This window comes from Pseudomonas putida (assembly GCF_026625125.1).
In the GTDB taxonomy this organism is placed as follows: domain Bacteria; phylum Pseudomonadota; class Gammaproteobacteria; order Pseudomonadales; family Pseudomonadaceae; genus Aquipseudomonas; species Aquipseudomonas putida_X.
The window spans coordinates 4,971,552-5,199,435 of record NZ_CP113097.1; the positions used below are offsets into that span (position 1 = coordinate 4,971,552).

Sequence of the window (227,884 nt, forward strand, 5' to 3'; positions counted from 1 at the left end):
CTTGAACATTGCCACCTGGCCTGGCGACAGCTTGTCCTTGTACTGGTCAACGTTCTGCGCGGTGATGGTGAACAGCGGCTTGTCGCTGGCATAGGGGTCGGAAAGGAAACCCTTGGCATCGACGCTGCCTGCAGTCTTTGACAGCGGCTGCCACGGGCCGATGGAACCGTCGGCGTTACCGGCCTTTTCCGCGCCCATCGGGGTCAGGGTGCTGCCCAGCTTTGCCGCTTCATCGGCGGAAACCGCAGCCATGACGCTGGTTGCCAGCAGGGACAGGCCCAGTACACCGGCTTGCAGCAGACTTCTGGTCTTGTTCATGTCGTGTCGTCCTGGATCTGTGTGCTTAGAAGTTCACGCCGAAGCTGAGGGCGACGAAGTCGCGATCATCCACGGTGCTGTACTTGCCGTCGAAGAAATTGGTGTACGACAGGCTCGCGGTGTAGGTGTTCTGGTATTCGGCATCCAGGCCCAGGCTGACGGCCTTGCGACCTTCCTCGAAGTTGCCACCAGGGCCGGGCGAATAACCGGATACGTCATGCGACCAGGCCACGTTGGGCTTGAGGTTGACCCCGGCAAACACGTCGTTGTAATCCCAGATGACCCGGGCGCGGTAACCCCAAGAAGTGCTGGTGGTATAGCCGTCGTTTTCGCACTTGCGGTTCAGGTTGGCGGTCGAGGCACCAGCACCGGCGCCAGCGATGGTGCTAGCATTGAGCGCCTGGCAGGTGTCGGCGCCACCCGTGGCTGGCAGTGGACCAGGGCCGAACACAGGATCACGGCCGTAGCGGGTTTCGCGCGCGTTTTCCAGGCCACCGACATGGGTGACCCCCAGTTCGCCGACCACCGTCATGCGGCTGGCACCCATCACCTGGTCAAAGAAGTGCGTCAGGGTGGTCTGGAACTGAGTGATTTCTTTGCGGCGGTAACCGTTCAGGTCTTGCCCTGGCGTGCCAGTGAGCAGCGAGGCGTTGCTCAACGCGCCACCTATTGGACGCACCCCAGCGAACAGGATATCGGTAGTGTTCAGCTGCACTGGCGCATTCGGGCGGTAGCTGATCTCACCACTCCATGCGGTACCGGTGGGCAGCGTGGTGGAGAAGCTCAGGCCATACAGGCGGATGTCTTCAGGGTACTCGACGAAGTACTGGGAGTTACCCGCCACGATCAGCGGTGCCAGGGCACGCAGCTGCGCTGGCAGCGCGCTCAGGCCTGCGAACACCGATGGCGATGCACCGGTTGCACTGAAAATGGGCGCCCGACTGTGATAGTTCATGAAGTAGGCACCGAACTCGGTGTCCAGCGGATCGAACATGTAGCGTAGGGCGACACCGAACTGGCCGCTGTCGCGGGCGTCGCGGTCGGCGCCACGGGCCACCATCACCCCTTCCTCGTTAATGTTCACGCCACGGGTGGCAAGAAACTGCCGGGCGGCTGCAGGCACTGTGCGGCTGCTGTTGAGCACGCGCAGGTTGTCGGTGCAGCCATCAGCAATGATGTCGGGCTGCGAGAAGAAGGTACCGCAGTTATCTACGACGGTCTGGTCCCACTCGATCTGGTAGAAGGCTTCGGCCGAAAGGTTGTCGGTCAGGCTCTGCGAGATGTAGAACATGTTGACCGGGATCAGGCCTTCCTTGATCTCCGCACCAGGGCGGCGGAAGGCGGACACGTCGATCGGGTTGATCGAGTTGATACCACCGCCGATGAACGTGCTTTCACCCCAGCTCACCACCTGCTTGCCCAGACGCACCGAGCCGGGCTGATCACCGATCGAGTAGTTGTGGTAGACAAAGGCATCGAGCAGCTGGGAACCGGAGGACTTGGCGCCCTCCTTGCGGTTGGAGTCACTGATGTCCTTGAACTCGCGGTTCTCGTCCTTGAGTTCGAAGTCGTACCAGTACTTGCCCCGCACGAAGATGCCGGTGTCACCGTACTTCAGCTCAAGATCATGGATGCCTTTGAAGATCTTCGAGAAGGTTTCGCCTTTCTTGAAATTGAGGTGACCATCGTCAGAGGTTTGCGAAAGGCCTTTGCCGCCGTTATTGACCCCGATCAGGTTGCTGTTCGGGTTGGCGGTCGACCAGCTGGCCCCGACAGAGAGCGACGAGTCGAACTGGCCTTCGATTTCCCCGATGTTGAAACTGACCGCGAAAGCAGGGCTTGCGAGCGTGGAAGCAAGGCTGACGGCCAAAGGCAGCTTGGCCCGACGCCAGAACGGGTATGCAGATGTCATCGACGCTACTCCATGTACTTTTTTGTTATGGCAGTGAGTCCTTTCAAGAACGGCCCGTGCGACCGGTGTTCGGGCTTGCGCCCGTGACGACACGTGTTGCGCGTGTCGCCCTCCCCCATTCCTGAAAATCCCCTGGCCCCGACTATAGCCAGCCGACCAAGGTGCTTGATCCCTCTAAAGTGTGATTTGCATTCCCTTGGCCAATTCGCCCTGGCGTGTAACCAGGTTGCGCACCGGCAGTGCTCAAGCATGGCCGATTTTTACTGAATGGCAAGGTGCCAGCCGCTCTGGCCTGCGGGTCGTGTCGCGGGGCACACGACCCGCCATGCGGCTACAGCGTGGAAAGGAAGGCGCTGTTACTTGCCTGCCATTGGACGATGTCCTGGCGGATGCGCTTCTTGTCGAGTTTCCCGACACTGGTCTTGGGAATTTCTGTAACAACGGCGATCTGGCAGGGAATCGCCCACTTGTTGATGTGCCCTTGTTCCACAAACGGCTTGAGGTGCTCCTTCAACGCCTTGGCATCGACCATCTGGCCGTCACGCACCACCAGCAGGGCGAACGGGCGCTCACCCCACTGCGGGTCGGCGACCCCAACCACGGCAACTTCACGCACATCAGGATGGCGGCTGATCAGGTCCTCGAGGTCCAGAGAGGAAATCCATTCGCCCCCGGTCTTGATAACGTCTTTGATGCGGTCGCGGATATCTATGTAACCCATGCCGTCGAGCGTGGCGACGTCACCGGTGTGCAGCCAGCCACCCTGCCACAGCTCCTCACTTTTCTGCGGTTCCTTGAAATAGCCCATGGTCAACCACGGGGCACGCAACACCAGCTCGCCTTGAGTCTCGCCATCTGCCGGGAGGAAATTGCCATCGCCATCGACGATCGCTGCCTCCACCAGTGGCACCGGCACACCGGCCTTGATGCGGTAGGTCACGCGTTCGTCTTCGCTGCCGGCCTGCAGCTCATCGTTCAGGTGCGCGGCAGAAATCAGCGGGCAGGTCTCGGACATGCCATAGGCTGCAGTCAGCTGAATGCCCCGGGCCAGCGCCGCCTGATAAAGCGAGCGGTTGAGCGCGCTGCCACCGATGATGATCTTCCAGCCGCCGAAGTGCTGGCCCTGGGAGCTCGGGCAATTGAGCAACATCTGCAGGATGGTGGGTACGCAGTGCGAGAAGGTGACCTTTTCGTCCCGCCACAGCTTGATCAGCATGTCGGGCTCGTAGCGGCCCGGGTACACCTGCTTCATGCCGAGCATGGTGGCCGCATACGGGATACCCCAGGCATGCACGTGAAACATCGGGGTGATGGGCATGTACACATCATTGCTGCCAAGCAGGCGGACGCTGTCGATACTGCCGGTCACCGAAGCCTCGGCCAAGGTGTGCAGCACCAACTGGCGATGGGTGAAGTAAACGCCCTTGGGGTTACCTGTGGTGCCGGTGGTGTAGAACGTGGTGGCGACCGAGTTCTCGTCGAAGTCCGGGAAGTCGTACTGCGCGCTGGCCGCAGCGAGCAACTGCTCGTACTCGCCCACCAGGTTCGGCAACTCGGCGGTCTTGTCCGGGCCATCGGTCAGCAGCAGGGTCTTGTCGACCGTGGTCAACTGCCCGGCAATGGACTGGTAAAGGCCGACAAAATCGCTGTTGACCAGCACGAAGCGGTCCTCGGCGTGGTTCATGGTGTAGAGGATCTGCTCAGGCGACAGGCGCACGTTGATGGTGTGCACCACCGCGCCGATCATCGGGATGGCGAACATGCATTCCAGATAACGGTGGCTGTCCCAATCCATCACCGCCACGGTGTCACCGGCCTTGACCCCGGCTTCGGTCAGCACGTTGGCCAGGCGGGCGATACGTTCGTTGAGCTGTGGATAAGTCAGCCGCAACTGGTCGCGATAGACGATTTCGCGGGTCTTTTCATAGCGGCTGCCGGACATCAGCAGGCGTTTGATCAGCAGAGGAAAGCTGTAGGCGCCCTCGGCGGGCTTGATGATGCGGGTCTGCAGCATGGTTATCCCTTCTTGAAAAGCTGGCCGGACAAGTCTGCTACCTACTGTAGTTCGTCAATGTGACGGTCAAATCAGCCGAAGGAATGATTTGGCTGCGCGAGGTATGAGTGGCATTGTGCGGTCGATGGACCAACCCTTGCCCTGCCACTGGAGCCGTACCTATGCCCAGCCCGCGTCGCGCCGTGTTTCTCGACCATAAATCCCTGGACCTTGGTGACCTCGACCTGTCACCGCTGCAGAGCCAGTTCGACGCCTTCGAACTGTACGACGCCACCCGCCCGGATCAGGTAGCCGAGCGCCTGCAGGGCGCCGTTGCAGTGATCAGCAACAAGGTCATGCTCGACGCCAACGCCCTGGCTGCCAACCCACAGCTCAAGCTGATCCTGGTCGCCGCCACCGGCACCAACAACGTCGACCTGGCTGCCGCCCGCGCCCAGGGCATCACGGTCTGCAACTGCCAGGGCTACGGCACACCCTCGGTGGCACAGCACACCCTGGCCCTGCTGCTGGCGTTGGCCACGCGCCTGTGCGACTACAACCGGGCGGTGGCCGAGGGGCAATGGGCCAAGGCCAGCCAGTTCTGCCTGCTGGACTTCCCGATCGTGGAACTGGAAGGCAAAACCCTGGGCCTGCTCGGCCATGGTGAACTCGGTGGCGCCGTCGCGCGGCTGGCGCAAGCCTTTGGCATGCGCGTGTTGAGCGGGCAGATCCCCGGGCGCCCGGCGCGGGACGACCGCCTGCCGCTGGATGAATTGCTGCCGCAAGTCGATGCCCTGACCCTGCACTGCCCTCTCAACGAACACACCCGGCATATGATCGGTGCACGTGAGCTGGCCTTGCTCAAGCCCGGCGCGCTGGTGGTCAATACTGCCCGCGGCGGCCTGATCGACGAGCACGCCCTGGCTGAAACCCTGCGTCGCGGCCATCTGGGCGGCGCTGCCACCGATGTACTGAGCGTCGAGCCACCGGTCAACGGCAACCCGCTGTTGGCCAGCGACATCCCACGCCTGCTGATCACACCGCATAGCGCCTGGGGCGCGGTGGAGTCGCGCCAGCGCATCGTCGGCCAGCTCAGCGAGAACACCCAGGCATTCTTTGCCGGCCAGCCACGCCGCGTGGTCAGCTGAGCGCAAGGGCAGGCTCTGCTACACTGCGCCACTTTTTTCAGGAGGCGTCGTCCATGGACCCGCGCAGTGAAGTTTTGCTCCGCCAGGCGGAGCTGTTCCAGGGTCGGCTGCTGATTGCCGGCGCCCCCGCCGATGACCTGCTCGGCCAGTTGCCGCAGGCTCAGGCCTGGACGTGGCATGCGGGCGATCAGGCCATGCTCGACGCCCGCTTTGCCGGGCGCAGCCATTACGGCGTCGACGTGCCGCCGGTCCCCTTCGAGGCGGCAGTGCTGTACCTGCCCAAGTCGCGCGAACTGGCGGCCTACTTGGTTAACGCACTGGCATCACGCCTGGGCGGTGGCGAACTCTATCTGGTGGGCGAAAAACGCGGCGGCATCGAAGGCGCGGCCAAGGTTCTGCAAGCCTTGGGCAAACCACGCAAGCTCGACAGTGCCCGGCATTGCCAGCTGTGGCAGGTCACCGTGGACAACGCGCCCGAAGCCAAGCCCCTGGAAAGCCTGGCCGAACGCTTTACGCTCGAGCTGGAGGACGGCCCCCTGCAAGTGGTCAGCCTGCCTGGGGTGTTCAGCCACGGCCGTCTGGACCGCGGCACGGCGTTGCTGCTCAAACACTTGGATAACCTGCCCGTGGGCCATGTACTGGACTTCGGTTGTGGTGCCGGCGTACTCGGCGCCACGGTCAAACGCCGTTACCCCCAGAGCCGGGTCACGATGCTGGACGTGGACGCCTTCGCCGTGGCCGCCAGTCGCCTGACACTGGCGGCCAATCAGCTGGAAGGTGAAGTCATCAGTGGCGACGGTATCAATGCTGCGCCCGGCGACTTGAGCCTGATCCTGAGCAACCCGCCGTTCCATACCGGTGTGCATACCAACTACCAGGCTTCGGAAAACCTGCTGAAAAAATCAGGGCAACATCTGCGAAAAGGCGGCGAAATGCGCTTGGTTGCCAATAGTTTCCTGCGTTATCAGCCGCTGATCGAAGGCGCTCTGGGCAACTGCCGGACCTGCGCCGAGGCAGACGGCTTTCGCATCTATCAGGCAACACGCTGACAAAAACAGGGCTTGCCCAAACCGTTTCGCCTAGGCAGAATCCGCACCGTCCTAGGGGAGTAGTCTCCCGCAAGCAACCTGCTTGCCCGGCACGCGTCAACACACTTGGCCCACAGGCCATGGCGCGTGCGACCCACGATCTGCGCAGACGGATCCGGGGTTTGACAAGACCTATGACACGCACACCTTACCCGGGGCGGGGAGGCTGTACGTGTCATAGCCGTGTCGACCCGCCCCCACAGGAATCCTGATGCTGGAATCTCTTCTCGTACCCACCGCGATCGTCGCGTTAGCCGAAATTGGCGACAAGACGCAGCTGCTCGCGCTCATTCTCGCTGCCCGTTTCCGCAAGCCGTGGCCGATCATCGCCGGCATCATCGCCGCCACCCTGGCCAACCATGCCGCAGCAGGTGCAGTGGGTGCCTGGGTCAGCGGGTTCTTCAGCGAGACAGCGCTGCACTGGATACTGGCTGCGAGCTTCACTGCGACGGCCCTGTGGACACTGGTGCCGGACAAGATGGATGATGATGAAAACCCTGCGCGACGTTTCGGCCCGTTCCTGACCACGCTGATCGCATTCTTCCTGGCCGAGATCGGTGACAAGACCCAGGTTGCGACGGTGATGCTGGCAGCTCAGTACCCGCACCTGATCATGGTCATCATCGGTACCACGCTGGGCATGCTGATTGCGAATGTACCGGTAGTCCTTGCGGGCAATTTTGCCGCAGAAAAGCTGCCGCTGACGCTGATTCGCCGCCTCGCCGCGACCGCCTTCATCGTGCTGGCAATCGTCGCAGTCTACTCGGCCATGAAAGCCAGCGGCTGGGTGGGGGCCTGAGCTGCAAGCTTTAAGCTGCAAGCTGCAAGCTGTACGAGAGAGGCAGACATACGCGTACTGCTCTTGCTTGTAGCTTGTAGCTTGTAGCTTGTAGCTTGCAGCTTGCAGCTTGCAGCTGCTGTTACTTCTTGGCGGCCTGGTACAGAGGCATGACTTTGGGAATCGCTGCCTGCAACGAGGCTATCCGGCTCTCGGACGCCGGGTGAGTGCTCATGAACTCAGGCGGCGCGCCTTCGGACGCCTTGCTCATCTTGTTCCACAAGGTGATCGCGGCATTCGGGTCGTAGCCGGCACGCGCCGACAGCTCCAGGCCGATCAGGTCAGCTTCGTTTTCATTGGCACGGCTGTTGGGCAGGGTCATCGCGTAGTTCACCACCTGGTCTGCCAGCGCAATACTGTTCTGGCCAAGGCCAAACAACGCACCTGCACCCTGGCGGGCCATTTCCACGCCATAAGCCTTGGACATCGCTTCGCGGCTGTGCTCACGCAAGGCATGCGCGATTTCATGGCCAACCACGGCGGCAATCTCGGCATCGGTGAGCTTGAGCTGGTCGATCAGACCGGTGTAGACGATGATCTTGCCGCCAGGGCCGCAGTTGGCGTTGAGCTCATCGCTCTTGATCACATTGACCTCCCACTGCCACTGCGCGGCATCAGGACGGAATTTCGGCGCCTGAGCGATCAGCCGGTCGGCAATCGCCTGCACGCGCTTGGCATCAGCGCTGGTCTTGTCCAGCACGCCCTTGCTCGACGCTTCGCCGAGGGTCTGCTGGTACGACTGGGCGTACATCTGGTTGACCTCATCGGTCGAGAGCATGCTGAACATGTACTGCTTGCGCTCAACGCCCACAGCACCCCCGCTGGTGGTATTGACCGCCTGGCAGCCAGCCAGCAGGATGCCAGCACTCAACAGGCTGACGACAAAAGACTTACGCATGAAAACACTCCCTTTTTACATGCGGGATATCCTAGGCCGAGTCGCCCATGCGCTACCAGAGCCGCAGGGAAGATTCTTGACATCCGTTACACCTGCGCTCGCACTCACGCCACCTTTGGGCTTTCACACACTGCAGCACGCCGGCATTTGACCGGCGTACTGAATGGCCATGCTTCCCTGTCAATTGCCATCCCCGACTGTCAATGATCGTCACCTCCCGTATGTGCCGTGCAACTGGAAAATTGCGCGCCCGCATCAATCTGTGTGTTGGCTCTCAGGTGGATGGTAGAGGGGTCGGGGTCAGGTGAAGGCAGCCGCAAATCTCGAATAGCATCTAGCGTGCGCTGAGTGGGGTGCCAACCCCAGCGAATGAAGAATCGCGTGAGGTCGTGCTGCGCAGCCAGTGCGGTGGTGACCATAAAGTAATGGCGATATTGAGCATCACCCTGGCCGGAGTCACTGTTGCCATTCGCACGGGTTTCGCGGTGGAGCCTATGAAAGAAGGCGTCACCGTAAGCTATGCGCAGCTGTTCCCACATGACAAGACAGACGTAGGGGCCATTATCTTCAAACTTTTTGTTCGGATCAGTATTGTTTAAGAAGGCATGAGCCTCGCTGTCATAACGCACGGCGCTAGAGGGTTTATCTTGTGAGCGCTCAACCGCAAGAGAAAATATATTGACAGAATTTTCCGTCAACGCATTAGCGCTCCAAGCAATTTGTTGCTGCATATGACCCAACTCATGCCAGACGCCCCATTCGCCGCGCACACCCTCGGGCGTCAATAACGAACTGCCGTATTGCGGTAGGCTTATTCGAAAGTGAGTCGCGTTAGGATTACCACTTTCTTTCTCCGAGACCAATATGCGCAGCGGACTTGGCCGGGCTTGATCCGCACCCTCACCAATTGCGCCAATTTCATTTTCAACTCTCAGAATTTCTTTGTATTCATCTAATACTTTCGAGGGGTCGTAATCCTTAAATTCATAGGCCGTCTCCCACCACGCGGTTAGAACGACTTTATCACTGATGAGCTGCACTGGCGCTCGTCCTTTTGCTCTGGCCGCCTCAAGCATCTGGCCCCACTGACCAGCGGAGGTTTCACCTTGTATAAATACAGGTACTCGATGCGAAAGAGCGACGCATTCAAAATTGCACGTTACCTCCTCGGCAGCCGGGGCGAGCTCGTCAGGTATTACCCGCAACCACAGCAACCCTCCTTCCGGGTCGCTTATCATCCCGGGGGATTCGAGCACTTCATAGGTACGAGGATCTTCAGTCTCCGCGCCTTGTGTATTGAAGCCGGGAGTTCCGACCATGAAATGCATTTTGACGTTTGCCCTGGGCGGCATCGAGAAGTGATACATGACATAACCTCCGGGTTCAATGAAGATGCCCGTTGGCTGAAAGTCAGCGTAACGAAACCAGCGCCCATACACCCTTCTATCTGTATCGGCCGAAGGTAGAACTTTGAAATTCGTGAGTGCAGTCGAAACCGCAGATTGCTCCTCGCCTGGCAACGGGTTATTTTTCATAATGGCCCCTTTAAACGGTTGCACCAATTAGGTACGAACAACGTTATGGCGGGACCTAGAGGTGGTCAACTAGCATAAATGACAGGCGTTATTGATAGCCAACTACAGTCATACCGGTGTCAAACACTCCGGCGCGTCCAGCTTCGGGTCATTGACGAAATTCGCCAGCGCACGTTCCCGTAGCGTGGCTGGTGGGCTGGCGAGCAGCTCATGCAAACGCGCCAGCGGCGTGTCAGGGTCCAGCCAAGCAGCCTGCCCCGCCTCATCCAGGATCAGCGGCCGACGCTGGTTCATCGCCGCCTGGGTCACTACCGCACAGCTCAACCACACCTGGTCCTGGACCGGATAAGCCTCCCATATGGCCGCGAACCACAACGACGCGCCCTCCCCCGGCGTCAGCCAGTAAGGGCGCTTGCGTGCCGTGCCACGCCATTCGTAAAAGCCGTTGGCGGGCATCAGGCAGCGCCGCAGACGCAACGCTTCGCGAAACATGGGCTGCTCGGCCAAGGTTTCGGCCCGGGCATGCGCGGGGGTGCGTGAGAGGTCAGTGAGCCAGGCCGGGGTCAGGCCCCAGCGTGCCTTGGCCATTTGCATCTGGCCGTCGACCTGGCGCTGGATCAGCACCGAAGCGCCGGGCGCGATATTCCATTGCGCCGGCTGGCCGGCAGGAAAGCCTGGCAGGCTGGCAAGCGCCTGGGGCCAGCGAAACAGGGCATAGCGTCCACACATGGGCGAATTCAGAACCTAGCAGATCAAGGTACCGGGATAGCTCTCCGGTTCGTCGCCGACAAGCGGCTGGGCACCATTGTACGCATCGATCAGCTGCCGTGCGTACCCGGCCTGCTCGTCGGCCACCGCAAGCCCGAGCAAGCCTTGCATCGGCAACTCGCCCACACCGCCCATCAGGTCACGGCCTATCAGGTGCACCTCGATGCCCTCGCTGGCCAGCATGCCAGCGAGCATTTCTGCTTCCAGCAACGTTTCTGGTTCGTAGATCCGCCGCATCAGGCATCGTCCTCGCGTCTGACTTCAAGCATCCATTCGTCGCCGTGCACCTGCAGGATGAAAACCACCGGCTGACAACATACCTGGCAGTCTTCGGTATACATCTGGTCGCCACCGGAGATGTCCACGGTGGTTTCCACGCGCTCGCCGCAATAAGGGCAATCGTAGAAGTCGGTTTCCAGCATCGCGGCCTCCGCAGTGACTTATGCGTATAATTGCCGGTCTGTTTACAGGGCCTGCGTGTGTCCGAGCCGTTTTTCGGGCCCCACCCCTACCTTATTACCCTAGCCGTTTCCAACAAGAGAGCATGATGGGCGAATTCGATGCCATCCGACCGTACGACGATGCTGAGGTCCCTGCCGTGCTGGCACGCCTGCTCAGCGACCCGGCATTCCTCGATATCCTCACCCACTTCCGCTTCCCGCGCGCAGCCGGGGCATTCGGCTGGCTGCTCAAGCCGCTGATCGCCCGCCGCCTGCGCAAGGAGTTCGCCGGGGTCACCTGCGTGTCCACGTTGCAGGACAAGGTCGAATACTACGTCGACCACACCATCGAGCGCGCTACCGACGGGGTCACGTACACAGGCGTCGAGCAACTCAAATCCGGTACCGCCTATCTGTTCCTGGCCAACCACCGTGACATCGTCATGGATCCGGCCTTCGTCAACTACGCGGTGTACCACGCCGGCCTGCCGACGCCACGCATCGCCATTGGCGACAACTTGCTGCAAAAGCCATTCGTCAGCGACATGATGCGCCTGAACAAGAGTTTCATCGTCCACCGCTCGCTCAGCGGCCGGCGTGAAAAGCTCGCGGCCTACCAGTTGCTCTCGGCCTACATCAACCATTCGATCCGCAACGACGGTACCTCGATCTGGATCGCCCAGGCCGAAGGCCGTGCCAAGGATGGTGATGACCGTACCGACTCGGCCATCCTCAAGATGTTCCACATGAGCCGCAAGGACGAGCCTTTCGGTGCAGTGATCCAGGGCCTCAACCTCACCCCGGTGTCCATCAGCTACGAGTACGACCCTTGCGACCAGGCCAAGGCGCGCGAGCTGTATATCCGTGCGACCACCGGTACCTACCAGAAAGCGCCGGGTGAAGACGACAACAGCATTGCCAAAGGCATCACCGGCTACAAGGGCCGTGTCCATATCAACTTCGCCCCGCCGGTAACCGCGTTCTACGAGGACACCAAACAGCTGGCGCAGGAGATCGACCGGCAGATCCTGGGTGGCTACCGGTTGTTCCCGGTGCACTACCTGGCCTATGCAATGTGGGACGAAAAGGATGAGGCACTGCAGGTGCCGAGCGCCGAGAAGGTGTTCCCCGCAGAGGAGCTGGCAAAAGCCAAGGAAGAATGGCAACGCCGCCTGGACGCCTGCCCGCAGGAGCAGCGGCCATACCTGGTGTTGCAATACGCCACCCCGGTGCGCAACCAGTATCAGGTCAGGCAACAGGCACCGGTTGCCTGATCACAGGGGCCGCTTGGCGGCCCCGCAGGGTTCAGATCCAGGTACTGAACCAGGACAGCAGCAAGGCCATCGCCAGGCAGGAAAAGCCGAGAATGTAGTAATAGCGCGGCACCCGCTGCTCGAACGCATCCACCAGGCCTTCGTCCGCTGCCAGGCTCTCGCGGGTGATGGCCTGGCGACGCCGTGCACTGTGCAGCAGCAATCCGCCCGGGCAGGTCATCAACAGCGCCAGCAGATTGATCAGCTTGGTCGGATGGGCGGCCAGAACCCCCCAGAGCACTTGCAAGGACATCACGCAACCTCGGTCAGAACGTCAGCGAAGGCCGGCATTCTACCGAAGGCCGGCCCCGACGCCCGAAATTGGCGACAAAGTGTCACTAAATTTCATCTGTCACACGCTCGTCATAAGGGCAGGCCACCCTGTCGGCCTTTTCCCGAGCCGGAGCTTGTTCATGCTGCACGCCGAAAACCAGGATCGCCTCTATCTCGTTGCCCAGAGCGATGAACAGCAGGCGTTGATCGATGGTTTCGCCATCAATGTCCAGGACCGCCAGTGGCTGGTGTATTGCGCACTGGGCGGGCATGCGCATGAGCATTTGCCAGAGGTGGACCTGCTGACGGGCGTAAGCGTGCTGGACTTCCATTTCGACGCGGCCTGAGGCCTGTGCACGAGCAAAAAAAACCGCTGCCTGGCAAACAGGCAGCGGTTTTTTCTCGCTCCAGCGAAAAGCTTATTCGCCCAGCACCTGACCGATGGTCGGGTCCTTGAACAGGCGGGTCAACGCATCGCTCAGCACGTCACTCACCAGCTTGGTGTTGGTTTCCTGGTTGGGCGCCATGCCGAAGCGCTGGTCCAACGAGGCGCCATAGCGGCCGCTGTAACGGCGGTTGGCGTTCGACACATCGGCGCGGAAGGTGGCGCCGATGGTGGCTTCGGTCACGTACAGGTTGTCCTTGGGCGACTGGTACTTCAACTCGGCCAGGGTCACGGTCAGCTGCGGCGCATTGCCGGCGTTGGCCGTGGGGGTAAAGCCCAACAGGCGTACGGCGGCCTCGGCCTGGGCCTGCACTTTGGGCACGATGTCATTGCCACTGACACTGATAGTGCTGGTCTCGGGGTACATGCCACCACGAGTACCCAGGGACTGCGAAGCCCGGCCGTCCACTACCTTGACCACCACCGGCTGGCCGTGGCCGACCGGGGCGAGCTGGGCGTTGAGCTTGGGTTGCGGGCTGAGTTGTTGCGGGCTGTGGGCACAACCCACCAGGCTCAGGCTGGCCACGGCAAGCAAACCGAACAACAGACGTTGCAACATGCGTGTTTCTCCAGAAAATGCGGCGAAGGCTCACAGTATACCTAGCGGCAAGCTACAAGCGGCAAGCTAGAAGTAAAAGCCCGCGGGCGCCTTGTTGTGGCTTGCCGCTTGATACCAGGCGCGCCTGTCACACGCGGTTCATGGTCCGGCGGTTATCCTCGCCACAAGCCCTACCACACAGGACTCAACACCATGGCCTCGCTCTGGACCCTGCTCTTGCAACGCTCGCGCCACACGACCTATGCCCGCCTCGATGGCGACGGCATCTGCCTGGGGTTCAAGCAATGCAGCCAGCCACCCGGCAACAGCGGCTGGGTGCAGGTCACGGAAATCCAGCTTGCCTGGCTGGGCCGCCCGCTGCCCGCCAACGCCCGGGTTTGCGCCCATGCAAGCCGCCATTGGCAGCGGCGCACCCTGCCCGCCTGACAAACGCTGCAATAAAAAGCACGAATAACGACCTTTCTGCCCGCGACATCGTTATAATCTCCCCCCGATTATAAGGACGTCTCCTGATCGGGCCCCGCATTTGCCGTTTGACCCCGGCACCTTCACCGCTTCGCCCACAGAGAGCCTTCCACTCAGGTCTTGCATCGGCTGTCGTGCCTGCTTTTCCGGCCCTTCGCACTGCATGAACCTGTGGGTTGCCATCGCGCAGTCCCCTTTTGAGGTTCACGTCTCCAAAAGAGCGTGAAAAAAACGGTTTTCACAACTTCACGAGAGTGTGGCGAGCAAATGAACAGTCTGGCATGTGCAATAGCGACAGATGTGTCCCGAACGGCCCTGAACAGGCGGCTGATACGCTCATTTCACATGGGTGTCTGAATCCGTTCCATAACGCACGCACGACACCTTGACCATAAGTCGAATTGCCGCACCTGGGGCAAACGGCGTTCAATAGACGAACCCGAAGACTGATTTGGCGGTGTCCGCGGAAGTTGCAAGAACTGCGAAAAGTCGGACATGGCGATCCTGGCACCCCTGGGGTCCTATGCTGTCAATTAGGTAGCTGTAGATTGTGGAGACGCGTTAAATGGCGCAGAACGAATCGGTTGATGTAGTACTGGTAGGCGCGGGCATCATGAGTGCCACCCTGGCCGTACTGCTCAAGGAGCTCGACCCGACCCTGAAGCTTGAGGTCGTCGAGGCGATGGACTCCGGGGCCGCGGAAAGCTCCAACCCCTGGAACAACGCAGGCACCGGCCATGCCGGCCTGTGCGAGCTGAACTACACGCCCCAGGCCGCCGATGGCAGCATCGACATCAAGAAGGCCGTGCACATCAACACCCAGTTCGAGGTATCGCGCCAGTTCTGGGCTTACCTGAGCAAAAAAGGCAATTTCGGCCCGGCCCGTGCCTTCATCAACCCTGTCCCGCACCTGAGCTACGTCGAAGGTGACAAAGGTGTTGCCTTCCTCAAGAAGCGTTTCGAGCTGCTCAAGCAGCACCACGCCTTCGCCGAGATGGAATACACCGAAGACAAGGCGGTGATGAATGAATGGATGCCGCTGATGATGCCAGGCCGCCCGGCCGACCAGCATATCGCCGCCACCCGCGTGACCAAAGGTACCGACGTCAACTTCGGCGCACTGACCAACAAGCTGCTCAAGCTGCTGGGCGACTCGCAGAACGCGCAGGTCAAGTACAGCAAGAAGGTCGTTGGCCTGCGCCGTAATGGCGCGGGCTGGACCGTCAGCATCAAGGACGTCAACAGCGGCGGCAGCCGTGAAGTGGACGCCCGCTTCGTGTTCCTCGGCGCCGGCGGCGCGGCACTGCCGCTACTGCAACTGTCGGGCATCCCGGAAGGCAAAGGCTTCGGCGGCTTCCCGGTGAGCGGCCAGTGGCTGCGTTGCGACAACCCGGAAATCGTCAAGCAGCACCAGGCCAAGGTCTACAGCCAGGCCGCCGTTGGCGCGCCGCCGATGTCGGTGCCGCACCTGGACACCCGCGTGGTGGACGGCAAGACATCGCTGCTGTTCGGCCCCTATGCCGGCTTCACTACCAAGTTCCTCAAGCACGGCTCGTTGATGGACCTGCCACTGTCGGTGCGCATGGGCAACATTGGCCCTATGCTGGCCGTTGCCCGCGACAACATGGACCTGACCAAGTACCTGGTCAGCGAAGTGATGCAGTCGATGGAACAGCGCCTCGAGTCGCTGCGCCGCTTCTACCCGCAGGCCAAGGCCGAAGACTGGCGCCTGGAAGTGGCTGGCCAGCGCGTGCAGATCATCAAGAAGGATCCGAAAAAAGGCGGCATCCTGCAGTTCGGTACCGAGTTGGTGTCGGCACAGGACGGCAGCCTGGCAGCGCTGCTCGGCGCGTCCCCTGGCGCATCGGTGACGGTGTCGATCATGCTTGAGCTGATCGAACGCTGCTTCCCCGAGCAGACCAAGGGCGCCTGGGCCGCCAAGCTCAAGGAAATCTTCCCGGCTCGCGAGAAGACCTTGGCCACCGATGCAGCCCTGTACCACAAGATCAGTGCCGAGAATGATGAGGCGCTGGACCTGGTAGAGAACAGCCCGGCCAAGCATTACGCCTGAACCGGCTGAGACGAAAACGCCCCTTGGGGGTGTGCCTGTCAGTTAGGTGATCCAGGGCCGCTTTGCGGCCCATCGCCGGCAAGCCGGCTCCCACAGGGATCGCGCCAGCTTTTGAAGTTGAGCAAGACAGTTGTTGCTCAAAAAGTGCGCTGTCCCTGGGGGCATTACGCCTGAACAGGCTGAAACGAAAACGCCCCTTGGGGTTATGCCTGTGAGCTAGGTGATCCAGGGCCGCTTTGCGGCCCATCGCCGGCAAGCCGGCTCCCACAGGGATCGCGCCAGCTTTTGAAGTTGAGCAAGACAGTTGTTCCCACGGGTACAGCGCAAGGCTCGAGAACTGCGCGGTCATTGTGGGAGCCGGCTTGCCGGCGATGGGCTGCGTAGCAGCCCTGATCACACTAACTGTATGGCATCGCCGCTGGGGCGTTTTTTGTGCCTGGGGATCCGTCAGCCCCGGGCTTTTTCGATGATCTCGATGTACTCAGCCGCATTGCGCTGATCGGCGATCACTTCGACGAAGGTCTTGCCTTGTTCGTCTTTGCCATCCAGGTCCAACCCGGCTTCAACGAAGAACCCTACGAAACGCTCGAAATCGTCGACACGCAAACCGCGGTAAGCCTTGATCAGCTTGTGCTGAGCAGGTGAGGTCACACCATCCGCAGGCTCAAACTGAAGGAACGACTTGATATAGTCGTCGCTGATTTCGTCACCAATCACCTGCTTCTTGTCTTTGCGCATTGCCGGCTCCAACTGGACCATCACGAATTTTCGAAGGCCGGCAGTTTACCCCCCACACGCAGCACGTCTCAACGCGTACGTACGGTACCCGTGTGCAAGTCGGCCCAGACATGGCCGTTGGGGTAGGTCAGAAACTGTACATACACCGTCTCGTTGCGCAGCAGGTCCATCACCACTCGGTAGTCGCTGACCGGATAATTCAGGCTCAACGTACGGGTCTTGTCGTCATACACCGGCTTTTTCAGGCTCTTGCCCGCCTCGCCCTCGAAGGTGAGCAACACCTGGCTGAGGGTCGCTCCTTTACTCAGCGGCTTGCCTTTGAGGCGCATCTGCAAGGAGGCTGTGATCGGAATGGGCTGTTGGTCAGATTGGCGCTGCGCCCCAACCACTACCGAGTAGTCGGTGACCTGCAACAGTTGCTGGCCGGTCGGCGCTTCCTGGCGCAGGGCCTGGTCATCGGGCGAGAGAAACTGGCTGTGCAGCGGTGCGGCGGCAAGAGGCAGGCTGACCGCCAGCAACAGGGGAACAATCGCACGCATGTGAGGCTCCTTGGCATGAAGGCGCACTCTAGCACGCGCAACGACAGGGGCTGTCAATCGAACTGCGCGAGCATCCAGGCGTGATACTGGGCAACACCCTCTTCGCCTTCACGCGGCGCCCAAGGGGCATGCTCGCCGTCGACTAACGGCCGGTACGGGCCCGCCTTGCATTCGAACAGGATGCTGTCTGCCTCGAGCACCACCAAAGAATGGAAGATGCCCGGGCGCAGGTCCACGCCAAGGCAGTCGCCACCGGCCTCGAGCACGCGCTTGTCGATGACGGCACCCTGCTCATCGAACATCAGCAGCCCCAAGCGGCCTTTGAGCGCCAACAAGGTCTCGGCCTTGTCCTCGCTCAGGTGCCGGTGAGGCGCGATGTAGGTGGACGGCTGCAAGCCCACTGCCAAACGGTGACAGGGGTCCTGCATGTCATGGAAGTTGTGATGGTAGCGTCCACGCGGTGCCTCGGCGGCTTTTTGCGCCAGCCCGGCAAACAACGCTTGGTCGATGAAAGCAGGCTGGCTCATGATCACAGTCCCTTGACGGCGAAGATGCCGTTCGCGTTACGCCAGTAACCTTTATAGTCCATGCCATAACCGAAGATGTAGCGATCGATGCACGGCAGGCCCACATAGCTGGCCTTCAGATCCGGGCTGGCCTTGCGGTCATGGTCTTTGTCGATCAGCACCGCAGTGTGCACCGAGCGGGCGCCGGCATGCTTGCAGAACTCGATGATGGCGCTGAGGGTGTGACCCTCGTCGAGGATATCGTCGACGATCAACACGTCACGATCGATGAACGACACCTCAGGCTTAGCCTTCCAGAACAGCTCACCACCACTGGTCTGGTTGCGATAACGCGTGGCATGCAGGTACGAGGCCTCCAGCGGGAACTGCAGGTGGGTCAGCAGCTTGCCAGCGAAGATCAGGCCTCCGTTCATGACACAGAACACCACCGGGTTCTTGTCGTGCAGGTCTTTGCAGATCTGCTCGCCAACCTTGGCAATGGCCGCTTCGACTTCGGCTTCGTTGTACAGGCAGTCTGCCTCGCGCATGACTTGACGGATGTGCTCGAGATCAGCGGACATTGCGCTCTCCAGGGGGATTTTGGAAAAGCGGGCAAAGGTACGCATCCGCTCGTCACAGATCAAGCATTTATGGACTAACGTGCAAAAGGACTGCACGACAGCAAAGGCTGAATAGATTAATCTAGCGCGGTTTTTTTGCCCGCCTTTCGGAGCCCCCCTATGCCCACTCGTGAGATCCGCCACCCGCTGATCCGCCATAAGCTCGGCCTGATGCGCCGTGCCGACATCAGCACCAAGAACTTTCGCGAACTCGCCCAGGAAGTCGGCGCGCTACTGACCTACGAAGCCACTCAGGACCTGCCACTGGAAACCTACGAGATCGATGGCTGGTGTGGCAAGGTGCAAGTTGAAAAAATCGCCGGCAAGAAGATCACCGTGGTACCGATCCTGCGCGCCGGCATCGGCATGCTTGATGGCGTGCTCAGCCTGATCCCGGGCGCCAAGGTCAGTGCCGTGGGTGTCGCCCGCAACGAGGAGACGCTCGAAGCACACACCTACCTGGAAAAGCTGGCGCCGGACATCAACCAGCGCCTGGCGCTGATCATCGACCCGATGCTCGCCACCGGTGGTTCGATGGTCGCCACCATCGACCTGCTGAAAAAAGCCGGCTGCAAGGAAATCCGCGCCATGGTGCTGGTCGCAGCCCCAGAAGGTATCGAAGTGGTGGAAAAAGCCCACCCGGATGTGCAGATCTACACCGCCTCGATCGACCAGCGCCTCAACGAACACGGCTACATCGTGCCGGGCCTGGGCGACGCCGGTGACAAGATCTTCGGCACCAAGCAGAAGGACGCCTGACCATGCAGGACGGCTTCAACGACCCGCTCTGGCGCCAGGTCGTTTCGGGCGCGCAGATGCTCTTCGTGGCATTTGGCGCGCTGGTGCTGATGCCGCTGATCACCGGCCTGGACCCTAACGTCGCGCTGTTCACCGCGGGTATCGGCACCCTGCTGTTCCAGCTGGTCACCGGCCGTCAGGTCCCGGTATTCCTGGCCTCGAGCTTTGCCTTCATCACGCCCATCATCCTTGCCAAAGGCCAGTTCGGCCTGGCCGAGACCATGGGCGGCGTGATGGCCGCAGGTTTCGTGTACACCTTCATGGGCCTGATGGTGAAGATCAAGGGCACCGGCTTCATTGACCGCATGCTGCCACCCGTGGTGATCGGCCCGGTGATCATCTCCATCGGCCTGGCCATGGCACCGATCGCGGCCAACATGGCAATGGGCAAGGGCGGTGACGGCGCGGTACTCATGCCGTACAAGACCGCCATGCTGATTTCAATGCCGGCGTTGCTCACCACCCTGATCGTGGCGGTGTTCGGCAAAGGCATCTTCCGCCTGGTGCCGATCATCTCCGGGGTACTGGTAGGGTTTGCCCTGGCGTTCGCCTTTGGCGTGGTCGACACCGCCAAGATTGCCGCCGCGCCTTGGCTTGAGATCCCCAACTTCACCGCACCAGCGTTCAACTGGCAGGCCATCCTGTTCATCGTACCGGTAGCCCTGGCCCCGGCGATCGAGCACATCGGCGGCGTGATCGCAGTCGGCAGCGTGACCGGCCGCGACTACCTGAAGAAGCCTGGCCTGCACCGCACCCTGCTCGGTGACGGCCTGGCCACCACGGCAGCAGGCCTGTTCGGCGGCCCACCCAATACCACGTATGCCGAAGTGACCGGCGCCGTGATGCTGACCAAGAACTACAACCCGAAGATCATGACCTGGGCGGCGATCTTTGCCATCACCCTGGCCTTCATCGGCAAGTTCGGCGCGTTGTTGCAAAGCATCCCGGTGCCGGTGATGGGCGGCATCCTCTGCCTGCTGTTCGGCTCGATCGCAGCGGTGGGCATGAACACCATGATCCGCCACAAGATCGACCTGGGCGAAGCACGCAACCTGGTGATCGTGTCGGTGACCCTGGTATTCGGTATCGGCGGCGTGCTGATCGGCAGCGGCGACGGCCCAGATGATTGGGGCCTGAAGGGCATCGCCCTGTGCGCTATCGTGGCCATTGCCCTGAACCTGATCCTGCCGGGCAACGATGGCTGGAAGAAAGAGAAGCTGGATGTGTAGAAGCGGCCTCGCGTCGCTAAAGGGCCGCTAAGCGGCCCTTTTTCATTCACGCCTTTTCACACATCTGCGCCAGCACCCTCACCCACTCCGGGTGATCATTCAGGCACGGCACCAGGACCAACTCTTCGCCCCCCGCCTCGATGAACTGCTCCTTGCCGCGATCGCCAATCTCCTCCAGCGTCTCGATGCAATCGGCCACGAATGCAGGGCACATCACCAGCAGCTTTTTGGCACCGGCCTTGGCCAGCTCATCCAGACGCGTCTCGGTATAGGGTTCGATCCACTTGTCCCGCCCTAACCGCGACTGGAACGAGACAGACCACTTGCCGTCCGGGATACCCATCCTGGTGGCGAACGCCTTGGCCGACGCCAGGCATTGCCCGCGGTAGCACACCGCGCGCACTTCGGCGCTGGCGTCCTTGCAGCAATCCGCTGCCCGCAGATCATGCTTGCTGCCAGGCATGAGCTTCTTCAGGTGCCGCTCCGGCAAACCATGGAAACTCAGCAACAGGTGGTCATAGTCCTGTTCAAGATAAGGCCGGGCGCTGGCCACCAGGGCATCGATGTATTCAGGGTGGTCGTAGAACGGTTGCAGCACACGCAATTGCAAAGGCAAGGCGCGTTCGGCGACAGTCTGGTTGGCCTGCGCCACCACCGTAGTCACCGTACTGTCAGCGAATTGTGGGTAAAGCGGCGCCAGCGTCACGGTGCGCACACCTTGAGCGGCAAGGCGCTCGAGCACCTGCGGCAGTGCCGGCTCGCCATAACGCATGGCGATTTCCACCGGGCCGTGGGGCCAGTGCTCGACCATCGCGGCCTGCAGCCGACGCGTCAACACCACCAGGGGCGAGCCCTCATCCCACCAGATCGAGGCATAGGCGTGGGCAGACTGCTCCGGGCGCTTGATCAGGATCAGCGACACCAGCAAGCGCCGCAACGGCCATGGCAGGTCGACTACGTAGGGGTCCATCAGGAACTGATTGAGGTAGCGGCGCACATCGGCTACCGATGTGGAAGCCGGAGAACCCAGGTTGACCAGCAACAGCGCGTGATCGGTCATGCAGCGTCCTATGTCAGAGGCGCTTGGACAGGTTGTCCAAGGCCGATTGCAGATCGTTGAAACGGAAGGTGAAGCCTGCGGCCAGCAAACGCACAGGCCGTGCCCGCTGGCCACCAAGCAACAGCGTCGACAGCTCGCCCAGGCCCGCCTTCAGCAGCAGACCGGGTACCGGCAACAGCGCCGGCCGGTGCAGCGCACGCCCCAGGCGCCGGGCGAATTCGCGGTTACGCACAGGCTCTGGCGCGCAGGCATTATAAGGACCGCTGGTGTCCTTGTGCCGTAACAGAAAATCTATCAGGGCAACCTGGTCGTCTATATGCACCCAAGGCATCCACTGCCGGCCATTGCCCAATGGGCCGCCCAGCCCCAGCTTGAACGGCAGGCGCAGGCGCGACAGGAAGCCCCCATCGCTGGCCAGCACCAGCCCCGTGCGCACCAACACCACGCGCAGCCCAAGGGCCTGCGCACGCTGCGCGGTTTCTTCCCACGCGATGCACAGTTGGCTGGCGAAATCCTCGCGTACCGGCGGCGAAGCCTCGGTCAATTCTCGCTCACCGCCATCGCCATACCAGCCCACCGCCGAACCAGAAATCAGCACTTCGGGACGTTGCTCGCGGGTCTCAAGCCAGGCCAGCAATTGCTCGGTAAGGCTGATACGGCTGGCCCATAGCACATTGCGCCGTGACGCAGTCCAGGGCCGGTCGGCAATCGGTGCGCCGGCCAGGTTGATCACGGCGTCCACGGGCTCGTCTGCGGCCAGCTCTTCCAGCCGGGCAACCCCTCGCACCCCGCTGCCACACAGGCGCGCAACCTGGTCGGGGCGCCGGCTCCACACGGTCAGGCGATGACCTTGGGCGAGCCAGAACGGGCAAAGATGCTGGCCGATCAAGCCAGTGCCGCCTGTCAGCAATATATGCATGGCTGTGTCCTCACAGAGTGCGGCGATGGTCTATTTTTACAGCAAGGCACTTTTTTAACCCAACGCTCTCAGATAAACATAGGCCAACCTGCCCTAAGAAGCGGTATAACCTTATACAGATTTTAAGCATTGTACAGGTTTGCCTGACAGCGTAGTCTGCTTACAGCAAGGTTCGAAGAGGCCATCATGACAGTACCTATTGCCATCATCGGTGCCGGTATCGCCGGCCTTTCCGCTGCCCAGGCCCTGCAGAAGGCCGGGCAATCCGTTCACCTGTTCGACAAAGGCCACGGCAGTGGCGGGCGCATGGCCAGCAAACGCAGCGAGGCCGGAGCGCTCGATCTGGGTGCCCAGTACTTCACCGCGCGCGACCGGCGCTTCGTCGAGCAAGTGCAGCAATGGGTGGCCGCCGGCTGGGCCGAACAGTGGAAGCCGCAGCTGTACAACTACCGTGACGGTGAACTGACGCCCTCCCCCGACGAACAGACGCGCTGGGTCGGCGTGCCGCGCATGAGCGCGATCACCCGCGGCATGCTAAAGGACGTCACGGTCAACTTCGGTTGCCGCATCGCCGAAGTGTTCCGCGGCAAGCAGTACTGGCACCTTCAGGACACCGAAGGCTGCAGCCATGGCCCGTTCAGCCGCGTTGTGATTGCCGTCCCCGCGCCGCAAGCCACGCCGCTGCTGGCCGCGACCCCCAAACTGGCCGCTGTGGCAGCGGGCGTGGTGATGGAGCCCACATGGGCCGTTGCCCTGGCTTTTCAGACACCGCTGGACACCCCGATGCAGGGCTGCTTCGTACAGGACAACCCGCTCGACTGGTTGGCCCGCAACCGTAGCAAGCCAGGCCGCGATGAGCAGCTCGATACCTGGGTACTGCATGCCACCTCCACGTGGAGCAAGCAGCACATCGACCTGGCCAAGGAAGAAGTGATCGAACAGCTTTGGGGCGAATTCGCCGAACTGGTCGGCTGCGTGGTGCCCGCACCGTCCTTCTCCGTGGCGCATCGCTGGCTGTATGCGCGGCCCGCCGGCAGTCACGAATGGGGCGCGCTGGCCGATGCCGACCAAGGGCTCTATGCCTGCGGCGACTGGTGCTTGTCTGGCCGCGTGGAAGGCGCCTGGCTCAGCGGTCAGGAGGCGGCCCGACGCCTGCTGGAGCATCTCGAATAAGCAAAACTGCAAAACTATACAAAAATACTAGTTTGCATAAGTTTGTGGCTGTGCTGGAATAACCTTGTACACGCGCGATTCCATGTACAAGTTTTCGGAGGCAGCCATGCACGATCCATCCGCCCAGCGTAAGCCCCGCATTGCCATCAGCTCATGCCTGACAGGCCACAGTGTGCGCTACAACGGCGGGCACAAGTCGTCCGATCTGTGCCGTACCCAGCTGGAAGAACATTTCGATTGGCGGCCGGTCTGCCCAGAAGTCGCCATCGGCCTGGGCGTGCCCCGCGACCCGATCCGCCTGGTCGGTGACCCCGAACACCCCGCGGTGGTCGGGACACGCAACCCTGGCATGGACTTCACTGGCCCACTCGCCAGTTACGGCGAACAGATGGCCGATGAGCTGGATGATATCTGCGGCTACATTTTCATGCAGAAGTCGCCGTCCTGCGGGCTGGAACGGGTCAAGGTCTACCAGGATAACGGTCACCCGGCAGTACAGGGCGGCAGGGGCGCCTATGCAGCGGCCTTCTGCGCCCGTCGCCCGGACCTGCCGGTGGAGGAAGAGGGTCGCCTGCACGACCCGGTATTGCGCGAAAACTTCATCAGCCGCGTCTACGCCTATGCGGACTGGCAGCATCTGCTGGCCGAGGGTTTGAGCCGTGGCGCACTGGTGCGCTTCCATTCGCGCTACAAGTACCTGCTCATGGCCAACAACCCGCAGGCTTACCGGCAGCTTGGGCGCCTGCTTGGCAGCATGAGCCGGGACGACGACCCTGAGGTCATCGGGCCCCGCTATTTCAGCCAGTTGATGCAGGCGCTGCGTCGCTGCGCCAGCCGCGGCACCCATGGCAACGTTCTGCAGCACCTCAGTGGCTATTTCAAAGACGCATTGACGCAGCAGGACAAGGCCGAGCTGAAACACATCATCGACCAGTACCAGCAAGGGGTCGTGCCGCTGGTGGTGCCGCTGACCTTGCTCAAACACCATTTGCGCAAGCACCCAGACCCGTACCTGCTGCAGCAGGCCTACCTGCAGCCACACCCCGACAGCCTGGGGTTACGTAATGCAGTCTGAAACGCCCATGCCCATCGGTGAACTGGCCCGGCGCACCGGCGTGAACCCAGTCACCCTGCGCGCCTGGGAGCGGCGCTATGGCCTGCTGAAGCCACAACGGACCGCCAAAGGCCACCGCTTGTATGGCCGCGATCAGGTCGAACGGGTCCAAGCGATCCTGGCGTGGCTGGAACGGGGCGCATCGGTCGGCCAGGTGCGTGAGTTGCTCGACAAACCACCCGGTGCTGCCCCGCAAGGCGACTGGCAAACTCGCCAGCAACAGTTGATCGAGGCCATCGCCAACCTGTCCCAGCGCAGCCTCGACCAGCAGCTGAACCAAGCCATGGCGCTGTACCCTGCCATCACCCTGTGCGAGAAATTGCTGCTGCCGTTGCTCGATAGCCTGGCGCAGCGTTGGTGCAATTACTTCAATGCCAGGCTTGAGCAGGTGTTCTTCCACACGTGGCTGCGCAGCAAGTTGGGGGCGCGGGTCTACCACGACAATCAATCACTGCACGGCCCTGCCGTGCTGCTGGCCCAAGACAGCGAGCACGCCTTCGACCCCAGCTTTTGGCTTTCTGCCTGGTTGCTGAGCAGCAGTGGCATCCCCGTCGAAGTGCTGGAATACCCCGTGAGCGGGGTGGAGTTGCAGCGCGCCGTCACCGCTCTGCAACCTCGCGCCCTGCTGCTGCACCTGGGCCCGCGCATCGAAGGCAGGGCCCTGCTGCGCACCCTGCAGGGCATAGCAGGCACGAAGCTGCTGGGCGGTGCCACGATTTCCCTCCATCAAGCTCAACTGCAAGCCTTCGGTCTGCCCGAGCTTTTCCTGTTCGATACCCCGCAGGCGGCATTGCGAACGCTGCAAGGCAATGACCGCCCGCCTGTAGAGTAGATACCCCATGCAATTGATCTGGCTGCGCAGCGACCTGCGCGTCAACGACAACACTGCCCTTAGCGCCGCCTGTGAACGCGGCCCTACCGTGGCCTTGTGGCTGGCCAGCCCAGGCCAATGGCAGGCGCACGACGACGCTGCCTGCAAGGTCGACTTCTGGCTGCGTAACCTGCGCGACCTGCGAAAGTCACTCGAGGGCCTCAATATCCCGCTGCTGGTCCGCAGGATCCACACCTGGGATCAGGCGGCGCAAACGCTGCTTGACGTATGCCGCCAGCACAAGATCGAAGCGGTGCACTGGAACGATGAGTACGGCATCAACGAGAACAGCCGCGACCAGGCGACCCGGGCGCTACTGGAAGCTTCCGGCGTTCAGGCCCACAGCTACCTCGACCAGCTGCTGTTCCGCCCTGGCACCGTGCTGACCCGCAGTGGGGATTACTTCCAGGTCTTCAGCCAGTTCAAGAAAGTCTGCCTGGAACACCTGCACCGAAGCCTGCCGTCGCAAGCGCCTCGGGTAAAAAGGCAGGCGGCGGTGGACGTCGCCAGCGACCCCATCCCACAACACATCGAAGGCTTTGACAAACCACCGCGTGCACTGAGCGAACACTGGCCTGCTGGCGAGGACGAAGCGCACGCCCGGCTGTCACGCTTCGTGGATGAAACCATCGAGGATTACCATCACCTGCGCGACCTGCCGGCTAAACCGGGTACCAGCCAACTTTCGGCTTACCTGGCGGCCGGGGTGGTCTCACCCCGCCAGTGCCTGCACGCCGCACTGGCGAGCAACCGCGGCGAGTTCGACAGTGGTAGTACTGGCACCCAGACCTGGATCAACGAATTGCTCTGGCGCGAGTTCTACAAACATATCTTGACCGGTTATCCACAGGTGTCACGCCACCGAGCATTCCGCACACACACTGAGGCGTTGCCCTGGCGCGATGCCCCTGCCGACCTTGAGGCCTGGGAACAGGGACGTACCGGATTCCCGATCATCGACGCGGCCATGCGCCAGTTGCTGCACACCGGATGGATGCACAATCGCCTGCGCATGATCGTCGCCATGTTCCTCAGCAAGAACTTGCTGATCGATTGGCGCAAGGGCGAACGACATTTCATGCGCCACCTGATAGACGGTGATCTTGCCGCCAACAATGGTGGCTGGCAGTGGAGCGCGTCCACGGGCACGGACTCGGTACCTTATTTTCGTATCTTCAACCCCATTTCGCAGTCGCAACGGTTCGACCCAGAAGGGCACTTCATTCGCCACTGGGTACCCGAGCTGCGCGGTTTGGATGAAAAAAGTATCCATCAGCCTACGCAAAATAAGGATCTTTTCGCCGATAATTCGTACCATCGTCCTATAGTTGACCTAAGTAGTAGTCGCCAGCGTGCACTGGAGGCCTTCAAGGGGTTGTCGCGTAGTTAGGGTGAGGGGTCCGTGCATTGAATCATCCGCGATTTTTCTGGGTTACGGGGGCCGGCAGCGGCCTGGGACTGGCGTTAGTGGAACAGCTGCTCGGGCAAGGGCACCGGGTAGCGGCAAGTGGCAAGGACTGCCAAGCGCTCGATAGCTTGGCAGCGCACCATGGCAGCCGTATGTTGCGCCTGCCATGGCAGTTGCATGACGAAGACCAGGCAGCCAATGCCTGCCTTCAGCTTTGCCATACCTGGGGCTCGCTGGACAGCCTGATCATCAATGCCGGGGCCAGCGATTACCTGCCGGATACGGTATCGGCCACAGACGTGTTCGAGACGATCGTCAGCAGTAATCAGCTGGCGGCCGAGCACTGTATGGGCAAGGTATTACCGTTGCTGATCAAAGGCGACAAGCCGCAGGTAATGGCGATCTTCAACCGTTATTCAGCCCTGCAGCTGTATGCGCCCACCCAAGTCACAGCAGGCTGGAACAACACACCGCAGTGGTTTCGCGAGGCGCGCCAGTCGCTGAAAAATGAAGGTATTGACCTGACAGTGGTGGCGCCGCAATCGCTGAAGACGCCAGTCACGTCAGCGATGGCCTACCCAGAAGAGTGGACGCCAGAGAGCGCGGCACAAGAGCTGCTGCGACGCTTGCCACTGCGCGAGCCGGAGCTCGTGCTGGAGGTCACGAACCCCAGCAGCTTGTGGCCGTTGTCACGCTAAGTGATGGGGCGATTGCCATCCCCTTCGCGGCCCCGCAAAGTGGATGGCAAGACAACTTCACAGTGCCATGCGGTAATGCAGGCTGTAGCTCTCGACCCCATCATTGGGCTGTTTGATGCCGGCATTGGAATAGTGGATTGCCCGCACGCCAATCTCATGCCCACCCGCAAAACGCAGCCCGAAACCGATGCGGTCTTCGAACTGGAATGACGAGCCCAACTCGTTGCTTTCAAGTTCGGTGCTGGAAAATGCAGCCACACCGATCCCTGCTTCGATGTAGGGCTTCACCGACTCACCGGCGAACTCGTAGACGAATACAGGTGCGAAAGACAGGCTGTGGTTGCTCGCCGTCTCGTCGCCGTCCCAATAGGTGTAAGCACCGTCCCAATAACCCGTCAGCCGACCGACGCTCGTCTGCCACCAGCTGGCATCCCAGTTTGACTGCAGACCCAGGCGGTAAACTTGGGTGGAGTCCCCCGTCTGCCCCACCGATAACGAAACATCGGCAGCATGCACCGCCGCGACTTGTCCCAAAGTGATGGCGGCAGCCGCCGCCAAGCCGAGCAGTTTCCTCATGAGAAACATCCTTCTTTCCAATGCTGTTGTAAGTGTTTGCCTCATGGCAGGCAAAACATAGAAATCAGGAGTGGGACGATAGTTCAGCTGTTTTCACGTTTTTTTTACAATTCGAACTTGTTCACACTACCCGACGTGTTCCACAGCACAGGAAGGATGGTTTCCAATGACCGCGGCTCGGCGCTGGTCCAGAATGCCGCTTCGCGTGCCGGCCCCTCGGCCAGCAGCCCGCGCGCGGCGAGTAACCGTTGCAGTTGGCGCGCCACCGCCGCCCCGGTATCGATGATAGCGACGTCGGCGGGCACCATCCCGGCCAGCAATGGGCGCAGGAATGGGTAATGGGTACACCCGAGAATCAACGTATCGCACCCTGCCGCAAGCAAGGGCTGCAAGTACCCAAGCAACAGCTGGCGCAATTGCGGGCTACCCAGGTCACCCGTCTCGATCAGCTCGACCAGCCCAGGGCAAGGCTGGGTGACCACGCGTACGTCACTGGCGAAGCGGTCGAGCAAGGCGGCGAACTTGGCGCTCTGCAAGGTGCCGGTAGTGGCCAGCACACCGACCACGCCGGAACGGGTGGCGGCAGCAGCAGGCTTCACGGCCGGCTCCATGCCTACCAGCGGCCAGTCGGGGTAAAGCTCACGCAGGTCGGCAACCGCTGCCACGGTTGCCGTGTTGCAGGCCAGGACCATCGCCTTGGCGCCCTGCGCCTGGAAAAACTCGGCAATGCGCCGGCAACGCTGGCGGATGTAGTCGGGGGTTTTCTCGCCATACGGCACATGCCCGCAATCGGCCACATAGAGCAGCGACTCGCTGGGCAGCAAGCGCTGGATCTCGGCCAGCACGGACAAACCGCCGACCCCGGAGTCCATCACGCCAACCGCTGCCGAGCGCTCAGCCATCGCGCTTGCCACACACCGCACAAGCCGGGTCGCGCTTGACCCGCAGCTCACGCAGGCGCGTGCCCATGGCGTCGATCAGCAGCAAGCGGCCCACCAGCGGCTCGCCAAAACACGCCAGCAGTTTCATGGCTTCCAGCGCCTGCAGGCTGCCGACCAGCCCCACCAGCGGGCCGATCACGCCGGCTTCGCTGCAGGTCAGCTCGTCTTCGCTGCCATGGCCATACAGGCAATGGTAGCAAGGGCTGTAATCGCGCCGAGGGTCGAACACCGACAGCTGCCCTTCGAGGCGGATGGCTGCCCCACTGACCAGCGGCTTACCGTGGGCGAAGCACGCTGCATTGACCGCCTCGCGGGTACCGAAGTTATCGGAACAGTCCAGCACCAGGTCGACGGCTGCTACCGCAGCGGCCAGGGAATCTTCGTCCAGCGCCTGACGGTGGGCGACCAAGGTGATTTCAGGGTTGATGGCCGCAAGCCGCTGCAGCGCCGAGTCCACCTTGCTCATGCCAACGCTGCCACTGTCATGGATGACCTGGCGCTGCAGGTTGGTCAGGTCGACGGTATCGAAGTCCGCCAGGTGCAGTTCCCCCACACCCGCGGCTGCCAGGTAGAGCGCCACCGGTGAGCCCAGACCACCCAAGCCGATGATCAGCGCCTTGCTTTGCTTGAGGCGCAACTGGCCTTCGATGTCCACCTGTGCCAGCAGGATCTGCCGGCTGTAACGCAACAATTCCTGATCGGTCAGCATGGCAGGCGCCCCAGGGAAATACGTTCGTGACCGCCCAGGTCCTTGCGGCTGGCCACCTCGATGAAACCTTGCCCGGCCAGCAGAGCGCGCACCGCCTGTGCCTGGTCGTAGCCGTGTTCCAGCAGCAGCCAGCCACCGGGCAGCAGATGCGCCGGTGCCTGGCCAACGATCAGCCGCAGGTCGTCCAGGCCATCGGCCCCGGCCACCAGTGCACTGCTGGGCTCGAAGCGCACATCACCGGCAGCCAGGTGCGGGTCTTGGGCAGCGATGTACGGCGGGTTGCTGAGGATCAGGTCGAAACGCTCCCCGCTCAAGGCACTGAACCAGTGGCTGGCGAGCACCTTCACGTTGCCCAGGCCCAAGCGTTGACGATTACGCTCAGCCAGCGCTACCGCTTCCTCGACCCGGTCCAGTGCCGTGACCTGCCAGGCCGGGCGCTCGCTGGCCAAGGCCAGCGCTATCGCGCCAGTGCCGGTGCCCAGGTCGAGCACCTTGGCGGGCGTTGCAGGCTGCAGCTCAAGCGCCGTCTCGACCAGAAGCTCGGTATCAGGGCGCGGAATCAACGTGTGTGGTGCCACTTCCAGGTCGAGTTTCCAGAAGCCCTGTTGGCCTAGAATGTAGGCAACGGGCTCGCCCCCCCGGCGACGCTCAAGGTAGCCCGCGTAGGTCTGCGCATCCTCGCTGCTGACGATGCGTTCAGGCCATGTATGCAGGTAGCTGCGAGACTTGCCGATGGCCGCTGCCAGCAGCAGTTCGGCGTCCAGGCGTGCGGTGGGCGAATCCGGCAATTGCGCAGTGCGCAGCAGGCTGGCGATGATGGTCATCAATCCCCCAGTGCCGCCAGCTGATCAGCCTGGTATTCGGCCAGCAACGGTTCGATCACCGCGTCCACGCCCCCGGCAAGGATATCGTCGAGGGAATACAAGGTCAGGTTGATACGGTGATCGGTCACCCGCCCCTGTGGATAATTGTAAGTACGGATACGCTCTGAGCGGTCGCCCGAACCGACCAGCAGTTTACGTTCACTGGCGATGGCGTTCTGCGCCGCGCTGGTCTGCATGTCATTGAGCTTGGCCGACAGCCAGGACATGGCTCGGGCGCGGTTCTTGTGCTGCGAACGCTCCTCCTGGCACTCCACCACGATGCCAGTAGGCAAGTGGGTGATGCGAATGGCGGAGTCTGTTTTGTTGACGTGCTGGCCACCGGCGCCGGATGCGCGGTAGGTGTCCACGCGCAAATCGGCCGGGTTGATCTCGATAGCCACTTGCTCATCCGGCTCGGGCAGCACCGCGACAGTACACGCTGAGGTGTGGATACGGCCTTGCGATTCGGTTTCAGGCACCCGCTGCACGCGGTGCGCGCCAGACTCGAACTTGAGCTTGCCGTAAACGCTGTCGCCTTCGACGCGGGCGATGATCTCTTTATAGCCGCCGTGCTCGCCTTCGTTCTCGGAGAGAATTTCAAGGCGCCAGCCGCGCCGTTCGGCATAGCGCGAATACATGCGGAACAGATCGCCCGAGAAGATGGCCGCCTCGTCGCCGCCGGTGCCTGCGCGAATTTCGAGGAACACGTTGCGCCCGTCGTTGGGGTCTTTAGGCAACAGCATGCGTTGCAGCTGCGACTCCAGCCCCAGCAGTTGCTCCTTGGCTTCGCGTACTTCTTCCACAGCCATTTCGCGCATATCGGGGTCGGCGTCCTTGAGCAGCGCCTGGGCACCCTCGAGGTCGTCCTGCACCTTGCGCCACTCTTTATAGGCGCCGATCACCGGCTCCACTTCGGCGTATTCGCGAGAATAGGCGCGAAAGCGCGTTTGGTCGGAAATGACTTCGGCATCACCCAGCAAGGCGGTGAGTTCCTCGAAGCGGTCCTGGAGCGTGTCCAGTTTGTTCAGCAGCGACGCTTTCATTGCAAGGATTTGTCCGTCGAGCCCTCGTTGAGGGCAAAGAGTTCCTGGGCCATGGCCAGCGCATCGAGCCGGCCCTCGGCCGAGAGCTTTTTCAACTGCACGCTGGGCGCATGCAGGAGTTTGTTGGTCAGCCCCCGGGCCAGTTGCGCCAGTACCTCCTCGGGGTTGCCACCGTTGGCCAGCAGACGCTGGGCCTTTTGCAGTTCTTCGTCGCGCAGGCGCTCGCTTTGCTGGCGATAGGCGCGCAACACATCGACCGCAGCCAGTTCGCGCAGACGCACCATGAAGTCTTCGGCGCCCACCGAGACCAGCTCTTCGGCCGCCTGGGCCGCGCCCTGGCGGCTCTTGAGGTTTTCCGCGACCACTTCATGCAGGTCATCGACGGTATACAGGTACACGTCGTCGAGCTCACCTACCTCCGGCTCGATGTCGCGCGGCACGGCGATGTCGACCATGAAGATCGGCTTGTGCCGGCGCTGCTTCAGCGCGCTTTCCACCGCGCCCTTGCCCAGGATGGGCAGTTGGCTGGCGGTCGAGCTGATGACGATGTCGCTGTGCGCCAGCTCTTGTGGGATATCGGCCAGCAACACGGCGTGAGCCCCGAACTGCTCGGCCAGCAGGCTGGCCCGCTCCAGTGTACGGTTGGCCACGACGATACGGCGCACGCCCTGCTCATGCAGGTGACGAGCAACCAGGGTGATGGTTTCACCGGCGCCGATCAGCAGTGCCTGGCTGCGCCCCAGGTCGCTGAAGATCTGCCGCGCCAGGCTGACCGCGGCGAACGCCACCGACACCGGGTTCTCGCCGATCGCGGTGTCGGTGCGCACCTGTTTGGCTGCGCTGAAGGTGGCCTGGAACAGGCGCCCGAGGAGCGGGCCCACGGTGCCAGCCTCACGCGCCACGGCATACGCCGACTTCATCTGGCCGAGGATCTGCGGTTCGCCAAGTACCAGCGAGTCGAGGCCCGAGGCAACCCGCATCATGTGCCTGACGGCATCATGCTCTTCATGGATGTAGGCACTGGCGCGCAGCTCATCCAGGCTAAGGCGGTGATAATCGGCCAGCCACTGCAGGACCGCCTCGGCGGACAACTGATCCTGTTCTATATAGAGCTCGCTGCGGTTGCAGGTCGACAGGATCGCCGCCTCACGGCTGGCGGTCAGCCGACAAAGCTGCTGCAGGGCGTCGACCAGCTGCTCTGGGGTAAACGCCACGCGCTCGCGTACGTCTACCGAGGCAGTCTTATGGTTGATACCAAGTGCAAGAAAGGCCATGCAAGGTCGCTGGTTGTGACGAGAAGCCGATAATTGTCCTCTTTCGCAGGTTTTAGAACAACCACCGTTCGCTATTGTCGTGAGGGTGAGGGGCGCAGGCCGCGCAACCTTGCCAACCCCTCGCCTGGAGCCATTGCCCCTGGGCCACGAAACCCATGTCAAAAAATGGCCAGGGAGCGGGAAACATGCCCTTTATCGCCTATAAAAATCGACGATATCCAGGCTCAAGCCCTTGGCCAACACTTAAAAGCAGTCAGACTGGCGCGTTGCCGAGCCGGCGGCGACAAGCCACAGGGCAGTGAACATCCCACCTACCCCGCTGTCCCACCTAATCACCAGCAACGCTGTAAAGCACGACCTTCGCAGGTGGGTTTGCCCCCGCGCTTGTGTCATCATGCTCCGACCGCCGGTAAGTCCTTCTAAGCCTCTTCATATGAACAGACCCTACGCACTGCTGCTTGCCTTCGCCCTGCTCCAGGGCTGCCAGAGCCTGGCCCCACACAAGGCCGAGCCTCCCGTTGCCGAAGCCGGCAAGGCAGAGGCCGACAAGCCCGTGGTGTATGGGTCGTTCAAGCAGGACACGCTCTACAGCCTGCTGGTGGCCGAACTCGCCGGCCAGCGCAACCGGTTCGATATCGCCCTGGCCAATTACACCGACCAGGCCGAGAAAACCCAGGACCCGGGCGTGTCCGAGCGCGCCTACCGCATCGCCGAGTACCTCGGCGCCGACGAGCCGGCCCTGGACAGCGCACTGATCTGGGCCCGCAACGACCCACAGAACCTCGACGCCCAGCGCGCCGCTGCCATCCAGCTGGCGCGGGCAGGCCGCTATGACGACTCCATGACCTATATGGAGAAGGTGCTGCAAGGCCAGGGCGACACGCATTTCGATTTCCTCGCCCTGTCGGCCGCCGAAACCGACCAGAGCACCCGCGACGGCCTGATGCAGAGTTTCGACCGCCTGCTGGTCAAGTACCCCGACAACAACCAGCTGGTGTTCGGCAAGGCCCTGTTGCTGAATCAGGATGGCAAGGCTGAAGAAGCCCTCGAGCTGCTTGAGTCGCACCCGGCGCAAAATGGCGAGATCGCTTCGACCCTGCTGCGCGCCCGCCTGCTCCAGGCCCTGGACCGCGGCCCGGAAGCGCTGCCGCTGCTGCGCGGGGCGATCCGCGACAACCCAGACGACAAGCGCCTGCGGCTGACCTATGCGCGCACCCTGGTCGAACAGGACCGCATCGCCGATGCCAAGGCCGAGTTCATCAGCCTGGTCCAGCAATACCCCGATGATGACGAGCTGCGTTACTCGCTGGCGCTGGTATGCCTGGAGAACAAGGACTGGGATGAGGCCGAGAGCTACCTGCGCGAGCTGATCGAGCGTGACAGCAACGTCGACGCCGCCCACCTGAACCTGGGCCGCATTGCCGAAGAACGCCACGACCCCGCCGGAGCCCTGAGCGAATACGCGCTGGTCGGCCCGGGCCCGGATTACCTGCCGGCACAATTGCGCCAGGCCGATATCCTGATCGCCAACGGCCGTGGCACCGAGGCGTCCCGCCAGCTGGCCCAGGCCCGCGAGGCGCAGCCGGAGCTCGCCATCCAGCTTTACCTGATCGAGTCGGAAAGCTACAGCAACAACAACAAGGACGCCCAGGCCAACCAGGTGCTGCAACAGGCCATCCAGCGCTACCCGGACGACCTCAACCTGCTTTACACCCGCGCCATGCTCGCCGAAAAGCGTGACGACCTGCCGCAGATGGAAAAAGACCTGCGCGCCATCATCGCTCGCGAACCGGAAAACGCCATGGCGCTGAACGCCCTGGGTTATACCCTGGCCGACCGCACAACCCGTTACACTGAAGCCAAGGCCCTGATCGACAAGGCCTATGAGCTATCCCCGGACGACCCGGCAATCCTCGACAGCAAGGGCTGGGTCGCCTACCGCCTGGGTAACCTCGAGGAGGCCGAGCGTTACCTGCGCCAGGCCCTTGAGCGCTTCCCCGACCATGAAGTGGCTGCTCACCTGGGCGAGGTTCTGTGGGCCAACGGCAAGCGCCGTGAAGCTCGCCATGTCTGGGCCAAGGCCTTCGAGGCCCAGCCCGACAGCCCTATCCTGCGCAAGACCGTCTTGCGCCTGACCGGATCCGAGACCCTTTAACGCCATGTTTTTGCGCCATTGCATCACCTTCACCCTGATCGCCCTGCTGGCTGGCTGTGCCGGCTTCGGTAGCCGCGAGGCCCTTCAAGGCCACGGCGACCCACAGCAGTGGCGCACCCATAAAGAGCAATTGAGCAGCCTCGATGGCTGGCAGATCAACGGCAAGGTCGGCATACGCGCGCCGCGCGACTCCGGCAGTGGCACGCTGTTCTGGTTGCAGCGCCAGGACTATTACGACATCCGTCTGGCCGGCCCGCTGGGCCGAGGCGCAGCACGCCTGACCGGCCGCCCCGGTGGTGTGGTACTGGAAGTAGCCAACCAGGGCCGCTACGAAGCCGCCAGCCCCGAAGCGTTGCTGGAAGAACAGCTGGGCTGGCAGTTGCCGGTGTCGCACCTGGTCTGGTGGGTGCGCGGCCTGCCCGCTCCCGACAGCAAGAGCAAGCTGACCCTCGATGGCGACAGCCGCTTGGCCAGCCTGGACCAGGACGGCTGGCAGGTGCAGTACCTGAGCTACACCGAGCAGAACGGCTACTGGCTGCCCGAGCGCCTGAAACTGCACGGCAAGGACCTCGACGTGACCCTGGTGGTCAAGGACTGGCAGCCGCGCCAGCTGGGGCACTGACCGATGCACAGGCTCACCCTGCCCGCCCCGGCCAAGCTCAACCTGTGGCTGCACATCATCGGCCGCCGTCCGGACGGTTACCACGAACTGGAAACCGTCTTCCAGTTTCTCGAGCACGGCGACGAACTGACCTTCGCCCTGCGTGAAGACGGCGCGATCCGCCTGCACACCGAAATCGAAGCGGTGCCCCACGACAGCAACCTGATCGTGCGCGCCGCGCGCAAGCTGCAGGAACAGTCCGGCACCGGGCTTGGCGCCGATATCTGGCTGACCAAGGTGCTGCCCATGGGCGGCGGTATCGGCGGCGGAAGCTCGGATGCCGCGACCACATTGCTGGCGCTGGCGCACCTGTGGCAACTGGATTGGGACGAAGATCGCCTGGCGGCCCTGGGCCTGACACTAGGCGCCGACGTCCCGGTGTTCGTCCGTGGCCATGCTGCATTCGCCCAAGGTGTGGGTGAGCAACTGACCCCGGTCGACCCGGCAGAACCCTGGTACGTCGTGCTGGTGCCGCAAGTGTCTGTCAGCACAGTAGAAATTTTTTCGCATCCACAGTTGACACGTGATTCCCTCCCCCTTAAGATGCGCCCCGTTCCCGAGGGAAACAGTCGAAATGACTGCCAACCGGTGGTAGAGCAAAGTTACCCGGAAGTTCGCAACGCGTTGAATTCACTGGGTAAATTTACTGAAGCTCGATTAACCGGCACTGGAAGTTGCGTGTTTGGGGCCTTCCCAAGCAAAGCCGAAGCTGATAAAGTTCTGGCCCTTCTTTCAGCGACCCAAACAGGGTTTGTGGCGAAAGGAAGCAATGTTTCGATGTTGCATCGCAAGCTGCAAAGTCTGGTCAAGAAGTCGAGTGCATAGCGCTCGCAGCAACAGATACAGGGGCGTCGCCAAGCGGTAAGGCAGCAGGTTTTGATCCTGCCATGCGTTGGTTCGAATCCAGCCGCCCCTGCCATTTTCCTTATACTCATCCAGGTATACCCTCAGCCTCCAGGTACTGCGCGTGTCCAAGATGATGGTCTTTACGGGGAACGCTAACCCCGATCTGGCTCGGCGTGTCGTACGTCAGCTGCATATCCCTCTCGGTGACGTCTCTGTCGGTAAATTCTCCGACGGTGAGATCAGCACTGAGATCAATGAAAATGTCCGCGGTAAAGACGTCTTCATTATTCAGCCGACCTGTGCCCCGACCAACGATAACCTGATGGAACTGGTAGTGATGGCCGACGCCTTCCGCCGCTCCTCAGCATCCCGAATCACCGCCGTGATTCCTTACTTCGGATACGCCCGCCAGGACCGCCGTCCGCGTTCGGCACGTGTAGCCATCAGCGCCAAAGTCGTCGCTGACATGCTCACTGTCGTGGGTATCGACCGTGTTCTCACCGTCGACCTGCACGCTGACCAGATCCAGGGTTTCTTCGATATCCCGGTCGACAACATCTACGGCTCGCCCGTACTGGTCGACGATATCGAAGACCAGCGTTTCGAGAACCTGATGATCGTCTCCCCGGACATCGGTGGTGTCGTGCGCGCACGTGCCGTCGCCAAGTCCCTGGGTGTCGACCTGGGTATCATCGACAAACGCCGTGAAAAGGCCAACCACTCCGAAGTCATGCACATCATCGGCGACGTCGAAGGGCGCACTTGCATCCTGGTAGACGACATGGTCGATACCGCCGGCACCCTGTGCCATGCGGCCAAGGCACTGAAAGAACACGGCGCGGCCAAGGTTTATGCCTATTGCACGCACCCTGTCCTCTCGGGCCGTGCGATCGAGAACATCGAGAAGTCGGTACTGGACGAGCTGGTGGTGACCAACACCGTTCCGCTGTCCGCCGCTGCTCAAGCCTGTGACCGTATCCGCCAGCTGGATATCGCACCGGTTGTCGCTGAAGCGGTCCGCCGTATCAGCAATGAAGAATCGATCAGTGCGATGTTCCGCTAAGCGGAACAGGTACTGATATGAAGCGCCCCGCCCCAACATGTGTTGGGGCGGGGCTTTTTTGCCATCCCCGTTGGCGCTGGTCGCAAACGCCCTCGGGGGGCTATTTTGGAGAAACAAAATGACTGATTTCACTCTGAACGCCCAAGTGCGTAGTGACCTGGGGAAAGGTGCGAGCCGCCGCCTGCGTCACACCGCCAACATCCCAGCCGTTGTATACGGTGGCGATAAAGAAGCTCAATCCCTGACCATCGTGGCCAAGGAAATCGCCAAGCTGTTCGAAAACGAAGCTGCCTTCAGCCACGTTATCGAGCTGAACGTCGACGGCGCCAAGCAGAACGTCGTAGTCAAGGCCATGCAGCGCCACCCGGCCAAAGGCTTCATCATGCACGCCGACTTCGTTCGCGTCGTTGCTGGCCAGAAGCTGACCGCTGTTGTTCCAGTGCACTTCATCAACGAAGAAGCACCGGTCAAGAAAGGCGGCGAGATCTCGCACGTTGAATCGCAGATCGAAGTTTCCTGCGAAGCCAAAGACCTGCCTGAGTTCATCGAAGTCGACCTGGGCAATGCTGAAATCGGCACCATCATCCACCTGTCGGACCTGAAAGCTCCGAAAGGCGTAGAGTTCGTTGCTCTGGCCCACGGTGATGACAAAGCTGTTGCCAACGTTCACGCGCCACGCGTTGCTCCAGAAGCTGAAGAAGGCGCCGCTGAGTAATCCACTCGCGCGCCGGTGTTGATCGGGTTACAGTGCCGCGCACCGTAACCCACCAACTCCAAGGAAGAGCCCCTACGTGACCGCCATCCAGTTGATCGTCGGCCTGGGTAACCCCGGCCCCGAATACGAACAGACCCGGCATAACGCAGGGGCTCTTTTCGTTGAACGCATTGCCAGCGCCCAGCGCGTCTGTTTGACCGCTGACCGCAAGTATTTCGGCCTGACGGCTAAATTCAGCCATCAGGGCAACGACGTTCGTCTGCTCATCCCCACCACCTACATGAACCGTAGCGGCCAGTCCGTGGCGGCATTGGCCAATTTCTTCCGCATCAAGCCGGAAGCGATCCTGGTGGCGCATGACGAACTCGACCTGCCTCCGGGCGTCGCCAAGCTCAAGCGCGGCGGCGGCCATGGCGGGCATAACGGCCTGCGCGACATCATCGCGCAGCTCGGCAACCAGAACGACTTCCACCGCCTGCGGCTTGGCATCGGCCACCCGGGTGACGCCAAACTGGTCTCCAACTTCGTCCTGGGCCGCGCGCCGCGCGCCGAGCAGGAGAAGCTCGACGCCAGCATCGATTTTGCCCTCGGCGTGTTGCCTGACGTGCTTGCCGGCGATTTCGCCAAGGCAATGCGCGAGCTGCACAGCCAGAAGGCCTGATTTCCTAGAGAGGGGAATACCCATGGGTTTCAATTGCGGCATCGTCGGCCTGCCCAACGTCGGCAAGTCCACCCTGTTCAACGCCCTGACCAAGTCTGGCATCGCGGCGGAGAACTTCCCCTTCTGCACCATCGAGCCGAACAGCGGTATCGTGCCGATGCCAGATGCGCGCCTGGCTGCGCTGGCGGAAATCGTCAAGCCTAATCGCATCCTGCCGACCACCATGGAGTTCGTCGACATCGCCGGCCTGGTGGCCGGTGCCTCGAAAGGTGAAGGCCTGGGCAACAAGTTCCTCGCCAACATCCGCGAGACCGACGCCATCGCCCACGTGGTGCGCTGCTTCGAAGACGAAAACGTGATCCACGTTTCCAACAGCGTCGACCCCAAGCGCGACATCGAGATCATTGACCTCGAGCTGATCTTCGCCGACCTGGACAGCTGCGAGAAGCAACTGCAGAAGGTCACCCGCAATGCCAAGGGTGGCGACAAGGAAGCCCTGGCGCAAAAGGCAATCCTGGAAAAGCTGATCCCGCACTTCACCGAAGGCAAGCCGGCACGCAGCCTGATGAAGAACATGGCCGACGACGAGAAAGCCGTCATCCGTGGCTTCCACCTGCTGACCAGCAAGCCGGTGATGTACATCGCCAACGTGGCTGAAGATGGCTTCGACAACAACCCGCACCTGGACGTGGTCAAGGCCATCGCCGAAGAAGAAGGCGCGGTCGTGGTGCCGGTGTGCAACAAGATCGAAGCAGAGATCGCCGAACTGGACGACGGTGAAGAGAAGGACATGTTCCTCGAGGCCCTGGGCCTGGAAGAACCTGGCCTGAACCGCGTGATCCGCGCCGGTTACGAACTGCTGAACCTGCAAACCTACTTCACTGCCGGCGTGCAGGAAGTACGTGCCTGGACCGTGCGTGTCGGTGCCACTGCACCGCAGGCAGCGGGCGTGATCCACACCGACTTCGAAAAAGGCTTCATCCGCGCTGAAGTGGTGGCCTATGACGACTTCATCCAGTTCAAGGGTGAAGGCGGAGCCAAGGAAGCCGGTAAATGGCGCCTGGAAGGCAAGGACTACATCGTCAAAGACGGCGATGTGATGCACTTCCGCTTCAACGTATAACGGCAGTAAATCCGCGGCGCCCCGTTCGCGGGTGAACCCGCTCCCACAGGTACTGCGCCGCGCTTCAGGCTGGTGCTAAACCTGTAGGAGCGGGTTTACCCGCGAACGGGGCGCCGCCGTTTCAGGCCAGTGAAAAGCCCCGGACTTGGGGAGACCAAGAAACTCCAACAGAATCGGATCACGCACAAAATCACGCGGACTCTGGCACCCCGTATGCACATAGGTCACAGCTTCCTACCTCACAGCCGCGCGATCTTGACTCGCCAACAGACGCTCGTAAAACAGCGTACCGATTTGCCGATTCAGCGCACGGCTGCTCCAATTCTGGAGGGCAGCTTCATTCATGTACCACTGTCGAGCGATGTCGCTGTCGACCCTGAGAAGCGATTGAGGAGGCCTCTGCGCGGCCAGTCGCTAAGAGACCTGAGGGTAAACGGTCAGTGCCAAGTAATATCTCCAGCCTCCCGAGTCAGCACCAATTCGGTCAACGCCCGACCCATCTGCACGTTGTGCACGGAATTGACCAGCATGCCGATACCCGGCTCGCCGACATTGCCGCAGATGTATTCGTCGAGGGTGTCTTCAATACCGCGCAGTAACTGAATGACATAGAGCAATGCCTCGGCTGAGGGCATGTCGTTGTTGATGGTGTAGAACGAGCGGGAGCTGGGTTTTGCGGTGGGCGGATCAGGTACAAGCTTTTTCATGATGCTTCTCCGAGTTCAGTACACGAAGCCCCCCACTCAACTTCCTCTCACAGAAGCAGGGTGGCAGCCGAACGCGGGGTGAGAGACCGGCGAACATCGGAATTCCGGCCAGGCAAACGCCTGCCCACGAACGGCTGCCATAACACTGGCACGATGTATCACCGGGCTCTCACACCCGATCGTCAAACCATGACGACCTGGGGAAATTAGCCCTGATGCTCATCATCGACAACAGAGAAACGGCAGCTGCGCGCGTAGGATAATTCCCAAGCTAACTTGAACTGAAGCATTTGGTTTCAGGTTAGGAAAGATCCTACGCCTGAAGGCTTGCTCGGCAGTAGTGCCCAAAAAAACGAATGGTGGTAAGAAACCCGGCCAACGTTGACAGTAATGGGTTGCTGTAGCCCGCGCAGGACAATTACCAAGCTATCGTGAATTGAAGCATCTGGTTTCAAGTGAGTACCTGGCCCACGCCTCGGGGCTGGCGCAGTGCCGCCTGTTTGCCCCAGCCCACCACAAGCACTTCATGCGTCCTCCGCCCAGGAGCCCCACCATGCATGAAACACCTCCACGCCCCGGCTTCGACTGGCAACGCTGGCTCCCCGGGCTGGCCACCCTGGTGCACTACCAGCTCGCCTGGCTGCCCAAGGACATCGCTGCCGGGCTGGTACTGACCACCATGCTGGTGCCCGTGGGCATCGCCTACGCCGAAGCCTCCGGTGTACCCGGCATCTACGGCTTGTACGCGACCATCGTGCCGTTGCTGGCCTACGCTTTGTTCGGCCCCAGCCGAATCCTGGTGCTCGGCCCTGATTCGGCGCTGGCCGCGCCGATCCTGGCGGTGGTGGTGCAGTACGCCGCCAGCGACCCCCAGCGCGCCATCGCCATCGCCAGCCTGATGGCCCTGGTGGCCGGCGCCTTCTGCATGATCGCCGGGTTGCTGCGCCTGGGCTTCATCACCGAGTTGCTGTCCAAGCCTATCCGCTATGGCTACATGAACGGTATCGCGCTGACCGTGCTGATCAGCCAGTTGCCCAAGCTGTTCGGCCTCTCGATCGACAGCCAGGGGCCCCTGCGCGATCTGTGGCAGCTGGCACAGGCCCTGATCGCCGGCCAGGGGCACTGGCCCAGCTTTGCCATCGGTGCCGGCAGCCTGGCGCTGATTCTGCTGCTCAAGCCCTACAAGCGCTTACCGGGCATCCTGATCGCCGTGGTGCTCGCCACCCTGGCGGTAAGCCTGTTCGGCCTCGACCAGATGGGCGTCAAAGTACTGGGTGAGCTTCCCCAGGGCTTGCCCAGCTTCGCCTTCCCCTGGGTAACCGACATCGACCTGATCGAGGTGCTGCTGGGCGGCATCGCCGTGGCGTTGGTGTCGTTCGCCGATACCAGTGTGCTGTCACGTACCTACGCGGCGCGCCTGAAAACGACGGTCAACCCGAACCAGGAAATGTTTGGCCTGGGGGTAGCCAACCTGGCATCCGGGCTGTTCCAAGGCATCCCGATCAGCAGCAGTTCGTCGCGTACGCCGGTGGCTGAGGCGGCCGGCTCGAAAACCCAGCTTACCGGCATCATCGGCGCAGTGGCGGTGACCATCCTGCTGTTGGTCGCCCCCAACCTCATGCAGCACCTGCCCATCAGTGCGTTGGCCGCAGTGGTGATCGCGGCGGCATTGGGGCTTTTCGAGTTCGCCGACCTCAAGCGCATCTTTCGCATGCAGCAATGGGAGTTCTGGCTGTCGTTCACCTGCTTCGTGGGGGTTGCGGTGTTCGGCGCCATCCCCGGTATCTGCATCGCCGTGGCGATTTCGGTGATCGAGTTTCTGTGGGATGGCTGGCGGCCGCACCATGCGGTGCTCGGCCGCGTCGACGGCACCCGTGGCTACCATGACGTGCAGCGTTATCCACAGGCTCGCCGGGTACCGGGGCTGGTGCTGCTGCGCTGGGATGCGCCGCTGTTCTTCGCCAATGCCGAGCAGTTTCAGGCCAAGGTGCTGGCAGCTGTGGAGGAGTCGCCTACCCCGGTGCAGCGCCTGGTGATTGCGGCGGAGCCGGTGACCAGTATCGATATCACGTCCGCCGACATGCTGGCCGAGCTCGACCGGGCCCTGGAGGCCCGGGGGGTCGAGTTGCAGTTCGCCGAGATGAAGGACCCGGTGAAAGACAAGATGAAACGGTTCGAATTGTTCCAGCACATGGGCGAGACGGCGTTTCACCCCACTGTCGGCGCGGCGGTGGATGCCTATCTGCAAGACACCGGGGTGGACTGGAAGCCATGAGCCGCTAAACGGCCTTGAGCCGACGCCGGTCGAGCCCTATCAGCAAGGCACTCGCATACAGCGACACGGCCAGAAACAACGCCATGCGGACCGCAAACGCCCGATAGACGTCCTGGCCAGCGGCACTGTCCTGCACTGACTGCCCCAGCAGGATGAGCAGGGTGGTCAGGCAGCTTACCCAGTACGCAGGGCTGTGCCGCGTGCTTGCCACCTGATAGAGCCTGCGCCCCTTGCCAGCACCGGCGAGCCGATGAGTTCGCGGCTGGCATGCCGAGCCCGGGTTTCGCCAGCCTGCTGCCCAAGGCTCACCGCCTTCATGACAAGCGGCATGAACGCAACAGCACCGCGAACACCGGCGCCAATATGGGCACCGGCAAGCCACGGCCGAAACCCTCCACCAGGCAGAGCGCCACGCCTAGCGCCAGGCGCAGCGCGCGCAGGCGGCGCAGCTCAATAGGCATAGGACCACCGTGGCCTGCAGTAGGCTGCCGTCATGTGGCATAGGTTCGTACCCTTGCGACCTTGCGCAGTAAGGGAATCAGAAACGCTCTTGGACCACTTTGAAGGGATAGGCTATGGCTTTGTACTTACCGATCTTGCCGCGTTTGGGCAGCTTCACCACCTTGTCGCCGGTGACGTCCTTGTAGGGAATGCGCGAGAGCAGATGGCTGATGATGTTCAGGCGAGCACGGCGTTTGTCGTCGGAGTGGGCCAGAAACCACGGCGCCCACGACGAGTCGGAGGCAGCGAACATTTCATCGCGGGCGTGGGTGTATTCGTCCCAGTGGGTGTAGGACTTAAGGTCCATGGGCGAGAGTTTCCATAACTTGCGACCGTCATTGATGCGATCTTGCAGGCGGCGGGTCTGCTCCTGGGCGCTGACTTCGAGCCAATACTTGATGAGGATGATCCCCGACTCGACCATCAGCTTCTCCAGCAAGGGGACCACCGACAGGAACTTGCTGGCCTGCTCCTCGGTGCAGAAGCCCATTACCCGTTCAACACCGGCGCGGTTGTACCAGCTGCGATCGAAAATCACCACCTCCCCCGCTGCGGGCAGATGGTTGAGGTAACGCTGGGAGTACATCTGGGACTTTTCCCGTTCAGTCGGCGCCGGTAGCGCCACCACCCGGAACACACGCGGGCTTACCCGCTCGGTGATGGCCTTGATGGTACCGCCCTTGCCGGCACCGTCCCGGCCCTCGAACAAGATGCACACCTTCAGGCCCTTGGCCACGACCCATTCCTGCAGTTTCACCAATTCCACATGCAGGGTTTTGAGCTGTTTGTCATAGGCCTTGCCGCTCAGCTTCTCAGCGGGCGCCTGCAAGTCTTTTTTCCTGGACGGCTTGGCCATGACACGCTCCTTTGGGGCGAATGAAAGTCAGTATGGTCGATCCCCGGGGTTTTACTTGGCCAACTTGCTGTAGCTGGTCATCAGGTTGCGGTAGTCGGGAATGTGGTTGGAGAACAACGTGCCCAGCCCTTCGACATCATTGCGCCAGTCGCGATGCAGCTCGCAGGCCACCCCGAACCAGGTCATCAGTTGCGCCCCGGCTGCCTCCATCCGCCGCCAGGCCGAATCACGGGTCAGCTCATTGAAGGTGCCGGAGGCATCGGTAACCACGAACACCTCGAAACCCTCTTCCAGCGCCGACAACGCCGGGAAGGCCACACAGACTTCGGTGACCACGCCGGCGATAAGCAGCTGCTTCTTGCCCGTGGCCTTCACCGCTTTGACGAAATCTTCGTTGTCCCAGGCATTGATGTTGCCCGGCCGGGCGATGTAAGGCGCGTCGGGGAACTGCTCCTTGAGTTCTGGCACCAGCGGCCCGTTGGGACCGGTTTCGAAGCTGGTGGTGAGGATGGTGGGCAGCTTGAAATACTCGGCTAGGTCGGCCAGTGCCAACACGTTGTTCTTGAAACGGTCGGGGTCGATATCGCGGACCAGCGACAGCAAGCCAGTCTGGTGATCGACCAGCAGCACTGCGGCGTTGTTCTTGTCCAGACGTTTGTATTGGAAGGCCATGACAGATCTCCTTGCGAACGCAGGTTGGGAGTTTCAGCGTAGGCAAGGATTGAGGTTGGGATACGCCGTCAGTCGGCGAAGGCCTGGATGATCACGTCCACAGCATGTCAGTTACGCACTCGTCGGTACTGCTGGGTCGGACTGCGCGGTGAATCTGGCTCTGTCATTTCGATCAGCCCTGCAGCCAAAGCAGGTTTCAGATAGCTTTTGCTGAACGTGGGGCGGTGAGAAAGTCCCAGACGCTGCATCAACTCATTGCTTTTCAACGCTGAACCCGGCGGAAGAATACTCAAAAGGCTGGCTACTTGATCGGTTACTTGATCGGTTACTTGATCGGTAGCCCTGGCTTCAACAAGTGCCTGCAGCAGAGCACTCAGCATGAACTCAGCGAACGGTGTTGCCTCAGCTGCCTGATCTGAAGCTGCAAGCGCTGCGTAATAGGCGTCCTGTTGCTCACGGATAACAGTTTCCACCGGCATGAATGCCATAACAGGGCGCCAGCGACTTAGCAGGAGTGTCTGCCATAACCTCCCCATCCGCCCGTTACCGTCAGCGAACGGATGGATGAATTCAAATTCGTAATGAAACACGCAGCTTACAATCAGAGGATGCCACTCACTGCGGGCCAGCCAATGCAGAAGGTCCTGTACCAGCGTTGCAACCCGGCTGGCGGGTGGCGCCATGTGCAGCAGCTTTGCCTCACGGTAGATACCCACGCCACTCTCGCGGAAGTGACCTGCATCATCAATCAGACCCTGCATCAGTAAACCGTGCGCAGTCAGCAAATCGGATTGACGATCCGGCTGCCAGGTCGGCATCGCATCGTAAGCAGAGAAGGCGTTGCGGACTTCCTGGATCTCGCGTGGCAAACCCATTACTCGCTTTCCATCCAATAGCGCGGTCACCTGCTCGACGGTAAGGGTATTGTTTTCAATGGCAAGCGAAGCCTGGATGGTCCGTATACGGTTACCTCGGCGCAGTTGTGGTGTGAAGGTATCCTCCCGATAAGCCGTCAGTTGCCCCACGCACTCACTGATCTCGGCGACCAGTGCCAATATTCGCGGCGTTACTGTCAGCGGCGGCTGATAATTGCTCATCGCCTGTATTTCCTTTGAATTCAAAAGACCTGAAGAGGGGCTGCATTGCCACCCAAAGGCCACATGCAATTGCCTTCACCTTATCCACTGCTATGGCATGGGTAAAGCAAGCGGGGCTATTGGTTCACGAATTTCTAAACTAATTATTTCCCCCCAGCGATTTTTCCCCCCGCCCCTCCCCACCAGAATCGCTTCACCACAATCACAAAAACCGTGAGGCCACTCCCGTGGACCAGACACTCCAGGTACGGCAGGCCGCCGCCGACCTCGTCGCCGCCTTCGCCAGCAACGACACCGCCCGCTACTTCGCCTGCTTCAGCGAAGATGCCACCTTCCTTTTCCACACCTTGGCGCAACCGCTGCTGTCGCGCGGTGCCTACGAGGACCTCTGGGCCCAATGGCAGGCCGATGGCTTTGCCGTGCTCAGCTGCGTTTCGAGCAATGCCCAGGTAAGCCTGCAGGGTGAGGTGGCGGTTTTCATGCACGATGTGGCCACACGCATCCGCATCGCTGGCGAAGAACACCAGCTGGCCGAGCGCGAAACCATTGTGTTCCGCCGCCACGGCGAACGCTGGCTGGCCTGCCATGAGCACCTGTCGGTCGTCACCGCAACCTGATTCACCTTACGCGGCCCTGCCGCCCTGCCATCGCACCCACAAGAGGGCCGCGCCCCGCGCCGGCCTACAACAACCGCGCTGGAGCATCACCATGAGCCACTCGACCGGTATCGAGACCAATGGCGTCGAACAGATCCCTGACGATCAACGCGACGCCTCCCCGCTGGACCTGTTCCGCCTGATCTTCGGCGGTGCCAACACCTTTGCCACTGCCGTGCTGGGCAGCTTCCCGGTGCTGTTCGGGCTGTCGTTCCAGGCTGGGGTCTGGGCGATCCTGCTCGGCGTCGGCGTGGGTGCGCTGATCCTTGCACCCATGGGCTTGTTCGGTGCGCTCAACGGCACCAACAACGCGGTGTCGTCGGGCGCACACTTCGGCGTGCACGGGCGCATCGTCGGCTCGTTCCTGTCGCTGCTCACCGCCGTGGCGTTCTTCTCGCTGTCGGTATGGAGTTCCGGCGATGCCCTGGTCGGCGGCGCCAAGCGCCTGGCAGGGCTGCCGGAAACCGACCTGACCCTGGGCCTGGCCTACGGCCTGTTCGCCACACTGGTGCTGGTGGTGTGCATCTTCGGCTTCCGCTTCATGCTGTGGGTCAACAAGATTGCCGTGTGGGCCTCGAGCCTGTTGTTCCTGCTGGGCATCTTCGCCTTCGCCGGCCCGTTCGATGCGGGCTACGCCGGGAGCGTCAGCCTTGGCCAGGCCGGGTTCTGGGCAGCCTTCGTCGGCGCGGCGATCCTGGCCATGAGCAACCCGGTCTCGTTCGGCGCCTTCCTGGGCGACTGGTCGCGCTATATCCCGCGGCAAACGCCCAAGGCGCGCATCATGCTCGCGGTGATCGCCGCCCAGGCTGCCACGCTGATTCCGTTCCTGTTCGGCCTGTGCACCGCGACCCTGGTGGCCACCCAGGCCGCGGACTATATCGCCGCCAACAACTATGTGGGTGGCCTGCTGGCGATTTCGCCTAGCTGGTTCTTCCTGCCGGTGTGCCTGATCGCGGTGATCGGTGGCATGTCTACCGGCACGACTGCCCTTTACGGCACCGGGCTGGACATGTCGAGCGTGTTCCCCCGCCTGCTCAGCCGCGCGGGCGCCACCGTGCTGATCGGGGTAATGGCCATTGCCTTTATCTTCATTGGCCGCTTCACCTTCAACCTGGTACAGAGCGTTTCGACCTTCGCCGTGCTGATCATTACCTGCACCAGCCCGTGGATGGTCATCATGATTCTCGGCTTGATCACCCGCCGCGGCTTCTACCACGCCGACGACCTGCAAGTGTTCACCCGCGGCCAACGCGGCGGCCACTACTGGTTCCTGCATGGCTGGAACTGGCGCGGCATGGGGGCGTGGATCCCCAGCGCGGTGGTCGGCCTGAGCTTCGTCAACCTGCCTGGGCAGTTCGTCGGCCCGCTGGGCGACCTGGCTGGCGGCATCGACGTGAGCCTGCCGGTCACCCTGAGCATGGCCGGTGTGCTTTACCTGCTGCTGCTCAACCTCTTCCCTGAACCTGCCGGCGTGTATGGCCCCAACGGCCCGCGCTGGGTGCGCTGCAAAAGCACCTCACACACGCCGGTGCTGAACCCGGCCGAAATAGCCTGACTGGATAACGATCATGACCACTTCCCACTACATTGCCGGCCGCTGGGTCGAAGGCCTGGGCAGCGACTGCATCAGTGTCAATGACCCTGCACTGGGCCAACCTTTCGCCGAACTGATGGCCGCCAGCGTTGCCCAGGTCGACCAGGCCGTGGCGGCGGCGCGCGAAGCCCTGTCCACATGGAAGCAGGTAAGCGCCAGCGAGCGTGCGGCCTACCTGCGCGGTTTTGCCGAGCAGCTCGGGCAACGCCGTGAAGCATTGATCAGCCTGCAAATGCGCAACAACGGCAAGCCTCGCCACGAGGCCGAAATCGACCTGGACGATGCCATAGCCACCTTCGCGTATTACGCCGACCTGGCCGAGCAACTGCCGCAAAGGAACCGCGAAGTGGCGTTGGCCGCACCGGGGTTCACCGCCCGCACCCGGCTGGAGCCGGTGGGTGTGGTCGGCCTGATCGTGCCGTGGAACTTCCCGTTGGTGACCAGCGCGTGGAAGCTCGCACCGGCCTTGGCTGCAGGCTGCACCGTGGTGCTCAAACCCTCGGAGATCACCCCACTGATCGAGCAGGCCTACGGCCAGATCGCCGATACCCTGGGCCTGCCTGCGGGCGTGCTGAACATTGTCAACGGCAAAGCCGAGACCGGCGCCGCACTGAGCAACCATAGCGGTGTGGACAAGCTGTCGTTCACCGGCAGCAACAGTGTCGGCAGCCAGGTGATGCGCAGCGCATCGGCACAGTGCCGGCCGGTGACCCTGGAGCTGGGCGGCAAATCGGCAATCGTGGTCTTCGATGATTGCGATGTGGACCAGGCGGTAGAGTGGATTGTCGCCGGTATTACCTGGAACGCAGGGCAAATGTGCTCGGCTACCTCTCGCTTGCTGGTGCACGAGGGCATTGCCGATGCGCTGCTGCCACGCCTGCAACAGGCACTGGAAACGCTGCGCGTCGGTAACCCACTGACCGAAGAAGTGGACATGGGCCCGCTGACCAGCCAGGCGCAATGGCTGAAGGTTGCCAGCTACTTCGCCACAGCCCGTGAAGAGGGGCTGCAGTGCCTGGCCGGTGGCAAAGCGCTGGACCGCGACGGCTGGTTTGTCAGCCCGACGCTGTATACCGACGTACCGGTGGGGAGCCGTCTGTGGACTGAAGAGATCTTTGGGCCGGTGCTGTGCGCGCGCCGTTTCACCACCGAAGCACAGGCAATTGCCGAGGCCAACGACAGCCGTTTCGGCCTTGTCGCCACCGTTTGCTCAGCGGACCTGGAGCGCGCCGAGCGGGTGGCCGATGCGCTGGAAGTCGGGCATGTGTGGATCAACTCGGTACAAGCGGTGTTCGTCGAAACGTCTTGGGGCGGCACCAAGGGTAGCGGCATCGGGCGCGAGCTCGGGCCTTGGGGGTTGTCGGGCTACCTGTCGGTCAAGCATGTGACGCGTTGCCTGGGCTGATTGCCCTGTGGGCCGCCAGGCGGCCCAATCGTCGGTCAAGCCGGTGCCATTCACCGCTGCACCGGTATCGCCAGCAAGACAGTCGCTCCCACGCTCAGCCCTGACACAGCACCACCGCAGGCCGGCTTGCGCGCAACGCCCTCACGCCGGCTCGTCGCCCTGACGCGCGCCCTCCTGCACCAGCACCATGCTCTGCGGTGAAGACAGGGCGATGCCCTCATCACGCAAACGCCCCAGGATGGTGAACAGCAGGTCGCTGCGCGCCCCCGACACCTGCCGCGGCCCCGCCACATAGCCACTGACACTGATCACCATGCCGCTGGCCGTCAGGTCCTTGAAGGTTACCGACGCAGCCGGCGCGTCCAGGATCGCTTCATGCTCGTGAAAAGCAGTCAGCAGCAGGTCGCGAACCTGGTTGGCATCAGTCTCCAGCGGCAAGGTCAGGGTGATGCCCACCACGCCCAAGGCATTGCCCATGGTCACGTTGCGCACGTTCTGCGAGATGAACTGCGAGTTGGGCACGATCACCGTGGAGCGGTCAGACATCTGGATCTCGGTGGCGCGCACGTTGATACGGCGTATGTCACCCTCGACGCCGGCCAGGCTCACCCAATCGCCCACCTTCACCGGACGTTCGGTGAGCAGGATCAGACCGGAGATGAAGTTCTGCACGATCTGCTGCAAGCCGAAACCGATACCCACCGACAGCGCACTGACCACCCAGGTCAGGCTGGTGAGGTTGATGCGCAGCGTCGACATCACCAGCATGGCCAGGAACAGGAAGCCCAAATAACCGACCAGCGTTACCAGCGAGGCACGCATGCCGGCGTCCATGTCGGTTTCCGGCAGCAGGCGCTCGCTCAGCCAGCGCTTGAGCACACGGATACCGAGCATGCCGCCCAACAGCAACGCCACGGCCAGCAGGATGTCCTGGGGCACGATGTTCAGGTTGCCGAGCAATTTGCCACCGGTGCCGTCCCAATCGCCCAGGCTCAGCAGCAGCTCGCCAGGGCTGGTGCCAGACGGCATAAACGCCAGCATCACGGCCAGGAACAGCAGGACCGTGCGGCTGACACCGGTCAGGATGGTGCTGGCCTGCGCCTGGTGGCGTGGTGCCAGGCCCAGCGACGACGCCAGTGCCAGGCCGCCGGGTTGGCGCGGCGACAGCAGGGTTTCGCACAGGTCAGCCAGGAAGGTGGTCAACAGGTAGGCGCAGGTGGCGACCACACTGATCCACAGCAGCTTGGCAGTGAGGAAGTAGGCCAGGGTGAGGTAGCCGGCCAGCAATGTGAGCAGGATCAGCCCGACCCACACCACGATCACGAACGGAATCAGCCCTGCCAGGCCGGTCGGGCGCGCCAGCCCATGTTTACGCAAGGTACGGCGGTAACGTACCAGGGCTGCCGAGAAGATGGCGGCCACCACCAGCGCGGTCAGGCCGTTGGTGGCCACAGTCAGCGCCAGGCTGGTGCCGATCACACTGTTGATGCGCTCGAAGGTCAGCATCACCATCAGCGCCAGGGCCAGCAACTTGGGGAACCAACCCAGAGCAGTGGCCACTTCGTCGGGGATCGGCGGCAGGCGCCAGGACGGCCGTTGCAGCATCAACATGGCCCGGCCAAGGCCGGTGATGAAGGCACTGAACACCACGAGCAGGAGGAAGTGGTTGGTCAGGTTGGCCATGTCCGAGCCCAACCTGGCACTGCTTTCAAGGCCCCAGCGCAGCAGCGACACGGCACCGGCGATGGTGCCCAGGGTGGCCAGGCTCACGCTCAACGCCAGTGCGCTTCGACGTAGCCGGCCTTCGGGCAGCCAGCGGACCATGGCGGCCGCGAGCAAGCGCTCAAGGACCAGGCGGACCAGTGTCCAGACCAGGGTCGCAGCCACCAGGCTGGTGATGAAGAGCACACGGTGTTCAGCGCTGAAGGCACTGGCGACGGCATCGACCGCCTCGCCGCGCAGGTCACGCAGGCGCATCACATCGTCCTCGGTAGGACGGATCAGCGACTGCCAGAAGGCAGGGCTCAGTGGGCTGGCTGCGCGGCTGGTAACTTGCGAGTTGAACTGGCTACGGCGCAGGTTGACGATTTGCGTGGACAGGTCGCGCGCCGACTGGGTCAGCTTGGTGGCCTGATCCTGCTCAGCGAGCACGGACTTCTTCTGCGCCTCCAGCTCCTTGCGCTGCAAGGCCAGGGTGGCGGCTTCGTCCTTCTGCACCGGGCCGATGACCTTGAGCTTGTCGTCGAGGCTCTGCACGTCGGCAGCGCGCAAGCTACTCAGCGCATCAGCCTGGCGTTGGACCTGCACGGTAGCCATGCGCAGTTGCGAGAGCAGGTCGTCGTTGGCGTTGCTGGTAACGCCCTGACGAATCTGGTCGAGCCTGTCGCTCAACTGCTCGATGCTTGCGTTTTCATCAAGCACCGGCAGCTCGCCGGCAACCAGGTTGGCAACCGGCACGGAGGCCGACCAGGCCGGCGACGCAAGCGCCAGCATTAGGGCCATTACACCCAGGTAAAATCGGGCAAGGCAGACACGCCTCATCGAACGTTCCTCATCACAAGGCTATTTGGCGGTGGATTCTACGCGGCTTGCGGCGTTCAGGAGAGTGCCGTTTCTCGCTCCAACAGTTGCCGCTTACGCTCCACCCCCCAGCGGTAGCCGCTGATGTCGCCGTCCCGGCGCACCACCCGGTGGCAAGGAATCGCCACGGCGATACGGTTGGCCGCGCACGCCATGGCCACTGCGCGCACGGCTTTGGGCGCGCCAATGCGCTCGGCGATCTCGGTATAGCTTACCCGGCCGCCCACTGGCACTTCACACAGAGCTTGCCAGACCCGCTCCTGAAACGCGGTGCCCTGCACATCCAGAGGCAAGTCCAGGCCCAGGGCAGGCGCCTCGACGAAGCCCACCACCTGCGCCACCAGGCGTTCGTACTCGGCATCGCCGCCGACCAGGTGCGCATTGGGGAATTGGTCCTGCAATTGCTCCAGTAGCGCCTCAGGCGCGTCCCCCAACAGGATCGCGCAAATGCCTTTTTCACTCTGCGCCACAAGGATCGCCCCCAGTGAACACTGCCCCACGGCAAAATGAATGGCCGTGCCCGCACCACCGGCACGGTACTGGCGCGGGCGCATGCCCAAGCGCTGATCGGCGCTTTCGTAGAAACGGCTGTTGGAGTTGTACCCTGCAGCAAAGATGGCATCGGTCACCGATGTTTTCCCCTCGCCCAGCCCCTCGCGCAGGCGCCGGGCGCGGAAGGCTGTGGCATAGGCCTTCGGCGTGAGGCCGGTTTCGGCCTTGAACAGGCGGTGCAGGTGGTACGGGCTGACACCCAGTTGGGTACCGAGCTGGGCCAGGCCGGGTGGGTTGTCCGAGGTTTCGAGCAGGCGGCAGGCGCGTGCTACTAGTTCGCCGTGGCGAACGCTCGACGGCTTGCCCTGGCAACGCCGGCAGGGCCGATAGCCTGCGGCCTGCGCGGTGGCGGCATCGGTGAAGAATTCGACGTTCTCGCGCTTGGCCATGCGCGCTTTGCAGCCAGGTTGGCAGTAAATGCCGGTGGTGCGCACGGCGTAGACGAAATGGCCTGCCGCCGCCGCATCGCGGGTGTATACGGCTTGCCAGCGTTGTTCGTCAGTGGTGTAGGGCGTCATTGGGGTATGCCTCAACTAAGCTGATCGTCTCAGGCCCGCCACAGATACCAGGCTGCCACAGTCCGGTAGGGGCGCCAACCGGCGCCCAGCGAACGCATCTGCGCCGGTGTCGGCGCCTTGCCCAGCCCCTTGAGGCGACGATACCCCTCGCGCACGGCGAAATCGTCCACCGGTAATACATCGGAACGCTCCAGGCTGTAGATCAGCAGCATCTCGACGGTCCAGCGGCCCACGCCCCTCAACGCAACCAGGCGCTCGATCAACGCCTCGTCGCTCATGCCCAATGCCTCTTCCCGGCACGGCACCGCGCCATCCAGCGCGGCCAGGGCAATCCCCTGAATCGTCGCCAGCTTGCTGGCGGAAAACCCACAGGCACGCAGCGTTTCCGGCGCCACCTCAAGCAACTGCCTCGGCCCGGGGAACCCATCGCCAGGAAACAACGCCAGCAATCGTCCGAGTATCGCCTCGGCCGCTCGTGCATGCAGTTGCTGGTACGCAATCGCCCGGACCAACGCCTCATAAGGCTCGCGCCCCGGCGTCGCCCGGTGCAGGCAGGGCCCGGTCGCAGCAATGTGCCGCGCCCAGTCAGGGTCCAACGCGGCCAGGTACTCGGTGGCTTCGCGGTAGGCTTCAGGCGAGAGGTCGGCCAGGATCATCCGTAACTCCAGTGGGTTCAAGGCAGGACCAGCTTAGCCCAGCCACGCATCGTGGAAACGCCGAATCTTGCGCAGCTAATTCCTGGCAACCATTGCCCCGTGCCATCATCCACGCATAGAATTGAGAACTATTCACAGTCACGTGCGCTTCATGGGGTCAGCCGCTACGATGCAGCTCAACGACACGCTCAAACCCGCCGAAGTCGCCCTGCTCTACCAGTCCCATCACGCTTGGCTACGTGGCTGGCTGCGCAGCCGGGTCGGCTGCCAGGAACACGCTGCAGACCTTGCGCAGGACACCTTCGTGCGCCTGCTGCGTGCGCGCCAGGTTTCGCCGATCAAAGAGCCGCGGGCATACCTGAGCAGCATCGCTCGCGGCCTGATGATCGACCAGTTCCGCCGTCGCGCCCTGGAGCGCGCCTACCAGGAAAGCCTGGCCCAGGTACCTGAAGGCGAAGTACCCAGTGAAGAGCATCGCCTGGTGATCCTGGATGCCCTCGAGCGCCTTGACCGCGCCCTGCACCAGCTCAGGCCACGCGCCCGTCAGGCCTTTCTGCTGGCCCAGCTCGATGGCTTGAGTATCGCGCAGATAGCCCTGCGCCTGGGCGTTTCGCGCGCCACCGTCGAGCGCGACCTGGCCAAGGCCCTGGGCGTCTGCTACCGATTGCGCTATGCCGAACTGTGATCACGCGCCCGCCCAGGCTCAGGTCGACCAGGCCATCGAGTGGCTGGTGAAGCTGCGCTTCGACACCCCCAGCCCGGCTACCGAACGGCAGTTCCAGCAATGGTTGGCCCACCACCCACACAATGCCAAGGCCTGGCAGCGGGTGAGCTCCCTTAGCGACGAGCTGGCGGGGCTGCCCAGCGACCTTAGCCGACGCACCCTGGATGGCCGCCAACGTCAGCGCATCAATCGCCGTGACCACCTCAAGTTGCTGGCGGTGATAGCGATCGGCGGCAGTGTCGGTTGGGCCGCGCGCGAGCCGCTAGGCCTGCCCGCCCTGGTGGCCGACAGCCGCACCGGCACTGGCGAACGTCGCCGCTTACAAGGCAGCGATGGCAGCCAGATCCAGCTCAACACCGCCAGCGCTATCGACCTGCGATACGGCGCCGAGCTGCGCGAACTGGCGCTGCTGCGCGGTGAAGTCAGCCTGGCCTGCAACCCTGGCGACAACCGCCCGTTCCGCATCACCACCCGGGTTGGGGCCATGGCCACCCGGGACGGCCAACTGCTGCTGCGCGAGAACGACCAGGGGCTGCTGCTGGCTGTGCGCCGCGGCGAAGTCACCTTGTTCCCCGCCTCCGCTACACCACGGGTGGTTCGGGCAGGCGAGGTGCTGCAGGTGTCGCCGCGCGGGGCCCATGCACTTGCCTCGTTGCATGGCGACCCGTGGGGCTGGACCGACGGTGTGCTGAGCGTGCAACAGATGCCACTGGGCGAGTTCTGCGCCGAACTGGCCCGCTATCGCCCAGGGCTGCTGCGCTGCGCTGGCGAGGTGGCAGGGCTCAAGGTATCCGGCACTTACCAACTGAACGATACAGGGCAGATTCTGCAACTGCTGACCCGCAGCCTGCCGGTACGGGTCGATTACCGCACACGCTATTGGGTCAGCGTAGGGGCTGCCTGAACTTTTTGAAAAAGAATGAGGTGGAATCTCATTCTCGTTCGGCCTGAAGGAACAAAACCCGAAAAGTGGTCTACGAAACCTTCAGGAGCGGTCCATGATCCACCCGTGTTCCCCCCGCAACGACAGGCTGCGCCATGCCGTGCGCGCCGCCGTGTTCGGCATTGGTCTGGGCAGCGCCTTGGCACTGCCTGTACAGGCCACCGCTGCACCCGCCAGCGAGCACCGGCAAATCGACTGGAGCATCCCCGCAGGCCCTCTGGCCCCGGCACTGGACCAGTTGGCGCGCCAAGGCGGCCTGAGCCTGTCGTTCGATGCGAACAGCCTGCTGGGCAAGACCACCCAGGGCGTGCAGGGCCGCCATGAGGCGGCTCAGGCATTGACCCTGGTGCTGATGGGTAGCGGTATGCAAGTGCAGCAGGAAGGCGACAACAGTTTTCTGCTGATACCGGCACTGGACGCGGGCAGCGCACTGCAACTGGGTGCGACCAGCATTTCCAGCGATCGCTTGGGCGAAACCACCGAGCACAGTGGCTCGTACACGACCGGTGCGGTCACCATCGGCAAGACGGCACAGAGCATTCGCCACACCCCGCAGTCGGTGACCGTGGTCACCCGTCAGCGCATAGATGACCAGAACATCACCAACCTGAGCAACCTGCTGGAGCAGACGCCGGGTGTGGTGGTGAACCTCACCGACAGCGAACGTGTGCAGTACTACTCGCGTGGCTATGCGATCGATGCCATCCAGTACGATGGCGCCACCGTGGTGCAGGGCAGCGGCGGAGGCTCATTCATCCAGAGCGATTCGGCCATCATCGACCGCGCCGAGATCTTGCGCGGGGCCACCGGCATGATCCGCGGCGCGGGTAACCCGTCCGGCACCGTCAACCTGGTGCGCAAGCGCCCGACGCACGCATTCCAGGGCGAAGGCAGCGTCACCCTCGGTTCCTGGGATGCCCAGCGGTATGTCGCCGATCTCTCCGGCCCGCTGACAGACACCGGCAACGTGCGCGGCCGGGTGATCGCCGTGCACGATGACAAGGACCATTTCCAGGACTCGCGCCAAGAGCGCAAAGAAGTGTTCTACGGTGTGCTGGCCTTCGATCTGAATGACAGCACCACCCTGACCACAGGCCTTGAGTGGACCAAGCTCGATGCCACCGGCGCCTGGGGCAACCTGCCCGCCAACTACGATGGCTCGCCCCTGCCGCTTGGCCGCAGCACTTACCTGGGTGCCGACTGGAACCGCTGGGACCGCAGCAACCTGCAGACCTTTGCCGAGCTCGAACACCGTTTCGATAACGATTGGTCGCTCAAGCTGATGGCCCAGCGCACGCACTTCGAGCTGGATGACCACGGGTTCAAGCAGACCTACTTCACCCGGGCCAGCGGCGCGGCCAACCCGGGCAACAACCCCTATCTGATGAACTATCAGGTTACCGAGGGCGACGGCGGCGAGAGCCTGCAGAACAACCTGAGCGCCACCCTCAACGGGCCGTTCGAGCTGCTGGGTCGCACCCATGACCTGATGCTGGGTGTCGAACGCATCCGCAACGATTCCTACGCCTCTGCCACCAATTTCGTCTCTTCTGGGGTGTTCGACATCCGCGAATGGGACCCAAAGACCAGCCTGGCCGAACCGGACATCGACATCACCGCCCATCCGGTGCGCACGCGCACCACCCAGGAAGCGGCCTACGCCACCTGGCGCATTTCCCTGGCCGACCCGCTCACGGCAATCATCGGGGCGCGGGCCAACTGGTATGACTACGAGCAGGAAAACAACGTCAAGGCGAACGGCAAGTTCAGCGTCGACAACAAGATCGTGCCGTACGCAGCGCTGATCTATGACCTCAACGACAACTTCAGTACCTACGCCAGCTACACCGAAATCTTCAACCCGCAGACCGCCACCGACGTCAGCGGCTCGGTGCTGGAGCCAACCACAGGCGAAGCTTACGAGACCGGCATCAAGGGCGAGTTCTACGAAGGAAGGCTGAACACCTCGCTGGCGTTCTTCCGCATCTACCAGGTCGGCAACGCCCTGGATGACCTGAGCGGCCCCAACCCCTGCCCGCCCAACTACACCTCGGGCTATTGCAAGGTCGCTGCAGGGAAGAACCGCAGCCAAGGCTTCGAGCTGGAGATTTCCGGCGAAGTGCTGCCAGGCTGGAACGTAACCGGTGGCTACACCTACAACACCACCAAGCAACTCAAGGACACCATCAGCAACACCGGCAACGCCATCCGCACCACCGACCCCAAGCGCATGCTACGCCTGTTCACCAGCTATCGCCTGCCGGGTGAGCTGCAAGCGTGGACCGTTGGCGGCGGCGTGCAAGCGCAGAGTGACATCTATAACCGCAGCGGCAGCGCCGAAGCCTCCCAGGCGGGGTATGCGGTGTATAACGCGATGGTCAATTACCGGTTCAACGAGCATTACTCGTTGCAGCTCAATGCCAACAATATCTTCGACAAGAAGTACTACCGCCAGGTCGCGCCGACGCCGACCGGCTATTACTGGGGTGATCCGCGCAATGTCTCGGTGACCTTGCGCGGCAGCTTCTGACGCAGGCTGCCGGCTTGCCCGGCGGCCGGGCAAGCACTGGCAACGACACGCTTCAGTCCGCCACTGCCCGCAGCTTACCGGCCCGCCGGTACGACTGCCGGGCAACGCACACGAACAGCCCTGCCATGATCGCCAGCGCCATCGGCAACCCATGCGGCGCCACATCCATCGCCGCGCCGCTGACCAGCGGCCCGACCAGGCTGCCAACGCCCCACAACAAGCCTACGCTGGCATTGGCGGTGACAAGGTCCTGGCCCTTGAAACGCTGCCCGATCAGCACCAACGCCAAGGTGTAGATACCGCCTGCCACGGCGCCAAGCACCACCAGCAGCGGCCACAGCAGCCAGGTCATCTGCAGCAGCCACGGCAAGGCGATACCGATTGCCATCGCCACCAGCCCGCACACCAGGTGCAGCCCGGTACGCTCAACCCGGTCGGCCAGCCAGCCCAGCGGCAACTGGAAAACCATGTCACCGGCGAACACCACCGTCACCATCAGCGCCGCCACCCCCACGGCAAACCCATGGCTGGTGGCGTACACCGGCAACAACGACAGCACGACCGCATCGAAGAACGAGAAGAACAGCACTGCCACGCACAACGCCGGGGCGACGCGGAAGAAGCCCGCCAGGCCGAAGCTTTTCTCACCCTCGTCACCATGCTCCACATGATCGTTCGGCACGGTCAGCACAATGCACACCAGCGCCAGGCCATAGCACAGGCTCACCACACCGGTGATCCACGGGCTGTTGGCGCCGATCACTGCGAGCATCGCCGGGCCGAGCACCTGGAAGCCGGTGAAGCTGGTGGCGTAAAGCGCCATGATCTTGCCGCGGTTGTGGTCCGGGCACAGTTCGTTGACCCACGACTCACCCAGGATGATTGCGATGCCCATACCGATACCCAGGCCCAGGCGCAGCAGGGCCAGCATCCAGACCGAATCGAAGGCCAGCTCCAGCAAGGCGATGCTGACGGTGCACAGGCTGAAGCACAGCAGGTAGATGGTGCGCCGGGTCAGGTACCGGCAACAGGCGTCGACCATGAACGCCGACAGCATCATCCCCGCCGCGGGTATGGCCGAGATGATACCGATCTGCAAGGTGCCGGCGCCGGCCTCATGCAGGCGCAACGACACCAGCGGCAGGCTGGCTCCCAGGCTGAAGCCAACCACAGACACGGCGAACAGAAGGCCCGCCAGCAAACGCATGTTCATGTACCACTCCAAGCAAACTGAAAAGACGCGCAGATACAGGCGCCCGGGCGCACGCCGGGAAAGCGGGTGACGCAGGGGCGCAGGTCAGTTCAGGGCGAGGTGTGGCGAGAAGGTAAAGGCAAACAGCACACTGCGGCGACGCTTGAGCACCGTATCGCTCGGCCACGCGCGACGCATGGCCTGGAGGGCAGGCTGGCGGGCGTATGGACGGGATTGGGTACGGCGCATTGCTTTGGCTACTACGCAGGTTGGAGACAAGAGGCGGCACTCTAGGCCAAGCCAGGTTGAGCCGTCAATTGCCGCGCCCACCGCGCGCAGCAGCACTGCCCCGACAGTGCAAGTGACGGTCTTGCCGGTGAAGGTGGCGCATGGCACCGGCTTCACCGGTGATCGCCGGCAAGCCGACTCCCACAAGATGGCGGCCTGCCCCCAGGAAGTTGGACACCCATCCAATGTCTGGCTCAACGTCCAACAGCTGGCGCGAATCCCTCGTGGGAGCCGGCTTGCCGGCGATTGGGCTGCAAAGCAGCCCCTGCTCAGCGCTTACCCGTGTTGGGCAGAAACACCGCCAACAGGCCGAACAATGGCAGGAACGAACATACGCCATACACGTACTCGATACCGCGCAAATCCGCGACGTACCCCAGCAGCGCCGCGCCAATCCCGCCGAAGCCGAACATCAGCCCGAAGAAGACCCCGGCAATCATGCCCACACTGCCCGGTACCAGCTCCTGGGCGTACACCACGATCGCCGAGAACGCCGACGCCAGGATGAAGCCGATGACCACGCTAAGCACGGTGGTCCAGAACAGATCGGCGTACGGCAGCGCCAGGGTGAAAGGCGCCACACCGAGGATGGAGAACCAGATGACCGCCTTGCGCCCAATACGGTCACCGATGGGCCCACCAAAAAAGGTGCCGGCCGCGACCGCGCCAAGGAACAGGAACAGGTGCAACTGCGAGCTGGCCACCGACAGGTCGAACTTCTCGATCAGATAGAAGGTGAAGTAGCTGGTGAAGCTGGCCATGTAGAAGTACTTGGAGAACACCAGCAGGCCCAGGACGACCAACGCCCCGATCACGCGCTTGCGCGAGATGCCATGGGTGGCCTGCACCACCTTACGCGCCTTGGCCTGGTTGAGGTGCTCGGAGTACCAGCGGCGCAGCATCAGGGTCACGGCGAAGAACAGCAGCCCTGCCACGCCGAACCATGCCACATGGGTCTGGCCGAACGGGATGACGATGGCAGCCGCCAGCAGCGGGCCAAAGGCCGAGCCAGCGTTGCCACCCACCTGAAAAGTCGACTGCGCCAGGCCGAAACGCCCACCTGAGGCCAGCCGCGCAATCCGCGAGGTCTCCGGGTGGAAGGTCGACGAGCCGATACCCACCAGTGCAGAAGCCAGCAAGATCATCGGGAAGCTGCCGACGAAAGCCAGCATGACGATACCCACCAATGTGCACAGGGTGCCGAGCGGCAACAGGTTCGGTGTCGGCCGGCGGTCGGTGAAGAAGCCAACCCAGGGCTGCAGCAACGACGCCGTTATCTGAAAGGTCAGTGTGATCAGGCCGATCTGGGTGAAACTCAGGTCGTAATTGGCCTTGAGCATCGGGTAGATCGCCGGCAGCACCGACTGGATGAGGTCATTGATCAGGTGCGCCAGTGCACAGAAGGCGATGATGCGCATCACCAGGGGGTTGGCTTGGGTTGCCGAACCGGTGCTGGCAGTGGAGGTGCTGCTGATGGCCATGAGTTTGAGTTCCGTCCTCAGGTGTAGGATCCGATTATCAGGAAACAAATGGATACATAGCTACCTTTTTATTCCTTCCAATCGCGTTCTTGCAAATGGTTCTCAATATATTTAGCATCCTTACCGACAATTCCCGTAATCGTTGGGCGATAACGCCCTTTAGCGAGCACATTTCAGCATGAGCCCGATGCCCGCCACGCAGATTCAGGCCGACGCGCAACAGGAAGCACTGGCGTGGTTCTCCCGCCTGCGCCAGCCGGGCTGCGATGATCGTGAACGGCAGGCTTTCGCCCGCTGGTGCCAGGCCCCGCTCAACGCCCATGCCTACGCCGAGCTCGAAGCTTGCTGGCAGCAATTGCAGGCGCCACCGGCACGGCCCCGCCCGCGCCAGCTCACCGTGCGGCGCAGCCACCTCGGCAAAGCGCTGGCATTGCTGTTTCTGCTGGCGCTGAGCGTGGCGGCGTACCTGTACTGGCCACTGATGCAGCGCCTGGGCAGCGACCTGCACACTGGCGCTGGCGAGCGGCGCAGCGTGCGCCTGGCCGATGGCTCTACCCTGCACATGGGCAGCGCGAGTGCACTGAATGTCGACCTGCGCGGGCGCACCCGCCTGTTGCAGGTTGTGCAGGGCCAGGTAGAGGTGCACGTGGCGCTCGACGGCCGCGCCCTTGAACTGCAGGTGGATGATTCGCGTATCCAGGTGTTCGGCACTCGCCTGATGGTGGCGCGTCATGCCGATCATGACGAACTGGTGGTACTCAATGGCAAAGCCCTGATCGCCCAGGGTAGCGACCAGCGTATGGTGTCTGCGGGTGAGCGGGTGACCTTCACCGAGGCGCGGATCGGCCCGGTGCAAAGGGTCGATGTCAAAAACGCGGGCGCCTGGCGCAGTGGCGGGTAAGCGACTTCGACCTTGACCGCGCAGCGGAAACCCTCGACGCGCTGGTTGCCGAGCAGCATCTGCAGCTGTACAGCATTCTCGGCCAATGGCTGATCGTGCGCTGAAACCAGGCTGGGCGGCTAAGTTTTTGAAAGCGTGCAAATTTTTTTTGAAATGAGTGTTGACAGAGGGGCATCACAAGGGAATAATGCGCGCCATCGGCTACATAGCTCAGTTGGTTAGAGCATAGCATTCATAATGCTGGGGTCCGGGGTTCAAGTCCCTGTGTAGCCACCAAACTTGAAAAGGGCTTACCGCAAGGTAGGCCCTTTTCTTTTGCCCGCAGAAACGTTCAGCCCCTCTCTTTCGCCTTCAGCGCACCCCCGATACCGCCACTGCCAAGCCGAGCCCAATCAGCGCGACACCAATCAGCCGGTCGACCAGCCGCTGGCGCTCGATCATCATTTTGCGCAAGCCGGCGCTGGAAAAAAACACCGCCACCAGGCTAAACCACGCCCAGTGGGCCAGCGACATGAAGGCACCGTAAGCAAAATCCAGCGCCAGCGGGCTGCCTGGCTGCACGACCTGGGTGTAGGCACTGATCACGAAGAGCATGGTCTTGGGGTTCAGGGCGTTGGTCAGAAAACCCGTGCGCAGGGCAGCCAGCAGCCCCGCCGCTGGCTCCTGGCCATCCAGGCTGATGCGAGCGGTACTGGTCAACGACTGATAACCCAGATAGATCAGGTATCCCGCGCCCAGCACTTTCATGGCCAGGAACAGCGCAGGGCTCTGGCTGATGACCACGGCGATGCCCAACACCGTGTACAGCACATGCACCTGAACGCCGAGGGCGATACCCACGGCAGCCGCAAGGCCGGCCTCGCGGCCCTGTGCATAACTGCTGCGGGTGACCATGGCGAAATCGGCGCCGGGGCTGATGACGGCCAAGATGGTGAAGAGGGCTACGGCGAAAAGCTCAGTCACGAAGAAGGTCCTCGATAGGCGATGAAAATGCACAGATGTCGCCATTATCGAAAGCGCGAAAACGAAGGGAAACCGATTTATAGTGACGCAAATTCGCTAGTTTTTCTCACACAGGTGCAGTGCCGTCGCCGGCAACTTCAAGCCCATGAAACTTCCCCCGCTCAGTGCCTTGCGATACTTCGATATCGCTGCCGAAACCGAAAGCTTTGTGCGTGCCGCCGAACGCCTGCACGTTACCCATGGCGCCGTCAGCCGGCAGGTCCGCCTGCTTGAGGAAAGCCTCGGCATCGAGCTGTTCGAACGGCGTAACCGGGCGATCTTCCTGACCCCGGCCGGTCGCGCACTGCACGGCACCACCCAGGCCGTCTTCGAGCAAATCGAAGGCGCAGTGCAGCGCCTTCAGCAGCAGGAACGGGGCAATGTGCTGGTACTTTCCTGCGAGCCGACCATCGCCATGCGCTGGCTGATCCCCCGCCTGCCCCGCTTCCATGCCGCTCACCCGGACCTGCAACTGCACCTGGTGGCCGCCGGTGGGCCGCTGGACTTTGCCCGTAGCGGCGTCGACCTGGCACTGCGACGTGATGATTTCCATTGGCCGCCCATGCTGCACGCACGGAAGGTCTGCGACGAATGGATCGGCCCGGTCAATCGCGATGGCAGCACCGCACTCGATGGCCAACGCCAATTGCACAGCAACACCCGCCCAAGTGCCTGGCCCACGTGGTTGCGCCTGAGTGGCCAGCAAGCCCGGCACTGCCAACGCAGCGACTACGAACACTTCTACCTGTCACTGCAGGCCGCCAGTGCCGGCCTGGGCCTGGCGATAGCCTCAGCGCTGATGGTGCGCGATGACCTCGACAGCGGGCAGTTACAGGCGCCGTTCGGCTTTGTGCGCGATGGCTCCGCCTATCACCTGCTAAGCCCGCAACCGCTGGATGACGGCGGCAAACGCCAGCGCTTTGCCGACTGGGTGATGGAAGAAAGCCAAGCGTGCCTCGCTCACCTGGGCTTGCTGCAGAACGACGAGCCAGGACTGCCATCACCGCCCCAGGTGCGATAGCCCGCGGTGTCGATATGGATGCGGCCTGTCGGGTAGCGCCCCAGCCCCATGCCCCAGGCCTGGCCATGCTGTTGCCAGAAGCGGCACAACGGATTGGGGTCGGCCCAGCCCGGCAAGAGGATATCGACGGCGAAGGCACGGGTGTGGGCGCTGTTCACGGCGCCCCCTGCACACCTGTTCAAGCCAGGGTCACGGTAGGCCGAGACTACTTCGAACTGACGCAGGATGCCTTCATCAGCCAGCGTCTTGATCAGCGCCAGCGTGGAACGCACCGCCGGCCAGTTGCCTGGCGGCGGCACGGCAAACGGTGAAGCCTTGCACAGCCGCCAGTCGGAAGCCGAGCGCAGCAGCTGATGAATCGGCACCACGCCATACAGGCGGGCATCCACCAACATCTCGCGGAAGGGCCGGGTCTGATGATCCCCGGCCCACTGCGCGAACATCCACAGGTCACGTTCATCGGCCTGAGCCACGCCGCCCAGCATCAGGCTTGTGGCCATCAGCAGCCATTTCGTCCTTTTCATCCCCGCTTCCTCTGCCCCAGTATGAGTATCGCCGCCAATCGGGGCGGCCATTACAAGGAGTTAAGCATGCACAAGATTGCCTTACCCAGCCTGGCCGCCCTCGCCTTCAGCGGGCTGGCCGCAGCCGATGCTCAGCTCGACCTGGGCGATGCCCAGCGTGTCACTCGCCTGTTCGCATTCCCCAACAACTGCCACGTGATCTGCTTTCGCCCATGGACGCTGGAGCAGACGGTCGAGCACTACCTGACCATGAGCGTACGCCGCGACGGCTACGCGGGCGCCCAGGTGCACGTGAGCCGCGACGCAGACCGCCTGCACGCGACCATCAGCGATGTGCCAGGCAGTTATACCGAGCCACTGCGCCAGCTGCTCGACAGCGGCGAGCTGGCCTACCAAGGCGCCACCGAGCTGAACAGGGACGGCAAATGGTCCTACGACTGGTACCTGTTCCTGCCGTTGGGCATGGCCCTGCAGAACCGCCGCAGCATTGAGCTGCTGCATTTCCCGCCGGATTATTCGCTGACCCAGGCCCAGGACTACCTGCGCTCCAACACCACGGACCGCTGGGCAGAGCTGCTGACCTTCAATGGCGTGGCGGCCAGCGACACACCGGCCTACCAGACCATCATCGATATCGCCCCGATTGCAGCCCCGGCCAGTGCCGGGGAAGCGCTGAAAGACACCTACAGCTACTTCAACACTTACCAGACCCGCATGGTCAGGGAGATGACCGCGCCCCTCGATGCATCAGCCCTGCCGATGGTGGCTTTCGGCGCCCCCGTGCGCAGCTGGGTCGAGCAGCAGTATGGGCCCCGCGTCGGCGTGCTGGGCCTGGTCAGCATCAGCCCGCAGGCGGGCGCCAGCGTGCCGGTGCTGGGAGCCAACCACCCGAGCGCGATCTGGTATGCGGCAGACAAGCAAAGCCATGGTGGCAACGAGGACGAAGCTGATGCAGCAGGGCTGAAGATGATGGGCCAGGACCTGACGGCGGCGTGCTGGCAGGCCGGCATGGGGCGCAATCGGCAAGCCGATGCGAAGCTGACGCTGGAAGCGTGCTCGAACAAGTGGCAGGTCACGCAGAAGAAGCAGACCTGTGAATTGTTCTTCCGCACCGTACGCCAGTACCCACCAGAGCAGGCGGCGGCCAAGTGCAATACGGGGGTGGTTACGAGGGCCCTGAGAGATTTGCGTGCACCAATCGAGAGGCTTCAGGATCTTTGATCGATGCAGCCTTTGCTGGTCTCTGAGGGAGCGGGCTTGCCCCGCGAAGAGGCCAGCAAACGCAACGCATTGTCAGTCTTCGAGCAAGGTACACGCCATCACCAGCGCATCCTCACGCCCGCCAGCCACCGGGTAGTAATCCCGCCGCCGGCCAATCTCGTTGAAGCCGTAGCGCTCATACAGGCGATAGGCCGACTGGTTGCTGGCCCGAACCTCGAGGAAGCACTCCCGCCCATTGAGCTGATACGCGCGCGCCATCAGGTGTTCGAGCAAGCGCAGCCCCAGGCCACGCCCCTGGTTCTCTGGCTTGACGGTAATGTTCAGCAGGTGCGCTTCGTCGATGATCACGTTGATCACACCATGGCCGACCTGCTGCTGGCCATCGAACATCAGCCACACTTCGTAGGACTTGAGCGCATCCTGGAAAATCCCGCGGGTCCAGGGATGGCTGAACGCGGCATATTCGATCTTAAGCACGGCATCCAGATCCGCCTCGGTCATGGGGCGGAAACTGATCGATTCACTCATTCAACGCTCTTCCAGCGCGCCATCAGCTGGCGCATCGCTTTCCAGACGTCCGCCTTGCGCTGCGGCTCGTCCATCAACAGTTCAAGGCCCGGCAAGGCCCAGGCATCGCCCAGGCCGTCGAGCTTGAGTACTTGGTAATAGGCCTGGGCGTCGGTATTGGCGGCAAAGCGCAAGGCCGGCATGCCGATCAGCCAAAGGCAGGTGCAAGGGGCTTGTTCAAGGCGCGCCTGGATGAAGCCCTGGACGAAATCACGCGCTGCCTCCGGCCCCTGGTCCATGTTGCCACGCACCAGCAGCGGCCAGCGTACCGGCTCGCCGATGATCTGCGGGGCATCTGGCAGGCCTGCGGCGCGCAGCATGTCCTTGAGCAGCAGGTAGGACGGGTCGCGGCTCTGGAACGGCTGGCCGGTGGCCAATTCCACCAGCAGCAGGCAGTTGCCGGCGCGCAGCAGTTGCAGCGAAAAACGCGGTGGCGGCACGGGGGCCGGGCGTGGTGCGGGGGCTTGCTCCTCGGCCTCGACCGGTTTAGCAGCGGGCTTGGGGGTAGTGCCCGGGCGCGGAATCTCGATTTTCGGCCGCTCACCGGAGCGCGCCTGTGGTGCGACCGGCGCTTCGTTGGCAGAGGCTGGCGAAGGCCTGACCTCGAACGCGGCCTGCTCGACCGGAACCTGCGGCAACAGCAGCTCGGGCCGCGACGGCGCAGCGAACGGCAGTTCGGCGCGCGGCAGCCAATGCACCACTTGCATGGCGGAAAGGTAGGCGCGGCGGCGGGGCTCGGTCAGCAAGGCACGGGTATCCGGGGGGCTGGAACAAGCGGGCATTCTAACGCTGTTGGCTGCCGAGCGCCGCAACTGGTCGGCAGAAAATTGCCGCCTGAACTGGCCAGGGGGCCAGTGAACCCCCCAGGCAACTCAGGGTTATCCCTGATTACAGACCAAGGGGTGAAATCCTCACCCCCGGATGCAGTACAATCGCCCCCTTTTTACTTGGCAACGAGTAGACGCCAATGATCGAACCCAAGCGCGTCCTGCGCGCCCTAGCCGAACACTGGGCCCTGATCGAGCCGCTGTGCGAGCGCTTCGACCAAGGCACCCTGAGCCTGGTCGAACTGCGCCAGCAGCTGGGCCGCCAGCAAGTGGAAAGCACGCCGCAGGACATCACCCAGCTGCTCGACGTGTGGATCCGCCTGGATATCCTGGTCCCGGTGGCCAAGAGCCCGAACCGTTTCGAGCTCAACGCCCAGATCCACGACTTCCTCGCCTACCTGCGCCGTGAGCACCGTCTGGGCCTGTGCCTGGAGATCGAGGCCTACCTGCGCCACCTGGAGCGCCTTGCCGGGCATATCCAGGATGCCTTCGACAACCGCGACAGCGATGACCTGGCGCGCCAGCTGCGCCTGCTCGACATGCGCGTGCGCGACGTGCTGAAGAAGCTCGACAACGATGAACAGGCGCTGGTCGCCGTGGCCGAACGGGCCAAGACCAGCAACCGTCAGATCCCGCTGCGCCAGCGTTATGCCGAAGTACTGGCGACCTGGGACGAATACGTCGAGCCGATGATCCAGCTGGTCAACGCCGACGGCGCTTTCGAGCAGGGCGTGCGCAAGGTCGAGACCGTGCTGCTGAAACTGCTCGGCGAACAGGCGCGCCTGGGCCACCTGGTCGACGACGACATGCTGCTGCGCACCCATGCGCGCATCCTCGAGATGCAGACCAGCGCCCAGTTGACCCTGCGCCACGCCCGTGAACTGCTGCTGCCGCTGCGCGAAGAAGCGCGCCGGCACAATGCCGTGACCCGCGGCGCCGCCCTGGCCCTGTCGGTGATCCGGCGCAAAGGTATCGACGCGGTGCCGCAGGCGGCCATGCCATTGTTCACCCGGCCGCAGAGCACCTTCCTGGGCAGCGCCAGCCAGGTCGAGGCGTACGTTTATGCCCTCGCCCGCTTCGAGCCGAAACCGGCCAGGTTCCCCAAGGCGCACAAGACCCAGACTGGCCCGCTGCCGCGCGCGCCACGCACGGTCAAGGAAATGCTCGAGCGCTGCGAAGATGCCCTGCCGCTGCCTGACCTGATGGTCTGGCTGCTGGACCAGGAGCCCGACGGCGCCACCGACGAACTGTTGTACTGGTTCTCGCGCCTGTCACGTGAGAAGCGCTTCAAGCGCGAACGCCTGGAACGGCGCGAGTACACCACCCACGAACACCTGGTCAGCCTGCGCTCGTACGCCCTGACATCCAGCCGCGAAGCGCAACCTGAAACCAACGCGAGCCCAGCCAATGCATCTTGATCTTTCCGAACTGTCCCAGCTCGCGCCGATCTTCCGCGAGCTGTTCAAAGGGTTCCACATCAGCCGCCGCGACCCGGAGCTGTACGCCCAGCTGTCGAACTTCCAGGACCAGTACCGCACCCTGTTCAAGGCCTTGGGCTTCGAGCTGGTGTGCGATACCCGCGGTTTCTATTACTTCGTCCCCGAGCAGGCCGCCGCGCAGGTCAACAAGACCGCCCAGCGCCTGTCGCTGTTCACCTTCATTCTGGTCGAACACCTGGCCGACCAGGGCCGCGACCCGATGGCGGTACTCGACGGCGGCAGCATCGGGCGCGATGAGCTGCCCTCGCTGCTGGACAAATACCGTGACCTGTTCCTGCAGGCTGAAGTGCAAACCGTCGACGAGCTGGAAGAAAAGATCATGCGCCGCATGACCCAGCTCGGCTTCGCCCACGAGGAAAACGGGATCTACCGCTTCCTGCCGCCGATGCACCGGTTCCTCGATGTGTGCCTGTCGGTGCAGCAGGACCGCGACCTGGCCGCCAGCCTGCACAGCGATCTACCGCTGCCAACGCCGGTGCTGGTCGAGGAAGAAAGCCCCGAAGCGCTGGCCCACACCGACGACCCGCTCGACCTCACCCCGTTCGAGGGCGAAGAAAGCGAAGAAGAGGCCCTGGCCCGGGCCATCCGCGAAGAGCAACAGGAGATTGACGCATGAGCCAGGAACGCTACGGCATCCGCCGCTTCGCACTGCTCAACACCGCCGGCTACAGCCTGGGCCTGTTCCCGCTGGAGCACCCGCTGTCGGTCTACGGCGCCAACAACCTGGGCAAATCCGCTTCGATCAACGCCCTGCAGTTCCCGATCCTGGCGCGCATGTCCGACATGAGCTTCGGCAAGTACAGCCTGGAGCAGTCGCGCCGCTTCTACTTCGCCAGCGACACCTCGTACATTCTCTGCGAACTCAACCTGCCCCACGGGCCCCACGTGATTGGCGTGGTCGGGCGCGGGCCGGGCGGCGGTTTCGGCCACCAGTTCTTTGCCTACAAGGGTGAACTGGACCTGGACCACTACCAGAAGAACGACACCTGCCTGCGCCAGAAAGAGCTGTTCACCAACCTCGAACGCCTGGGCCTCAAAGCCTACGAGCTCAAGCCGGACGAGCTGCGCCGGTTGCTGGTCGGCGGCCACACGTCGGTGCCGCTGGACCTGACCATGATCCCGCTGCGCTCGACCAGCGAACAGAGCCTGAAAACCTTCCGGGCACTGTTCATCAACTTGCTGCACATGCGCGAAATCACCGCCGCCAAGCTCAAACAGCTGTTCCTCGACGCGTTCGAGCACAGCCTGCGCTCGGGCAGCGTCGACTACATCGCCGCCTGTGAAGAAGCCTTCCGCGACGTACGCCGCATGGAGCAGGACTACAACGCGCTGGTTGCCGCCGGCCCGCTGGTCGAAGCCCTGGCCGGCGGGGTGGCCCAGCGCGACATCCTGCGCGGCAAGCTGCACCGCCTCTCGCCACTGCTCGACAACCTGCTGGCCACTTGGCAGGAATACGCCATGGCGCGCAAGGAAGAGCTGGTGATCCAGGCCGAGCACTACCGCGGCGAGCAGGACCGCCTGCAGAACGACCAGCGTGGCGGCACCCAGGAGCTGATGCGCCTGGAACGTGAAATCACCGGTATCCAGCGCTGGCTCGGTGAGCTGTCGGTGCTCAAGCACCGCTTTGCCCTGATCGATGACGTCAAAGTGCTGGAGCAGCAACTGCTGGCCGCCAAGGACGCCCACGACGAACTGGCCGGCGCCTTGGCCCAGTCGCGGCAGTTCTCTGCCGAAGACCTCGACGAGCGTGTACGCGACCTGGAAAAACGCCTCAAGCAGGTCAGGCAGCAGCTCGACCACGCCGACAACAACAGCTACGCCCGCCTGCGCGAAGAGTTTTCGCAGGCAGACGTCGACCGCCTGATGCGCCTGTTCAACGGCGCACTGTTCAGCCTGCCGCTGGGCGAGCGCGGTATCGAACTGGACGACAGCGACCTGTGGGTGAAATCGCTGGAAGCGGTGCTCGATAGCTTCAAGGGCGAGCGCTTCGAGGCCCCGGGCATTTCCATCGACCTTTCGCACATCGACCCACCCGCCCTGCAAGCCCTGGCCGACCGTGCGGCCCTGCGCGACCAGAAGGACCGCCTGGAGCGCGAGCTCAAGCAGCTCAAGACCCAGCAGTCGGTGGCCGCCGACCGCAGCGCCTCCAAAGCCCAGACCGAAGCCCTGTACCAGCAGGTGCTGGACGCGCAGAAGGCCCTGGAAGACTACCGTCGCAGCGAAACCCTGGCGGCGGAAGAGCCGGAGAAGCTGGAACAACTGGCGCAATTGGAAGCGGCCCAGGACGAACTCAAACGCTCCAGCGATGCCTTCACCGAGCGCGTCCAGCAACTGTCGGCCAAGCTGCAACTGGTCGGGCGGCAGATCGCCGACCTGGAAGCCAAGCAGCGCACCCTGGAAGACGCCTTGCGCCGTCGCCAGCTGCTGCCTGCCGACCTGCCGTTCGGCACGCCGTTCATGGAAGCGGTTGACGACTCCATGGACAACCTGCTGCCGCTGCTCAACGATTACCAGGACAGCTGGCAGGCCCTGCAGCGCGTCGACAACCAGATCGAGGCGCTGTACGCCCAGGTGCGTCTGAAGGGCGTGGCCAAGTTCGACAGTGAAGATGACATGGAGCGGCGCCTGCAGCTGCTGGTCAATGCGTACGCCCACCGCACCGACGAGGCGCTGACCCTGGCCAAGGCGCGCCGCGCCGCAGTCACCGACATCGCCCGCACCCTGCGCAACATCCGCAGCGACTACGACAGCCTCGAGCACCAGCTGGCGCTGTTCAACCGCGAGATCAACAAGCGCCAGGTTTCCAACCTGCAGAGCTTCCGCGTGGTACTGGCGCCGAACAAGGAAGCGCTCAAGCATATCGACCAGATCATCCACAGCGCCGGCCAGTACGAGGAAGGCGAGACCCTGTCGGTGTTCGACCTGACTCAGAATTCGGAGCAGGATCACAAGAACGAAGAAGCCAAGGAGTACCTGGCACGGCTGGTGGCGGCCAACCACAACCAGCTGGGCCTCAAGGACCTGTTCGAACTGGCGTTCGAGATCACCAAGATCAACAGCCAGCCGGTGATTCACGCCGACATCGACGGCGCCGCCTCCAACGGCACCACGATGACCATCAAAGCGCTGACCAACATGTACCTGTTGCTGCACTTGATGGATCGCGACCTGGCCGGGCGTATTCGCCTGCCTTACTACCTGGACGAAGCGGCGGACATCGATGAGCGCAACCAGGCCGCGCTCCTGGAGACCAGCCTGCAGCTGGGCTTCGTACCGATTCTGGCGAGCGTCAAGCCACAGGTATCGGCGCATGTGGCGATCGACCTGGAAGGCGGTAGCGGGCCTAATGGCATCTATATCGACGAAGCGGACTGGAAGTACATCAGCCGTCGTGATGTGGAGAAGGCGATCGTGCGCGAGGATCAGGCCGAGGAGCTGGCCTGATTAGTGTGTGACGGGGCCGCTTTGCGGCCTATCGCCGGCAAGCCGGCTCCCACAGGTATCGCGCCAACTGTTAGACGTTGAGCAAGACAGTTGCTCCATCAGGGGTGCCAACTTTTAGACGTTGAGCAAGACAGTTGCTCCAACAGGGGTGTGGAGTGCCACCAGGAAGCTGGATACCAGCTCAATGCCCGGGCCACTCCACCCTGTGGGAGCCGGCTTGCCGGCGATTGGAGGCCGAAGGCCTCCGCTGTTGCCTCAATGGGCCCAAGGCAGAATCGGAATCGCCGTCACCGCATTCTGCGGGCTGCCTTCGATCATGCGGTCGCTGTACACCAGGTACACCAGTGTATTGCGCTTCTTGTCCAGGAAGCGCACCACCTGCATGGTCTTGAACACCAGCGAGGTGCGTTCCTTGAACACCTCCTCGCCATCTTTCAACTCACCCTTGAAGTTGATCGGCCCCACCTGGCGGCAGGCAATCGACGCCTCGGCACGGTCCTCGGCCAAGCCCAGGCCACCCTTCACTCCACCCGTCTTGGCGCGCGACAGGTAGCAGGTCACACCTTCGACCTTGGGGTCATCGAAGGCCTCGACCACGATGCGATCGTTGGGCCCGACGAACTTGAACACCGTAGATACCTGGCCGATTTCCTCGGCCCCTGCCAGCACCGGCAGCGCCAGGGCCGCCACGGCAATCACGCGTTTGAGCATGTTCATACCAGCACCAGGTTGTCACGGTGGACCAGCTCCGGCTCGGCGCTGTAGCCAAGCAGGGACTCGATGGCATCGGACGATTGGCCGATGATTTTCTGTGCTTCCAGCGCGCTGTAGTTGGCAAGGCCACGGGCCACTTCCAGGCCGTCGGGGCCCACGCACACCACCATTTCGCCACGGCGGAAGCTGCCTTGGACGGTCTTCACACCGACCGGCAGCAAACTCTTGTTGGCCTGGCGCAGCGCCTGCACGGCACCGGCGTCCAGCACCAGAGTGCCGCGGGTTTGCAAGTGGCCAGCCAGCCACTGCTTGCGCGCAGCCAGCATGCCGCGCTCAGGCGACAACAGGGTACCCAGGCGCTCACCAGCCTTGAGCCGGTCGAGTACCCGTTCGATACGGCCTCCGATGATGATGGTGTGGGCACCAGAACGGGCAGCCAGGCGTGCGGCGCGCAGCTTGGTCTGCATGCCGCCCCGGCCCAGAGCGCCGCCGGTACCGCCGGCTACGGCGTCGAGCGCTGGGTCATCGGCACGGGCTTCGTAGATCAGCTGCGCCTCTGGATTGTTACGCGGGTCGGCGTCGAACATGCCGTCACGGTCAGTGAGGATCACCAGCAGGTCAGCTTCGACCAGGTTCGCCACCAACGCAGCCAAGGTGTCGTTGTCGCCGAAGCGGATCTCGTCGGTAACCACGGTGTCGTTTTCGTTGATCACCGGCACCACGCCCAAGTCGACCAAGGTGCGCAAGGTGCTGCGGGCGTTGAGGTAACGCTTGCGGTCGGACAGGTCGTCGTGAGTCAGAAGGATCTGCGCGGTGTGCTTGCCGTGCTCGCCAAAGCTCGACTCCCACGCCTGCACCAGGCGCATCTGGCCGATCGAAGCGGCAGCCTGCAGCTCGTTCATCGCGCTCGGTCGTGCGGTCCAGCCCAGCTGGCTCATGCCGGCAGCCACGGCCCCAGAGGACACCAGCACCAACTCAACACCCGCCTCACGCAGGGCAACCATCTGCTCGACCCATACGGCCATGGCACCGCGGTCGAGGCCCTTGCCATCGGCCGTGAGCAATGCACTACCGATCTTCACGACCCAGCGCTTGGCGCCAGTCACCTTGCTTCGCATCTTCTCTTCCAACCTATGTCGAATCTGTAGATACCGTGGATACAAAAACGCCGCTCCAGAGAGCGGCGTTTAGTGTACTGCAACCGGTCAGTCGCGCACGTAAATGATTTCCGGGCCGTCTTCGTCGTCCTCGAAATCATCGTCCCACGCGTCATCGTCGCCGATGTCGTGCACGCTCTTGACGCCGGTACGACGCAAGGTACGGGCGTCGTCCAGGGCCTGCAGCTGGGCGCGGGCTTCGTCTTCGATGCGCTGGTCCAGGTCGGCCAGTTCCTCGGCGTAGGCCGGGTCGTTGGCCAGGCGATCGGCGCGGTCTTCGATGTAGCGCATCAGGTCGTGAGAGAGCTGCTCGGTGCCCTGCTTGGCGATGGCCGAGATCACGTAGACCGGGCCTTCCCACTGCAGACGCTCGACCACTTCCTTGACGCGCTCGTCGCGCTCGTCGTCCATCAGCATGTCGGCCTTGTTCAGCACCAACCAACGCTCACGGTCGGTGAGCGACGGGCTGAAGCGGGTCAGCTCGTTGATGATCACTTCGGCGGCGTCGGCCGGGCTGCTGCCGTCCAGCGGCGCCAGGTCGACCAGGTGCAGCAGCACGCGGGTACGCGCCAGGTGCTTGAGGAAGCGGATACCCAGGCCGGCACCGTCGGATGCGCCTTCGATCAGGCCGGGGATGTCGGCGATGACGAAGCTCTTCCAGCGGTCGACGCTGACCACGCCCAGGTTCGGTACCAGGGTGGTGAACGGGTAGTCGGCGACCTTCGGCTTGGCGGCCGACACCGAACGGATGAAGGTGCTCTTGCCGGCATTCGGCAGGCCCAGCAGGCCCACATCGGCCAGGACTTTCAGCTCCATCTTCAGGTCGCGCTGGTCGCCCGGCTTGCCTGGGGTGGTCTGGCGCGGCGCACGGTTGGTGCTGGATTTGAAACGGGTGTTGCCCAGGCCGTGCCAGCCGCCTTGGGCGACCATCAGCTTCTGGCCGGGGGTGACCAGGTCACCGATCACTTCCTGCGTGGAGGCGTCGATCACGGTGGTACCGATCGGCACACGCAGGAACAGGTCCTCGCCCTTCTTGCCGGTGCAATCGGTGCTGCCACCATTGGCGCCGCGCTGGGCTTCGTGGTGACGGGTATAGCGGTAGTCAACCAGGGTGTTGAGGTTTTCGTCGGCCACCATGTACACCGAGCCGCCATCGCCACCGTCACCCCCGTTGGGGCCACCGTTCTCGATGAACTTCTCGCGACGGAAGCTCATGCAACCGTTACCACCATCACCGGCCTTGACCCGGATGGATACTTCGTCAACAAACTTCATTCAAAAACCGCCTCTCGCCTTCCGACGAGCTGAATACTTAAAAAACCTGAGGCTCTTGCAAAAATGAGCGCGGCGGCCCCGTACGACCGAAGAAACCCACGCCGGCAGCCCATACAAACAGCTTTGCAAGAGGCTCACCACAAACGAAAAAGCCCCGTCGCATGACGGGGCTTCTGGAGCGACGTCGCGATTAAGCGGCGACGATGCTCACGTAACGGCGGTTGAACTCGCCTTTCTTCTCGAACTTGATCACGCCTTCGATCTTGGCGAACAGGGTGTGATCCTTGCCCATGCCAACGCCGTAGCCGGCGTGGAACTGGGTGCCGCGCTGACGGACGATGATGTTGCCGGCCTTGACGACCTGGCTGCCATACATCTTCACGCCAAGGCGTTTCGATTCTGAGTCGCGACCGTTACGAGTACTACCACCAGCCTTCTTGTGAGCCATGGTTCAATTCTCCAAATAAATTCAGGGGATCTGAGCGATTAAGCCTGGATACCGGTGATTTTGATCTCGGTGAACCACTGGCGGTGGCCCATACGCTTCATGTGGTGCTTACGGCGACGGAACTTGATGATGCGTACTTTATCGTGACGGCCTTGCGAAACGACTTCGGCAACAACTTTAGCGCCAGCGACGACTGGAGCGCCGATGGTGACTTCTTCACCGTTGGCAACCAGCAGAACGCGATCGAAAGTCACGGATTCGCCAGTGGCGATTTCCAGCTTTTCGATTTTGAGGAATTCACCTTCAGCGACTTTGTACTGCTTGCCGCCGGTAACGATTACTGCGTAAGACATGGGTATTTCTCCGATAATCCTGCTCACCCAGCGCTTTATATGATGAGTATTGGCTGGCATGGCTGCACAGGGCTGGAACGGCCCGGCGCAATTGCGTAAGGCAGGTGCTGCCCAGGAAGTTAGGGTGCGCGATTGTACGCAACCATGGTTTTGCTTGCAAGTACCGGCCCCGCTCACCGGGCGGCGTGCCTTGACACACCGGGACCCGCGACCTAGCATGCCGCGCAACCTCACTGGAGCAGCCGATGCAACCCCAAACCTTCTACCGCGCGGTAGCTGACGATTTCAGCGCCGTCGACGAGATCATCAAGAAGCAGCTGACCTCGCGCGTGCCGCTGGTATCGAAGATCGGCGATTATATCACGTCGGCCGGTGGCAAGCGCTTGCGCCCGTTGCTGGTGCTGCTGTGCGGCAAGGCTCTGGGCCGCGAGGGCGACGACCTGCGCCTGCTCGCTGCAACCATCGAATTCCTGCACACAGCCACCCTGCTGCACGACGATGTGGTCGACATGTCCGGCATGCGCCGCGGCCGTTCCACCGCCAATGCCCTGTGGGGCAATGCACCGAGCGTGCTGGTGGGCGACTTCCTTTATTCGCGCTCGTTCGAAATGATGGTCGAGCTGGGCTCCATGCAGGTCATGCAGATCCTCTCCAAGTCCACCCGGGTGATCGCCGAAGGCGAAGTGCTGCAGCTGTCGCGGGTGCGCGATGCCAGCACCACCGAAGAAGTGTACATGGAGGTCATCCGGGGCAAGACCGCGATGCTGTTCGAGGCCTCGACCCACAGCGCCGCCGCACTGGCCGGTGCCACCGACGAGCAGCGCGAGGCCCTGCGCACCTTCGGCGACCACCTGGGCGTGGCTTTCCAGCTGGTCGACGACCTGCTCGACTACAAAGGCGATTCGCAGACCCTGGGCAAGAACGTGGGCGACGACCTGGCCGAAGGCAAGCCCACCCTGCCGCTGATCTACACCATGCGCGAAGGCACGCCTGAGCAGGCTGCACTGGTGCGCAAGGCGATCCAGAAGGGTGGCCTGGAAGACCTGGAACAGATCCGCGTGGCGGTCGAGGCTTCGGGCGCGCTGGACTACACCGCGCAGCTGGCACGTGATTACGTGAAGCGGGCCATTGAGTGCCTGGAAGTGCTGCCGGCCAGCCAATACCGGGATGCACTGGTGGAGCTCAGTGAGTTTGCCGTAGCGCGCACGCACTAAGGTCGCGCCACCCTCCTCGCGGGCAAGCCCGCTCCGCAGGATCCACAGGGTTCTGCAGGAGCAGGCTTGCCCGCGATGCATTTGTGCGGACAAAAACATTTCCCTGTTAAAACCTTATACAATATGGGCCTTTAACCGTCTGTCTGTTTAAGGAACCGAAGTGAGCACTTTGCCGCCCTGCCCTAAATGCAATTCCGAGTACACCTACGAGGATGGCACCCAGCTGATCTGCCCTGAATGCGCCCACGAGTGGTCGGCCACCGGCGAAGCCGACGCCGGCAGCGATGACGTGGTGAAAAAGGATGCAGTGGGCAATGTGCTGCAGGACGGCGACACGGTCACCGTGATCAAGGACCTCAAGGTCAAGGGTTCTTCCCTGGTGGTCAAGGTCGGTACCAAGGTCAAGAACATCCGCCTGTGCGACGGCGACCACGACATCGACTGCAAGATCGACGGCATTGGCGCCATGAAGCTGAAGTCGGAATTCGTGCGCAAGGTCTGATTACCTGAAAAACAGCCAATAGTCTCTTGCTATTTTGATAATAAGAATTATTCTCATTGGACCGTTAACCAAGGAGAATAGCCATGACTTATCTGATCGACGCTTGGCTGGACCGCCCCCACCCTTACCTGCGCATCCTGCATCGCGAAACCGGCGAAGTGTGCGCCGTGCTTGAAGAAGAGGCGCTCGACGAACTGCGTGACCAGGGTGACCTGGACATGAGCGGGTTGAATTCGAGTGAACCGGTGGTGCTCAAGGAGCTGGTGCGCAATTTGTTCCTGTTCTGTTATGCGCGGGCGTTGCGCCCGGTGGGAACAGACTGGAATTGAAGCCGGCAGCACCGGCCTCATCCCCCGCAAGTCGGCGCCAGGTGCAGTGCAAACCTCAGGTTCTGCGCGGCCCTGTTGGGAGCCGGCTTACCGGCGATAGGGCCGCGAAGCGGCCCCAGATGCTCGCAGGGCCCGTCGAGCGCGCTCGGGCTATTACAGCTCTGCTATGGGGGCTGCTGCGCAGCCCATCGCCGGCAAGCCGGCTCCCACCCCGACCGCGCAGCTCTTCAGGCCTGCGCTTTAGCTGTGGAAGCAACTGTCTTGCCCAATTTCTAAAGGCGGCGCAATCCATGTGGGAGCCGGCTTGCCGGCGATGGGCCGCGAAGCGGCCCCAGAGGCATTACAGAACGTCGAGCAGCTCGACGTCGAATACCAGCACGCTGTGCGGCGGGATGCTGCCGACGCCTTGGGCGCCGTAGGCCAGCTCGCTCGGCACATACAGGCGCCATTTGCTGCCTGCATTCATCAGCTGCAGGGCCTCGGTCCAGCCAGCGATCACGCCACCGACCGGGAATTCAGCCGGCTGGCCACGCTCGTAAGAGCTGTCGAACACAGTGCCGTCGATCAGCGTGCCGTGGTAGTGCGTACGTACGTTGCTTTCGCGGGTCGGCTTGGCGCCTTCGCCTGCGGTCAGCACTTCGAACTGAAGGCCCGAGGCAAGGGTGGTGATGCCTTCGCGCTTGGCGTTCTCAGCCAGGAATTCCTTACCGGAGGCAGCAGCAGCTTCAGCCTTGGCGGCAGCTTCTGCCTGCATCACTTCACGGATGACCTTGAAGCTGGCCGACAGGTCGGCTTCGCTGACGCGGCTGTCGGCACCGTTGAAGGCGTCGGTCAGGCCGGCCACGATGGCTTCCAGGTTGACGCCTGGTGGCGGATTGTCGCGCAGCTGGCCGCCCAGCTGACGGCCGATGCCGTAGCTGACGCGGGTTTCGTCGGTGGACAGGTTGAGTTCGGACATTGTCGTGCTCCACTGCAGGGCGCAGTGCAGCCGCGCCCTTGATGAAAAGGGCGAGCAGCCTAGCACACTGGGACGCTGCGAGCAGCTACCAGGCCGAACGCTGGGAAATGGGTACCTTGAGGTCTTCTTCGGGGTGCGAACCCATGCCGCACATTTCGTCCTGGACGGACCAGTGCACCAGGTTCATCGAGACCATCGGGATGGTTTGCAGCAACGTGCGGGCGTCTTCCACCGAGTGCACGCGCAGGCGTTCACCGCGGGTATCAGCCAAGGGGTGGGCATGGCCCTTGATACGGGCCTCGAGCAGGTAATCACCACCTTCGATGGCAATCAGGTTCAATTCATCGACATGGCCGGCCCTGGCCTCGGTATTGAGCTGATGCAGGTTCATGGGAGCACCTCGCTGCTGCAACCCGGCATGAGTGCTCATTTTTTGTACAGGACCCGGGAATACACAAGGCATTACTGACGCCGCTCGTCAGTTGGGCCGCGCCGGCCCCAGCCCCGGCAAGCCTGCGCAGGGGCCGGCAAGGGCTCAGTGCTTGGTGAGTTTGTCCAGGTAACCCATGCAGAAGGCGGACACCACGAAGGTCATGTGGATGATCACGTACCACATCAGGTAGTCGGTAGAGATGTTCTGCGCGTCCATGAACACCCGCAGCAGGTGGATGGAGGAAATGGCCACGATCGAGGCAGCGACCTTCATCTTCAGCGACGAAGAGTCCATCTTGCCCAGCCAGTTGAGCTTCTCCTTGCTGTCATCGATGTCCAGTTGCGAGACGAAGTTCTCGTAGCCAGAGATCATCACCATGACCAGCAGGCCGCCCACCAGCGACATGTCGATCAGCGACAGGATCACCAGGATCAGGTCGGCTTCGCTCAGGGCGAATACGTTGGGCAGGACGTGAATGACTTCCTGGAAAAACTTCAGCGCCAAGGCCAACAGGCCAAGGGAAAGGCCGAAGTAGATAGGGGCGAGCAGCCAGCGCGAGGCATACATCGCGTTTTCGAGAATACGTTCCATGGAGGGTTGGGACTCGTCAGGTGACTGAAAAAGCGACGCCGAGTATAGCCAGCCGCCTGTTACAGCAAAAGCCCGGACTCAAGCGGGCTGCGTGTAGCGCAAACGCAGGAGTGGATGGCACCGGCTTCACCGGTGATCGCCGGCAAGCCGGCGATTGCCCCAGGAACGAGCGCTCAGGTTTCAGGGTGGAACTGATAGTCCCCCAGGTTGCGACAACGTTCACCGTTGATCCGGCGCAATTGCGCCTGCAGGTGCAGGCACCAGATCTGCGGATCTTCGGCCACCTGGTACCCATGCAGGGTAAGGCTGTCGACAATGGCGTTGAGCACGGACTCGGCGACCAACGGCCCATGGAACGGTCCTTGGGCCTTGATGGCTGAGGGTTGCTCACCGGCCATGCCGGCAGCGAACAGCAAGGTCCACATGCCGTTATCACCGGCCAATGGGCGAATGCTGCATTCGATACGCGTCACCAGGCCCAGGCACTGGCGAGTAAGGCAGAGGTTGCGCATGGCCGCGTCCCCCTCCAATAAGCCGTGTTCAGCTCGAAACGTTCGGGCTGTTTCCATCCTGAACCCTGACGCCGTCCTAAGTTCCAGCATAGAAGAGCAACGCAAAAAGATGGAAAACCGGCGCTGAACGGTAGCACATGGCCGCCAGCGCCGATTTATTGACTCAGGCTGGCTTGGCCTGGGCAATCACCTCTTCCAGGCGTTCCTTTTCCGCCTTCTCGATATCCTCCTCGCTGACCATCTCGGCGATCTCGCGCAAGCGCTCGACCACCCGGGCGTTGACGCTGCCTTCGGTGAACTGCCCCTGCTCGTCCAGCTCCCCGGCGTCCTCACCCACCAGCAGGCTCAGCGCCTCGTCAGCCTGGCTGACCGCATAGACGTGGAACACGCCATTCTCGACCGCCTGCAGCACACGCTCATCGAGCATCAGCGTGGCAACGTTGGCACGCGGGATGATCACCCCCTGCTCGCCCGTCAGGCCACGGGCCTCACACAGGCGGAAGAAGCCTTCGATCTTCTCGTTGACCCCACCCACTGCCTGCACTTCACCGAACTGGTTGATCGAGCCGGTGATCGCGAAGCACTGCTTGAGCGGGGTGCGCGACAATGCCGAGATCAGCGTGCACGCCTCGCCCAACGAGGCGCTGTCACCGTCCACATAACCGTAGGACTGCTCCAGGGCAATGCTCGCGGAAATCGCCAAGGGGAATTCCTGGGCGTAGCGGCTGCCCAGGTAACCGGTGAGGATCATGACCCCCTTGGAGTGGATCGGCTGGCCCAGGTTGACCTCGCGCTCGATGTCGACGATGCCGCTGCCGCCCGGGTAGACGGTGGCGGAAATGCGCGCCGGCATGCCGAAGGCCGAATCACCCACCTCCAGCACGGTCAGGCCGTTGCACTTGCCGATAGCGGCGCCTTCGGTGTCGATCAGGATGATGCCTGCCAGCATGTCGTCGAGCACCCGCTGCGAAACGCGCCCGGTGCGGGTGGCCTTGGCCTTGAGCGCACGCTCGATGTGCCCGGCATCGGTCATGTCGTCACTGGCCAGCTGGCGGATGAAGTCGGCCTCGCTGACCAGCTGGAACAGGTCACCGATACGCGCCGACAGGCGCGACTGGTTCTCCGCCAGGCGCGCGCTGTAGGTGGCCAGGCGAGCCACCGCATCGCTGGTCAGCGGCGCCATGCCCTCCTCGTTGGTACGGGTGCGCAACAGCTGGGCGAACTGCTCGAGGTTTTCGTCGACCATCGGCATGTCTTCGTCGAAGTCCACCAGTACCCGGAACATCTCCTGGAAGTCCGGGTCATGGTCCTGCAAGGCGTAGTACAGCTGACGCGATCCGATGATCACCAGCTTGACGTTGAGCGGGATCATCTGCGGCTGCAGGCTGACGCTGGCGACGCGGCCCAGTTCACCGATCGGCGACTCCATCTTCAACTTGCGTGACTGCAGGGCACGCTTGAGCGCATCCCAGACGAACGGCTCGCCGAGCATCTTCTCCGCTTCGAGAATCAGGAACCCACCGTTGGCGCGGTGCAGCGCGCCCGGGCGCAGCTGACGGTAGGAGGTGTACAGCGCCCCCTGGTCGGTGCTGTATTCGATCCGCCCGAACAGGTTGTCATAGGTCGGGTGCGGCTCGAACACCACCGGCGCACCACCGACGGCGTGATGGCCGACCACAAGGCTCGGGGCGTACTGCTCTTCGAGCAGCTTGCGCGCGACAGCGTCGGTCTTGCTGTCATCGACCAGTTGCTCGACCACGGTACGCAGCAGGTTCAGCTGCACCGATTGCAGGTAGGCACACACTGCGGCGTTCTCGGCGTACTTTTCCGACAGCGGCGCCAGCAAAGGCTGCAAAGCCAGGGTGATGGTTTCTTCGTTGAGCTGGCGCAGGTGGTTGTTCGACTCGCGCTTCCACTGTGGCAGGCTGGCCAGCTCTTCGTTGAGGCGCTCCTCGAGGTAGGCGATGTCCTCGTGGAACTGCTCGCGGACTTCTTCCGGCAGCTGGGCGAACTCGGCTTCGTCCAGTGCCTTGCCGTCGGCCATCGGGGTGAAGGCGACATTGCTGGCGTCACGGTACAGGGCCACGTCCTTTTCCAGCGAGGCGCGCTCGATGACATCCAGGGCGCGGTCGTAGCGCTGGTTGAAGGCACGGTCGATGGCGCCCTTCTTCTGCTGATACGACGGGTGTTCGAATACCGCCGGGAACGTCGCCAGCAGGTTGTCGATCAGGCCGCCCATGTCGCTGATGAACGCGGCGGCGCTGCCCGACGGCAGCTCCAGTGCCCGCGGCTCGCGGGTGTCATCGAAGTGGTTGACGTAGACCCAATCGGCAGGGGTCTGTTGGCGCTTGCCCTCGGCCTTGAGGTAGCGCTTGACGAACGAGAAGCGCCCGGTACCGGGCTCGCCCATCACGTATACGTTGTAACCGGGGCGTGGCATGGCCACCCCAAACTGCAGGGCCTCGACAGCACGTTCCTGGCCCAGGACTCCGCGAAACGGTTCCAGATCGTCGGTATTGGCAAAGGCAAACTGCTCAGGAGAAAAACGCCTGGTCAAAGCTTCAGGCGCGAGACGCAGGCGCGCAGCGACAGGATCGGGCATTGGGTTTCCTTACTTCGGCGGGGCAGATACGCAGCATTCTGGCGCCGCCCGCGCGCGCCTTGCAAGGCTCAGCGGGACTTTATGTCGCAGTATCGATCAGCGACCCAAGCAAATTTTTCGCAATCAACGACGCAACCTTTAGATCGTGCCTAAACTCCAAGCTGCGCGGGTGGGTGAAAAGCTTTCCCGACCTGGCAACCGAGTTGCCAGCAACCCTGACCCTTGGTTAAGACAAATAGAGAACAAATGCTATGAAACGGATTCTTCTGGGTACTCTGTTCACCGTAGTCTCGCTCAATGCCATGGCCGAAGCGCCGGGCGGCCCGAACTGCGGCTGGGGCAACATGCTGTTCGAAGGCCAGCGCGGCACGCCGGCTCACTTCCTGGCCTCCACCACCAACGGTACATCCGGTAACGCTACCTTCGGCATGACCTCCGGCACCAACGGCTGCTCCACTAAGGCCTCGCTGACCTATGGCGGCAAGTCCTGGTTCGCCATGAATGGCATGATGAACGAACTGTCCGAAGACATGGCCATGGGCCAAGGCGAAGCACTCACCACCTACGCGGTGGTACTGGGTGTAGCGCCGGAAGACCGCGGTTACTTCAACTCGGTCACCCACCAGCACTTCAACCAGATCTTCAGCAGCGCCGACGTAAATGCTGAAACTGTCCACAGCAACACCCTGGCCGTTCTGAAGAACGACCCACGCCTGGCCAAGTACGCTACCGAGGCCTAAGCGCAGCTGCTCCCGCCCCCTCCCGGGGCGGGTTTTCGCCTTTTTATCGGCATCGTTAAGAAGTAGTTGCCCGACATGCTCAAACGCCTTGCTTACCTGGCGCTGTGTGCCTGCGCCCCTGTTCATGCCGCGCCTGCGCTGGATGAAGGCCGTCTCCAGCAATTGGCCAATACCCCTTACTGGATTGCCCTGGGCCACTACGAAACCGCCAAACTCGGCGGCTGGCGCAGCTATGTCGACGACCGCAAATTCTTCCTCGCCGAGGACGGCGCGCACCACCCGGACCAAGAGCTGCGGGCCACGGTACAGGCGCTGTATGCCCCGGCCAGCCTGGGCGACAAGCATGCCCAATGCGTGTTCCCCGCCCGCACCCGCTGGCTGAAGGAGCAACTGGGCCTGCAAGGTTTGCCGCAGCCGGATTGCCAGGAGTTCAAGACCTGGTACGAATCGGTCGACCCGCACAGCGCGGCGCTGATCTTCCCGGCGGCCTACCTGAACAGCCCGTCGTCGATGTTCGGCCATACCCTGCTGCGCATCGACCAGTCCAATACCCGCAGCGACGACACCACGCTGCTGAGTTATGCCATCAACTTCGGCGCCTACATCGAAGGCAGCGACAACAGCATCCTGTATGCCTGGAAGGGCCTGATGGGTGGCTATCCCGGGCTGTTCGCCCTGATGCCCTATCAGGAAAAACTGTCCGAATACCGCAGCCTGGAAAACCGTGACCTGTGGGAGTACCAGCTGGACCTGACGCCAGAAGAAACCGGGCGCATGGTCGAGCATGTGTGGGAACTCAAGCAGGTCCAGTTCGATTATTTCTTCTTCGACGAAAACTGCTCCTACCGCCTGCTGGAACTGCTGCAGGTGGCGCGGCCGGGCCTGGACCTGACCTCGCAGTTCCCGCTGACCGCAATCCCCACCGACACGGTCAAGGCGGTGAAACAGTCGGGCATGGTCGCCAGCGAGACTTACCGGCCCTCGCGTGAGCGGGAACTGCTGGCCCGGGCCGAACCGCTGGGCCTGGATGAGAAACGCCAGGTGCTGGCCGTCAGTGCCGACACGGCGCAGCTGCAGAGCCCGGCCTTCACCGCCCTGCCCCGCGAGCGCCAGGCCCTGGTGCAGGACGCCGCTTACCGCCTGGAGCGTTATCGGGCCAACGGCCAGGAGCGCGACCCCGGCCAGGCACGGCGTAGCTTCGAGCTGTTGCGGGCGATCAACCGCAACCCACCACCGCCGCTGCAGATCGAACGCCCCGGCCTGCCCGAGGATGGCCATGACTCCCGCACCTGGCAGCTTGGCGTCGGCACCCGGGAAGACCGCGCCTACGCCGAATACGGGCTGCGCATGGCGTATCACGACCTGAACGACAATGCCTACGGCTTCCCGCTTGGCGCGCAGATCGAAATCCTGCAACTCAAGGTGCGCCAGTACGAAGGCAACGATTGGCAGGTGCAACGCCTGGATCTGGCCACGATTCGCTCGCTGACCCCTCGCAACGAACTGCTCAAGCCCTGGTCGTGGCAGGTCGCCGGTGGCCTGGAGCGGGTGCCGGGCAAACATGACGATGAAGTGCTGGTGAGCCATGTCAATGGCGGTGCCGGCGGCACCTGGCAATTGGCCGACGGGCTGCTGGGCTTCGCCTTGGGCACTGTGCGGGTCGAGCACCATAACGACTTCGCCCAGTTCATCGCCCCAGCGGCGGGGTTCAATGGCGGGCTGCTGTGGCGCAACGGGCTGGGCAACATGACACTGGAAGCCAAAGGCGATTACTTCACCAATGGCGAAGTGCGGCGCAGTGTGAGCCTGAACCAGCAGTGGGAGATCAGCCAGAACCTGGGGTTGAGGCTGAGTGCTTCGCGGGCGTTCAGCCACTTGGCTACAGCCCAGAATGAGGTGATGCTGGAGCTGAAGTGGTACCACTACTGACCGCACTGGCCCTATCGCCGGCAAGCCGGCGATAGGGCCCTTGAGGCCAACGTGAACCTACCAACTTTCTGACGCTGTTTCGAGCACAAGGAGGCCCCTATGAGCCGCGCATTCGTCAACGAAGACCAAGCCGCCGCCCAGGCCGACCAGCCGGTGGAACGGCACGTCAGCGACCAGCCCAACTATGTCACTGCCAGTGGCATGCGCCAGCTGCAGCAGCGCCTGGCCGAACTCAATGCCTTGCGTGCCGAACTGCAGGCCTTGGGCGAACAGGGTGATAAGCAACGCCTGGCAGACGCTGAGCGTGACTTGCGTTATTTCAGCGCCAGGGTGCAGAGCGCCCAGGTAGTACCCGCTGCTACCTCGACCAGCAAGGTGCAGATTGGCAGCCGGGTGCGCTTTGCCGATGAACAAGGGCAGGAACAGACCGTGCAACTGGTTGGAGAGGATGAAGCCGATGCCAGCCGAGGGCTGATCAATTGGGGGTCACCGCTGGGGCGGGCGTTGCTGGGCGCAGGGCCAGGGGATGAAGTGATGTGGCGGCGGCCGGCGGGGGATCAGGTGATCGAGGTGATGGATATTGTAACTGAGGCCTGAAACCAAGGGGCCGGTGCCCGGCCCATTCGCCGGCAAGCCGGCTCCCACAGGTATCGCGCCGGCTTTTAGATGTTGAGCAAGACAGTTGCTCCATGGATTACGCCAGCTTTTAGAAGTTGGGCAAGACAGTTGCTCCATGGATTGCGCCAGCTTTTAGAAGTTGGGCAAGACAGTTGCTCCATGGATTGCGCCGGCTTTTAGAAGTTGGGCAAGACAGTTGCTCCATGGATTGCGCCGGCTTTTAGAAGTTGGGCAGAACAGTTGCTCCATGGATTGCGCCGGCTTTTAGAAGTTGGGCAAGACAGTTGCTCCATGGATTGCGCCAGCTTTTAGAAGTTGGGCAAGACAGTTGCTCCATGGATTGCGCCAGCTTTTAGAAATTGGGCAAGACGGGTGCTACCACGGGTAAAGCGCAGGCCTGAAGAACTGCGCGGTCGAGGTGGGAGCCGGCTTGCCGGCGATGGGCTGCAACGCAGCCCCAGTCTTTCAAATCAGACCACGCCCTGGGCCAGCATGGCGTCAGCGACTTTGACGAAGCCGGCAATGTTGGCGCCCTTCACGTAGTTGACCTTGCCATCGGCCTCTTCACCGTAGTGCACGCAAGCATGGTGAATCGATTGCATGATGTGGTGCAGCTTGCTGTCCACTTCCCCGGCAGTCCACAGCAGGCGCATGGCGTTCTGCGACATCTCCAGGCCCGACACAGCCACACCGCCGGCGTTGGATGCCTTGCCCGGTGCGTACAGGATGCCAGCCTCCAGGAAGATATCCACAGCCTCCAGCGTGGTCGGCATGTTGGCGCCCTCCGCCACGCAGATGCAGCCGTTGCGCAGCAGGGTGCGGGCGTCTTCGCTGCCCAGTTCGTTCTGCGTGGCACACGGCAGGGCGATGTCGCATGGCAGGCTCCATGGCGTCTGCCCTTTGCGGAACTCCAGGCCGAACTGATCGGCCAGTTCGCTGATGCGGCCACGCTTGACGTTCTTCAGCGCCATCACAGCCTCCCACTGGGCGTCGGTCAGCCCGGCTTCGGCGTACAACGTGCCTTCTGAGTCGGACAGCGAGATCACCTTGCCGCCCAGGTCCATGACCTTGCGCGCGGCGTACTGGGCAACGTTACCGGAACCGGAAATCGCCACACGACGACCATCGATACGCAGGCCCTGACGCTTGAGCATTTCTTCGGCGAAGTAAACGCAGCCGTAGCCGGTGGCTTCAGGGCGAATCAGGCTGCCACCGTAGGTCATGCCCTTGCCGGTCAGCACCGACGTGAACTGGTTGGCCAGGCGCTTGTATTGGCCGAACATGAAGCCGATTTCGCGGGCGCCCACACCGATGTCACCGGCGGGCACGTCCAGGTCGGCGCCGATATGGCGGTACAGCTCGCTCATGAAGGCCTGGCAGAAGCGCATCACTTCGGCGTCGCTCTTGCCCTTGGGGTCGAAGTCCGAGCCGCCCTTGCCGCCACCCATGGGCAACGAGGTGAGGGAGTTCTTGAATACCTGCTCGAAGGCCAGGAACTTGAGCACACCCAGGTTGACCGAAGGGTGGAAACGCAGGCCGCCCTTGTAGGGGCCGATGGCGCTGCTCATCTGGATGCGGTAGCCGCGGTTGACCTGAACCTTGCCCTGGTCATCGACCCACGATACGCGGAACAACACCGCACGCTCAGGTTCGACCATGCGCTCGAGGATGCCGGCCTGCAGGTAGTGTGGGTTGGCTTCCAGGAACGGCCAGAGGCTGCGCAGCACTTCTTCCACCGCCTGGTGGAATTCGGGCTGGGCCGGGTCGCGCTGCTTCAGGCGCTCGAGGAAATGGTCGACAGATTCGATCATGGGCAGACATCTCACCAAGAGGGATTGGACTTATTGGTTTTTCTGGAATGTACCAAGAAGCAATTGCACTGGAACAGGGCAAAATGTCGTTTTTATGAAATTATTTGGTGCGTTTTATATAACTGTATACAAAGCATGTGGCTATACGGTGGAAAAATAGCCCTTTTCGCGGCAATAGCACTGTATGCCAGGCACAAAAATGGGGCCGCTGATGGCCCCATTCTTGTGCATCGGAAACCGGCTTACTGGGCCAGTTTCTTGTGCCGTACCCGATGCGGCTGGGCAGCGGCGTCGCCCAGGCGCTTCTTGCGGTCGGCTTCGTACTCGGTGTAGTTACCCTCGAAGAACACCACGTTCGAGTCGTCCTCGTACGCCAGGATGTGGGTAGCCACACGGTCCAGGAACCAACGGTCGTGGGAAATCACGATCGCGGCGCCCGGGAAGTCCAGCAGGGCTTCCTCCAGCGAACGCAGGGTCTCGACGTCCAGGTCGTTGGACGGTTCGTCGAGCAGCAGCACGTTGCCGCCCTCTTTCAAGGTAAGGGCCAGGTGCAGGCGGCCGCGCTCACCACCGGAGAGGTCCTTGACGAACTTCTGCTGGTCGCCGCCCTTGAAGTTGAAACGGCCAACGTAGGTACGCGACGGGATCTCGTAGTTGCCGATGCGGATCATGTCGGAACCATCGGAGACCTGCTGGAACACAGTCTTGGCACCGTCGAGGTCTTCGCGGCTCTGGTCCACACAGGCCAGCTGCACGGTTTCGCCGATCTCGATGCTGCCCGAGTCTGGCTGTTCCTTGCCCATCAGCATGCGGAACAGGGTCGACTTACCGGCACCGTTACCACCGATCACGCCGACGATGGCACCTTTAGGCATGGCGAACGACAGGTTGTCGATCAGCACGCGGTCGCCATAGCCTTTGGACACGTTCTTGAATTCGATGACCTTGTCGCCCAGGCGCGGGCCGGCCGGGATGTAGATCTCGTTGGTTTCGCTGCGTTTCTGGAATTCCTGCGACTGCATTTCTTCAAAGCGCTGCAGACGTGCCTTGGATTTGGACTGGCGGGCCTTGGCGCCTTTGCGCACCCACTCCAGTTCCTCTTTCATGGCCTTCTCGTGGGCGCTCTGCTGCTTGGATTCCTGCGCCAGACGGTCCGACTTGGCTTCCAGCCAGCCCGAGTAGTTGCCTTCGTACGGGATGCCGGCGCCGCGGTCCAGTTCGAGGATCCAGCCGGCGACGTTATCCAGGAAGTAACGGTCGTGGGTAATCGCTACCACGGTGCCTGGGAAGTCGTGCAGGAAGCGCTCCAGCCAGGCCACCGAGTCGGCGTCCAGGTGGTTGGTGGGTTCGTCGAGCAGCAGCATGTCGGGGGCCGACAGCAGCAGACGGCACAGGGCCACACGACGCTTCTCACCACCGGACAGGTGTTCGATGCGCGCATCCCAGGCCGGCAGGCGCAGGGCATCGGCGGCGACGTCGAGCTGGCGCTCGAGGTTGTGGCCGTCGGCAGCCTGCAGGATGGATTCGAGCTTGGCCTGCTCGGCGGCGAGCTTGTCGAAGTCGGCGTCAGGTTCGGCGTAGGCGGCGTAGACCTCGTCCAGGCGGGCCTGGGCGTCCTTGATCACGCTGACCGCTTCTTCGACCACTTCGCGTACGGTTTTGCTCGGGTCCAGTTGCGGCTCCTGGGGCAGGTAGCCGACGTTGATGTCGGGCATCGGACGGGCTTCGCCGTCGAATTCCTTGTCGACGCCCGCCATGATCCGCAGCAGGGTCGATTTACCCGCGCCGTTCAGGCCGAGTACGCCGATCTTGGCGCCCGGGAAGAACGACAGGGAAATGTTCTTGAGAATTTCCCGCTTCGGCGGCACGACCTTGCTCAGCCGATGCATGGTGTAGACGTATTGAGCCAAAACCAAGCCCTCTAATCAGATAGGTAAAGACATCGACGATTGCCCCGGCCAGGTGGCCAGGCGGATGTGTTTACAGGGTGTCATTTAACAAAGTCGACCATTCTACGCCAACGCGCGGCGTTGCACAGGGTGGTCGGATGGTGCGGCCCATCGCCGGCACGCCGGCACACAGGGATAGCGTTAGCTTCTGGAAATGGCGTTAGACAGCTGCTCCCCAAAGCCCCGTAAGGCACGCCTACCCCAGTGGGAGCCGGCTTGCCGGCGATAAGGCCGGCACTGACCACACAAAAATCAGACGTGACGTTGTTTGGCCTTGCCACGCGTGCCACGCGGCAGCCGGCAACGGTCGCCCTGCCCGGCCAGGCGCGCGGCCCAGGCGGATTTGACGCAGAAGCCACCGCTGCGAGCAGGCTGCTCGGCAACCTTGGCCGGCTGCACGGCAGGCTGGCTAGCCGGTGTTTTGCTGACGACCTTGGTGGCAGGCTTGGCCGCCGCCTCAATCTCAGCCGGTGCTGCAGCCGCCCTGGCGGTCTTGCGCAGCTCGGCCAGCGAAGGCGCCTTGGCTTTCGAAGCCGAAGCCTCAGGTTTGACCAGCGAACGCTGGCACGACTTGCAGGATACATCCTCGGTCACGGCAGTGCTGACAAGGGTCTGACTGCTGCGCCCACAGGCGGAATCGAGGCCATTGGTGGAAAAGTGAGTAACCAAAACCGAACATCTCCGATGCGTTGTCATTGAGGCGGCCGGCATTCTCGCACAGCAAGCCGGGCATTGCCGAACGGGCAGGTGCCACCACGACCGTCGGCACCCGACAGCAGGACTGGCACTTTGCCATAATGACAGGCATGCTAGCCCGTTTCGGGTATACGGCCTTATAGTGCGCCACCACGGTCCGGTCGCCCAGGCACCGGTATCCACCGTGCTTATCAATCCCTGCCGTCGCCAGCCCAATAGCAGGACCAACGCTTGACCAATCTCAATCATCCGTCCTCGCCGCGCACCGTTACACCGGCCCCAGCCACTTCGGTGCGTGGCTCGGTCAAAGGTGCATTGGCCCTGCTGGCCCTGCTGCTGCTGGCGTTGCTGCTTTGGCAAATGTTCTCGCAGTTCCGCCACACCCAGGCCGAACAGCGCCAGCAGCACCTGGACGCCAGCGTCGAACTGGCAGACCACCTGGGCCTGAACATGGCGCTCAAGGCCCAGCAGGCGCTGAATGTGGTGCAGCCGTATGCCAAAGCGCCGACGCCTGCCGCCCTGCCCAGCCTGCTCGACACGCTGCGCGAGCGCCTGCCAACCCTGCGCGACCTGGCCTGGCTGGACCACAGCGGGCGGCTACTGAGCGACAGCCTGGCCGGCAGCCCCGACCGTGCGCAGATTGACGAGCTGTTCGCGCTGAACCAGGGCCGGCCTTATTTCTTCGCCAACTCGGCGGACAACCGCACCGTCTACCTGCTGTTGCGCCAGGCCGCCGAGCAGGGTCGCGGCTACTGGCTGCTGCGCCTGTCCAACGATTTTTACCGCACCCTGACCCAGCACCTGGACGGCCCCGGGCACCCTCTGTGGCTGCTGGAGAACAGCCGCAGCGGCGAGGTGCTGGAACGCCACGCGCCAACGCAGACCAGCGGCCAGCCCCTGCAAAGCGTGATGCTGGTGTTCATCGACAACAGTGTCTGGCAGCTGCGTGGCCTGTTCGATGCAGGCCTTGCCCAGCAGAAACTGTTGCCGGCACTGCTGGGCAAGTGCCTGCTGGCGCTGTTCTGTGCCCTGCTGCCGGTGCTGGCACTGATCAATATGCGCCGTCGCCAGCGCGCCTTGCAGGATGACCGCCGGCGCTACCAGGAAATTTTCGAGGGCACCGGCGTAGCCCTGTGCGTGCTCGACCTCTCCAGCTTGCCCGGCCAGCTTGACCGTTACCACCTGCGCAACCTCGCCGCGCTCAAGCAGAGCCTGGCGCTGGACGCCAGCCTGCGCCGCTCGCTGCTGCTGGAGCTGAAGATCACCGAAATCAATCAGGTGGCGCGCCACCTGCTCAACGTCGACTCCCACGAAGGGGCCTGGCAACGGTTGATCGAGGGCAGCGGCGACGGCCGTGCCAGCGTCGGCATGCAGCTGATCGATGCGCTGATCGCACAGCGCCCGCTGCTCGAACTCGAAGTACGCCTGCCCGCCCCGCTGGGCGGTGAGCTGCACCTGTGGCTGATGGCGCGGCTGCCGGAACAGCGCCGCGACTACCAGGCGGTGATCCTGAGCATCAGCGACATCACCAGCCGCAAGCAGGTGGAGCTGTCGCTGCTGGAGCGCGAAAGCTTCTGGTCGGACGTGGTGCGTACCGTGCCCGACCAGTTGTACGTGCAGGACATACTCAGCCAACGGATGATCTTCAGCAACCGCCACCTCGGCGAGACCTTGGGCTACGACCGCACCGAGCTGGCGCAGATGGGCGAACGGTTCTGGGAGTTGCTGCTGCATCCTGAAGATGCGGCGCACTACCAGGCGCTGCGCCAGCAGCAACGCGACAACGGCCACGGCCAGTCGCTGCATTGCCAATTGCGCTTCCGCCACCGCGACGGCGGTTGGCGCTGCTACGACATCCGTGAACAAGTACTGACCCGCGACAGCGATGGCCAGGTTACCCGCATCATCGGTGTGGGCAAGGACGTCACCGTGCAGATCGAGGCCAGCCAGTCGCTACGTGACAGCGAACAGCGCTACCGCATGCTCGCCGAAAGCATCAGCGACGTGATCTTCTCCACCGACAGCAAGCTGCAGCTCAACTACGTCAGCCCATCGGTGCAGGCAGTGCTGGGCTACAACACCGACTGGATCTTTGAAAACGGCTGGCAGTCCATCGTCGCCAACCCGTCCCAGCTCACCGGCATCTACAGCCTGATGGAACGGGTCAGCAAGGCCATGGGCGACCGGGAACAGTTGGCACACCTGCGCCAGCACCTGCCCAACCAGCTGTTCTTGTTCGACTGCCTGCGCGCCGATGGCCGCAAGATCCCCATCGAGCTGCGCCTGGTGCTGGTGTGGGACGACCGCGAGCGCTTCGAGGGTGTGCTGGGCGTGGGCCGCGACATCAGCCAGCAACGCCGGGCGGAAAAAGACCTGCGCATGGCCGCCACGGTGTTCGAACACTCAACCTCGGCCATCCTCATCACCGACCCGGCCGGCTACATCGTGCAGGCCAACGAAGCGTTCAGCCGGGTCAGCGGGTATTCGGTCAGCGATGTGCTCGACCAGCTGCCCAGCATGCTGACGGTCGACGACCAGCAGGAGGGCCATCTGCGCTACGTCCTCAAACAGCTGCACCAGCGCGGCAGCTGGGAAGGCGAAGTGTGGCTCAAGCGCCGCAGTGGCGAGCACTACCCGGCCTGGGTCGGTATAACCGCGGTGCTCGATGACGAAGGCGACCTGGCCAGCTATGTATGCTTCTTCACTGACATCAGCGAGCGCAAGGCCAGCGAACAGCGCATTCATCGCCTGGCCTACTACGACGCCCTGACCCACCTGCCCAACCGCACGCTGTTCCAGGACCGCCTGCACACCGCCCTGCAACAAGCTGAGCGGCAGAAATCGTGGGTGGTACTGATGTTCCTCGACCTGGACCGTTTCAAGCCGATCAACGACTCCCTGGGCCATGCTGCGGGCGATCGCATGCTCAAGGACATGGCCCTGCGCCTGCTGGCCTGCGTCGACGATGACGACACCGTGGCGCGCATGGGCGGTGATGAATTCACCCTGCTGCTGCAATCGCGCGCCACCCGCGAAACGGCGCTCAACCGCGCCATCCATGTGGCCGAGAACATCCTCGCCAGCCTGGTGCGGCCGTTCGTGCTCGAAGGGCGCGAGTTCTTCGTCACCGCCAGTATCGGCATCGCGCTCAGCCCGCAGGACGGCGGCGAACTGAGCCAACTGATGAAGAACGCCGACACCGCCATGTACCACGCCAAAGAGCGCGGCAAGAACAACTTCCAGTTCTACCAGGCCGAGATGAACGCCAGCGCCCTGGAGCGCCTGGAGCTGGAAAGCGACCTGCGCCATGCCCTGGAGCAGAACGAGTTCATCCTCTACTACCAGCCGCAGTTCAGCGGCGACGGCAAGCGCCTGACCGGTGCCGAGGCACTGCTGCGCTGGCGCCACCCGACGCGCGGCCTGGTGCCGCCGGGCGACTTCATCCCGGTGATCGAGGAGCTGGGGCTGGTGGTGGATGTCGGCGACTGGGTGCTGCGCGAGGCCAGCCGCCAGCTCAAGGCCTGGCACAAGGCCAAGGTGCGCGTGCCGAAGGTCTCGGTGAACATCTCGGCCCGGCAGTTCTCCGACGGCCAACTGGGCAAGCGCATCGCCACCATCCTCGATGAAACCGGCCTGCCGCCTGCGTGCCTGGAGCTGGAGCTGACCGAAAGCATCCTGATGCGCGATGTGAACGAAGCGATGCAGATACTCGACAGCCTGAAGGTACTGGGCCTGAGCATTGCGGTGGACGACTTCGGTACCGGCTACTCGTCGCTCAACTACCTCAAGCAGTTCCCCATCGACGTGCTGAAGATCGACCGCACCTTCGTCGACGGCCTGCCCGAGGGCGAGCAGGACGCGCAGATCGCCCGGGCGATCATCGCCATGGCGCACAGCCTGAACCTGGCAGTGATCGCCGAGGGCGTCGAGACCCACGAGCAGCTGGAGTTCCTGCGTGAGCATGGCTGTGACGAGGTGCAGGGCTACCTGTTCGGGCGGCCGATGCCGGCCAGCCAGTTCGAGGCGCAGTTCAGCAACGAGACGCTGTTCATGTTCCAGTGAGGGTTGCCGGCACCGGCCTCATCGCCGGCAAGCAGGCCCCTCCAGGGAACGGGCAGCGGAACCGCCGCAATGCGGCCCCGAAAAGCGGACCCCAAGGTCAACTCCCGCCCGCATCCAGCCCAGGCAGGGCGCGGGATGCAACATGAAAGCCATTGGTCCGCGACTTGATGCCACTTCATATGCCAGGCGCGAATCAATCGGTTAGAATGCCCCCCCAATTCAGCCCGATCCTTGAGGACCGTTATGTTCAGCCGTGATTTGACCATTGCCAAGTACGACGCCGAGCTCTTCGAAGCCATGCAGCAAGAAGCTCTGCGCCAGGAAGAGCATATCGAGCTGATCGCTTCGGAAAACTACACCAGCCCAGCCGTCATGGAAGCCCAGGGTTCGGTCCTGACCAACAAGTACGCCGAAGGCTACCCGGGCAAGCGTTACTACGGTGGCTGCGAGTACGTCGACGTGGTCGAGCAACTGGCCATCGACCGCGCCAAGGAGCTGTTCGGCGCCGACTACGCCAACGTTCAGCCGCACGCCGGCTCCCAGGCCAACGCCGCTGTCTACCTGGCCCTGCTGTCGGCCGGTGACACCATCCTGGGCATGAGCCTGGCCCACGGTGGCCACCTGACCCACGGTGCCTCGGTAAGCTCCTCGGGCAAGCTGTACAACGCCATCCAGTACGGCATCGACGCCAACGGCCTGATCGACTACGACGAAGTCGAGCGCCTGGCCGTCGAGCACAAGCCGAAAATGATCGTTGCCGGTTTCTCGGCCTACTCGCAGGTCCTGGACTTCCCGCGCTTCCGCGCCATCGCCGACAAAGTAGGTGCCTACCTGTTCGTCGACATGGCCCACGTTGCCGGCCTGGTTGCCGCTGGCGTGTACCCGAACCCGGTGCCGTTCGCCGACGTGGTCACCACCACCACCCACAAGACCCTGCGCGGCCCGCGTGGCGGCCTGATCCTGGCCCGTGCCAACGCCGACATCGAGAAGAAGCTGAACTCCGCCGTCTTCCCGGGCGCCCAGGGCGGCCCGCTGGAGCACGTGATCGCGGCCAAGGCCATCTGCTTCAAGGAAGCCCTGCAGCCTGAGTTCAAGGCTTACCAGCAGCAAGTGGTGAAGAACGCCCAGGCCATGGCCAGTGTGTTCATCGAGCGTGGTTTCGACGTCGTTTCCGGCGGCACCCAGAACCACCTGTTCCTGCTGTCGCTGATCAAGCAGGAAATCTCCGGTAAGGATGCTGACGCTGCCCTGGGCAAAGCCTTCATCACCGTCAACAAGAACTCGGTCCCTAACGACCCACGTTCCCCGTTCGTGACCTCGGGCCTGCGTTTCGGCACCCCGGCCGTTACCACCCGCGGCTTCAAAGAAGCCGAGTGTAAAGAACTGGCCGGCTGGATCTGCGACATCCTCGCAGACCTGAACAACGACGCCGTCATCGACGCCGTACGTGAAAAGGTCAAGGCCATCTGCAAGAAGCTGCCGGTGTACGGCAACTGATTGGCAGTAGCCTGATGTGAAAAAGCCCGGCCCTCGTGCCGGGCTTTTTCATGCCTGGGCAAGCTTTGCCCTTGCAAGCCAACCTCACACCACCGCGAACGCCAGGACGCCGCCTTGACCAGAGAGCAACTCGAAACCCATCAAATTGCGCTGTATTTCGCTGCCGTACTCGCCGCCGCAGCCTTCGGCCTGCTGGCCACCGACACCGCGCGCCACCTGCAAGCACTGGTCACCCCGGCCATTGCCGTGCTGATGTACGCGATGTTTCTGCAAATCCCCTTCCTGGACCTGCGCCAAGGCCTGGGCAACCGCCGCTTCATGGCCGCGCTGCTGCTGGCCAACTTCATCCTCGTGCCGCTATTGGTGTGGGCCGCCACCCGAGGCCTGGGCGAGCACCCGGCCATCCTCATCGGCGCCCTGCTGGTGCTGCTTACGCCCTGCATCGACTACGTGGTGGTGTTCACCCACATCGGCAAAGGCGACTCGCGCCTCACCCTCGCCGCCACCCCCTTGTTGTTACTGGTGCAACTGCTGTTGTTGCCGGTGTACCTGGCGGTGATGCTGGGCGACAGCAGCGACGTGGCGATTTCCATCACGCCATTCGTGGAGGCGTTCGCGCTGCTGATCGTGCTGCCGCTGATCCTGGCGGTGCTCACCTCGGCCGGAGCACGCCAGTCACGTAGCGTTTCGGTGTGGAATGACGCCTGGGCGTGGATGCCGGTGCCGGCGATGGCACTGGTGCTGGTGGCTGTGATCGGCTCGCAGATCGCCGTGGTGGTGCGCGATTTCGACCGCCTGCTGCCGGTGATCCCGGTGTACATCGGCTTCATGGTGCTGGCCCCGGTACTGGGGTTTGCCTCGGCGCGGCTGCTGCGTTTGCCGGTGGCCGAGGCCCGCTCGGTAACGTTCAGCAGCGCCACGCGCAATTCGCTGGTGGTGTTGCCGCTGGCGCTCGCATTGCCCGAAGACATGCGCACGCTGGCGGCCGCGGCGGTGATCACGCAAACATTGATCGAGCTGATCAGTGAGTTGATTTACGTAAGGGCGGTGCCCGCCCTGATCCGCTGACAGCGCATGGCGGGGGGTTGCACCACCCCGCCAGCCAACCCACCCAGCACTGCGTGGCTTCAGGCCACCGACGCCTGCTGTTGCATCCGCACGCTCAGCATGCCCGAGAGCGATACCAGCCACAGCACCAGGAACACGCCGGCGATGGCCAGGTTGGATGCCAGCGGCAAGGCACTGACGATGCCCGAGGCAAGGGAGCCGAACACCAGCATCAAGCAGCCCTGCAAACTTGCCGCCACCCCTGCCCGGTCCGGGAACAGGGACATGGAACGGGCCATGGCATTGGAGAAGATGAAACCCTGGCCAAATGCGACCAGCATGATGCCACCCAGGATACTCACCAGGTTCAAACCGCCCGGCATCGCCGCGATCACCGCCACACCGAGCAGGAACAGCGCCATCCCGGCCCACATCAAGGCATGCGCGTTGACATGACGGACCAGCGCGCGGTTGACCAAGGTCCCCACCAGGTAGCAACTGCCTACTGCAAGCGCTGTGGTGCCAAAGTACTGAGCGCTGTGCCCGAGGCGCTCCTGGACGATGTGCGGCCCGAACACGTTCCACAGCAAAAAGGCAGAGAAACTGGAACCGAGCACGATGACCGATGAACGAAAGCGACTGTCGGCCAGGATGCAGCGGTAGCCTGCGATGGTCTGCAGTGCACTGCGCCTGCCCGTCACCCCCAGCGACTCCTTGAGCCCCGCCAGCACGAAGGCCAGCACGATCACCGCGTATACCGCATAGAGCACGAAGTTGTAGCGCCATCCCAGATGCACTTCGATCAGCCCACCCACGTAGGGCGCGATGACCGGGCCCAGGCCAAAGGCCAGGCTCAGGTAGATGATCGCCACATAGAAGCGAGGCCCCTTGACGACGTCCACCAGCAAAGCCCGCGCGACCACCTGGCAAGCGCCGATAGCGAACCCTTGCAGCGCTCGGGCCAGCAGCAGCATTTCTATCGAGCTGGCAACCGTTGCCAGCACGCTGCCGCCGAGGAACACCAAAAGGCCCAACTGAACCGCCGGCTTGCGCCCGCGGGCATCGGCCATGACCCCGAAGAACAGCTGGCCGATCGCATAGAACAGTAGCGTGATGGTGATGGTGTTCTGCATCAATGCAGGGCTGGCCGACAGTTCCCGGCCGATGGAAGGAATGCTGGGCGCATACAGGTCGATGGCGATGCCGCCAACGCTGTTGATCAGCGGCGCCAGGAACACAATGAAATTCTCATAACGCTTGGTCGCGTTCATGTTTACCTCCAGCACACCGGGCACAGTGATGCCCGGCATGGTGATCAGGTCAGGCAGATGCCTGATTGGCGAAATGGGGATGGGCGAGGCCGGGTGCAGGTGCACTCATCCAGATGCTGGGCGATGACAAACGCGACACCACCACCCGCGGCCTGTGGTCGTAATAGGAGCCCCAATTGACGCCTGGGTCTCTTACCCGCCCCCTGTCCGCACCGCCCAGGTCGTCGAGGTTGTCGACGATCGGCGCCAGCAACTGGCGCACCTGTTCGGTAGCGGTCAGCACCACCAGTCCGAAGTTGCGCAGCGCCAAGGTCTTGATGACATTGTTGAGCAGGTATTTGCCTGCACCGCTGCCACTGCGAAATGAAGCGAAGGCGCCCACTTCGGCGATACGGGCGCGGTCCAGCCCATAGCGCTCATCCAGCCCCTGATCCAGGTAGTACTCACTGAAGAGCTTGCCGGAATCACCGTAACTGATGCCGGCACAGGCATAGCCTGGTGCGCCACCATTGGGGTCGGTCAGGCATACGAACAGATCGGGCTCAGGTTCTGGCGTTGCCTGGTAGTGCTTGAGGTAGTGCGCCCGCACCGCCTCTTGCAGGCATCGGTAACCGGGCCGGCCTTTATAGAAATTACGCACGATGTACATGCTGGCTCCCTCGTACTCAGGCGTACAGCTGGTCGATGAAGCGGGCTTCGATTTCCGCGCGCCGCGGCCGCCCGGTCACGGTGTAGAACTGCTCGCGGAACAGGGCGATATCCTCGATGACGCGCACCTGGCGAACCCGGGCGAAATCGGCAAGGCGATGTTCCAGGCGCGCCATTTCGCTGCGTACGCGCTCCGCACCCGCAGCACTGAGCACGATGGCGCAGGGCTCGTCCCTGCCCTCCCCCATGACGATCATGTCGTCCACCAGCGGGCTCTCCTTGTAGACGTTCTCCACCCATTCCGGCGAGATGTTGCGCGCCGTGGAAAGGATGATCACGTGTTTCTTGCGCCCGGTGATGTAGAGGTAACCGTCGCGAAATTCGGCGATATCACCGGTATGCAAGTAGCCGTCGGACAGGTCGCAGGCGGTATCGTCAGCGTTGTAGTACCCCGCACACAGGGTGGGCGTGCGCACCAGTAGTTCGCCATCGACCAGCTTGGGTTCGATACCGTCGAGCAGCTTGCCGGCCGAGCCAATGCGCCGCTCGGCGGGCGAGTTCAGCGAGATGATCGATGAGTTCTCGCTCAGGCCATACGCCTCGAACACCTGCACGCCGCGCGCGTCCAGCGCCTCCAGCACTGTGGCCGGAATCTTCGCGCCGCCGGTGATGATGTGCGGCCGTTGCGGGCCGAACAGTTGCTCGACCGTGCAATGCTCAAGCAGCCCTTTGGCTTCCTCAAGCAACTTGGGCGGCAGGTACAGGAAGTTGGGCTGGTTGGGTGCGATCAGCTCCAGGTACTGCCGGGCATTGCCGCTCGCCGCGCCATATTCGGTCACGCCCTCGGGCATCAACGTCAGTGAACCGCCCGACAGAATCGGGATGAACACGCCGAGCACCTGTTCGATCAACAAGCTCATCGGCACGATCGAGAAGTAGTGCAGCGGTTGCTGTGGCAGGCGCTTCATGACGTTGTCCACCAGCAGCCCCACGGCCTCGTCGCGAATCATCACCCCCTTGGGTTTGGAGGTGGTGCCGGAGGTATGGATGATCGAAACGATGCCCTCCGGGATCAACTCATCCTCGTTGCGCCACTCCTCGCCGATGGCCTGGTTCATCAGCTGGCCAGGAATGAAGCAGGCCTTGCCCGGCAGGATGCCGTGCAGCCGGCTGGCAGTTTGCTCGTCGCTGACGAACACCGCGGCAGCCTTGCCCAGCAGGCTGCCGATCTGGTCGTCGGAGAACTCGATAGGCACCGGCAACAACACTGCACCGACTTTCTGAATCGCCAGCAGCGTATAGACCCACTCGTAGCATGAGCGCATGGCGATACCGAAGACCTTGCGTTCACAGCGCCCCACGCGCCCTTCAAGGGCACTGGCCAGGCGCATCACATCGCGTCGCAGTTCGTGCAGCGTATGGGTGCGGCCATTCATTTCACGGATGACAATGCGGTCGGGCGTTGCCGCCAGGTAGTCCTGCATTTTTTTGCTGATCATTGGCTGGTCCCTGCGATGCGGTAGCTCTGAGCGCCGAAAATGCGCCGCGAAGTGTCTTCCAGTCGGCGGCGGCCGTGCATGACGCGAGTGTTGTCGATCACCACGATGTCGCCTTTCTGCCAGAAGTGGCTGTAGGTATTGCGTTCGGTCACTTCCTTGATTTCATCCCAGATGTCCAGGGCAATATCTTCGCCATCAGCCCAGGTAATACGCGGCGGTTCGTAATTGACGCTAGGGCCCAGCATCGAATTGCAGAAGGCCTTGCGCCCGCTGAAGCAACTGGTTTCGACAGCAGAAATAATCAACTCTGACGCAATAAGGTTTTGATCGATGCGCCGGTAAGTTTGCCCCACTACTTGGTCGTTGACCTGCTGCAGGTGGTCATCCGTAATAGCCTCCAGCGGTAACTGAAGTTCGATGCTGAGGAAGCGTTTGACGTTCTGCCATGGAATACGCCGGGCATAACGAATATCGCGCTGTTCAAATAACTTTCTGGTTTTAGCCGACAAGTCGAACAACACCCGTTGGCCATCGCACAGGGTAGTTTGCGACCCGACCGAAGCCGCTTCCAGGCAATAGAACCACTGCAGATCAGGGTTGAACGGCAGGTTGCCATTCTCGCGGTGCAGGCCCATCTCGTGCACACCCGCTTCGATTTCCGCGGTGTTGGAGGTAGCTGCCTTGCGTGCCGGGTCAAAGGTGACGCGCGACGAGTGTGCGCTGACAAACTCATTGAAGTCTGCAAGGGTATCTGCAAAATCGCGGTAGATGACCGCACCGCTGTGGGCCAGGTCTTCGTAAAGCGTTGCACCCTTGATACCGTCGCTGACCCGCATATCACGGTCAACAGCAACTACACATTCAAAACCGTAACAGGGGGTCGGCTGCCGGTAATAAGGGAACACCCAGGGTTGAACTTGCGCCAACATGACTCATTCCTCCGTGAACTGTGGGGTCAGGTAGACATCCGCTACCCGATGACCACACAGTAAGTGAAATGAGCACGCTGCTGGTTTTAAGAAATCTAAAGGCGTTGCGAAAATTTAAATAGGCCGTGTCACCGTTCCGTCAACAAGGCTTCGGCCACGTGTTCGACCAACGCGCGCAGGCTGGAAATATCCTTGCTGTCACTGCGATCGCGCGCCCAGATCATGTCCAGCGTAAAACTGGGGAAACCCAGCGGCGGTTGGCAAACTTTTACTTGCGGGGCGATGCGCAGGTGCGGCAACAAGCGCGCCGGCAATGCCAAGGTGCAAGGCACGGCGGCAACGATGTTCACGCAGGCCTGATAGCCGTTGGCGCGCACCAGCACGTTGCGTGAACGGCCGACTTTATCCAACCAGCTGTCGACCATGTTCTTTTCCGAGATCCATGGCGTAGGGAACACATGGGGCGATGCACAGAACTCATCGAGGTTCATGGCCCCCTCGTTGGCCAGCGTGTTCTGGCTGGTCAGGCACACGAAGTCGTCATTGAGCACCGGCTGCCATTGCAACTCGGGGTGCATCTGGTGGTAGCCCGGGCCAAAACCGATGGCGATGTCGATTTCGCCGGATATCAGCCGGTCCACTGGCAAGTCGCGACTCAGGCGGTCCAGGTGCAGCGAGGTATTGCCGTGGCTGCGGGACAACACCGCCAAGGCCTGGGGCAGGAATGACAACTCGAAATATTCCGGGGCGCAGAGCCTCCAGATCTTGCGCACCGCCTGCGGCGAAGCCGTGCTGTCGTCTTCCGCGCAGCGGTTGACCGACTCGACCACCACGCGCAGGTAGGGCGCGATTTTCTCGGCCTTGGTGGTGGGCAGCAACACGCCCTGGGAAGAAGAAAACAGCGTGTCATCGAAGCAGCCACGCAGGCGCTTGAGGCAATAACTGACGGTAGGCTGGCTGACGCTCATCAGCTCGGCGGTGCGCTTGGCGCTGCGTAACTCGAGCAGGTTGAGAAACACCACGATGTCTTGCAGATCCAACTGCTTGAGGTAGTTGCTGTGCAGCATGAAAATTCCTCCTGAATTTTCCGGTTCATTGGCTGGGCGCCCCTTCGCCAGGCAGGCACGCGAGCACCTGCTTCAACAATTGCGCAAAACCTGCGCGCTGCTTGGCACTCAAAGGGGCCAGCACCAGCTCCTGAATCTCAGTATGTGTAAGCAGAGCCTTCTCGATCAACACCTTACCTGCCGCCGTCAGCGCCACCTGGTAGCTGCGCTTGTCGTGGTCGTCGGCAACGCGCTCGACCATGCCGGCGCTTTCCAGCCGGGCCAGCCGGTTGGTCATCGCCCCGGATGTGATCAACAAAGAGCGGTAAAGCTCGGTTGGCGTCAGGCGGTACGGCGCCCCTGCCCTGCGTAGCGTCGCCAGCACATCGAACTCGCCTTCCTTGAAGCCGAACTGTGCCAACGCTTCGGCACGCATGCGCTCCAGGTGCTTCTGGATGCGCGCCATGCGCCCGAAAATCTCCATGGATGTGACGTCCACCGAGGGCATCGCCTGCGCCCACTGCGCGACGACGAAATCCACATGATCGTTCATAGCTGTCCTTCACCGGGCAATTGATCAACTGTTAACCCGTGCAAACTCCTGAACGCCGACGCCTTTAAACTATCTTAACGTTAAGCTATCTTGCTGGCGATACGACTGAAGGATCAGGAGAGCACATGGCATTTTTCGTACACGGACCGCATCGGCACTATTACTACGACTCAGGCGCCGGCAGCCCAGTACTGCTGCTGCACGGCCTGGGCAACAGCGGGCGCGCCTGGGGGCCCCAAGCCAGTGCACTGCTCAGCCTGGGCCACCGCGTTATCGTATCCGACCTGCTGGGCCACGGCGCGTCCAGCGAAGCGCCAGAAGGTATCACGGCCCATGCCCAGGCACTGGAAATGCTGGCCCTGCTCGACCACCTGGGGCTGGAAAGTACCCACCTGGTCGGCCTTTCTCTGGGCGGCATGGTGGCACTGGAAATGGCCTGCCATGCACCTGAGGCCGTACAGCAACTGGTGGTCGCCGGCACATTCGCCAGCATGAACAGCCCGTATCGCCAAGGGCTGCTGAACGAGTGGGCCGCAAACCTTGCGCAGGCGGACGGCTGCCTGAAGCGTTTCAAGGCCACTTGGCCGGCGTTGGTGGGCGCTGATTATGCCGCCTCGGCCGACGGCCAATGCCTCTACCAGGCTTGGCACGCCCAGGCCGCTCAACTGTCAGCGCAAAGCCAGATCCGCTGGTGCAATGGCATGAAGCGTTACGACCTGCGCGATCAATTACCAGCCATTCAAGCAGCGACCCTGGTACTTGCCGCCGAAGGCGACCTCATCAGCCCACGCTCGGAAGCCGAAGACATCACCCAACGCATCGCCCATGCCCGCCAGGTCACCCTGCCGGGTGACGGCCACGTGTTCAACATCCCGTACGCCCAGGCCTTCAACCAGGCGCTATGCACCTTCCTGCAGGAGCCACTTCAACATGCGTGATATGCCAAGCAAAGCGTGCATAGGCCTACTGGCCATGCTGATCGGCTTGAACCTACGCCCCATCATGGCGGCCATCGGCCCCTTGCTCGGCACCCTGCAACACGACCTGGGCCTGAGCAACGCCCAAGGCGGCCTGCTGACCACCCTGCCCGTGATGATGATGGGGTTGTTCGCGCTGTCCGGCCCCTGGCTGCTGCGCCTGGTGGGTGAAGTGCGGGGTGTGGCGATGGGGATCACGCTGATCGTCATCAGCTGCGCCGCACGGGCCTATATCACCTCCGCCACGGCGCTGATCGCAACAGCCGCGTTGGGCGGGGTCGGCATTGCAGTCATCCAGGCATTGATGCCCGCCTTCATCAAGCGCAGCCACCCGCAAAGCGCAGGCATGCTGATGGGGCTGTTCACCACCGGCATCATGGGCGGCGCCGCGCTGGCCGCTGCCTTTGCGGCACCGGGTGCCAGCACCTTCGGCTGGCAACTGACGCTGGGGGTTGCGGCTTTGCCGGCGCTGGTCGGCTTGATCGCCTGGTTGCTCGCCGCCGGCAGCGACCCCGGCAGCCACAGCGATGCCACCTTGCCGTACCGCAGCGGCCGGGCCTGGTTGCTGTTGTTGTTCTTCGGCATTGGCACGGGCGCCTACACCCTGGTGCTGGCCTGGCTGCCGCCGTTTTATGTGGAACTGGGCTGGACGGCCACCCAGGCGGGTTACCTGCTTGGCGCCCTCACCGTCACCGAAGTCATCGCCGGCCTGCTGGTTTCAGCCCTCATTCACCGCTACCCAGACCGCAGGCAACCACTGACCGTGGTGATACTGCTATTGCTTGCCGGCCTGGCCTGCCTGATGCTCGCCCCTGTGCAACTGGCCGTGTTGGCCACCCTGTGCCTGGGGCTTGGCATCGGTGCCTTGTTCCCGCTGTCGCTCATCGTCACCCTTGACCACACCCACTCACCAACCCAAGCGGGCGCCCTGCTGGCGTTCGTGCAGGGCGGCGGCTACCTGATCGCTGCGAGCATGCCACTGGTTGCCGGCATTGTCCGTGACCAGCTCAGTTCGTTGCACTGGGCCTGGGGGATTATGGCGATCGGTGCCGTGTTATTGCTGGGGTTGAGCACGCTGCTGAGGCCTAAGGCCGTGCAGTTGCCGGGGGCGGCGCACGAAGCGTGAGCGGGGTGAGGTTTCAATTGGAGGGACAGGCTGGGCGTGCGGGCCTCCGGTGCAAACCGGAGACCGCGTTCGCGTTGCAAGGCAGGGCTTACAGGCTACAACGACTGATCGGGGGCGCCTGGACTTGCCCTGTTACGGGAGGCACAGACAGCCCTTGATCTGCCGCGGACGTGACGGGTCGTAGATGGGGTAGAGACGGTGGGGTTCGGGAGCCGGCGAAGGGCGACGGCGGCGGAGAACGGATGCGAGGATCCTGGATAGGCTTAGGGTAAGCATGCATGGGACTCCAAGTTTTCAGTTGGAGCTGTCACGATCCTTCCTACGGGATTGGGTGGCAGCTGTGTATGGGGTAGGAATACCGGGAAACTTGGAAACCCGGCCAGGCCGAAGCCTGCCCACACACAGCCGCCATGACACAGCACGGCTGGCACAAAAAAAGCGCCAGCTGCGGTGCAGGGGGCGCCTAGTGCGTGCGCCAAGTTTACCAACGGGTTCCTACGCCCTGTCACGAAATTTTCCGCGACAGGAGAAATTTATCTCCGTAACCATAGAAGGGCAAGGTTGGATAATGTGGGAAAAGTCATCGATTCTCGTAGGAAGCGATCAAAAACTGGCAGTTGCAGTTAAATACGGTTTGTGTGGAAGCTGTACCAAGTTGGCGAACCAATAAGAAGGCACCCGGTAGACCCGAGGATCTCCCACGCACGGCGGCGGTTACACGAGACGCTAGAACACGTCGGTTGGCCGACTGGTGCCCACCACCAGCTGTAGTGATGCGAGGATCCTGGATAGGCTTAGGGTAAGCATGCATGAGGTCCTTTTCGGTTAGAACACCACGCTGACCGTCGCCAAACGGTTAGGGTGGCAGCTGTACGCAGGTTGGCGAACCGAGGAAAAGGAACCCGGCAGACGCGAGGGTCTCCCACGCACAGCCGCCATGACATGAAACGGCGCCCCCAAAAAGCAAATGCAGTGGGTCTTCACTGATTGCCGTGGAAGTGGCGAATTTGGGAGTGCGTGCCGAGGCCCTTTGAGGCGCCCCGTAGATATGCGCCGCGCCGGCGATTGCGCGAGAATCCGCACCGCCCGGGACTTTCAGCCCCTGATTACCTTTAACCAACTATTAGTAATTTCACAGTCAAAAGCCGCCGGGTCGAAGATATCCCCATGCCATTCCATCATGGCCCCCCTCCCATCCCATCGCGCCTTTGATCACTGAATGCAATCTGCCCAAGGTGATGTTTTCCGGCACCGCCACGCGGCGCCAGATAGCTGGCTCGACATATTTCAATTCATGTGCAGCAACAACAGGTTTGCTGCAGGTTTGAGTGAGCGAACAGCTTTGACCATGAGGGCGGCCACCTCGCAGTGTGGATAGGGTGAAAGAACCGCTTCAAGGGGGCAGTTTATCGAACCGATTGATCGGGTGTGCGGCGATGTGCTTCAAGGTATGGTTAAAAAGGTTTCGCGGCTTGTCAGGGATGGGTGAGCGACTCGGGAGGCTCAGTGTGATGGGCTAAGCTGTGATCCTCTAGGATTGAGGTCTCAGTATGCAATGCCACGTTCGTCCGGCCACCAGCAGAGATGCAGCAGCGATTAGCCGTGTAGTTCTAGCCGCCCTGCGTGAGTCAAATTCCCAAGACTACGCGCCCGATGTGATCGCTCAGGTTGAGCGCAGTTTTGCTCCTGAGGTCGTCACCGCGCAACTTGCTACGCGCAGGGTTTTCGTAGCCCTGCTGGGCGAAAAAATCATCGGCACTGCTGGGCTCGATGGTGATGTCGTCAGAAGTGTTTTCGTCGATCCAGCTCACCAAAAAGGCGGGATTGGTCGGCATTTGATGGATGTCATTCATGCAACCGCTGCCCACGCCGGCATTGTGGCTGTACGTGTGCCATCGTCGATTACTGCTGAAGGGTTCTATGCCGCGTTGGGGTATCAGAAAATCCGCGACGAGTTTCATGGGGCGGAGCGCACCATCGTTATGGAAAAACGGCTCTAGGCTCTGTACGGAGAGAGGTGGCAAGCAGCGCGCGCAAGCCAGTGAGACCATGGCGGCGGCAAAGTCACCTTCAAGCGGGCGCTCAAGCAAATCGTGAACGCGCTCATTGATCTCCCCAGCCAGCTGAGATACCTGGCTTTGAGGGATGCCGGTCATGCTCATGACCTTGACTAGCCCGCCTACCGAGCGTGTTGAAAAGCCTTGGATGTAGGCCTCCCTGAAGACCCACCGGCATCGTTTTCTCAGCAGTGCGTCGGGGCTCAAGGAAACCAGAAGAATAGCTGCCCTGGCGCAGGCCTTCGACAGACGGGTTTCATCGTGTCGCGCAGCCTGTGGCCCTCTGATTGCCACTCCTGAGAGTATAAGATGCGGGGTTCGCATGAGACCGAGTGAATCTCGGCCCAAGCAGGATCAAATCAACAGCTCGTAGCTGGAAAGGTGCTTGACGATTTCTGGGAGACGTTGCTTAAGCAGGGTATCTAGTAGCTCGCGAGGCGTGTACCTAGGATTTTTCAAAGAGGCGCGCTGCTTTTGGACTGCCTCGAGCACAGCTGCTTGGTCTAGGTCCCAGATGTCAGAAAGAAAGACATCGGGATGCAAAGCCTCGATCTCAAAGCGCATCAGGATCTCAGCGGGGAAATCCTTGAGATTGTATGTGACGATGACCGATGCACCGCATTTGATTGCAGCGGCCAAGACATGCCGATCATCTTCGTCAGGAAGGTCAAGCCCTTGTATCAACGGCTCGTAGTCGTTCACAAGACAATCAGGTACTGCCCGGTTCATGGCTTCAACAGTACGATCAAGCTGAGCTTTTGTCAGGTCAGAACGATTTTTCAGCACATTTCGCGTCCACTCCTCATGGATCTGCCCGGACCAGCGCGCACGATACGCGCCGGTCAAGGCCAGGTGCATCAGCAAATCACGCAGAGGTGCTGGATACAGCACACAGGCGTCATAGATAACAGTGAACGGTGAATGCCTCATTAATAGCCCATATTAAGCGCTTGGGCTTGTGCAGCCAGTTCTTCCATGGCGGCTTGGCTCGCTCTGTCACGGTCGGCTTTGTAGGCCATGATATCGGTGAACTTGATGCGACGGTGGCTGCCGGTTTTTGTGTGTGGAATCTGACCCTCGTCCAGCAGCTTGACAAGATGCGGACGCGAGACGTTGAGCATGTCGGCGCCTTCTTGGGTAGTCAGTTCTGCGTGGATCGGCACCACCTTCACGGTGTTGCCTAAGGCCAGTTCGTTAAGTATGTCCCCGAGCAGTCTAAGAGCGAACGTTGGTAGCTCAACGGTTTGGCGTTGCTGGGCTTCATCAACCAGTTCAATACGCTGAGTATCCAGCTTCGTCGAAACGAAAGCAGCAATCTGGCGGCTTGATTCAGTAGCCGCGGCGATCGCTTTCTCATCTGGAAGGATGCTTCGAGCGAGATCGGCGGTGGTCATGATGTATCTCCACAAGCGATTTGAAATTCCTGGCGTCTCATACGGCAGGTAGAGATTTTATAATCGAAATAAACGAAAATCGCAACAAACGAAATAAACGAAACACAGCGATGTGCTGGCCTAAGCATAGCCGTGAGCTAGTGACCGGTCGCCCACAGCCCCTCGGCCGTTACTCCCGCTGAGACTGAAAAGCAAGTGCCCGCTCCGAAGCGGTCTCCAGGAAATAAAGGGATACACAGAGCCCCACTAGGCCAAGGCGCTACTCGATGGGACCATGCTGACCGCACTGCGGTATGACGGCCTCCGCCGACCCGAGAGGAAGCTTCTCTACTGCAGATCAGCGCTAGTCAGGAGCGTGGCGGTTTTCACCATCTGCGCATCCGAGAGGGAGGGAGGGAGGGAGGGAGGGAGCTGGACAACCTACCCTTGCACCAATTAGCAGGCATACCCTACCGACCAGCGCTGCGACTTGTGTTGATGCCACTCCAGCGCAAGGCTTTTGAACGTGTTGCCACGAGAGATTGCCGCCTGCGTTCGCGCAACCTTCCGTTCAAGTCTAGGATGCCGCCCCTGCGCCACAAGTGGGCGAGACTCGGAAGCAAGCTACTGCGCCTGTGCAAGGGTTACCTTGCCGACTGTGCCAAGGGAAATGTGAGATTGCTTGGCATCCAGACGGAAGCGAAAGCGCCAGGACTTGCCGCCTGCCGCGCGAATCCATAGAAAAAGGCCATCGCCATCCGCAAGGCCGTAGTTCCTCTCACGTGGTGCAGCATTCTTAACCTGCAAAGCCGTCAAAGGCATGATGAGTACCCATAGATTATTGAACTAACCTAAGGTGCTCGGATAGGTACTCACACGATAAGCGCTGGGATGACACCGGATGGCACTGCATGAAACAAGAAGCCCGCACTAGGCGGGCTTCAAAGGGGTGTCATGCGACTGCTTGGCAGTGCATGAACCTATAGACTGGTGCGGAGACAGGAATCGTATCACAATATAACGTATTGAATTTTATAGATATTATTGATAATAGCCAATATCTGTATCCCTAAAATTATCCCCAGGCTAGTCCAGAATGCGGATCGCCGTAAGAAAAGCCCTTTCATGGTTTAACGGATATTTGCCCCTGTGCGTGGCTCTTGTAGCCCAGTCGACTACAAGCGCGCGACTCAGTCAGCGGAAGCTCACATGCTTCGCAGCTTAGATACTTTTCACACAGATGAGATGAGACTACGAAACACAGCTCTGCTGTGAGTACTTCAACTGCCCCCATCCACCACTGTTCGCTTTTGGCAGCTACCGGCCAAAAGCGAACAGTGGACCATCGCTGAGCTAGCCCGTATTTTGCAGATTTAGGGCGGGGGCTAGGCTCAATGGTTGGCGTCCCACATTTTGAGCAGCGTATTGCTATTTTGACAGGATACTCCTACGTAGCCTCGACTATGCCAAACACGCCCTACGTCTCAACTGCCTTAACTAATGCTCGTTGGTTACGCCTTGCGCGGGTCGACGGCAGCTAGACGCCTGCATGGCATTTTGATAGCCTCAAACAGGCTTTCTACACAGAAGCAAAGCGGCTCGGGCCAATACAATACCCGGCTAAAAGAGCTTCTTCGCCACAATTCGCAGTTTCTGGACATGGATGCGGATACCAGAATGAGCATCGGCCTCCTTGAGCTGCAGCTACAAAACATGGAGTTCCCGATTGCGCGCTGATACTCAAGTACAAGAAATCTTGTCTAAATGTGACATCCTCAAGCGAGCAGGCTTGTGGCCGCCCGAGCCCAAGCTACGTCCTCGGGCTTGGCTCAGAAATTTTGACGACTCAGACGTCCACATTGCCGCTTTTCTTTTAGATAAGTTCACTTTCTACAACAAAGCACTCACTGACGCACTATTGGTTGCCTCTTATAATTCAATTGGTGATGGAATGGCTAAGGGGCCATCGGCTCCCTGTGGCTCGAAACTTGTTGCGAGTATCAGTTCAGCGGTCTTGACACCAGTAAGAGGGGAAACCCCCAACCCTACTGACTCCGGCTACTTTCTATGTCGCAGCGCCCGGCAGCTACTGCACCTGAATGACAGCTTCATAGTGGAGTCTGACGCTGCACTTGACCATGCGTATGCGGGTGGTACGGTGATCTTCATTGATGATTTTGTCGGATCTGGGGATCAGTTTGTCTCGACGTGGAATATGCTGGACAAGCAGAAAAGATCATTTGCAGACGCTCAATCAAAAAACAACTTCACTGCTATATACGTGACCCTAGTAACAACAGACTTCGGACTTATTAATATAAACGGTTGCGCTCCTTCTGTTGCGGTCTGCGCCACACACATACTGGAGAAAAAATCCACTCTAGAAGGCGTGATGGATTCAAACCCCAGTTGGAAAGCACCCATCATGCAATTTTTAGCAAAATATACGCCTCGACTTACGCCGACAGAAATTTACATCGCTAGAAACAAAGACTACCTAATGTTTGGATACAAGAATCGAGGCCTTATGTTCGGCTTTGAACATTCAATACCTGACGCCACCCTACCGATCTTTTGGTCACCAGGGCGAGACAACTGGGAGCCCCTAATTGAGCGAACATAATTCCGCAGGTGTCCTAAGACAACTTTTTGGTGATAATCGGGCAGAGTGGCCATCTGCCAATTTTAAAGAATTATTTGTCAAGCCGGCTTACCTTGGAAAACTCGAGGTAATGCGTCCTTGCTTCTTGGTTGGGGGACGCGGAACAGGGAAGACAACAGCATTACAATCATTACGATACGACTCAATGCTGGAGCGCCTAGAAGGTAGCGGTCAATCCTTCGAAGACCAAGAGTACTTAGGCGTACTTGTTCGAATGAACAAGAATCGGGTTCGTGCTTTTTCAGGTAGCGGCATCGAAGAAGAAAGATGGGCAAAATTATTTGCACATTACTTCAACCTATCAGTCTGTAGCGAAATGGTTAATCTAGCACTCTGGCTGGAAACTAAGAAGGGCTTAAGGCTGCAGCCTGAGCACTTGGAGACAATCACACTAGAGCTAGGTTTAGAATGCTGCGAAACGCTTGATCAACTGAAAATATTGATAAAGAAGGCAATTTCAGCGCTACAACTTCAAGTTAACAACCCTATGAAGGACCTCGGGATTACCCTGTCAATGGCGGAGTCCCCCCTACGAACTTTTGCCGAAGCAATCCAGTCTCAACACTTGCTAGATAATAGAGTAATATTTTGCTGCATCGATGAATACGAAAATCTTTTAGATTATCAACAAGCGATACTTAACACATACATAAAACATGCTGAACCACCACTATCTTACAAAGTCGGAGTCCGAAAAAATGGACTAAGAAACAGACAAACCTTAGATGGACAAGATTTGCTGCGTGTACCAGACGACTGCCTTGAAATTGAAATCGCTGACGAAGGCTTCGATTTCTTCGCTAAAGCAGTTGCAGAGTTGAGACTGAAATACGCACAAGGCGTTGGCGCGCAGATTTCTGACAACCTTCGCGACTTCTTGCAGGAATTGTCGCTTGCTGATGAGGCAGTCGTTTTAGGAGCAGATCGGGTCGCTACTGCAGTGCTCGACGAACTTAAAACCAACAAGAATTACGGTTATTTCAGTCAAAAGTCCCAAGCTGAGCTGTCCTTTCTTAAGTACTGGCAACAAAGCGAAGGAGGCTCATTAGAGGAATTAGCAAATGACTGGTTTGAGAATGAGGCCGAATGGAAAACCAGACTAGGTAATCACGGCTATGCCAGCCTTTTTTGGCTTTCAAAAGGCAGAAAAGGCGCGAGGATTAGAAAATACTATTGTGGTGAACGGACGCTGCTCTCACTCGCAGCTGGAAACATACGTTATTTCTTGGAACTGATAGATACCGCGATCGGTTACCAGCTAGATGAGGAGGGAGCTACCCAGCAGCCCCTGATTATTTCCGCAAAATCTCAAACTCTCGCAGCTAGAGAAGTTGGAAAGAGACGCCTCAATCAGTTAGAGGGGCTAGCAGACCATGGTGTACAGCTCAAGCGCCTCGTTCTAGCTATAGGTAAAGTGTTCTTCGAACTTGCGAGAGAACCAAGCGGTAAAACCCCTGAAGTTACATCCTTTGTCCTATCAGGTAACCAGTCGGAAACAGCTAAGATTCACTGCTTGCTGCAAGAAGGCGTCGGTCATCTCGCATTCGAGTCAGCACCCAGAACAAAATCCACCAGCAGCGTCGAACTCAGAGATGACGAATACCGCCTGCACAGAATCTTCAGCGCATTCTTTGAGATCTCACATCGTAAAAAAAGACGTATGTCTATCGAAGCCTCGACCTTAATAAGTGTACTGGAAGATCGTCCTGCACGAGCAATTTCTGCACTTCTTGATGAAAGACCCCAGACGACGGAAGATGATCTGCCTGAGCAGTTGGCACTTTTTTCTGCGTTTTATGATGACGGGCAAAAAAAATGACCACACTGCCTTTGCCGTCGCTCCACACTAAGCGTTTCAAAACCTTCACGATCAATGATTTAAAGCCGGAAGAGACCATAATCCTCGCCGGTGACTTGGCGGAGAATAGGGACAGGCTCGAAGCATGGGAAGAAGTCCAGCGAACTTCTCCTGAGCGAATCGTTTCGATCAAAAGCTTAGATGAAGAGACAATAGCCGTACATCATAAAAACCAAGAAGTACGAATCTCACTTAGAGACGAAGACTCTATCAACTCTATTTTTACTTCTCAAAATTTCTTAATTGATGTAACGGGCTTCCCCCACAACGTATGGGCGCCACTATTCAAAAGTGCATACACCCAAAAAATCAACACACGCTTGATGTACGTTGAACCAGAGTCTTATACCCCTCATCCCAGCCCAGCATCCTCTGCCATTTTTGATTTGAGCGTCACATTTGGTGGATTGGCTCCATTGCCAGGCTTCGCACAACTTGCGGGGCCAGATGACGAAGACAGGTGTCTATTCATAGCAATGCTGGGCTTTGAGGGTAATCGCCCTGAACACCTCGCTGCGCAGCTAGACCCGGTTCCGAAAGTCATCCCTGTGGTTGGGGCTCCGGGCTTTCAACTTGAGTACCCAGCTTTTACGGTCGGTTGCAACCGGATGTTCCTGGATGAGTACAAAGCCCATTCGGAGGTCAGATATGCTCGTGCAAGCTGTCCATTCGCGGCATTCGAAGCACTGACCAAGATACGTAGAGATTACCCCGAGCATTATATATACTTAGCGCTTGTCGGCACCAAGCCGCACGCTATAGGATCTGTACTATTCGCGATGAAACATGCCGAAACGACCGAAATTTTGTTCGATCATCCCGTTAAAAAAAGTGGACGAACGTCAGGGGTGGGGATAGTCCATGTCTACGATTTTGAGGACTTCCATGCCTATTGATTTGGATAGGTACTACACGCCGGAAGACGTTGCGGTTAGCGCCCTAGAGCGCGGCACGTTTCCATTTGTGCCTAAGGTGTGTGCCGACTCTACGTGTGGGTCAGGGCGGCTTCTAGATGCCGCGAACGCGGTCTTTGGATCAGTAGAATCTATTGGAATTGACCGTGATGCGGAAGCGATCAGCCAGCTACGGCTGAGAAGGCCTGACTGGCATTTGTCTGTAGGTGACTTGCTCCACCCCAGCACCAGCGAGACCACGTATTGGCGGCCGCCTGTCGACTTGCTAGTCCTAAACCCACCATTCAGCCACGGGCATAAGAAATTCGTAGATATCCAGTTTTTGGGCAAAAAAATGAGAGGAAGCATCGCCATGGCTCACCTCCTGCGAAGCTTTGAATTGTTTCAGCCCAGTCTGGGAGCCATCGTTATAGCGCCAGAATCTCTTTTATATTCTGAAACTGATCAGGACGCTCGACAAGCGCTTGCGGAGGACTATCAACTTACAAAATTGACAGACTTGCAACGATGTACTTTTCGTGGCGCTAGGGTTCAAGCATCCGTCGTCCAGATTTTACCTGGAGGCCATCAGCAGTCTCATCAAGAAATCAGGTATTACAATGGTCTTATCCAGACCAAAATCGTTCGTGGCAGCCTTCCAGTGCACCTGAGCGTCTCTGACCCCTCTGGAGTACCCTTCATACACTCCACAGATCTTAAGAACATTGCAGTTGCTGGCAAATTTGAGGGTCTATCCAAGACTCGCAATGTGGCTAAAGGAAGGACAAAAGGGTGGGTCGTTTTAGTCCCTAGAGTAGGGCTCCCGGACTGTCAGGCCGTAAAAGCGATTAAGTTGGATTGCACTGTACAACTCTCAGACTGTGTAATCGCCCTGGAATTCTCGACAAAGGCGGTGGCAATCAAAGCGGAGAAACGGATTCACTCTCGCTGGCCTGAATTTAAGGGCCTCTACCGAGGTACAGGCGCTCGTTATATAACTATGGCAAGACTGAATCTTTGGCTTTCTACTATCGGAGTCTCCCCTGACCCTATGTTGAACTGCTAAAATCGCATCAACTTAGAGCAATTAAAATGCGCTGCATCAATCTAGAACAAGGTATGGAACCCCGCTAGAGAGGCAGCTTCAATGATCAGAAGCGCCTTCCTAACTCTCATGCACTACTGCGCTTTATTCGTCATCCAAACCTCCGGAGAGCGACGCATGAGTCATTCTCTCCATGAAGGTATTTCTTTTTCATAATTGAAGGATGAAAAGTTTTTAATCATACTTCAATGTGGCCCTTCGCGAGCAGTAGCACTCAACCCAGTCAATTAGCAAGACTCTAGCCTGATGTAACCATAGTGCTTATACCGATGTTCCCTGCAAGCGTGGTCGATTGGCTATAGACCATCATAAATCATCCATACGATTCAGACGGATTCCTTCTTATAAAACTAGTGCACAGCCCCATCATTCATGCTGGCTTTTTAATGGATATTCCTCTCCTGTTACCTCCTTATAAATAGCAGACACTACTTTGTAAGCTTCTGTACGATCAGGGATTTCGTAGTTATCCTTTGGTTCTATATGGCTAGTCTCTTCGGTAGCTTGCAATATAAACGTCAACAGAGCCATTACAGATCGCCTAAATTTAGCACCTGGATCAGTTACCTCATTTACCCCATGAAACTTTAGCTTGTTGCACAGCTTGACAACTTCAGAATACTCAAACTCCAATGGCAAAGCACTATGCGCAAAAATATTTCTGATACCACGAATAGTATGCAGATCCGTTCTTGCATTTACAGGCAGAAGACCTAATAAGTACGAGAAATTAATCCTCGACGAGAACGTCCCAAGCGCACCATTAAAATCAAATACTTGAGAAACAATAGTCTTATTATTTACCAGCCTTGCTTCCAACAAGCTCTTAAGGCGATCATCAAGAAACGCCGCAGACATCAACACCGATCCTCTAGCAGTTTCTTGGGTAATGGAGCTTCGGAAATTCATAATCTCTTGCGCACGCCTAGCTATAGCCGGGTCTAGCTCCGTCAACAGTTCATCAGTAATCGCTCTAACTCGCTTCAAGATTGACTCAGCTTCAGTATTAGTAATGGCGGTTTTCTCTTGATCCGTCATATAGCTCTCATCTCAGGCGCAAAATTAATAAACTACTCTTCCACACATAAATCGAAACAACTTACTATAAAAACAACCAAATTGGAAGCACCTACTCACAAACAAAAAATCTTCTAACCACCTCGCACCTTAATGACCCAACCACTTCCGAATGGCTTACACCCAATACTAGCCAGCAAGCAAATTATTGCTTCCAAATAAATTATAATTGCAGATAACTGCATGCGCTATACCCCTATTATCATTAATTGCCTGGACATCGCGACAGGAATATTAGGATCAAATCCAGTTGACCGTGATTTTCAAGATAAGATCTTTTCTTTGAGCTTGAAGGCCCACGACTTTTCTAAACGACGAGCTAGCAAACGTACGGTCAACAGGTAGTAATAGCGCGTTGCATCGCTGTGTCGATTTAGGCGATGTTCGATGAACCAAGTCACATGCTTTCTCCGCCATTCCCACGGTGTCTCTTGCTGCCAGCGCTCTGCGATCTCAGCTTGGATAATTTTTGCCTGTCGTAGATGGCGTTGCCGTGTTGCATGCGAGCCGGTCAACACTCCAGCCAAGAACAGTTCCATATCGAATGGCTTATTCATGGCCTTCCCCCTATGTAGGCAGCCACTACATCGATCCGACCGTGCCCAAGCTCATAGCTGATTTTCCTCCTGGCCTCACGATCAAAGCGCCGATCAACCTGACAAAGCTCACCCCCATTGATCGGCGCACGGTGACCTGTGATCCGCTCATAGCGCTCACACGCATACGTTGCTCGTAGCTCATGGAAGCCTTTGAGGTTGTGTGCATGTAGGATGTCCCGCGCAGGGCGGATGATTTCTTGCAGAACATTCAGGTAGCTTTCATGTGGCGCAATCAGGTTTCGACTACCTCCGGGCGACACCTGCTGTGCAAATCCAAGCGCGCTCTGAACATGTTCGTCCACACCAATCCAGCGTGGAGCCGAGGCACCGGCGCGACCACCTTTGGTACCATCCTGAATATTAATCCTGCCTAGCTCTTTAGCCTCACGACTTAGCCGTGGTAGGTCTGCCAGGATTCCCTCACGTAAGCGCATGCCGGTGGCTCGCGCCAACAGAACGATCGCGGCGGCCCGCAGATGATCACGACTGCAAAGTGCTTCGACGATCTGCTTAACCTGTTCGCGGTCTTGGCCCTGAGGCACCGAGTGTCGAACCCCGGTGCGCTGCATATCCAATGCCTTGCTCGGACTGCGCAATGTCACATACTGATCACCGCGAAGCGCCGCCATGGTCCTATTAACGCTGGATAGGCGGTTTTGTGCGGTGCTGACCGCAAGGTCACCGCGCCTAACCACGTCGCGTAGATACGCCGCATAGTCCGCCAACACTTTCCGATCAATCTGCCGCGCATCATTGATACCCGGCCCCTGTTCTGAGCGGCACCATTTCGCGAATGCCTGCCACCGATCACAGTGTGCCTTCACCGTGCCGTAGTGACCGCCGCCGAACATGTCTTTCAGCGCCTGCGGCCCCGCGTAGCTCAATTGCCTGCCGTAGCCGAAATTACGACCATCGCGTCTACCCACGAATGCCATGTCAGTCACCTCCTCTACCGTTCTCCGATCCTCGCCCCACGTCATCCCGCCAAGAATGTTGAGTGTTATCAGGGATCAAGGCCCCTGCGACCTGTGGGGAATGTCCTCTACGCGGGACTGGCGGCTCCTTACGTCCGGGAGCAAGGGCATCTCATGATCTGACCTCCTGAGCACCGTTACCGATGGGCGGGTGGAGGCAGCATTGGCTGACGAAACCAGTACCTGAAGATCCTGAGCCAGGTGCAAGCAGCAATGCGATGACCGGGGCATGCCTAACTGTCAGTCAGGTGCAGTCCATTCCCTGGTCTGCGGCACCATCATCTACAAGGCTGTTGCTGGTGACATCGGCGTTTGTCACGCCGATTGTCACGAGGGGAATTGCCGCAAAGCCATGTGCGATAAGGGCTACAGCAGTTTTAGGAGCGCCCGTCTCTTTCCAGAAGAAAGAGACGGGCACAGGTTGGCGCAATAGTCGGCCAATCGGATAGGTTGCTGCAGGGCAGCGCAATAGAAAGTGTCGTCTGGCGCACGAGGGCCATGAAATGTAGTTGGCATCCATCACCGGGGAGGTGCCGGGCGAGCTGCCGGACGCGAATCGCCATTTGGGGGGAGAACCACCGCGGGAGCGGCGTGACCTTCAAGGTTCGGGCCACCTGGGTTGCTGTCATCGACAGCGCTTGCACGGCCAGTTCTACGCCTGTGGATAAACCCGGTCAAGGATCGAAATTCAGCGCTATTGAGGACGTTGAAAGCGGTTATCCACCGGTGGAATTGAGTGGTAAATCCGGGACAACGTCGTGGCTTTTAGCTCTTCAAAGTGAGGTCCATCCAAACAGGGCGGCTTTGCAGCCCTGTTTGGATGGACCTCACTTTGAAGAGCAGCCCGCACCGATCTCGCAGGCTCACCCGCGATTGAATGCGCCATGACTATTCGGCAAGGCGGTGACGTTGTCGCCGACCGGGTGGGCAAACTCATGCGGGGTGACATGGCCCGATCTGTTGGCATCGATGTAGTTACTCCACCACGCCATGATCAACCGACGCTGCTCCAGAAGTTGGGCCTTGTGGATGTAAGCAGCGCGCACGCGGTTACGCTCCTGATGGCTCATCTGCCGCTCAATCGCCGCGTCCGTCCACAGCCCTGATTCGAGCAAGGCACTACAAGCCATGGTCCGGAAACCATGCCCGCACACGTCCTTGGTCGTGTCGTAGCCCATAGTGCGCAGCACCTGGTTAAGCGTATTCTCCGACAAGGGTTTCCAGGACCTGTGATCACCGGGCAACACGAGTTCAGAGAAGCGATTCAAGCTGCGCAGCCGTTCAAGGATCTCGATGACTTGAGGCGACAGCGGCACTATCTGAATGTGCCCACTCATCTTGGTCCCGCGCGTGGAATAGCGGACGCCTTCAATCGGCTTACGGGTATCGGGAATTTCCCACATCGCCCGTTGCAGATCGAATTCATCCCACCGGGCGAAGCGCAGTTCGCTGGAGCGCACGAACACATGCAGCGTCAGCAGCACTGCGAGCCGGGTCAGCTCGCGACCGGTGTAATTGTCGATTCGGCTCAACAACTCAGGAAGACGGTTCAGCGAGAGTGCAGGACGATGCACGGTGCGCGGCGCTTGAATCGAGCCGGCCAGATCGAGCGCCGGATTTTGAGTGATCTGCCGCGCCCGCTTCGCACCCCGCATGATCGTGGATAGATAGTTCTGCACACGCAGCGCTACATCCAAGGTGCCGCGATCCTTGATTCGTTGGGTGACCTCAAGGAGATCATGAGTGTCGAGCTCAGCGATAGGCCGCTGGCCAATCAGCGGAAACACATGGGTGCGCAACCTGCTCAGCACCGTCTTGGCGTGACCCTCGGTCCAGCGCCGGGACATTTCGACGTGCCACTCCAGGGCAACGGTTTCAAAGAGAAGGCTCGCCCGCTGGGCTGCGATCTTGGCCTTCTGCTTTTCTTCCATCGGATCAAGGTTGTCGAGCAACAAAGCCTTGGCCTCATCACGCTTGGTCCTCGCGACGGCCAACGAAACGATGGGGTACTTGCCGATGATCAGCGTGCCTTCCTTGCCACTGGGTTTGAAATACCGCAGCCGCCAAGTCTTCCAGCCACAGGGCGTGACGTACAGGTACATACCCCCGCCGTCGAACAGTTTGTAGGCGCGATCACGCGGTTTGGCCGTGCGGCATTTGAGGTCGCTGAGCGGAATGGCTAGCCGTGGCATAGGGGTACGTTCTCCATTCAGGAAAGACGCTGTACCCCAAAAATACCCCTGGTTATTGGGGATTTAGTTGGTTACCGACGGAGGGTCGTGGAAACGAAAAACCGGCCATAAGGCCGGTTTAGAGGGCTTCCAAAGCATTCAGCGGAATGCAGTGGAGCTGGATGTGGTGCCGGAGACAGGAATCGAACCTGCGACCTTCGCGTTACGAGTGCGCTGCTCTACCGACTGAGCTACACCGGCGTGTAGCGCAACGTACCACTGCCGCAGCCGTTACGCAAACGCCTGTTTCGCCTAACTTATTCCCCTACCCTCAGGCCCCTTTGCAGCCACTGGGCGCCAGGTCTTCCTCGATGTTGGTGGTGCAGCGCCAGCCAGTAGCCGAACGCGTCAGGGTGAGGGCTTTGCCCACCACGTTGGCCGGGGCATCCACCAGGGTGCAGACGATGCTCGCGCTGCCGTCGGCAGCTTTGCCGGCGGCGGTGACCGCGCAATGGGCGGTGGCGGGCTGGCCGCCCAGTGCGGCTGCATCGGCCACATCCTTTCCTTCATTCAAGCGCAGGTCCATCGCTGCCTTCAGCGCGCTGATTTCCAGCAAACCGGCAGCCGCCTTGGTGCGTGACTGGTGGTTGGTGTACATCGGGATGGCGATGGTCGCCAGGATGCCGATGATCGCGACGACGATCATCAGTTCGATCAGGGTGATACCGCGTTGCCCTTTCATGAACGGATTCCTTTTTGATACGCGTGTTCGTTGGGGTCAGGCTCGACCCGGCTGGCAGCGGCGCAGTAGGCCTGAACAGACACCTTTTGTCACCCCTGCCTGCCGGGGCGTCACCTTCGCTGAACTACTCTAGTGAGCATCGCCAATGCGCGCCCCTTCATGGACACGGCAAGCTGTTTCCAGGCTTGTCGCTCGGGCAGAAAAGGACCTTTGCATGAACCATTCAACACAGCTGTACGCCTGGCAGGGCATCGATGCCAATGGCGCGGTAGTGCGCGGGCAGATGGCTGGGCGCAGCCCGGCCTATGTGCGGGCCGGGCTGCAGCGCCAGGGCATTCGCGTTGCCAGTTTACGGCCCGCTGGCGGGCTGGCATGGCGCTGGCCTGAACGTCGGGTGAAAAGCGACCCGGCGGGTTTCAGCCGGCAGTTGGCTACGTTGCTGAAGGCAGGTGTACCGCTGCTGCCGGCCTTTGAGGTGATGGGCCGCAGTGGGTGCAGCGCGGGGCAGGCGGCGTTGCTGGAGCGTTTGCAACAGGATGTCGCGGCGGGGTTGGGGCTGGCGGACGCGTTGCAGCGCCACCCGCAGTGGTTCGACGGGCTGTACTGCAACCTGGTACGGGTGGGTGAGCAATCCGGCACGCTCGACCGGCAGCTCGAGCAACTGGCGGGCATGCTGGAGCAGCGCCAGGCACTGCTCAAACGGGTGCGTAAAGCGATGCTGTATCCCCTGTTGCTGTTGCTCACGGGCTTGGGCGTGTCGGCGGTGCTGTTGCTGGAGGTGATTCCGCGCTTTGAAAGCCTGTTTAGCGGCTTTGATGCTGGGCTGCCGGCGTTCACGCAATGGGTCATCGACTTGTCCACAGGGCTGGGCCGCCATGGGCCGCTGCTGTTGATAAGCCTGCTTGGGGTGATGTTGGGTGTGCGCCAGCTGTATCGGCGCCATGCGCCAGCGCGCCTGTGGATAGCTCGCTATGTGCTGCGCCTGCCGGTGTTCGGTCGGCTGCTGGGGCAAGCGGCGCTGGCCCGTTTCGCGCGCAGCCTGGCCACGGCGTATGCCGCTGGGGTTCCGCTGTTGGATGGCCTGGCCACCGTGGCCAGGGCCTGTGGCGGCGAGCTGCACGAACGGGCCGTTTTGCGGCTGCGCCAGGGCATGGCCAATGGGCAAGGGCTGCACCAGGCGATGGCGGCTGAGCCGTTATTCCCGCCGCTGCTGGTACAGCTTACGGCCATCGGTGAATCGAGCGGCACCTTGGACCAGATGCTGGAAAAAGCCGCCAGCCTTTACGAGGACCAGGTCAGCCAGGCGCTGGACCAGTTGACCAGCCTGCTGGAGCCAGCCATCGTGCTGATCCTGGGCCTGCTGGTCGGTGGCCTGGTGGTGGCGATGTACCTGCCGATCTTCCAGTTGGGTAGTTTGATCTGAACATGACTTTATGGACGTTACTGGCCGAACATCCGGCGTATTTCTACACCGTGGCGGCTGTGCTTGGCCTGTTGGTTGGCAGCTTCATCAATGTGGTGGCGTACAGGCTGCCGATCATGCTGGAGCGCCAATGGCAGCGTGAAGCGCAGGAGGCGCTGGGGCTGCCGAGCGATGCGCACGAGCGCTTCGACCTGTGCCTGCCCGCCTCACGTTGCCCGCACTGTGGGCACGCGATTCGTGCCTGGGAAAATATTCCGGTGCTCAGTTACCTGGCCTTGCGCGGGCGTTGTTCTGCGTGCAAACAGCCTATCGGCTTACGGTACCCGCTGGTGGAGCTCGCCTGCGCCTGGCTGTCGCTGGCGGTGGCCTGGCATTCCGGTGCCGGGCTGCAAGCACTGGCCTTGCTGGCCTTTACCTGGAGCCTGCTGGCGCTGAGCCTAATCGACCACGACAAGCAGATCCTGCCGGATGTGGTGGTGCTGCCAACGCTGTGGCTGGGCCTGATCGTCAACGTTTTCGCTACCGTGGTGCCATTGCCTGACGCCATCTGGGGCGCGGTGGCCGGTTATCTCAGCCTGTGGCTGGTGTATTGGCTGTTCAAGCTGGTCACCGGCAAGGAAGGCATGGGTTACGGCGATTTCAAGCTGCTGGCGCTGATCGGAGCCTGGGGCGGCTGGCAGGCAGTGCCGCTGACCTTGATGTTGTCGTCGCTGGTCGGGGCGGTGGTGGGGGTGTGCATGCTGCGCCTGCGTAGCCATTCGATGGGCACGGCGATACCTTTTGGTCCTTATCTGGCCATTGCGGGGTGGATTGCCGTGCTCTGGGGTGATGAAATATACGCCTCATACCTGCAACTGCTTGGATTCTGATGACCACTGCGCCGTTCACCCCCTGGATTCTCGGCCTCACCGGCGGCATTGGCAGCGGCAAAAGTGCCGCCGCCGAGCGCTTCGTCGAGCTTGGTGTGCACCTGGTCGATGCTGATCAGGCAGCGCGCTGGGTCGTGGAGCCTGGCCGCCCGGCCCTGGCCAGCATCGTCGAGCGCTTTGGCCCGGGCGTGCTGCTGGAGGACGGCCAGCTCGACCGCACAGCGTTGCGCCAGGTGATATTCGCCGACCCGGCCCAGCGCAAGTGGCTTGAACAGCTGCTGCACCCGCTGATCGGGCAGGAGATCTTCAGCTACCTGGCCAAGGCCGAGTCGCCGTATGCGGTGTATGTGTCGCCGCTGCTGATCGAGTCTGGCCAGTTTCAGAAAACCCAGCGCGTCCTGGTGATCGATGCACCGCAAGCGCTGCAGGTTGCACGCACCTTGCAGCGCGACAACACCAGCCCCGAGCAGGTGCAGGCCATTCTCAAGGCTCAGATGGCCCGCGAAGAGCGTTTGCGCCATGCCGATGATGTGGTGGTCAACGACAGTGACCTTGCCGCGCTGCATGCGCAGATCGACCATCTGCACCACTTTTACCTGACTTTACGAGGAGGCCAGCCATGAGCCAGCCATTGACCGTCGATTGCCCTACCTGTGGCGCACCTGTGGAATGGGACGCGAAAAACGCGTTCCGGCCGTTCTGTTCTGACCGTTGCAAGTTGATCGACCTGGGTGCCTGGGCGGCTGAAGAGCACAAGATCGCGGGGTCGCAAGAGGCCGAGGATGAGTTGTATTCGGGGGACCTGGAGCCACGGCACTAAGGCGCTGCACCGGGGCGGGCCGAGCGGGGCAAGTGATCACCGCTCATCGTCCTTCCACGGTGCCTGCAGGTACCGCGTGCGGTTGAACGTCTCCAGCCATTCCGGGCAGAACACCACCAGCGCACTGATCACCATGCCGTTGATGAAGGCCTCCGGGAACATCATCAGCCATAGGTAGCCGACAAAGTCGCTGAGCCACTCTGGCATGGCGAACCGCCCGTCCAGCCACAGCAAGCCCAACCCGGCCAGCAGGCACACCAGCACTGTCAGCGCTGCGGGAAAAAACCCTGAGCAGAAGATATAAACGAAAAGGTTACGCGGCTGCGCCCGCTCGACCAGAATGGCGCACACTTCGGTGACCAGCACCGGCAGGCCGATCAGCAGCAGGCCGTTGACCCCAAGCGCTGCCAGGTCCTGGCGCCCCAGCGCCAACAAGCCGATCTGGGCCAGAAACCCGCCGAGCACCGCCAGCGGCCAGTCCAGCAACAAGGTCACGGCGGTCATGCCGATGAAGTGGTACGACACACCGGTGTCGAAGTCGCGCCTGACCAGCCATAGTGCGAACAGGCAGAACACCGTACCGAACAGCAGGTGCTGCCGGCGGCTGTCGGTGAACAGTTCCAGCCAGCGGGTGCGGCTGGCTGCCCACAGCAGCAAGGGGACGAACCCTACCCAACCGAGCGTGAGGCTGGTGCTGGACAAGACGTGCGCGCTGATCACTTGACGAATGCCCCTGTCGAGCCTGTGGACATACCTGAGTCTACACCCATTCAAAAACAGCATCTTATCGTCATGGTTTAGCGTCTAAGCTGTGAGCATGGATGACTCAGACTACCTGCGCCTGCTTACCATCCAGGCCGAACAAGCCAATGCCTTCCTTTCCAATGCTCGCAAATGGGAGCGGGAGCGTTGGGTATGCCAGCGCCTGCTGCAGGGGCTGAACATTCCCTATCGCAGTGAAGAGTTCACCCCGGCCGGCCAGGAGCCGCCCGATGTGTTGTTCCGCGATGCGTCGTTCGAGGTGTTTTTCGTGCTCGATGAGGGCCGCCGGCTCAATGATGAGTGGCGCGAAGAGCTGCAGCGCAGGCGCAGCGCCTTCTCACTGGCCCAACTGGTGCGGCGCGAGGCGCGGCCCAGGCGTATCGCGGCCACCGAGCTGCTGGCGCGGCTGGCACCCACCTTGCGCAAAAAGGCCCACAATTATCGCGAACGCGGGCTGGACCTGAGCGAGCTGGACATCATCGCTTTCGCCAGCCTCAAGCGTGAAGTGCTCGATCTCAACACCCACTTCCCGCCCCCCACCGAGTACCTGCGCCAGGGTTGGCGCTCGCTGTCGCTGGTGGGGCCGACCTTCGCCCGTGTGCTGTTCGCCCACCCGGACGCCCCAGACTTTCTGCGCGGCAACCTGGGGCGCAGCATTGTGTTCGACGTGGGCATCAGTCTTTGATCCAGTGCCGAGACGCTTTGCGATGGCGTACACTCGGCGCCAGGGATAGAAAGCTTTATCATTTGTCTCAAGTACTTGCCGGAACGCTGTAGCGTTCGGGCAGTCACATACGTCTACCTGACGAGGCCCACCATGACCAGCCGACTGAATCCGGAAGATCAGCGTCGTGTCGATGAGTATCTGCGAGCCCCTCAGCACCAAGTCGAGCGCAAGCCATTCCGGCCGTGGCTGCTCCTTGTGCTGGTGGTGGCCGTGACCATCGGGCTGGGCCTCCTCAGCCGCCTGTTGAGTGGACTGGTGCTATGAGCTGCCTCGCGCTCGCCCTCCCCTCATGCAGTTTGCGGCCGGCCCTTTGGGCCAAGAATTCCGTAAACCTTATGAGATATCCCCATGACTCATCGCATCGTGATTGTCGGCGGCGGCGCCGGCGGCCTGGAACTGGCGACCCGCCTGGGTAAAACCCTCGGCAAGCGCAAACAGGCCGACATCACCCTGGTCGACGCCAACCTCACGCACATCTGGAAGCCGCTGCTACACGAAGTGGCCGCCGGCTCGCTCAACTCCTCGGAAGACGAACTGAACTACGTGGCCCAGGCCAAGTGGAACCACTTCAACTTCCAGTTGGGGCGCATGAGCGGCCTGGACCGTGAAGGCAAGCAGATCCAACTGGCCGCCACCCTGGATGAAGAGGGCCGCGAGCTGGTGCCTGCGCGCACCTTGCGCTATGACACCTTGGTCATTGCCGTGGGCAGCAACACCAACGACTTCGGTACCTTGGGCGCGGCGCAGCACTGCCTGTTCCTGGATACCCGCAAGCAGGCCGAGCGTTTCCACCAGCAACTGCTCAACCACTACCTGCGTGCCCATGCCGGTGATCAGGCCAGTGAGAAGATCAGCGTGGCGATCGTCGGCGCCGGTGCTACCGGTGTGGAGCTGGCGGCCGAACTGCACCACGCCGCGCATGAGCTGGCGGCTTATGGTTTGGACCGTATCCAACCCAAGGACATGCACATCACCGTGATCGAGGCGGGCCCGCGCGTACTGCCGGCGCTGCCAGAGCGCATCAGCGTGCCGGTGCACAAAACCCTGGAAAAGCTCGGCGTTACGGTGATGACCAACGCTGCCGTCAGCGAAGTGACCGCCGATGGCCTGAAGACCGCCAGCGGCGAAGTGATCCAGGCCAGCCTCAAGGTATGGGCGGCCGGTATTCGTGCGCCGGGTTTCCTCAAGGATATCGACGGCCTGGAAACCAACCGTATCAACCAGCTGGTGGTGCGCCCTACCCTGCAAACCACCCGCGACGATGACATCTTCGCCTTCGGTGACTGTGCAGCCTGCCCACAACCGGGCAGCGACCGCAATGTACCGCCACGCGCCCAGGCGGCGCACCAGCAGGCCGACATGCTGGCCAAGAGCCTGAAAGCGCGCCTGGAGAACAAGCCGCTGCCGACGTACAGCTACAAGGATTACGGTTCACTGGTATCGCTGTCGCGCTTCTCGGCGGTGGGTAACCTGATGGGCAACCTGATGGGGAGCGTGAAGCTGGAGGGCTGGCTGGCGCGGATGTTCTATGTGTCGCTGTACCGCATGCACCAGATGGCGCTGTACGGGTTCTTCCGCACGGCGATGATGATGCTGGGTAGCAAGATTGGGCGGGGCACTGAGCCGCGACTGAAGCTGCACTGACCTGCCTGGTAGAGGCTTGAGGTTCAGGTTGTCTGTACTGGCCTCATCGCCGGCAAGCCGGCGCCCACCGGGATTGCGCCAGCCTTTAGACGTTGAGCAAGACAGTTGCTTCAGCAGGTACAACGCAGGTCTTAAGAGCTGCGCGGTCGGGGTGGGAGCCGGCTTGCCGGCGATGGGCTGCGCAGCAGCCCCCATAGCGGACCTGTAATAGTCCGAGCGCGCTCGACGGGACCCGCGAGCATCTGGGTCCGCTTTGCGGACCATCGCCGGCAAGCCGGCTCCCACCTGGATTGCGCCAGCTTTTGGAAGTTGAGCAAGACAGTCGCTGTCGCAGGATGGACTACCCAGGACGTTGGATTGGTGTCCAACTTCTTGGGGGCAGTCCAGAATGCGGGAGATTCGCACCAGGCGGTGCATTTTTTTGCGCTGGATAAAACCGAGGCAAAAGAAAAAGGGCATCTCAGTCGAGATGCCCTTTTTACATGGTGGGTCGTGTAGGATTCGAACCTACGACCAATTGGTTAAAAGCCAACTGCTCTACCAACTGAGCTAACGACCCTGAAAATGGTCGGGGTGAGGGGATTCGAACTCCTGACATCCTGCTCCCAAAGCAGGCGCGCTACCGGACTGCGCTACACCCCGAGATTGGCTCCGCGACCTGGACTCGAACCAGGGACCCAATGATTAACAGTCATTTGCTCTACCGACTGAGCTATCGCGGAACTGAACTTCGGTACATCTTTACAGCTTCGAAGTCTGTGTTAGCTTCGATCTCTTTGGCTATCCGCTTTCGCGTTGTCGCTGCTGAGGCCGGCTATTCTACATTCTTCGTTTTGCTTGTCAACCACTTTTTTTCATTCAACTTACTGATTTCTAAGTTGTTTTGCGGTCACCGGTGTTGCTGGTGATTCGCTTAGTGCCTGACAACGCGGCGTATATTAGGGGCACTCTTATTTCTGTGCAAGCACTTTTTTCAAAAATTTCAGCAAGTTATGAAAAAAACTGGCGAGGCCCCGGTTTTGCGGGGTTTGGCCGGGCATCCTGGCCGGCAGGCTGGCTTGCACAGGGCTCCCCGATGGCTGGGCAAAGGCTGCAGCTATAAAAAAGCCCCGCAGGTGCGGGGCTGGTTTTTGCGGCGAAAGGATCAGGCAAAGACGATTTCTTCGCCTTCCACCTTGGCAGTGATCGCCGAACCCGGCATGAATTTGCCGGCCAGGATCATTTGCGCCAGCGGGTTCTCGATCCAGCGCTGGATCGCTCGCTTCAGCGGCCGCGCGCCATACACCGGGTCGTACCCTACCGCGATCAGCTTGTCCAACGCCTCCGGGCTCAGGCTCAGGGCCAGTTCGCGCTCGCTCAGGCGGCTGCGCAGGCGGCCAAGCTGGATCTCGGTGATACCGGCGATCTGCTCGCGGCCCAACGGCTCAAACACCACCACTTCGTCGATCCGGTTGACGAACTCCGGACGGAAGTGCGCACCCACCGCATCCATCACTGCTGCACGCTGCGCTTCGCGGTCACCGGCCAGCTCCTGGATCTGCGCCGAGCCCAGGTTGGAGGTCATCACGATCACCGTGTTGCGGAAGTCCACCGTACGGCCATGGCTGTCGGTCAGGCGGCCATCCTCGAGCACCTGCAGCAGCACGTTGAACACATCCGGGTGAGCCTTCTCCACTTCATCCAGCAGCACCACCGAATAGGGCTTGCGCCGTACCGCTTCGGTCAGGTAACCGCCCTCTTCATAACCTACGTAGCCTGGTGGGGCGCCGATCAGGCGAGCCACGGAATGTTTCTCCATGAACTCGGACATGTCGATCCGCACCATGGCCTCTTCGGTGTCGAAGAGGAATTCGGCCAGGGCCTTGCACAGCTCGGTCTTGCCCACACCGGTCGGGCCGAGGAACATGAACGAACCACTTGGCCGGTTCGGGTCGGAGAGCCCGGCACGCGAGCGGCGCACGGCGTTGGCCACGGCGGTCACCGCCTCGTTCTGGCCGATCACGCGCTGGTGCAGCAGGTCTTCCATTTTCAGCAGTTTTTCACGCTCGCCTTCGAGCATCTTGGCCACCGGGATGCCGGTCCATTTGGACACCACTTCGGCAATTTCTTCCTCGGTCACCTTGTTACGCAGCAGCTGGTTTTCGGTCTTGCCATGCTGGTCGACCATCTGCAGGCTGCGCTCCAGGTCCGGGATCACCCCGTACTGCAGTTCGGCCATGCGGTTCAGGTCGCCTTTGCGACGGGCCGCTTCCAGTTCCTGGCGGGCTTGCTCGATCTTTTGCTGAATCTGCGCCGAGCCCTGCACTTCTGCCTTCTCCGACGCCCAGATTTCTTCCAGGTCGGAATACTCACGCTCCAGGCGCTCGATTTCCTCGGTCAGCTTCTCCAGGCGTTTTTTGGCGGCTTCGTCTTCTTCTTTCTTCAGCGCCTGGGACTCCACCTTCAGCTGGATCAGGCGACGGTCGAGGCGGTCGAGCACTTCCGGCTTGGAGTCGATCTCCATACGGATACGGCTGGCCGCTTCGTCGATCAGGTCGATGGCCTTGTCCGGCAGCTGGCGGTCGATGATGTAGCGGTGGCTGAGCTTGGCCGCAGCAATGATCGCGCCGTCGGTGATGGCCACCTTGTGGTGCACTTCATAGCGCTCTTTGAGGCCACGCAGAATGGCGATGGTGTCTTCCTCGCTCGGTTCTTCCACCAGTACCTTCTGGAAGCGTCGCTCAAGGGCTGCGTCCTTCTCGATGAACTGGCGGTATTCGTTGAGCGTGGTGGCACCAACGCAATGCAGTTCGCCACGCGCCAGCGCCGGCTTGAGCATGTTGCCTGCGTCCATGGCGCCTTCGCCTTTACCGGCGCCGACCATGGTGTGCAGCTCGTCGATGAACAGGATGATCTGGCCTTCCTGCTTGGACAGCTCGTTGAGCAATGACTTGAGGCGCTCCTCGAACTCACCGCGGTACTTGGCACCGGCGATCAGCGCGCCCATGTCCAGCGCCAGCAGGCGTTTGCCCTTCAGGCCGTCGGGCACTTCACCGTTGATGATGCGCTGGGCCAGGCCTTCGGCGATGGCAGTCTTGCCCACGCCGGGCTCGCCGATCAGCACGGGGTTGTTCTTGGTACGGCGCTGCAGCACCTGCACGGTGCGGCGGATCTCGTCGTCACGGCCAATGACCGGGTCCAGCTTGCCCTCCTCGGCACGCTTGGTCAGGTCGACGGTGTACTTGTCCAGCGCCTGGCGCGATTCTTCGGCGTTGGCGTCATTCACCGCCGCGCCGCCGCGCAGGTTGTTGATGGCGTTTTCCAGGGCCTTCTTGCTCACACCCTGGCTGAGCAGCAGCTTGCCGAGCTTGCTGTTCTCATCCATGGCGGCGAGCAGCACCAGCTCGCTGGAAATGAACTGGTCACCCTTCTGCTGGGCCAGGCGGTCGGCCTGGTTGAGCAGGCGCGCCAGGTCCTGCGACATGTTCACATCGCCGGTGGGGTTCTGGATTTTCGGCAGCTGGTCGAGTTCTTTTACCAGTGTCTGGCGAAGGTTGTTGATGTCGAAGCCAACCTGCATCAGCAGTGGCTTGATCGAACCACCTTGCTGCTCGATCAACGCCTGCAACAGGTGCAGGGGCTCGATGGCAGGGTGGTCCATGCCAACGGCCAGGGACTGGGCATCGGATATCGCTAATTGAAGCTTGCTGGTCAAACGGTCTATTCGCATGGGGATACCTTCCTGATAAGGGCAGGTCGGAGCGATGGACAGCGCCTTTGATGAAGAAACCTGCCTGAGATGACCTTATAGATAAGGGTGATTCTGGAAGATTCAAGCGTAGCGGGGTTGACTAAAGTCAGCCTTATGGATTAACGGTGCCAGCCAATCAGTGCGGGGCCAGCCAGACCAGCGAAGCGAATCGCCCGCCCTGCGGGGTACGGCGATAAGAGAAGAACCGTGCATCACTGACGGTGCACAGGCCACCACCATAGACGGCAGTAACGCCGCGCGCCGCCAGGCGAATGCGCGCCAGTGCATAGATGTCGGCCATCAGCTTGCCCGGCCGCTCACCCTCGACAAAAGCCTTGGCAGCCTCTGGGTGCACGGCGGTGAAGGCATCCCGTACCTCCAGGCCCACTTCGAATGCTTGCGGGCCGATGGCAGGCCCCAACCACACCAGCACCTCTTCAGGCGGCAATGCCAGGCGCTCCAGCGTGGCTTCCAGCACGCCACCGGCCAGCCCGCGCCAGCCGGCATGCGCGGCAGCCACACGGGTGCCTGCGCGGTCGCAGAACAGCACGGGCAGGCAGTCGGCGGTCATTACGGTGCAGGCAATGCCTGGCTGGTCGGTCCAGCTGGCGTCGGCTTCGGCGACCACCGAGGGGTCGGCATCCGCCACGGCCAGTCCGTGCACCTGCTTGAGCCAGGCGGGCTGAATGACGAATTCGTCGCTCAGGCGGCGGCGGTTCTCGGCGACCGCAAGGGGGTCGTCGCCCACGTGATCACCGAGGTTGAAAGATGCGTAGGGCGGCAAGCTGACGCCGCCCTGGCGGGTCGTGACACAGGCGCGAACCGTGGCCGGTGCGGGCCAGTCGGGGAACAGCAGCGCCTGCGCCAGGCCACTCATCCGATAAACGCCTCGCGGTCCTGGTTCAGCAGCGACAGCAACCAGACGAAATCATCCGGCAGCTCCGACGCCCACTCCATGCGCTCACCGGTAGTGGGGTGGTCCAGCGCCAGGAAGCGTGCGTGCAGGGCCTGGCGCGGGAAGGTCTTGACCGCCTCGACCATGGTCGGGCTGGCTGCCGGCGGGATGCGGAAGCGGCCGCCGTAGGTCTGGTCACCGACCAGCGGGAAACCAACATGGGCCATGTGCACACGGATCTGGTGAGTACGGCCGGTTTCCAGCTTGACCCGCACGTGGGTGTGCGAACGGAAGCGCTTGAGCACACGGTAGTGGCTGACCGCCGGCTTGCCGCCTTCGGTCACCGCCATGCGCTGGCGTGCGCCACCGTGACGGCCGATCGGGGCGTTGATCTTGCCGCCGGCAGTCACCACGCCGATCACGATGCACTCGTAGATCCGGCTGACCGTACGGCTTTGCAGCTGCTCGACCAGCTTGGTCTGCGCCTGCAAGGTCTTGGCCACGACCATCAGGCCGGTGGTGTCTTTGTCCAGGCGATGGACAATGCCAGCGCGCGGTACGTTGACGATATCCGGCACATGGTGCAGCAAGGCGTTGAGCAATGTGCCACTGGCGTGCCCGGCAGCCGGGTGCACGACCAGCCCGGCCGGCTTGTTGATCACCATGATCTGGTCGTCTTCGTAGACGATGTCCAGCTCGATGTCTTCGGCGATCCACTCGCCCTGGGCCTCTTGCTCGGCCTCAAGTGCAAGCACAGAGCCACCATGGACGGTGTCTCGAGGGCGCACGACGGCGCCATCGACCGTCAGGCGGCCCTCTTTGATCCACGAAGTAAGCCGCGAACGCGAGTACTCGGCGAACAATTGGGCGGCGACCTGGTCGAGGCGTTGACCGCCCAGTTCGGACGGTACCTCTGCGCTAAGTTGAATGATCTCGGACATGCTCGATTCGGCGGGCGCACAGCCTTTGGTTTCGGCTGCGAGCTTGTGGTTAAATACGGCTTCTTTTGTCCCGGGGTTGGCCGGGGCGCTCATCATAACAGGACGGCACCGCCCAAGACAGCGGCCGTCAAAGGGACGCAAGCCGCTATGCAAGTGAAACACCTGCTGCTGATCGCCATCCTCGGGCTTACCGCGGCCTGTTCCTCTAATAAAGAGGTCATTGACGAGAACCTCAGCGAGGCCGAGCTGTATCAGCAGGCCCAGGCTGATCTGGACAACTCCAGCTACAACAGCGCCGTGAACAAGCTCAAGGCCCTGGAATCGCGCTACCCGTTCGGCCGTTACGCCGACCAGGCGCAGCTCGAGCTGATCTACGCCAACTACAAGAACTCAGAGCCCGAGGCTGCCAAGTCGGCTGCCGAGCGCTTCATCCGCCTGCACCCGCAGCACCCGAACGTCGACTACGCCTACTACCTCAAAGGCCTGACCTCGTTCGACCAGGACCGCGGCCTGGTGGCGCGCTTCCTGCCGCTGGACATGACCAAGCGTGACCCGGGTGCCGCCCGCGACTCGTACAACGAGTTCGCCCAGCTGACCAGCCGCTTCCCCAACAGCCGCTACGCCCCGGACGCCAAGCAGCGCATGATCTACCTGCGCAACCTGCTGGCGTCTTATGAAATCCATGTGGCCGACTACTACCTGAGCCGCCAGGCTTACGTGGCAGCCGCCAACCGTGGCCGCTACGTGGTGGAAAACTTCCAGGAAACCCCATCGGTCGGCGACGGCCTGGCCGTGATGGTCGAGGCGTACCAGAAGATGCACCTGGACGAACTGGCCGCCACCAGCCTGGAAACCCTCAAGCTCAACTACCCTGACCACCCGAGCCTGGTCGATGGCGAGTTCCAGCCCAAGCAGACCGAATCTGACGGCCGCGGCTGGCTGTCCAAGGCCACCTTGGGCCTGATCGAGACCGACGCCCCGCTGCCACCAGGTGAAACCCGCGCCAACCAGGACGTGGTCCGCCAGTTCCAGGATGCCCGCTCCGAGATGCCGCAGGACCTGCTGCCCAAAGATGAAAACGGCGACCCGATCCTGCCGGAAGGGCCAAAGGAAGCCGAGAAAGACCGTTCCTGGTTCAGCTACATGACCTTTGGTCTGTTCGACTGATCCAACGGGGTACGAGAAAGGGAGACTGAGGTCTCCCTTTTTTATTGGCCGCGCCCTAGACTATCGCCTCAATCAATAGACAAGCTGGACACCATGGTTCGCCTACTTTTCTGGATCGCCCTGATCGCCGCCGCGTTCTGGCTGTGGCGTAAATTCAAGATCAGCCAGCAGTCGCCGTCCGAGCCGAAACTCGACGACCCGCTGAAGATGGTGCGCTGCGCCCACTGCGGCGTACACCTGCCCAATGACCGGGCGCTGCAGCAAGGCAGCCAGTGGTATTGCAGCCAGGCGCACCTTCAGCAGGGGCCAAGCCAGCAAAACTGAGCCAGTACCGCCCACAGGCACTACGTAACATTCAAAACAGGTGCACAACCTGTGGGGTCGGCTTGCCGGCGATTGGGCCGCCCAGCGGCCCAGGCGATATCAGCCCAGACGCCCGGCCGGGGCATAAGGCGACGGGTCAATGATAGGCTCGCCCCCCGTCAGCAAATCAGTGAACAACTGGCACGATGCCGGCGCCAGCACCAACCCATTGCGGTAATGCCCGCAGTTCAACCACAACCCGTCATGCCCCGGCACCTGGCCGATGTACGGAATACCTTCAGGCGACCCCGGCCGCAGCCCGGCCCAGTGCGCCACCACGGTGGCATCGGCAAGCTCCGGCAACAGTTCCACCGCCGAAGCCTTGAGGCTCGCCAGTGCCTCCTCGGTCGGGGTCTTGTCGTACCCGGCATGCTCCAGCGTGCTGCCCACCAGAATGTGCCCGTCACGGCGCGGGATCGCATAGCGCCCCTTGGCCAGCACCATGCTCGGCAAGAAGTCCGCAGCGCACTTGAACAGGATCATCTGGCCCTTCACCGGCTCCACCGGCAGCTCAAGCCCCAGCGTGCGCAGCAGGTCGCCGCTCCAGGCGCCCGCGCTGAGCACGACATCATCGGCCTGCAGCACGCCGTCTGCCGTCTGCACGCCAGTCACGCGCTCACCGTCGCGAACAAAGCCGGTGATCTGGCAGTGCTCGCGCAAGGTCACGTTGGGCAGTGCCAGCAGCGCCGCCTTCAGCGCCTTGACCAGCCGGGGGTTGCGTACATTGGCCACGCCTGCCATGTAGATGGCGCGCTTGAAGCCTGGGCCCAGTACGGGGACCGCGTCGTAGGCCGCCGAGATATCCACAGGGCTGAGCGGCCGCTGCTCGCGCGCCGCCCAGGCCAGCGCCTCGGCCTCGTCGTCCAGATCGAGCCAGTACAAGCCGGTGGTGTGGACTTGCGGGTCGATACCGGTGCTGGAGAACAGGTGTTCCCCCAGCTGTGGATAAAAGTCCTGCGACCAGTGCGCCAGCGCGGTGACTGCCTGGCTGTAGCGCCAAGGGTAAAGCGGCGAGACGATGCCGCCGCCCGCCCAAGACGATTCACGCCCGACCTCGGCCTGATCACATACCACTACCTGGCCGACCTTCGCAGCCAGGTTGAACGCCGTCAGCAGGCCGATCACCCCGCCGCCGACCACCACTACTTGCTTGTTCATCTGTCGATCCAACACCTGAAGTAAAACCGCGATGCACGGGCATCATTCAATCTTCAGCTTCCCCAGCAGCGCGCAATGGCCACGGTGCCACCCGGATTGCTCTGTACACCGGCCTGGTCGAGCTGAAAATCACCGCAGCGGTCATCGGCCATCAAACCATGCGGCAGCCGCCGTGCACGCAGCGTGAAGGTATCGCTGCCACGTTCGGCATGCAGGCTGTAATGGCGGTTGCCAACGGGCAGTACCGGTTCGCCCTCGGCGTATTGGCCGGTGCGTACGCGGTGGTGTTCCAGGCGCAGGGCAGCGTCATGCAGCAGGCCAACCACTTCGCTGCGTGCGGCTCGCCTGAGCTGGTCGCTGTAACTGGGGTAGGCAATGGCTGCCAGAATGCCGGTGACAGCCACGACAATCAACAGTTCGATCAGGCTCAGGCCTTGCTGCATGTCAGTCTCCCTTCAGTCTCTGCCGCCACAGAATCCGCTGCGGCGCCTGTGTTTGAGCCGCTGGCACGGCATACACCGCCTCCAGCACTTGCCTGGCCGCGAGTTGCCGGCTGACTGCGGTCACTCGGTAAAGCGTGACGGGCTCATCCCCCGGCCGATGCGCGGCCAGGGTTGTCTGGCCAAGGTTCTGCAGTTGGAAGTAACCGCTCTGGCTGGCTTGCCATTGCCCCGGCAAGTCATGCGCGCGCGGGGGTGGCAGGCACGCCTGGCACAACCCAGGGGGCGCGCGCTGCAGTTCGGCCTCTGCGACCAGCAGCGTGGCTTCGGCCTGATCGAGTGCCTGCAAACCCTCGCGCAGGTAGCCGACCATGCGCGCTTCCACCAAGGCATCGCGCAACGCCGAAGCCGTCAGCAGGCCAAGCAAAAGGCTGAACACCAGCGCCAGCAGCAGGACCATGCCACGCTGGCGCTTCATGGCCGGGCAACCGGATTGCGGACCGCCACACTCATGCCGTAACGCTGTTCGATGCCCAGATCAGGATCGAACAATGTCAGTTGCACATCTACCCGCTGCCCCTCGGCGGTTTCGGCAGACTCAATGTGCAGTTCACGCACGTGGTCGACCAATGGCTGAGGGTTGTTGCGCCGCACGAACCTCAGCGTGCCGTCGTAGAGTTGGTAGTGGTGCCGGCTGATAGGAAAGGCCAACGGCAAGCTCGCGCTGTTCGCACGCCCCTTCTGCACCTCGGCGCTCTTGACGCAATCGGTGAGCAAGGTCCAGTCCGGGACCCCGGGGTGCCCTGGCAGTTCTGCCACTACCAGGCTCAGGCTTGCCGGGCCAACCAGCACAGGCCGCGCAAAAGCATCCCGCGCAGATGGGTCCTTGAAGTCCTCAGGCCTCAGGCGCAAACAACCGAACATGCCCGCCATACGGATATCCTGAGCCATGCGCAGCAATGCCAGACGGGCGTCCGCCTGCATGCGCAGCGCCGCAGATTGAAGGCGCCAGCCCTGGTGGGCCGAGATGAAAAGGTGGCTGGCTGCAGTCAGCAGCATCAGGCCGATGGCCAGCGCAAGCAGCGCTTCGACCAGGCCGAAGCCACCTTGCTTACGCCTCATGGCCTCGGCACCGTCAGTGTGCCCGCGGCCCGGCCCCGTTCAAGCAACGTATGCGCGCCCAACGCATCCAGCATGTCGCGGCGCGCGCTGTCAGTGGCCTGCAATGCCTGAAGCTGCAACCCTGCAGCGGCGAACATGCCCAGTGCCACGACCGCTACGGCCAACAGTACCTCCAGAAGCGTCATGCCCCGTTGATTCGTGTGCATCCCTGCACCTCCTGCGATATTTCCCGCAATTGCCTTGCACCTGCTCGACTGGACCTCTTGCCTACCGAGCCTGAAGCTACAGCCAAGCACTTCCAGGGAGGAATGCACGGTGAAGCAACAGGGCGTAACACTGATACAAATGATGTTCGGGCTGGCTATGGCGGCGCTGCTGACCCAGCTTGGCGTGCCGGCCTACGCGAAATTGAGCGATGAGCTGCACAGGGCAGCAGTGGCCCGCAACTTGGCCCAGACGCTGCGTAGCGCACGCGGCCACGCGGCCCTGCAGAGCCAGGCGGTGGTGGTCCAGCCTTTGGATGATGATTGGGGCAAAGGTTGGCGCGTACTGCTGGAGCATAACCAGCAGTTGCTGCGCGAGTACCGACCGGCTCGGCCCCAGCGGGTGAAGGCCAATACTGGGAGCCAGATAAGGTTCAGCGCACTGGGTGTGCCGCTGGGAAAGAACAACAACTTGTCTGGGGGGCGGCTTGAGGTCTGTGAGGGTTCGTCTGCAACCAGCCGGCATCATGTTGTGCTGGCGACCAGCGGTAGGGTCAGCCTGCGCACGGGAGAAGCGGAAGATTCCCTGTGCGCAGGCCGCTGATCAGATCAGTGAACGCACCCGGAGCTCTTTGGGCATGGAGAACGTGATGTTCTCCGGGCGCCCATCGAGCTCTTCGGCGCCCGTGGCACCCCAGGCCTTGAGCTGGTCGATCACGCCCCGCACCAGCACTTCCGGGGCCGAAGCGCCGGCAGTTATACCGATCCGTGCCGCCTGGTCGAACCAGCCGCGTTGCATGTCCTCGGCACCATCGATGAGGTAGGCCGGGGTACCCATGCGCTCGGCCAACTCACGCAGGCGGTTGGAGTTGGAACTGTTGGGGCTGCCCACCACCAGCACCACGTCACACTCACCGGCCAGTTGCTTGACGGCGTCCTGGCGGTTCTGGGTGGCGTAGCAGATGTCGTCCTTGCGCGGGCCGCCGATGTTCGGGAAGCGCGTACGCAGGGCATCGATGACACGGCTGGTATCGTCCATAGACAGCGTGGTCTGGGTGACAAACGCCAGGTTGTCCGGGTCGCGCACTTGCAGTTGGGCCACATCGTCCTCGTCTTCGACCAGGTAGATGGCGCCGCCGTTGCTGGCGTCGTATTGCCCCATGGTGCCTTCGACTTCCGGGTGCCCTTCATGGCCGATCAGGATGCACTCGCGACCGTCACGGCTGTACTTGGCGACCTCGATATGCACCTTGGTCACCAGCGGGCAGGTGGCATCGAACACTTTCAGGCCGCGACCGGCGGCTTCCTGGCGCACGGCCTGGGAAACACCATGGGCACTGAAAATGACGATGACGTCGTCCGGTACCTGATCCAGTTCCTCGACGAAGATGGCGCCACGGCTGCGCAGGTCTTCCACCACGAACTTGTTGTGCACCACTTCATGGCGCACGTAGATCGGTGGGCCGAAGACTTCCAGCGCACGGTTGACGATCTCGATCGCCCGGTCGACCCCTGCGCAGAAACCGCGAGGGTTGGCGAGTTTGATTTGCATGCTCGGCTCCAGGCTTACAGGGCCTTCACCTCGAGGATCTCCACCTCGAAGGTAAGGGTCTTGCCTGCCAGTGGGTGATTGAAGTCGATGGTCACCTGGTTGTCATCGAACGCTTTGACCACACCGGGCAATTCGGTGTTGGCGGCATCGTTGAAAATGATCAGCAGCCCTTCGGACAATTCCATGCCCTCGAACTGGGACCGTGGCATGACCTGTACGTTCTGCGGGTTAGGCTGGCCGAAGGCATTCTCCGGGGCAACCACGACCGTGCGCTTGTCACCGGCCTTGAAGCCGAACAGTGCGGACTCGAAGCCCGGCAGCAGGTTGCCGTCGCCGACCTTGAAGGTGGCTGGGGCCTTGTCGAACGTGCTGTCGACGGTATCGCCGTTTTCCAGGTGCAGCGCGAAGTGCAGGGTAACTTCGGTGTTCTGGCCGATACGGGTGTCAGTCATGGACCGGATCCTCAGACTTCTTGCTCTTGAACATATCCAGCGCCAGCATCACCGCACCAACGGTGATGGCACTGTCGGCCACATTGAAGGCCGGGAAGTGATGAACGTTCTTCCAGTGCACCAGGATGAAATCCACCACATGGCCCAGCACGATGCGGTCGTACAGGTTGCCCAGCGCGCCACCGAGCACCAGTGCCAGCGCCACGGCCAGCCAGGTCTCGTTGCGCCCCAGGCGCTTGAGCCAGACCACCAGCACGGCGCTGACCACCACGGCGATCAGGGCGAACAGCCAGCGCTGCCAGCCAGAGCTGTCGGCCAGGAAGCTGAACGCCGCGCCGGTGTTGTAGGCAAGGGTCCAGCTGAAGTAGTCAGGAATGACCACGATCTGCTGGTACATGCTCAGGGCGTTGTTGAAATACAGCTTGGTGGCCTGGTCAACGACCAGGACCAGCAGGCTGAGCCAGAGCCATGCAAGGCGCCCGAAGCGCCCCACTGCAGGGTTAGGCATAGTGGCGCACCTCACCGGAACCGCTCAGGTTGTCGACGCAACGGCTGCAGATTTCCGGGTGCTCCGGATGGCTGCCGACGTCGGCGCGGAAGTGCCAGCAGCGGCCGCACTTGGTGTGGCCAGACTTGACCACTTTCAGCTTGAGGCCTTCGACTTCGGTGGCCACGGCATCGGCCGGCGCCTGGGCGAACGGCACCACGCTGGCAGCGGAGGTGATGAGAACGAAGCGCAGCTCATCGCCCAGCTTGCCCAGGTCGGCGCTAAGGCCTTCTTCGGCGAACAAGGTGACCTCGGCCTGCAGGTTGCCACCGATGACCTTGGCGGCGCGCTGGTTTTCCAGCTCCTTGTTGACCGCAGCCTTGACCGCCATCACGCGGTCCCAGTAAGCGCGATCCAGCTCGGTGCCTTCGGGCAGCTCGGCCAGGCCCTGGTACCAGCCGTTGAGCATGACCGACTCGTTGCGCTCGCCCGGCAGGTACTGCCAGATTTCATCGGCGGTGAAGGCCAGGATCGGCGCGATCCAGCGCACCAGCGCTTCGCTGATGTGGTACAGCGCGGTCTGGCAGGAGCGACGTGCAACACTGTTGGCGCCGGTGGTGTACTGCCTGTCCTTGATGATGTCGAGGTAGAAGCCGCCCAGCTCCTGCACGCAGAAGTTGTGGATCTTCGAGTAGACATTCCAGAAGCGGTACTCGCTGTAGTGCTCTTCCAGCTCGCGCTGCAGCAGCAGGGTACGGTCCACTGCCCAGCGGTCCAGGGCCAGCATATCTTCCGGGGCCAGCAGATCGCGGGCCGGGTCGAAGCCGGACAGGTTGGAAAGCAGGAAGCGTGCGGTGTTGCGGATACGGCGGTAGGCGTCGGCGCTGCGCTGCAGGATCTGCTCGGAAACGGCCATCTCACCCGAATAGTCGGTAGCCGAGACCCACAGGCGCAGGATGTCGGCACCCAGGGTGTTGTTGACTTTTTCCGGCTCGATGGTGTTGCCCAGCGACTTGGACATCTTGCGACCGCTTTCGTCCACGGTGAAGCCGTGGGTCAGCAGTTCGCGATACGGCGCGTGGTTGTCGATGGCGCAACCGGTCAGCAACGAGGAATGGAACCAGCCACGGTGCTGGTCGGAGCCTTCCAGGTACAGGTCCGCACGCGGGCCGGTGGCGTGGCCGATGTCATGCGAGCCGCGCAATACGTGCCAGTGGGTGGTGCCAGAGTCGAACCACACGTCCAGGGTGTCGGTGATCTTGTCGTACTGGCCGGCTTCATCACCGAGCAGTTCGGCAGCGTCCAGCTTGAACCAGGCCTCGATACCTTCCTGCTCGACACGCTTGGCCACCGCTTCCATCAGTTCGACGGTGCGCGGGTGCAGTTCACCGGTCTGCTTGTGCAGGAAGAACGGGATCGGCACACCCCAGTTGCGCTGACGCGAGATGCACCAGTCCGGGCGGTTGGCGATCATCGAGTGCAGGCGCGCCTGGCCCCAGGCCGGGACGAACTGGGTGTCTTCGATGGCTTTGAGCGCGCGCTCACGCAGCGGCTCGCCGGTGTTGGGCTGCTTGTCCATGCCCACGAACCACTGCGCGGTGGCGCGGTAGATCAGCGGGGTCTTGTGGCGCCAGCAGTGCATGTAGCTGTGGCTGATGGTTTCGGTATGCATCAGCGCACCGACTTCGCTCAGCTTCTCGACGATGGCCGGGTTGGCCTTCCAGATGAACTGGCCGCCAAAGAACTCCAGCGACTCGACGTACACACCGTTGCTCTGCACCGGCGTGAGGATGTCGTCGTTGACCATGCCGTAGCGCTTGCAGGTGACAAAGTCGTCTTCACCGTAGGCTGGCGCGGAGTGGACCACACCGGTACCTGCTCCCAGCTCGACATAGTCGGCCAGGTAGATCGGCGACAGACGGTCGTAGAAGGGGTGGCGGAAGTTGACCAGCTCCAGGGCCGAGCCTTGGGCGGTGGCGATGACCGAGCCTTCCAGGTCGTAGCGCTTGAGGCACGACTCGACCAGCTCTTCGGCCAGCACCAGCAGACGCTCGCCGGTATCGACCAGCGCGTACTTGAACTCCGGGTGGATGTTCAGCGCCTGGTTGGCGGGGATGGTCCACGGGGTGGTGGTCCAGATCACGATGGCAGCGGGCTTGGCCAAGGCCGGCAGGCCGAAGGCGGCAGCCAGTTTGTCGGCGTCGGCGACCGGGAAGGCCACATCGATGGTCTGCGACTTCTTGTCGGCGTATTCGACCTCGGCTTCTGCGAGCGCGGAGCCGCAATCGAAGCACCAGTTCACTGGCTTGAGGCCCTTGAACACGAAGCCCTGCTTGACCATTTCGGCCAAGGCACGGATTTCACCGGCCTCGTTGGCGAAGTTCATGGTCTTGTACGGGTTGTCCCAGTCGCCCAGTACACCCAGGCGGATGAACTCGGTCTTCTGCCCTTCGATCTGTTCGGCAGCGTATTCGCGGCACAGCTCACGGGTGCGGTCGGCGGTCAGGTGCTTGCCGTGGGTGACTTCGACCTTGTGTTCGATCGGCAGGCCGTGGCAGTCCCAACCCGGCACGTAAGGCGCGTCGAAGCCCGAGAGGGTCTTGGAGCGGACGATCATGTCCTTGAGAATCTTGTTCAGCGCATGACCGATGTGAATCTTGCCGTTGGCATAGGGCGGGCCGTCGTGCAGGACGAACTTCGGACGATCCTTGCCAATTTCGCGCAGCTTCTGGTACAGGCCAATGCTGTCCCAGCGCTGCAGGATCTGCGGTTCGCGCTGAGGCAGGCCGGCCTTCATGGGGAAGGCGGTGTCCGGAAGGTTTAGCGTGGCTTTGTAGTCGGTCATTTCAGGCTCTTCGTTAGCGGTTGAGCGTGCCAATGTGCACGTGCGGCGGCGATATCCGCATCGATCGCCGACTTCAGCGCCTCCAGGGAGGCGAATCGCTGCTCTTCACGCAGCTTGTGGTGGAATTCCACCGTCAGGCGCCGGCCATACAGATCGCCGGCATAATCCAGTAGATGAATTTCAAGGTGCGGGCGGCCGTCACCGGCCACGGTGGGGCGCACCCCGATATTGCCAACCCCGGGCCAGGCCTTGCCGTCGATTTCGATGCTGGCCAGGTAGACCCCGGACAACGGCACACGACGCCGCTTGAGCTGGATGTTGGCGGTGGGCGTGCCGAGCTGGCGGGCCAGCTTCTGGCCGTGCAATACGCGCCCGGTAATGCTGTAAGGGCGGCCCAGCAAGTGCTCGGCGAGCTCGAAGTTGCCTTCGGACAACGCCTGGCGCACCTCGGTGCTGCTGACCCGCAAGCCGTCCTGGATCACCGTGTTGGCGGCCTCGACGGTGAAGCCGTACTGCTTGCCGGCTTCGACCAGGAAGGTGAAATCGCCCGCGCGGTCGCAGCCAAAGCGGAAGTCGTCGCCCACTTCTAGGTGGCGCACGCCCAGGCCGTCGACCAGGATCGCCTTGACGAATTCGTCGGCGCTGAGTTGGCTCAGGCGCTGGTTGAACGCCAGGCACAAGACCCTGTCGATACCTTCGCCAGCCAACAGCTCGATTTTGTCGCGCAGGCGCGCCAGGCGAGCCGGCGCGGTGTCCGCAGCGAAGTACTCGCGCGGCTGCGGCTCGAAGATCACCACGCACGTAGGCAGGCCAAGCGCTTGGCCACGCTCGCGCAGACGCGCCAGGATCGCCTGGTGGCCGCGGTGAACCCCGTCGAAGTTGCCAATGGTGGCGACACAGCCCCGGTGCTCGGGGCGCAGGTTGTGAAGACCTCGAACCAGCTGCATAACGCGCTTCTTGCTCATAAAGTGGCCGATTATAACCACACCCGGGCGCTGGTGACAGGCAGCAGCGCCTGGGTGCGGCGTGGAAAACGAAAAACCGACGCCTGACCCGCCTTGTAGCTCAGTGCAGGGCCTTACGGGCGAAATGCCGGGGCCTGAAGCCGCAGAGGTAAAGGCAACCGAAATAGGTCACGATGCCGGCCGTGATCAGTGCCCCAAGGCGGACGAAACGCTCGAACATGTTGCCTTGCTCCCACGCAGGCAGGTAATGCATGCCCACCAGCAGTACGACCACCATCAGCGCCACCGCCAGTACCAGCTTGAGCAGGAACAGCGTCCAGCCCGGCTGCGGCTGGAACAGCTGCTGGCTGCGCAGCTTCCAGAACAGCAGGCCCGCATTCAGGCAGGCGCCCAGGCTGATCGCCAAAGCCAGGCCGGCGTGCTGCAGCGGGCCGACCAGGGCCAGGTTGAACAGCTGGGTGCAGATGAGGGTGAAGATCGCGATCCGCACGGGTGTACGAATATTCTGCTGCGCATAGAAGCCCGGTGCCAGCACCTTGACCAGAATGATCGCCAGCAGGCCTACCGAATAGGCGATCAGTGCCCGTTGGGTCATCGCCGCGTCGTAGGCGCTGAACTTGCCGTACTGGAACAAGGCAACGGTCAGCGGCTCGGCGAGTATCGCCAGGGCCAGCGTGCAGGGGAGCACGAGCAGGAAGCACAGGCGCAGGCCCCAGTCGAGAATCCGCGAATACTCCTCGCGGTCCTTGTTGGCGTAGGTCTTGGCCAGGGTCGGCAGCAAAATGGTGCCAAGGGCCACGCCAAGTACGCCCGAGGGCAGCTCCATGAGGCGGTCGGCGTAGTACATCCAGGACACCGATCCGGCCACCAGGAAAGAGGCGAAGATGGTGTTGATGATCAACGAAATCTGGCTGACCGAAACACCGAGGATGGCCGGCAGCATCTGTTTGAGCACACGCCACACGCCTGTGTCACGCAGGTTCAGGCGCGGCAGCACGAGCATGCCGATTTTCTTGAGTGCCGGCAGCTGGTACAGCAACTGCGCCAGGCCACCGGCCAGCACGCCCCAGGCCAGCGCCATGATGGGCGGGTCGAAATACGGCGTGAGCAGCAGGGCGAAGATGATCATCGCCACGTTGAGCAGGGTCGGCGTGAAGGCCGGGACCGAGAAACGGTTCCAGGTATTGAGGATCGCGCCGACCAGTGACGACAGTGAGATCAGCAATATATAAGGAAAGGTCACCCGCAGCAGGTCGGTGGTCAGCTGGTATTTCTCGGCATTGTCCACAAACCCGGGGGCGGTAGCCCAGACCACCCAGGGTGCCGCTAGCACGCCAATCACCGTCACCAGGGCCAGGACCACCGTCAGCAGGCCGCTGACATAGGCAATGAAAGTGCGCGTCGCCTCCTCGCCCTGCTGGGTCTTGTATTCGGCAAGGATTGGTACGAACGCCTGGGAAAAGGCCCCCTCGGCAAAAATCCGCCGCAGCAGGTTGGGCAGCTTGAAGGCGATGAAAAAGGCGTCGGTAGCGATGCCGGCGCCGAAGACACGGGCCAGGATGGTGTCACGCACGAACCCCAACACCCGGGAAATCATGGTGATGGAGCTGACTGCAGCCAGGGATTTGAGCAGGTTCATCGAAAAGATTCACGCCAAGGGCAGAGGACGCTGCCAGACAGCGTCCGAATGTGCGATACTCCCGCGCCTTCGCAGGGGAGCCAAAAATTCCCGAGTTTACAGGTCGTGCAGCAGAAAGGAATATTTCCCTCCTGTTGGTGCACCGCTCGGCGGAACCCTGCAGGTGGCCTTGACATCCGCTCAACTGATCGGCATGATTCGCGGCCTATTTTGTTTGCTATTTACCTAAAGTCTTTCGAGGAGCTCGACGGTGGCCAACACACCTTCCGCCAAGAAACGTGCAAAACAGGCTGAGAAGCGTCGCAGCCACAACGCCAGCCTGCGTTCCATGGTCCGCACCTACATCAAGAATGTAGTCAAAGCCATCGACGCAAAAGACGCCGAAAAAGCGCAAGCCGCTTACGTTCTGGCTGTACCTGTAATCGACCGTATGGCCGACAAAGGTATCATCCACAAGAACAAAGCTGCTCGCCACAAAGGCCGTCTGAATGGCCACATCAAGGCGCTGAAAGAAGCTGCAGCTGCCTAAGCGACGCTTGTCGAAAAACCGACCCTAGGGTCGGTTTTTTATTGCCTGCGATTTGGTGATGCTTGTGTCGCCTGTTGTGGCCTCATCGCCGGCAAGCCCGGCTCCCACAGGGATTTGCGCCGAGCTTTAGAAATGGGTAAGACCGTTGCTTGCTCAGGTAAAGCCCAGGCCTGAAGAACTGCACGGTCGAGGTGGGAGCCGGCTTGCCGGCGATGGGCTGCGCAGCAGCCCCCATAACGGAGCTGCACGCTGGTCGGGATCAGCGAGCATCTGGGTCCGCTTTGCGGCCCATCGCCGGCAAGCCCGGCTCCCACATGGACTGCGCCGGCTTTTAGAAAGTGGGCAAAACGGTTGCTTTATTCAATCAATGAGGGCCGCAGCGCGGCCCCTTCCCTACTTGGCGATCTGAATCTTCGGGGCCCACTGTAGCCAGGCGTCCTCAGGCTTGTCGAACAAGGCAAAGGTCTGCTGCGGCCGCGCCGGGTTGCCCATCTGCTCGCCATCGGGCGTGGCGAAGGCAATCCCACCGTCGATGAGGGTCTCCAGCGACTCGGTGCGCACCGTGGCGCCTTTGAACAGGCCCCAGTCGAAACCGAAACCGCTGCTATTCCAGAACCGGCTGCCACCGCGCACCAGTGCGGCATAGCGCGGCTCGATCAGGATATGAATGAGCACGCGGTCGGCCGTCTGCCCCAATTCGAAGCCCGTTACCTTACCCACCGCGACCTCGCGGTAGGTCACCGGCACGCCCGGCTTGATCGACCCCCTGCGCGGTGCGCTGAGCGTCAAAGGCAGGCCGACTTCCACCCCGGTGACCTCAGGCGCGTCAGCCAAGGCGATGAAATCACGCTGCGGACCTTTGTCCTTTACCGCCGGCTGCACTTCCAGGTACTGCCCGCCAATCAGGGTATCGAGGTTTTCGGTACGCACCAGGCCAAGGGCCGGCTTGACCACCCAGAACTGCGTGCCAGCACGGGCGATGCGGTCTGCCGCTTCGGTGATACGTGCGCGCAGCAACACAGCCTGCAGGTCCTTGGTCAGGTCGACACTCTCGATACTGCCAACATCCAGGCCACGGAAACGGATGGGCGTGCCCGGTTTGAGGCCGTCAGCACGGTCTACACGGATGGTAATCAGGGTGCCGGCACGGTTTACCGCCTCCTGGCTCTCATGCAGGCGGAACCTTGGAATATGACGTTTGAGCGGTACGTTCGGCGTTGGTGTGTCAAAGGCGATACCACCAGCCATCAGGGTCTGCAGCGACTCACTCTTTATCTTGATGCCCGACAGGCCACCAGTGAGGGTGATGCCACTGACGTTCCAGAAGCGAGAAGAGCCATTGACCAGGTTCTCGTACTCTTTTTCGATGTGCACTCCGATCAGGATGCGGCTGCTGTTGCGGGCAAACTGGTAGCTCTGCACGCTACCCACCTTGACCTGGCGATACATCACCGGGCTGCCGACCTCCAGCGAGCCCAGCGTATCGGCGAACAGCACCATGTGCAGCCCAGGCGCCTTGAGGTCCAGCGGCGGTGCCTTGGCCCTTGCTTCGAACTCGCGCTGCGGGGCGGCCCCCTTTTCACCGGGGCGGATGGCAATGTAGTTACCCTTCACCAAGGCCTCCAGGCCTGTGATACCCGCCAGGGAAATGGAAGGCTTGACCACCCAGAACTGCGTGCCATCGACGAGATAGTCTTCGGTCAGGGGGTCCAGGGTCAGTTCAGCCATTGCGCTGCCGAGGTTGTCCTCCATCTTCAGGGCCTTCAGCGAACCGACTTGAATGCCTTTGTACATGACCGGGGTGCGCCCCGCCTGCAGGCCCTCATAGTCGCTCAGCTTGACCTTCACACGGATACCCGCCTGGGCGGCATCGAAGTCTTCGTACAAGCGGAACGGCAGGCTCGGGTCGGTTGGCGGGCTATCCTTGCGGTGCTCCGGCGTAGCGAAGGCGATGCCACCCGCAACGATGCTGGAGAGGGACTCGCTGCGTACCTTTACCCCCGACAGCCCGGCATCGATGCTGATGCCGCTGGCATTCCAGAAGCGCGTATGTTTGCGCACCAGGCTGGCATAAGCCGGCTCGATGAACACTTTGACCTCGACCGTGCTCTGGTCCTCTGACAGGCGATAGCTCTTTACCCGGCCAACCTGGATCTGCTTGTAGAATATAGGGCTGTCGCGGTTGAGCGAGCCCAGGCGGTCTGCTTTGAGCGTGAGGTGCAGGCCCGGTTCGCTGTCCGAAAGCGGTGGCGCCACCTTCAATGCCTTGAAGCGCTTGGTTCGCTCACCTTCACCCGGGCTGACGGCAATGTAATTGCCTGACACCAAGGTCTCCAGACCCGAGATACCCGCCAGCGTGACACTGGGCTTGACCAGCCAGAAGCGTGTGCCCTTGGTCAGGTGAGGCTCTGCATCTTTGTTCATCTCGATGGTGGCGATGACACCTTGGTTTTCACCCTCGGCATCGAGCACCAGGCTTTTGACCTTGCCCACAGGCATGCCTTTGTAGATGACTTCGGTTTTGTTGGCGACGATACCCTCACCGCTCTCGAAACGAACTTCGATCTCTACACCCGCATCACGGTAGGCCTGCCAGGCCAGCCACCCTCCAATCATCAAAGCGATCAGCGGCAGAATCCAGATGGCCGACCAGTTGGAGGCGGGCCGGGTTTTAGCCGTTGGCATGTCACTCATGGTCGTCATCCGACTCCGTGTTATCCCAAATCAGTCGGGGATCGAAAGTTAAAGCAGCGAGCATCGTGAGAATCACCACAGTAGCGAAGGCGACAGCGCCCAAGTTGGCTTCGACACTGGCAATACGGCCGAAATTCACCACCGCCACCAAGATGGCGATGACGAAGATGTCCAGCATCGACCAGCGTCCTATGAACTCGATGAACCGATACATCAAAATGCGTTGCCGCGCTGACAACGGCTGGCGGCGCTGCACCGAATACAACAACAAACCGATACCCACCAGTTTGAAAGTGGGCACCAGAATACTGGCAATGAACACTACTGCGGCAATGGGCACCATGCCATGCTTGAGCAGCGTAATGACGCCGGACATGATCGTGTCCGGGCTGCCCTGCCCCAATGTACTGACAGTCATGATCGGCAGCACGTTGGCAGGTATGTAGAGGATCGAGGCAGCGATGAGCAGCGCCCAGGTACGGACGATACTGTTGGGCCGACGCGCATGCACAATCGCGCCGCAGCGCGTGCAGGCCTGCGACTTGCTCTCGGGATCCTGTCGATTCAGTTCATGACACTCATTGCAGACCACAATGCCCGCATCAATCGCCCGCATGCAGATCCTCCCCCGACAGCGCACTCCAGATCTGGTGTGGAGACATCACCACTTCAAGCCAAACCTGGATCAGCAACAGGCTGATGAAGCAAAACAACCCTAGCCCTATGGTCAGCTCGGCAAGGTCGACCAGTTTCACGATGGCGACCAGCACGCCCATGAAGTAGACCTCAAGCATGCCCCAGTCTCGCAAATGATGATAAATGCGATAAATCAGCAGCCCATAGCTACGCCCAACGTTCAGGCGGATGCTCAGTAGCACCAAGAGCTGGCACATCAGTTTGAGAAATGGAACCGCCATGCTGCACAGGAACACCACGACAGCGACACCGCGCATTTCGGAGTTGTACAAGCCCAGCACGCCACTCCACACCGTGTCGTCTGACGTCTGGCCAAGCAGGTGCAACTGCATGATCGGCAGGAAGTTGGCAGGCACGAACAGCAACAGCGCGGTCAGCGCCAGTGCCAGGCTGCGGTTGACTACGTTGTGCCGGTGAGCGTACAGCTCATAACCACAGCGGGGGCACTGGGCCTTCTCATTGTGTTGCAGTTGGGGCTTGCGCATCAGCAGGTCGCATTCATGGCACGCGACCAACTCGTCCAGCGGCAACTGCTCTAGCGCTTGAGTTTCGACTGGGTTGGGCATCTCGAGGTTCTGAATAGATACGTGGGCTCTATTCTAGTGATACAGCTCGAAATGTGGGAGCCGACTTTCGAGCAACAGAGCCGGAAAGACAAAACCCCTACCTGCTCGCGCAGATAGGGGTTTTGCGAAATGAATCTTGACGATGACCTACTCTCACATGGGGAAACCCCACACTACCATCGGCGATGCATCGTTTCACTACTGAGTTCGGGATGGGATCAGGTGGTTCCAATGCTCTATGGTCGTCAAGAAATTCTGTAGCCAGAATGTCCAGATGGACAGCCCAGCGAATCCGGATATGCGATATTTGTGGTTCGTTGCGAACTTTCGGTTCGTATCATCTTCACCACCACAATCTGCAGCAGCAAATTGCTTGGGTGTTATATGGTCAAGCCTCACGGGCAATTAGTATTGGTTAGCTCAACGCCTCACAGCGCTTACACACCCAACCTATCAACGTCGTAGTCTTCGACGGCCCTTTAGGGGATTCAAGATCCCAGTGAGATCTCATCTTGAGGCAAGTTTCCCGCTTAGATGCTTTCAGCGGTTATCTCTTCCGAACATAGCTACCCGGCAATGCCACTGGCGTGACAACCGGAACACCAGAGGTTCGTCCACTCCGGTCCTCTCGTACTAGGAGCAGCCCCTCTCAAATCTCAAACGTCCACGGCAGATAGGGACCGAACTGTCTCACGACGTTCTAAACCCAGCTCGCGTACCACTTTAAATGGCGAACAGCCATACCCTTGGGACCGGCTTCAGCCCCAGGATGTGATGAGCCGACATCGAGGTGCCAAACACCGCCGTCGATATGAACTCTTGGGCGGTATCAGCCTGTTATCCCCGGAGTACCTTTTATCCGTTGAGCGATGGCCCTTCCATACAGAACCACCGGATCACTAAGACCTACTTTCGTACCTGCTCGACGTGTTTGTCTCGCAGTCAAGCGCGCTTTTGCCTTTATACTCTACGACCGATTTCCGACCGGTCTGAGCGCACCTTCGTACTCCTCCGTTACTCTTTGGGAGGAGACCGCCCCAGTCAAACTACCCACCATACACTGTCCTCGATCCGGATAACGGACCTGAGTTAGAACCTCAAAGTTGCCAGGGTGGTATTTCAAGGATGGCTCCATGAGAACTGGCGTCCCCACTTCAAAGCCTCCCACCTATCCTACACAAGCAAATTCAAAGTCCAGTGCAAAGCTATAGTAAAGGTTCACGGGGTCTTTCCGTCTAGCCGCGGATACACTGCATCTTCACAGCGATTTCAATTTCACTGAGTCTCGGGTGGAGACAGCGCCGCCATCGTTACGCCATTCGTGCAGGTCGGAACTTACCCGACAAGGAATTTCGCTACCTTAGGACCGTTATAGTTACGGCCGCCGTTTACCGGGGCTTCGATCAAGAGCTTCGCTTGCGCTAACCCCATCAATTAACCTTCCGGCACCGGGCAGGCGTCACACCCTATACGTCCACTTTCGTGTTTGCAGAGTGCTGTGTTTTTAATAAACAGTCGCAGCGGCCTGGTATCTTCGACCGGCATGAGCTTACGGAGCAAGTCCTTCACCCTCACCGGCGCACCTTCTCCCGAAGTTACGGTGCCATTTTGCCTAGTTCCTTCACCCGAGTTCTCTCAAGCGCCTTGGTATTCTCTACCTAACCACCTGTGTCGGTTTGGGGTACGGTTCCCAGTTATCTGAAGCTTAGGAGCTTTTCTTGGAAGCATGGCATCAACCACTTCGTCGCCTAAAGGCAACTCGTCATCAGCTCTCGGCCTTGAGATCCCGGATTTGCCTAAGATCTCGGCCTACCACCTTAAACTTGGACAACCAACGCCAAGCTGGCCTAGCCTTCTCCGTCCCTCCATCGCAATAACTGGAAGTACAGGAATATTAACCTGTTTTCCATCGACTACGCTTTTCAGCCTCGCCTTAGGGACCGACTAACCCTGCGTCGATTAACGTTGCGCAGGAAACCTTGGTCTTTCGGCGTGCGAGTTTTTCACTCGCATTGTCGTTACTCATGTCAGCATTCGCACTTCTGATACCTCCAGCAAGCTTCTCAACTCACCTTCACAGGCTTACAGAACGCTCCTCTACCGCATCACCAGAGGTGATACCCGTAGCTTCGGTGCATGGTTTGAGCCCCGTTACATCTTCCGCGCAGGCCGACTCGACTAGTGAGCTATTACGCTTTCTTTAAAGGGTGGCTGCTTCTAAGCCAACCTCCTAGCTGTCTAAGCCTTCCCACATCGTTTCCCACTTAACCATGACTTTGGGACCTTAGCTGACGGTCTGGGTTGTTTCCCTTTTCACGACGGACGTTAGCACCCGCCGTGTGTCTCCCATGCTCGGCACTTGTAGGTATTCGGAGTTTGCATCGGTTTGGTAAGTCGGGATGACCCCCTAGCCGAAACAGTGCTCTACCCCCTACAGTGATACATGAGGCGCTACCTAAATAGCTTTCGAGGAGAACCAGCTATCTCCGAGCTTGATTAGCCTTTCACTCCGATCCACAGGTCATCCGCTAACTTTTCAACGGTAGTCGGTTCGGTCCTCCAGTCAGTGTTACCTAACCTTCAACCTGCCCATGGATAGATCGCCCGGTTTCGGGTCTATACCCAGCGACTAAACGCCCTATTAAGACTCGCTTTCGCTACGCCTCCCCTATTCGGTTAAGCTCGCCACTGAATATAAGTCGCTGACCCATTATACAAAAGGTACGCAGTCACCTAACAAAGTAGGCTCCCACTGCTTGTACGCATACGGTTTCAGGTTCTATTTCACTCCCCTCTCCGGGGTTCTTTTCGCCTTTCCCTCACGGTACTGGTTCACTATCGGTCAGTCAGTAGTATTTAGCCTTGGAGGATGGTCCCCCCATGTTCAGACAAAGTTTCTCGTGCTCCGTCCTACTCGATTTCATTGATAAGAGATTTTCGTGTACGGGGCTATCACCCACTATGGCCGCACTTTCCAGAGCGTTCCACTAATCTCAAATCAACTTAAGGGCTGGTCCCCGTTCGCTCGCCACTACTAAGGGAATCTCGGTTGATTTCTTTTCCTCAGGGTACTTAGATGTTTCAGTTCCCCTGGTTCGCCTCTTGCACCTATGTATTCAGTACAAGATACTCAGCTTGTGCTGAGTGGGTTCCCCCATTCAGAGATCTCTGGATCACAGTCTGTTTGCCGACTCCCCAAAGCTTATCGCAGGCTACCACGTCTTTCATCGCCTCTGACTGCCAAGGCATCCACCGTATGCGCTTCTTCACTTGACCATATAACCCCAAGCAATCTGGTTATACTGTGAAGACGACATTCGCCGAAAATTCGCATGTTGCTCTTTCGAGCAGAACTCACAAATTTTACCTTAGCCTGATCCACCAGCAGTGAAACTGGTGTTCAGTCTATTTCTATCACATATCCGAATTTTTAAAGAACGATCTGACAAAAGTCAGAAATCAACATTCATCACCGAATGTTCATTTCTAAGTTCTGAAAGCTGTACAACCTGAAAGAGTGGTGGAGCCAAGCGGGATCGAACCGCTGACCTCCTGCGTGCAAGGCAGGCGCTCTCCCAGCTGAGCTATGGCCCCGTATTTTCTAGGCCGCACCAAGTAATTGGTAGGTCTGGGCAGATTTGAACTGCCGACCTCACCCTTATCAGGGGTGCGCTCTAACCAACTGAGCTACAGACCTATAACAGGGTCGCGTTACAGCATCGTCTTTATACAAAGAATCAAGCAATTCGTGTGGGAGCTCATCAGCAGGCTGATGTCGTCGATTAAGGAGGTGATCCAGCCGCAGGTTCCCCTACGGCTACCTTGTTACGACTTCACCCCAGTCATGAATCACACCGTGGTAACCGTCCTCCCGAAGGTTAGACTAGCTACTTCTGGTGCAACCCACTCCCATGGTGTGACGGGCGGTGTGTACAAGGCCCGGGAACGTATTCACCGCGACATTCTGATTCGCGATTACTAGCGATTCCGACTTCACGCAGTCGAGTTGCAGACTGCGATCCGGACTACGATCGGTTTTGTGAGATTAGCTCCACCTCGCGGCTTGGCAACCCTCTGTACCGACCATTGTAGCACGTGTGTAGCCCAGGCCGTAAGGGCCATGATGACTTGACGTCATCCCCACCTTCCTCCGGTTTGTCACCGGCAGTCTCCTTAGAGTGCCCACCATAACGTGCTGGTAACTAAGGACAAGGGTTGCGCTCGTTACGGGACTTAACCCAACATCTCACGACACGAGCTGACGACAGCCATGCAGCACCTGTGTCAGAGTTCCCGAAGGCACCAATCCATCTCTGGAAAGTTCTCTGCATGTCAAGGCCTGGTAAGGTTCTTCGCGTTGCTTCGAATTAAACCACATGCTCCACCGCTTGTGCGGGCCCCCGTCAATTCATTTGAGTTTTAACCTTGCGGCCGTACTCCCCAGGCGGTCAACTTAATGCGTTAGCTGCGCCACTAAAATCTCAAGGATTCCAACGGCTAGTTGACATCGTTTACGGCGTGGACTACCAGGGTATCTAATCCTGTTTGCTCCCCACGCTTTCGCACCTCAGTGTCAGTATCAGTCCAGGTGGTCGCCTTCGCCACTGGTGTTCCTTCCTATATCTACGCATTTCACCGCTACACAGGAAATTCCACCACCCTCTACCGTACTCTAGCTTGCCAGTTTTGGATGCAGTTCCCAGGTTGAGCCCGGGGCTTTCACATCCAACTTAACAAACCACCTACGCGCGCTTTACGCCCAGTAATTCCGATTAACGCTTGCACCCTCTGTATTACCGCGGCTGCTGGCACAGAGTTAGCCGGTGCTTATTCTGTCGGTAACGTCAAAACACTAACGTATTAGGTTAATGCCCTTCCTCCCAACTTAAAGTGCTTTACAATCCGAAGACCTTCTTCACACACGCGGCATGGCTGGATCAGGCTTTCGCCCATTGTCCAATATTCCCCACTGCTGCCTCCCGTAGGAGTCTGGACCGTGTCTCAGTTCCAGTGTGACTGATCATCCTCTCAGACCAGTTACGGATCGTCGCCTTGGTGAGCCATTACCCCACCAACTAGCTAATCCGACCTAGGCTCATCTGATAGCGCAAGGCCCGAAGGTCCCCTGCTTTCTCCCGTAGGACGTATGCGGTATTAGCGTTCCTTTCGAAACGTTGTCCCCCACTACCAGGCAGATTCCTAGGCATTACTCACCCGTCCGCCGCTGAATCAAGGAGCAAGCTCCCGTCATCCGCTCGACTTGCATGTGTTAGGCCTGCCGCCAGCGTTCAATCTGAGCCATGATCAAACTCTTCAGTTCAATACTGCTTGGGTTTTTAAGAAACCCTAAACTTGGCTCAGCAATCTCAAATGACTATGTGATTTCTCGCATGGCCACTTGTGATGCTGATAATCTTTTTGACTATCAGTCCGTACTCACAAGCACCCACACGAATTGCTTGATTCGATTTGTTAAAGAGCGTTTGGTTAAGAGCTTTTCGTCTCAACCGAGGCGCGCATTCTACGCTTTCCTCAGAGCCTGTCAAGCGTTTATTTTGAAGTTTTTTGCGAGAAACTCGTTTAGCTTCAAACACTTGGCTCGCTTCGATCTCTCGTAGCGGGAGGCGAATAATACAGCGTTTAGAAGCGCTGTCAACCACCATTTCAACCGCTATCGATCAAATGACCGAAGCACCTCCAGCACTACCTGGATTAAGCAACTCATTGAATTTCAAGGAGTTTCTCGTTCCGACTACGCTGGAAGTGGGGCGCATTATAAGGGGATTCGAGAACGCGTCAAGGCTTAATTCCAATAAACTTCACAATCGCTGCAAAACAAAGCGGGGAGGCCTGACGGCCTCCCCGCTGCGCTTCTCACGTCTTAAAGGCTAGGGAAGGCAAATTGCGACGCCTCGTGGCTCGCACGTTGCGGCCACCGCTGGGTAATCGCCTTGCGACGGGTATAGAAGCGTACGCCATCCGGCCCATAAGCATGCAGGTCGCCAAACAGCGAGCGCTTCCAGCCGCCAAAGCTGTGGTAGGCCACCGGCACCGGCAGCGGCACGTTCACGCCAACCATACCCACTTCGATCTCATCACAGAACAGGCGTGCCGCTTCACCATCACGGGTGAAGATGCAGGTCCCGTTACCATACTCGTGATCGTTGATCAGTTGCATGGCCTGCTCCAGGCTGTTCACGCGCACCACGCACAGCACTGGGCCGAAAATCTCTTCTTTATAGATGCGCATTTCTGGCGTCACCTTGTCGAACAGAGTGCCGCCCACGAAGTAGCCATCTTCATTACCCGCCACACGCAAACCACGGCCATCCACCACCAGCCTGGCGCCAGCAGCAACACCTTCATCGATGTAGCCCACTACCTTGTCACGGGCTGCGGCAGTCACCAGCGGCCCCATGTCCAGGCCACAAGAGGTGCCAGCACCGATCTTCAGCGCCTTGATCTGCGGCTCCAGCTTGGCGATCAGCGCATCGGCAACCTGGTCGCCCACACACACCGCCACCGAAATAGCCATGCAACGCTCGCCGCACGAACCGTAGGCCGCGCCCATCAGTGCGCTGACCGCGTTGTCCAGGTCGGCATCGGGCATCAGCACTGCATGGTTCTTCGCCCCGCCCAGTGCCTGGACGCGCTTGCCGCGCTTGGTACCTTCGGCATAAATGTACTCGGCGATCGGGGTCGAACCCACAAAGCTCAGCGCTTTAACTTCCGGCGCCTCGATCAGCGCGTCCACGGCTTCCTTGTCACCGTGCACCACGTTGAGGATGCCCTTGGGCAGGCCGGCCTCCAGCAGCAACTGGGCAATGTACAGGGTGGAACTTGGGTCACGCTCGGACGGCTTGAGGATAAAGGCGTTACCGCAAGCGATGGCCAACGGGTACATCCACAGGGGAACCATGGCCGGGAAGTTGAACGGCGTAATACCGGCGACCACACCCAGCGGCTGGAAGTCGGACCAGGCGTCGATGTTCGGGCCGACGTTACGGCTGTATTCACCCTTGAGCACCTCAGGTGCCGCACAGGCGAACTCGACGTTCTCGATACCGCGCTTCAGTTCGCCCGCAGCGTCTTCCAGTGTCTTGCCATGCTCTTCGCTGATCATCTGCGAGATGCGTGCCTCGTTCTGCTCCAGCAGCTGCTTGAAACGGAACATCACCTGGGCGCGCTTGGCCGGGGGGGTGTTGCGCCAGGCAGGGAAAGCTGCCTTGGCAGAGTCGATCGCTTCCTGCACGGTCGCGCGGCTGGCCAGTTCGACCTTGCGCACGGCCTGGCCGGTGGACGGGTTGAAGACATCGGCGGTGCGCTCGCCCTTGGAAACCAGCTCGCCGTGGATCAGGTGCTGAACAATGCTCATGCAAAACTCCAGATAAAGAAGGTTGATGCTGGCGCGCTAACAGCTCGCGCGCCTTACGTCAGAATCAGAAAGATCAGTCGATCTTGTTCAGCGCCTCACCGACCGCGTCGAACAGGCGGTCCAGTTCCTGCGGCTGGGTGTTGAAGGTTGGGCCGAACTGCAGGGTATCGCCGCCGAAGCGTACGTAGAAGCCGGCTTGCCACAGCTTCATCGCGGCTTCATACGGACGCACAATGGCATCGCCATCCCGGGCCGCGATCTGGATCGCGCCGGCCAAGCCGTAGTTGCGGATGTCGACGATGTTCTTGGTGCCCTTGACGCCGTGCAGCAGCTTCTCGAAGTGCGGTGCCAGTTCGGCGGCCGACTGCACCAGATTTTCCCTTTGCAGCAGATCGAGCGCGGCGATACCCGCAGCACAGGCAACCGGGTGGGCCGAGTAGGTGTAGCCGTGGGGGAATTCCACAGCATATTCCGGGGTCGGCTGGTTCATGAAGGTCTGGTAGATCTCGCTGCTGGCGATCACTGCGCCCATCGGAATGGCGCCATTGGTGACCTGCTTGGCGATGCACATCAGGTCAGGGGTCACGCCAAAGGCCTCGGACCCGGTCATGGCGCCCATACGGCCGAAGCCGGTGATCACTTCGTCGAAGATCAGCAGAATATTGTGCTGGGTGCAGATTTCACGCAGGCGCTTCAGGTAGCCCTTAGGCGGCGGCAGAACACCCGCCGAACCTGCAAGCGGCTCGACAATCACAGCTGCGATGTTCGAAGCATCGTGCAGTTCGATCAGCTTGAGCATCTCATCTGCCAGGGCGATGCCGCCCTCTTCCGGCAGGCCTTTGGAGAAGGCATTGACCGGCAGCACAGTGTGCGGCAAATGGTCGACGTCCAGCAGCTGGCCAAACATCTTGCGGTTGCCGTTTACGCCACCCAGGCTGGTACCGGCGATGTTCACGCCATGGTAACCGCGAGCTCGGCCAATGATTTTGGTCTTGGTGGCCTGGCCCTTCAGGCGCCAGTAGGCACGGACCATCTTCAGCGCGGTATCGGCGCACTCGGAACCAGAGTTGGTATAGAAGACGTGATTCAGGTCGCCAGGGGTCAGCGCGGTGATCTTCTCGGCCAGCTGGAACGAAAGTGGATGACCGAATTGGAAAGCAGGCGAGTAATCCAGCGTTCCAAGCTGACGCGCCACCGCCTCGGTGATTTCCTTGCGGGTATGCCCGGCACCGCAGGTCCAAAGGCCCGACAAGGCATCGAAGATCCTGCGCCCTTTGTCATCGACCAGATAATTACCTTCGGCCGCCACGATCAGGCGTGGGTCGCGATGGAAATTGCGGTTGGCGGTGTAAGGCATCCAGTGCGCATCCAGCTTGAGCTGGCTTGCGATACCGGCAGGGGCGGTTTCGGGCATGTTCATCGGCGGTTCCTCGAAAAACGAATAGGCAACGATGGATGTTGTTGCAGCTAAATTCGCACGTGGATAAAGTCTGAAAAAGACTACTTTTCTAATCTTCAGGTAGCGCAAGACTAAACTTATGAGCCGACGCCCCGACCCACTCGCTCAAGTCAGCGATTTCGACATCCGCCTGCTGAAGATCTACCGCAGCGTAGTAGAGTGCGGCGGCTTCTCGGCTGCCGAAAACGTGCTTGGCATTGGCCGCTCAGCCATCAGCCAGCAGATGAACGACCTCGAACAGCGTTTGGGCCTGCGCCTGTGCCAGCGTGGCCGCGCCGGCTTTTCGCTGACCGAGGAAGGCCGCGAGGTCTACCATTCGGCGCTGCAACTGCTCAGCGCCCTGGAAACCTTCCGCACCGAAGTCAACGGCCTGCACCAGCACCTGCGCGGAGAACTGAACATCGGCCTGACCGATAACCTGGTGACCCTGCCGCACATGCGCATCACCCATGCATTGGCCGAGCTCAAGGATCGCGGCCCCGAGGTACGCATCCAGATCCGCATGATCGCCCCAAGCCAGGTCGAGCAGGGTGTGCTCGATGGCAGCCTGCATGTCGGCGTGGTGCCGCAAACCAGCCCGCTATCGGGCCTTGAGTACCAGCCGCTGTACAGCGAACGCTCGCTGCTCTATTGCGCGGTCGGCCACCCGCTGTTCTATGCCGACGATCAGCAGATCGACGAAGCCCGCCTCAACAGCCAGGAGGCGATCGCTCCGACCTTCCGTTTGCCCGCCGAAATCCAGGCGCTTTATCAGGCCCTGAACTGCACCGCCAGCGCGTCGGACCGTGAGGGCATGGCATTTCTGATCCTTACCGGCCGCTACATCGGCTACCTGCCCGACCACTACGCCACGTTCTGGGTCCAGCAAGGCCGGCTGCGCGCCCTCAAGCCCTCACAGCGCTTCTATGACCTGAGCCTGAGCTGGGTAACCCGCAAAGGGCGACGGCCGAATCTTGTGCTGGAAAGCTTCCTCGAGAGCCTGGCTGCGACACGCTGATGCCTGCTTGTGACGCTAATGCTTGTTACTTGAGCGCAGGAAGGTAATCTTGTCCGACATCCGTTGCCACAGACCTGTACGGAATCGTCCATGACCCTAGAAGTCCCTGCGCATCGCCTTTCCGCCTCGGGCAAGCCCGCCGGCCGCATCCGCCAGAAGAACGAACAGGCCATCATCCAGGCCGCCGAAGACGAATTCGCCCGCCATGGCTTCAAGGGCACAAGCATGAATACCATTGCGCTCAAAGCCGGCTTGCCCAAGGCCAATCTGCATTACTACTTCACCAACAAGCTCGGTCTGTACATTGCCGTGTTGAGCAACATCATCGAGCTCTGGGACAGCACCTTCAACGCCTTGAGCATCGATGACGATCCAGGCGTTGCGTTGAGCCATTACATCCGCACCAAGATGGAGTTCTCCCGGCGCAACCCGCAAGCTTCCCGGATATTCGCCATGGAGGTGATCAGCGGCGGCAGTTGTCTGACCGAGTACTTCAGCGCCGACTACCGCGAGTGGTTCCGTGGCCGGGCGGCGGTATTCGAGGCGTGGATCGCAGCAGGCAAGATGGACCCGGTAGACCCGGTTCATCTGATATTCCTGCTCTGGGGCAGCACCCAGCACTATGCCGACTTCGCCACCCAGATCTGCCAGGTTACCGGCCGCAGCCGCCTGACCAAGCAAGACATGGAAGATGCGAGCAACAACCTTATCCACATCATCCTCAAGGGGTGCGGCATCACGCCGAGTGCCTGACATCTACTTATGCCTTCTACCCTGCTCGACCTCTGCGAGTTTCGCGAGGAAATCCGCAAGAGCCGCTTCATCACCCTCGCCGGCCCGATATCCAGCGCCACCGAGGCGATGAGTTTCATCGAACGCCACAGCGACTTGGCTGCCACCCACAACTGCTGGGCCTGGAAGCTGGGCGGGCAGTATCGCAGCAGCGATGATGGCGAACCTGGCGGCACGGCCGGCAGGCCAATCCTGGCTGCCATAGAAGCCCAGGACTGTGACCAGGTCGTGGTATTGGTGATCCGCTGGTACGGGGGCATCCAGCTAGGCACCGGCGGCCTGGCCCGGGCTTATGGTGGCGGTGCCAACAAATGCTTGCAGCAGGCGCCGAAAAGGCTGCTGGTGCAACGAAGCGAGTACAGCTGCAGCTGCAGCTTCAGCGAACTGGCCCTGGTCAAACTGCGCCTGGCCGAAGTCGACGGTCTCGTGCTGGAAGAGCGGTTCACCGCCAATGGGGTGGACCTGCACATTGCGGTCGGCGAAGCGCACACCGGTGCGCTGCAACAGCAACTGGCCGACCTCAGCCGCGGGCGCATCCTCTTGGAAGCCCGCTGACCTTTGCCCACAACAACTGTGGGCCTGCCTGTGGATAAGCTTGGGGCACTCCGATGCAGGCCACGTCCTTCATGGCCTGCATAGCATTGACCATTTTTTGATCATAGTAGGATAAAAGGCTCGGTCGGCTGAGCCGGGGTGAGTTATCCCCAGTCATGAACCCCCTATCACCTAGACCGCCTGGCATCTTGCGCACATTAACTGTGGAACAGCCTGTGGATAACCCGTTAGCCAACAAGCGAAGCCCCCGGGCCCGCACGGCCAAACACTATTGATCATTTCTTGACCACGCGTGATGCGGCGCATGACGCCAGTCTGCAGTATGCTCAAATCCTTTTCCCTACCGCGACAGGAATGTACCTATGACGACTTCACGAACTGCCCTCATCATCGGTGCCTCCCGCGGGCTTGGCCTTGGCCTGGTGCAGCGCCTTCACGAAGACGGCTGGAACATCACGGCCACGGTGCGTGACCCGCAAAAACCCAGCGCTCTTGATAACGTGCCAGGGGTACGCGTCGAACAGCTGGAAATGAACGACACCGCACAGCTCGATGGCCTGAAGGAGAGCCTGCAAGGCGAGGTGTTCGACCTGGTGTTCATCAATGCCGGCGTCATGGGGCCGCTACCGCAGGACCCGGAAACCGTACAGCGCAATGAAATCGGCGACCTGTTCATGACCAACGCCGTGGCGCCGATCCGCGTTGCCCGGCGCCTTGCCGGCCAAGTGCGTGAAGGCTCGGGCGTGTTAGCGTTCATGAGCTCGATCCTGGGTAGCGTGACCATCCCCGACGGTGGCGAGATTTGCCTGTACAAGGCGAGCAAGGCTGCGCTGAACTCGATGATCAACAGCCTCGTGGTCGACCTGCAGCGGCCTGACCTTTGCGTATTGGCCATGCACCCGGGTTGGGTCAAGACCGACATGGGCGGCGAGAACGCCGAAATCGACGTGCTCACCAGTACCCGGGGCATGCTCGAACAGATCAAGGCGCAAAGTGGCAACGGCGGGCTGCGCTTCATCAACTACAAAGGCGAATCGCTCGTCTGGTGAGTCGGACCTGATCGGTGGTTGAGACAATGCAAGGCCAGGCCGGGCGCAATACCCGGCCTGGCCCTGTAGAATGGCGGCAACCGTACCTGATTTGAGAACACCCACTATGTATGAATGGTTGAACGCCCTGCCCAAGGCTGAACTGCACCTGCACCTGGAAGGCTCACTGGAGCCGGAGTTGCTGTTCGCCCTGGCCGAGCGCAACAAGATCGCCCTGCCCTGGAACGACGTCGAAGCCCTGCGTAGCGCTTACGCCTTCAACAATTTGCAGGAATTCCTCGACCTGTATTACCAGGGTGCAGACGTGCTGCGCAGCGAGCAGGACTTCTATGACCTGACCTGGGCCTACCTGCTGCGCTGCAAGGCGCAGAACGTCATCCACACCGAGCCGTTCTTCGACCCGCAGACCCACACCGACCGCGGCATCCCGTTCGAGGTAGTGCTCAATGGTATCAACCAGGCACTCAAGGATGGTCGCGAGCAACTGGGTATCAGCAGCGGCCTCATCCTCAGCTTCCTGCGCCACCTGAGCGAAGAAGAAGCACAGAAAACCTTGGACCAGGCCCTACCGTTCCGCGACGCGTTCATCGCGGTCGGCCTGGACAGCTCCGAAAAAGGCCACCCGCCGAGCAAGTTCCAGCGCGTCTTCGACCGAGCTCGCAGCGAAGGCTTCGTCGCCGTGGCCCACGCTGGCGAGGAAGGCCCACCCGAATACATCTGGGAAGCCCTCGACCTGCTGAAGATCAAGCGCATCGACCATGGCGTGCGCGCCATAGAAGACGAACGCCTGATGCAACGCATCATCGACGAGCAGATCCCACTCACCGTGTGCCCGTTGTCCAATACCAAACTCTGTGTGTTCGATCACATGAGCCAGCACAACATCCTCGACATGCTCGAGCGCGGCGTGAAGGTGACCGTGAACTCGGATGACCCCGCTTACTTCGGCGGGTATGTCACCGAAAACTTCCACGCCTTGCACACCCACCTGGGCATGACTGAAGACCAGGCCCGCCGCCTCGCGCAGAACAGCCTGGACGCACGCTTGGTGTGACCGGGCAAGGCGTTGCAGCTACCCCACTTGCAACGCTGGAACGCGGGCAATGCGATTGATCTGCTGAATCCCCAGTGCCGATATCTGCAATGCCCGCGTGTTCTCCGCCTCACGTATCCATCCCGACTGCAGGAACAACGTGAGCAAGGCCTGCCCCAGGCTGCCGCCAAGATGAGGCCCCTGGTCGCTCCACTCATTACAGTGGCAGATCACGCAACCGCGCTGCTGCTGAGGCGCCAGTGCATCGATATAGACGCCGATGCCAGCCAACTGCGCCCGGCCCTCCTCACTGACCATCATCTGGTGCACGCTGCCCTCCAGCCAGCCTGCTACCACCAACCGATGATAGAGCTCACCGGCCAGCTCGCCGCCCAGGTGATCACCGCAACGACGGGCCCGGCGCGTCGACATCGGCATTGGCAACGGCTTGGCCTGCACGCCCCTTTCGGTACCCAGCTGCACGCTGGCCAAGGCTTCCACGGCCGCCCCCACTTGTGGCGTCGCCAGCCGGAAGTAACGCTTGCGACCGCGCGCTTCAAGCCTGAGCAGGCCTGCCGACGACAGCAATGACAAGTGGGCGCAGGCCGAGGAGGACGTCAACCCAGCCATCATCGCCAGCTCATCGGTCGGCCGCGGCGTGCCATCGATCAACGCCCACAACATGGCGCTTCGCTTGGGGTCGGCCATCAGGCCGGCAATCTGACTGATACTGCTGACTGTATTCATGTCCCTTCAACTCCCTGCAAGATCCGAATTCCAATGGCCAACATTGGTAACGCCGATGGCCCCCTAGCTGCTACCGGCCTAGCACCGGGGTCAGTATAAGCCGCATGAACGGCCCGTCCGGCAGCCGCGCAGGCAGCCCAGGGGAGTCAAAGAGAGATGGGTAGGGCAACCCTTGACCGATTGGAATAGGCCAATGGCCCCGCGTCAGTTTTAGGTGACAGGCATCAGGCCGCGAAATAGAAGGGAAGAAACGACGCACGAGGAACAATGGCCCCGCGCGGGCAGAGACTCTGCCGACAGCGCCGTTCCATAAATAGCGCAAACAAAAGTGAAGGTTCTACACCCTCCAGCCATTGCATCTGGAAGCGTCTGACGCCCCTGCCGGAAAATGCCCTGACCGCCAGTCAGGACGCCCACTCATACCCTGGCACCCCGTAACCGCAGCGCTACACTTGAGCCGCTCTCCCCACCCTTCGGAGGTATGCCGCGATGGAGATTATCGTCAGTGCGTCTAACCGTAACCCCAACTGCCCCTGGGAAGTCAGGCTTGACCAGCATGTGGTGAGCTTTCGCAGCGAAGCAGAAGCACGCGCCTTCGTCGTCACACTGGAAGCTCGTCTGCGCGCGCCTCACCCACTCAAGCCGCAGGCGTGGCCTGCAAGCGCCGGGTCAACAGCGCAACACTGACCACCAGCGCCCCGCACAGGCTGATTACCAACGCCATAGGCACTGCACTGCCATCGTGCAGCAGGCTGACCAGCGCCGCCGCGCCTGCGGCGACGCTGAATTGCAGGCAGCCCATCAAGGCCGAGGCGCTACCGGCGCGTGCGCCCTGCCCGCTCATGGCGCACGCCGAAGCATTGGGGATGATGCAACCCAGGCTGGCGATGCAGATGAACAGCGGCACCAGCAATGGCCATAGTTCAGCTGGGCGCAGCGCTGCCACTCCGAGCAACGCCAGCCCCGCAGCCAGGTACAGCCATACTGCACGCACCAGCAGGAAGGCCGGCCCACGCTTTGCCAGCAGACGCGCGTTGATCTGCGCCACCAGGATGAAACCTGCCGCATTGGTACCGAACAACCAGCCGTAGTGCTCGGCCGGCACACCGTAAAGCTTTATGAACACGAACGGTGAACCGGCGATGTAGGCAAACATACCCGCGATGGCGATCCCTCCGGTCAATGCATGGCCAAAGAACGTGCGGTCAGCCAGCAACCGAAGGTATTGACGCAAAGCGCCCGACAACGGCTGGCGCGGCATGTGCGCAGGTAAGCTCTCTGGCAACCCCAGGCCGACCGCCAGCAAGCAAGCAGCACTGAACAGGCTCAATGTCAGGAAAATCGACTGCCAACCCGCCAGGTTCACCAGTACGCCGCCGAGCATCGGTGCAAGAATTGGCGCCAACCCCATCACCAGCATCAGTTGTGAGAACACTTTGGCCGAGGCCACCGGGTCGCACTTGTCACTGACGATGGCCCGTGACAACACCATTCCGGCGCAGCCGCCCAGCGCCTGGACGAAGCGCGCCAAGATCAGCGTGTCCAGGTTTGGCGCGTAGGCGCAGGCCAACGACGCCAGGGTAAACAGCGTGACGCCAAACAGCAGCGGCTTGCGCCGGCCAAAGCGATCGGCCACCGGCCCATACGCCAGTTGCCCGAGCGACAGGCCGAGGAAGTAGGCGGCCAGCGTGGTCTGGACGTGTTTTTCGTCGGTGGCGAACGCCTGCGCCATGGCCGGGAAGGCGGGCAGGTAAAAGTCGATCGCAAGGGGCCCGAACGCACTGAGTGCGCCCAGGATCAGCACCATTCGCAGGTTCATCAGGAATCCATAGCAGGCTAAGCAAGTGCGTAAGTCTACCTGCAAGCGACGCCATCAGCATGAAAACATTTGCAACAAAACAGGGCCGCAGAAGCGTCCCATTCGACTTCAGGCCACGTCGGCCTGGTAGCCCTCTTCACGAATCGCTGCCAGCAACTGCTCAGCAGCCAGAGCGCTCTGCACACGCACCTGCCTGCCGGCCAGATCGACCTCGACCTTGGCGCTCGCGTCCTGGTCCTGTACCGCGCGGGTCACCGCCTTGACGCAATGGCCACAGGTCATGCCTTGTACGTTGAACACTTGCATGGGTGTTGCCTCCTTCAGGGTTTGGCGCAGTTTCAAGCTTGCCATCGGGGCAAGGTCAAGTTCTGCATCGAACGGCCGGGCTGGAAATCCCTACCAACCTCGGCCAAGCTGCGCCTTTACGATTCGGCAAGCAGGAGATTCTTCATGTTCAGGACAGCAGTGGGCGTTGTCGGGCTATTGGGCACGCTGGCAGCAGTGCCACCGGCAAGCGCCGAAGGCAACTCGGACTACAGCGTGCTGATCATTTCACGCGAACGCCTGGAAGTGGCCACCAGCTGCGAAATCGGTGTCTATCTGAACGACCAGCTCTCCGGGCGCGTGTTCCAGGAGCAGTCGGCCTCCTTCAACCTGCCGCCCGGCCCTGTTGACGTGCGCTTGCGCCTGCTGCCGGGGCAGATGCCCGGCTGCGCGCCCGGCCTGGAAGACCAGCGTAGCACCCGGCTGACCCTGCAAGCGGGCCAGATCAACAAGTACCGCATTGCCATGGGCCACAATGGGCTGGTACTGAGGCGAGCCAGCCTGGACTATTGACCTTCCCCACATGGCAAGGTTGATGCTGGTGGCCTGTCCAAGGAGGAGAGCCATGCCCGCATCCACTTCATTCGACCTGCCGATCTCCGGCATGACCTGCGCCAGCTGTGCTGGCCGCGTCGAGCGCGCGCTGCGCAAGGTCAATGGCGCTGAACAGGTCAGCGTCAACCTCGCCAACGAACAGGCCAGGGTCCAAGCCCCGGCCGGCAGCCTGCCGGCCTTGGTCGAGGCCGTGCGCAGCGCCGGGTACCAGGTACCGACCCGCACCCTGGAGCTACGCATCGATGGCATGACATGCGCCAGTTGCGTCGGCCGTGTGGAGCGCGCACTCGGCAAACTACCGGGCGTTGAGCAGGTGAGTGTCAACCTTGCCAACGAACGTGCCCACCTTCAGGTGCTGCAGGGCCTTGATGACAACCTGTTGCTCGGCGCGGTCGAAAAGGCCGGCTACGGTGCCAGCCTGCCGCTGCCGGCCGACAACGATCAGCAAGCCGTCCAGCGCCGACTGCGCAACGAACGTCTGGCCGTAGGCGCCGCCCTTGTGTTGGCCCTGCCCCTGGTGTTGCCGATGCTGCTGCAACCCTTTGGTGTGCACTGGATGTTGCCGGCTTGGGCGCAATTCGCGCTGGCCACCCCCGTGCAGTTCATCCTTGGTGCCCGCTTTTATGTAGCGGCCTACAAGGCTGTGCGCGCTGGCGCCGGCAATATGGACCTGCTGGTCGCGCTGGGCACCAGTGCCGGTTACGGCCTTAGCTTGTACCAATGGGCCAAGGCACCGGCCGGGATGGCCCCGCATCTGTACTTCGAGGCGTCGGCGGTGGTGATCGCCCTGGTGTTGTTGGGCAAGTACCTTGAAAGCCGCGCCAAACGCCAGACCGCCAGCGCCATCCGTGCCCTCGAGGCGCTGCGCCCAGAGCGCGCAGTGAGGGTGGTCGATGGCCACGAAGAAGACGTTGCAATTGCCCGATTGCAGCTCGGTGACCTGGTGCTGGTCAAGCCAGGGGAGCGCTTCCCGGTCGATGGTGAAGTGGAAGAAGGCAACAGCCACGCCGACGAAGCCCTGATCAGCGGCGAGAGCCTGCCAGTGCCCAAGCAACCGGGCGATAGCGTTACCGGCGGCGCGATCAACGGCGAAGGCCGGCTGCTGGTGCGTACCCGGGGGCTGGGTGCAGAAACCGTGCTGGCCCGCATCATCCGCCTGGTCGAAGATGCCCAGGCTGCCAAGGCGCCCATCCAGAAACTGGTAGACCGGGTCAGCCAGATCTTCGTGCCGGCCGTGCTGTTGATCGCACTGCTGACCCTGATCGGCTGGTCACTGGCCGGCGCCCCGCTGCAGACTGCGCTGATCAATGCCGTCGCCGTGCTGGTGATTGCCTGCCCTTGCGCCCTTGGCCTGGCCACACCTGCGGCGATCATGGCGGGCACAGGCGTTGCCGCGCGCCACGGCATCCTGATCAAGGACGCCGAGGCACTGGAGCGCGCCCATGCAGTGAACCGCGTGGTGTTCGACAAAACCGGTACGCTCACCTCTGGCAGCCCGCGCGTTGTCCACAGCCAGGCACTGGTCGGTGAGAAAGCTGAAATGCTTCGCTTGGCCGCTGCCCTGCAACGGGGCAGCGAACACCCCTTGGCGAAGGCAGTGCTCGATGCCTGCACCGGGCAGGGGCTGGAGGTGCCCACGGTAACCGGCAGCCAGTCCCTTACCGGCCGCGGTATCGCTGGCCAGGTGCAAGGCCGTGAACTGGCCTTGGGCAACCGGCGCCTGCTCGACGAATGCAACCTGCAACCCGGCGCCCTCGCCACACAGGCACAGGCCTGGGAAGCCGAAGGCCGTACCCTGTCCTGGCTGATTGAACGGGGCCCACAGCCTCGCGTGCTGGGGTTGTTCGCCTTCGGCGACAGCCTCAAGCCAGGTGCCCAACAGGCTATCTCAGCCCTGCACGAACGCCATATCAGCAGCCACCTGTTGACCGGCGACAATCGCGGTAGCGCCAAGGTGGTCGCCGACACCCTCGGCATCGACGATGTACACGCCGAAGTGCTCCCGGCCGACAAGGCCGCCACGGTAGCCGAGCTGAAAAAGGGTGGTGTAGTGGCGATGGTCGGCGACGGTATCAACGACGCCCCAGCGCTTGCCGCCGCCGATATCGGCATCGCCATGGGGGGCGGCACCGACGTGGCCATGCAGGCTGCCGGCATCACCCTGATGCGTGGTGACCCGCGCCTGGTGCCTGCCGCCCTGGAAATCAGCCGCAAGACCTATGCGAAAATCCGCCAGAATCTGTTCTGGGCATTCATCTTCAACCTCATCGGCATTCCGCTGGCCGCGCTGGGTTATCTGAACCCAGTAGTGGCCGGCGCCGCCATGGCGTTGTCCAGCGTCAGCGTGGTAAGCAACGCCTTGTGGCTCAAGACCTGGAAACCCACCAGCACCTCGCAGGAGGCCCCATGAATATCGGCCAGGCCGCCCGCCGCAGCGGGCTCAGCACCAAGATGATCCGCTATTACGAAGCCATCGGCCTGCTCAAGCAGGCCACCCGCAGCGACAGCGGGTACCGCCTGTACCAGCCAGAGGACTTGCACAGCCTTGCCTTCATCAAGCGCTCACGCGACCTTGGGTTTTCCCTGGAAGAGGTGGGCAAGCTGCTGACCCTGTGGCAGGACCGGCAGCGCGCCAGCGCCGACGTGAAGGCGCTGGCGCTGCAACACATCGATGAGCTGAACCGGCGTATCGAGGAACTGGCCAGCCTGCGTGACACCTTGAGCGAACTGGTAGCGCACTGCAAAGGCAATGACCGGCCTGATTGCCCGATTCTCAAAGATCTCGCAAAAGGGAGTGAATGCTGCAGTTGAGCCCACGCTTGGTATGCCATATTAGCCTGGAGCCGACCGAATAGTCGCCAAATGCGCCTTTGCCCAATAAATACGGGCATTTTCACTCAAAAAAACCCGGATGCCGCCGATACAGTTTCTACCTGCCTCGCGTGTCGAAAAAAATAAATTCCGGGAGCGTCGATGAACATCAAACAGAAACTGACCTGGGCATTCGCGGTCATCGCCGCACTGCCCATCGTCCTCGTAGCCACCTTGGTGGTCATCAACCTGCGCGGCGAAGCCCGCGACGGTTTTCTTGACGGCAGCAGCCGGGAAATCCGCCAGGTCAGTAACGCGATGAACCTGTTTTTCCAGGGCATCACCCAAAACGTCGACTACCTGGCCAGCCTCCCCCAGGTCACCGGTAGCGGCGACAACGTCAAGAAACACATCAGCGCCGACGCTGCGCAAATCACACCCAGCGAACAGGACAAGACACTGTACGAACTGTTCACGCGCCTGGCCAAAAGCCATCCGGACTACGCCTACGTGTCCTATGGCCTGCAGGACGGCGGCTACGCCTTCTGGCCAGGCGATCCGAACATGAGCAACTACGACCCGCGCACCCGCCCCTGGTACCAGGCGGCCATGGCCAACCCTGGCAAGACCCTGCGCACCGCCCCGTACTACTGGGCCGGCGACGATGCCGTACTGGTCAGCACCGTGCGCACCGTTGCCAACCAACTGGGCAGCCCCGGTGGCGTGGTCAACATCGACGTATCGCTCAAGGGCCTGACCGAGATCGTCCAGCAGATCAAGCTGGGCGAAAGCGGCTACCTGATCCTCATGGAAAACAACGGTAACGTGATGGTCGACCCACGCGATGCCAGTCACAATTTCAAACAGCTGGCCAGCTTCGGCGACGGTTATGCCGAGCTGGCCAAAGCCGGCAAGGGCTTGGCTGAGGTCGAAATCGGCGGCGTGCGCTACATGGCCAACGTCTACCCCGACGAAAAACTCGGTTGGACCTTCATAGGCCTGATCCAACAAAGCGAAGTGATGCAGACCACCACCCGCCTCACCTGGCTCATCGGCGGCGTCGCGCTGGTGCTGGCTGCGCTGTTCGCCGTGGTCGGCGCCACGTTCGCCAAACTCATCGTGCGCCCCATCAACAGCGTTTCCAGTGGCCTGGAGGACATCGCCCAGGGCGAAGGCGACCTGACCCGCAACCTGGAAGTCCGTGGCCGTGATGAAACGGCGCAACTGGCCGGTTGGTTCAACCAGTTCCTCGGCGCCATCCGCAGCCTGATCCAGCATATCGGCTCGGCGGCGAGCAAGATCCTGAGCACCTCCACCAGCTCCACTCAGGTCTCCAGCGACATGGCCGAGGCCGCCGGGCGCCAGCGCGAAGCGGTGGACATGGTCTCCACCGCATTCCACGAAATGGTCGCCACCGCCAACGAGGTCGCCCGCTCCTGCAGCCAGGCCGCGCAGTCGGCCGACAGCGGCCAGCAACAGGCCCGCGAAGGCCAGCAGCAGATCGATGCGGCCGTCAACAGTGTCGACCGGCTGAGCCAGGAGATCGAGCAGTCGGCCCAGTCGATCCAGCAATTGGAGCGCGACAGCAATGCCATTCAGTCGATCCTCGGTACCATTCGCTCGATTGCCGAACAGACCAACCTGCTGGCGCTCAATGCCGCGATCGAAGCCGCCCGCGCCGGCGAACAGGGCCGCGGGTTTGCGGTAGTGGCCGACGAGGTCCGGGCGCTGGCCAAGCGCACCGCCGACTCGACGGCTGAAATCGATGGGCTGCTTGGCAACCTGGCCAGCCGTACCGCCGAAGTGGCCGAGCAGATGCATGCCAGCCTGGAAGTGTCGCAGCAGTCGGTCAACCGCATTGGCCTGGCCCGCGACAGCTTTGGCCAGATACGCGAGTCGGTGGACATCATCCGCGACATGAACACGCAAATCGCCACCGCGGCAGAAGAACAGCACCAGGTTGCCGAAGACATCAACCGCCATATCAGCCAGATCCACGGTGATGCGCAGTTGGTGGCCGACCTGGCGCAGGCGGCGCGGCAGGACTCGGAAAGCCTGGCCGGGTTGTCCAATGAGCTGGATTCGCTGGTACGACGCTTCCGCACCTGACCGGCAGGCTGCACCGGCCTCTTCGCAGGTTCCCCGAGAAGAGGCCGGCCCCCCGCTACAACGTCAACTCACCCGGTGTAGAGCCAAACAATTGCTTGAAGGCGGCGATGTAGGCCGACGTCGAGTCATAGCCGCAGCCCAGCGCCGCGTCTGTCACACTCGCCCCCGTCTCCAGCAACGCCAGTGACGACAATAACCGCATGCGTTGACGCCAGTTACGAAAGCTCAACCCCGTCTCGCGCTGAAAAAGGCGCATCAGGGTCTTTTCCGAGCACTGCAATTGGCCGGCCCACTGCTGCAAGGTTTGCACCTGATCCGGCGCGGCAATCAAGCTGTTGCACAGCGCCAGCAAGCCGGCATGCCGCGGCAGCGGCAGGGAGAACCCCACTTCAGGCAAAGTACGAAGCTGATCGAGCAGTACCGAGACCAAGCGGCCTTCGACGCTATCGCCTTCGGGATAGTGCGCTGGGAAAACACAGAACTGCTTGATCAACTCACGCGCCAGCGGTGTCACTTCCAACACCCGGCACTGCGCCGAAGCCCAAGGGCAAGCGTCGCGGCGAATGTACAGGCTGCGCATTTCCGCCCGTCCGGACGTCACCACTTCGTGTTCAGCGTCGGCGGGAATCCACACACCCCATTGCGGTGGGGCGAAATAGCTGCCATCACGCGTGTAGACACCCAGCACACCGCTGATCGCATAGGAAAACTGCACCCAGTCGTGGCTGTGGCGAGTGGTCCAGGAGCCGGCGCCCAGGCTTTCAGCACGGGCATAGAGCGGCCTGGGCAAATGGACCAGGGCTGGAATGGCGCGGGGGTGTCCGATACTCGGCATAGTGAGTTCTTGTGGTTCTGACCAGACAAGCCTAACACCGGCTACAGGCACCCTGCAGCCCAACAGGCGGTCACCGCTCGACGATCACTGTCACCCCTTGCCCGCCCGCCGCGCAGATCGAAATCAAGCCTCGCCCCTTCCCCGCCGTCGCCAGCAGTTTGGCCAGGTTGGCCAGGATCCGCCCCCCGGTCGCCGCGAACGGGTGCCCTGCCGCCAATGAACTGCCCTTGACGTTGAGCTTGCTCCGATCGATCGCGCCCAGCGGCGCCTCCAGCCCCAGCCGCTCGCGGCAGTACTCGGCACTCTCCCAGGCTTTGAGCGTGCACAGCACCTGGGCAGCGAATGCCTCATGGATCTCGTAATAATCGAAGTCCTGAAGGCTAAGGCCATTGCGCGCCAGAAGCCGCGGCACCGCATAGGCCGGCGCCATCAGCAGCCCTTCCTGCCCTTTGACGAAGTCCACCGCAGCCGTCTCGCCATCGACCAGATAGGCCAGCACCGGCAGGCCCTGTGCCTGCGCCCACTCCTCCGTGCCCAGCAGCACCAGCGACGCACCATCGGTCAGCGGTGTGGAGTTGCCCGCTGTGAGTGTGCCCACGCCGCTGCGGTCGAAGGCGGGCTTGAGCTTGCTCAACTGCTCGAGGGTCAAGTCCGGCCGCAGGTTGTTGTCGCGCGTGAGGCCCAGAAAGGGTGTCAGCAGGTCATCCTGCCAACCCTCGGCATAGGCCGCTGCCAGATGCTGATGGCTAAGCAGCGCCAACGCGTCCTGCTCGGCGCGGTCAATCTGCCAGGCCTGGGCCATGCGCTCGCAATGCTCGCCCATCGACAACCCGGTACGCGGCTCGCCATTGCGCGGCAGTTCGGGCTTCAGATGCCCCGGGCGCAGTTGCAGGAAGGGCTTTAGCCGCTCGCCCAGGGTCTTGCCACGGTTGGCCTGCAGCAAGATGCGCCGCAGCCCCTCATTGACCCCGATCGGGGCATCGGAAGTGGTGTCGACGCCACCGGCGATACCGCTGTCGATCTGCCCAAGGGCAATCTTGTTGGCCACCAGCAAGGCCGCCTCCAGCCCGGTGCCGCAAGCCTGCTGAATATCGTAGGCCGGCGTCTGTGGCGAGAGCCGCGAACCCAGCACACATTCGCGCGTCAGGCTCATGTCGCGAGAATGCTTGAGCACCGCGCCGGCCACGACTTCACCCAGGTGCAAACCGTGCAGGCGGTACCGTTCTGTCAGCCCCTCCAGCGTGGCCGTGAGCATTGCCTGGTTGCTGACAGTGGCATAGGTGCCGTTGGAGCGGGCGAAAGGTATTCGGTTGCCGCCCAGAATCGCGACCCGGCGAAGTGAACGCATGCGTAGATTCCTCCTGAAACATCTCGATCCGAACAGCCTAGGTGTTTTTGCCGCATTCGAACGACCTTCCTACAAAGTTGGTCCACACTTCAATGCTTGCCTTCAGGGAGACCCGCACATGAGCGATCGCTATCTCGACTTTGCCAACTCCAACCTCGGCCGCCGCCTCATCGATGCCGTCGGGCTGCCACACCCGGCACCGCTGGAACGCTGGCAGGCAGGCCGCCTACGCCCTGTGGAAGGTGCGCTGGTGATCGGCGGAGGGCCTTTGGCAAATCAGGTCGAAGCCATCGCTCCCCGCCTGACCAGCGAATGCTACAGCTTCAATGGCGCAAGCCTACAGGCGCCGGCATGGGTGGCGGGCCTGGGGCCCAAGCTCAAGGCGGTGGTATTCGATGCCAGTCATCTGTCCGACAGCGATGAGCTGAAGCAGTTGCGCGAATTCTTCCAGCCGTTGCTGCGCAGCCTGGCGCCCTGCGCCCATGTGGTCATACTCGGGCGCCCTCCGGAAGGCATCGACGACCCGCTGGCCAGCGTCGCCCAGCGTGCCCTCGAAGGCTTCAGCCGCTCGCTGGCCAAAGAGCTGCGCAACGGTGGGACGGCGCAGCTGTTGTACCTGGATGAAGCTGCCGACAGCCAGCTCGAAGGCGCCTTGCGCTTCTTTCTGTCACCCAAGAGTGCGTTCATTTCCGGCCAGGTGCTGCGCTTGCAAGCCTGTGCCAGCGAGGTCGAAGACTGGACGCGGCCGCTGGCCGGGCGCCGGGCACTGATCACCGGTGCTGCACGCGGGATCGGCGCAGCCATTGCCGAAACCTTGGCGCGTGATGGTGCCGAGGTGATGCTGCTGGACGTGCCGCAGGCCCAACAAGACCTCGATGCCCTCGCCGCCCGCCTGGGCGGCAAGGCGCTGGGCCTGGACATCTGCGCCAGCGACGCCGCCGAGTTGCTGCTCCAGGCTTTGCCCGGCGGCATCGACATCGTCGTGCACAACGCCGGCATCACCAAAGACAAGACCCTCGCCAACATGACCCCTGACTACTGGGACGCGGTGATGGCAGTCAATCTCAAGGCACCCCAGGTACTGACCCAGGCACTGTATGCAGGCGGCGCGCTGGGGGCGGACGCACGCATCACGCTGCTGGCCTCGGTCAGCGGCATCGCCGGCAACCGCGGCCAGGCCAACTATGCCGCAAGCAAGGCCGGGCTGATCGGTTTTGCCCAGGCCTGGGCGCCGAAGCTTGGCGCGCAAGGTGGCAGCATCAATGCCGTGGCCCCCGGTTTCATCGAGACGCACATGACCGCCGCCATGCCCACGGGCCTGCGCGAAGCCGGGCGGCGCCTGAGTTCGCTGGGCCAGGGCGGTCGCCCGCAGGATGTCGCCGAGGCCATCGCCTGGCTCAGTCAGCCCGGCTCCGGCGCGGTCAATGGCCAAGTGCTGCGCGTCTGTGGCCAGGCATTGATGGGAGCGTGACCATGAACCGCCCTTGGCATGACCTGAACAGCCCCGACTCACGCGCAAGCCTCTATCTGCGCGCTGCCAGCAAACGCAAGATCAGCGGCCAGGCGCTGCCAGCCGATGGCCTGCGCTGCTTCATGCGTGTGCAGCACGGCAATCTCGCAGCGTACCGGCATCTTTGCCACTTCACCGATGACGCCCGCTTGCCGGGCACCTACCCCCACATCATGGCGTTCACCCTGCAGTTGCAGTTGCTGACCGCCGACAACTTCCCCTTCCCGCTGCTGGGCCTGGTACACCTGCATAACCGTATCGAGGTGCTGCGCCCCCTGGGTGGCATCGACGGGCTGCACTTTGCGGTCTATGCCGACAACCTGCAGCCACATGCCAAGGGCGGCACATTCGACCTGATCACCGAAGCCGAAGATGGCTTAGGCCTGATATGGCGCGAAACCAGCCGGATGCTGGTGCGCGGTTTGAAAGTTGAAGGGCAGCCCGAAGAGCGAGAGGAAAGCGAACCCCAGCCATTGCCTGAAGCGACCCGCTGGTACGCCGACAGCGATATCGGCCGGCGCTACGCCAAAGTCTGTGGCGACTACAACCCGATTCACCTGAGCGCCACCAGTGCCCGGCTGTTCGGCTTCCCCAAGGCGATCGCCCATGGCATGTGGAGCAAAGCCATGGCGCTGGCAGCGCTGCGCGGGCACCTGCCAGACAGCGGATATGCCTTTGAGGTGGATTTCCGCAAACCCGTGCGGCTGCCCTCGGAGGTGGTATTGAGCGCCAGCGCGGCCGGCCCTGCCGGGGAACTGCGCCTGGATGGGCATGGCGAGCTGCTGCATATGGTCGGGCGCTGGGCGGCGCTGTGAAGGCCACAGGCTACTGTGGCCCCTGAATCCTCTTGCTTTGCGTTGGGGCTGCACGGAAGCTATGCGGCACTAGGAGACCCGCGATGAACCTGCAAGAACTCACTCAACGCCTGCACCAGATCCGTGACAACAACGACTGGCGCGGCTTCCACAGCCCGAAGAACCTGGCCATGGCGGCCAGTGTGGAAATGGCCGAGCTGGTGGAAATCTTCCAATGGCTCAGCGAGGACGAATCGCGCCAGCTGCCTGCGGACAAACTCGCCCACGCCGGCCAGGAGGTAGGTGACGTCGTCCTCTATCTACTGCTGCTGTGCAGCGAACTGGGCCTGGACATGGAGCAGGTGGTACGGGCCAAGCTGGCCGACACCGAAAGGCGCTTCGCTCGATGAACGACCGTCACTTCGATGAACTGGCCACCCGCTTCGCCGAGAAAATCTACGGTGGCGCCAAGGGCGCTATCCGCCTGGCCGTGCTGCAGGCCGACCTGGCCGAAACCCTCCCAGACCGCCCGCTACGGGTGCTCGACATCGGCGCAGGGCTCGGCCACATGGCGTTATGGCTGGCCGAGCGCGGTCACCAAGTGACCCTGGCCGAACCGGCCGCACCCATGCTCGAAGGTGCCCGCACGCGCTTTGCCGATGCCGGCCAGACCGCCACCTTCATCCAGGCGCCATGGCAGGACCTGCTCGGTCAACTCACCGAGCCCTACGATCTGGTGCTGTGCCACGCCGTGCTCGAATGGCTGGCCGAGCCAGAGAGCATCCTTCCCGTGCTGCACCAGCTGACCGCGCCCGGCGGTTGGTTGTCCCTGGCCTTCTACAACCGGGATGCGCTGGTTTATCGCAACCTGCTCAAGGGCCATTTCCGCAAGTTGCGCAGCAACCGCCTGGAAGGTGAAAAACAGAGCCTCACCCCGCAGAAACCGCTTGATCCGCGTGAGCTCAAGGTGCAACTTGATCCTCTATGGCAGGTCGAAACCGAGAGTGGCGTGCGAGTGTTCCACGACTACATGCCCAGGGAGTTCCAGGCCAAGGCGCAGATGCTCGACCTGCTGGAAATGGAACTGGCCCACCGCCGCCACCCAAGCTTTGCCGGGCTTGGTCGCTACCTGCACTGGATGTGCCGCCCTCGCTGACCTGCCCGCCGGGAGGACCTCATGCCGTACCGCCTGTTGTACCTGGCCTTGCTGCCGCTTGCCCTGAGCGCCTGTCAGGGCAGCAATCCGTACGTTGCCAGCAGCCGCCCCTTGCCACCGGCGCCCGCGCAGGCGGCCACCACCTTCGACGCCAGTGCCTACCCTGCCCCACCGCGTGACTATGGCCGTTACCGCAGCTGGAGCTGGCGCAACGGCCAGTTGCCAAGCGGCACTGCCGACGCCGACCCGGGGCAACTGGCCGATGCCGTCAGTGGTGCCCTCGACCAGCATGGGCTACGCCCAGCCCGGGGCGCGACCGGCGACTTGCTGGTCAGTGCCGACATGCGCCTGGAGCGGCGTTTGCGCCAGGTACGCGACTATGACTACTACGACCCCTACTACGGCCCGTACCCCTATGGCGGTGTCGGTTTCGGCGGCTACCGCAACGGTTACGGCGCCTATGGCAGCGTGCCGATCGTACGCACCTACGAAGTTGAGGTGATGGTGGTGCGCATCGATCTGTTCGACGCTCGCAACGGCCAGCCGGTGTGGAGCGCGAGTGCTGAAAGCGGCAGCGACAAAAGCTCGCCACGTGACCGCGAAAGCGCCTTGCGCGAATCGGTACACAAGGCGCTCAGCGGCTATCCTCCCAGTTAATGCCTAACGGAGAACCATCATGATGCGTCGCTTCGTTCTACTGTCATTGGTACTGTTGCTTGCCGCCTGCTCTAGCAACAACGTCCAGCAGGATTTCGACGCCAGCCGAGACTTTGCCGCGTACCGCAGCTGGGCATGGCAAGAGCCGGCCCTGCACTACCGCCCGGATGACCCGCGGATCAAGAGCGACCTTACTGAACAGCGAATCCGCCAGGCCGTCGCCGACCAGCTCGACCAGCGCGGCCTGCGCCCGGCCCAAGGCAGTGCCCAGCCTGACGTCAAGGTCCGTGCTTATCTGATCGTCGAGCAACGCCAGCAGCAGATCACCACCAACTACGGCGGTGGCTGGGGCGGCTATTGGGGTGGGTACTGGGGCGGGCCGATGTACAACGAAACCCGTAGCGTCGATTACAAGGTGGCGACCATCCAGGTCGACATGTTCGATGGCCGTGACGGCAAGCTGGTTTGGCGCGGCAGTGCAGAGCAGATCATGAACAATTACCCGCCCAGCCCTGAGGAGCGCAACAGCGCCATCCAGAAGACGGTGAGCCAGGTCTTGGGCAACTACCCGCCAGGCAGGGCCAAATGAGCATCGCATAGCCCGTTCGTCAGATCGCGTCTACCCTGTTGATAAACCTTGATGAACGGGTAGACGTGTTCAACGAATAAGGATCGACCTGCCAATGCAAAGCATTGTTCTGCTGATGTGGCTTGCCTTGTGCACTGAACAGGATATTCGCGAACGCCAGATCGCCGACGTCCTGACCTTGGGGGTAGCAGCGGGTGCCTTGGTCTGGCTGTTCTTCACTGGCCATACCTGGATTGGCGCCGACGCCAGCGATGCCGGCTGGGCCTTGGCCATCGTCATGCTATTGACCTTGCCAGGCTACATGCTCGGCCGCTTCGGCGCTGACGACGTCAAGCTCATGGGCGCCCTGGCGTTGGCGACCAGCCATGAATATGTGCTCGGGACCTTCATCGGTGCAGGCGTCAGCGTGTTGCTCTGGCTGCTGACTCGCCGGCGCCTGTGGACCCTGTTCAATCCGAAGGTGAAGAAGAGGTTGCAGGCACTCACCGAACAAATGGGCGACAAACAAGCCTTCGTACCTTATGTGCTGGCCGGCTTTCTGCTCACAGCGGTATGGATCCAATAATCGATCCCGTTGTCCGAATACTTGTACATGCGTTGTACAGGTTCGCTAGCAGCGTCTATGGTTAAGCTGCCAGAGCGTCTGGCCCGGGAGCAGGGCCGCTTAGGAACAGGGAGGTGATCGTGACCAAGTCATTCAGTGAGGTGAAGGTTCTGGTGGTTGATGATCAGCCGCTGATCGTCGAACAGCTGTGTGAGTATCTTGAAAGTCAGGGCCATCATTGCGTGGCCGCCCATTCGACAGACGAAGCCATTGAGCGCTATGTGGCAGACGAAGCCATTGGCCTGGTGTTGTGCGACCTGCACATGCCCGAGCGCGATGGCATTGAACTGATGCGCGAGCTGAAAGAAATTGCCGGGCGCCAGCGCGTGTTCGAAGCGATCATGCTCACCGGCCGCGCCGACAAGCAGGACGTGATTCGTGCGCTGCGCGAAGGCTTCGCGGATTACTACCAAAAACCCGTGGACCTCGACGAACTGCTCGAAGGCGTGCGTCGCCAGGAGCAGGTTTTGCTGGAGCGCAAATCCAACTTCCAGAACCTGGGCAGTCTCAACAAGCGGTTGCAAGACTTGGCTGGCTGCATCGACGAACTTTACCAGGACCTGGAAAAGGCTCGGGGCGAGGGCGTTCACCGCCGCGCCAGCGATGTCGAAGAGGGTGAGAGCGACCTGCCTGCCGCGTTCGAGAAGCTCTCACCACGCCAGCTGGAAGTGGCGCGGCTGGTGAGCAAAGGCAAGACCAACTACCAGATTGCCTGTGAACTCGGGATTACCGAAAACACCGTGAAACTTTATGTGTCGCAGGTGTTGCGGCTGACCCATATGCACAACCGCACGCAACTGGCACTGGCGCTGACACCCAGTTCGTCGCCGGTGCACCTGCGGTTCACCACCCATTGATTGAAGCTGCCTTCACAGGCCCTATCACCGGCAAACCGTCGATAGGGCCTAAAGCCGGTGGCTCAATCCAACTGATAGCTGACACTCAGCATCAGCCGCGGCCCACGGTTCAGGCTGTCCAGTGCCACATCCGCCAGCGGCTTGGCGACCTCCAGCGCCACATTGCCATACCGCCCGCCTGCCAGGCGCACGCCCAGCGCTACTGAACTGAGGTGCGCATCCTCGAAAGGCCCGCCGTTGTACCAGGCGTGCGCTGCATCGAGCACCGCATAGGGCTGCCCCCGTTGCAACCAGGCACGGCCAGGCCTGATGCTGTAGTTGAGCTCGTAAGCCACACCCCAGCCCTTGTCACCCGCAGCCTGGTCGCTTGGGTAGCCGCGGCCGAAACGCTGCCCGCCAAACGCCGCCCGCTCACTTTCGGGCAGCCTGTCGTCACTCCAGTGCACTGCGGCCGCCACCACGCTCTGCCAGTTGTCAGACAGTTGGTCGCTCTGCAGCCCAGCGATTCGAAAGCGCAGAAAGTCCATGTCGTAGTCCGCATCGCTGCGCGCCCCCAGATAGTCCATCCCCTGGTAGACACCGGCACTGACCATGCGCAGGCGACGCAGGTCAGCCTTGCGCCAATCGCCTTCGAATGACAGCGCGCGAACAGAGGAGTCGTACCCGGGTAAGCCGCCGGACCGATACTCGATGTGCTCCCCGACCGAATAGAAACGCCCGGCCACGTTCACCCATTCGTTCGGCGCAATCATCAGCGGCTGGCCGAGACCGACCGAATAACGCTCACTCTCGAGCCGCTGATCGATGTCGGCACCGTGATCCAGGCGCACGCGTGTGCGCGGCTCGCTGCGGTACCGCGCTACGGCTAACAGCAATTGGCTGCCCTGAGCGTCCAGAGGCTGGCTGTAATCCAGGCGCTGGTAATCAACGTGGTCGCCACCGGCCGACAGCAGAAAGCTCGCAGCCAGTTGCTCGGCGAAGCGCGTCTGGCCATTGCTGGCGAGTTTGAACAGCGCCTGCGGCCCTCCGCGGCTGCCGTCACTCAGGGTCACGCCAGCATCAACGGGTCTGTGCCACGCACGTATCCTCAGACGGTTTGCCTCTTCAGGGGCGCGCCCTACCACCACCTCCGCCTTCACATTGATACCCGGTATCCGCTGCGCCGCGCCGACATAGCGCTCGAGCGTCTCCTGGGTCAGTGGCCGCTCGGCCAGCAGGCGTGCTGTCATCTGCTTGAGGTGGAGCGCAGAAGGGCCGATATCACCCAGCAGCTCATATTCTTTGATGTACCCTTCCACCAGCACCACCTGCACACGGCCCTCGGCAAAGTCCTGAGGTGGCAGGTAGGCATACGACAGCGGGTAGCCATCATGCTGGTAACGCTGGGTCAGTCGCTCAGTGAATTGCTGCAGATCGCCCACGGATATCTGGTGCCCGATCAATGCTTGATAGTGCTCACGCAATTCACTCAGCGGGTAAACCGTACCGCCTTCAAAACGCACCTTGTGCAGCACGAATCGGGCACCTGACGGCACGCGGGCGGGGGCAGTGGGTAACACGACCTGCAGCGCCGGTGTCACGGGGCGATAGGTATCCACCGGCAGGTTGGCGGTCGGCAGACGGCGCTCGTATTCCTGGGTGTCGAGAAACGCCGGCAACGGCTCGGCGAGGGCCAGGCTGGCCCAGGTCAGCAGCAACGGGGGCACGACCGTAAGACGCATAGGACGCTCCACAATCCCTTGGGCGCCGGGGCGTCGGCCGGCCACACCCATCACCAGCAAGCGTAGGTGCTGCCCCGCTAAACGTCGAACGGCTAGTCGCTGACCTGGAATGCCACCCGCGCAGTTTCACCGCTCTCATCGAGTGCGCTGAGCTCATTCTGCCCGGCCTGTTCGAAGCGTACCCGCATGCTGCCCTGCCCCTCGGTCTGGCCAAGGGGCTGGCCGTTGAGGAACCACCAGCGTCGCCCACCCCCACCCAGGGCCGAAACCTGCAGTTGCAATGGCTCGCGACTGGTGGCTGGGCGGCGCAGGTTGTCGCCTGGGCGTACACCGACGATCGATAGGGGCGGTGCTGTGGCAGGCACCTGCGGCGGGCAGCTTGGGTCCACGGCCGGCAACCGCGCCGCACGCCGCTCGACCCGCGCCAGCCAAGGCTCGAGCGGGGCTGGCCAAAGGGCTATATCGCGCGCGTGGGCACCCGGGCAAGTGCCATCCACTCGCAGCCCCTGGGCGTTGACCCAGACCTGCTCATGCAAACCCAGCCCAAGCGGTTGATCGGCTGCCTGCAGGGTCGGCGGGACGGTGCCGTCCAGGGTCCAGGCGAAGCGCTGGCGCCTGCAGTTGGGGTCTTGCCGGCTCATTGGCTGGCCCAGCGGCCAGCAGATCGCGGCCACGCCAATGCTGGCAGGCACGTGCTCGACCGGCACGCCAAGGCCCCGCTGGCTATCGCGGTTGGTCAGCAGGTCGTGAATCTGCAGCATCAGCGGCGCTGCCGAGGCCAGGCCGAACTGGCCGGGCACTGGCGTGCCGTCGGGCCGGCCAATCCACACGCCAATCAGGTAACGCGGCCCCACGCCGATGGACCAGGCATCGCGAAAGCCATAGCTGGTACCGGTTTTCCAGGCCAACTGTGGGCGCTGCAGCCACTGCGCGTGCGGATCACGGTCCGGTCGCGCCTGGCCGCTGAGAATCCGCCGGACGATCCACGCCGCCCCCGGCGACAGCAGGCGCCGCTCCAGCAGTGGGTCCTGCGGTTGCAAACGCACCCGCGCACTGTTGCCGCCGCGGGCCAATGCCGCATAACCACCCACCAGTTCCTCCAGGCGGCTGCCTGCGCCACCGAGGATCAACGACAGGTTAGGCTCGGCCAATGGCGGCAGCGCCAGCGGCATCCCGGCCATGCGCAGTTGCGCGGCAAAACGCTTGGGGCCGTACGCTTCGAGCAACTGCACCGCCGGCAGGTTCAGCGACAAGGCCAGCGCCGAACTGGCCGAGACCGGGCCGCTGAAACCCATCGAGAAGTTGCCAGGCCGGTAATCACCATAGCGGCGCGGCACATCCTGCAGCAGCGATTCGGAATGGATCAGGCCGTCGTCCAGGGCCATGCCATAGAGGAACGGCTTGAGGGTCGAGCCTGGTGAGCGCAAGGCGTGGACCATGTCGACGTGGCCGAAACGGCGCTCATCGGCAAGGTCGATCGAGCCCAGGTAGGCGCGCACGGCCATGCTGTGCGCATCCACCACCAGCACGGCTGCAGAAGTACGCTCGGGCAAGCGAGCACGCCAGCCCAGCAGCAGGTCTTCCAGGCGCCGTTGCAACGAGGCATCGAGCGTGGTGCGGATCAACGGCGGGCTACCGGGAGTGTTCAGCCGGCGCGCCAGTAGTGGTGCCAGGGCTGGCTCCTGACGCGGGGCCAACAACAACGCTTCTTCGGCCGCTTCCTTGATCTGCCAGGCGGGCCATACCTGATACTCGCCCAGGCGCTGCAGCACCTTGTCCCGGGCACGCTGGGCGCGTGCGGGGTGACGGTCCGGGCGCAACCGGCTGGGTGCCTGGGGCAATACCGCCAGCAGCGCCGCTTCGGCAGGTGTGAGGTGCATCGGCGACTTGCCGAGGTACGCCCAACTGGCCGCCGCCACGCCCTGCAATGTGCCGCCGAAGGGCGCCCGGTTGAGGTAGATCTGCAGAATGTCTTGCTTGGACAGGTGCCATTCCAGCTGCGCCGTACGCCACAGTTGCCGCAGCTTGCCAGCCAGCGTGCGGTCGTGAGGATCGAGTAGGCGCGCCACCTGCATCGACAGCGTGCTGCCACCTGAAACAACACGCCCACCGCGCACGTTCAGCCATGCCGCGCGCACCAGCGCCAGGGGGTTGACCCCTGGGTGGTGGAAGAACCAACGGTCCTCGTAGGTCAGCAGGGCCTGCAGGTACAAAGGCGAAACCTCTTGCGGGCTGACCGGGTAGCGCCACACGCCCTCGGCATCGGCGAAGCGCCACAAGGGCGTGCCGTCTTCGGCCAGCACCACCCGCGCCAGGTCATCTGCCGGCATGGGCAATGGCCAGATGCGGTCAGCCAACCACAACAGGCCGACCAGCCCCACCAACGCCACCACGCTGGCGCGCAGGATCCTTGCCGCGCGGTGGCGCGGCCGCGCTAAGCTAGGCATCGGGAACCGACCGGGCCAGGTGATGGCCAAAGGCTTGGGGACGGCAAACTCGCCGATTCGTACATCAGGAAGCAACTATGCATGTAGAAGGTTTTTTCGAGTGGCTTGGCCAGGCACTGGGTTCGTTGATCCGCTTCATCGTCGATGCGTTGAGCGGCTTGTTCAACCTGCTGGCCAATGCCGGGGGCAACTTCATCGATGGTCTTGCGCGCACTCTGGGCATGGACACCTCACTGATCAGCATTCTTGCCCTGATCGTCGGCCTGCTGCTGCTGTACTCGGCAATCCGTGCCTTCATGCGCGCCTCGATCATCCTCGGGATCATCTGGCTGGTGCTCGGGTTGTGGGTGATGAGCTGGGTCATTCGCTGAGCTGGAAGCTGCAAGCTGTAAGCTTCAAGCTGCAAGAAAAAGCCGGCACGACGCCGATCCGCTTTGCTTGTAGCTTGTAGCTTGTAGCTTGTAGCTTGTAGCTTGTAGCTTGTAGCTTGTAGCTTGTAGCTTGCAGCTTGTAGCTGCGCGTCAGCGCCCCCCAACCGTCAGGTCGCCTTGGCCGTCGCCAACCGCCTGGAGGTTCGGGCGGTACATGGACTCCACTTGCGGCGGCGGTATGCGGTAGGTGCCTGGGGTCACCGCTCGTGCCAGGTACAGCAAGTGAGTGGTGCCATAGCCGTCAAGCTTGAGCGCTGCCACGTACCGGTCATCACGGTACTCCTGGTGCACCACGCCGGCATTGAGCATCGACTCGCGCCACTGCTTCACTGCGCTGCTGGCATTGTTCAGGCTGGCAGCGCTCTGCGCCAGGTTCTGATTCTCCAGCTCAAGGCCCGCCGGCAACAGGTCGACCACCAGTGCATCTGGAACCCGCTCCGTGGCCTTGACCGCCAGATGCACCAGTACCAGGTCGCCACTGCGCAAATTGTGCAGGTCCAGCGGCTGGCCGTTCATCCCCAGGTATTCACGGCGGATCTGCATGCCGTTGCCGCCCGCGGCAGGTGCCTGGCGTGGATAGCCCGAGAGGGTCAGTTGCTGGTAGACCGTTTCGCTACCCTCGTTCTGCACACTCAGCGGCGAGGCCAACAGCGGGCCTTCGAGCTTCATGCCAGCGTCAGCATTGCTGAATTCCCGCACCTCGCCGGCACTGTCCAGGCGCGCCTTCCACGGGGTCTCGGGCTTATCGAGCAAACTACGGCCGGCCAGGTACAGCGCATTGCGCTCCTGCGTCGATAACCAACGGTTGGCTGCCAGCTCATCAGACAGCGCGAACAACCGCTGATCGACCTGGTTGCTGCCCAGACCACTCTCCTGCAGCAACGCCAGGATCAGTGCCTGGTCACGCAGGCTGCTGCCGTAATCGGCCATCCAGCCGTTGCTACGGCTGATACCCAGGCCCGCTTGCAGTGCTTGCTGCGAACGCGGCTTGTCGCCCATCTTGTCCAGCGCTACCGCCAGTTGCACCAGCGGCAGGCCAGAGCGCGCATCGGCGCGCCGTTCATACAGGCTGCGCAAGGCACCCAGCGGCGCCTGCTGGCTGCGCGAAAGTACCAGCGCAGCGTAGGCCTGCACGGCAAACCGGGTGTGTTCGGCGTTCTCGCTGTAGTCGACCTCGATCAGGTTACGCTCCTGCAGGTAGCGCAACAGGCGTTCATTGGCTTTCTTCAGCGCCTCGGCCGGCACCCCGTAGCCTTGGTCACGCGCCCTGAGCAGGAAGTCGGTGACATAGGCGCTCAACCAGTACTCCTCCTCGCCGTCCGAACTCCACAGGCCGAAGCTGCCGTTGTAACGCTGCATCCCTAGCAGGTGTTCGATGCCCATTTCGATCTTGCGCTTGCGCACCTCGGCCGGCTCGCCCTTGATCCCCAGGCGCTTGAGGCTCTGCGCATCGGCGTACAGCGAAGGGTACAGGCCGCTGGTGGTCTGCTCCAGGCAACCGTAGGGGTAGGCTTCAAGGGCACGGATCTGCTCGGCCAGGTTCAGTGGCGGGCGGCTCGACAGCGCCAGGCTGGCTTCCAGCCCGGCAGGCTCGAATGCTGCCAGGTCGGCTTCAGGCAGCGTCCAGGGCTGGTCCTTGAGGGCCACACGGTAATGCTTGAGCATGGCCGGATACGCCGGGCGTACGCCCAGCGTCCATTCACGTTCGAAGGTGTTTTGCGGCTCGCCCGGCAACTGCAGGCCATTGACCCGCACATGCACCTTGCCCTGGCCCAAGCCACCCTGCGCCTGCACCGGGATCATCAGAGTGGTGCGCTGGCCCTCGGCCAGGGCAACACGCTGCTGGGCGTCCCCTGTTAGGCTCACCTGCCCTTCGCTGCTGATATCGACAGTCAGCTGCTGGGCCAGGCCGGAAAGGTTGGCCAGGTCCAGCGCCAGGCTGGTGCGGTCGCCGCCGGCGAGGAAGCGCGGCGCCGAGAGTTCGGCAATCAGCGGGGCCGCCACCACGGTCTTGCCCTCGGCCATGCCGAAGTGGTCCTCGGTCCAAGCCTGGGCCATCAGGCGCAGTTCGCCATTGAAGTCGGGGATATCGACGCTCGCCTCGCCCTCGCCCTGCTCGTTCAGGGCCACCGGTACGCTCTGCCGGGCAACGATGGTGACCGTCGTGTTGGGGCGCTTGCCACCCTTGGCCATGGCGGCGTCACCGCCGAAGGCCAGGCTGGCCAGGCGCCCCTGACCGGCTTCGATCAGTTGACCATAGATGTCCAGCTGGTCGGCGCCGTAGGCCTTGCGGCCGAACAGGCTGGCGTAGGGGTCAGGGGTTTTGAAGTCGGTGATGTTGAGGATGCCGACATCCACCGCGGACAGCAGCACATGCGCCTGTTTGGGAATACTGCCATCGGCATTGGTGGCCTTGATCCTGACCTTCAGGGGTTGCTTGGGGCGCATTTTTTCCGCTGCCTGCAGGCTGACCGCCAGTTTCCGCTCGGCGCGGCCCAGCGGCAGGTGCAACACACCGATGGCCCGCTTGGGCGTGGCATTGGCCTTGCGCTCGCCGGGGCGGATCACCAGGGCACTGATGTACAGGTCGTGACGAGCCCACTGTTTGTCCAGTTGCACATCGAAGGTCTTGCCTTCGGCGGGCACATCGATCTCCTGCCACCACAGCGGGCCATCACTGGACTCGATCATCAGGTAGCCATTGCCGGCAGCTGGCGGGGTTACCGTGACCTTCGCTGTCGCGCCGTCAGCGTAAGCCGGCTGGTCCAGCGCCAGCTTGACCTGGTCGGGGCGCACTGCGCCGCCTTCGGCATTGTCCTGGGCGCGATATCCCGCCCAGAAGCGTTGGCTGGACACCAGGCCCGTCTCCGGGTCTTCCACCTCCACGCGGTAGGGGCCCCACTCGACCTGAAAGGTCAGCTTGGCGGTAGAGCCGGCTTGCACGTTCACCTGCTCCTCGCTCTGAGTGAGGAATTTTTCGTTGTAGTTGTAGCTCCAGCCGTCGCTTTGCGAGTAGTTCCAGTAGTAGTCGCGGCGCTCTCGAATCAGCCGTACCTTGAGGCCGCTGGCAGCGAGCTTGTTGCCGTCACGGTCGGCCACCAGGAACTCGAATTCCACCGGGCCGTCGCTGTCGGTTTCTTCACCCTCGAACACGCCACGCAGGCCAGGCAGGCGGTCGGCGGGCCAGATCGGTTGTTCGAGACGACGGGTGATCGGGCGGCCACCAGACTCCTGCAAGCTGGCCTGGACGGTCAACTGCAACGGCGAGCGCGCTTCGGCCCAGCGGCTTTCGATAGCGATCACGGCCTTGCCGGCCTGATCGAGGGTCACTTCATCCAGCTCCAGATCCTGGTTCAGCTCGGTTTCGGTAACCGAACCGAACTGGTACCCCGGCAAAGCAGGCACCGCTTCGCGCAGGGGGCGCACGTACGCCTGCCCGCTCAGCCGATTGCCCGCCGCCGGCGCACCGTAGAGGTAACGGCCATTGACCTGGACCTGCGCCGTTTGCTCGGGCGAGAGCGGTGTGCCGCTGCCCTTCAGTTCAAGCGCCAGGCGTTCAGGAAGGAAGTCTTCGACGAGGAATTCATAGACCTGCTTGCGCCCCCCTCCCAAGTCGAGCAACAGTTGCCAACGACCGGTCGGCGCTTCTGTGGCCAGTTGCAACGGGTATTGATAGAGGCCACTGGCATCGGCCTCCCAGACAAACTTGCGGCTGACCTGCTCATCCGGGCGGCGCACCTCGACGCTGACCGGCTGGGCCTTCACCGGCTTGCCATCCTGGTCGCGCAAGAGGCCGTTGAGCAGCACCGTCTCACCCGGGCGATACAGGTCGCGCGGGCCAAAGATGAAGAACTGCAGAGGGTTTGCCTGCGGGCCGGTGATGTCGAATTCAGCCAGGTCCAGCGCTGCAGTGTTCAGGCGTAGCAGTGTGGTATGCACACCCTGGGTCGCGATCAGGGTATCGGCCTTGGCCGTGAGCGGCAGTTGGGCATGGCCTTGGCCATCGGTCTTGGCCTGGGCCAGCAGCTTGCCCTTGTCGTCACGCAGCTCGAGGTTTACCTCCTTGAGCGCCTTGCCACCCTCCAGGGCTTGGGCAAACACGTCAAGGCGGTCGCGATAGCGGTGGGCCGACACGCCGATGTCGCTGAGGGTGAACAACGTCGCCGGCTGCGAATAATCGTAGGTCCCTGACGCGCGCATCACTGCCAGGTACACGCCCGGCTCCTGCAGCGGCTTGATCCCGGCGATCGGCAGCAACACGGTCTCGCGGGTATTGCGCGCCGGGTTGAGGTCGAACCGGCCGCTGTAGACCAGGTCGGCCAGGGCCAGGGTTTCCTTGGACTGGTAGTAGTAGAGGCTGCTGTTGCGGCCCCAGTTGACCAGGAAGGTCGAGAGCATGTCCGGCTTGACCCGGAAAAACTCGACATCGACCTTGTCGACGTTCAGGGCAATCACCGGCAGGCCCTCGGCCAGCCGCGCCGGCAGCAGCGAACCACGGCTGGCGAAGCCGATGGTCGGCTGCATGTCGCGGGTTTCCAGATGGGTCACCGATTCGCCTTCAAGCTGCTTGCCGTTGACGGCCAGCAGGCCCTTGTCGACGGTCAGCACCAGTTTGCGCTGCGGCTCGAGGTGCCGCAGGCGCAGCTCCATGTGGTTGTCGGCAAGCTCCCAGGCACCGTCGACCTTGCCTTTGACGGTATCGACCAGATGCAGCTTGGCAGCGAAGTCCTGCTTGGCGTCCAGCGGCGCGGAAAAACTGACCGAGAGGGCACTGGCGCCGTCGAGCTGCACTTCCGAGACATCCAGCACGCTGAGCTCACGGCCCTCGTAGCGTTTGGCCAGTTCGGCAGTGTCCTCAGGCTTGGGCGCCGCAGATTCGGCCAGGGTGCTTGCCGCCGGTTTTTCGGTAGCGGCAGGTTCGTCTGGCGTGGAGGAATCACAGGCACTGAGCAGGGCCAGCGCGCAGGCCAGCAACAATCCTTTGTTGAACATGGAGTGGGGACTCTAAATAGGCAGCGTAGGCGTGAAGGCAGCAACTATAGCGCAACGGCAGGTGGCTGGCCGGTACAATGCGGCCTCTCGATCCAGAAGGGCACATAGCGGCCTGCTTTCTCAGGAACACAAATGTCGCAAATTGCCACCGACTGGCGCCACCGCCTCACCCACCGCAACGTCTGGGCCCTGGCCGCGCCGATGATCCTGTCCAACATCTCGGTGCCATTGGTAGCCTTGGTAGACAGCACGGTTATCGGTCACCTGCCCCACGCCCATCAGCTTGGCGCAGTGGCCGTAGGCGCCACGCTGTTCACCTTCATGGTCGGCCTGATGGGCTTCCTGCGCATGGGCTCCACCGGCTTCGCTGCCCAGGCCGCAGGGCGTGCCGATGGTGCTGCGTTGCGCCAGGTACTGGTGCAAGGCCTGCTGCTAGCGGTGGGCTTTGCCGTGCTCATCGGCCTGCTCGCCCTGCCCTTCAGCCAACTGGCGCTGCACGCGATGCAACCGAGCCAAGCCTTGCAGCAATCGACCGAGGCCTTCTTCCATACCCGCCTGCTCGGCCTGCCGGCGGCGCTGGCCAGCTACGCGCTGGTCGGCTGGTTCCTCGGCACACAGAATGCCCGCGCGCCGCTGGCCATCCTGCTGACCACCAACCTGCTGAACATCGTTCTCAACCTATGGTTCGTGCTTGGCCTGGAGTGGGGTGTGCTGGGGTCGGCGCGGGCGTCGGTGATCGCCGAGTGGGCGGCCGCACTGCTGGGCCTGGCCTTGACCCGCCCTGCCCTGCGCGCCTACCCCGGGCATATCGCCTGGGCGGCACTCAAGCGCTGGCAAGCCTGGCGGCCGCTGCTTTCCGTCAACCGCGATATCTTCCTACGCAGCCTGGCCCTGCAGCTGGTGTTCCTGCTGATCACTGTGCAAGGCGCCCGCTTGGGCGAAGCGACGGTGGCGGCAAACGCACTGCTGCTCAACGGCCTGCTGCTCACCGCCTACGCCCTGGACGGGCTGGCGCATGCCGTGGAGGCCCTGTGCGGCCATGCCATCGGTGCCCGCGATCGGGACACCCTGCGCCGCTCACTGGTCGTGGCCTGTGGATGGTCATTGATCACCAGCCTGGGGTTTGCCGGGCTGTTCCTGCTGGCCGGGCATGTGTTCATCGACCTGCAGACCGACATCGACAGCGTGCGCGCGGCGGCATACCCGTACCTGCCGTACCTGGCGGTACTGCCATTGGTTGCGGTGTGGAGTTACGTGCTGGACGGGCTGTTCATCGGTGCGACGCGGGCGCGGGAGATGCGCAATGCGATGCTGGTTTCGGTGCTGATGGCATTGCCGCTGGCGTGGGCCATGAGTGGGTTTGGCAACCACGGGTTGTGGTGGGCGTTTCTCGGGTTCATGGCGTTACGAGCGGTTACGCTGGGTTGGACGGGCTGGCGCCTGCAACGAAAAGGGCTGTGGATTCACTGATGCCAGGCTGCTCCTGCTGCGTTAGCAGGAGCAGCCTTGCCAATCACGACGACAAGTACGAAGACCGGGTCAGCCCCAGGCGCAGTGCATCGAGGAACTGGGTCCGCTCGCGCGCAGTGATCTTGGCGCTGGCCACCTTGTCGCGGTAGTGGGTCATCAACTCCTCCGGCGACAGGTGCACGTAGCGCAACATGTCTTCGATGGTGTCGTGGGTCTCGATACCGGCGTGGTACACGCTGCCGTCGGCGTTCTGGTAGATGTTCACCGAGTCGGTGTCACCGAACAGGTTGTGCATATCACCCAGGATTTCCTGGTAGGCACCGACCAGGAATACGCCCAGCAGGTAGTCCTCACCGTCCTTGAGCGAGTGCACTGGCATGCTGGTCTCGATGCTCTGCTCGTCGACGTACTGGTTGATCTTGCCGTCGGAGTCGCAGGTCAGGTCCTGCAGCACGGCGCGGCGCAGCGGCTCTTCGTCCAGGCGGTGCAGCGGGATGATCGGCAGTACCTGGCCAATGGCCCAGGTGTCCGGCAGGCTCTGGAATACCGAGAAGTTGCAGATGTACTTGTCGGCCAGCTTGTCGTTCAGTTCATCCAGCACCTGGCGGTGCGAGCGCTGGCGGGCCTTCAGCGAGTTGTGCAGGCGGCGGCACACAGCAAAGTAGCACTGCTCGGCCAAGGCTTTTTCGCTCAGGCTGATCTTGCCATCGGCGTACTGCGCCGCCACGTCACCCATGTAGTGCGTAGCGCGCCAGTAGGTCTCGGTGACCATCTCGATGTCGGTCGGGCCGAGCAGGTCGGCCAGCCACTGAACGGTCTCGGGCAGGCTTTCCTTGTTTTCGATGGTCGGCACGTCGTCGTTGTGTTTCTCGACGTCGGTTACCTGGATCACCAGCATGGCGTGGTGCGCAGTCAGCGAGCGACCACTCTCGGAGAAGATGTGCGGATGCGGCAGGCCTTGCGCGTCACAGAACTCCTTGAGCATGCCCACCACCACGCCGGCATAGTCGTCCATGTCGTAGTTGATCGAGCTGGCGTTGCGCGAGTGGGTACCGTCGTAGTCCACACCCAGGCCACCACCTACGTCGATATGGTCGACCGGCAGCCCCAGGGCACGGAGCTCGCCGTAGTAGCGGATGGCCTCCTTGAAGCCGTGCTGGTAGTCGGCCAGGTTGGCGATTTGCGAGCCCATGTGGAAGTGCAGCAGACGGATGCCCTGGTCCAGCCCGGCATCGCGGAAGCGCTGCACGACCGAAATCAACTGGGCAGCAGAAAGGCCGAACTTGGACTTCTCGCCACCGGTGTCTGCCCACTTGCTCGAAGCCAGCGAGGACAAGCGAACGCGCAGCCCAACCTGCGGCTTGACCTTGAGCTCGGCGGCCTCTTCGATCACCAGCGCCACCTCGGACTCTTTCTCGATGACGATGAACACGTTGTGGCCGAGCTTTTGCCCCATCAGCGCCAGGCGGATGAACTCACGGTCCTTGTAGCCGTTGCAGACGATGGTGCCGCCCTTCGGTGCCAGCGCAAGCACCGCCAGCAGCTCAGGCTTGGAGCCCGCTTCCAGGCCGATGGAAACGTTCTGCGTGGCGATGATGTTCTCTACCACCGCTTCCTGCTGGTTGACCTTGATCGGATACAGCGCGGTGTACTGGCTCTGGTATTCGAGGCGCGCGATGTTGGCGTCGAAGGCACCGGTCAGCTGGCGCACGCGGTCCTGCAGAATATCGGGGAAGCGCACCAACAGCGGCAGCGACAACCCGCTCTGGCGCAGCTCATCGACCTGCTCGAACAGGTCGATCGGCGCGCTTTGAGGGCCGTTGGGGCGCACTTCGACGCGCCCGGCTTCATTGATGGCGAAATAACCAGCGCCCCAATGGCGGATGCCATAAACACTGCGGCTGTCGGCCACGGTCCATTGGCTACCATCGTCTTTGCGTGTGCGTCGTACGGACATTCAAGTCCCCTATAAAGTCGAAGACACTGCCCCACATGGTGGCGGGCGCAGTGTAAAAGCTGGAAATGACGATTCATCCGTGCCCAGGAATAGACCCTGGTCGCGGGAACGAGTTTAGAAAGCGCTGGGCAAAAAGTCGCGGGATGGCCTCAGCCCCCGGACTTTTTCGCCTTGAAACCCTGTTTGGTCAGCTCGCCGATCAACAGCTCGACATGGTCGCCCTGGATCTCGATAACCCCGTCTTTCAGGGCGCCGCCGGTACCGCAGCGGCGCTTGAGCGTGGTGGCCAGCGCTTTGAGCTGGTCTGGCGGCAGCGGTACACCGGTGACGGTGGTCACGGTCTTGCCGCCACGACCTTTGCTCTCACGGCGAACACGGGCGATGCCGTCGCCTTCGGGGAGGGTTTGCTGCTTGCAGATGCAGGCATCCACCGGCTGGCTGCAGTCGGGGCAGTGCCGACCGGCGTCGGTGGAGAACACGAGACCGCCAAGGGCGGAAAAGGAAGAAGCTTTCTTGGCCACTTTTGTTCCTCTGTGCTGAGGACAAAAACTGGTCGGCAGGTGCCGACCGCGAAGCCCCACTCTGGCAGGGGCGGCGCTACTGCTGCAAGACCTGCGGCAGCCCGAAAAGGGCGCGCAGTGTAACGATAAAACAGGCAATTGCTAAGTACTGGAATGCGCCATTATGCGAATGTTTTGCGACTTCGCCGCCTGTCGGCGCCTGGGTTGATGCAAACTGGCGCGTCTTACCCAGGAGACAGGCCCATGACGACACCTCAAATCGGTACGTTCATCGCCAGCTGGCACGAGTTAGGCGTAGCCGTGCCCACCCCATGGGGCGTGACCCAGGCATGTGAAAGCCAGGTCCTTTCCCTGATGACGCGCCTCGACGCAGGGTATCGGCGCCAGGGTGATCATGCCATTCATCACACCGCCGTCGTCGAGCCCGGGGCGGTGCTGAAGGGGGCAATCATCATTGGCCCCGGGGCCTTCGTGGCTGCGGGTGCCTACCTGCGAGGTGGCGTCTACATCGCCAGCAACTGCATCGTAGGGCCAAGCTGCGAGGTGAAAAGCAGCTTCATGCTCGATTCGAGCAAGTTGGCCCATTTCAACTTCGTCGGCGACTCGCTGATCGGGGCCAACGTCAATATCGAAGCCGGGGCGATCATCGCCAACTACCGCAATGAACTGGAGGGGGCCGTCATCAGGATTCGCCACGCACAGGCGACCCTCGACACCGGGGTGCGCAAGTTTGGCGCCTTGCTAGGCGATGGTTGCAGGATAGGTGCGAACGCGGTCATCGCCCCTGGCGCAGTGCTCGAGCCCGGTACCCGCGTGCCGCGCCTGGGGCTGATCGACCAGTTCGCCTACGACTGAGCAGCCTTGTAGCGCGCCAGCGCTGCCAAGGAGTCAGGGCAGTAAGGGTAGATATGCTGATCTTCTTCGACCTGTGCGAGGCTGACGAAACGCGCTTCGCTCACCTCCTCCGGCTGCAGCCGCAAAGGCGCATCGGACACCGCCGAATACACCGCGCACCACAGGCGGTTATCCGGCTGGTCGAAATAGAACCGCTCGTGAAATTGCAGCGCCACGCCTTCGATACCCAGTTCCTCGGCCAGCTCGCGGGCTGCCGAGACGGCATACGACTCGCCTGCGGCCACCATGCCGCCTGCTGCCACATCCCAGTAACCTGGGTACAGCGCCTTGCTCAAGGTACGCCGGTGTACGCAGAGTTGCCCTGCGCCGTTGAACAGCAGAATGAAGGTACACCGGCCGATCAGGCCCCGTTCACGCAGGTCGGCCCTTGGCAGCGCCCCAAGCACCTGGTCGGCTTCGTCCACCCAGGCAACCAGCTCTCGGTCGGAGGCCGCCCGGTGGGCGGCCTCTTTGGGGCTGATGGCCATATTCAACCCTGCGACAGCAGCTGGCGCAGATCGATGACCGCAGCGTTGGCCCGCGAAATGTAGTTGGCCATGACCAGCGAGTGGTTGGCCCACATGCCGAAACCACTGCCATTGAGCACCATCGGACTCCACAGCGCCTCTTGCGAGGCCTCCAGTTCACGGATGATCTGGCGCACGCTGACGGTGGCATTCTTCTTCGCCAATACGTCGGCGAAGTCCACCTCGATGGCCCGCAGCAGGTGCGACAGCGCCCAGGCTTGGCCACGGGCCTCGTAGAACACGTTGTCGATCTGCAGCCATGGGGTCTCCACCACCTCCTCGTCCACCTGCGGCGCCTGGCCGGCAACCACCGACTCGGTCTTCAGCGTGGTGTTGAGCTTGACCCGGCCAACGCTGGCCGACAGGCGCTGCGACAGCGAGCCCAGGCGCGTAGCGACATCGCCCAGCCAGTTGTTCAGGTTGTCGGCACGGGTGTAGAAGATCGCGCCCTTGTCGCCTGCAGCCAGGCGAGCCTGATAGCGGGCAAGCGATTTGATGCCCTCTTCGAACTCCGACTCGCTGGACGGCAGGATCCAGCTCTTGTTATCGAAGTTGAAACGCGGCTCGGCCTTGGCCAGGTCCGCATCCTCGGTAGATTGCGACTGCGAGCGGGCGAAGTCTTTGCGCAAAGCGCGGGACAGGTCACGCACCTGGACCAGCACGCCGTATTCCCAGCTCGGCATGTTGTCCATCCACAACCCCGGCGGGAAGCGATCGTTGGAAATGTAGCCGCCCGGCTTGTTCAGCAGGGTTTCGGCCACAGTCTTGAGCGTTTCGATGGTGGTGTAACCAATCACCATCTGCTGGCCATTGCGCTCAGCTGCTGCCTGAGCGGTCTGCTGCACCGGGAACAGCTCCGGTTCCTGGCTCCAGTACCAGCCCAAGCCGATGCAGACCAGCAGGTACAACCCGATCAGGGTTACCAGGGCTCGGCTCCAGAGGCCACCCAAATAGCCACGGGCGGCAGCACCGCGGCCATCGACACGCTCACGGGGCTCGGCCTTGGCCTCGCGGTTTTTCCAGTCCAGCATGGCTTTGTCCTTATCAGTCACGACGGTTCAGGGCTTTTGACCACAGGCCAGTGCCAGGGTGCCACGGCAAGCCCATGTTGCTGCACTATAAAGCAGACACCACCGTACGCATAAGCGACCAATCAGTCAGTAACTGAATATTCCTCATCAACGCTTTGTTGATCCGCCGCACTCGCATGGGTGAAAAGAACTGCTAGCATAGAGCCATCATCGCACCTGCACATCCACTAATAAGTAGTCAGGACATGACCCAAGCCGCGGAGCCGAGCCAAGAGCGCCTCAAGCAGGAGCTCGATCAACTGCTGCAACGCCTGTCGCGCACAGGTTTGCGCAAGGGCGACCAACTTGACCAGTTGACCCTGCCACCTGCCCGCAGGCCGGTGTATCTGCTGCTGCGCGACCACGAACGTGCCGAGCGTCTGGCCCAGCAGCTGGAGTTCTTCGGCCTGAGCGTGCAACCGCTGTTCAGCGTCGACGCGTTGCTGGCCTCTGTGGCAGAGCTGGGGCCATCTGCCATCGTGATGGATGTCGACTTCAGCGGGCCGGGTTGCGGCATGCAACTGGCGGCGCAGGTGCAGTCGGGGCTGGAGCAGCCGATCCCGCTGTTGTTCTTCAGCCTGAACGAAGCGGACACGCCAACGCGCCTGGCCGCCGTGCGCGCAGGTGGCCAAGCGTTTCTCACCGGCACACTGGAGGCCTCCAGCCTGCTTGAGAAGCTTGAGATCATGACCAGCACCGCGCCGCTTGAACCACTGCGCGTGCTGATCATCGACGACTCACGCACCCAGGCGCTGCACACCGAACGCGTGCTGGGCAGCGCCGGCATGATCACCCGCAGCCTGACCGACCCGATCCGCGCCATGGCCGAGCTGGCTGATTTTCAGCCCGACCTGATCATTCTCGACCTCTACATGCCCGCCTGCTCCGGCCCGGAACTGGCCAAGGTGATCCGCCACAACGACCGCTACGTCAGCGTACCGATCATCTACCTGTCCGCCGAGGACGACCTGGACAAACAGCTCGATGCCATGAGCGAGGGCGGCGACGACTTTTTGACCAAGCCGATCCGCTCACGCCACCTGATCACCACCGTGCGCAACCGCGCTGCGCGTGCGCGCCACCTCAAGTCGCGCATGGTCCGCGACAGCCTTACCGGCCTGTACAACCACACGCACATCCTGCAACTGCTGGAGGACTGTAGCTTTCGCGCCCGTCGCGAGGGCCAGCCGCTGAGCTTTGCCATGCTCGACATCGACCACTTCAAGAAGATCAACGACCGCCATGGCCACCCCATGGGCGACCGGGTGATCAAGAGCCTGGCGCTTTTTCTCAAGCAACGGCTGCGCAAGACCGACTTCATCGGCCGCTATGGCGGCGAAGAATTCGCCATCGTCATGCCCAACACCGCATTGGATGCCGCCCACAAGGTGCTGGATGAGATTCGCCGACGCTTCGCCGAAATTCTCTACCCCGCGCAGCCCTGCGACCTGCAGTGCACCTTCAGTGCCGGGATCGTGCAACTGGACGATGAGCTCGATGCATTGAGCATGGCCAGCACCGCAGATGAGGCGCTGTATCGGGCCAAGCATGCCGGGCGCAACTGTGTAGTCCGGGTCGAGCCCTGAGCGGCCGACCCGCGCCAACAAGATAGCCTTGAGCCATCATCGTCATCACCGCGTCACAAAATAGCAATAACTTCAGGCACCTACCTCCCCACCCCCGCAGGAAGTTAGCGGCTATGCGCCTGAAGTGGCTGACCAATTTCAACACCCTGTTACTGGTGACCGTGTGTATCGCGTTGGGTGCAACCCTGTGGTGGTCGCAGCGTGCCCTGGAGCGCCCCTATCAATTGATGGAACGCTATCTGGGCCTGTCGCAGCAGTTCCAGAACCAGGCCGCGCGCAACATCCAGGCCTATCTGGGCAGCGGCGACGCCCTGCGCCATGCGGCGGCGCTGGAGGCCAACCAACAGCTTGCGCAGGCACTCGCCGACTGGCCTGAAGCGCTGGCCGACCAATTGCGCCCAAGCCTTGATAGCCTGCAAGCCTTCACCGCCAACGAGCTGCTCGCGGCTGGCAAACTGGCCGGCGACCCTCAAGCCCTGCTGTTGCAGGCCGAGCGTGAGCTGGGCGCCAATCTCGAACAGCTGGCCAACTATGCCCGCGACAGTGACAGCAGCGAGGCTAGCCGTTATCTGCTGCCGTTGTTCGACGCCAGCGTCCACCTGGGCCGCTTGTCACTGGCCCGTGACAAACTGGTCAGCAGCGGCCGCGCCGAACTGGCCGACGAGGTGGAACGCGAGCTGCAATTGATCCGCGCCCAGGCTCAGGTCATCGACAACCTGCCGTTGCTGGGCGTGACCCGCGCCGCCGAATCCAACGCCGATGATTTCGCTGCCATGATGGGCCTGGAAACGCAGGCCGCAGGGGAGCAGGAAGACGTTGCCGTTGGCCTCAAACGCGAATTGCAAAGCCTGCTCAACCGCTACCCGGGCGAACTGCAACGGACCCGCGACCAGATCGAACGGCGTACCGTGCTGGCCGCCAGCACCAACGAACGGCTCGACGCCGTGCAAAAGGCCATTGCCAGCCTTGAGCCTGAAGTGCGCGGCCAGCATGCCCGTATCGCCAGCGAAGTGCGCCTGATCCAAGGCCTGATGATCGGCCTGATCCTGCTGATCGCCCTGCTCATCGACACCTTGCAGCGGCGGCTGACGCGTACCCTGACTGGCTTGGCCCCGGCGCTGTCACGATGGGCCGAAGGCGACTTCGCCGCCCCCATCGCCCTGGGCAAGACCAACCGCGAGTTGCACGACATCCAGGAATCGCTCAATCGCCTGCGTCAGTACCTGGTAGAGCTGGTCGGCACCATCCGCCACAACGCCGAGCAGGTGGCCGGCAGCAGTCACGCACTGGCCGGCATGAGCGCTGCCCTGCATGACGGCGCAGAGCGCCAGGCGGGTGACACCGGGCAGATCCGCGATGCACTGGGCGAACTGGAGGCCACCATTTTGCAAGTGGCCGGTGATGCCAGCTCTGCGGCCGATGCCAGCCGCGCTGCCGGCCGCGCCGTGGAGCAAGGCCAGACGGTTATCGGCCAGAGCCTTGGCGGGCTGCGCACGCTGGTCGATGAAGTACAGGGCAATGCACGCATGATCGAACAGCTGGCCGAGGAGTCGGCCACCATCGGCGGTGTGCTCACGGTGATCAGGTCGATCGCCGAGCAGACCAACCTGCTGGCGTTGAACGCCGCCATCGAAGCCGCCCGCGCGGGCGAGATGGGCCGCGGCTTTGCCGTGGTCGCAGACGAGGTACGCTCGCTGGCGCAACGCACCACTGGCGCCACTGGCGAGATCCAGGCCTTGATCGACCGGCTGCAGCAGGCGGCAAGGGAATCGGTGACGGGCATGCGCGCGCAACTGGAACACGCCCAAGCTACAGCTGACCAGGCACAGGCTGCCGATGGCGCGCTGGACGAAATCGTCAACGCGATCCGCACCATAGCCAATACCGCAGTGCGCATTGCTGACGTCACGGCGCAGCAGAGTGATGCGGTGAGCGAGATCCGGGGGCACAGCGAGCGGATTCATGAACTGGGTGAAGACAACCTGCAGCGCATCGGTGAAGGGCGTGAGCAGGGCGAGCAATTGCTGACCCTTGGTGGCGAACTGAACCGGGCGGTGCGGGCCTTCAGGCTGTGATCGTTTGCCTGCCCCGCCCCCCAACGAAGGCCAACTCCGTTATCATGCCCGGCACGTTCCACCCCGCGAGGACGCCATGCGCCGCCTGTTTTTCCTGCTTTTCCTGCTGCTGGCCAGCCCTGCCTTCGCCACGGGCCTGCTCGACAACCGCCCCAGCGCCACCCTCGGCGCCGCCTCGCTGAGCAACAGCGCAGACTTTCTGCCAGTACACGAAGCCTTCAAGCTCAGCCTGGTCCAGGCTGATGCGCACACCCTCAAGCTGCGCTTCGTCGCCACCGACGGCTATTACCTCTACCGCCATCGCTTCCAGTTTCGCACCGAGCCGGCAGACATCGCCCTGGGCTCGCCGAACATTCCCAAGGGCGAGGCCAAACACGATGAGTTCTTCGGCGACGTCGAGGTCTACCACGGCGTACTGGACATCGAACTGCCGCGCACCGACGCTCGCGCCTTCACCCTGCTGGTCGGCTACCAGGGCTGTGCCGACAAGGGCCTGTGCTACCCGCCAGAGACGGCACGCCTGAGCATCGACGGCGCAGGGGGTAGCACCGCCGACGCCCCCGCGACGGCCAGCGAACAAGGCTGGAGCTGGAAATCACTGCTGCTGTTCTTCCTCGCCGGGGTTGGCCTGACCTTCACGCCCTGCGTGTTGCCGATGCTGCCGATCCTCTCTGGCGTGGTCTTGCGTGGCCAGGTCGGTGGCCTGCGCGGCCTGGCCCTGTCGCTGGCCTATGTGCTGGCCATGGCCGCCAGTTTCGCCATGTTGGGCGCATTGATGGGCCTGTTCGGTGCAAGCCTGAACCTGCAGGCGCGGCTGCAATCGGCGTGGGTGCTGGTGCCTTTCGCGCTGTTCTTCGTGCTGTTCGCCCTGGCCATGTTCGGCCTGTTCGAACTCAAACTGCCACAGGCCTTGAGCAATCGCCTCGATACCCTCGCCCACCGCACCAAGGGCGGCTCGCTGCTGGGCGCAGCGGTGCTGGGGGTGCTGTCCAGCCTGCTGGTTTCGCCGTGCGTCTCGGCACCTCTGGCCGGCGCCTTGCTGTATATCAGTGCCAGCGGTGACGCCCTGGGTGGCGCTCTCAAACTGTTCGCCCTGGGCCTGGGCATGGGCGCGCCGTTGCTGGTGGTGGCCACGGGGGGCGCGGCCTGGCTGCCAAAGAGCGGGCCTTGGCTGAACACCGTGAAAAACGCTATTGGTGTACTGCTGCTGGGCCTCGCCATCGGCCTGCTCAGCCGCGTACTGCCGGGGCCGGCGACCTTGTTGCTGGTCGGGTTCCTGAGCGTGGGCGTGGCCGTTTTCCTCGGGGCGCTGGAGTTCGTGGTCAAGGCGCCACGCCAACGTCTGGCGCAACTGCTGGGCCTGGCCCTGCTGGTGTACGGCCTGGCCTGCTGGTACGGCGCCCTGCATGGCCAGGGCGACCCGCTGCGCCCATTGCCAGCACCCGCGCCGGCAAGTGCCGGCAGTGGCCCGGCAGCCTCGGTGGATGCCTGGCAAACCGTCACCACGCCTGCTGCACTCGACGCGGCACTGGCCGAGGCGAAAGCGGCGGGGCAGCCCGTGTTGCTCGACTGGTACGCCGACTGGTGCATCAGTTGCAAGGTCATCGAGCATGAAGTCCTCAACGCAGCGCAGGTCCAACCCCAACTGAGCGCCTTCAAGTTGCTGCGTTTCGACATCACCGAAAGCAACGCCGAGCAACGTACTCTGCTCGACCGCTATCAGCTGTTCGGCCCGCCTGCACTGTTGTTCTTTGCCGCGAACGGCAGCGAAATGACCACCGATCGGGTCATTGGCGAGATAAACGCCGCCGAATTCGCGGGTATTCTGGCGCGCGTGCGCGGCAAACTCGGTCTATAACTTCCCGCGTGCCGGCATAATTCTGCGAAGGAGTGACCAGATTTAATTTTTTGGTCACATACTTCGCGCGAACCTCGGACATCGTGCTGGCTATTGCCGGGAACTGGACACTTGCGGTCGCTTTACGGCACACTCGCCGCGCTGTGTCGAATTGCCCTACAAATCCAAGGAATCTGCAGATGGCAACGCTACTGGTGCTTCACGGCCCCAACCTGAACATGCTCGGGCTCCGCGAACCGAGCCACTACGGCGCCGTGACCCTGGCCCAGATCAACCAGGACCTGGAGCAGCGCGCGCGCGCCGCGGGCCATCACCTGCAATACCTGCAGAGCAATGCCGAGTACGAGCTGATCGACCGGATTCACGCCGCACGCAACGAGGGTGTGGACTTCATCCTGATCAATCCGGCTGCTTTCACCCACACAAGCGTCGCATTACGTGACGCATTGCTTTCGGTGAGCATCCCATTCATCGAAGTGCACCTGTCAAACGTGCACAAACGCGAACCGTTCCGTCACCACTCCTACTTCTCCGATGTAGCCGTAGGGGTGATCTGCGGTCTGGGCGCCAGCGGGTATCGCCTGGCCCTGGAGGCCGCACTGGAACAACTGGCTGCCAACGCACAGCCCTGATGATAGAAGCCCTGGCCTGAGTGGGCCGGGGTTCGAGAAAAACGTTTCAGATACGTTTTTAACTTATGCCCCCTGACCGAACCTTTGGGAGTTGATGATTAATGGATATCCGTAAAGTCAAGAAACTGATCGAGCTGCTGGAAGAGTCTGGCATCGACGAACTGGAGATCAAGGAAGGCGAAGAGTCGGTCCGTATCAGCCGTCATAGCAAGACCCCAGCCGCTCAGCAGTTCTACGCACCTGCGCCAATGGCTGCCGCACCTGCTGCTGCTCCAGTCGCTGCTGCTGCGCCGGCTGCCGAAGCTGCCGCCACTGCCCCGGCGCTCAAAGGCACCGTGATCCGCTCGCCAATGGTCGGCACCTTCTACCGCAAACCTTCGCCGACCTCGCCGAACTTCGCTGAAGTGGGCCAGAGCGTGAAGAAAGGCGACACGCTGTGCATCGTCGAAGCGATGAAGATGATGAACCACATCGAAGCCGATATCGGCGGCGTTATCGACGCCATCCTGGTGGAAGACGGTCAGCCGGTTGAGTTCGACCAGCCGCTGTTCACCATCGTTTGATTCGCGGAGAGCCAACGATGTCTGGGAAGCTGGAAAAAGTCCTGATCGCCAACCGCGGGGAAATTGCCCTGCGGATCCTGCGTGCCTGCAAAGAACTGGGCATCAAGACCGTCGCCGTGCACTCCACGGCCGACCGTGAACTGATGCACCTGGGCCTGGCAGACGAGTCGGTCTGCATTGGTCCTGCTTCGTCCAAAGATTCGTACCTGCACATCCCGGCGATCATCGCCGCTGCCGAAGTGACAGGCGCTACCGCCATCCACCCGGGTTACGGCTTCCTCGCAGAGAACGCCGACTTCGCCGAGCAGGTGGAGAAGTCCGGTTTCGCCTTCATCGGCCCGCGCGCCGACACCATTCGCCTGATGGGCGACAAGGTGTCGGCCAAGGACGCGATGATCAAGACCGGCGTACCGACCGTACCAGGTTCCGATGGCCCGCTGCCGGAAGACGAAGAGGTCGCCCTGGCGATCGCCCGTGACGTCGGCTACCCGGTGATCATCAAGGCCGCCGGTGGTGGTGGTGGTCGCGGCATGCGCGTGGTGCACAAGGAAGAGGACCTGATCGCCTCGGCCAAGCTCACCCGTACCGAAGCCGGTGCCGCCTTCGGCAACCCGATGGTCTACCTGGAGAAGTTCCTGACCAACCCACGTCACGTGGAAGTTCAGGTGCTGTCCGACGGCCAGGGCAACGCTATCCACCTGGGCGACCGCGACTGCTCGCTGCAGCGTCGTCACCAGAAAGTACTGGAAGAAGCACCTGCTCCGGGCATCGACGAGAAGGCCCGCCAGGAAGTCTTCAAGCGTTGCGTCGATGCCTGCGTCGAAATCGGCTACCGTGGCGCCGGCACCTTCGAATTCCTGTACGAAAACGGCCGTTTCTACTTCATTGAAATGAACACCCGTGTGCAGGTTGAACACCCGGTCTCGGAAATGGTCACCGGTATCGACATCGTCAAGGAGATGCTCAGCATCGCCGCTGGCAACAAGCTGTCGATCCGTCAGGAAGACGTGGTGATCCGCGGTCACTCGCTGGAGTGCCGGATCAACGCAGAAGACCCGAAGAAGTTCATTCCGAGCCCAGGCAAGGTCAAGCACTTCCACGCCCCGGGTGGCAACGGCGTTCGCGTCGATTCGCACCTGTACAGCGGTTATTCGGTTCCGCCGAACTACGACTCGCTGATCGGCAAGCTGATCACCTACGGCAAAGACCGCGATGAAGCCATGGCCCGCATGCGCAACGCCCTGGACGAAATCGTCGTCGACGGCATCAAGACCAACATCCCGCTGCACCGCGACCTGGTGCGTGATGAAGGTTTCTGCAAAGGCGGCGTGAACATCCACTACCTCGAGCACAAACTGGCCAACCAGGAGTGATCGCGTTAGCGTGATGCAACACGAACCCCGGCCCTGTGCCGGGGTTTTTTGTGGGGCTTTCTCACGCCAACGGTCATGCAGCCCCCCATTTACGGGCCCGATCGCGGGCAAAGCAGCGCCTTCGGTCAGATCACCACACTGAAAAACACTGAAGGGCCTAAGGAAGCCGGCTTGCCGGCCATTGAGCTGCAGGCAGCGCCTCAAGCCATCCACAAACACCCCGCACTCGCGTAAACTGCCAGCCTTCGCGCAGCCTCGGGCTGCCCCTCTCGATTTACCAAAGGTGCCCGCCATGCCTTGGCTGCAAGTACGCCTGGCCATCAGCCCGGAACAAGCCGAAACCTACGAAGACGCCCTGCTCGAAGTCGGCGCCGTGTCGGTCACGTTCATGGACGCCGAAGACCAGCCGATCTTCGAACCCGACCTCAACACCACGCCGCTGTGGTCGCATACCCACCTGCTGGCACTGTTCGAGGCCGACGCCGACCCTGAACAGGTGTTCGCTCACCTGCGCCTGCTGACCGGCACGCAGCTGCCGGAACACCAGGCCGAAGTGATCGAGGATCAGGATTGGGAACGCAGCTGGATGGACAACTTCCAGCCAATGCGCTTCGGCCGCCGCTTGTGGATCGTGCCAAGCTGGCACGAGGCTCCGGAAAAGGACGCCGTGAACCTGCTGCTTGACCCAGGCCTGGCCTTTGGCACCGGCACCCACCCAACCACCGCCCTGTGCCTGGAATGGCTCGACGGCCAGCAGCTCGAAGGCACCCAGGTCCTGGACTTCGGCTGCGGTTCGGGCATTCTGGCGATTGCCGCACTGTTGTTGGGCGCACGCGAAGCGGTCGGTACCGACATCGACGTGCAGGCCATCGAAGCCTCGCGTGACAACGCCCAGCGCAACGGCGTCGCCGACGAGAAGCTGGCGCTGTACCTGCCCGAGCATATGCCGGCCATGCAGGCCGACGTGCTGGTCGCCAATATCCTCGCAGGCCCTTTGGTCTCGCTGGCGCCGCAGCTGTCCGGCCTGGTACGCCCAGGCGGCCTGCTCGCATTGTCTGGCATCCTCGCCGAACAGGGTGAGGAAGTGGCCGCAGCCTACGCTGCCGACTTCGAGCTGGACCCGATCGTCGTACGCGACGGCTGGGTACGCATCAGTGGTCGCCGCCGCTAAGCGGGCCTAAAATACTTTTCTGCACAGCTCCCGGATCGCCGCATGACCGACAGTTTCGTCACCCAGTGCCCGCATTGCCAGACCAGCTTTCGCGTCACCCACCACCAATTGAGCGTGGCGCGTGGGGTCGTGCGCTGCGGCCATTGCCTGCAGGTGTTCAACGCGGCGAAGCAACTGCTGGAGCAGAACCGCGCCAGCGCCGCCCCGGCAGTGCCGCCAATCCCGGCGGTTGGGCCAGTCACTGCGCCCGAGCCACCGGTGAGCGAGCGCCCAGCCGCCGAGCCGCAAGACTGGGCAGCCACAGCGCAAGCCCTCGACGAACTCGACCTGGACCAGGAACTGGCCCGCCTCGAACGCCGTGGCAAGGCAGACGAGCCGCGCCCCGCCGCCCCTGTCGATGCACTACAGGCGCGGCGTAACGAGCCCGCCGCCGAGCCCCATGGCGACGAGCTGTTCGGTAATGCGACCGACGATCACCATGAGCCGCTGGAGCCCGAAGAGCCCGCCCCGGTACTGCTCAAGCCAGAGCCGCTGGACCTGGAGCCTGCCCCGGGCGATCGCACCGAGCCCACGCTGGACGGCAACCTGGACCTGGACTTCGATGATGAACCTGCCGTGCATCGGCCTGCCGAGCGCGACAACCCGAACGACTTCCCCGAGCGGCTGCCGCCAGATGACGAACCCGTTCACGAAAAGGGCCTGAGTGCCCGTGATGATGACGATACGGATCTGCATCTGTCGGCGCACGATGACACCCCTGACCCGGGGCTGACCGGCGAGCGCCTTGAACCTGGCTTCACCGCCAAGGCCTCGCGTGCGTCACGCAAGGAGCCGCTCATCGACGTGGTCGACGACCCTTTGCAACTGGGCTGGGAAAAGCCGCGCCCCCACTGGGGCAAACGCGTGCTCTGGAGCGTGCTCACGCTACTGGCCGCCGGCCTGCTGGCCTTCCAGTACGTGTGGTTCCATTTCGATGAAATGGCGCGCCAGGACCAGTATCGCCCGCTCTTCCAGCAGCTGTGCCCGATGCTTGGCTGCGAGGTGCCTACCCGTGTCGATATCGGCCGGATCAAGAGCAGCAACCTGGTCGTGCGCAGCCACCCGGACTTCAAAGGCGCGCTGATCGTCGACGCGATCATCTACAACCGTGCCCCCTTTGCCCAGCCGTTCCCTCTGCTGGAGCTGCGTTTTGCCGACCTCAATGGCCAATTGATCGCCAGCCGGCGCTTCAAGCCGAGCGAGTATCTCTCGGGTGAACTGGCCGGCCGTGGCGAAATGCCCAGCCAGACGCCAATCCACATTGCACTGGATATCCTCGACCCTGGCCCTAGAGCGGTGAATTACAGCTTGAGCTTCCGCTCCCCCGAATAGACGCCGAGCTGCAAGCTACAAGAGAAGCGAGCCGACAACCGGTCTGCCCCCTCTTGCCGCTTGCAGCTTGCAGCTTGTAGCGCCTGGTCATAAGCCTGCAACTGTTCAGAATTTATCCAAATCCATCTTTATCCGGTCACCGAGAGCGGGTATTATGCCAACCCTTTTTCGACTCCAATGATTCGGCCCCACAACAGGGAACACCTATGTCGGCGGTACGCATCGGCCCATATACACTACGTAACAACCTGATCCTCGCGCCCATGGCCGGGGTCACGGACCAGCCTTTCCGTACACTTTGCAAGCGCCTGGGCGCGGGCATGGTGGTGTCGGAGATGGTCAGCAGCGACATGAGCCTGTGGAACAGCCGCAAGTCCAGCCTGCGCCGCATTCACGAAGGCGATCCCGAGCCGCGCTCGGTACAGATCGCCGGTGGCGATGCGCAGATGATGGCAGCGGCTGCCAGGGCCAACGTCGAAGCTGGCGCCCAGATCATCGATATCAACATGGGTTGCCCGGCAAAAAAAGTCTGCAACAAAGCTGCAGGCTCTGCTTTATTGAGAGATGAAGCTCTGGTCAGCGAGATTCTCCACGCCGTGGTCGGCGCGGTGGACGTCCCGGTGACCCTGAAGATCCGCACCGGTTGGGACCGGGCGAACAAGAACGGCCTGAACGTGGCGAGAATCGCCGAGCAGGCTGGCATCCAGGCGCTGGCGGTGCATGGCCGCACACGCGCCGACCTGTACACCGGCGAAGCCGAATACGACACCATCGCTGCCATCAAGCAGGCGGTGTCCATTCCGGTTTTTGCCAACGGCGATATCACTTCGCCAGAAAAGGCCCGGGCGGTGCTGGACGCCACCGGCGTCGACGGTCTGCTGATTGGCAGGGCCGCCCAAGGGCGGCCCTGGATCTTTCGCGAGATCGAGCATTACCTGGGGACGGGCCAGCATTTGCCGGCCCCGCAGCTGGACGAAGTGGAACGTATTCTGCTGGAGCACCTTGCCGCGCTGCACGCCTTCTATGGCGATGTGATGGGCGTACGTATCGCCCGTAAGCACGTCGGCTGGTACCTGGCAACACGACCCGGCGGCAAGGAGTTTCGCTCCCGGTTCAACGCTTTGGAAGACACACAAGCGCAGTGCGCCAACGTTCGAGCTTTTTTCAGCGAACGTCGACAGAGCCTTGAGACAGAGGACGGACAAGGGGTGGCCGCATGACGATGATGACCGAGACATTAGTGAGTGGAACAACGCCCGTGAGCGACAACGCCAACCTCAAACAGCACCTCAACACGCCGAGCGAAGAGGGCCAGACCCTTCGTGACAGCGTCGAGAAGGCGCTGCACAACTACTTCGCACACCTGGAAGGCGCTACCGTCACTGACGTGTACAACCTGGTGCTCTCCGAAGTAGAGGCGCCCCTGCTCGAAAGCGTGATGAATTACGTCAAGGGCAACCAGACCAAGGCCAGCGAGATGCTCGGGCTCAACCGAGGCACCCTGCGCAAGAAACTCAAGCAGTACGACTTGTTGTAAGCCAGAATCCCAATCAGAAAAGGCGACTCCCTGAACAGAGGCGCCTTTTTTGCTGACTCCACCGCGTTATTGGAATCCGAAATGACCGACCAGACTACCCGCCTGCCAGTCCGCCGCGCCCTGATCAGCGTCTCCGACAAGACCGGTATCCTCGAATTCGCTCGTGAGCTGCAGCAGCTCGGTGTCGAGATCCTGTCCACCGGCGGCACCTACAAGCTGCTCAAGGACAACGGCGTGAACGCGGTGGAAGTGGCCGACTACACGGGCTTCGCCGAAATGATGGACGGCCGGGTCAAGACCCTGCACCCGAAGATCCACGGCGGCATCCTCGGCCGTCGCGGTGTCGACGACGCAATCATGAACGAGCACGGCATCAAGCCGATTGACCTGGTCGCCGTCAACCTGTACCCGTTCGAAGCCACCATCGCCAAGCCTGGCTGCGACCTGCCGACCGCCATCGAGAACATCGACATCGGCGGCCCGACCATGGTCCGTTCGGCTGCCAAGAACCACAAGGACGTCGCCATCGTGGTCAACGCCGGCGACTACGCCAGCGTCCTCGAAGGCCTCAAGGCCGGCGGCCTGACCTACGCCCAACGTTTCGACCTGATGCTCAAGGCCTTCGAGCACACGGCGGCGTACGACGGCATGATCGCCAACTACATGGGCACCATCGACCAGGCCAAGGACACGCTGTCCACTGAAGCACGCAGCGAGTTCCCGCGCACCTTCAACAGCCAGTTCGTCAAGGCTCAGGAAATGCGCTACGGCGAGAACCCGCACCAGAGCGCTGCGTTCTACGTTGAAGCCAACAAAGGCGAAGCCAGCGTTTCCACCGCCATCCAGCTGCAGGGCAAGGCGCTGTCGTTCAACAACGTGGCCGACACCGACGCCGCGCTGGAGTGCGTGAAGAGCTTCGTCAAGCCGGCCTGCGTCATCGTCAAGCATGCCAACCCCTGCGGCGTTGCCGTGGTGCCTGAGGACGAGGGCGGTATCCGCAAGGCCTACGACCTGGCCTACGCCACCGACAGCGAGTCGGCCTTCGGCGGCATCATCGCCTTCAACCGTGAACTGGACGGCGAAACCGCCAAGGCCATCGTCGAGCGCCAGTTCGTCGAAGTGATCATCGCCCCGAAAATCTCCCAGGCGGCCCGCGACGTGGTGGCTGCCAAGCAGAACGTACGTCTGCTGGAGTGCGGCGAGTGGCCAGCCGAGCGTGCCGCCGGTTGGGACTTCAAGCGCGTCAACGGTGGCCTGCTGGTGCAGAGCCGCGACAACGGCATGATCACCGCCGAAGACCTGAAGATCGTCACCAAGCGTGCACCGACCGAGCAGGAAATCCACGATCTGGTGTTCGCCTGGAAGGTGGCCAAGTTCGTCAAGTCCAATGCCATCGTCTACGCCAAGCAGCGCCAGACCATCGGCGTCGGCGCTGGCCAGATGAGCCGCGTCAACTCCGCGCGCATCGCTGCCATCAAGGCAGAGCATGCCGGCCTGCAAGTGCAAGGTGCGGTCATGGCGTCGGACGCGTTCTTCCCGTTCCGTGATGGCATCGACAATGCCGCTAAAGTGGGTATCAGCGCCGTGATCCAGCCCGGTGGTTCGATGCGCGATGCCGAGGTGATCGCTGCCGCTGACGAAGCCGGCATCGCCATGGTATTCACCGGTATGCGCCACTTCCGCCACTGATAGCAGCGGCAAGCTTTACGCTGCAAGCTGCAAGCAAGAGCAGGGCAAATTGCTCCTGCTTGCAGCCACAGCCCCTTGAATCCCTGAGTTGTGAGCACGTGAAAGGATCAGCGCCAACCGCTTTCTTTTGACGCTTGCAGCTTGCAGCTTCTCCGAAGGAGCCTGTAATGAAAGTTTTGATCATCGGCAGCGGCGGCCGTGAGCACGCCCTGGCCTGGAAAGTCGCCCAGGACCCACGCGTCGAGAAAGTATTCGTCGCCCCTGGCAACGCCGGTACCGCCATTGAAGCCAAGTGCGAGAACGTTGCCATCGACGTGACCGCCCTTGAGCAACTGGCAGACTTCGCCGAGAAGAACGTCGACCTGACCATCGTGGGCCCCGAGGCGCCACTGGTCATCGGTGTGGTGGACCTGTTCCGCAGCCGCGGCCTGGACTGCTTCGGCCCGACCAAGGGCGCGGCCCAGCTGGAAGGCTCCAAGGCATTCACCAAGGACTTCCTGGCTCGCCACAAGATCCCGACCGCCGACTACCAGAACTTCACCGAGATCGAGCCGGCCCTGGCCTACCTGCAGGAAAAAGGCGCGCCGATCGTGATCAAGGCCGACGGCCTGGCTGCAGGCAAAGGCGTGATCGTCGCCATGACCCTGGAAGAAGCCGAAGCCGCCGTGCGTGACATGCTCGCAGGCAACGCCTTTGGCGAAGCCGGTTCGCGCGTGGTGATCGAAGAGTTCCTCGACGGCGAGGAAGCCAGCTTTATCGTGATGGTCGACGGCCACAACGTGCTGCCAATGGCCACCAGCCAGGACCACAAGCGCGTGGGTGACCAGGACACCGGCCCGAACACGGGCGGCATGGGTGCCTACTCCCCTGCCCCAGTCGTTACCGCCGATGTCCACCAGCGCGTGATGGACCAGGTGATCTGGCCGACCGTGCGCGGCATGGCCGAAGAAGGCAACGTGTACACCGGCTTCCTGTATGCCGGCCTGATGATCGACAAGGCGGGCAACCCCAAGGTCATCGAGTTCAACTGCCGCTTTGGCGACCCGGAAACCCAGCCAGTCATGCTGCGCCTGGAATCGAGCCTGGTGCTGTTGATCGAAGCCGCTTTCGCCAAGGCACTGGACAAGGTCGAAGCGCAGTGGGACCCGCGCCCGAGCCTGGGTGTGGTGCTGGCTGCCGGCGGGTACCCAGGCGACTACGCCAAGGGCGACGCGATCAGTGGCCTGGAGGCCGCAGCCAAGATCGAAGGCAAGGTGTTCCATGCCGGTACTTCGCTCAAGGACGGCCAGGTCGTGACCAACGGTGGCCGCGTGCTCTGCGCCACGGCCATGGGCAGCACGGTCGCAGATGCCCAGCAGCAGGCTTACCGCCTCGCCAAGGAAGTCACCTGGAACGGTAGCTTCTACCGTACCGACATCGGCTATCGGGCCATTGCCCGCGAGCGCGGTGAACACCAGCAAGAACCTTGACCGGATAGCCGCAGCGTCTTGCGCGTGCGGCTTTCGGCTCGTCGACATGGCCCCCTCGGGGCCTTGCCTTCGACTTGGCGCGCCGCGCATAGTTACTCCACGGCACATCAGCTAGGAAGGGATCTCGTAGTGCGTCGGCTTCGGATTGCCACAGCTCTGATCGTCAGCTTGCTGACCCTGCTCTGCCTGCACCCGGCTTCGGCCGACCAAGGCGGAGGCTGGTCCGTTTTGCTCGACGAACAAGCCAACCTGCAATTGAGCGACGTCCGCTCGGATCGCTATCGCAACCAGTTCAGCCCCACTACCCTGGGCGACCTCGATGCAGCACCGTCGCAACAGGCCCTGTGGCTACACTATCGCCTCGAACCGGGTGAGCAGGAGCGACTGTTGCGGGTCTTCGCCCCGGACCTTTCACGCCTGGACCTCTACGCCCTGGAGGGCGACAGGCTGCTACGCCAGCTGCACCACGGCCGCCAGGCCGGCAACGCCAGCCCGACCTTGCGTGGCAGCGATCACGTATTGCCCCTGCCGAACAGCCCGACCGCGGTGGACGTCTACCTGCGCCTGGTCTCCGAGCATCAACTGCGCCCGGCCATCACCCTGGAGCCTGCGGCAGTCGCCGCTTCGAACCAAGGCCAGCCATTGCTGTTCGGCATGCTCTTCGGCGGCCTGGCCATGCTCATCCTGCACAACCTGATCCGCTTTCTATACACCCGCTCCAGCACCACCCTGGTCCTTGCGTTGTACCACGGGCTGATGCTGCTCAGCGGCCTGATCCTGCTCAACCTCAGCGGCCCCTGGTGGCACCTGTGGCACAGTGCGCAAACCCCGGCCGCCTACCTGACCCTGGTGTTGGCGGGCCTCGCGGGGCTGTATTTCACCCAGCACTTCTTCTCGCGCTGCAATTCACCGCAGCTCAATCGCTTGCTGCAGGGCGAAATGCTGGTGGCCGCGGTCAGCGGCCTGATCCTGCTGTTCGTCGATACCCTGCCGCTCAACCTGATGACCTACGCCCTGCTGGCCTTGGGCAGTGTCAGCATGCTGCTGGTCAGCAGCTACCACTGGTACAAAGGTTATGCACCGGCACGCCTGTTCAGCCTGGCCATGATCGTGTTCAACCTGGGCGGGCTGGTGTTGCTGCCGGCCCTGCTCGGCCTGACCCGCACCTCGACGCCCTGGCTGCTGTGCATTCTGCTCGGCTTGACCGTGGCCAGCGGCCTGCTGCTCAACCTGGCGGTCAGCGAGCGCCTGCGGCGCATGAGCGAAGAGCGCTTCAGCGCCAGCCGCGCACTGGCGGCCAGTGACGCCGAAATCAATGCCAAGGCCGAGTTTCTGGCCAAGATCAGCCATGAAATCCGTACCCCCATGAACGGCGTGCTGGGCATGACCGAACTGCTGCTGGGCACGCCGCTGTCGGTCAAGCAGCGTGACTACGTGCAGACCATCCACAGCGCCGGCAACGAACTGCTCACACTGATCAACGAGATTCTCGACATTTCCAAGCTCGAGTCGCGGCAGATCGAACTGGACGATGTGCAATTCGACCTCAATGCCCTGATCGAAGACTGCCTGAACATCTTCCGCGCCAAGGCCGAACAACAGAACATCGAGCTGATCAGCTTCACCCAGCCGCAGGTGCCACGGGTCATCAGCGGGGACCCGACGCGCCTGCGTCAGGCCCTCTCCAGCCTGCTGGAAAACGCCCTGAAAAACACCGACCACGGCGAAATCCTCCTGGTCGTTGCACTGGACCAGCGCAGCGAGGTGCCGCGCCTGCGGATCGCCGTGCAGGACAGCGGCGAGCCGTTGCCTGCGGCCGAGCGCGAAGCCCTGCTGCAGGCAGAGCTGCACAGCCACCACTTCCTGTCCAGCAACAAGCTTGGCGGCCACCTTGGGTTGATCATCGCCAAGCAACTGATCGGCCTGATGCAGGGCGAATTCGGCATCAAGAGCAGCACCAGCATGGGCAACACCCTGTGGCTGACCCTGCCGCTCGACCCCTCGCGGCTGGAGCAACCCTTGGCCGACCTCGACAGCCCATTGCGTGACGCCCGGGTGCTGGTGGTGGACGACAACGACACCTGCCGCAAGGTGCTGGTGCAGCAGTGCAGCGCTTGGGGCATGAACGTCAGTGCCGTGCCCTCGGGCAAAGAAGCCCTGGCCCTGCTCCGGACCAAGGCGCACCTGCGCGACTATTTCGACGCGGTCTTGCTCGACCAGAACATGCCCGGCATGACCGGCATGCAGCTGGCCGCCAAGATCAAGGAAGACCCCAGCCTGAACCACGACATCCTCGTGGTGATGCTCACCGGTATCAGCAATGCACCGAGCAAGGTCATTGCCCGCAATGCCGGGGTCAAGCGCATCCTGGCCAAACCGGTGGCCGGCTACACGCTCAAGACCACCCTGGCCGAAGAGCTGGCCCAGCGCGGCCGCGAACAGACCGTGCCGATGCCCCTGCCAGGCACCCCGCCCACTCACGAGCTGCCGGGCGACTTCCGCGTGCTGGTCGCCGAAGACAACAGCATCTCGACCAAGGTGATCCGCGGCATGCTGGGCAAACTCAATCTCGAACCGGATACCGCCAGCAATGGCGAGGAAGCCCTGCAGGCCATGAAAGCCCAGCGCTACGACCTGGTGTTGATGGATTGTGAAATGCCGGTGCTCGACGGTTTCTCCGCCACCCAGCAACTGCGCGCCTGGGAGGTCGCCAACCAGCGCCAGCGCACCCCGGTGGTGGCACTGACCGCGCACATCCTCGCCGAGCACAAGGAGCGCGCACGGCTGGCCGGCATGGATGGGCACATGGCCAAGCCGGTGGAGCTGTCGCAATTGCGCGAGTTGATCCAGTATTGGGCGAACCAGCGGGAAACCAAGACCGATCCGCTGCATACCTCCTAACGATAAAGCGCTGCCGCAGCGGCCTGGATTACAGCAGCGCTGCATGGGACTGGGGTTGCTGCGCAGCCCTTCTGCGCCACCAGGCCGCGCCGACAAAGGACTCACCCCCATGCTTCACGAGTTGTTCAGTGTCTACCTGAAGATGCTGGTGCTCTACAGCCCGTTTTTCGTGCTGTCGTGCTTCATCAGCCTGACCCGTGGCCACTCCAGCAAGGAGCGCAAGCAGCTGGCCTGGAAGGTTGCGTTCGCCGCATTGGTGGCCAGTGTGTTGCTGTACCTGTTCGGGCGGGCGATCTTCGGCATTTTCGGCATCACGGCCGATGCCTTCCGCATCGGCGCCGGCAGCGTGCTGTTCATCTCGGCATTGGGGATGGCCCAGGGCAAACCGGCCGTGCAGGCCGACAACGTGCAGCAGGACGTGACCATCGTACCGCTGACGATCCCGCTCACCGTAGGCCCGGGCACCATCGGCGCGCTGCTGGTGATGGGCGTCAGCCAGCCGCACTGGGACGACAAGTTACTGGCCATCGTCAGTATCGCGCTGGCCAGCTTCACCGTGGGCTTGGTGCTTTATCTGTCGCACGGCATCGAGCGCATTCTCGGTGAGCAAGGCCTGCAGATCGTCAGCCGCCTGATGGGGCTGTTCGTCTGCGCCTTGGCGGCGCAGATCATCTTCACCGGCATCAGGGGCTACCTGGTCGGCTAGCCCCGCCACTTACGGCGCAACAGGGTACCAACGCGGGGTATAGACCCACTGCCCACCCTCGGCACGGGCAAAGGTGCAGGTAGTGGAAGAGCCAACCAGCACCATGGTACGCATGTCGACCATCTCAGGCATCAACTCGGCGAGGGTGACCACCTTGAGCGTCTGCCCCGGCCTGCCGATGTCACGCCCCAGCACTACGGGTGTATCGCCATCCCGGTGCTGGCGCACGATTTCCAGCGCGCGGCCAAGCTGCCAGGGGCGCGAACGCGAGATCGGGTTGTAGAAGGCAAGCACCAGGTCGGCCTGGGCTGCCAGGCCCAGCCGATGTTCGATGGTCGACCACGGTTTGAGATTGTCCGATAGCGACATCACGCAGAAGTCATGCCCCAGCGGCGCGCCCGCTTGAGCGGCGGTGGCCAGCGAGGCCGAAACCCCCGGCAGGATCTGCAGATCGACCCGATGCCAGGCGGGGTCAGAGGACCCGTGCAGCGCTTCCAGCACGGCTGCGGCCATGGCGAAGACCCCCGGGTCACCCGACGACACCACCACCACCGAGCGCCCCTGGGCGGCAAGCTCGAAAGCATGACGCGCGCGCTGCATCTCTTCGCGGTTGTCGGTGCAATGTTGCACCTGATCGTCGCGGAACGGCCCGGCCATGCGCACGTAGGTTTCGTAACCGAGAATGTCCTCGGCGCCTGCCAGCTCGGCTTTGACCGCCGGCACCATCAGCTCGGCGGCGCCAGGGCCAAGGCCGATGACGGCCAGGCGGCCACGCTTGCGGCCCAGCTGGTTGACCTTGACTGGTGCCGATGCCAGCGCAATGACCAAGCCCGCCTGCTCGATCAGGCGCGCATCCGGCAGTGCTGCGGCGGCCATGCTGACAAGCGTGCTTTCTTTGGCCGCAAAACGCAGTGCGACACCCAGCGTCTCGGCCGCTGCCAGCAAGGACGGTTCGGCCATGGCCTGTTCGGCGGCCAGCAGGCACGCCAGTGACTGCTCGGCGATGCCCGCTTCACGCAGGGCATCATTGACGCGTTCGACCAGATCAGCGCCGCCCGCATCCACCGCAACCACCACCGAACGGGGGCGGATCAGCAACTCGTCACGGCTGGCCGGGCGCGCAGTGCATCCCACATGAATGGTGCGCTGGGCAGCTTCACTGGTTGGCAATTGGGCCTGAGCCAGCCACGGCGCATCGCCCTCGATGCGTACGGCTTCGCCCGCCAGCAGATCGGAAACGAAACGCTTGCCCTGTTCGATGTCCGCCAGGGCGTAGCCTTCGGGTGGGTTCAGCAGGCAGGTGCCGAAACGCAGCTCGCCACTGGTGGTGATCGCCGGGGCCACGCCCAGCGCTTCAGCGATCTCCCGGGCCATGAGGTTGACGCCGCTCAGCCCGCCCAGCAGCGGCACTACCGCACTGCCGTCCTCGGCCACCGCCAGCACCGGCGGCTCCGCGCCTTTCTCGCTGAGCAGGCTGGCCAGGCTACGGATGACGATACCCGCCGCACACAGGGCAATGATCGGCGTGTCTTGCCGGTAGAGGTCGCGCAACGTGTCGCCAAAGTTTTCGTAATACTGGTCGGCCAGGTCGACCCGACCACTCAGGCCGTGCAGCGTTGCCTGTGGATACCGCTGCTGAATGCGCCGCGCGGTGGCTACGCTGCCAGCGCCGAGCACGATGATCGCCGGTGCCTTGTGCATGCTCATCCCTGCCATTTTTCACCCGGCACGATGATCAGCGAGAAGTACGGTGATGACTGTGGGTCCACCTGGTCCAGCGCGACGATTTTCTGATTGGCCATGGTCGCCCGTTCCACGTACAGCGCTCGGCTGTCCAGGCCCAGTTCGCCCAGCACCTGCCGCACCTTGGGGAAGTTGCGGCCCAGCTTCATGATTACCGCCGCGTCGGCGTCGGCCAGGCGCCGCTTGAGCTCTTCGGCCGGCAGCACCCCCGACAGCACCGACAGGCTCTGGTTACGGTAGACCAAAGGGGCCCCCAGTACCGAGGCGCCGCCCAGCATCGAGCAGACGCCAGGGATCACTTGCGCGTCATAGCGCTGCGCCAGACGGTCATGCAGGTACATGTAGGAGCCGTAAAAGAACGGGTCGCCTTCGCAGATCACCGCCACATCGCGGCCAGCATCGAGGTGCTCGGCCACTTGCACGCTGGCTTCGTCATAGAAATCGCTGATGACCTGCTCGTAGGACAACGGTGCCGGCAACGCCTCGGTGGTCACCGGATAGACCAACGGCAGCAGCGTTTGCGCTGGCTGCAGGTGCGACTCGATGATGCCGAAGGCATTGCCACGCTTGCCCTTGGCCACGAAGTAGGCGACCACCGGGGCCTCGCGTAGCAAGCGCAGGGCCTTGAGGGTGATCAGCTCAGGGTCGCCAGGGCCTACGCCCAGGCCCAGCAGACGTCCACGCGGCGCCATCATTCCACCTCCGTGGCGAGGGCATTGACCGCCGCCGCCGCCATCGCGCTACCGCCCAGGCGGCCCTGCATGATCACGAAGGGTACCCCTCGGCTATCTGCGGCAAGCATGGCCTTGGACTCCGCCGCACCGACGAAGCCAACCGGGAAGCCGAGGATCAGCGCAGGCTTGGGTGCACCTGCATCGATCATTTCCAGCAAGTAGAACAGTGCGGTCGGTGCGTTGCCGATCACCACCACGCTGCCCTCCAGGTAGGGCCGCCACAGTTCCAGGGCCACCGCCGAGCGGGTATTGCCGGCATCTTTGGCCAAGGCTGGGACACTCGGGTCGCGCAGGGTGCAGATCACTTTGTTGTCAGCGGGCAGACGTGCACGGGTGATACCTTCGGCGACCATGTGCGCATCGCATAGGATCGGCGCGCCGTTGGCCAGGGCCTCGCGCCCGGCGCGGCCTGCACCTTCGGAGAACTGCAGGCCGTCGATGGCCTCGACCATGCCGCAGGCATGGATCACACGAACGGCGAGTTTCTCAAGGTCCGCGGGGATCCGCTCGAGCCGGGCCTCCTCACGGATGATCCGGAAAGAATTGCGATAGATCTCCTGACCATCGCGGATGTAATCAATCATCAAGGTGCTCCGTCGGCAGGTCGAGCATGGCGCCTGCTTCGTTCAAGGTGAGGTTGGCGGCGCGCAGGGCGCCGAAGCCCGGCAGGCGCGCGTCACGCAAATAGAGGTCATAGCGGCCCGGCGAGCGGGCCAGCAGCGTGGCCGGGGCGACATGGGCCACGGCGCAGGATCGGGGGCAACCCGACAGGTGCACACTGGCAGGCGCGCCCGCAGGCAACAGGGCGGCCAGGGCCACGGCATCGGCCTTGGTATCGCCGTGCGCCTTGGCGCAGCCGCTGGCGCCGGTGCAGGCAACCAGGCGGGCCAGGGGCTCATGGCTGTGGCACAGCCAGCCAAGGACCGAAAGCTCACGTTGCGCCGCAGCGATGCGCGTGCCAGCGATAGAGGTCAGCATCAGGCTTTGCCAGGGGCTCAGGCGCAGGCTGCCATCGCCGTGTTCACGGGCGATGCGCGCCGCACCGCGCAGCATGTCGGCGTTGAGCCTGCCAAGCGGCGGGGCAATGCCCAGGGCCATGCCTTGCTGCTGCTGAACGGCGCCGAGCCATGAGCGGTGGCTCGCTGGGCGGCGCCACGCGAGCACGGCATCATCCCGGCGGATTTCCAGCCCCAGCCCCGCGATGAACCGCTCCACTGAGCAGTTTTCCAGCAACTGGCGCATGCGCGCCTGCTCCGGGCTGGCCAGATCGAGAAAGCGCTCAAGCACTGCACGGACCAGCGCCAGCCCCTGCTCTACCGGCACCGCACCCAGCACCTGGCCGTCAGCCGGGCAGCCGGCCAGGCCGAACGCCAGCCAGGTGCGTTGTTCGAGCCGCAATGCGCAAAGCCATAGATCGTGCGGGTGCTCGAGCATCGCCAGGCCTTCGCCGCCGTCCAGTTGCAGGGCGAACTTGGCCGATAACTGATGAAAGCGCGGTGTGCCTTGCAGCAGGTCGAGGATGTGTTCGGCCAGGGGGCGAACATCCAGCACCATCATGGGGTCATGCCCGGCCAAAGGGCTGAGCATCAGGTTGCGCACATCGTCACTGGCAGCATCGCGGGGGCCCAGGCCTGCTGCCAGCAGGCTTTCGATCAGGCCGGCGTGATCATCGCCAATGCCACGGATCTGCAGGTTGCCGCGGTTGGTCGCCTCGATCACGCCACCGGCGAAGCGCTCGGCAGCCGCCGCCACGGCATCGGCCTGATCGGCCAGCAACAGCCCACCGGGCAGCTTGATCCGGCAGATCCCGCCATCCAGGGCGCTGACGATGCGCCACAACCCCGGGCAAGCCGAGGGACGGGGCGACACGGGTGGGGTATGGACCTGCTTCAAAGGGGCGTCCGGCAATCGCTGAAAATGCGCTTGAGTGTAGAAGGCGCGGTATTATGCCTGCTTTGTCCGGCGGCATGAAAAGCCGGTGGTCGAGCATCGCTGGCGATTGAACAGAAATTCATCACCGCGTCGCCCCCCTTTGCCGGCTGAGGGGGGCAACGCGCCCCCAAAAAAATGGCGGATCGGAAACACATGACACCCTGGCTGACAGTAATTGGCATCGGCGAAGACGGCTTCAGTGGGCTGGGCAAGCAAGCCCGGCGCGCCCTGCTCGGCGCTTCGCGGATCATCGGCAGCCCACGTCAGCTGGCCCTGCTACCGCGCTGCGTGAGCGCCGCCCGAGAGGGTTGGCCGAGCCCGTTCTCGCTCGCCCCGGTACTGGCCCGGCGCGGTGAGCAGGTGTGCGTGCTCGCCAGCGGTGACCCGATGTTCTACGGCGTCGGCGCCAGCCTGGCGCGGCAGGTGCCGGCCCAAGAGCTGCAGGTGCTGTCGATGCCCTCGTCCTGCGCCCTGGCCGCCGCCCGTCTTGGCTGGCCGCTGCAGGACGTGCAGGTGGTGTCTGTGGTCGCACGCCCCCTGGCCGCTCTCAACGCCCACCTTTACAGCGGGATGCGCTTGCTGGTGCTGAGCAACGACGGTGACAGCCCTGCCGCCATCGCCGCCCTGCTGCGCGAGCGCGGTTTCGGGCCGAGCCGCCTGCAGGTTTTCGAGCACCTCGGCGGCCCTGCCGAACGCCACCTGGCGGGCATCGCCGATGATTGGGCCCAGCCCCAGGTGGCCGCGCTGAACCTGGTTGCCATCGAGTGCCAGGCCACGGCCGACGCTCCGCGTCGCTCACCCACGGCCGGCCTGCCGGACGATGCGTTCCGGCACGACGGCCAGCTGACCAAACGTGACGTACGCGCCATCACCCTGGCCCGCCTGGCCCCGCAGCCAGGCGAGTTGCTGTGGGACGTGGGCGCAGGCTGTGGCTCGATCGGCATCGAGTGGATGCGCGCCCACCCGGCCTGCCGAACACTGGCAATCGAAGCCGACGAGGGCCGCCAGGGCTTCATCGAGTACAACCGTGATGCCCTGGGTGTCCCCGGCCTGCAACTGGTGCGCGGCAAGGCACCGCAGGCCTTGGCCGAGCTGGAGCGCCCGGATGCGATCTTCATCGGCGGCGGCGTCACCCGGGAAGGCGTGCTGCCGTTGTGCTGGGAGCGGCTGCGCCCAGGGGGGCGATTGGTGGCCAATGCCGTGACACTGCAAAGCGAACTGGCACTGGCGCACTTTCGCCAACTGCATGGCGGTGAACTGACGCGCATCCATGTCGCCCAGGCCCAGCCATTGGGCGCCTTCGACACTTGGCGCCAGGCCTTGCCGATCACGTTGCTCGACGTGGTGAAGCCCCTCGATGCGTGAAGAAACCCGCGAACAACCTGCGCCGCTGCGCAGCGGCCTGACCACCGGCAGCTGCGCCACGGCCACCAGCCTGGCGGCAGCGCGCCTGCTGTTGACCGGTGTGTGTGCTGACGCCGTGAGCATCACCCTGCCCAAGGGCAAGGTGGTACAGATGCGCCTGGAATTCTGCCGCCGCGAGGGCGAGCACGCCGAAGCTGGCACACTCAAGGACGCCGGCGACGACCCCGATGTCACCCATGGTGCGCTGCTCTACAGCCAAGTGCGTTTACAGCAAGCGCCGGGCATACGCTTTGTCGCTGGGGTGGGTGTCGGTACCGTCACCCGCCCCGGCCTGGTACTCGCCGTGGGCGAGCCGGCGATCAACCCGGTACCGCGGCGCATGATCAGCGAGCACCTGCAGCAACTGGCCAACGACTGCGCCTACCGCGGCGGCTTCGAAGTCACGGTCAACGTCGCGGGCGGCGAGCAGTTGGCGCTCAAGACCATGAACCCGCGCCTGGGCATCCTCGGCGGGTTGTCGATTCTCGGTACCAGCGGGATCGTGCGGCCCTTCTCCTGCGCGGCCTACATCGCCTCCATCCACCAGGGCATCGATGTCGCCCACACCAATGGCTATACCCATATCGCCGCCTGCACCGGCAATGCCAGCGAAGACACCATGCGCCGCGTGTACGGCCTGCCGGAAATTGCCTTGATCGAGATGGGCGACTTTGTCGGCGCGGTGCTCAAGCACCTGCGCAAGGTGCCGGTGCCACGCCTTTCACTGTGCGGTGGGTTTGGCAAGATCAGCAAGCTGGCTGCCGGGCACATGGACCTGCACAGCCGCCACTCGAGCATCGACCTGCCGCAACTGGCCGGCTGGGCCGCAGACATCGGCGCCGATGCCGACCTGCAGGCCGCGATCAGGGCAGCCAACACCAGCCAGCAAGCCTTGGCGCTGGCGCACGCCGCCGGCATAGCCCTGGGCGATGCGGTTTGCGAGCACGCCCTGGCGTTCGCCCGCAGCGTGGTGCCTGCACAGGTGCAGGTGGAAGTGTTCGCCATCGACCGCCAGGGCGGCATCGTCGGCAAGGCAGGTGTGCAATGAACCGGCGCATCCTGCTGCTCGGCGGTGTCACCGAGGCACTGGCCATCGCCCGCCAGCTTGGGCCGCAGCATGTCTACAGCCTGGCGGGCATCGGCCGGGTGCCGGAAGGCCTGGCCTGCCAGGTGCGGGTCGGCGGCTATGGCGGGGCTGAAGGCCTGGCCGCCTACCTGCGCGAGGCGGGTATCACGTTGTTGATAGACGCCACCCACCCCTATGCCGCGCAGATCAGCCGCAATGCCGCCGTCGCCGCACGCGCCGTGGCCATCCCGTGCTGGGCCTTGCGTCGCCCGGCATGGCAGGCCCAGCCCGGTGACGACTGGCGCGAGGTGGAGGACTGGGCGGGGCTGATCCATGCACTCAAGTCATTCCGTCGGCCGTTGTTCACCTTGGGGCGCGAGCCGCTGCAGCATCTGGATGAGATTCCGCCAGAGCAGTTCTGGACCCTGAGGGCGTTACAGGCCTGCCCGGGTAACGATCGCTGCGAAGTGATCGGTGCGCGGGGGCCGTTTCACCTTGACGATGAGCGGATGCTGTTCGCCCGGCGCGCTATCGATGTGCTGGTCAGCAAGAACAGCGGCAGCGTTGCGACCGAGCCCAAGCTTGAGGTGGCGCGGGAACTTGGCATTCCGGTGCTCATCCTGAAACGCCCAGCGCTGCCGCCCGCGGACCTGGAGCTGACGTCAGTCGCGCAGCTGCTTTCAACGCTGGATCTTGCGTAGGTCGCTTCGAGTCCTACAACCGCTTCAGCGTTTTCCGCTGGCTGTCGAATGGCCATGGGCCGCTGCGCTGGCGTAAACTCGCCGCTCTCCCCCGGAAGGCGTCAACCATATGGAAATGCAATGGTGGATCTGGCTTGTCTTCGGCATCGCGCTGATCCTGCTCGAACTGATCCTGCCCACGTTCTTCATCATCTGGTTCGGCATCGGTGCCGTGCTGGTGTCACTCATCTCGCTCGCCGCCCCCACCCTGCAACTGGATATGCAGGTACTGGCGTGGGTGCTGTTCTCCTCGGTCACCACCGCACTCTGGTTCAAGCTGTTCCGGCGCAAGCAGCCGGATGTGCGCTGGACGGCCGACAGCGTGATCGGCGAAGTGGGGCTGCTGATCAGCAGCGTTTCGCAATTCCAGAAAGGCCGTGTGCGGTTTCAGAAACCGATACTGGGCAACGAGGAATGGGTCTGCGTCGCCGACAGCGATATCCCGTCAGGCGAGCGTGTACGTCTTGTCGCCATCGAAGGCAATACTGCCCGGGTCATCCGGGCCTAACCGCATTAAAAGGAAGTTCGCATCATGACCAGCCTCATCGTCGTCGGCACGCTCGCCGTTTTCGTCCTGATCACTGTCTTCAAGGGCGTACGCATCGTACCCCAGGGGGAGGAGTGGATCGTCGAGCGCCTGGGGCGCTACCACAGCACGCTCAAGCCTGGCCTGAACATCGTCATCCCGTTCATGGACGTGGTCGCCTACCGCCTGCCGACCAAGGACATCATCCTCGACGTGCAGGAGCAGGAAATCATCACGCGCGACAACGCGGTGATCGTCGCCAATGCCCTGTGTTTCGCCAAGGTGGTCGACCCGCAGAAGGCCTCCTATGGCGTGCAGAATTTCTCGTTCGCCGTCACCAGCCTGACCATGACATCGCTGCGCGCCATCGTCGGCGCCATGGACCTGGACGAAGCGCTGTCCAGCCGCGAGCAGATCAAGGCACGCCTGCGAGAGGCCATGTCCGAACAGACCGAAGACTGGGGTGTGACCGTCCGTTCGGTAGAAATCCAGGACATAAAGCCATCGCAGAACATGCAGCTGGCCATGGAGCGCCAGGCCGCGGCCGAACGTGAACGTAAAGCCGACGTGACCCGTGCCGAAGGTGCCAAGCAGGCCGCCATTCTCGAGGCCCAGGCGCGCCTGCAGTCGGCCAAGCTCGATGCCGAAGCGCAAATCAACCTTGCCGAGGCTTCGGCGAAGGCGATTTCGCTGGTCAAAGAGGCGGTGGGCACTGAGACGGTACCCGCCATGTACTTGCTGGGTGAGCGATATGTCGGCGCCATGGAGAACCTGGCGAGCAGCAACAATGCAAAAGTGGTGGTGCTGCCAGCTGATTTGCAAGAGACCGTGCGTGGCTTGATGGGCCGTAACAAGGCTTGATGGCTGGAGTAGCTTCATGGCCGGCGATGGGCTACACAGCAGCCCATCTACCCGCCTGCGTCACTTCACCGCACCCCATCATTTTTACCTATACTGCGCCGTACAATACCCACCACGATTCCTGACCGGATCTCTCCATGCCCCCACGTCGGCACATCGCCTGGATAGCCTGCCTCGCAGTGCTGTTCAACCTGCTGGCCATGCCGCTGTCCTCTGCCGCGCCCAAGGGCCCGGCCGAGCAGCTGCTGTGGGGGGCTTTCTGTTCCAGCGCGGTTGGTAAGGCCAAGGTAGACGTTCAGGCTCTGGCCAAGATCGACCTCGGCACGCAAAGCGACGATCACTCGAACATGCAGCACTGCTGGTGCTGTTCGGGTGCCACGCCGTTGCTGGCCCTGCCAGGTTATCCGCCACAACTGCACAACCCACCCGCATTGGCGGCTGCGCATGCGCCACCGCCCGCCGATTACCAAATGACGCCGCGCCAGCTCTGGCCCGCGCTCAATCCCCGCGCCTCTCCCCTGGTCTGAGTTCATCACGCTGTTTACCTGAACCTGAACAGAACGGAGACCTACACCATGCTCAAGCAAGCTCTCATCGTGGCCGCACTGCTGCTGCCCGGCGCTTTCGCCAACGCCCATGAATACACGGTGGGCGAGCTGCATATCGCCCACCCCTGGTCGCTGCAACTGCCGCCGAACGCGCCCAACGTGGCGGCCTACTTCATCGTGCACAACAACAGCAAGGTCGATGACCGCCTGCTCAGCGTAGACAGCCCGATCACCGCTGACGCACAGCTGCACGAACACGTGATGAGTGCCAACGGCGCAATGAAGATGCAGCAGGTGCCTGATGTAGTGGTGCCAGCGGGCAAGGACGTAGTCTTCGCCCCCAGCGCCTACCATGTGATGCTGATGCAGCCCAAGGACCGCAGCCTGCTCAGCGACGGCAAGCGCTTCCCGCTGACCCTGCATTTCGAGAAGGCCGGTGACATCACGGTCGAGGTGGCCGTGCAGAAGCAGCCTCCGGCAGACCAGCCACACGAACACGCGCACTGACCCTTCGCTGACTGGCGCTCGCTTTCATGAGCCTGCCACGCAACGGACACAGCCCTACCACCGGCCCTGAACGCAGGCGCATCGGTGGCGGTTGGCTGAGCCTGTTCGCCATGTGGATGATCTTTATCGGCCCGCTGATTTCCCAGTCGATGCCGATGGATCATCACGCGGGCATGAGCATGCCGATGGGCATGGCGCTGTCCTCGGAGCACAGTCACGCCAGCAATTCGCATCACGGCCACGGCGACGATGGCCAACTGCATGTGATGTGGGAAAAATGCGGCTACTGCAGCCTGTTGTTCAACTGCCCTGCCTTGCCGCAAACCTTCAGCCCACTTGTTGCCGGGCACGCCCTGCCCGTCGCCCTGCTCCCTGCCGCCCCCCTCCAAGGCCATGCGCGACAGGCCATATTTCCCGGTGCGCGCAGCCGCGCGCCACCGTCCTCGATCAGCGTCTGACCCCTGCTGCCGCACGGAGCCTGGAGGCTCCGCGCCCACCCATGACTGATCGACTGGAATCACTATGTCAGGCTGCACCCCTGTATTCGCCCCCTATCTGCGAGGGACGTTCGCCGTATTGTGCGGTTCGCTGCTCGCACCCATGGCCCTGGCCGCCGAACCCGGCCATGAAACGCACGAGCAAGCGCCGCCAGAGCTGAGCCCGACGGTGATCACCGCCATTGCGCCCAGCTCGCCTTTGACAGTTGTCACCAACCCCAAAGACCCGCGCCAGCCCGTGCCGGCCAGCGATGGCGCCGATTACCTCAAGACGATCCCTGGCTTTTCAGCCATCCGCGCCGGTGGCACCAATGGTGACCCGGTGCTGCGCGGCATGTTCGGTTCGCGCCTGAATATCCTCACCAATGGCGGTGTGATGCTCGGTGCCTGCCCCAACCGCATGGACGCACCGACCTCTTACATCGCCCCGGAAACCTATGACCGCCTTACCGTGATCAAAGGCCCGCAAAGCGTGATCTGGGGCCCCGGTGGTTCTGCCGGGACCATTCTCTTCGAACGTGAACCGGAAAAATTCGGCACCCTCGGTAGCCGAATCAACGCCAGCTTGCTGGCCGGTTCCAACGGCCGCTTCGACCAGGTGCTCGACGCCGCCGCAGGCAACAGCCAGGCCTATGCGCGCTTCGTCGGCAACCAGTCGCGCTCGGACGACTACCACGACGGCAACGGCGACACCGTGCCCTCGCGCTGGGACAAATGGAACGGCGATGTGACCCTGGGCTGGACACCCGATCAGGACACCCTGCTCGAACTCACCGCCGGTAAGGGTGACGGCGAGGCCCGCTATGCCGGCCGTGGCATGGACGGTTCGCAGTTCAAGCGCGAAAGCCTGGGCCTGCGCTTTGAAAAGTCCAACCTCGGCGAGGTGCTCGACAAGGTCGAGGCGCAGGTCTACTACAACTACGCCGACCACGTGATGGACAACTACAGCCTGCGCACCCCATCAGGCAGTGGCATGATGGGTATGCCCATGGTCAGCAATGTCGACCGCCGCACCCTGGGCGCGCGCATCAAGGCCACCTGGCGCTGGGCCGACGTGCAACTGATCAGTGGCATCGACGCGCAGACCAACGAACATCGCGAGCGCGGTGGCATGGGCGTTGATGCGCACAAGGGCCAGCCCTGGACCAAGGACGCCGACTTCCATAACTATGGGGCCTTTGGCGAACTGACCTGGTTCGCCACAGGGGTTGACCGGCTGATCACCGGCGCCCGCCTCGATCGCGCCTCAGCCCGCGATTTCCGGGCTGGCAGCGCGACCGAAGGTGATACCCGCGCCGATACGCTACCCAGCGGTTTCGTGCGTTATGAACACGACCTCGCGGCAGTGCCGGCCACCACTTACATTGGCCTTGGCCATGCCCAGCGCTTCCCCGACTACTGGGAGTTGTTCTCGCCCCAGCTGGCGCCCCCTGGCGCAGCCAACGCCTTCGACGGCATCAAGCCAGAAAAGACCACCCAGCTCGACTTCGGCATCCAGTATCGCGACGAGCGCCTTGAAGCCTGGGCTTCGGGTTATGTCGGGCAGATCCGCGACTACATCCTGTTCGACTACCGTAACGGCATGATGGGCATGAGCACCTCCCAGGCGCAGAACATCGATGCCCGCATCATGGGGGGAGAACTGGGCGCCGCCTACAAGCTGACAGAAACCTGGAAGGCCGATGCGACCCTGGCCTACGCCTGGGGCAAGAACAGCAGTGACGGCAAGGCACTGCCACAAATGCCACCCCTGGAAAGCCGCATGGGCCTGACCTACAGCCGCGACACCTGGAGCGCCGGGGCCTTGTGGCGGCTGGTGGCTGCACAGAACCGCATCGCCGAGAACCAGGGCAATGTGGTCGGCAAGGACTACGAAAAAAGCGCCGGGTTCGGCGTGTTCTCGCTCAATGGCGCCTACAAGGTGAACCACAACCTCAAGTTCAGTGCAGGCGTCGACAACCTGTTCGACAAGGCCTATTCCGAGCACCTTAACCTGGCCGGCAACGCCGGGTTCGGCTACCCGGCTTCCGATCCACAGCCGGTCAACGAGCCCGGCCGGACGTTCTGGACCAAGGTCGACTTCAGCTTCTGACAACAACGGGCG

The 227,884-nt window shown here is 62.0% G+C and carries 205 protein-coding genes, 8 tRNA genes, 3 rRNA genes, 5 pseudogenes and 1 riboswitch (1 of these 222 running past the window's edge); of the genes and pseudogenes, 108 read left to right on the plus strand and 113 right to left on the minus strand.

Features of this window, described 5'->3' with window-relative positions:
* From OSW16_RS22840 to OSW16_RS22850, 3 genes are all read right to left on the minus strand, one after another.
* Positions 1-318, minus strand: partial view of a DUF1329 domain-containing protein gene (locus OSW16_RS22840; protein WP_267818712.1) — the 5' portion only. It extends 1,047 nt beyond the left edge of the window; the window shows 318 of its 1,365 coding nt (coding positions 1-318); the start codon lies at positions 316-318; the stop codon falls past the left edge of the window.
* A gap of 25 nt (positions 319-343) precedes the next feature.
* Positions 344-2,230 carry a DUF1302 domain-containing protein gene (locus OSW16_RS22845; protein ID WP_241806346.1) on the minus strand — a complete coding sequence of 629 codons (1,887 nt, stop codon included), beginning with the start codon at positions 2,228-2,230 and terminating at the stop codon, positions 344-346.
* 331 nt (positions 2,231-2,561) lie between these two features.
* Positions 2,562-4,244, minus strand: coding sequence for a fatty acid--CoA ligase (locus OSW16_RS22850; RefSeq protein WP_241806345.1), 1,683 nt, complete (start codon positions 4,242-4,244; stop codon positions 2,562-2,564).
* Between the two features lie 161 nt (positions 4,245-4,405).
* Here OSW16_RS22850 and OSW16_RS22855 point away from each other — a divergent pair, with 161 nt between their 5' ends.
* From OSW16_RS22855 to OSW16_RS22865, 3 genes are all read left to right on the plus strand, one after another.
* Positions 4,406-5,371 carry a 2-hydroxyacid dehydrogenase gene (locus OSW16_RS22855; protein ID WP_241806344.1) on the plus strand — a complete coding sequence of 322 codons (966 nt, stop codon included), beginning with the start codon at positions 4,406-4,408 and terminating at the stop codon, positions 5,369-5,371.
* A 53-nt stretch (positions 5,372-5,424) separates the two neighbouring features.
* On the plus strand, positions 5,425-6,420 hold the full coding sequence (locus tag OSW16_RS22860; RefSeq protein WP_267818715.1) for a class I SAM-dependent methyltransferase: 996 nt from the start codon (positions 5,425-5,427) through the stop codon (positions 6,418-6,420).
* A gap of 42 nt (positions 6,421-6,462) precedes the next feature.
* A riboswitch (yybP-ykoY riboswitch) is annotated at positions 6,463-6,582 on the plus strand.
* Positions 6,583-6,673: 91 nt separating this feature from the next.
* Positions 6,674-7,258 carry a TMEM165/GDT1 family protein gene (locus OSW16_RS22865; protein WP_267824099.1) on the plus strand — a complete coding sequence of 195 codons (585 nt, stop codon included), beginning with the start codon at positions 6,674-6,676 and terminating at the stop codon, positions 7,256-7,258.
* Between the two features lie 121 nt (positions 7,259-7,379).
* Here OSW16_RS22865 and OSW16_RS22870 read toward each other — a convergent pair whose 3' ends face one another.
* The 5 genes from OSW16_RS22870 to OSW16_RS22890 form a co-directional block, all read right to left on the minus strand.
* Positions 7,380-8,195: a M48 family metallopeptidase gene (locus OSW16_RS22870; RefSeq protein WP_267818717.1), complete on the minus strand. Its 816-nt coding sequence runs from the start codon at positions 8,193-8,195 to the stop codon at positions 7,380-7,382.
* A gap of 200 nt (positions 8,196-8,395) precedes the next feature.
* A complete protein-coding gene (locus OSW16_RS22875) occupies positions 8,396-9,730 on the minus strand; it encodes a M60 family metallopeptidase (protein ID WP_267818719.1) in 1,335 nt (444 codons plus the stop codon).
* Positions 9,731-9,838: 108 nt separating this feature from the next.
* Positions 9,839-10,459, minus strand: a complete 621-nt coding sequence (locus tag OSW16_RS22880) for an SOS response-associated peptidase (RefSeq protein ID WP_267818721.1) — start codon at positions 10,457-10,459, stop codon at positions 9,839-9,841.
* Between the two features lie 15 nt (positions 10,460-10,474).
* Positions 10,475-10,735 carry a putative signal transducing protein gene (locus OSW16_RS22885; RefSeq protein ID WP_115273872.1) on the minus strand — a complete coding sequence of 87 codons (261 nt, stop codon included), beginning with the start codon at positions 10,733-10,735 and terminating at the stop codon, positions 10,475-10,477.
* On the minus strand, positions 10,735-10,920 hold the full coding sequence (locus OSW16_RS22890; protein ID WP_012316238.1) for a CPXCG motif-containing cysteine-rich protein: 186 nt from the start codon (positions 10,918-10,920) through the stop codon (positions 10,735-10,737). Before OSW16_RS22890 ends, OSW16_RS22885 begins: the two co-directional genes overlap by 1 nt.
* 122 nt (positions 10,921-11,042) lie before the next feature.
* On the opposite strand from OSW16_RS22890, the gene OSW16_RS22895 reads away from it, so the two are divergent.
* A complete protein-coding gene (locus OSW16_RS22895) occupies positions 11,043-12,212 on the plus strand; it encodes a 1-acyl-sn-glycerol-3-phosphate acyltransferase (protein ID WP_241806340.1) in 1,170 nt (389 codons plus the stop codon).
* A 31-nt stretch (positions 12,213-12,243) separates the two neighbouring features.
* Here OSW16_RS22895 and OSW16_RS22900 read toward each other — a convergent pair whose 3' ends face one another.
* Positions 12,244-12,504, minus strand: coding sequence for a hypothetical protein (locus OSW16_RS22900; RefSeq protein WP_267818727.1), 261 nt, complete (start codon positions 12,502-12,504; stop codon positions 12,244-12,246).
* A gap of 160 nt (positions 12,505-12,664) precedes the next feature.
* Here OSW16_RS22900 and OSW16_RS22905 point away from each other — a divergent pair, with 160 nt between their 5' ends.
* The gene (locus OSW16_RS22905) at positions 12,665-12,871 is read left to right on the plus strand and encodes a hypothetical protein (RefSeq protein WP_267818729.1); all 207 of its coding nucleotides are present in this window, start codon (positions 12,665-12,667) and stop codon (positions 12,869-12,871) included.
* 72 nt (positions 12,872-12,943) lie between these two features.
* Here the strand turns inward: OSW16_RS22905 and OSW16_RS22910 are convergent, their stop codons facing one another.
* A complete protein-coding gene (locus OSW16_RS22910; protein WP_241806337.1) occupies positions 12,944-13,528 on the minus strand; it encodes a YajG family lipoprotein in 585 nt (194 codons plus the stop codon).
* Between the two features lie 192 nt (positions 13,529-13,720).
* Between OSW16_RS22910 and OSW16_RS22915 the strand changes: the two genes are divergently transcribed.
* Both OSW16_RS22915 and mqo read left to right on the plus strand, forming a co-directional pair.
* Positions 13,721-13,954 (plus strand): hypothetical protein, encoded by a 234-nt coding sequence (locus OSW16_RS22915; RefSeq protein ID WP_267818731.1) that lies wholly within the window; start codon positions 13,721-13,723, stop codon positions 13,952-13,954.
* A gap of 604 nt (positions 13,955-14,558) precedes the next feature.
* Positions 14,559-16,064: a malate dehydrogenase (quinone) gene (gene mqo, locus OSW16_RS22920; RefSeq protein WP_267818733.1), complete on the plus strand. Its 1,506-nt coding sequence runs from the start codon at positions 14,559-14,561 to the stop codon at positions 16,062-16,064.
* 447 nt (positions 16,065-16,511) lie between these two features.
* Here mqo and OSW16_RS22925 read toward each other — a convergent pair whose 3' ends face one another.
* From OSW16_RS22925 to OSW16_RS22940, 4 genes are all read right to left on the minus strand, one after another.
* Positions 16,512-16,802 carry a PA4642 family protein gene (locus OSW16_RS22925; RefSeq protein ID WP_267818735.1) on the minus strand — a complete coding sequence of 97 codons (291 nt, stop codon included), beginning with the start codon at positions 16,800-16,802 and terminating at the stop codon, positions 16,512-16,514.
* Positions 16,803-16,870: 68 nt separating this feature from the next.
* Positions 16,871-17,341: a hypothetical protein gene (locus tag OSW16_RS22930; RefSeq protein ID WP_267818737.1), complete on the minus strand. Its 471-nt coding sequence runs from the start codon at positions 17,339-17,341 to the stop codon at positions 16,871-16,873.
* 53 nt (positions 17,342-17,394) lie between these two features.
* The gene (locus tag OSW16_RS22935) at positions 17,395-17,868 is read right to left on the minus strand and encodes a WbuC family cupin fold metalloprotein (RefSeq protein ID WP_267818739.1); all 474 of its coding nucleotides are present in this window, start codon (positions 17,866-17,868) and stop codon (positions 17,395-17,397) included.
* Between the two features lie 2 nt (positions 17,869-17,870).
* Entirely contained in the window at positions 17,871-18,428 is a 558-nt protein-coding gene (locus OSW16_RS22940; protein WP_012316248.1) for a hypoxanthine-guanine phosphoribosyltransferase, read from the minus strand.
* 159 nt (positions 18,429-18,587) lie between these two features.
* Between OSW16_RS22940 and upp the strand changes: the two genes are divergently transcribed.
* Positions 18,588-19,226 (plus strand): uracil phosphoribosyltransferase, encoded by a 639-nt coding sequence (upp, locus tag OSW16_RS22945; RefSeq protein ID WP_011532223.1) that lies wholly within the window; start codon positions 18,588-18,590, stop codon positions 19,224-19,226.
* Positions 19,227-19,228: 2 nt separating this feature from the next.
* Positions 19,229-20,494 carry a uracil-xanthine permease family protein gene (locus tag OSW16_RS22950; RefSeq protein ID WP_241806331.1) on the plus strand — a complete coding sequence of 422 codons (1,266 nt, stop codon included), beginning with the start codon at positions 19,229-19,231 and terminating at the stop codon, positions 20,492-20,494.
* Positions 20,495-20,540: 46 nt separating this feature from the next.
* On the opposite strand, the gene hemH is transcribed toward OSW16_RS22950, so the two are convergent.
* A complete protein-coding gene (hemH, locus tag OSW16_RS22955; protein ID WP_241806330.1) occupies positions 20,541-21,554 on the minus strand; it encodes a ferrochelatase in 1,014 nt (337 codons plus the stop codon).
* 13 nt (positions 21,555-21,567) lie between these two features.
* On the minus strand, positions 21,568-22,473 hold the full coding sequence (locus OSW16_RS22960) for a TIGR01777 family oxidoreductase (protein ID WP_241806329.1): 906 nt from the start codon (positions 22,471-22,473) through the stop codon (positions 21,568-21,570).
* A 186-nt stretch (positions 22,474-22,659) separates the two neighbouring features.
* Between OSW16_RS22960 and OSW16_RS22965 the strand changes: the two genes are divergently transcribed.
* From OSW16_RS22965 to OSW16_RS22985, 5 genes are all read left to right on the plus strand, one after another.
* Complete coding sequence (locus OSW16_RS22965; protein WP_012316253.1) at positions 22,660-23,646, plus strand: NAD(P)/FAD-dependent oxidoreductase; 987 nt, start codon at positions 22,660-22,662, stop codon at positions 23,644-23,646.
* Positions 23,647-23,752: 106 nt separating this feature from the next.
* A complete protein-coding gene (locus tag OSW16_RS22970) occupies positions 23,753-24,721 on the plus strand; it encodes a YbgA family protein (RefSeq protein WP_267818746.1) in 969 nt (322 codons plus the stop codon).
* Positions 24,711-25,592 carry a MerR family transcriptional regulator gene (locus OSW16_RS22975; RefSeq protein ID WP_267818748.1) on the plus strand — a complete coding sequence of 294 codons (882 nt, stop codon included), beginning with the start codon at positions 24,711-24,713 and terminating at the stop codon, positions 25,590-25,592. The genes OSW16_RS22970 and OSW16_RS22975 overlap by 11 nt, the downstream gene beginning before the upstream one ends.
* Before the next feature lie 7 nt (positions 25,593-25,599).
* Entirely contained in the window at positions 25,600-27,021 is a 1,422-nt protein-coding gene (gene phrB / locus OSW16_RS22980; RefSeq protein ID WP_267818750.1) for a deoxyribodipyrimidine photo-lyase, read from the plus strand.
* A gap of 17 nt (positions 27,022-27,038) precedes the next feature.
* On the plus strand, positions 27,039-27,737 hold the full coding sequence (locus OSW16_RS22985; RefSeq protein WP_267818752.1) for an SDR family oxidoreductase: 699 nt from the start codon (positions 27,039-27,041) through the stop codon (positions 27,735-27,737).
* A 57-nt stretch (positions 27,738-27,794) separates the two neighbouring features.
* Here the strand turns inward: OSW16_RS22985 and OSW16_RS22990 are convergent, their stop codons facing one another.
* The 6 genes from OSW16_RS22990 to hemA all read right to left on the minus strand — a co-directional run bounded on the left by OSW16_RS22990 (position 27,795) and on the right by hemA (position 33,143).
* Positions 27,795-28,313, minus strand: coding sequence for an acyloxyacyl hydrolase (locus tag OSW16_RS22990; RefSeq protein WP_267818754.1), 519 nt, complete (start codon positions 28,311-28,313; stop codon positions 27,795-27,797).
* A gap of 104 nt (positions 28,314-28,417) precedes the next feature.
* Positions 28,418-29,215: a glutamate racemase gene (gene murI / locus OSW16_RS22995; RefSeq protein WP_267818756.1), complete on the minus strand. Its 798-nt coding sequence runs from the start codon at positions 29,213-29,215 to the stop codon at positions 28,418-28,420.
* The gene (locus tag OSW16_RS23000; RefSeq protein WP_241806322.1) at positions 29,208-29,963 is read right to left on the minus strand and encodes a molybdopterin-synthase adenylyltransferase MoeB; all 756 of its coding nucleotides are present in this window, start codon (positions 29,961-29,963) and stop codon (positions 29,208-29,210) included. Before OSW16_RS23000 ends, murI begins: the two co-directional genes overlap by 8 nt.
* A complete protein-coding gene (gene prmC, locus OSW16_RS23005) occupies positions 29,957-30,787 on the minus strand; it encodes a peptide chain release factor N(5)-glutamine methyltransferase (RefSeq protein WP_267818759.1) in 831 nt (276 codons plus the stop codon). The genes OSW16_RS23000 and prmC overlap by 7 nt, the downstream gene beginning before the upstream one ends.
* Entirely contained in the window at positions 30,787-31,869 is a 1,083-nt protein-coding gene (prfA, locus tag OSW16_RS23010; protein WP_267818761.1) for a peptide chain release factor 1, read from the minus strand. The genes prmC and prfA overlap by 1 nt, the downstream gene beginning before the upstream one ends.
* A complete protein-coding gene (gene hemA, locus OSW16_RS23015) occupies positions 31,866-33,143 on the minus strand; it encodes a glutamyl-tRNA reductase (protein WP_241806319.1) in 1,278 nt (425 codons plus the stop codon). Before hemA ends, prfA begins: the two co-directional genes overlap by 4 nt.
* Positions 33,144-33,576: 433 nt before the next feature.
* On the opposite strand from hemA, the gene OSW16_RS23020 reads away from it, so the two are divergent.
* The 8 genes from OSW16_RS23020 (at position 33,577) to ychF (ending at position 40,367) form a co-directional block, all read left to right on the plus strand.
* On the plus strand, positions 33,577-35,298 hold the full coding sequence (locus OSW16_RS23020; RefSeq protein WP_267818763.1) for a tetratricopeptide repeat protein: 1,722 nt from the start codon (positions 33,577-33,579) through the stop codon (positions 35,296-35,298).
* 4 nt (positions 35,299-35,302) lie between these two features.
* Positions 35,303-35,920 (plus strand): lipoprotein insertase outer membrane protein LolB, encoded by a 618-nt coding sequence (lolB, locus tag OSW16_RS23025; protein ID WP_267818765.1) that lies wholly within the window; start codon positions 35,303-35,305, stop codon positions 35,918-35,920.
* A 3-nt stretch (positions 35,921-35,923) separates the two neighbouring features.
* Positions 35,924-36,784 carry a 4-(cytidine 5'-diphospho)-2-C-methyl-D-erythritol kinase gene (gene ispE, locus OSW16_RS23030; RefSeq protein ID WP_267818767.1) on the plus strand — a complete coding sequence of 287 codons (861 nt, stop codon included), beginning with the start codon at positions 35,924-35,926 and terminating at the stop codon, positions 36,782-36,784.
* 19 nt (positions 36,785-36,803) lie between these two features.
* A tRNA-Gln gene (locus OSW16_RS23035) sits at positions 36,804-36,878 on the plus strand.
* Between the two features lie 48 nt (positions 36,879-36,926).
* Complete coding sequence (locus tag OSW16_RS23040; RefSeq protein WP_003247410.1) at positions 36,927-37,868, plus strand: ribose-phosphate pyrophosphokinase; 942 nt, start codon at positions 36,927-36,929, stop codon at positions 37,866-37,868.
* Between the two features lie 118 nt (positions 37,869-37,986).
* Positions 37,987-38,583: a 50S ribosomal protein L25/general stress protein Ctc gene (locus tag OSW16_RS23045; protein ID WP_267818769.1), complete on the plus strand. Its 597-nt coding sequence runs from the start codon at positions 37,987-37,989 to the stop codon at positions 38,581-38,583.
* A 76-nt stretch (positions 38,584-38,659) separates the two neighbouring features.
* Positions 38,660-39,244, plus strand: coding sequence for an aminoacyl-tRNA hydrolase (gene pth / locus OSW16_RS23050; RefSeq protein ID WP_176512175.1), 585 nt, complete (start codon positions 38,660-38,662; stop codon positions 39,242-39,244).
* 22 nt (positions 39,245-39,266) lie between these two features.
* Positions 39,267-40,367: a redox-regulated ATPase YchF gene (ychF, locus tag OSW16_RS23055; RefSeq protein ID WP_008099042.1), complete on the plus strand. Its 1,101-nt coding sequence runs from the start codon at positions 39,267-39,269 to the stop codon at positions 40,365-40,367.
* Between the two features lie 138 nt (positions 40,368-40,505).
* On the opposite strand, the pseudogene OSW16_RS23060 reads toward ychF, so the two are convergent.
* Both OSW16_RS23060 and OSW16_RS23065 read right to left on the minus strand, forming a co-directional pair.
* A pseudogene (locus tag OSW16_RS23060) lies at positions 40,506-40,751 on the minus strand (DUF1016 domain-containing protein); the annotation flags it as partial.
* 53 nt (positions 40,752-40,804) lie between these two features.
* Positions 40,805-41,074 carry a hypothetical protein gene (locus OSW16_RS23065; protein WP_267818776.1) on the minus strand — a complete coding sequence of 90 codons (270 nt, stop codon included), beginning with the start codon at positions 41,072-41,074 and terminating at the stop codon, positions 40,805-40,807.
* 553 nt (positions 41,075-41,627) lie between these two features.
* On the opposite strand from OSW16_RS23065, the gene OSW16_RS23070 reads away from it, so the two are divergent.
* Complete coding sequence (locus OSW16_RS23070) at positions 41,628-43,349, plus strand: SulP family inorganic anion transporter (RefSeq protein WP_267818778.1); 1,722 nt, start codon at positions 41,628-41,630, stop codon at positions 43,347-43,349.
* A 4-nt stretch (positions 43,350-43,353) separates the two neighbouring features.
* Here OSW16_RS23070 and OSW16_RS26975 read toward each other — a convergent pair.
* The 5 genes and pseudogenes from OSW16_RS26975 to OSW16_RS23095 all read right to left on the minus strand — a co-directional run.
* Positions 43,354-43,682 (minus strand): annotated as a pseudogene (locus tag OSW16_RS26975) (hypothetical protein); the annotation flags it as partial.
* Positions 43,664-43,810: a DUF2955 domain-containing protein gene (locus OSW16_RS27215; RefSeq protein WP_267818781.1), complete on the minus strand. Its 147-nt coding sequence runs from the start codon at positions 43,808-43,810 to the stop codon at positions 43,664-43,666. The gene OSW16_RS27215 and the pseudogene OSW16_RS26975, both read right to left, overlap by 19 nt.
* A gap of 77 nt (positions 43,811-43,887) precedes the next feature.
* A complete protein-coding gene (gene ppk2, locus OSW16_RS23085; RefSeq protein WP_267818783.1) occupies positions 43,888-44,706 on the minus strand; it encodes a polyphosphate kinase 2 in 819 nt (272 codons plus the stop codon).
* A gap of 51 nt (positions 44,707-44,757) precedes the next feature.
* Positions 44,758-45,378, minus strand: coding sequence for an isochorismate family cysteine hydrolase YcaC (ycaC, locus tag OSW16_RS23090; protein WP_046784574.1), 621 nt, complete (start codon positions 45,376-45,378; stop codon positions 44,758-44,760).
* 107 nt (positions 45,379-45,485) lie between these two features.
* The gene (locus OSW16_RS23095) at positions 45,486-46,475 is read right to left on the minus strand and encodes a Fic family protein (RefSeq protein WP_267818786.1); all 990 of its coding nucleotides are present in this window, start codon (positions 46,473-46,475) and stop codon (positions 45,486-45,488) included.
* Positions 46,476-46,702: 227 nt separating this feature from the next.
* Between OSW16_RS23095 and OSW16_RS23100 the strand changes: the two genes are divergently transcribed.
* The 3 genes from OSW16_RS23100 to OSW16_RS23110 all read left to right on the plus strand — a co-directional run bounded on the left by OSW16_RS23100 (position 46,703) and on the right by OSW16_RS23110 (position 50,130).
* Positions 46,703-47,092 carry a YybH family protein gene (locus tag OSW16_RS23100; protein WP_267818788.1) on the plus strand — a complete coding sequence of 130 codons (390 nt, stop codon included), beginning with the start codon at positions 46,703-46,705 and terminating at the stop codon, positions 47,090-47,092.
* Positions 47,093-47,183: 91 nt separating this feature from the next.
* Positions 47,184-48,686, plus strand: a complete 1,503-nt coding sequence (locus OSW16_RS23105) for a purine-cytosine permease family protein (RefSeq protein ID WP_267818790.1) — start codon at positions 47,184-47,186, stop codon at positions 48,684-48,686.
* A 13-nt stretch (positions 48,687-48,699) separates the two neighbouring features.
* The gene (locus OSW16_RS23110; protein ID WP_267818792.1) at positions 48,700-50,130 is read left to right on the plus strand and encodes an aldehyde dehydrogenase family protein; all 1,431 of its coding nucleotides are present in this window, start codon (positions 48,700-48,702) and stop codon (positions 50,128-50,130) included.
* Between the two features lie 141 nt (positions 50,131-50,271).
* Here the strand turns inward: OSW16_RS23110 and OSW16_RS23115 are convergent, their stop codons facing one another.
* Genes OSW16_RS23115 through OSW16_RS23125 form a run of 3 tightly spaced genes read right to left on the minus strand, consistent with a single transcriptional unit; the run spans position 50,272 to position 54,436 of the window.
* On the minus strand, positions 50,272-52,671 hold the full coding sequence (locus OSW16_RS23115) for a DUF3772 domain-containing protein (protein WP_267818794.1): 2,400 nt from the start codon (positions 52,669-52,671) through the stop codon (positions 50,272-50,274).
* Between the two features lie 56 nt (positions 52,672-52,727).
* Complete coding sequence (gene ada / locus OSW16_RS23120; protein WP_267818796.1) at positions 52,728-53,780, minus strand: bifunctional DNA-binding transcriptional regulator/O6-methylguanine-DNA methyltransferase Ada; 1,053 nt, start codon at positions 53,778-53,780, stop codon at positions 52,728-52,730.
* Positions 53,781-53,809: 29 nt separating this feature from the next.
* Positions 53,810-54,436, minus strand: a complete 627-nt coding sequence (locus OSW16_RS23125; protein ID WP_267818798.1) for a DNA-3-methyladenine glycosylase family protein — start codon at positions 54,434-54,436, stop codon at positions 53,810-53,812.
* A 169-nt stretch (positions 54,437-54,605) separates the two neighbouring features.
* On the opposite strand from OSW16_RS23125, the gene OSW16_RS23130 reads away from it, so the two are divergent.
* The 3 genes from OSW16_RS23130 to OSW16_RS23140 all read left to right on the plus strand — a co-directional run bounded on the left by OSW16_RS23130 (position 54,606) and on the right by OSW16_RS23140 (position 58,633).
* On the plus strand, positions 54,606-55,121 hold the full coding sequence (locus OSW16_RS23130) for a sigma-70 family RNA polymerase sigma factor (RefSeq protein ID WP_267824101.1): 516 nt from the start codon (positions 54,606-54,608) through the stop codon (positions 55,119-55,121).
* Positions 55,108-56,064, plus strand: coding sequence for a FecR domain-containing protein (locus OSW16_RS23135; protein ID WP_267818800.1), 957 nt, complete (start codon positions 55,108-55,110; stop codon positions 56,062-56,064). Before OSW16_RS23130 ends, OSW16_RS23135 begins: the two co-directional genes overlap by 14 nt.
* Positions 56,065-56,158: 94 nt before the next feature.
* Positions 56,159-58,633, plus strand: coding sequence for a TonB-dependent siderophore receptor (locus tag OSW16_RS23140; RefSeq protein WP_267818802.1), 2,475 nt, complete (start codon positions 56,159-56,161; stop codon positions 58,631-58,633).
* 52 nt (positions 58,634-58,685) lie between these two features.
* Here OSW16_RS23140 and OSW16_RS23145 read toward each other — a convergent pair whose 3' ends face one another.
* The 3 genes from OSW16_RS23145 to OSW16_RS23155 all read right to left on the minus strand — a co-directional run bounded on the left by OSW16_RS23145 (position 58,686) and on the right by OSW16_RS23155 (position 61,594).
* Positions 58,686-59,846 (minus strand): MFS transporter, encoded by a 1,161-nt coding sequence (locus OSW16_RS23145; protein ID WP_241806300.1) that lies wholly within the window; start codon positions 59,844-59,846, stop codon positions 58,686-58,688.
* Between the two features lie 84 nt (positions 59,847-59,930).
* The gene (locus OSW16_RS23150; RefSeq protein WP_267818804.1) at positions 59,931-60,074 is read right to left on the minus strand and encodes a hypothetical protein; all 144 of its coding nucleotides are present in this window, start codon (positions 60,072-60,074) and stop codon (positions 59,931-59,933) included.
* Between the two features lie 308 nt (positions 60,075-60,382).
* Positions 60,383-61,594, minus strand: coding sequence for an MFS transporter (locus OSW16_RS23155; RefSeq protein ID WP_267818806.1), 1,212 nt, complete (start codon positions 61,592-61,594; stop codon positions 60,383-60,385).
* 178 nt (positions 61,595-61,772) lie between these two features.
* On the opposite strand from OSW16_RS23155, the pseudogene OSW16_RS23160 reads away from it, so the two are divergent.
* Both OSW16_RS23160 and OSW16_RS23165 read left to right on the plus strand, forming a co-directional pair.
* Positions 61,773-62,599: pseudogene (locus tag OSW16_RS23160) on the plus strand (FecR family protein).
* A gap of 95 nt (positions 62,600-62,694) precedes the next feature.
* Positions 62,695-62,771: transfer RNA gene (locus OSW16_RS23165), tRNA-Met, on the plus strand.
* Between the two features lie 75 nt (positions 62,772-62,846).
* On the opposite strand, the gene OSW16_RS23170 is transcribed toward OSW16_RS23165, so the two are convergent.
* Positions 62,847-63,458 carry a LysE family translocator gene (locus OSW16_RS23170; protein WP_267818808.1) on the minus strand — a complete coding sequence of 204 codons (612 nt, stop codon included), beginning with the start codon at positions 63,456-63,458 and terminating at the stop codon, positions 62,847-62,849.
* A 145-nt stretch (positions 63,459-63,603) separates the two neighbouring features.
* On the opposite strand from OSW16_RS23170, the gene OSW16_RS23175 reads away from it, so the two are divergent.
* Entirely contained in the window at positions 63,604-64,518 is a 915-nt protein-coding gene (locus OSW16_RS23175) for a LysR substrate-binding domain-containing protein (protein ID WP_267818810.1), read from the plus strand.
* On the opposite strand, the gene OSW16_RS23180 is transcribed toward OSW16_RS23175, so the two are convergent.
* Positions 64,458-65,042 (minus strand): YcbK family protein, encoded by a 585-nt coding sequence (locus OSW16_RS23180; RefSeq protein ID WP_267818812.1) that lies wholly within the window; start codon positions 65,040-65,042, stop codon positions 64,458-64,460. The two genes, OSW16_RS23175 and OSW16_RS23180, sit on opposite strands and share 61 nt — an antisense overlap.
* Before the next feature lie 66 nt (positions 65,043-65,108).
* Here OSW16_RS23180 and OSW16_RS23185 point away from each other — a divergent pair, with 66 nt between their 5' ends.
* Positions 65,109-66,263: a hypothetical protein gene (locus tag OSW16_RS23185; RefSeq protein ID WP_267818814.1), complete on the plus strand. Its 1,155-nt coding sequence runs from the start codon at positions 65,109-65,111 to the stop codon at positions 66,261-66,263.
* A 72-nt stretch (positions 66,264-66,335) separates the two neighbouring features.
* Here OSW16_RS23185 and rimI read toward each other — a convergent pair whose 3' ends face one another.
* The gene (rimI, locus tag OSW16_RS23190) at positions 66,336-66,791 is read right to left on the minus strand and encodes a ribosomal protein S18-alanine N-acetyltransferase (protein WP_012316291.1); all 456 of its coding nucleotides are present in this window, start codon (positions 66,789-66,791) and stop codon (positions 66,336-66,338) included.
* A complete protein-coding gene (locus OSW16_RS23195; RefSeq protein ID WP_241806373.1) occupies positions 66,788-67,576 on the minus strand; it encodes an energy transducer TonB in 789 nt (262 codons plus the stop codon). The genes rimI and OSW16_RS23195 overlap by 4 nt, the downstream gene beginning before the upstream one ends.
* A gap of 221 nt (positions 67,577-67,797) precedes the next feature.
* Here OSW16_RS23195 and mksB point away from each other — a divergent pair, with 221 nt between their 5' ends.
* The 3 genes from mksB to mksF are packed head-to-tail and all read left to right on the plus strand — an operon-like array spanning position 67,798 to position 72,600.
* Entirely contained in the window at positions 67,798-69,075 is a 1,278-nt protein-coding gene (gene mksB / locus OSW16_RS23200; protein WP_241806295.1) for an Mks condensin complex protein MksB, read from the plus strand.
* Positions 69,065-69,772 carry an Mks condensin complex protein MksE gene (mksE, locus tag OSW16_RS23205; protein WP_241806294.1) on the plus strand — a complete coding sequence of 236 codons (708 nt, stop codon included), beginning with the start codon at positions 69,065-69,067 and terminating at the stop codon, positions 69,770-69,772. Before mksB ends, mksE begins: the two co-directional genes overlap by 11 nt.
* Positions 69,769-72,600 (plus strand): Mks condensin complex protein MksF, encoded by a 2,832-nt coding sequence (mksF, locus tag OSW16_RS23210; protein ID WP_267818819.1) that lies wholly within the window; start codon positions 69,769-69,771, stop codon positions 72,598-72,600. The genes mksE and mksF overlap by 4 nt, the downstream gene beginning before the upstream one ends.
* A gap of 255 nt (positions 72,601-72,855) precedes the next feature.
* On the opposite strand, the gene OSW16_RS23215 is transcribed toward mksF, so the two are convergent.
* The 5 genes from OSW16_RS23215 to rplU form a co-directional block, all read right to left on the minus strand.
* Positions 72,856-73,317: a CreA family protein gene (locus OSW16_RS23215; protein WP_267818821.1), complete on the minus strand. Its 462-nt coding sequence runs from the start codon at positions 73,315-73,317 to the stop codon at positions 72,856-72,858.
* Positions 73,314-74,432, minus strand: a complete 1,119-nt coding sequence (gene proB, locus OSW16_RS23220) for a glutamate 5-kinase (RefSeq protein ID WP_241806291.1) — start codon at positions 74,430-74,432, stop codon at positions 73,314-73,316. Before proB ends, OSW16_RS23215 begins: the two co-directional genes overlap by 4 nt.
* An 87-nt stretch (positions 74,433-74,519) precedes the next feature.
* Positions 74,520-75,746 (minus strand): Obg family GTPase CgtA, encoded by a 1,227-nt coding sequence (gene cgtA, locus OSW16_RS23225; RefSeq protein ID WP_267818824.1) that lies wholly within the window; start codon positions 75,744-75,746, stop codon positions 74,520-74,522.
* Between the two features lie 190 nt (positions 75,747-75,936).
* Complete coding sequence (gene rpmA, locus OSW16_RS23230; protein WP_008092023.1) at positions 75,937-76,194, minus strand: 50S ribosomal protein L27; 258 nt, start codon at positions 76,192-76,194, stop codon at positions 75,937-75,939.
* 38 nt (positions 76,195-76,232) lie between these two features.
* Positions 76,233-76,547, minus strand: a complete 315-nt coding sequence (rplU, locus tag OSW16_RS23235) for a 50S ribosomal protein L21 (protein ID WP_008092021.1) — start codon at positions 76,545-76,547, stop codon at positions 76,233-76,235.
* A 245-nt stretch (positions 76,548-76,792) separates the two neighbouring features.
* Here rplU and OSW16_RS23240 point away from each other — a divergent pair, with 245 nt between their 5' ends.
* The 3 genes from OSW16_RS23240 to OSW16_RS23250 all read left to right on the plus strand — a co-directional run bounded on the left by OSW16_RS23240 (position 76,793) and on the right by OSW16_RS23250 (position 78,592).
* Entirely contained in the window at positions 76,793-77,761 is a 969-nt protein-coding gene (locus tag OSW16_RS23240) for a polyprenyl synthetase family protein (protein ID WP_241806289.1), read from the plus strand.
* 160 nt (positions 77,762-77,921) lie between these two features.
* Entirely contained in the window at positions 77,922-78,263 is a 342-nt protein-coding gene (locus OSW16_RS23245; protein WP_267818828.1) for a zinc ribbon domain-containing protein YjdM, read from the plus strand.
* A gap of 83 nt (positions 78,264-78,346) precedes the next feature.
* The gene (locus OSW16_RS23250; protein ID WP_012316301.1) at positions 78,347-78,592 is read left to right on the plus strand and encodes a hypothetical protein; all 246 of its coding nucleotides are present in this window, start codon (positions 78,347-78,349) and stop codon (positions 78,590-78,592) included.
* Between the two features lie 340 nt (positions 78,593-78,932).
* Here OSW16_RS23250 and OSW16_RS23255 read toward each other — a convergent pair whose 3' ends face one another.
* The 5 genes from OSW16_RS23255 to OSW16_RS23275 all read right to left on the minus strand — a co-directional run bounded on the left by OSW16_RS23255 (position 78,933) and on the right by OSW16_RS23275 (position 83,688).
* Positions 78,933-79,550: an FKBP-type peptidyl-prolyl cis-trans isomerase gene (locus tag OSW16_RS23255; RefSeq protein ID WP_241806287.1), complete on the minus strand. Its 618-nt coding sequence runs from the start codon at positions 79,548-79,550 to the stop codon at positions 78,933-78,935.
* An 85-nt stretch (positions 79,551-79,635) separates the two neighbouring features.
* Complete coding sequence (locus OSW16_RS23260; RefSeq protein WP_267818831.1) at positions 79,636-79,941, minus strand: DUF6482 family protein; 306 nt, start codon at positions 79,939-79,941, stop codon at positions 79,636-79,638.
* Between the two features lie 144 nt (positions 79,942-80,085).
* Positions 80,086-80,574 carry a TIGR00645 family protein gene (locus OSW16_RS23265; RefSeq protein ID WP_008092009.1) on the minus strand — a complete coding sequence of 163 codons (489 nt, stop codon included), beginning with the start codon at positions 80,572-80,574 and terminating at the stop codon, positions 80,086-80,088.
* A 173-nt stretch (positions 80,575-80,747) separates the two neighbouring features.
* Positions 80,748-81,086: a hypothetical protein gene (locus OSW16_RS23270; protein WP_012316305.1), complete on the minus strand. Its 339-nt coding sequence runs from the start codon at positions 81,084-81,086 to the stop codon at positions 80,748-80,750.
* A 163-nt stretch (positions 81,087-81,249) separates the two neighbouring features.
* A complete protein-coding gene (locus OSW16_RS23275; protein ID WP_267818835.1) occupies positions 81,250-83,688 on the minus strand; it encodes a Lon protease family protein in 2,439 nt (812 codons plus the stop codon).
* 251 nt (positions 83,689-83,939) lie between these two features.
* On the opposite strand from OSW16_RS23275, the gene OSW16_RS23280 reads away from it, so the two are divergent.
* The 3 genes from OSW16_RS23280 to OSW16_RS23290 all read left to right on the plus strand — a co-directional run bounded on the left by OSW16_RS23280 (position 83,940) and on the right by OSW16_RS23290 (position 86,954).
* Complete coding sequence (locus OSW16_RS23280; protein ID WP_012316307.1) at positions 83,940-84,428, plus strand: DUF3015 domain-containing protein; 489 nt, start codon at positions 83,940-83,942, stop codon at positions 84,426-84,428.
* Positions 84,429-84,503: 75 nt separating this feature from the next.
* The gene (locus OSW16_RS23285; RefSeq protein ID WP_241806284.1) at positions 84,504-86,357 is read left to right on the plus strand and encodes a DUF4105 domain-containing protein; all 1,854 of its coding nucleotides are present in this window, start codon (positions 84,504-84,506) and stop codon (positions 86,355-86,357) included.
* Positions 86,358-86,456: 99 nt separating this feature from the next.
* The gene (locus OSW16_RS23290) at positions 86,457-86,954 is read left to right on the plus strand and encodes a GreA/GreB family elongation factor (RefSeq protein WP_241806283.1); all 498 of its coding nucleotides are present in this window, start codon (positions 86,457-86,459) and stop codon (positions 86,952-86,954) included.
* 491 nt (positions 86,955-87,445) lie between these two features.
* Here the strand turns inward: OSW16_RS23290 and gdhA are convergent, their stop codons facing one another.
* The 3 genes from gdhA to OSW16_RS23305 form a co-directional block, all read right to left on the minus strand.
* Positions 87,446-88,786: an NADP-specific glutamate dehydrogenase gene (gdhA, locus tag OSW16_RS23295; RefSeq protein WP_267818840.1), complete on the minus strand. Its 1,341-nt coding sequence runs from the start codon at positions 88,784-88,786 to the stop codon at positions 87,446-87,448.
* Positions 88,787-89,028: 242 nt separating this feature from the next.
* Positions 89,029-90,696 carry an energy-dependent translational throttle protein EttA gene (gene ettA / locus OSW16_RS23300; protein ID WP_267818842.1) on the minus strand — a complete coding sequence of 556 codons (1,668 nt, stop codon included), beginning with the start codon at positions 90,694-90,696 and terminating at the stop codon, positions 89,029-89,031.
* A gap of 291 nt (positions 90,697-90,987) precedes the next feature.
* Positions 90,988-91,404, minus strand: a complete 417-nt coding sequence (locus OSW16_RS23305) for a hypothetical protein (protein WP_267818844.1) — start codon at positions 91,402-91,404, stop codon at positions 90,988-90,990.
* 258 nt (positions 91,405-91,662) lie between these two features.
* Between OSW16_RS23305 and OSW16_RS23310 the strand changes: the two genes are divergently transcribed.
* From OSW16_RS23310 to OSW16_RS23320, 3 genes are all read left to right on the plus strand, one after another.
* Complete coding sequence (locus tag OSW16_RS23310; protein ID WP_267818846.1) at positions 91,663-95,493, plus strand: EAL and GGDEF domain-containing protein; 3,831 nt, start codon at positions 91,663-91,665, stop codon at positions 95,491-95,493.
* A 243-nt stretch (positions 95,494-95,736) separates the two neighbouring features.
* Positions 95,737-96,990 (plus strand): serine hydroxymethyltransferase, encoded by a 1,254-nt coding sequence (gene glyA, locus OSW16_RS23315; RefSeq protein ID WP_012316314.1) that lies wholly within the window; start codon positions 95,737-95,739, stop codon positions 96,988-96,990.
* Between the two features lie 114 nt (positions 96,991-97,104).
* The gene (locus tag OSW16_RS23320) at positions 97,105-98,058 is read left to right on the plus strand and encodes an arsenic resistance protein (RefSeq protein WP_241807184.1); all 954 of its coding nucleotides are present in this window, start codon (positions 97,105-97,107) and stop codon (positions 98,056-98,058) included.
* A 59-nt stretch (positions 98,059-98,117) separates the two neighbouring features.
* On the opposite strand, the gene OSW16_RS23325 is transcribed toward OSW16_RS23320, so the two are convergent.
* The 6 genes from OSW16_RS23325 to OSW16_RS23350 form a co-directional block, all read right to left on the minus strand.
* Entirely contained in the window at positions 98,118-99,308 is a 1,191-nt protein-coding gene (locus OSW16_RS23325) for a multidrug effflux MFS transporter (RefSeq protein ID WP_267818850.1), read from the minus strand.
* Between the two features lie 49 nt (positions 99,309-99,357).
* Positions 99,358-99,957: a thermostable hemolysin gene (locus OSW16_RS23330; RefSeq protein WP_241807186.1), complete on the minus strand. Its 600-nt coding sequence runs from the start codon at positions 99,955-99,957 to the stop codon at positions 99,358-99,360.
* A gap of 16 nt (positions 99,958-99,973) precedes the next feature.
* Positions 99,974-101,455, minus strand: coding sequence for an AMP-binding protein (locus OSW16_RS23335; protein WP_267818853.1), 1,482 nt, complete (start codon positions 101,453-101,455; stop codon positions 99,974-99,976).
* Positions 101,452-102,384: a TauD/TfdA family dioxygenase gene (locus OSW16_RS23340; RefSeq protein ID WP_267818855.1), complete on the minus strand. Its 933-nt coding sequence runs from the start codon at positions 102,382-102,384 to the stop codon at positions 101,452-101,454. The genes OSW16_RS23335 and OSW16_RS23340 overlap by 4 nt, the downstream gene beginning before the upstream one ends.
* A 128-nt stretch (positions 102,385-102,512) precedes the next feature.
* Positions 102,513-103,451, minus strand: a complete 939-nt coding sequence (locus OSW16_RS23345; RefSeq protein ID WP_267818857.1) for a LysR family transcriptional regulator — start codon at positions 103,449-103,451, stop codon at positions 102,513-102,515.
* A 25-nt stretch (positions 103,452-103,476) separates the two neighbouring features.
* A complete protein-coding gene (locus OSW16_RS23350) occupies positions 103,477-103,983 on the minus strand; it encodes a MarR family winged helix-turn-helix transcriptional regulator (protein ID WP_241807190.1) in 507 nt (168 codons plus the stop codon).
* 125 nt (positions 103,984-104,108) lie between these two features.
* Between OSW16_RS23350 and OSW16_RS23355 the strand changes: the two genes are divergently transcribed.
* Together OSW16_RS23355 and OSW16_RS23360 are read left to right on the plus strand one after the other, a co-directional pair.
* On the plus strand, positions 104,109-104,921 hold the full coding sequence (locus tag OSW16_RS23355; RefSeq protein ID WP_241807191.1) for an alpha/beta fold hydrolase: 813 nt from the start codon (positions 104,109-104,111) through the stop codon (positions 104,919-104,921).
* On the plus strand, positions 104,914-106,086 hold the full coding sequence (locus OSW16_RS23360) for an MFS transporter (protein ID WP_267818860.1): 1,173 nt from the start codon (positions 104,914-104,916) through the stop codon (positions 106,084-106,086). Before OSW16_RS23355 ends, OSW16_RS23360 begins: the two co-directional genes overlap by 8 nt.
* A gap of 1,138 nt (positions 106,087-107,224) precedes the next feature.
* Here OSW16_RS23360 and OSW16_RS27220 read toward each other — a convergent pair.
* A complete protein-coding gene (locus tag OSW16_RS27220; protein ID WP_372490508.1) occupies positions 107,225-107,344 on the minus strand; it encodes a hypothetical protein in 120 nt (39 codons plus the stop codon).
* A gap of 292 nt (positions 107,345-107,636) precedes the next feature.
* On the opposite strand from OSW16_RS27220, the gene OSW16_RS23370 reads away from it, so the two are divergent.
* Complete coding sequence (locus OSW16_RS23370) at positions 107,637-108,086, plus strand: GNAT family N-acetyltransferase (RefSeq protein WP_267818862.1); 450 nt, start codon at positions 107,637-107,639, stop codon at positions 108,084-108,086.
* 60 nt (positions 108,087-108,146) lie between these two features.
* On the opposite strand, the pseudogene OSW16_RS23375 reads toward OSW16_RS23370, so the two are convergent.
* The 4 genes and pseudogenes from OSW16_RS23375 to OSW16_RS23390 form a co-directional block, all read right to left on the minus strand.
* Positions 108,147-108,381: pseudogene (locus tag OSW16_RS23375) on the minus strand (transposase); the annotation flags it as partial.
* A gap of 116 nt (positions 108,382-108,497) precedes the next feature.
* Entirely contained in the window at positions 108,498-109,073 is a 576-nt protein-coding gene (locus OSW16_RS23380; RefSeq protein WP_267818864.1) for a PIN domain-containing protein, read from the minus strand.
* Positions 109,073-109,537 carry a helix-turn-helix domain-containing protein gene (locus OSW16_RS23385; RefSeq protein WP_267818866.1) on the minus strand — a complete coding sequence of 155 codons (465 nt, stop codon included), beginning with the start codon at positions 109,535-109,537 and terminating at the stop codon, positions 109,073-109,075. Before OSW16_RS23385 ends, OSW16_RS23380 begins: the two co-directional genes overlap by 1 nt.
* A 603-nt stretch (positions 109,538-110,140) precedes the next feature.
* Positions 110,141-110,338 (minus strand): Arm DNA-binding domain-containing protein, encoded by a 198-nt coding sequence (locus OSW16_RS23390; protein WP_267818868.1) that lies wholly within the window; start codon positions 110,336-110,338, stop codon positions 110,141-110,143.
* 904 nt (positions 110,339-111,242) lie between these two features.
* On the opposite strand from OSW16_RS23390, the gene OSW16_RS23395 reads away from it, so the two are divergent.
* The 3 genes from OSW16_RS23395 to OSW16_RS23405 are packed head-to-tail and all read left to right on the plus strand — an operon-like array spanning position 111,243 to position 114,932.
* Positions 111,243-112,139, plus strand: a complete 897-nt coding sequence (locus tag OSW16_RS23395; RefSeq protein WP_267818870.1) for a hypothetical protein — start codon at positions 111,243-111,245, stop codon at positions 112,137-112,139.
* Entirely contained in the window at positions 112,126-113,997 is a 1,872-nt protein-coding gene (locus OSW16_RS23400; protein WP_267818872.1) for a hypothetical protein, read from the plus strand. The genes OSW16_RS23395 and OSW16_RS23400 overlap by 14 nt, the downstream gene beginning before the upstream one ends.
* Positions 113,994-114,932, plus strand: coding sequence for a hypothetical protein (locus OSW16_RS23405; protein ID WP_267818874.1), 939 nt, complete (start codon positions 113,994-113,996; stop codon positions 114,930-114,932). Before OSW16_RS23400 ends, OSW16_RS23405 begins: the two co-directional genes overlap by 4 nt.
* 1,468 nt (positions 114,933-116,400) lie before the next feature.
* Here the strand turns inward: OSW16_RS23405 and OSW16_RS23410 are convergent.
* The 6 genes from OSW16_RS23410 to OSW16_RS23435 all read right to left on the minus strand — a co-directional run bounded on the left by OSW16_RS23410 (position 116,401) and on the right by OSW16_RS23435 (position 121,597).
* Positions 116,401-117,072 carry a hypothetical protein gene (locus OSW16_RS23410; RefSeq protein ID WP_267818876.1) on the minus strand — a complete coding sequence of 224 codons (672 nt, stop codon included), beginning with the start codon at positions 117,070-117,072 and terminating at the stop codon, positions 116,401-116,403.
* A gap of 302 nt (positions 117,073-117,374) precedes the next feature.
* Positions 117,375-117,668 carry a hypothetical protein gene (locus OSW16_RS23415; RefSeq protein WP_267818878.1) on the minus strand — a complete coding sequence of 98 codons (294 nt, stop codon included), beginning with the start codon at positions 117,666-117,668 and terminating at the stop codon, positions 117,375-117,377.
* Complete coding sequence (locus OSW16_RS23420) at positions 117,665-118,645, minus strand: integrase domain-containing protein (protein WP_267818880.1); 981 nt, start codon at positions 118,643-118,645, stop codon at positions 117,665-117,667. The genes OSW16_RS23415 and OSW16_RS23420 overlap by 4 nt, the downstream gene beginning before the upstream one ends.
* Before the next feature lie 902 nt (positions 118,646-119,547).
* The gene (locus tag OSW16_RS23425) at positions 119,548-120,876 is read right to left on the minus strand and encodes a tyrosine-type recombinase/integrase (protein WP_267818882.1); all 1,329 of its coding nucleotides are present in this window, start codon (positions 120,874-120,876) and stop codon (positions 119,548-119,550) included.
* Positions 120,877-121,040: 164 nt separating this feature from the next.
* Positions 121,041-121,116, minus strand: a tRNA-Thr gene (locus OSW16_RS23430).
* Between the two features lie 70 nt (positions 121,117-121,186).
* Positions 121,187-121,597 carry a pilin gene (locus tag OSW16_RS23435; RefSeq protein WP_267818884.1) on the minus strand — a complete coding sequence of 137 codons (411 nt, stop codon included), beginning with the start codon at positions 121,595-121,597 and terminating at the stop codon, positions 121,187-121,189.
* 214 nt (positions 121,598-121,811) lie between these two features.
* Here OSW16_RS23435 and OSW16_RS23440 point away from each other — a divergent pair, with 214 nt between their 5' ends.
* From OSW16_RS23440 to yacG, 4 genes are read left to right on the plus strand one after another with little or no spacing between them, the layout of a single operon-like run.
* Positions 121,812-123,020, plus strand: a complete 1,209-nt coding sequence (locus OSW16_RS23440; protein ID WP_267818886.1) for a type II secretion system F family protein — start codon at positions 121,812-121,814, stop codon at positions 123,018-123,020.
* 2 nt (positions 123,021-123,022) lie between these two features.
* Positions 123,023-123,889 carry a prepilin peptidase gene (locus OSW16_RS23445; RefSeq protein ID WP_267818888.1) on the plus strand — a complete coding sequence of 289 codons (867 nt, stop codon included), beginning with the start codon at positions 123,023-123,025 and terminating at the stop codon, positions 123,887-123,889.
* Positions 123,889-124,512 (plus strand): dephospho-CoA kinase, encoded by a 624-nt coding sequence (coaE, locus tag OSW16_RS23450; RefSeq protein ID WP_241807176.1) that lies wholly within the window; start codon positions 123,889-123,891, stop codon positions 124,510-124,512. Before OSW16_RS23445 ends, coaE begins: the two co-directional genes overlap by 1 nt.
* Entirely contained in the window at positions 124,509-124,709 is a 201-nt protein-coding gene (gene yacG / locus OSW16_RS23455) for a DNA gyrase inhibitor YacG (protein WP_241807175.1), read from the plus strand. Before coaE ends, yacG begins: the two co-directional genes overlap by 4 nt.
* A gap of 36 nt (positions 124,710-124,745) precedes the next feature.
* Here the strand turns inward: yacG and OSW16_RS23460 are convergent, their stop codons facing one another.
* Complete coding sequence (locus tag OSW16_RS23460; protein WP_267818891.1) at positions 124,746-125,492, minus strand: energy-coupling factor ABC transporter permease; 747 nt, start codon at positions 125,490-125,492, stop codon at positions 124,746-124,748.
* 34 nt (positions 125,493-125,526) lie between these two features.
* Between OSW16_RS23460 and OSW16_RS23465 the strand changes: the two genes are divergently transcribed.
* The 3 genes from OSW16_RS23465 to OSW16_RS23475 all read left to right on the plus strand — a co-directional run bounded on the left by OSW16_RS23465 (position 125,527) and on the right by OSW16_RS23475 (position 127,842).
* Entirely contained in the window at positions 125,527-126,156 is a 630-nt protein-coding gene (locus OSW16_RS23465) for a DUF1780 domain-containing protein (RefSeq protein ID WP_267818893.1), read from the plus strand.
* Between the two features lie 132 nt (positions 126,157-126,288).
* The gene (locus tag OSW16_RS23470) at positions 126,289-126,462 is read left to right on the plus strand and encodes a DUF3094 family protein (RefSeq protein ID WP_267818895.1); all 174 of its coding nucleotides are present in this window, start codon (positions 126,289-126,291) and stop codon (positions 126,460-126,462) included.
* An 84-nt stretch (positions 126,463-126,546) separates the two neighbouring features.
* A complete protein-coding gene (locus OSW16_RS23475) occupies positions 126,547-127,842 on the plus strand; it encodes an NAD(P)/FAD-dependent oxidoreductase (RefSeq protein WP_267818897.1) in 1,296 nt (431 codons plus the stop codon).
* A 483-nt stretch (positions 127,843-128,325) separates the two neighbouring features.
* Here OSW16_RS23475 and OSW16_RS23480 read toward each other — a convergent pair.
* The 6 genes from OSW16_RS23480 to rluD form a co-directional block, all read right to left on the minus strand.
* A tRNA-Lys gene (locus OSW16_RS23480) sits at positions 128,326-128,401 on the minus strand.
* A gap of 6 nt (positions 128,402-128,407) precedes the next feature.
* A tRNA-Pro gene (locus OSW16_RS23485) sits at positions 128,408-128,484 on the minus strand.
* 4 nt (positions 128,485-128,488) lie between these two features.
* Positions 128,489-128,564 (minus strand) — tRNA-Asn (locus OSW16_RS23490).
* Between the two features lie 422 nt (positions 128,565-128,986).
* Positions 128,987-131,551: an ATP-dependent chaperone ClpB gene (gene clpB / locus OSW16_RS23495; RefSeq protein WP_267818899.1), complete on the minus strand. Its 2,565-nt coding sequence runs from the start codon at positions 131,549-131,551 to the stop codon at positions 128,987-128,989.
* 157 nt (positions 131,552-131,708) lie between these two features.
* Positions 131,709-132,449 (minus strand): peptidoglycan editing factor PgeF, encoded by a 741-nt coding sequence (gene pgeF, locus OSW16_RS23500; RefSeq protein WP_267818901.1) that lies wholly within the window; start codon positions 132,447-132,449, stop codon positions 131,709-131,711.
* Positions 132,446-133,408 carry a 23S rRNA pseudouridine(1911/1915/1917) synthase RluD gene (gene rluD / locus OSW16_RS23505; protein WP_241807170.1) on the minus strand — a complete coding sequence of 321 codons (963 nt, stop codon included), beginning with the start codon at positions 133,406-133,408 and terminating at the stop codon, positions 132,446-132,448. The genes pgeF and rluD overlap by 4 nt, the downstream gene beginning before the upstream one ends.
* A gap of 147 nt (positions 133,409-133,555) precedes the next feature.
* On the opposite strand from rluD, the gene OSW16_RS23510 reads away from it, so the two are divergent.
* Positions 133,556-134,575 (plus strand): outer membrane protein assembly factor BamD, encoded by a 1,020-nt coding sequence (locus tag OSW16_RS23510; protein WP_039602970.1) that lies wholly within the window; start codon positions 133,556-133,558, stop codon positions 134,573-134,575.
* 93 nt (positions 134,576-134,668) lie between these two features.
* Positions 134,669-134,899, plus strand: a complete 231-nt coding sequence (locus tag OSW16_RS23515; protein ID WP_241807169.1) for a PP0621 family protein — start codon at positions 134,669-134,671, stop codon at positions 134,897-134,899.
* Between the two features lie 99 nt (positions 134,900-134,998).
* Here OSW16_RS23515 and thiO read toward each other — a convergent pair whose 3' ends face one another.
* The 5 genes from thiO to OSW16_RS23540 are packed head-to-tail and all read right to left on the minus strand — an operon-like array spanning position 134,999 to position 137,864.
* Positions 134,999-136,096 (minus strand): glycine oxidase ThiO, encoded by a 1,098-nt coding sequence (thiO, locus tag OSW16_RS23520; protein WP_267818905.1) that lies wholly within the window; start codon positions 136,094-136,096, stop codon positions 134,999-135,001.
* Between the two features lie 53 nt (positions 136,097-136,149).
* Positions 136,150-136,539 carry a type IV pilin protein gene (locus OSW16_RS23525; RefSeq protein ID WP_267818907.1) on the minus strand — a complete coding sequence of 130 codons (390 nt, stop codon included), beginning with the start codon at positions 136,537-136,539 and terminating at the stop codon, positions 136,150-136,152.
* A 1-nt stretch (position 136,540) separates the two neighbouring features.
* Entirely contained in the window at positions 136,541-137,014 is a 474-nt protein-coding gene (locus OSW16_RS23530) for a hypothetical protein (RefSeq protein WP_267818909.1), read from the minus strand.
* A complete protein-coding gene (locus OSW16_RS23535) occupies positions 137,011-137,658 on the minus strand; it encodes a PilW family protein (protein WP_267818911.1) in 648 nt (215 codons plus the stop codon). Before OSW16_RS23535 ends, OSW16_RS23530 begins: the two co-directional genes overlap by 4 nt.
* A complete protein-coding gene (locus OSW16_RS23540) occupies positions 137,655-137,864 on the minus strand; it encodes a prepilin-type N-terminal cleavage/methylation domain-containing protein (protein WP_267818913.1) in 210 nt (69 codons plus the stop codon). Before OSW16_RS23540 ends, OSW16_RS23535 begins: the two co-directional genes overlap by 4 nt.
* 109 nt (positions 137,865-137,973) lie before the next feature.
* Between OSW16_RS23540 and OSW16_RS23545 the strand changes: the two genes are divergently transcribed.
* Positions 137,974-138,465, plus strand: a complete 492-nt coding sequence (locus tag OSW16_RS23545) for a GspH/FimT family pseudopilin (RefSeq protein WP_267824105.1) — start codon at positions 137,974-137,976, stop codon at positions 138,463-138,465.
* Here OSW16_RS23545 and ispH read toward each other — a convergent pair whose 3' ends face one another.
* The 6 genes from ispH to murJ form a co-directional block, all read right to left on the minus strand.
* On the minus strand, positions 138,466-139,413 hold the full coding sequence (gene ispH / locus OSW16_RS23550) for a 4-hydroxy-3-methylbut-2-enyl diphosphate reductase (RefSeq protein WP_241807162.1): 948 nt from the start codon (positions 139,411-139,413) through the stop codon (positions 138,466-138,468).
* A 14-nt stretch (positions 139,414-139,427) separates the two neighbouring features.
* Complete coding sequence (fkpB, locus tag OSW16_RS23555; RefSeq protein ID WP_103445784.1) at positions 139,428-139,865, minus strand: FKBP-type peptidyl-prolyl cis-trans isomerase; 438 nt, start codon at positions 139,863-139,865, stop codon at positions 139,428-139,430.
* Entirely contained in the window at positions 139,858-140,373 is a 516-nt protein-coding gene (gene lspA, locus OSW16_RS23560; RefSeq protein WP_241807161.1) for a signal peptidase II, read from the minus strand. The genes fkpB and lspA overlap by 8 nt, the downstream gene beginning before the upstream one ends.
* Positions 140,366-143,197 carry an isoleucine--tRNA ligase gene (ileS, locus tag OSW16_RS23565; RefSeq protein ID WP_267818925.1) on the minus strand — a complete coding sequence of 944 codons (2,832 nt, stop codon included), beginning with the start codon at positions 143,195-143,197 and terminating at the stop codon, positions 140,366-140,368. Before ileS ends, lspA begins: the two co-directional genes overlap by 8 nt.
* Complete coding sequence (gene ribF / locus OSW16_RS23570; protein ID WP_267818927.1) at positions 143,194-144,144, minus strand: bifunctional riboflavin kinase/FAD synthetase; 951 nt, start codon at positions 144,142-144,144, stop codon at positions 143,194-143,196. Before ribF ends, ileS begins: the two co-directional genes overlap by 4 nt.
* Before the next feature lie 118 nt (positions 144,145-144,262).
* Positions 144,263-145,801 (minus strand): murein biosynthesis integral membrane protein MurJ, encoded by a 1,539-nt coding sequence (gene murJ / locus OSW16_RS23575; RefSeq protein WP_267818930.1) that lies wholly within the window; start codon positions 145,799-145,801, stop codon positions 144,263-144,265.
* 250 nt (positions 145,802-146,051) lie between these two features.
* Between murJ and rpsT the strand changes: the two genes are divergently transcribed.
* Entirely contained in the window at positions 146,052-146,330 is a 279-nt protein-coding gene (gene rpsT / locus OSW16_RS23580) for a 30S ribosomal protein S20 (protein ID WP_003247625.1), read from the plus strand.
* Between the two features lie 393 nt (positions 146,331-146,723).
* On the opposite strand, the gene OSW16_RS23585 is transcribed toward rpsT, so the two are convergent.
* From OSW16_RS23585 to OSW16_RS23630, 10 genes are all read right to left on the minus strand, one after another.
* Positions 146,724-149,024, minus strand: a complete 2,301-nt coding sequence (locus OSW16_RS23585; protein WP_267818932.1) for a PqiB family protein — start codon at positions 149,022-149,024, stop codon at positions 146,724-146,726.
* Positions 149,017-149,640: a paraquat-inducible protein A gene (locus OSW16_RS23590; protein ID WP_267818934.1), complete on the minus strand. Its 624-nt coding sequence runs from the start codon at positions 149,638-149,640 to the stop codon at positions 149,017-149,019. The genes OSW16_RS23585 and OSW16_RS23590 overlap by 8 nt, the downstream gene beginning before the upstream one ends.
* Positions 149,627-150,286, minus strand: a complete 660-nt coding sequence (locus tag OSW16_RS23595; RefSeq protein WP_267818936.1) for a paraquat-inducible protein A — start codon at positions 150,284-150,286, stop codon at positions 149,627-149,629. The genes OSW16_RS23590 and OSW16_RS23595 overlap by 14 nt, the downstream gene beginning before the upstream one ends.
* 134 nt (positions 150,287-150,420) lie before the next feature.
* Positions 150,421-150,536: ribosomal RNA gene (gene rrf, locus OSW16_RS23600) — 5S ribosomal RNA — on the minus strand.
* A gap of 134 nt (positions 150,537-150,670) precedes the next feature.
* Positions 150,671-153,562 (minus strand): 23S ribosomal RNA (locus OSW16_RS23605).
* Between the two features lie 242 nt (positions 153,563-153,804).
* Positions 153,805-153,880: transfer RNA gene (locus OSW16_RS23610), tRNA-Ala, on the minus strand.
* A gap of 26 nt (positions 153,881-153,906) precedes the next feature.
* Positions 153,907-153,983: transfer RNA gene (locus OSW16_RS23615), tRNA-Ile, on the minus strand.
* An 86-nt stretch (positions 153,984-154,069) separates the two neighbouring features.
* Positions 154,070-155,606 (minus strand): 16S ribosomal RNA (locus OSW16_RS23620).
* The 16S, 23S and 5S rRNA genes sit together here with 2 tRNA genes alongside, the layout of an rRNA operon.
* Positions 155,607-156,167: 561 nt before the next feature.
* Positions 156,168-157,661, minus strand: a complete 1,494-nt coding sequence (locus OSW16_RS23625) for a CoA-acylating methylmalonate-semialdehyde dehydrogenase (RefSeq protein ID WP_241806144.1) — start codon at positions 157,659-157,661, stop codon at positions 156,168-156,170.
* Between the two features lie 73 nt (positions 157,662-157,734).
* Complete coding sequence (locus OSW16_RS23630) at positions 157,735-159,081, minus strand: aspartate aminotransferase family protein (RefSeq protein ID WP_267818938.1); 1,347 nt, start codon at positions 159,079-159,081, stop codon at positions 157,735-157,737.
* Between the two features lie 118 nt (positions 159,082-159,199).
* Here OSW16_RS23630 and OSW16_RS23635 point away from each other — a divergent pair, with 118 nt between their 5' ends.
* The 5 genes from OSW16_RS23635 to OSW16_RS23655 all read left to right on the plus strand — a co-directional run bounded on the left by OSW16_RS23635 (position 159,200) and on the right by OSW16_RS23655 (position 163,567).
* Positions 159,200-160,117 carry a LysR family transcriptional regulator gene (locus tag OSW16_RS23635; protein ID WP_267818940.1) on the plus strand — a complete coding sequence of 306 codons (918 nt, stop codon included), beginning with the start codon at positions 159,200-159,202 and terminating at the stop codon, positions 160,115-160,117.
* Between the two features lie 90 nt (positions 160,118-160,207).
* Complete coding sequence (locus OSW16_RS23640) at positions 160,208-160,870, plus strand: TetR/AcrR family transcriptional regulator (protein ID WP_267818943.1); 663 nt, start codon at positions 160,208-160,210, stop codon at positions 160,868-160,870.
* A 9-nt stretch (positions 160,871-160,879) separates the two neighbouring features.
* Complete coding sequence (locus tag OSW16_RS23645; protein WP_267818945.1) at positions 160,880-161,464, plus strand: IMPACT family protein; 585 nt, start codon at positions 160,880-160,882, stop codon at positions 161,462-161,464.
* Between the two features lie 362 nt (positions 161,465-161,826).
* The gene (locus OSW16_RS23650) at positions 161,827-162,513 is read left to right on the plus strand and encodes an SDR family oxidoreductase (protein WP_267818947.1); all 687 of its coding nucleotides are present in this window, start codon (positions 161,827-161,829) and stop codon (positions 162,511-162,513) included.
* Positions 162,514-162,619: 106 nt separating this feature from the next.
* The gene (locus OSW16_RS23655; RefSeq protein ID WP_267818949.1) at positions 162,620-163,567 is read left to right on the plus strand and encodes an adenosine deaminase; all 948 of its coding nucleotides are present in this window, start codon (positions 162,620-162,622) and stop codon (positions 163,565-163,567) included.
* Between the two features lie 18 nt (positions 163,568-163,585).
* On the opposite strand, the gene OSW16_RS23660 is transcribed toward OSW16_RS23655, so the two are convergent.
* Positions 163,586-164,293, minus strand: coding sequence for an ArsR/SmtB family transcription factor (locus tag OSW16_RS23660; protein WP_267818951.1), 708 nt, complete (start codon positions 164,291-164,293; stop codon positions 163,586-163,588).
* Between the two features lie 489 nt (positions 164,294-164,782).
* Between OSW16_RS23660 and OSW16_RS23665 the strand changes: the two genes are divergently transcribed.
* On the plus strand, positions 164,783-164,980 hold the full coding sequence (locus OSW16_RS23665; protein ID WP_267818953.1) for a hypothetical protein: 198 nt from the start codon (positions 164,783-164,785) through the stop codon (positions 164,978-164,980).
* Here the strand turns inward: OSW16_RS23665 and OSW16_RS23670 are convergent.
* Both OSW16_RS23670 and OSW16_RS23675 read right to left on the minus strand, forming a co-directional pair.
* The gene (locus tag OSW16_RS23670; protein WP_267818956.1) at positions 164,931-166,112 is read right to left on the minus strand and encodes a multidrug effflux MFS transporter; all 1,182 of its coding nucleotides are present in this window, start codon (positions 166,110-166,112) and stop codon (positions 164,931-164,933) included. The genes OSW16_RS23665 and OSW16_RS23670 overlap by 50 nt on opposite strands.
* A 108-nt stretch (positions 166,113-166,220) precedes the next feature.
* A complete protein-coding gene (locus OSW16_RS23675) occupies positions 166,221-166,418 on the minus strand; it encodes a heavy-metal-associated domain-containing protein (RefSeq protein WP_241806154.1) in 198 nt (65 codons plus the stop codon).
* Between the two features lie 144 nt (positions 166,419-166,562).
* Between OSW16_RS23675 and OSW16_RS23680 the strand changes: the two genes are divergently transcribed.
* The 5 genes and pseudogenes from OSW16_RS23680 (at position 166,563) to OSW16_RS27230 (ending at position 171,911) form a co-directional block, all read left to right on the plus strand.
* Entirely contained in the window at positions 166,563-166,949 is a 387-nt protein-coding gene (locus tag OSW16_RS23680; RefSeq protein ID WP_241806155.1) for a hypothetical protein, read from the plus strand.
* Between the two features lie 52 nt (positions 166,950-167,001).
* A complete protein-coding gene (locus OSW16_RS23685) occupies positions 167,002-169,401 on the plus strand; it encodes a heavy metal translocating P-type ATPase (RefSeq protein WP_267818959.1) in 2,400 nt (799 codons plus the stop codon).
* Positions 169,398-169,802 carry a Cu(I)-responsive transcriptional regulator gene (cueR, locus tag OSW16_RS23690; RefSeq protein WP_267818961.1) on the plus strand — a complete coding sequence of 135 codons (405 nt, stop codon included), beginning with the start codon at positions 169,398-169,400 and terminating at the stop codon, positions 169,800-169,802. Before OSW16_RS23685 ends, cueR begins: the two co-directional genes overlap by 4 nt.
* Before the next feature lie 318 nt (positions 169,803-170,120).
* Positions 170,121-171,005 (plus strand): annotated as a pseudogene (locus OSW16_RS27225) (cache domain-containing protein); the annotation flags it as partial.
* Between the two features lie 201 nt (positions 171,006-171,206).
* Positions 171,207-171,911, plus strand: coding sequence for a methyl-accepting chemotaxis protein (locus OSW16_RS27230; protein WP_372490509.1), 705 nt, complete (start codon positions 171,207-171,209; stop codon positions 171,909-171,911).
* Positions 171,912-171,966: 55 nt separating this feature from the next.
* Here OSW16_RS27230 and OSW16_RS23700 read toward each other — a convergent pair whose 3' ends face one another.
* Positions 171,967-172,746 carry an AraC family transcriptional regulator gene (locus OSW16_RS23700; RefSeq protein ID WP_267818965.1) on the minus strand — a complete coding sequence of 260 codons (780 nt, stop codon included), beginning with the start codon at positions 172,744-172,746 and terminating at the stop codon, positions 171,967-171,969.
* 70 nt (positions 172,747-172,816) lie between these two features.
* A complete protein-coding gene (locus OSW16_RS23705; RefSeq protein ID WP_241806160.1) occupies positions 172,817-174,094 on the minus strand; it encodes an acetyl-CoA C-acetyltransferase in 1,278 nt (425 codons plus the stop codon).
* Between the two features lie 118 nt (positions 174,095-174,212).
* Between OSW16_RS23705 and OSW16_RS23710 the strand changes: the two genes are divergently transcribed.
* From OSW16_RS23710 to OSW16_RS23745, 9 genes are all read left to right on the plus strand, one after another.
* On the plus strand, positions 174,213-175,565 hold the full coding sequence (locus OSW16_RS23710; RefSeq protein ID WP_267818968.1) for a 3-oxoacyl-ACP reductase: 1,353 nt from the start codon (positions 174,213-174,215) through the stop codon (positions 175,563-175,565).
* 2 nt (positions 175,566-175,567) lie between these two features.
* Positions 175,568-176,419 (plus strand): MaoC family dehydratase, encoded by an 852-nt coding sequence (locus tag OSW16_RS23715; RefSeq protein WP_267818970.1) that lies wholly within the window; start codon positions 175,568-175,570, stop codon positions 176,417-176,419.
* A gap of 83 nt (positions 176,420-176,502) precedes the next feature.
* Complete coding sequence (locus OSW16_RS23720; RefSeq protein WP_241806163.1) at positions 176,503-176,808, plus strand: MazG-like family protein; 306 nt, start codon at positions 176,503-176,505, stop codon at positions 176,806-176,808.
* Between the two features lie 15 nt (positions 176,809-176,823).
* Positions 176,824-177,003, plus strand: a complete 180-nt coding sequence (locus OSW16_RS27235) for a hypothetical protein (protein WP_418942023.1) — start codon at positions 176,824-176,826, stop codon at positions 177,001-177,003.
* On the plus strand, positions 176,937-177,554 hold the full coding sequence (locus tag OSW16_RS23725) for a methyltransferase (RefSeq protein WP_418942024.1): 618 nt from the start codon (positions 176,937-176,939) through the stop codon (positions 177,552-177,554). Before OSW16_RS27235 ends, OSW16_RS23725 begins: the two co-directional genes overlap by 67 nt.
* Before the next feature lie 21 nt (positions 177,555-177,575).
* Entirely contained in the window at positions 177,576-178,211 is a 636-nt protein-coding gene (locus OSW16_RS23730; RefSeq protein ID WP_267818975.1) for a DUF4136 domain-containing protein, read from the plus strand.
* A gap of 19 nt (positions 178,212-178,230) precedes the next feature.
* Positions 178,231-178,800, plus strand: coding sequence for a DUF4136 domain-containing protein (locus OSW16_RS23735; protein WP_241806166.1), 570 nt, complete (start codon positions 178,231-178,233; stop codon positions 178,798-178,800).
* 94 nt (positions 178,801-178,894) lie between these two features.
* On the plus strand, positions 178,895-179,365 hold the full coding sequence (locus OSW16_RS23740) for an A24 family peptidase (RefSeq protein WP_267818978.1): 471 nt from the start codon (positions 178,895-178,897) through the stop codon (positions 179,363-179,365).
* 113 nt (positions 179,366-179,478) lie between these two features.
* Positions 179,479-180,261 (plus strand): response regulator transcription factor, encoded by a 783-nt coding sequence (locus tag OSW16_RS23745; RefSeq protein WP_372490362.1) that lies wholly within the window; start codon positions 179,479-179,481, stop codon positions 180,259-180,261.
* Between the two features lie 62 nt (positions 180,262-180,323).
* Here the strand turns inward: OSW16_RS23745 and OSW16_RS23750 are convergent, their stop codons facing one another.
* Both OSW16_RS23750 and pbpC read right to left on the minus strand, forming a co-directional pair.
* Complete coding sequence (locus OSW16_RS23750) at positions 180,324-181,982, minus strand: ShlB/FhaC/HecB family hemolysin secretion/activation protein (protein ID WP_267818982.1); 1,659 nt, start codon at positions 181,980-181,982, stop codon at positions 180,324-180,326.
* A gap of 92 nt (positions 181,983-182,074) precedes the next feature.
* Positions 182,075-184,429, minus strand: coding sequence for a peptidoglycan glycosyltransferase PbpC (gene pbpC, locus OSW16_RS23755; protein ID WP_267818984.1), 2,355 nt, complete (start codon positions 184,427-184,429; stop codon positions 182,075-182,077).
* A 77-nt stretch (positions 184,430-184,506) separates the two neighbouring features.
* On the opposite strand from pbpC, the gene OSW16_RS23760 reads away from it, so the two are divergent.
* Entirely contained in the window at positions 184,507-184,800 is a 294-nt protein-coding gene (locus OSW16_RS23760) for a hypothetical protein (protein WP_241806171.1), read from the plus strand.
* A 150-nt stretch (positions 184,801-184,950) separates the two neighbouring features.
* Here the strand turns inward: OSW16_RS23760 and OSW16_RS23765 are convergent, their stop codons facing one another.
* Entirely contained in the window at positions 184,951-189,852 is a 4,902-nt protein-coding gene (locus tag OSW16_RS23765; protein ID WP_267818987.1) for an alpha-2-macroglobulin family protein, read from the minus strand.
* A gap of 132 nt (positions 189,853-189,984) precedes the next feature.
* On the opposite strand from OSW16_RS23765, the gene OSW16_RS23770 reads away from it, so the two are divergent.
* Complete coding sequence (locus OSW16_RS23770; protein WP_267818989.1) at positions 189,985-191,322, plus strand: MATE family efflux transporter; 1,338 nt, start codon at positions 189,985-189,987, stop codon at positions 191,320-191,322.
* Positions 191,323-191,365: 43 nt separating this feature from the next.
* Here the strand turns inward: OSW16_RS23770 and speA are convergent, their stop codons facing one another.
* The gene (speA, locus tag OSW16_RS23775) at positions 191,366-193,279 is read right to left on the minus strand and encodes an arginine decarboxylase (RefSeq protein ID WP_267818991.1); all 1,914 of its coding nucleotides are present in this window, start codon (positions 193,277-193,279) and stop codon (positions 191,366-191,368) included.
* Between the two features lie 149 nt (positions 193,280-193,428).
* Positions 193,429-193,800, minus strand: a complete 372-nt coding sequence (locus OSW16_RS23780; RefSeq protein ID WP_241806175.1) for a translation initiation factor Sui1 — start codon at positions 193,798-193,800, stop codon at positions 193,429-193,431.
* 243 nt (positions 193,801-194,043) lie between these two features.
* On the opposite strand from OSW16_RS23780, the gene OSW16_RS23785 reads away from it, so the two are divergent.
* Entirely contained in the window at positions 194,044-194,655 is a 612-nt protein-coding gene (locus OSW16_RS23785; protein WP_241806176.1) for a transferase, read from the plus strand.
* Here the strand turns inward: OSW16_RS23785 and OSW16_RS23790 are convergent.
* Together OSW16_RS23790 and OSW16_RS23795 are read right to left on the minus strand one after the other, a co-directional pair.
* Positions 194,646-195,182 (minus strand): NUDIX hydrolase, encoded by a 537-nt coding sequence (locus tag OSW16_RS23790; RefSeq protein WP_267818994.1) that lies wholly within the window; start codon positions 195,180-195,182, stop codon positions 194,646-194,648. The genes OSW16_RS23785 and OSW16_RS23790 overlap by 10 nt on opposite strands.
* A gap of 2 nt (positions 195,183-195,184) precedes the next feature.
* Positions 195,185-196,252, minus strand: a complete 1,068-nt coding sequence (locus OSW16_RS23795) for a DUF2333 family protein (RefSeq protein WP_267818996.1) — start codon at positions 196,250-196,252, stop codon at positions 195,185-195,187.
* Positions 196,253-196,497: 245 nt separating this feature from the next.
* Between OSW16_RS23795 and OSW16_RS23800 the strand changes: the two genes are divergently transcribed.
* The 14 genes from OSW16_RS23800 (at position 196,498) to OSW16_RS23865 (ending at position 215,222) form a co-directional block, all read left to right on the plus strand.
* Positions 196,498-197,877: a diguanylate cyclase gene (locus OSW16_RS23800; RefSeq protein WP_267818998.1), complete on the plus strand. Its 1,380-nt coding sequence runs from the start codon at positions 196,498-196,500 to the stop codon at positions 197,875-197,877.
* Between the two features lie 1,295 nt (positions 197,878-199,172).
* Positions 199,173-199,952 (plus strand): methyl-accepting chemotaxis protein, encoded by a 780-nt coding sequence (locus OSW16_RS27240; protein ID WP_372490510.1) that lies wholly within the window; start codon positions 199,173-199,175, stop codon positions 199,950-199,952.
* 76 nt (positions 199,953-200,028) lie between these two features.
* The gene (locus tag OSW16_RS23810; RefSeq protein ID WP_267819002.1) at positions 200,029-201,810 is read left to right on the plus strand and encodes a protein-disulfide reductase DsbD; all 1,782 of its coding nucleotides are present in this window, start codon (positions 200,029-200,031) and stop codon (positions 201,808-201,810) included.
* A gap of 179 nt (positions 201,811-201,989) precedes the next feature.
* Complete coding sequence (aroQ, locus tag OSW16_RS23815) at positions 201,990-202,442, plus strand: type II 3-dehydroquinate dehydratase (RefSeq protein ID WP_241806182.1); 453 nt, start codon at positions 201,990-201,992, stop codon at positions 202,440-202,442.
* Positions 202,443-202,543: 101 nt separating this feature from the next.
* The gene (gene accB, locus OSW16_RS23820) at positions 202,544-203,005 is read left to right on the plus strand and encodes an acetyl-CoA carboxylase biotin carboxyl carrier protein (RefSeq protein ID WP_241806183.1); all 462 of its coding nucleotides are present in this window, start codon (positions 202,544-202,546) and stop codon (positions 203,003-203,005) included.
* Between the two features lie 17 nt (positions 203,006-203,022).
* Complete coding sequence (gene accC / locus OSW16_RS23825) at positions 203,023-204,378, plus strand: acetyl-CoA carboxylase biotin carboxylase subunit (protein ID WP_012316407.1); 1,356 nt, start codon at positions 203,023-203,025, stop codon at positions 204,376-204,378.
* Positions 204,379-204,670: 292 nt separating this feature from the next.
* On the plus strand, positions 204,671-205,549 hold the full coding sequence (gene prmA, locus OSW16_RS23830) for a 50S ribosomal protein L11 methyltransferase (RefSeq protein ID WP_267819006.1): 879 nt from the start codon (positions 204,671-204,673) through the stop codon (positions 205,547-205,549).
* A gap of 42 nt (positions 205,550-205,591) precedes the next feature.
* Entirely contained in the window at positions 205,592-206,920 is a 1,329-nt protein-coding gene (locus tag OSW16_RS23835; RefSeq protein ID WP_267819008.1) for a DUF3426 domain-containing protein, read from the plus strand.
* Between the two features lie 206 nt (positions 206,921-207,126).
* Positions 207,127-208,140, plus strand: a complete 1,014-nt coding sequence (gene dusB / locus OSW16_RS23840; protein ID WP_241806187.1) for a tRNA dihydrouridine synthase DusB — start codon at positions 207,127-207,129, stop codon at positions 208,138-208,140.
* Positions 208,137-208,457: a DNA-binding transcriptional regulator Fis gene (fis, locus tag OSW16_RS23845; protein ID WP_008093076.1), complete on the plus strand. Its 321-nt coding sequence runs from the start codon at positions 208,137-208,139 to the stop codon at positions 208,455-208,457. Before dusB ends, fis begins: the two co-directional genes overlap by 4 nt.
* 81 nt (positions 208,458-208,538) lie before the next feature.
* Positions 208,539-210,146: a bifunctional phosphoribosylaminoimidazolecarboxamide formyltransferase/IMP cyclohydrolase gene (gene purH / locus OSW16_RS23850; protein WP_241806188.1), complete on the plus strand. Its 1,608-nt coding sequence runs from the start codon at positions 208,539-208,541 to the stop codon at positions 210,144-210,146.
* Positions 210,147-210,313: 167 nt separating this feature from the next.
* Positions 210,314-211,615 (plus strand): phosphoribosylamine--glycine ligase, encoded by a 1,302-nt coding sequence (purD, locus tag OSW16_RS23855; RefSeq protein WP_267819018.1) that lies wholly within the window; start codon positions 210,314-210,316, stop codon positions 211,613-211,615.
* Between the two features lie 129 nt (positions 211,616-211,744).
* Entirely contained in the window at positions 211,745-214,516 is a 2,772-nt protein-coding gene (locus OSW16_RS23860) for a hybrid sensor histidine kinase/response regulator (protein WP_267819020.1), read from the plus strand.
* A 109-nt stretch (positions 214,517-214,625) separates the two neighbouring features.
* Positions 214,626-215,222, plus strand: coding sequence for a MarC family protein (locus tag OSW16_RS23865; protein ID WP_039602487.1), 597 nt, complete (start codon positions 214,626-214,628; stop codon positions 215,220-215,222).
* Positions 215,223-215,231: 9 nt separating this feature from the next.
* Here the strand turns inward: OSW16_RS23865 and cobJ are convergent, their stop codons facing one another.
* Genes cobJ through cobG form a run of 4 tightly spaced genes read right to left on the minus strand, consistent with a single transcriptional unit; the run spans position 215,232 to position 219,607 of the window.
* Positions 215,232-216,923 carry a precorrin-3B C(17)-methyltransferase gene (gene cobJ, locus OSW16_RS23870; protein ID WP_267819023.1) on the minus strand — a complete coding sequence of 564 codons (1,692 nt, stop codon included), beginning with the start codon at positions 216,921-216,923 and terminating at the stop codon, positions 215,232-215,234.
* Positions 216,924-216,925: 2 nt separating this feature from the next.
* Positions 216,926-217,657 carry a precorrin-2 C(20)-methyltransferase gene (locus tag OSW16_RS23875; RefSeq protein WP_241806191.1) on the minus strand — a complete coding sequence of 244 codons (732 nt, stop codon included), beginning with the start codon at positions 217,655-217,657 and terminating at the stop codon, positions 216,926-216,928.
* Positions 217,657-218,283, minus strand: coding sequence for a precorrin-8X methylmutase (locus OSW16_RS23880; protein ID WP_267819025.1), 627 nt, complete (start codon positions 218,281-218,283; stop codon positions 217,657-217,659). The genes OSW16_RS23875 and OSW16_RS23880 overlap by 1 nt, the downstream gene beginning before the upstream one ends.
* Positions 218,276-219,607, minus strand: a complete 1,332-nt coding sequence (cobG, locus tag OSW16_RS23885; protein WP_267819027.1) for a precorrin-3B synthase — start codon at positions 219,605-219,607, stop codon at positions 218,276-218,278. The genes OSW16_RS23880 and cobG overlap by 8 nt, the downstream gene beginning before the upstream one ends.
* A 177-nt stretch (positions 219,608-219,784) precedes the next feature.
* Between cobG and cbiE the strand changes: the two genes are divergently transcribed.
* From cbiE to OSW16_RS23930, 9 genes are all read left to right on the plus strand, one after another.
* On the plus strand, positions 219,785-220,996 hold the full coding sequence (gene cbiE / locus OSW16_RS23890; RefSeq protein WP_267819029.1) for a precorrin-6y C5,15-methyltransferase (decarboxylating) subunit CbiE: 1,212 nt from the start codon (positions 219,785-219,787) through the stop codon (positions 220,994-220,996).
* A complete protein-coding gene (locus OSW16_RS23895) occupies positions 220,989-222,083 on the plus strand; it encodes a cobalt-precorrin-5B (C(1))-methyltransferase (RefSeq protein WP_267819031.1) in 1,095 nt (364 codons plus the stop codon). Before cbiE ends, OSW16_RS23895 begins: the two co-directional genes overlap by 8 nt.
* On the plus strand, positions 222,080-222,802 hold the full coding sequence (locus tag OSW16_RS23900) for a cobalt-precorrin-6A reductase (RefSeq protein WP_267819033.1): 723 nt from the start codon (positions 222,080-222,082) through the stop codon (positions 222,800-222,802). Before OSW16_RS23895 ends, OSW16_RS23900 begins: the two co-directional genes overlap by 4 nt.
* Positions 222,803-222,911: 109 nt before the next feature.
* Complete coding sequence (locus tag OSW16_RS23905) at positions 222,912-223,349, plus strand: NfeD family protein (protein WP_241806197.1); 438 nt, start codon at positions 222,912-222,914, stop codon at positions 223,347-223,349.
* A 24-nt stretch (positions 223,350-223,373) separates the two neighbouring features.
* Positions 223,374-224,228, plus strand: a complete 855-nt coding sequence (locus OSW16_RS23910) for an SPFH domain-containing protein (RefSeq protein ID WP_241806198.1) — start codon at positions 223,374-223,376, stop codon at positions 224,226-224,228.
* 137 nt (positions 224,229-224,365) lie between these two features.
* Positions 224,366-224,755, plus strand: a complete 390-nt coding sequence (locus tag OSW16_RS23915; RefSeq protein WP_241806199.1) for a DUF2946 domain-containing protein — start codon at positions 224,366-224,368, stop codon at positions 224,753-224,755.
* A 48-nt stretch (positions 224,756-224,803) separates the two neighbouring features.
* A complete protein-coding gene (locus OSW16_RS23920; RefSeq protein ID WP_267819036.1) occupies positions 224,804-225,283 on the plus strand; it encodes a copper chaperone PCu(A)C in 480 nt (159 codons plus the stop codon).
* 26 nt (positions 225,284-225,309) lie between these two features.
* Complete coding sequence (locus OSW16_RS23925) at positions 225,310-225,741, plus strand: DUF2946 domain-containing protein (RefSeq protein ID WP_267819038.1); 432 nt, start codon at positions 225,310-225,312, stop codon at positions 225,739-225,741.
* 64 nt (positions 225,742-225,805) lie between these two features.
* Positions 225,806-227,872, plus strand: coding sequence for a TonB-dependent copper receptor (locus OSW16_RS23930; RefSeq protein ID WP_267819040.1), 2,067 nt, complete (start codon positions 225,806-225,808; stop codon positions 227,870-227,872).
* Positions 227,873-227,884: the final 12 nt, after the last annotated feature.

Excerpts from the sequence above, each read along its gene's own strand:
- OSW16_RS23655 (WP_267818949.1), top strand. The coding sequence starts at position 162,620 with ATGTATGAATGGTTGAACGCCCTGCCCAAGGCTGAACTGCACCTGCAC.
- OSW16_RS23685 (WP_267818959.1), top strand. The coding sequence starts at position 167,002 with ATGCCCGCATCCACTTCATTCGACCTGCCGATCTCCGGCATGACCTGC.
- OSW16_RS23915 (WP_241806199.1), top strand. The coding sequence starts at position 224,366 with ATGCCCCCACGTCGGCACATCGCCTGGATAGCCTGCCTCGCAGTGCTG.
- OSW16_RS23150 (WP_267818804.1), bottom strand. The coding sequence starts at position 60,074 with ATGCGCCGTACCCAATCCCGTCCATACGCCCGCCAGCCTGCCCTCCAG.
- gdhA (WP_267818840.1), bottom strand. The coding sequence starts at position 88,786 with ATGATCGAATCTGTCGACCATTTCCTCGAGCGCCTGAAGCAGCGCGAC.
- OSW16_RS23790 (WP_267818994.1), bottom strand. The coding sequence starts at position 195,182 with ATGGCCATCAGCCCCAAAGAGGCCGCCCACCGGGCGGCCTCCGACCGA.
- OSW16_RS23920 (WP_267819036.1), top strand. The coding sequence starts at position 224,804 with ATGCTCAAGCAAGCTCTCATCGTGGCCGCACTGCTGCTGCCCGGCGCT.
- OSW16_RS23705 (WP_241806160.1), bottom strand. The coding sequence starts at position 174,094 with ATGCGTTCACTTCGCCGGGTCGCGATTCTGGGCGGCAACCGAATACCT.
- OSW16_RS23645 (WP_267818945.1), top strand. The coding sequence starts at position 160,880 with ATGCCTTCTACCCTGCTCGACCTCTGCGAGTTTCGCGAGGAAATCCGC.
- OSW16_RS22900 (WP_267818727.1), bottom strand. The coding sequence starts at position 12,504 with ATGTCCTTGCAAGTGCTCTGGGGGGTTCTGGCCGCCCATCCGACCAAG.
- OSW16_RS23895 (WP_267819031.1), top strand. The coding sequence starts at position 220,989 with ATGCGTGAAGAAACCCGCGAACAACCTGCGCCGCTGCGCAGCGGCCTG.
- OSW16_RS23020 (WP_267818763.1), top strand. The coding sequence starts at position 33,577 with ATGAACAGACCCTACGCACTGCTGCTTGCCTTCGCCCTGCTCCAGGGC.
- OSW16_RS23710 (WP_267818968.1), top strand. The coding sequence starts at position 174,213 with ATGAGCGATCGCTATCTCGACTTTGCCAACTCCAACCTCGGCCGCCGC.
- OSW16_RS23900 (WP_267819033.1), top strand. The coding sequence starts at position 222,080 with ATGAACCGGCGCATCCTGCTGCTCGGCGGTGTCACCGAGGCACTGGCC.
- OSW16_RS23930 (WP_267819040.1), top strand. The coding sequence starts at position 225,806 with ATGTCAGGCTGCACCCCTGTATTCGCCCCCTATCTGCGAGGGACGTTC.
- OSW16_RS23770 (WP_267818989.1), top strand. The coding sequence starts at position 189,985 with ATGTCGCAAATTGCCACCGACTGGCGCCACCGCCTCACCCACCGCAAC.
- OSW16_RS22890 (WP_012316238.1), bottom strand. The coding sequence starts at position 10,920 with ATGCTGGAAACCGACTTCTACGATTGCCCTTATTGCGGCGAGCGCGTG.
- rplU (WP_008092021.1), bottom strand. The coding sequence starts at position 76,547 with ATGTCTTACGCAGTAATCGTTACCGGCGGCAAGCAGTACAAAGTCGCT.
- OSW16_RS22970 (WP_267818746.1), top strand. The coding sequence starts at position 23,753 with ATGCACGATCCATCCGCCCAGCGTAAGCCCCGCATTGCCATCAGCTCA.
- OSW16_RS23135 (WP_267818800.1), top strand. The coding sequence starts at position 55,108 with ATGCCGAACTGTGATCACGCGCCCGCCCAGGCTCAGGTCGACCAGGCC.
- OSW16_RS22965 (WP_012316253.1), top strand. The coding sequence starts at position 22,660 with ATGACAGTACCTATTGCCATCATCGGTGCCGGTATCGCCGGCCTTTCC.
- OSW16_RS27235 (WP_418942023.1), top strand. The coding sequence starts at position 176,824 with ATGAACTGGCCACCCGCTTCGCCGAGAAAATCTACGGTGGCGCCAAGG.
- aroQ (WP_241806182.1), top strand. The coding sequence starts at position 201,990 with ATGGCAACGCTACTGGTGCTTCACGGCCCCAACCTGAACATGCTCGGG.
- purD (WP_267819018.1), top strand. The coding sequence starts at position 210,314 with ATGAAAGTTTTGATCATCGGCAGCGGCGGCCGTGAGCACGCCCTGGCC.
- purH (WP_241806188.1), top strand. The coding sequence starts at position 208,539 with ATGACCGACCAGACTACCCGCCTGCCAGTCCGCCGCGCCCTGATCAGC.
- fkpB (WP_103445784.1), bottom strand. The coding sequence starts at position 139,865 with ATGACTGACACCCGTATCGGCCAGAACACCGAAGTTACCCTGCACTTC.
- OSW16_RS23345 (WP_267818857.1), bottom strand. The coding sequence starts at position 103,451 with ATGCTGCACAGCAACTACCTCAAGCAGTTGGATCTGCAAGACATCGTG.
- OSW16_RS23525 (WP_267818907.1), bottom strand. The coding sequence starts at position 136,539 with ATGCAGCAAGGCCTGAGCCTGATCGAACTGTTGATTGTCGTGGCTGTC.
- OSW16_RS23635 (WP_267818940.1), top strand. The coding sequence starts at position 159,200 with ATGAGCCGACGCCCCGACCCACTCGCTCAAGTCAGCGATTTCGACATC.
- OSW16_RS23585 (WP_267818932.1), bottom strand. The coding sequence starts at position 149,024 with ATGAGTGACATGCCAACGGCTAAAACCCGGCCCGCCTCCAACTGGTCG.
- OSW16_RS23740 (WP_267818978.1), top strand. The coding sequence starts at position 178,895 with ATGCAAAGCATTGTTCTGCTGATGTGGCTTGCCTTGTGCACTGAACAG.
- OSW16_RS22895 (WP_241806340.1), top strand. The coding sequence starts at position 11,043 with ATGATGGGCGAATTCGATGCCATCCGACCGTACGACGATGCTGAGGTC.
- OSW16_RS22870 (WP_267818717.1), bottom strand. The coding sequence starts at position 8,195 with ATGCGTAAGTCTTTTGTCGTCAGCCTGTTGAGTGCTGGCATCCTGCTG.
- OSW16_RS22850 (WP_241806345.1), bottom strand. The coding sequence starts at position 4,244 with ATGCTGCAGACCCGCATCATCAAGCCCGCCGAGGGCGCCTACAGCTTT.
- pgeF (WP_267818901.1), bottom strand. The coding sequence starts at position 132,449 with ATGAGTGGCCTGGCGCAGGCGCTGCTGTTCCCCGACTGGCCCGCACCG.
- rluD (WP_241807170.1), bottom strand. The coding sequence starts at position 133,408 with ATGTCCGAGATCATTCAACTTAGCGCAGAGGTACCGTCCGAACTGGGC.
- OSW16_RS23835 (WP_267819008.1), top strand. The coding sequence starts at position 205,592 with ATGACCGACAGTTTCGTCACCCAGTGCCCGCATTGCCAGACCAGCTTT.
- ychF (WP_008099042.1), top strand. The coding sequence starts at position 39,267 with ATGGGTTTCAATTGCGGCATCGTCGGCCTGCCCAACGTCGGCAAGTCC.
- OSW16_RS23250 (WP_012316301.1), top strand. The coding sequence starts at position 78,347 with ATGACTTATCTGATCGACGCTTGGCTGGACCGCCCCCACCCTTACCTG.
- OSW16_RS23435 (WP_267818884.1), bottom strand. The coding sequence starts at position 121,597 with ATGAAAGGGCAACGCGGTATCACCCTGATCGAACTGATGATCGTCGTC.
- OSW16_RS23000 (WP_241806322.1), bottom strand. The coding sequence starts at position 29,963 with ATGCTGACCGATCAGGAATTGTTGCGTTACAGCCGGCAGATCCTGCTG.
- hemH (WP_241806330.1), bottom strand. The coding sequence starts at position 21,554 with ATGACCGATCACGCGCTGTTGCTGGTCAACCTGGGTTCTCCGGCTTCC.
- mqo (WP_267818733.1), top strand. The coding sequence starts at position 14,559 with ATGGCGCAGAACGAATCGGTTGATGTAGTACTGGTAGGCGCGGGCATC.
- OSW16_RS23465 (WP_267818893.1), top strand. The coding sequence starts at position 125,527 with ATGGATGACTCAGACTACCTGCGCCTGCTTACCATCCAGGCCGAACAA.
- OSW16_RS23265 (WP_008092009.1), bottom strand. The coding sequence starts at position 80,574 with ATGGAACGTATTCTCGAAAACGCGATGTATGCCTCGCGCTGGCTGCTC.
- dusB (WP_241806187.1), top strand. The coding sequence starts at position 207,127 with ATGTCGGCGGTACGCATCGGCCCATATACACTACGTAACAACCTGATC.
- OSW16_RS23590 (WP_267818934.1), bottom strand. The coding sequence starts at position 149,640 with ATGCGGGCGATTGATGCGGGCATTGTGGTCTGCAATGAGTGTCATGAA.
- OSW16_RS23925 (WP_267819038.1), top strand. The coding sequence starts at position 225,310 with ATGAGCCTGCCACGCAACGGACACAGCCCTACCACCGGCCCTGAACGC.
- upp (WP_011532223.1), top strand. The coding sequence starts at position 18,588 with ATGCCCACTCGTGAGATCCGCCACCCGCTGATCCGCCATAAGCTCGGC.
- OSW16_RS23255 (WP_241806287.1), bottom strand. The coding sequence starts at position 79,550 with ATGTCCGAACTCAACCTGTCCACCGACGAAACCCGCGTCAGCTACGGC.
- ispE (WP_267818767.1), top strand. The coding sequence starts at position 35,924 with ATGCACAGGCTCACCCTGCCCGCCCCGGCCAAGCTCAACCTGTGGCTG.
- OSW16_RS23470 (WP_267818895.1), top strand. The coding sequence starts at position 126,289 with ATGACCAGCCGACTGAATCCGGAAGATCAGCGTCGTGTCGATGAGTAT.
- OSW16_RS22880 (WP_267818721.1), bottom strand. The coding sequence starts at position 10,459 with ATGTGTGGACGCTATGCCCTGTTTCGCTGGCCCCAGGCGCTTGCCAGC.
- OSW16_RS22940 (WP_012316248.1), bottom strand. The coding sequence starts at position 18,428 with ATGTCCGCTGATCTCGAGCACATCCGTCAAGTCATGCGCGAGGCAGAC.
- OSW16_RS23750 (WP_267818982.1), bottom strand. The coding sequence starts at position 181,982 with ATGCGTCTTACGGTCGTGCCCCCGTTGCTGCTGACCTGGGCCAGCCTG.
- accC (WP_012316407.1), top strand. The coding sequence starts at position 203,023 with ATGTCTGGGAAGCTGGAAAAAGTCCTGATCGCCAACCGCGGGGAAATT.
- OSW16_RS23720 (WP_241806163.1), top strand. The coding sequence starts at position 176,503 with ATGAACCTGCAAGAACTCACTCAACGCCTGCACCAGATCCGTGACAAC.
- OSW16_RS23730 (WP_267818975.1), top strand. The coding sequence starts at position 177,576 with ATGCCGTACCGCCTGTTGTACCTGGCCTTGCTGCCGCTTGCCCTGAGC.
- OSW16_RS23355 (WP_241807191.1), top strand. The coding sequence starts at position 104,109 with ATGGCATTTTTCGTACACGGACCGCATCGGCACTATTACTACGACTCA.
- OSW16_RS23680 (WP_241806155.1), top strand. The coding sequence starts at position 166,563 with ATGTTCAGGACAGCAGTGGGCGTTGTCGGGCTATTGGGCACGCTGGCA.
- OSW16_RS22960 (WP_241806329.1), bottom strand. The coding sequence starts at position 22,473 with ATGCATATATTGCTGACAGGCGGCACTGGCTTGATCGGCCAGCATCTT.
- OSW16_RS23155 (WP_267818806.1), bottom strand. The coding sequence starts at position 61,594 with ATGGCCATCAGCAGCACCTCCACTGCCAGCACCGGTTCGGCAACCCAA.
- OSW16_RS23180 (WP_267818812.1), bottom strand. The coding sequence starts at position 65,042 with ATGAAAAGGACGAAATGGCTGCTGATGGCCACAAGCCTGATGCTGGGC.
- OSW16_RS23240 (WP_241806289.1), top strand. The coding sequence starts at position 76,793 with ATGCAACCCCAAACCTTCTACCGCGCGGTAGCTGACGATTTCAGCGCC.
- OSW16_RS23360 (WP_267818860.1), top strand. The coding sequence starts at position 104,914 with ATGCGTGATATGCCAAGCAAAGCGTGCATAGGCCTACTGGCCATGCTG.
- OSW16_RS27230 (WP_372490509.1), top strand. The coding sequence starts at position 171,207 with ATGGTCGCCACCGCCAACGAGGTCGCCCGCTCCTGCAGCCAGGCCGCG.
- OSW16_RS23670 (WP_267818956.1), bottom strand. The coding sequence starts at position 166,112 with ATGAACCTGCGAATGGTGCTGATCCTGGGCGCACTCAGTGCGTTCGGG.
- OSW16_RS23425 (WP_267818882.1), bottom strand. The coding sequence starts at position 120,876 with ATGCCACGGCTAGCCATTCCGCTCAGCGACCTCAAATGCCGCACGGCC.
- mksF (WP_267818819.1), top strand. The coding sequence starts at position 69,769 with ATGAGCCAGGAACGCTACGGCATCCGCCGCTTCGCACTGCTCAACACC.
- OSW16_RS23715 (WP_267818970.1), top strand. The coding sequence starts at position 175,568 with ATGAACCGCCCTTGGCATGACCTGAACAGCCCCGACTCACGCGCAAGC.
- pbpC (WP_267818984.1), bottom strand. The coding sequence starts at position 184,429 with ATGCCTAGCTTAGCGCGGCCGCGCCACCGCGCGGCAAGGATCCTGCGC.
- ileS (WP_267818925.1), bottom strand. The coding sequence starts at position 143,197 with ATGACCGACTACAAAGCCACGCTAAACCTTCCGGACACCGCCTTCCCC.
- OSW16_RS23285 (WP_241806284.1), top strand. The coding sequence starts at position 84,504 with ATGCTCAAACGCCTTGCTTACCTGGCGCTGTGTGCCTGCGCCCCTGTT.
- OSW16_RS23810 (WP_267819002.1), top strand. The coding sequence starts at position 200,029 with ATGCGCCGCCTGTTTTTCCTGCTTTTCCTGCTGCTGGCCAGCCCTGCC.
- glyA (WP_012316314.1), top strand. The coding sequence starts at position 95,737 with ATGTTCAGCCGTGATTTGACCATTGCCAAGTACGACGCCGAGCTCTTC.
- murJ (WP_267818930.1), bottom strand. The coding sequence starts at position 145,801 with ATGAACCTGCTCAAATCCCTGGCTGCAGTCAGCTCCATCACCATGATT.
- OSW16_RS23325 (WP_267818850.1), bottom strand. The coding sequence starts at position 99,308 with ATGAACGCGACCAAGCGTTATGAGAATTTCATTGTGTTCCTGGCGCCG.
- OSW16_RS22910 (WP_241806337.1), bottom strand. The coding sequence starts at position 13,528 with ATGTTGCAACGTCTGTTGTTCGGTTTGCTTGCCGTGGCCAGCCTGAGC.
- OSW16_RS23410 (WP_267818876.1), bottom strand. The coding sequence starts at position 117,072 with ATGACGGATCAAGAGAAAACCGCCATTACTAATACTGAAGCTGAGTCA.
- OSW16_RS23280 (WP_012316307.1), top strand. The coding sequence starts at position 83,940 with ATGAAACGGATTCTTCTGGGTACTCTGTTCACCGTAGTCTCGCTCAAT.
- OSW16_RS23335 (WP_267818853.1), bottom strand. The coding sequence starts at position 101,455 with ATGATCAGCAAAAAAATGCAGGACTACCTGGCGGCAACGCCCGACCGC.
- OSW16_RS23540 (WP_267818913.1), bottom strand. The coding sequence starts at position 137,864 with ATGCACACGAATCAACGGGGCATGACGCTTCTGGAGGTACTGTTGGCC.
- OSW16_RS23260 (WP_267818831.1), bottom strand. The coding sequence starts at position 79,941 with ATGAACCTGCATCAGCTCAATACCGAGGCCAGGGCCGGCCATGTCGAT.
- OSW16_RS23760 (WP_241806171.1), top strand. The coding sequence starts at position 184,507 with ATGCATGTAGAAGGTTTTTTCGAGTGGCTTGGCCAGGCACTGGGTTCG.
- hemA (WP_241806319.1), bottom strand. The coding sequence starts at position 33,143 with ATGGCCTTTCTTGCACTTGGTATCAACCATAAGACTGCCTCGGTAGAC.
- OSW16_RS23800 (WP_267818998.1), top strand. The coding sequence starts at position 196,498 with ATGACCCAAGCCGCGGAGCCGAGCCAAGAGCGCCTCAAGCAGGAGCTC.
- OSW16_RS23405 (WP_267818874.1), top strand. The coding sequence starts at position 113,994 with ATGACCACACTGCCTTTGCCGTCGCTCCACACTAAGCGTTTCAAAACC.
- OSW16_RS23700 (WP_267818965.1), bottom strand. The coding sequence starts at position 172,746 with ATGCCGAGTATCGGACACCCCCGCGCCATTCCAGCCCTGGTCCATTTG.
- OSW16_RS23145 (WP_241806300.1), bottom strand. The coding sequence starts at position 59,846 with ATGAACATGCGTTTGCTGGCGGGCCTTCTGTTCGCCGTGTCTGTGGTT.
- ribF (WP_267818927.1), bottom strand. The coding sequence starts at position 144,144 with ATGCAGCTGGTTCGAGGTCTTCACAACCTGCGCCCCGAGCACCGGGGC.
- OSW16_RS23105 (WP_267818790.1), top strand. The coding sequence starts at position 47,184 with ATGAGCCACTCGACCGGTATCGAGACCAATGGCGTCGAACAGATCCCT.
- yacG (WP_241807175.1), top strand. The coding sequence starts at position 124,509 with ATGAGCCAGCCATTGACCGTCGATTGCCCTACCTGTGGCGCACCTGTG.
- ycaC (WP_046784574.1), bottom strand. The coding sequence starts at position 45,378 with ATGGCCTTCCAATACAAACGTCTGGACAAGAACAACGCCGCAGTGCTG.
- OSW16_RS22860 (WP_267818715.1), top strand. The coding sequence starts at position 5,425 with ATGGACCCGCGCAGTGAAGTTTTGCTCCGCCAGGCGGAGCTGTTCCAG.
- ada (WP_267818796.1), bottom strand. The coding sequence starts at position 53,780 with ATGACGCCCTACACCACTGACGAACAACGCTGGCAAGCCGTATACACC.
- OSW16_RS23865 (WP_039602487.1), top strand. The coding sequence starts at position 214,626 with ATGCTTCACGAGTTGTTCAGTGTCTACCTGAAGATGCTGGTGCTCTAC.
- OSW16_RS23095 (WP_267818786.1), bottom strand. The coding sequence starts at position 46,475 with ATGAGCAATTATCAGCCGCCGCTGACAGTAACGCCGCGAATATTGGCA.
- OSW16_RS23110 (WP_267818792.1), top strand. The coding sequence starts at position 48,700 with ATGACCACTTCCCACTACATTGCCGGCCGCTGGGTCGAAGGCCTGGGC.
- OSW16_RS22915 (WP_267818731.1), top strand. The coding sequence starts at position 13,721 with ATGGCCTCGCTCTGGACCCTGCTCTTGCAACGCTCGCGCCACACGACC.
- OSW16_RS23440 (WP_267818886.1), top strand. The coding sequence starts at position 121,812 with ATGAACCATTCAACACAGCTGTACGCCTGGCAGGGCATCGATGCCAAT.
- OSW16_RS23445 (WP_267818888.1), top strand. The coding sequence starts at position 123,023 with ATGACTTTATGGACGTTACTGGCCGAACATCCGGCGTATTTCTACACC.
- OSW16_RS23630 (WP_267818938.1), bottom strand. The coding sequence starts at position 159,081 with ATGAACATGCCCGAAACCGCCCCTGCCGGTATCGCAAGCCAGCTCAAG.
- ispH (WP_241807162.1), bottom strand. The coding sequence starts at position 139,413 with ATGCAAATCAAACTCGCCAACCCTCGCGGTTTCTGCGCAGGGGTCGAC.
- OSW16_RS23415 (WP_267818878.1), bottom strand. The coding sequence starts at position 117,668 with ATGAATAAGCCATTCGATATGGAACTGTTCTTGGCTGGAGTGTTGACC.
- accB (WP_241806183.1), top strand. The coding sequence starts at position 202,544 with ATGGATATCCGTAAAGTCAAGAAACTGATCGAGCTGCTGGAAGAGTCT.
- coaE (WP_241807176.1), top strand. The coding sequence starts at position 123,889 with ATGACCACTGCGCCGTTCACCCCCTGGATTCTCGGCCTCACCGGCGGC.
- OSW16_RS23765 (WP_267818987.1), bottom strand. The coding sequence starts at position 189,852 with ATGTTCAACAAAGGATTGTTGCTGGCCTGCGCGCTGGCCCTGCTCAGT.
- OSW16_RS23905 (WP_241806197.1), top strand. The coding sequence starts at position 222,912 with ATGGAAATGCAATGGTGGATCTGGCTTGTCTTCGGCATCGCGCTGATC.
- thiO (WP_267818905.1), bottom strand. The coding sequence starts at position 136,096 with ATGAACAAGCAAGTAGTGGTGGTCGGCGGCGGGGTGATCGGCCTGCTG.
- OSW16_RS23115 (WP_267818794.1), bottom strand. The coding sequence starts at position 52,671 with ATGAGGCGTGTCTGCCTTGCCCGATTTTACCTGGGTGTAATGGCCCTA.
- OSW16_RS23650 (WP_267818947.1), top strand. The coding sequence starts at position 161,827 with ATGACGACTTCACGAACTGCCCTCATCATCGGTGCCTCCCGCGGGCTT.
- OSW16_RS22885 (WP_115273872.1), bottom strand. The coding sequence starts at position 10,735 with ATGCGGCGGATCTACGAACCAGAAACGTTGCTGGAAGCAGAAATGCTC.
- lspA (WP_241807161.1), bottom strand. The coding sequence starts at position 140,373 with ATGCCTAACCCTGCAGTGGGGCGCTTCGGGCGCCTTGCATGGCTCTGG.
- OSW16_RS23185 (WP_267818814.1), top strand. The coding sequence starts at position 65,109 with ATGCACAAGATTGCCTTACCCAGCCTGGCCGCCCTCGCCTTCAGCGGG.
- OSW16_RS27215 (WP_267818781.1), bottom strand. The coding sequence starts at position 43,810 with ATGCCTATTGAGCTGCGCCGCCTGCGCGCGCTGCGCCTGGCGCTAGGC.
- clpB (WP_267818899.1), bottom strand. The coding sequence starts at position 131,551 with ATGCGAATAGACCGTTTGACCAGCAAGCTTCAATTAGCGATATCCGAT.
- OSW16_RS23130 (WP_267824101.1), top strand. The coding sequence starts at position 54,606 with ATGCAGCTCAACGACACGCTCAAACCCGCCGAAGTCGCCCTGCTCTAC.
- OSW16_RS23665 (WP_267818953.1), top strand. The coding sequence starts at position 164,783 with ATGGAGATTATCGTCAGTGCGTCTAACCGTAACCCCAACTGCCCCTGG.
- mksB (WP_241806295.1), top strand. The coding sequence starts at position 67,798 with ATGATCGAACCCAAGCGCGTCCTGCGCGCCCTAGCCGAACACTGGGCC.
- OSW16_RS23270 (WP_012316305.1), bottom strand. The coding sequence starts at position 81,086 with ATGCGCAACCTCTGCCTTACTCGCCAGTGCCTGGGCCTGGTGACGCGT.
- OSW16_RS23340 (WP_267818855.1), bottom strand. The coding sequence starts at position 102,384 with ATGTTGGCGCAAGTTCAACCCTGGGTGTTCCCTTATTACCGGCAGCCG.
- OSW16_RS23390 (WP_267818868.1), bottom strand. The coding sequence starts at position 110,338 with ATGCCTTTGACGGCTTTGCAGGTTAAGAATGCTGCACCACGTGAGAGG.
- murI (WP_267818756.1), bottom strand. The coding sequence starts at position 29,215 with ATGGCTGAGCGCTCGGCAGCGGTTGGCGTGATGGACTCCGGGGTCGGC.
- OSW16_RS23675 (WP_241806154.1), bottom strand. The coding sequence starts at position 166,418 with ATGCAAGTGTTCAACGTACAAGGCATGACCTGTGGCCATTGCGTCAAG.
- OSW16_RS23175 (WP_267818810.1), top strand. The coding sequence starts at position 63,604 with ATGAAACTTCCCCCGCTCAGTGCCTTGCGATACTTCGATATCGCTGCC.
- OSW16_RS23535 (WP_267818911.1), bottom strand. The coding sequence starts at position 137,658 with ATGAGGCGTAAGCAAGGTGGCTTCGGCCTGGTCGAAGCGCTGCTTGCG.
- phrB (WP_267818750.1), top strand. The coding sequence starts at position 25,600 with ATGCAATTGATCTGGCTGCGCAGCGACCTGCGCGTCAACGACAACACT.
- OSW16_RS22975 (WP_267818748.1), top strand. The coding sequence starts at position 24,711 with ATGCAGTCTGAAACGCCCATGCCCATCGGTGAACTGGCCCGGCGCACC.
- OSW16_RS23140 (WP_267818802.1), top strand. The coding sequence starts at position 56,159 with ATGATCCACCCGTGTTCCCCCCGCAACGACAGGCTGCGCCATGCCGTG.
- OSW16_RS23910 (WP_241806198.1), top strand. The coding sequence starts at position 223,374 with ATGACCAGCCTCATCGTCGTCGGCACGCTCGCCGTTTTCGTCCTGATC.
- OSW16_RS23215 (WP_267818821.1), bottom strand. The coding sequence starts at position 73,317 with ATGAACATGCTCAAACGCGTGATTGCCGTGGCGGCCCTGGCGCTGCCG.
- OSW16_RS22935 (WP_267818739.1), bottom strand. The coding sequence starts at position 17,868 with ATGAGCCAGCCTGCTTTCATCGACCAAGCGTTGTTTGCCGGGCTGGCG.
- OSW16_RS23420 (WP_267818880.1), bottom strand. The coding sequence starts at position 118,645 with ATGGCATTCGTGGGTAGACGCGATGGTCGTAATTTCGGCTACGGCAGG.
- cbiE (WP_267819029.1), top strand. The coding sequence starts at position 219,785 with ATGACACCCTGGCTGACAGTAATTGGCATCGGCGAAGACGGCTTCAGT.
- OSW16_RS23370 (WP_267818862.1), top strand. The coding sequence starts at position 107,637 with ATGCAATGCCACGTTCGTCCGGCCACCAGCAGAGATGCAGCAGCGATT.
- prmC (WP_267818759.1), bottom strand. The coding sequence starts at position 30,787 with ATGACCATCATCGCCAGCCTGCTGCGCACTGCGCAATTGCCGGATTCG.
- OSW16_RS23330 (WP_241807186.1), bottom strand. The coding sequence starts at position 99,957 with ATGTACATCGTGCGTAATTTCTATAAAGGCCGGCCCGGTTACCGATGC.
- OSW16_RS23275 (WP_267818835.1), bottom strand. The coding sequence starts at position 83,688 with ATGCCCGATCCTGTCGCTGCGCGCCTGCGTCTCGCGCCTGAAGCTTTG.
- OSW16_RS23380 (WP_267818864.1), bottom strand. The coding sequence starts at position 109,073 with ATGAGGCATTCACCGTTCACTGTTATCTATGACGCCTGTGTGCTGTAT.
- OSW16_RS23065 (WP_267818776.1), bottom strand. The coding sequence starts at position 41,074 with ATGAAAAAGCTTGTACCTGATCCGCCCACCGCAAAACCCAGCTCCCGC.
- OSW16_RS22950 (WP_241806331.1), top strand. The coding sequence starts at position 19,229 with ATGCAGGACGGCTTCAACGACCCGCTCTGGCGCCAGGTCGTTTCGGGC.
- OSW16_RS23880 (WP_267819025.1), bottom strand. The coding sequence starts at position 218,283 with ATGATTGATTACATCCGCGATGGTCAGGAGATCTATCGCAATTCTTTC.
- OSW16_RS23290 (WP_241806283.1), top strand. The coding sequence starts at position 86,457 with ATGAGCCGCGCATTCGTCAACGAAGACCAAGCCGCCGCCCAGGCCGAC.
- OSW16_RS23510 (WP_039602970.1), top strand. The coding sequence starts at position 133,556 with ATGCAAGTGAAACACCTGCTGCTGATCGCCATCCTCGGGCTTACCGCG.
- cgtA (WP_267818824.1), bottom strand. The coding sequence starts at position 75,746 with ATGAAGTTTGTTGACGAAGTATCCATCCGGGTCAAGGCCGGTGATGGT.
- OSW16_RS22845 (WP_241806346.1), bottom strand. The coding sequence starts at position 2,230 with ATGACATCTGCATACCCGTTCTGGCGTCGGGCCAAGCTGCCTTTGGCC.
- OSW16_RS23530 (WP_267818909.1), bottom strand. The coding sequence starts at position 137,014 with ATGAAGCGCCAGCGTGGCATGGTCCTGCTGCTGGCGCTGGTGTTCAGC.
- OSW16_RS23595 (WP_267818936.1), bottom strand. The coding sequence starts at position 150,286 with ATGCCCAACCCAGTCGAAACTCAAGCGCTAGAGCAGTTGCCGCTGGAC.
- OSW16_RS23070 (WP_267818778.1), top strand. The coding sequence starts at position 41,628 with ATGCATGAAACACCTCCACGCCCCGGCTTCGACTGGCAACGCTGGCTC.
- OSW16_RS23625 (WP_241806144.1), bottom strand. The coding sequence starts at position 157,661 with ATGAGCATTGTTCAGCACCTGATCCACGGCGAGCTGGTTTCCAAGGGC.
- OSW16_RS23460 (WP_267818891.1), bottom strand. The coding sequence starts at position 125,492 with ATGCTGTTTTTGAATGGGTGTAGACTCAGGTATGTCCACAGGCTCGAC.
- mksE (WP_241806294.1), top strand. The coding sequence starts at position 69,065 with ATGCATCTTGATCTTTCCGAACTGTCCCAGCTCGCGCCGATCTTCCGC.
- OSW16_RS22855 (WP_241806344.1), top strand. The coding sequence starts at position 4,406 with ATGCCCAGCCCGCGTCGCGCCGTGTTTCTCGACCATAAATCCCTGGAC.
- speA (WP_267818991.1), bottom strand. The coding sequence starts at position 193,279 with ATGTCCGTACGACGCACACGCAAAGACGATGGTAGCCAATGGACCGTG.
- OSW16_RS23875 (WP_241806191.1), bottom strand. The coding sequence starts at position 217,657 with ATGGCGCCGCGTGGACGTCTGCTGGGCCTGGGCGTAGGCCCTGGCGAC.
- OSW16_RS22925 (WP_267818735.1), bottom strand. The coding sequence starts at position 16,802 with ATGCGCAAAGACAAGAAGCAGGTGATTGGTGACGAAATCAGCGACGAC.
- OSW16_RS23660 (WP_267818951.1), bottom strand. The coding sequence starts at position 164,293 with ATGAATACAGTCAGCAGTATCAGTCAGATTGCCGGCCTGATGGCCGAC.
- OSW16_RS27240 (WP_372490510.1), top strand. The coding sequence starts at position 199,173 with ATGAGCGCTGCCCTGCATGACGGCGCAGAGCGCCAGGCGGGTGACACC.
- OSW16_RS23735 (WP_241806166.1), top strand. The coding sequence starts at position 178,231 with ATGATGCGTCGCTTCGTTCTACTGTCATTGGTACTGTTGCTTGCCGCC.
- lolB (WP_267818765.1), top strand. The coding sequence starts at position 35,303 with ATGTTTTTGCGCCATTGCATCACCTTCACCCTGATCGCCCTGCTGGCT.
- OSW16_RS23640 (WP_267818943.1), top strand. The coding sequence starts at position 160,208 with ATGACCCTAGAAGTCCCTGCGCATCGCCTTTCCGCCTCGGGCAAGCCC.
- OSW16_RS22930 (WP_267818737.1), bottom strand. The coding sequence starts at position 17,341 with ATGCGTGCGATTGTTCCCCTGTTGCTGGCGGTCAGCCTGCCTCTTGCC.
- OSW16_RS22905 (WP_267818729.1), top strand. The coding sequence starts at position 12,665 with ATGCTGCACGCCGAAAACCAGGATCGCCTCTATCTCGTTGCCCAGAGC.
- OSW16_RS23475 (WP_267818897.1), top strand. The coding sequence starts at position 126,547 with ATGACTCATCGCATCGTGATTGTCGGCGGCGGCGCCGGCGGCCTGGAA.
- rimI (WP_012316291.1), bottom strand. The coding sequence starts at position 66,791 with ATGAGTGAATCGATCAGTTTCCGCCCCATGACCGAGGCGGATCTGGAT.
- cueR (WP_267818961.1), top strand. The coding sequence starts at position 169,398 with ATGAATATCGGCCAGGCCGCCCGCCGCAGCGGGCTCAGCACCAAGATG.
- cobJ (WP_267819023.1), bottom strand. The coding sequence starts at position 216,923 with ATGCACAAGGCACCGGCGATCATCGTGCTCGGCGCTGGCAGCGTAGCC.
- OSW16_RS23785 (WP_241806176.1), top strand. The coding sequence starts at position 194,044 with ATGACGACACCTCAAATCGGTACGTTCATCGCCAGCTGGCACGAGTTA.
- fis (WP_008093076.1), top strand. The coding sequence starts at position 208,137 with ATGACGATGATGACCGAGACATTAGTGAGTGGAACAACGCCCGTGAGC.
- prfA (WP_267818761.1), bottom strand. The coding sequence starts at position 31,869 with ATGAAAGCGTCGCTGCTGAACAAACTGGACACGCTCCAGGACCGCTTC.
- proB (WP_241806291.1), bottom strand. The coding sequence starts at position 74,432 with ATGCGAAGCAAGGTGACTGGCGCCAAGCGCTGGGTCGTGAAGATCGGT.
- OSW16_RS22875 (WP_267818719.1), bottom strand. The coding sequence starts at position 9,730 with ATGAAAAATAACCCGTTGCCAGGCGAGGAGCAATCTGCGGTTTCGACT.
- ppk2 (WP_267818783.1), bottom strand. The coding sequence starts at position 44,706 with ATGGCCAAGCCGTCCAGGAAAAAAGACTTGCAGGCGCCCGCTGAGAAG.
- OSW16_RS23350 (WP_241807190.1), bottom strand. The coding sequence starts at position 103,983 with ATGAACGATCATGTGGATTTCGTCGTCGCGCAGTGGGCGCAGGCGATG.
- OSW16_RS23045 (WP_267818769.1), top strand. The coding sequence starts at position 37,987 with ATGACTGATTTCACTCTGAACGCCCAAGTGCGTAGTGACCTGGGGAAA.
- OSW16_RS22990 (WP_267818754.1), bottom strand. The coding sequence starts at position 28,313 with ATGAGGAAACTGCTCGGCTTGGCGGCGGCTGCCGCCATCACTTTGGGA.
- OSW16_RS23385 (WP_267818866.1), bottom strand. The coding sequence starts at position 109,537 with ATGACCACCGCCGATCTCGCTCGAAGCATCCTTCCAGATGAGAAAGCG.
- prmA (WP_267819006.1), top strand. The coding sequence starts at position 204,671 with ATGCCTTGGCTGCAAGTACGCCTGGCCATCAGCCCGGAACAAGCCGAA.
- OSW16_RS23125 (WP_267818798.1), bottom strand. The coding sequence starts at position 54,436 with ATGATCCTGGCCGACCTCTCGCCTGAAGCCTACCGCGAAGCCACCGAG.
- rpmA (WP_008092023.1), bottom strand. The coding sequence starts at position 76,194 with ATGGCTCACAAGAAGGCTGGTGGTAGTACTCGTAACGGTCGCGACTCA.
- OSW16_RS23515 (WP_241807169.1), top strand. The coding sequence starts at position 134,669 with ATGGTTCGCCTACTTTTCTGGATCGCCCTGATCGCCGCCGCGTTCTGG.
- OSW16_RS23795 (WP_267818996.1), bottom strand. The coding sequence starts at position 196,252 with ATGCTGGACTGGAAAAACCGCGAGGCCAAGGCCGAGCCCCGTGAGCGT.